Here is a 228,637-nt window from a genome sequence, read left to right on the forward strand (position 1 = left end):
TGGGTTCGGCGACACTCGCGATCGCCGTGCTACTCGCGGTGCGCTTCGAACCGGGCGGCGAGCGGTACCAATTCGTCGAATCCCATTCCTGGATACCGGCGTTCGGGACCCGTTACGATCTGGGCCTCGACGGCATCGCGCTGGCGCTCGTACTGCTCACCGCGGTCCTCGTTCCGCTCCTGCTCCTCGCCGGCTGGCGAGACGTGGACGCCGACGACACCAGACCCCGTGCCACGCACCTGTACGTTGCACTGATCCTCGTGGTCGAGTCGATGGTGCTGATGTCGTTCCTGGCCCTCGACATCCTGCTGTTCTACGTGCTCTTCGAAGCGATGCTGATCCCGATGTACTTCCTCATCGGCGGATACGGCCAACCGGGTCCGGGCCGCTCGCGGGCCGCGGTGAAGTTCCTGCTGTACAACCTCCTCGGCGGTCTGATCATGCTGGCCGCGGTGATCGGCCTGTACGTCGTGACGGCCGGGGCGGACAGCCCGTTCACGTCGGGCACCTTCGATTTCCGTGCGATCGTCGACGCGGTGTCGACCGGTGAGCTGACGATGAGCGGCCACGTGGCGAACGCCCTGTTCCTCGGTTTCATGTTCGCGTTCGCCGTCAAGGCGCCGCTGTGGCCGCTGCACAGCTGGCTGCCCGACGCGGCCGTCCAGTCCACCCCGGTGACCGCGGTGTTGATGATGGCCGTCGTCGACAAGGTGGGCACCTTCGCGATGCTGCGGTACTGCCTGCAGCTCTTCCCCGACGCCGCACAGTACTTCGCGCCCCTGGTCGTGACGCTCGCGGTCGTCAGCATCGTCTACGGCGCACTGCTCGCGATCGGCCAGACCGACGTCATGCGGCTGATCGCGTACACCTCCATCTCCCACTTCGGTTTCATCGTGCTCGGCGTGTTCGCGATGACCAGTCAGGGACAGAGCGGTTCCACGCTCTACATGGTCAACCACGGGTTCTCCACCGCCGCACTGATGCTGGTGGCGGGATTCCTCGTCACGCGGCGCGGCACACGGGTCATCGCGGACTACGGGGGCGTGCAGAAGGTGGCGCCGCTGCTGGCCGGCACCTTCCTGATCGCCGGGCTGGCCACCCTGTCGCTGCCGGGCCTCGCGCCGTTCGTCAGCGAATTCCTCGTCCTGATCGGCACCTACACCCGATACCCGGCGGCCGCCGTCGTCGCGACCGTCGCACTCGTCCTCGCGGCCCTGTACGTGCTGTGGCTCTACCAGCGGATGATGACGGGACCCGTCGCCTCCGGCACCGACCGGATCCGGGACCTCCGCCGCCGCGAACTCGTCGTGGTCACGCCGCTGATCGCCTTGCTCCTGGTCCTCGGGGTGTACCCGAAACCGATTCTCGACGTCGTCACCCCCGCGGTCGCCGACACGCTCACCACGATCGACCGCCAGGACCCGGCACCTGTCGTCGCCGAACAGGACGGAGGTGAACCCCGATGAATCCCACGGTGTTGCCGGCCCCCAGCATCGAGTACAGCCTGCTGTCGCCGATGCTGATCGTCTTCGGTGCGGCGGTTGTGGGCGTGCTGGTCGAGGCGTTCTGGCCGCGGCGGACGCGCTACACCGCCCACCTGGTGCTCACCTTCGGCGCACTGGGCTCGGCGGGCATCGCGGTGATCGCGCTCGCGGGCACGAGGCAATCGGCCGCGGTCGGATCGGTCGCGATCGACGGGCCGACGCTGTTCCTGCAGGGCACCGTCCTGTGCGTATCGCTGCTGTCGGCGCTGCTCGTCGCCGATCGCGGACTCGACCGCGCCGCAGCGTCGGCGGAGTCCGTCTCGGTGGGCGCACGCGGCGTGGATGCCTTCACCCCGCGTGCCTCGGCGGTGCCGGGCAGCGATGCCGAGCGGGAGGCCGTCCGGGCGGGCGTGACACAGACCGAGGTCTTCCCGTTGGCGCTCTTCGCGATCGGCGGCATGCTGCTGTTTCCCGCGGCCGACGACCTGCTGACCATGTTCGTTGCGCTCGAGGTGCTCTCGCTGCCGCTGTACCTGCTGTGCGGGCTGGCCCGGCGCCGACGTCTGCTCTCGCAGGAGGCCGCGCTCAAGTACTTCCTGCTGGGTGCGTTCTCGTCGGCGTTCTTCGTGTTCGGGACGGCTCTGCTGTACGGCTACGCCGGAACCGTGGACCTCCCGGGGATCGGCCGCGCCGTCGAGGAGCAGGCGAACGACGTGCTCCTCGCCCGGATGGGCCTGGCGATGCTGTCGGTGGGTCTGTTGTTCAAAATCGGCGCGGTGCCCTTCCACTCGTGGATCCCCGACGTGTACCAGGGAGCTCCGACGCCGATCACCGCCTTCATGGCGTCAGCGACGAAGATCGCCGCATTCGGGGCGACGCTACGTGTCTTCTACGTGGCCGTGCCGGGACTGAGCGTGGACTGGCGCCCCGTGCTGTGGGCGGTCGCGATTGTCACCATGCTGGTCGGCGCGCTGCTCGCGATCACACAGTCCGACGTCAAAAGAATGCTCGCGTACTCGTCGGTGGCACACGCCGGGTTCATCCTCACCGGCGTGATCGCCGGCAACGACGAGGGTATCTCCGCGTCGCTGTTCTACCTGCTGGCGTACGGCTTCAGCACGCTCGGTGCGTTCGGCGTGGTGTCACTGGTGCGGGACGCGTCGGGGGCCGAAATCACCGCCCTGGCGCGCTGGGCGGGGCTGGGCCGTACGTCGCCACTGCTCGCCGCGACGTTCGCGCTGCTGCTGCTGTCGTTCGCCGGTATCCCGCTCACCAGTGGGTTCATCAGCAAGTTCGCCGTGTTCGAGGCCGCCGCGTCCGGCGGGGCGGTGCCGCTGGTGATCGTCGGCGTCGTCAGCGGTGCCGTCGCTGCGGTGTTCTACGTCCGTGTCATCGTGCTGATGTTCTTCGCGGATCCCCCCGAGGACGCGTCGCCGGTCGTGGTGGTTCCGAGTGCGCCGACGGTGGCCGCGGTCGCTGTCGCGGCGGTGGTCACGCTGGTGCTCGGGATCGCGCCCCAGCCCGTCCTCGACCTCGCCGAACAGGCGGCGCACTTCCTGGTCTGAGGCGAGCCGCGAAGAACGAAGAGCGCCGGCGGACACCGTATCGGATGTCCACCGGCGCCGGTCGCTGCGGTATCAGGATCCGAAGTTGAACCCGCCGCCGCCCTGGCCGCCGCCGTTCGCGCCACCCGTTGAACCGGCGGCAATGCCGTCGCCGCCTTCCGAGCCGAATCCGAAGTTGGCGCCGAACATCGCGGAGAGCAGGGCGTTGAAGATCGCGGAGATGGACATCGTGGCTCCTATGTGTCGCTCGATCCAAGGTCGACACCGGACGGTGTCGACTGCCATTGCATCCCGTGCGCACCGTCCGTGGGAGCGATCAGTGGTGGCTTAGGGGGCAATTGGGGGGATCGGTAGGGGATCGACCCGGGGTACCCGCATGCGTGACGAATCCCCTACCCGTCACCCCTGATTCGGGCAATCCGAATACGAAGTCAGTCGATGTCGCCGACCGCAGCGGCGAGGCTGTTGCCGAACGCGCACACCGAGAGTTCGGCGAGCGCCGGATCCCGGTCGGCGTGCTGCGGTGCCTCCATCGCGACCAGGGTGTTGAGCAGCATGCCGTTCGCGATGAACGTGCGCGCGTGCTCGGGGGTGCATCCGGTACGAGTGCGGATCTGGGTGTAGATCTTGGCCATCCAGTCCCGGGCCTGCGCGCCGATCTCGGGCGTCGAGCCGGCCGCGAAGCCGTGCATCATCACGAGCAGCAGGTCGCGATCGGCCAGCAACTCGGTGTAGGTGGCGCCCATTTGGGCCCAGAGTTCCTCGTTCTCGGGATCCTCGGCGACGCGGTCGAGAGCGGGGTCGAAGGCGTCCATTATCCGGCCGATGGCGTGGGCGAAGACCTCGCGGAACAGGTTGGCCTTGGTGCCGAACATTCGGACCACGTACGGCTGGGACACCCCGGCTTCCTTGGCGACCGCGTCGGTGCTGGTGCCGTGGAAGCCACCTCGGGCGAATGCCCGTGTCGCGGCGGCGAGCACCAGCTCACGCCGGGCCTCGGCGCTCATCCGGGTCTGTTTCTCCGCCTTTTCCGCCGTCGACATGTTGACAGGCTATCACTCGATAACTAGCGTCGACGAAGTTAAGTAATCATTCGATGCTTACAAACGTGGTTTCCGGTACATCTCCGCTCGACAGATCCACGCCGATTCCGTCCTCAGGCCTCAGGAGCCGACATGACGACCCTCTCCGATCCACTCGATCCACCGTCTTCCGAACCGGCCGCCGTGCCGCCGCGTGCCCGGTCGGTACCCGTCTGGCTGGCCATCGTCGCCGCCTCGGTCCCGATGTTCATGGCGACGCTCGACAACCTCGTGATGACCAGCGCCCTGCCGGTCATCCGCGACGATCTCGATGCGTCGGTCGGCCAGCTGCAGTGGTTCATGAACGCCTACACGCTGGCCTTCGCGACGCTCATGTTGTCGCTGTCCACGCTCGGCGACCGGCTCGGTCGCCGTCGCGTATTCCTCTGGGGCATAGCGGTGTTCACGGCCGCGTCGATCGCGTCTGCTCTCTCGACCAGCCCGGAGATGCTCATCGCGGCCCGGGCGGTCCAGGGAGTCGGTGCCGCCGCGGTCATGCCGCTCTCGCTGACTCTGCTCGCGGGTGCCGTTCCGATCGCGAAGCGCGCTCTCGCCATCGGGGTGTGGGGTGGAGTTTCCGGACTCGGCGTCGCGCTCGGTCCCGTCGTCGGTGGTGCCGTGGTGGACGGGGTCTCGTGGCAGGCAGTGTTCTGGCTCAATGTCCCGGTTGCGGCACTGGCGGTGCCCCTGGTGCTCTACGCGCTGCGGGAGTCGACGGGCCCGCGGCAGCCGCTCGATCCGATGGGCGTGCTGCTCTCCGGAGGGGCGGTGTTCCTCGGAGTGTGGGGGATCGTGCACGGCAACGACGACGGCTGGACCAGCGTGTCGGTGCTCGGCACCCTCGTCGCTGCGGTGCTGCTGCTGGTGGCCTTCGCGGTGCGGGAGTGGCGGGCCGAGTTCCCGGTGATGCCGCTGCGGTTGTTCCGGTCCCGGCAGTTCTCTCTCGCGAACGTCATTGCGCTGACATTCACTCTCGGCATGATGGGCGCGGTGTTCCTGCTGTCGCAGTACCTGCAGATCGTGTCCGGGTACAGCCCCTTCGCGGCGGGACTGCGGACACTGCCGTGGACGGCGGCGCCGATGGTGGTCGCGCCGATCGCGGGTCTGCTCGCGCCTCGCGTGGGATTGCGGGCGCTGCTGGTGACCGGACTGGTACTGCAGGGATTGTCGCTGGTGTGGATGGCCGGGCTGATCGAGCCCGGGGTGCAGTACCCCAGTCTCGTCCCGGCATTCGTGATGGCCGGTGTCGGAATGGGATTGACCTTCGCGCCCACGGCGACGGCGGTGCTGGCGGACATGAGGGAAGCCGATCACGCGACGGCCAGCTCGATCAACTCGACGTTGCGTGAGGTGGGCGTGGCGCTCGGTATCGCGATCCTGACCGCCGTGTTCCTCGGGGCGGGTGGCAGTCTCACGCCGGCCGGGTACACGGACGCGCTGGCACCGGCGCTGTACGTGGGGGCGGGGTTCGTGGCGGTGGCGGTCGCCGCGGCAGCACTGATGCCACCGCGGCGAGCCGCGCAGAGTGAACCGCGGCGAGCCGTGCAGTCGTCACCGCGGCGAGCCGCGCAGAGTGAAGGTGCGGATCAGCCTTCGGTGACGACGGTGCCGTCGGCGAGTGGGCGGGTCATCGACCACAGCGTGATCGACTGACACTTCGACATCTTCCATTCGCCGTTCTCGACGACGTATTCGTCGACGTACTCGATGGAGCGAACGGTCTCGGTGTTGTCGATGAGGTTGACCTGGCGGAAGGCGAGTGTCCACTTGCCTTCCGCCAGCTCGTCGCTGCGGAGCGTGATTTCGGGGTGGAAGGCGTGGTGCATGTCGAGGATGACGTTCCTACCGTCGACCTTCTGGAGTGCGATGTTGCGGAAGACCTCGGCGATGGGGTCGGCGTCGTCGAACTTGCCGAGCGGGCCGTAGTCGATCAGGGCGCCGCGGTCGATGAAGCAGGCGCGGAAGGTGTCCGCGTCCTTCGCGTCGCATGCTCGCAGGTAGCGGTGCTTGAGTGCCTTGATGGCCTCGATCCGTTCGAGGTCGTCGAGGCGTTGTTCGATGGAGCGTTCCGTCATCACGGGGTTTCCTCTCGGTTGCGATCTGTGTCACAGAACCTAGGGGCTGCAAGACGATTCGCGCGAGGCTTTCCCGCTCAGTGGAGAACGCCGGTGGTGGACTCAGGCTCGGCCCGGGAATGCCGTCGTCGCGGGCGCTTCTCCGAGGATCGCGCGCCAGTTCGCCGCGCGCACTGCCGCCTCGGTGAGTGCGGTGACGCCCACCTCGCGGGTGTGCTCGGATCGGCTGCGTTCGACGACCGACAGCCAGGCGGCGGCGGTGTCGGTTTCGACCTGTGCCGCCAGTTGTGCGGCGGAGACGGGGTCCGTCACGGCGAACGGAATCGTGTAGCCGGCCTCCGGCTCCGGCGCGTCGACGTCGGCGGCGGCCAGCGCGTCGAGCGTGGCGTCGCGGCGGGCGCGGTGGGCCGCGGTGTTCGCGGCGACGAGGTCCGTGCGATTGGTGTTGGAGAAGGCGGCGACGATGCCGTACGCGAACACGGCCGCGTACTCGGCCTGCAGCGCGTCGAGCAGGGCCTGCTGTTCGGGCCCTGGACTGGTGGAACTCACGGCAACAACACCACCTGCTGTGCGGCGCACGCGGCGCTGATCGAACCGAGGAGACCGGCGCGATACCCGGACTGGGTCCGGGCGAGTTTGCCGGCGTCGCGCTGAGCCGAGGCCAGGTCGGCCCTGAGCTGATCGATGGGGACCGGCGCGGCGGCGGGCGGCGTGGTGGTCGTCGACGACGGTGGCGTGCTCGCCGCCCGCGCGATCTCCTCGTCCAGTGCGTCCGCGTGGGCTGTCCGTTCCGCCGCGATGACGCCGAGAGCGGCCGCGAGGTCGGGGCGGCCGGCGATCGTGGCCGTCGCGTTCGCGGCGTCGCGGCGCGCGAGCCGCGCCTGCTCCGTGAGCGCATCCACCTCTGCCGGGGTGTCGGCGTCGCCGGGATCCGAGCAACCGGTGATCAGGGTGAGCGCGGTGGTTCCCAGCGCGGCGCCGCCTGCGGCGCGCAAGGCCGCGCGCCGCGACAGCGGGGTGGTGAGGAAGGTCGTTCGCACGTGATCATCGTGCCAGTCCGGTGCTCGATCGGCGGCATCGAGCTCAGCGCGCGGACGACGTCGGGCCGCGTCCACCCGGGCGGTCACGACGACTTCCGCGGCGCGATACCCTTGAGGCTCCACAGTCCACCCGGTGGTGTGTCTTGTCGTGCTTCGCCGAGGGCGGTGCTCGAACATGATCGCCGCACGTCAGCGATGACCACAACTGAAGCGAGGAGCGTCCCAGATGCCGGTGCCGTCGAGGGAGAGAGTGGTCGAGCTTCTCGCCGATCCCATCGGGCGTGAGGGCTACGACCTCGAGGATGTCACGATCACGCTCGCGGGTCGACACAGTTCGGTGCGCGTCATGGTCGACAGCGATTCGGGGCTCGAGCTCGACGAGGTTGCCCGCCTCAGCCACGTCATCTCGGATGTCTTCGACGCGGCGTCCGACTTCGGGGAGTCGCCGTACACGCTCGAGGTGACCTCGCCCGGGATCGACCGACCGCTCACCGAGGGGCGGCACTGGCGCCGTGCGCAGGGCCGCAAGGTTCTCGTCGAGCTCGCGGAGGAATCGGTGACCGGCCGGGTCGGCCGGCTCACCGACGGCGGCGTCGACCTCGTCGTGAAAGCGAAGGGCGGTCCGGTCGTGCGCCGGGTGGAACTCGCGGATGTCAAGAAAGCTGTTGTGCAGGTGGAGTTCTCGCGCCCGGACGCGAAGGAACTCGAGCTCGCGGGAGGAATCCCCGAGGGTCGGGTCGCGCCTGCGGACGTGGAAGCGTCGAACGAAGAGAACGAAGAAGGGTCGGACAAGTGAATATCGACATCGCAGCGCTGCGCGCTATCGAAGCGGACAAGGGAATCTCTGCGGGCACCATCATCGCCGCGATCGAGACGGCTCTGCTGACGGCGTACCGCCACACCGAGGGCCATCAGCCGCACGCTCGCATCGACGTGGACACCAAGTCCGGTGTCGTCCGGGTCATGGCTCGCGACGTCGATTCCGACGGCAATCAGGTGGGCGAGGAATGGGACGACACTCCGGAGGGGTTCGGGCGCATCGCCGCCACCACGGCCCGTCAGGTGATCCTGCAGCGACTGCGCGATGCCGAGCACGAGCGCAGCTTCGGTGAGTTCGCCACGCACGAGGGCGAGATCGTCGGTGGCGTGATCCAGCGCGACACCCGCGCCAACGCGCGCGGCATGGTCGTGGTCCGGATCGGCAGCGAGGCCAACGGTGCCGAGGGCCTGATCCCGCCGGCCGAGCAGGTCCCGGGGGAGACCTACGAGCACGGTGACCGGATCAAGTGCTATGTGGTCGGTGTCTCCCGTGGACAGCGCGGACCGCAGATCACGCTGTCGCGCACGCACCCGAACCTGGTGCGGAAACTGTTCGCGCTTGAGGTCCCCGAGATCGCCGACGGGTCCGTCGAGATCGTCGCGGTCGCTCGCGAGTCCGGCCACCGATCGAAGATCGCGGTCCACTCGCGCGTGCCCGGTCTGAACGCGAAGGGCGCATGCATCGGACCGATGGGCCAGCGCGTTCGGAACGTCATGAGCGAACTCGCCGGTGAGAAGATCGACATCATCGACTACGACGAGGATCCGGCGAAGTTCGTCGGTAACGCGCTCTCGCCGTCGAAAGTGGTGTCCGTCACTGTCGTCGACCCCGAGGCTCGTGCGGCGCGGGTGGTCGTCCCCGATTTCCAGCTGTCGCTGGCGATCGGAAAGGAAGGGCAAAACGCACGCCTGGCTGCGCGGTTGACCGGCTGGCGGATCGACATCCGTAGCGACGCGGCACCGGGTCCCGAGTCACAGGTCGGTAGCGAAACGACAGGTGCTTAGAAACGGGATGCGCAATTCACGGCGATACAGCGGTAGAGTGGTCGATGGTTCAGCGTGAACTGTCTGTGTCGACGCGTGTCCGGGGCAATGTTCCGGAGCGCACATGCGTCGGCTGTAGGCGGAAAGGGCTGGCCACCGACCTGCTCAGGGTTGTGGCGCGTGAACTCGAATCCGGCGGATTCGCTCTCACGCCCGATCCTCGGCGACGGCTTCCGGGGCGCGGCGCATGGTTGCATCGCGATCCGAAATGCCTGAGCGAAGCAGGACGGCGCCGAGCATTCGGCAGAGCGCTGCGGGTGTCCGGAAGTCTGGACTCCTCGGAACTCGACCGGTTGGTCGAGACCACCGAGTTGTCGTAGGCGGCTCACTCGAAACCTGTCCGACCCCGGGCAGGGATAACGCGGGACGCAGTACCACTCGAGACCTCTCGAGTTGCAACATCACTCGAGAATGTCGAGCAGTACCTCAGAGAACAGGCACAAGCACTCATGAGCACACCGTGAAGCACCAGCGATGAACGTCCATCGGAGATAACCGAGGTCGTGCGGGCAACAGTCGCTCGCTCGACCTCTCAGTAGAGGAGAGCAGTGGCAGGCAAGGCCCGCGTGCACGAGTTGGCGAAAGAACTCGGTGTCACAAGCAAGGAACTACTCGCACGGCTCAAGGAGCAGGGCGAGTTCGTGAAGTCGGCGTCCTCGACGGTCGAGGCCCCGGTCGCGCGTCGTCTGCGGGAGTCCTTCCCGTCGGCGAACGCGAAGCCCGAGGGTGGCGAATCGCCGCGTCCGTCGGCGAAGCCCGGTGCTACCGGAGCTTCCGCCCCCAAGCCGGGTGCCCCGCGCCCCGGCCCCAAGCCGGCACCGGCCGCCCCCGCGGCGCCCGCTCCTGCGGCTCCCGCCGCACCGAGCGCACCGGCCGCCCAGGCCGCCCCCGGACCGCGTCCGGGACCGGCACCCACGCCGGGTCCCAAGCCCGCCCCGCAGGCTCCTGCGGCGCAGGCTCCGGCCGCTCCGGCTGCGTCAGCGGCCCCGGCCGGCCCCAAGCCCGGCGGTCCGCGCCCCGGCCCCAAGCCGCCGCGCGTCGGTAACAACCCGTACTCGTCGGCCCCGGCCGAGCGCCCCGCGCCGCGGCCGGCTCCCGGTGCGCCGCGTCCGGGTGGTCCGCGACCCGGCCCGCAGGGTGGTGCGCCGCGTCCCGGCGTGCCCGGTGCGCCGCGTCCGGCCGCCGGCCCCGGTGGTCCGCGTCCGGCTCCCGGCCAGGGCGGTCCCCGCCCCAGCCCCGGCTCGATGCCTCCGCGCCCGAACCCGGGTGCAATGCCGCAGCGTGCTGCCCGCCCGGCGCCCGGCGCCGGTCGTCCCGGTGGCGGTCGTCCCGGTGCTCCGGGCGGTCGTCCCGGCGGCGGTGGCGGTGGCTACCGCGGCGGCGGCGCCCCCGGTGGTGCTCCCGCAGGTGCAGGTGCAGGTGGCGGCGCTCCCGGTGGCTTCCGCGGTCGTCCCGGTGGCGGCGGCGGTCGTCCCGGTGGTCGTGGCGGTGCAGCCGGTGCGTTCGGTCGCCCCGGTGGCGCCCCGCGTCGTGGCCGTAAGTCGAAGCGGGCGAAGCGCGCCGAGTACGAGAGCATGCAGGCGCCCGCAGTCGGCGGCGTCCGGCTGCCCCGTGGCAACGGCGAGACCATCCGTCTCGCCCGCGGCGCGTCGCTGTCGGACTTCGCGGACAAGATCGACGCGAACCCCGCAGCACTCGTGCAGGCGCTGTTCAACCTCGGCGAGATGGTCACGGCGACTCAGTCGGTCAACGACGAGACGCTGGAGCTGCTCGGCGGCGAGATGAACTACGTCGTCCAGGTCGTCAGCCCGGAGGACGAGGACCGCGAGCTGCTCGAGTCGTTCGACCTCACCTACGGCGAGGACGAAGGCGACGAGACGGATCTCGCGTCGCGTCCGCCGGTGGTCACCGTCATGGGTCACGTCGACCACGGCAAGACCCGCCTGCTCGACACGATCCGCAAGGCCAACGTCCGCGAGGGCGAGGCCGGTGGCATCACCCAGCACATCGGCGCCTACCAGGTCCTCACGGAGCTGGACGGCAACGAGCGCCTGGTGACGTTCATCGACACCCCGGGTCACGAGGCCTTCACGGCCATGCGTGCGCGTGGTGCGAAGGCGACCGACCTCGCGATCCTCGTCGTCGCAGCCGACGACGGCGTCATGCCGCAGACGGTGGAGGCGATCAATCACGCCCAGGCGGCCGACGTGCCGATCGTGGTCGCGGTGAACAAGATCGACAAGGAAGGCGCGAACCCGGACAAGATCCGTCAGCAGCTGACCGAGTACGGGCTGGTCACCGAGGAGTACGGCGGCGACACCATGTTCGTCGACATCTCCGCCAAGCAGGGCACCAACATCGATGCCCTCCTGGAAGCGGTGCTGCTGACCGCGGATGCCGCTCTGGATCTGCGGGCCAACCCGGACATGGACGCCCAGGGTGTCGCCATCGAGGCGCACCTCGACCGGGGTCGCGGCCCCGTCGCGACCGTGCTCATCCAGCGCGGCACGCTGCGGGTCGGCGACTCGATCGTCGCGGGCGATGCCTACGGCCGCGTCCGTCGCATGATCGACGAGCACGGCGACGACGTGGAAGAGGCTCTGCCTTCGCGTCCCGTCCAGGTCGTCGGCTTCACGTCGGTCCCCGGCGCAGGCGACAACCTGCTCGTGGTCGACGAGGACCGGATCGCCCGCCAGATCGCCGACCGGCGTAATGCACGCAAGCGCAACGCGCTCGCTGCCCGCAGCCGTAAGCGCATCAGCCTGGAAGATCTGGATGCCGCGCTCAAGGAGCACAACGAGCTCAACCTCATCCTCAAGGGCGACAACTCCGGCACCGTCGAGGCGCTGGAAGAGGCCCTCATGGGGATTGAGATCGACGACGAGGTGCAGCTGCGCGTGATCGACCGCGGTGTCGGTGGCATCACCGAGACCAACGTCAACCTGGCGTCCGCGTCCAACGCGATCATCATCGGCTTCAACGTCCGTGCCGAGGGCAAGGCGACGGAGCTGGCGAACCGCGAGGGCGTCGACATCCGGTACTACTCGGTGATCTACCAGGCGATCGACGAGGTCGAGAAGGCCCTCAAGGGCATGCTCAAGCCGATCTACGAAGAGGTGGAGCTCGGCAAGGCCGAGATCCGCGCGATGTTCCGGTCCTCGAAGGTCGGAAACATCGCCGGCTGCCTCGTCACCTCGGGCATCATCCGTCGCAACGCGAAGGCACGTCTGCTGCGCGACAACAAGGTGATTGCCGAGACCGTCACCATCTCCTCGCTCAAGCGGGAGAAGGACGACGCGACCGAGGTTCGCGAAGGCTACGAGTGTGGTCTGACCGTCACGTACTCCGACATCAAGGTCGGCGACGTGATCGAGGCCTACGAGCTTCGCGAGAAGCCGCGGGACTAGTCGCTCCGAACGTGTCCCTCCCCGGTGGCCTCGTGCCACCGGGGAGGGACACTCCGGCTCTGCCGGGGATCGACATGTCCCACACCGGAGGGAGGACTGGTGTTTCTCGGCGCGCTCGAGATGGACATCCTGTTCGGCGATGTGCGGTCATTGAAGGAGAAGCGGTCGCTGGTGCGACCGGTCCTGACCGAACTGCGACGCTATGGGGTGTCTGCCGCGGAGACAGGCGAACACGACCGCTACCGGCGGGCGCTGATCGGTGTCGCCGTGGCAAGTTCAGGGGTGGGACACGTCCACGAGGTGCTCGATCAATGCGAGCGGCACGTCGCCGGACGACCCGAGCTGCAACTACTTGCGGTTCGACGAAGAATTTTCGGCCCCGAAGACTGAACGGACCGGCGCGGGGCGACGCTGGAGAAATCCTGGAGAGGAGACTGATTGCCATGGCAGATCCTGCACGCGCACGCAGGCTCGCGAAGCGCATCAGCACGATCGTCGCGACGGCGATCGACCACGAGATCAAGGACCCGCGTCTTGCCTTCGTGACCATCACCGACGCGAAGGTGACGGCCGACCTGCACGACGCCACGGTGTATTACACCGTGATGGGCGAGAACATCGACACCGAACCGGACCTGGCCGGCGCTGCTGCGGGCCTGGAGAAGGCCAAGGGTGTGCTGCGGTCCAAGGTCGGCGCGGGCACCGGCGTCCGGTTCACACCGACGCTGACCTTCGTCGCCGACACGGTGCCGGACACGGCCCGGCACATGGAGGAACTCCTCGCCCGGGCGCGTGCCGCGGACGACGCGGTGGCCCGAGCGCGGGAGAACGCGTCGCCGGCCGGCGACGCCGACCCGTACAAAGAGCCCCGTGCGGCCGGCGACGACGCGGCCGACGAGGACGCCTGACCCGAGACCGTCATGACTCACTGCCCGGAAACCGCGCCCCCGGCCCTCGCGTCACAGCCCCTGCCGCTGCAGGAGACGATCGAGGTGCTGGAGGGCGCGTCGTCCGTGACCGTCCTGTGTCACGTCCAGCCTGACGCCGACACCATCGGCAGCGGGCTCGCGCTCGGAATCGTGCTCATGCGCAAGGGGATTCCGGTGCAGGTGTCGTTCGCGTCCCCGGATCGACTGCCGGTGTCGATGGCAGGACTGCCGGGAACGGACCTCCTGGTCCCGGCGGACGCCGTCGACGAGTCCGTGGATCTGCTCGTGACGGTGGACTGCGGTAGCGCCGGCCGTCTCGGCGCCCTCGCGTCCCGGCTCGGCGGCGCCCGGCGCTCACTCGTGATCGACCATCATCGGTCGAACACCCGCTACGGGACGTTCGACCTGATCGACGACTCCGCGGAGGCGACGACGGCGGTGCTGGCCCGCCTGTTCGACCTGTGGGGCGTCGAGATCGACGCCGACCTCGCCCACTGCCTGTACGCGGGTCTGGTCACCGACACCGGCTCCTTCCGGTGGGTCCAGCCGGGCACCCACGAACTCGCCGAGCGCCTGCTCGCGACCGGGATCGACGGGCCCGGCATCGCGCGTCGCCTGCTCGACACCCACCCGTTCGGTTGGTTGCCGATGCTGGGCGCCGTGCTGTCGTCCGCCGTGCTGGTGCCCGACGCCGCCGACGGTCGCGGCCTGGTCCATGCCGTCATCCGCTGCACCGACTCGGCCGGGCTCGGCTCGGAAGAGGTCGAGAGCGTGATCGACATCGTGCGCACCACCGCGGAGGCGGAGGTCGCCGCCGTCTTCAAGGAGTCCACCCCCGGATCGTGGTCGGTGTCGCTGCGGTCGAAGGACACCGTGGACGTGTCGGCGGTAGCCGAGCATCTCGGCGGTGGCGGACACCGCTTCGCCGCCGGCTACACTGCGACCGGCGCCGTCGAGTCCGCGATCACCGCGCTGCGTGAGACCCTCGGCTGACTTGACCGGCGCCGATCACCGCACCCCGCACGAACGCGGGCCGGCCGACGCGGGCCCGCGCCGGATCCTCGGTCTCGCCGTACCCGCGCTGGGTGTCCTGGCGGCCGAACCGCTCTATCTGCTCCTCGACATCGCGATCGTGGGACGGCTCGGGGCCCTCGCGCTCGCCGGCCTCGCCGTCGGCGGCCTCGTCCTCGCGCAGGTGAGCACGCAGTTGACCTTCCTGTCCTACGGCACGACCGCCCGGGCGTCGCGCCTGCACGGCGCCGGGCGTGAACGGGACGCGGTCCGGGAGGGTGTACAGGCGACGTGGCTCGCGCTCGGGATCGGCGCGGTCCTGGTGGTCGCGGTGCAGGTCCTCGCGGGTCCGGTCACGTCGCTGATCGCCGGGGACGGCGAGATCGCGGCCGCGGCGGAACGGTGGCTGCGGATCGCCGTGTTCGGGGCGCCGCTGATCCTCGTCGCGATGGCCGGCAACGGCTGGATGCGGGGAGTGCAGAACACGATGCGGCCGCTGGGCTTCGTGCTCGTCGGTCAAGCGGTCTCCGCGGTCCTGTGTGTGCTGCTCGTCCACGGTGTGGCCGGTGCGCCGCGCTGGGAACTGGAGGGCTCGGCGGTCGCCAACCTCGCGGGCCAGGCGACGTCGGCGGCGCTGTTCGGTGTCGCGTTGTTGCGTGCCCGGGTGCCGCTGCGTCCCAGTTGGACGGTGATGCGGGCGCAGATGGTGCTCGGCCGTGATCTGATCCTGCGGAGCCTCGCGTTCCAGGCGTGCTTCCTGTCCGCCGCGGCCGTCGCATCCCGCTTCGGGGCGGCATCCGTCGCGGCCCACCAGGTGGTGCTGCAGCTGTGGAACTTCGTGGCGTTGACGCTCGATTCGCTCGCGATCGCCGCCCAGACCCTCGTCGGAGCCGCGCTCGGGCGCAGTGACGTGCGCGGCGCGAACCGGCTGGCCTGGCGGGTGACGCGCTGGTCGGCGGTGTTCGCGACCGTCCTGGCGCTGGTGTTCGCGGCCGGGGCAACCCTGATCCCGACGTTCTTCACCGACGACCCGGCGGTGCTGGACCAGACCTCCGTCGCGTGGTGGTTCTTCGTCGGCATCATGCCGGTGGCCGGAATCGTGTTCGCGCTGGACGGCGTACTCCTCGGGGCCGGCGACGCCGCCTTCCTGCGGACCGCCACGCTGGCCTGCGCGCTGATCGGCTTTCTGCCGCTCATCTGGTCGTCGCTCGCGTGGGAGTGGGGCCTCGCCGGAATCTGGCTGGGGCTTACCGTGTTCATGGTGTTGCGGATGCTGACGGTGTTGTGGCGGACCGCATCGGGACGTTGGGCCGTCGGGGGCTCCGACCGCCAGCTGCAGGAGGCGAAAGGGTAGTGGTGTGGCAGGGAAACTGATGGCGGTGAGCGACACACACGTCGGGCACCGGGGCAATCGCCCGATCACCGAGGAGATCTACCCGGAGTCGCCCGACGACTGGCTGATCGTCGCCGGTGACGTGTCCGAGAAGGCCGACGACATCCGCTGGGCGTTGACCCTGCTGAAGAGTCGCTTCGCGAAGGTGATCTGGGTGCCCGGCAACCACGAGCTGTGGACCACGGCCAAGGATCCCGTGCAGATGCACGGCAAGGCTCGCTACGACTACCTGGTCGACATGTGCCGCGAGATCGGCGTCCTCACCCCCGAGGATCCGTATCCGGTGTGGGAGGGCGACGGCGGCCCCGCCACGGTGGTCCCGATGTTCCTGCTGTACGACTACAGCTTTCTGCCCGACGGCGCCACCGACAAGACCGACGGTCTACGGATCGCCCGTGACAAGAACGTCGTCGCCACCGACGAGTTCCTGCTCTCGTCCGAGCCCTACGCGACGCGCGATGCGTGGTGCCGTGCCCGCCTCGCGGAGACCCGTGCGCGGCTCGACGCTCTGGACCTGTCGATCCCGACGATCCTGATCAACCATTTCCCGCTCGTGCGTCAGCCCACCGAGGTGCTCTACTACCCGGAGTTCGCGCTGTGGTGCGGCACCACCGAAACTGCCGACTGGCACACCCGCTACAACGCTGAGTGTTGCGTCTACGGCCACCTGCACATCCCGCGCACCACCTACTACGACGGCGTCCGCTTCGAGGAGGTCTCGCTCGGCTACCCGCGCGAGTGGCAGCGGCGCGGGCTGCCGGACAAACTGCTCCGGCAGATTCTGCCGGTGCCCGAGTACGCGCCCGGCACGCTCAACAAGTTCGGCGGCCATTTCCGGATCACCGCCGAGCAGGAAGCCGAGTACGAACGCATGCGCGCACAGCGCTGACAGGGGAGTTGGATTGATCGAGCGCATTCTGCCCGCCGGCGTCGCGTCCGCGGAACTGTTCGAGGACCCGCCCGGCCTGCAACCGCACCCGCAGGAGGAATCGCTGATCGCGAAGGCGGTCGAGAAGCGTCGGCGCGAGTTCATCGGCGCCCGCCACTGCGCGCGCCTCGCGATGGCCGACCTGGGCGTCGAACCGGCACCGATCCTGCGGGGCGACAAGGGGTCTCCGGTGTGGCCACGGGGCGTCGTGGGAAGCCTGACCCACTGCGACGGCTACCGCGCCGCGGTGCTCGGGTACGCGATGCAGGTGCGCAGCGTCGGTATCGACGCGGAACCGAACGGCCCACTGCCGAACGGTGTCCTCGACGCGGTGAGCCTGCCCGCGGAGCGTGAGTGGTTGACGTCGACCGAACCGGCGCCGGTGCACTGGGACAGGCTGCTGTTCTGCGCCAAGGAGGCCACCTACAAGGCGTGGTTCCCGCTCACCGGTCGCTGGCTCGGCTTCGAGGACGCCCACATCACCTTCACGGCGGGCGCCGAGAGCACCGGCGGGATCGGCGGGACGTTCCGTTCCCGTCTGCTGGTGCCGGGCGACACGACGGACGGCGGCGCGCCGCTCGCGAGTTTCGACGGCCGCTGGATCGTCTCGGACGGCTTGATCGTCACGGCAATTTCGGTGAGCTGACCGGCGGCTGGCAGAATCGCATCACGTGCCCAAGTCTCAAAAACCGTCCTCCGGTCTCGTCGGCGCCGGTCTGCTGATCGTCGACAAGGAAGCCGGCATGACCAGCCACGACGTGGTCTCGCGGTGTCGGAAGCTGCTGAACACCCGCAAGGTCGGGCATGCCGGCACCCTCGATCCGATGGCCACCGGTGTGCTGATCCTCGGTGTCGAGCGGGCCACCAAGCTGCTCGGCCTGCTGGCGCTGACCACCAAGTCGTATTCCGCCACGATCCGGTTGGGCCAGGCCACGACGACGGACGACGCCGAGGGCGAGGTGCTCACGACCGCCGACGCATCGGCCGTCACCGACGAGCAGATCGCCGCCGAGATCGCGAAGTTGACGGGTGACATCCAGCAGGTGCCCGCGAGCGTCAGCGCGATCAAGGTCGACGGGCAGCGCGCGCACGCACTGATCCGGGCGGGCGAGGAGGTGACCCTCGCGGCGCGTCCGGTGACGGTGTCACGCTTCGACGTGCTGGCCCGCCGCGACGTCCCCGCGGATTCGGGCGGCTTCGTGGACCTCGACGTCGACGTCGACTGCTCGTCGGGCACCTACATCCGCGCGCTCGCGCGGGACCTGGGCGCTGCGCTCGGCGTCGGCGGGCACCTGACCGCGCTGCGCCGCACGAGCGTCGGGCCGTTCACGCTCGAGCACGCCCGCACGCTCGAGCAGTTGGCCGAGGACCCTGCCGTCAGCCTCGACATCGACCAGGCCGCCCAGACCGCGTTCCCGCACCGGCAGATCAGCGCCGCGGAGGCCGAGTCGATCAGTCAGGGACGCTGGCTCGAGCCGATCGGCCGCAAGGAGATCTACGCCGCCATCGACCCGAGTGGCCACACGATCGCACTCATCCAGGAGCGCGGTAAGCGAGCCAGTTCGGTGATGGTCGTGCGCCCCGCGACGCTGCGGTAGCGGGTCGTCAGCTCCCCGGGACGAAACCGGGATAGACGAAGTGGCCGGGCCCGCCGCCGGGCAGCCCTGCCCCGAGCGATCCGGGATAGTCCTGTGCGAGCTTGGTGAGCTTGTGCGGGTTCCCCTCGCGGTCGGCCTGCCAGCACTCGAGCAGGACGCCGTGGAAACCGGTGCACACGATGCGAGTGTCGGTGCCGAACGGCGACGTCAGCCGGTTCGCGCTGACGAACGGGTTCCAGTAGTCCAGATCGGTGGGGGTGAGGAAACCGTCGTAGTCGAACGGTGCCAGCGGGCTGGGATACGGCGGGGGCGTCGGCCACTCGTCCGCCGACGCGGTCCCGGCCCCGGCCAGGGCGACGGCGGCGGTAGCGCCCAGTGCTGCGGCGATGCGGGCGGTTCGGCGGACGGCTGTGCTCATCGCGGACCTCGTCTCGATCGGTTGCCCGCCTCGGTCGCGGCGTGCGTGAACCGAGCCTAGACCAGCCAGATGGCTTGTGCCGCAGGGTTGCCGAGGTCGATGTTGCCGGTGGCGGGGTCGGCGCCGAGCCGAATCGACACGGTGCCCGCGAAGTCGCGCCGCTCGATCACCGTGATGTCGGTGTCGAGTGCGATGCCGACGGAATCGAAGTAGCGGAGCATCGCCGGATCGGCGTCGGAGATCCGGGCGACCCGCCCGGACTCGCCGTCCTGGTAGTCGCTCAGTTGCCGCGCCGGGGGAGTGGGCACCGATCCGTCCGCTGCCGGGATGGGATCACCGTGCGGATCGCGTTCGGGGAAGCCGAGCTTGGCGTCGATCCGGTCGATCATCCGGTCGGACACCGCATGTTCGAGGACCTCGGCCTCGTCGTGGACCTCGTCCCACCCGTAGCCGAGCTCGTTCACGAGGAACGTCTCGATCAACCGGTGTCGGCGCACCATGGACACCGCCGCCGAGCGGCCGGCGTCCGTGAGGGCGATCGACCCGTACCGGGCGTGATCGACCAGTCCCTGGTCGGACAGCTTCCGGATGGCTTCGGAGACGGTGGAGGCGGAGACGCCGATCCGCTCCGAGAGGAGCTTGGTCGACACCCGCTCCCGAGACCATTCCTGGACGGTCCAGATGACCTTGAGGTAGTCCTGTGCCACCGACGACAAGGTCTCCGGGTGCGTCACCTCGCTCGGTGCGGGTGCGTCTGATTTCTGCGTGGCCACGGTTACGAGCTTAGGCAACCATCACGTGGGACACACATCACCTCCTGTTCGGTTCGGCGATTGCGCAACATGATCAGCGGATTCGGGCCGCAGGGTCGGTCCGAACGTGACCGGTGTGTGCCGTGGCCGTAGGCTGCCACCTGTGCAGAGATGGCGAGGTCTGGACGATGTGCCGGCGGACTGGGGGCGTTGCGTCCTGACGATCGGCGTTTTCGACGGCGTGCATCGTGGGCACGCGCAACTGATTTCCCGTGCGGTGGACGCGGCCCGAGAGCGTGGAATCCCCAGTGTCCTGATGACATTCGATCCGCATCCCGCTGAGGTGGTGCGGCCGGGTAGTCATCCGGCGCAGTTGACGACGCTGCCGCGGCGGGCCGAACTGGCCGAGGAGCTGGGTATCGACGTCTTCTGCGTCATGCCGTTCACCACCGAGTTCATGAAGCTCTCGCCCGAGCGGTACGTCCACGAGATCCTCGTCGAGCGGCTCCACGTCTCCGAGGTCGTGGTGGGGGAGAACTTCACGTTCGGACGCAAAGCGGCCGGGAACGTCGATCTGCTGCGCCGGACCGGCGCGCGGTTCGGCTTCGCGGTGGACGGTGTGAACCTGCTCGCGGAGCACGCGGTGACCTTCTCGTCGACCTACATCCGCTCGTGCGTCGACGCCGGGGACGTCGCGGCGGCCGCCGAGGCGCTGGGGCGCCCGCACCGCGTCGAGGGTGTCGTCGTGCACGGGGACGGCCGTGGTCGCGGGCTCGGGTTCCCGACTGCGAACATCGCGCCGCCGATGTACTCCGCGATTCCTGCCGACGGCGTGTACGCGGCCTGGTTCACGGTGCTGGGGCCCGGCCCCGTGGAGGGCACGGTCGAACCCGGCAAGCGGTACGCCGCGGCCGTCTCGGTCGGCACGAACCCCACGTTCTCCGGCCGCACCCGGACGGTGGAGGCCTTCGTCCTCGACCGGGAGGCGGACCTGTACGGCCAGCACGTGGCGGTCGACTTCGTCCAGCGGGTGCGTGGGATGGAGAAGTTCGACTCGGTCGAGGCCCTCATCGAGGAGATGGGCCGCGACGCCGAGAAGGCCCGCGCCATCCTCGCGGAGGCGGCCGATCGTTGACGGCCCGTGCGGCCTGGTAGGCTCTACCGCTGGTGTGTGCTGCGGTTCGCGGCGGCCACACCGTCGGATGTGCGGGGAGACCTGCGAGATCCGGTTCCTTTCACGCGGACGTCAGTTACAGGAGTGCACCAAGTGGCATTGACCACCGAGCAGAAGAAGCAGATCCTCGGCGAGTACGGACTGCACGAGACCGACACCGGTTCGCCGGAGGCGCAGGTGGCCATGCTCACCAAGCGCATCGTCGATCTCACCGAGCACCTGAAGATGCACAAGCACGACCACCACTCCCGCCGCGGCCTGCTGCTGCTGGTCGGACGCCGTCGTCGTCTGCTGAAGTACGTCCAGAAGGTCGACATCAACCGTTACCGCTCGCTCATCGAGCGTCTCGGCCTGCGCCGATAAGACGGTCGTCCGGCGAATCGCTTCGCCGACCTCACCGATAGCCAACGAGGCACTGTTTAGACTGAGCCTCGTTGGCTATCGGTGTTTGCACCACCAGGGTGTGTACGACTGCCACCCGTCCCCGTAGCCGTGGCGTCGGTCTTCGGTAGTGGCCATCCGGACGAGTTCCGGCCGGCTTCGATCGACGGCCGCCTCCGCGCTGGGGTGAACAGCCGCGACCACCACGGGCACATGCCGATGTGGAGCGGCAAAAGACGAGAGGGAAGAGAAGAGAAGCAATGACAGACAATTCCGCAGTAGAGGTCGAAGAGGGCGTGTTCGAGTCCACCGCCGTCATCGACAACGGGAGCTACGGCACCCGCACCGTTCGTTTCGAGACCGGGCGCCTCGCGCAGCAGGCCGCCGGCGCCGTCGTCGCCTACCTGGACGACGAGACCATGCTGCTGTCGGCCACCTCGGCCAGCAAGCAGCCCAAGGAACACTTCGACTTCTTCCCGCTGACGGTGGACGTCGAGGAGCGTATGTACGCCGCGGGTCGCATCCCCGGCTCGTTCTTCCGTCGTGAGGGACGTCCCTCCACCGACGCGATCCTGACCTGCCGCCTGATCGACCGGCCGCTGCGCCCGTCGTTCGTCGACGGCCTCCGCAACGAGATCCAGGTCGTCGTCACGGTCCTGAGTCTCGATCCCAAGGATCTGTACGACGTCGTCGCGATCAACGCGGCATCCGCGTCGACGCAGATCGCCGGTCTGCCGTTCTCCGGTCCCGTCGGTGGCGTGCGCGTTGCGCTGATCACCTCGGAGGAGAACAAGAAGGGCCAGTGGGTCGCGTTCCCGACCGTCGAGCAGCTCGAGAGCGCCGTCTTCGACATGGTCGTCGCGGGCCGCGTGGTCGAGTCCGGTGACGTCGCGATCATGATGGTCGAGGCCGAGGCCACCGAGAACGTCATCAGCCTGATCGACGGTGGCGCCCAGGCGCCGACCGAGGCGATCGTGGCCGAGGGCCTCGAGGCCGCCAAGCCGTTCATCGCGAGCCTGTGCGGCGCGCAGCAGGCGCTGGCCGAGAAGGCCGCCAAGCCCACCGGCGAGTACCCGTTGTTCCCGGCGTACCAGGACGACGTGTACGCCGCGGTGGAGAAGGCTGCGGCCGCTCCGCTTTCCGAGGCGCTGTCCATCGCCGGCAAGCAGGAACGCGACGACAAGACCGACGAGGTCAAGGCCGAGGTTCTCGAGCAGGTCGCACCGCAGTTCGAGGGGCGCGAGAAGGAGATCGGCGCAGCGTTCCGCTCGCTGACGAAGAAGCTTGTGCGCCAGCGCATCCTGCGCGACCAGTTCCGCATCGACGGCCGTGGCATCACCGATATCCGGTCGCTGTCCGCCGAGGTCGCCGTGATCCCGCGGGCCCACGGTTCGGCGCTGTTCGAGCGTGGCGAGACCCAGATCATGGGTGTCACCACCCTCGACATGGTCAAGATGGCGCAGCAGGTCGACTCGCTCGGTCCCGAGACCAGCAAGCGCTACATGCACCACTACAACTTCCCGCCGTACTCGACCGGTGAGACCGGTCGCGTCGGTTCGCCGAAGCGTCGCGAGATCGGCCACGGCGCACTCGCCGAGCGCGCCCTCGTGCCGGTGCTGCCGAGCCAGGAAGAGTTCCCGTACGCGATCCGGCAGGTCTCGGAGGCACTGAGCTCCAACGGTTCCACCTCGATGGGCTCGGTCTGCGCCTCGACGCTGTCGCTGCTGAACGCCGGTGTGCCGCTCAAGGCTCCCGTCGCCGGCATCGCGATGGGCCTGGTCTCCGACGAGGTCGACGGGGAGACCCGGTACGTCGCGCTCACCGACATCCTCGGTGCCGAGGATGCCTTCGGCGACATGGACTTCAAGGTTGCGGGCACCAAGAACTTCGTCACGGCCCTGCAGCTCGACACGAAGCTCGACGGCATCCCGTCGCAGGTCCTCGCCGGCGCGCTGTCGCAGGCCCACGACGCCCGCACCACGATCCTCGAGGTCATGGCCGAGGCCATCGACGCCCCGGACGAGATGAGCCCGTACGCGCCGCGGATCACCACCATCAAGGTGCCCGTGGACAAGATCGGTGAGGTCATCGGCCCCAAGGGCAAGATGATCAACTCGATCACCGAGGAGACCGGCGCCAACATCTCCATCGAGGATGACGGCACGGTGTACGTCGGTGCCGCGGACGGTCCGTCCGCGCAGGCCGCGATCGACAAGATCAACGCCATCGCCAACCCGCAGCTGCCCAAGGTGGGCGAGCGTTTCCTGGGCACGGTCGTCAAGACCACCGCCTTCGGCGCGTTCGTCTCGCTGCTCCCGGGCCGCGACGGACTGGTGCACATCTCCAAGCTGGGCAACGGCAAGCGGATCGCCAAGGTCGAGGACGTCGTCAACGTGGGCTCCAAGCTCCGCGTCGAGATCGCCGACATCGACAATCGCGGCAAGATCTCGCTGATCCCCGTGGAGGATGCTGCGGAGGGCTCCGCCGCTCCCGCCGAGGGTGACGCCGCCGCCGAGTAGGCCGGTCACAGCACTGCGCCTCGGCCCCGCACGGTTCGTCCGTGCGGGGCCGAGGCGTTTGGTCCGCGGTGTATCGTGGATCGACGTTCACCACCCCTTCCGGCACATGTCCGGACTGTCGCAGACTCGCCCGCTGTCGCAGACTCTCCCGGCCTCGAGGAAACACGAACCGCCATATGGCTCAATCCCTTCGCGAGAAGCCCCGACGGGGCTCCGCACCGAACACCCGCCCGCAGACCGGCGTCCAGCGCACCGCCCTCCCCGGCGGCCTCCGGGTCGTCACCGAACACGTGCCGGGCGTTCGTTCGGCGTCCGTCGGCGTCTGGGTCGGTGTGGGCTCACGCGACGAACAGCCGTCCGTCGCGGGCGCCGCGCACTTCCTCGAACACCTGCTGTTCAAGTCCACCCCGACCCGGACGGCGCTCGACATCGCGCAGGTGATGGACGGTGTCGGCGGCGAACTCAACGCCTTCACGTCGAAGGAACACACGTGCTTCTACGCGCACGTGCTCGACGACGATCTGCCGCTCGCCGTGGACCTCGTGAGCGACGTGGTGCTGCGGGGCCGTTGCCGCGCAGTCGACGTCGACGTCGAGCGCCAGGTGGTGCTCGAGGAGATCTCGATGCGGGACGACGATCCCGAGGACCTGCTCGGCGACGCGTTCCTGACCGCGCTCTTCGGCGACCACCCGGTGGGGCGTCCCGTGATCGGCAGCGTCGACTCCATCGAGTCGATGACGCGGAGCCAGCTGCACTCCTTCCACGTGCGCCGTTACACCCCCGAGCGGATGGTGGTCGCGGTCGCCGGCAACGTCGAACACGAGCACACCGTGGAGTTGGTGCGGGCGGCGTTCTCCGGGCACCTCGACCGTGACGTCGATCCCGCGCCCCGGCGCGGTGGCGCGATCCGGCTGCGGACGGCACCGACCCTGAGCCTGACCAAGCGCGACAGCGAGCAGGCGCATCTGGCGCTCGGTGTGCGAGCCTTCGGTCGGCACGAGGGCCACCGATGGCCACTGTCGGTGCTCAACGCGGCCGTCGGCGGCGGCCTGAGTTCCCGTCTGTTCCAAGAGATTCGCGAGGAGCGGGGGCTGGCGTACTCGGTCTATTCCGGGGTGGACACGTTCGCCGACACCGGTGCGTTCTCGGTGTACGCCGGATGCCAACCAGAGAATCTCGGCGAAGTGGCGACTTTGATCCGCGAGGTGCTCGCCAACGTCGCGTCCGACGGCATCACCGACGCCGAGTGCGCGCGGGCGAAGGGATCGTTGCGCGGATCGCTGGTGCTGGGCCTCGAGGACTCGGGTTCGCGGATGACCCGGATCGGGCGCAGTGAACTGAACTACGGCAACCACCAGTCGGTTTCCGAGACGCTCGCGCGCATCGACGAGGTCACCACCGACGAGGTGCGCGAGGTGGCGCGGGTGCTGCTGCGGCGTCCGTTCGCGGCCGCGGTCGTCGGACCGTACCGGCGCAAGCGGGACCTGCCGGCGTCGGTGCGGGGAATCGTCCGATAGACCGGGCCGTCACTGCCGGTACATCGCCACCCGCACGACGTCCGCGGGATCGACCAGATGATCGTGACCGTCCTCTCCGGCCTCGATCTGCACCCAGTCGATCCGGCCGGTGAACGCGTTGTCGCCCGTCGGATACTCCGGCGTGACGGTGGACAGACTGTCTCGGCCGACATCGGAGAACTCGTAGCCGAAACCGATCGGCTCGGTCCGCTCGACACGACCCTCCGCGACGGCGGTGCCGTCGACGAAGAGTGTCACGGTGCCGCCCTTGCCGAGTCCGCCGCCGTCGTACGCGAACTCGCTGCGCACCTGGTGCAGCCCCACGCCGACCGTGTCGGGAGCTCGGATGTAGCTGCGCTCGATCCCGAACAGGTTGTAACAGAACGTAGGTCGGCCGTCCCTGAAGTAGAACGACCAGCCTCCGGCGTGCCCGCCGAGGTTGAGGATCACACCGCGGGCACCGCCGTCGGGGACGTCGACCTGCGCGGTGAGCGACCAGGATCGGTTGCGGCAGTTCACGATGTGCATCTCGAGCAGCGCCTGCATCCCGGGCAGCAGCACCTGCCGATTGCCGGGTACGAGCCGCGGTTTGCCCGACAGCCCGGGCAGCACGCGCTCGAAGGTGCGGTCGTCCAGCGGCAGCACGTTGTACCGGGTCGCCTCGATCAGGAACAGCCGCTGCAGCTCGCGCAGCCGCTCGGGGTACTCCTTCGCGAGGTCACGCGCCTGGGTCCAGTCGGCGGCGCCGTCGTACAGCTCCCACACGTCGTCGTCGAACGCGATGCCTGGGCCGCCGGGAATCTGCCACGGCGTCCGGTGCTTGGTGACCGCCGACCAGCCCCGGTGGTAGATCCCACGGTTGCCGAGCATCTCGAAGTACTGCGTCACGTGCCGCTCGGGCGCCGCCGCGTCGTGAAAGCTGTATGCCATGTCGACACCCTCGAGCGGGTGCTGCCGGACGCCGTTCACCGTCGTCGGCGCCGGGATCCCGGCGGCCGCGAGGACCGTCGGGGCGACGTCGACGACGTGGTGGAACTGGTTGCGCACCTCGCCGCGCGCTGCGAATCCGCGCGGCCAGTGCACCACCGTGCCGTTGCGGGTCCCGCCCCAGTGTGAGGCGACCTGCTTGGTCCACTGGTACGGGGTGTCCATCGCGTGCGCCCAGCCCACCGCGTAGTGCGGGGACGAGTCGGGGCCGCCGAGCTTGTCCAGCGCACCCAGCAGGAACTCGGGCGTCTCGATGCCCGCCATCCCGTTGAGGCTGATCAGTTCGTTGGACGTGCCCTGGAGCGTGCCCTCGGCCGACGCGCCGTTGTCGCCGATGACGTAGAACACCAGCGTGTCGTCCAGGGCCCCGATCCGGTCGATCTCCTCGACCACGCGACCGACCTGGTGGTCGGTGTGCTCGAGGAACCCCGCGTAGTTCTCCATCTGCCGCCGCAGGACCGGAAGCAACCTCTCGTCCATCTCGTCCCAGGCGGGAATCGCGTCGTGCCGACGGGTGAGTTCGGCATCCGCGGGCACGACGCCGAGTTCCTTCTGCCGCGCGAAGATCCGCTCCCGAAGCACGTCCCAACCGTCGTCGAACCGTCCCCGGTACCGTTGGGCCCACTGCTGCGGAACGTGGTGCGGAGCGTGTGTGGCGCCGGGGGCGAAGTACAGGAAGAACGGCTTGTCGGGTGTGAGGACCTTCTGCTGCCGCACCCACGCGATCGCCTTGTCGGCCAGGTCCTCGGTGAGGTGGTAGCCCTCTTCCGGGGTGCCCCACGGCTCCACCCGGCCGGTGCCCTCGTGCAGGGTGGGATACCACTGGTCGGTCTCGCCGCCGAGGAAGCCGTAGAAGTACTCGAAGCCGTTACCCGGTGACGGCCAGCGGTCGAACGGCCCCACCGGGCTGGTCTCCCAGATCGGGACCTCGTGGCACTTGCCGACGTGCGCGGTGGCGTAACCGTTGAGTTTGAGGATCTCGGCGAGCGGCGCGCACGTGTCCGGCCGGACGGAGGTGTAGCCGGGCGCGGCGGTCGCCATCTCGGTGATGCTGCCCATTCCCACCGTGTGATGGTTCCGCCCGGTGAGCAGGGCCGCCCGCGTCGGTGAGCACAGTGCGGTCGTATGGAACCGGGTGTACTTCAGGCCGTCGTCGGCGAGGCGCTGTGCGGTCGGCGTCTGAGCCGGCCCGCCGAACGCACTCGACGCCCCGAAACCCACGTCGTCGAGTAACACGATCAGCACGTTCGGTGACCCGTCCGGCGGACGCAGCGGGCGCAGCGGAGTGAATCGCGAGTCCGGGTCCTTCGCGTCGTACAGCACGGTGCCGGCATGCGTCCGGTCCGGGATCGGCAGGATCTGCCGGCCGAAGTCACCGGATTCGCGGTTTCCGCTCGCTGCGCCCACCGGGACGACCCTTCTGACGATCGACGTGCCGTCGGTGCCCCCCTCCCTCGACGGTACGGTCCGCTCGCCGTGCTTCGCAGCGGAATCCCAGCGTTCGGTTCCGTGGACGGGGGTAGCCTCGAAATTGCGTCGGTCGGTGGGATCGGGCGCCCGTCCGATCCGTGGTCGGTGCCGCCGTCGGCGCCTGAAATGACTGTCCGGCATCGAATTCCGAGATCGCAGCGACGGCAGGGACGGGGCTGACGGGACATGGACGAACTGGCGGAGTGGGACATCGTGACCGGTGTCGGGATCACGGCACTGGGGGTGGCGGCAGGCCGGGCGATGGAGACGAATCGGGACGGGGGTCTCGTCTCCGATCCGTACGCGGCGGCGTTCGTCGAAGCCGCGGCGCCACCGGCTCCGATGCCGACGCGGCTCGAGGATGCCGACGGCCGTGAAATGCCGTGGCGGTCGATGGCCGACTACATGGGGGTGCGCTCGCGCTACTTCGACGACTACTTCGGTGCGGCCGGTCGGGCGGGCATCGGCCAGATGGTCCTGCTCGCCGCGGGCCTGGACGTCCGCGCCTACCGTCTGGACTGGCCGGACGGCACCACGATCTACGAACTGGACGCTCCGAAAGTGCTGTCCTTCAAGGACGACGTCCTGGCCGCCGAGGATGCGCGTGTGCGCGCCGACCGGCGGGTGGTGGCGGTCGATCTGCGTGAGGACTGGCCGCAAGCACTGCAGGAGAAGGGTTTCGATCGCGCGCAGCCGTCGGCGTGGCTGGCGGAGGGATTGCTGCCGTTCCTTCCCAACGCCGCGAAGGAGCGGCTCTGCCGGTCGGTGACCGAGTTGTCCGCGCCCGGGAGCCGATTCGAGGTGGAGCACATCGACGACGTCCGCGCCATGATGCAGGAGGAGTCGGCGCAGCGTGCGCGCGACCTGTTCGGTGTCGACATCGAATCGCTGTGGCCCGACGACGGACCGTTCGATCCCGCGGCATGGTTGACCGAGCACGGATGGGATGTCGAGGCCGAGCGCTCGGCGGACGTCGCCGAACGGTTCGGCCGGCCGCTCGAGAGCCCGAACGGGGACCCGTCGCGTTCGAGTCTGTTCATCACCGCCGTTCGCCTCTGACGGTCGAGCGTCGGATGCGGGCCGCGGACCGCCGCATCGTAGGCTTGTCTCGAACGCATTCAGGGATTCAGGGACTTCGGGCGGAGCGTGTACGTGACTTCAGCAGCACCCATCAGGGTCGGTGTTCTCGGTGCCAAGGGCAAGGTGGGCCGCGCGATGTGCGAGGCCGTCGAGCAGGCCGACGACCTCGAACTGGTGGCCGGTGTCGACCAGGGTGAGCGTATCGAGCACTTCGTCGATCAGCGCACGCAGGTGGTCATCGACTTCACTCATCCCGACGTGGTCATGGACAACCTGCAGTTCCTGATCGCCAACGGCATCCACGCCGTCGTCGGCACCACCGGCTTCGACGACGCCCGCCTCGCGCAGGTGCAGGCATGGCTCGACGACAACCCGGGTGTCGGGGTGCTGATCGCCCCGAACTTCGCGATCGGTGCGGTGCTGTCGATGCGCTTCGCGGCCGCCGCGGCCCGCTTCTTCGACTCGGTCGAGGTGATCGAACTGCACCACCCGAACAAGGCTGACGCGCCGTCGGGTACCGCGTACCGGACAGCCGCGCTCATCGCCGAGGCACGCGAGAAGGCCGGCCGCGGGCCGAGCCCCGATGCCACCACCACCGAACTCGAAGGCGCACGTGGCGCCGACGTCAACGGCGTGCGCGTCCACTCGATCCGCCTCGCCGGGCTCGTCGCCCACCAGGAGGTGCTACTCGGCACGCAGGGCGAGACGCTCACCATCCGGCACGACTCGATCGACCGGAACTCCTTCGCCCCCGGCGTGCTGCTGGGAGTGCGGGAGATCGGCAAGCGCCCGGGCCTCACCGTCGGCATCGACCCCCTGCTGGACCTGTGAAGAACCAGTCGACGCGGGTCGTCGTCGCGATCGCGGCGATCGTCGTCGCGCTCGCGTTCTACTTCGTGCTGCTCGGCCAGCGCGGCATCGCGCTGATCCAGGACGGTCGCGCCGTGCCGGTCGTGTTGGGCATCGCCGTGCTGGTGCTGCCGTTCCTCGGTGTGTGGATGGTCGTCGCGACCATCCGATCGGGACTGGCGCACCAGCACCTCGCCCGCCGCATGCACGACGAGGGCCTCGAACTCGACGTCGACGACCTGCCGCGACGCCCGTCCGGCCGCATCGAGCGGGACGCCGCCGACGAGCTGTTCGCTCAGGTCAAACAGGAGTGGGAAGCCGATCCCGACAACTGGCGCAACTCCTACCGGCTGGCGCGGGCGTACGACTACGCGGGCGACCGTGGCCGGGCACGCGAGACCATGCGGCGCGCCGTCGCGCTCGAGAAGCACGAGCGGGAGAGCTGACCCATGGCTGACGGGTCCCCGGGCAAGACACTGCTGGTCGTGCACCACACGTCCTCCCCGGCGACCCGGGAGCTGCTCGAGGCAGTGCTGGCCGGCGCCCACGACCCCGAGATCACCGGTGTGACGGTCCGGTCCGTCCCGGCGCTGCACGCGACGGCCGTCGACGTCCTCGCCGCCGACGGCTACGTGTTCGGGACGTCCGCGAACTTCGGCTACATGTCGGGGGCGCTCAAGCACTTCTTCGACACCGTCTACTACCCGTGCCTCGACGCGGTCGCCGGACGTCCGTTCGGGCTGTGGGTGCACGGCAACAACGACACCGCGGGCGCGGTGAAATCGGTCCAGAAGATCGTCACCGGCCTGGAGTTGGTGCAGGCGGCCGGGATCGTCGAGATCACCGGTCCGATCGACGCGGCCGTGCGCGAGAGCTGCTACGAACTCGGTGCCACCGTCGCGGTCACCGTGGCCGGCGACCTCTGAGATCAGTTCATCGGGACGGTGTTCGGATCCGACCGGTCCGGCGGACCCGCCTGGAACGGCGGGGGATCGTCTACGTCGAAGACGTCCGGCAGCGTGGCGCAGGTCGCGCCCGGCTCGGGAAACGTGTTGCGGTTCAAGCGGAGCGCGTCCACGAAGTGATCGATCCGCGCATCGGTCGGCCCGTCGACCACCAGCTGGTGTCCCCAGGACTGGAGCGAGACCGGAACGGACAGACCGGGATACGGCGACATCATCAGGTACGGGCGGCCGTCGACGCGATCGACCAGCTGGTCGAGTGCAGCTCCGGTGACCAGCGCCGGGTCGTAGGTGATCCACACCGCGCCGTGCTCGAGTGAATGCACGGCGTTCTCGCTGCGGATCGGCCGGTCGTACACCGTGCCCGTGCACGCCGCCCACACCGCGTCGTGCGGGCCGCCGAACGGGGGAGTGCGGTCGTAAGCCACCCGCTGGTCCGCCCCGACATGCAGCCCCACCGGGTACTCGACGACCGTGATGCCCTCGATTCCGAGCGACGGATCGGGATTGTCGGCCGTCGGTGCGAACGGATTCGCGACCGCGGCACCTTCGACGGTGTGGCCGCAGCCGGCGGCGACGAGAACGAACGCGCTTGCCGCCGCGACCCGGAGGGTAGCCCGCACGGGGGTCGGTCCTACTTGCCGTCGACGAACTTGGTGAGGCCCTGGCTCGCTGTCTCGAGGGCCATCTTCTGGGCCTTCTTCAGCAGGAACCCCGGCAACGGGATCTTGGGATCGACGGTGAGCGCGAACTTCACGAGTGTGCCGTCGCCTTTCGGGGTGAGCGTGTAGGAACCGTCCTGGCTGTTCTGCTGCGTGCTCTCGACCAGGGTCCAGGACATGCCGGTGTCGCCGTCCCACGAGTAGTCGACGACCTGCTCGTCGTTGATGCCCATGATGGACACGGTCATCCGGACGCGGCAGGGCCGCCCGTCCGCGTGCGTGCTCTCGACGATGACCTTCTTGTGAGCGGACGACCACTCGGGCAAACGGTCGACGGCGGCGATCGCTGCCATCACATCGGCCGGCGCGGCCTCGACCTGGAATTCCTTTGCCCCGGAAACAGCCATGCTCTCCACTCCTCAACGCTGTGAAAACAGTGAACGACGAGACGCAATTAGACCATTACCGGCGCCGCGATTCCGGCAGGTGGCGTCGAAGAGAGGTGCTGTCGTCACCGATCGTCGTCGGAGCGGCTCCGGCGCATCTGATCGCGTAGCGCTCCCTGAACGGCCTGGGACACCCAGGAATTGAGCGACATCCCGTCCTGCAGGGCGGCCTCCTCGGCGCGCGACTTGATCTGATCGACCAGGCGCAGGGTGACGCGACTGATGTCGCCGGTGACGTCCTCGAGCGTGCGGTACGCATCCGAAGAGTCCCGGGGGTCCCGGTCGTCGCCCGAGCGTTCGGAGGTTCCGGTGGAATGGCCGGGCCGACGACGGGCCGACTCGACGGTGGCCTCGGTGCCGTCGAAACGCACGTGGAGTGTCCGGTCGCCCATTTCCTCCGATGCCTCCCGGGCGAGGTCGGACAGCGCGGACACCAGCATCAGCTGCGCCGAACGTTCCACCGCCGCCGCGAGTGCCGAGGCAATCTTCTGTGTCTGTTCGTCCCCGAGTGCAGCGGCGGCGGTGAGGTCGTCGCGCAGGCGGGCCGTGTACTCGGTGAGATCCATGACGTCAGCATGACGCCATTGTGACGTCATTTCAAGGCCGACCTGACGTCACGAGGTGTCGGGGTGGCTCAGGGCAGGATCGAGTCGACGTAACCGCCGTCGACGCGCACGGCGCCGCCGGTCGTGGCGGACGCGAAGGGCGAGGCGAGATAGACCACCATGTTGGCGATCTCCTCGGGTTCGATCAGACGCTGCAGCAGCGACTGGGGCCGGTACTCGACCATGAACCGGTGCTGGGCCTCGTCCCAGGGCAACTCGTCGCCCACGAGTTCGCGCACGAACTGTTCGACTCCGCCGGTGTGCGTCGGTCCGGCGATGACGGAGTTGACCGTGACACCGCTGCCGGCGGCGGCCTTGGCGAATCCACGGCTCACCGCGAGCAGAGAGGTCTTCGTCATGCCGTAGTGGATCATCTCGGCGGGAACGGCCACCGCCGAATCGCTGGCGAGGTTGAGGATCCGTCCCCAGCCGCGGTCCTTCATCCCGGGCAGGTAGGCGCGGATGAGCCGGACGGCGGAGAGCACGTTGACCTCGAAGTAGCGGCGCCACTCCTCGTCGTCGATCTCCAACGGGGCAGCGGACCCGAAGATGCCGAGGTTGTTGACGAGGATGTCGACGGCGGGCTCGGCATCGACGACTGCGGCGGCGCCGTCCGCGGTCGCCAGGTCGCCCACCGCTCCGACGACGGCTTCGCTGCCGGACTCCGCGCGCGCCGTGCGGACCGCTGCATCGACTCGCTCCTCACCGCGGCCGTTGAGGACGACGCGCGCACCCGCGCGGGCGAGACCGGTCGCGATGGCATAGCCGATGCCCTGGGTGGAACCGGTGACCAGAGCCGTGCGATCGGACAGGTCGATCAGCATGCGAATTCCCCTCGCCGAAGTTGTGGACCGCGGGGTGGGGCTCGTCCCAGTCCCGGCGGCCCGAGGAACATCGTCCCAGATTCCGGGTGCGGGGGTCGGGTGTTGTGTCGCCGCGCCGCTCGCGACGTGCACGGCATAGGGTCGGGCAAAGGTGAAGGACGATCCCCGGAGGATGTGCAGTGCCCAACGCGGTGCCCCTGAAGGTTCAACTCGTCGCGAAGACGGAGTTCTTCCCGCCCTCGGACATCCCGTGGGAAACCGACGCCGACGGCGGTGAGGCACTTGCGGAGTTCGCGGGGCGGGCGTGCTACCAGAGTTGGTCCAAGCCGAACCCGCGCACCGCGACCAATGCCGGGTATCTGCGCCACCTGCTCGAGGTCGGCCACCTGTCCGTCCTCGAACACGGCAGCGTCAGCTTCTATATCAGCGGCATCTCCCGATCGTGCACGCACGAGCTGATCCGGCACCGGCACTTCTCCTATTCGCAGCTGTCGCAGCGCTTCGTTCGCGAGAACGACGCCAACGTCGTGATTCCGCCCGCGATCGCCGGCGACGCCCGGCTCGAGGCTCTGTTCGCGAAGGCGACCGAGGCCAGTCGCGGCGCGTATGCCGAACTGCTCGAAGCGCTCGAGGAGAAGCTCGCCGACGAGCCCAACGGCCCCGTCCGCAACAAGCAGGCGCGGCAGGCGGCGCGTTCGGTGCTTCCGAATGCCACCGAGACCCGCGTGGTGGTCACCGGCAACTACCGGGCCTGGCGACATTTCGTCGAGATGCGGGCCACCGAGCACGCCGACGTCGAGATCCGACATGTCGCGATCGAGTGCCTGCGGCAACTGCAGGTGGCGGCGCCGAATGTGTTCGGCGACTTCGAAATCCTCACATTGCCCGACGGTTCCGAGGTGGCGACGAGCGAGTTCGCAGCGGTCGTCTGAGTTGTCGGGTCGTCCGCGGTGCCGTCGCGTTCAAGTCTGCGAGCGAGACCGGGTAGCCTTCTGACCATGACCTACGGTGATTCAGCTGCTTCCGTCGAGCGTCCGTTCGGCACCGTCCTCACGGCAATGGTGACCCCGTTCACCAAGGACGGAAAGCTGGACGTAGACGCCGGCGTGCGGCTGGCCGCCCATCTCGTCGACAACGGTTGCGACGGACTCGTGCTCGCCGGCACCACCGGCGAATCGCCCACCACCACCGAGGACGAGAAGCTGGAACTGCTGCGCGCGGTCATCGCGGCCGTGGGCGATCGGGCCAAGATCGTCGCCGGTGCAGGCAGCAACGACACCGCCCACAGCGTCGAACTCGCGCGCGATGCGGCTCGGGCGGGCGCCCACGGTCTGCTCGTCGTGACGCCGTACTACTCGCGTCCGCCGCAGGCAGGTCTGTACGCACACTTCACGGCCGTCGCAGATGCCACCGATCTGCCGGTCATGCTCTACGACATTCCGCCCCGCTCCGTGGTCCCGATCGAGACCGAGACCATTCGCCGTCTCGCCGATCACCCACGAATCCTCGCGGTCAAGGACGCCAAGGGCGATCTCAACGCGGGCGCCGAGCTGATCGGGACCACCGATCTCGACTTCTTCTCGGGCGACGACCCGCTCAATCTCCCGTGGCTCTCGGTGGGTGCCGTCGGCTTCGTCAGCGTCATCGGTCACCTCGTCCCGCAGCGCCTGCGCGCGCTGCACACCGCCTTCATGCAGGGCGATCTCGCCAAGGCGCGCGAGATCAACCTCAGCCTCGTTCCGGTGAACCGGTCCGTGGCCCGGCTGGGTGGCGTCAGCGCGTCCAAGGCAGGGCTGCGGCTGATGGGCCTCGACGTCGGGGATCCACGTCTGCCACAGGTCGCCCCCACGACCGAGCAGATCGACATCCTGGCGGCAGATCTGGCCGCGGCGGGGGTGCTGGCATGACCCGTCCCGCACGTCGCCGCAGCGCCTCTCGTCAGGCCGGACCGCCCGCCACCGCCGCCGAGCGCGCTCAGCAGCCGGAGAAGGTCGCCGAGCCCGTGGCCGCCGCCGCGCCGGCGCAGCAGGCCCAGGCCCCCAAGCAGGAGCAGGCTCCGGCCGCGAAGTCGTCCGGACGCCGCTCGGGATCGCGGAAGCCGTCGCGCGGCAAGGCCGCCCCGGTCCCCGTCGCCGCCGACCCCACCGACCGGCTCGGACCGCCGCCGAAGGCGCCGAAGAACGGGCTGCGCGTGGTCGCGCTCGGTGGCATCGGCGAAATCGGCCGGAACATGACCGTTTTCGAGCATCAGGGCAAGCTCCTGATCGTCGACTGCGGCGTGCTGTTCCCCGAGGACCAGCAGCCCGGCGTCGACCTGATCCTCCCGGACTTCCGGTACATCGAGGACCGGATGGACGACGTCGAGGCGATCATCCTCACGCACGGCCACGAGGACCACATCGGCGCGGTGCCGTTCCTGCTGCGCCTGCGGCAGGACATCCCGATCGTCGGCGCGAAGTTCACGCTGGCGCTCGTCGCCGCGAAGTGCCGCGAGCACCGTCTGCGCCCCAACCTCGTGGAGGTGGTCGAGGGCGACAATACGACGCACGGTCCGTTCGAGTGCGAGTACTTCGCCGTCAACCACTCGATCCCCGACGCGATCGCCGTCGCGATCCGCACGTCGGCCGGCGTGGTGCTGCACACCGGCGACATCAAGCTCGACCAGCTGCCGCTCGACGGCCGCCTCACCGACCTCGCCGGTTTCTCCCGGCTCGGTGACGAGGGCGTCGACCTGTTCCTCGTCGACTCCACCAACGCCGAGGTGCCGGGTTTCGTCACGCCCGAGCGGGAGATCGGCGGCGTGCTCGACAACGTCATCGGCAAGGCCACCCAGCGGGTGATCGTCGCGTCGTTCGCGAGTCATGTGCACCGCATCCAGCAGGTCGTCGACGTCGCCAAACGGTACAACCGCCGGGTCGCGTTCGTGGGCCGCTCGATGGTCCGCAACATGCAGATCGCACAGGACCTCGGCTACCTGTCGGTGCCGGACGGCCTCGTCGTCGACATCGACACCGCCGCGAACCTGCCCGACGACAAGCTCGTGCTGATCTCCACCGGTTCGCAGGGCGAGCCGCTCTCGGCCCTGTCGCGCATGGCGCGCGGCGAACACCGCCAGATCAACATCCGCGCCAACGACCTCGTCGTGCTCGCGTCGTCGCTGATCCCCGGCAACGAGAACTCGGTGTTCGCGGTCGTCAACGGTCTCGCCAAGCGCGGCGCGACCGTCGTCACGCAGCAGAACGCCAAGGTGCACGTCTCCGGGCACGCGTCCGCCGGTGAGCTGCTGTACCTGTACAACGCGGTCCGGCCCACCAACGCGATGCCGGTGCACGGCGAATGGCGTCACCTGCGCGCCAACGCGGCGTTGGCCGAGGCCACCGGAGTGCCGAAGGACCGGATCGTCCTCGCCGAGGACGGTGTCGTCGTGGACATGGTGGACGGTCTCGCCGAGATCGTCGGACGCGTTCCCGTCGGCCACGTCTACGTCGACGGCAACTCGGTCGGCGACGTCGGCCACTCGACGCTGTCGGACCGGCTCATCCTGGGCGAGGGCGGGTTCATCTCGATCTCCGTCGCCATCGACAACGAGACCGGCCGCGCCGTCAGCGAACCCGAGGTCAGTGGCCGCGGCTTCTCCGACGACCCGCAGGCCCTGTCCGAGGCGGCACGCCTCGTCGACAAGGTCCTCGGTGACCTCGCCGCCGAGGGCATCAACGACACCCACCGGATCGCGCAGGCCGTGCGCCGGGTCGTGGGACGCTGGGTCGCGGAGAAATACCGTCGTCGGCCGATGATCGTCCCGACCGTCATCGGAGTGCCCTGACCCGATTCGACGTGGTCGCGCGCGGCGGGTGAGGAGGTCGCCTCGTCATGGTCGAGCGGAAGCCGCTGCGCGCGACCTTCGAATCGTGGGTCGAGACCCAGATTCGCGGCGCCTACGAGCGCGGCGAGTTCGAGAACCTCGAGGGCGCGGGCAAGCCCATCCCCGCTCGCGACGGCGACGACTGGTGGGTGCGGGGATACCTCGAACGCGAAGGGCTGTCTGCCGACGAGCTGCTGCCCGAACCTCTGCGGCTGCGCAAGGACATCGAACGGCTGGGCGACGTGGTGCGCGGCGCCCGCACCGAGCGTGAGGTGCGCGACGAGGTAGCCGGGCTGAACCGTCGGATCGCGGCGTGGCTGCGCAACCCGTCGGGTCCGCAGGTCCCGATCCGGCGTGTGGACGCCGACGAGGTCGTCGAGCGCTGGCGCATCGAGCGGTCCACGGCGCCGCCCGTCGAGGTGGAAACGATCGACGAGGAGCAACGTCGGATTCGGCGCGCGCAGGCGAGCGCTGCGCTCGCCGCGGCCGGCTACGCGGAGGTCCGTCGGGGGCAGGTGCGTTTCGATCGGCCGCGACGGATAACGATCCGCCGACTGTGGCCGTTCGGGCGTCGCCGGAAAGCGGATCGCGGCTGAGGCATCAAGCCTCGAGTTTGCCGTAGTCGACGGTGTACCACCGCTGGGGGCGCATCCGGATCACGACTGCGCGATCGTTGAACGAGTCCGCGATGAACTTCTCGGCCTCCTCCTCCGGAAGGTAGCGGCGCACGAGTGGCCGAATGTCGTCCGGGGTGACCTCGTCCTGGAACGTCGCCGGGCCCTCGACGCTCACGTACCGATAGGGCGGGTCTTCCTGCTGCGCGCACAGGCTGAACCGCCCGCTCGCGCGGATGAGTTTCTCCTTCACCGTCCCGCGCTCGGTCCACACCACGACGTCGCCGCCGGGCGCGTAGTGATACCAGATGGGTACCGCCAGCGGTGCCCGGCCGTCGCGGTCGGCGGCGATCACCCCGACGTGGAGATCGGCGAGGAACTCCTCGCGTTCGTGAGCGGACATGGTGGTCTTGGACATTCGTCGCTCCTCACAGTCTGCGTCGCCGAGAGTGTGCTCACCTTCCACGCTAGAGGCCGGGACCGACAACCTCGCGCGTTCGGGTGGCGATCCGGTTACGGTGAGATGTGCCCTACGCCCGTGACGAACGCCACACCCTCGTCGAGTCGATGCGCGCCGTCGGCCCCGACGCCCCCACTCTGTGCGGTGACTGGACCGCCCGCGACCTCGCCGCGCATCTCGTGCTGCGCGAGCGCCGACTCGACGCGGCGCCGGGAATCATGGTCTCGGCACTGCAGGGCTACACCGAGCGCGTTCAGCGGAGCATCGCGGCACGGGAGTGGAACGCGCTTCTCGGCGACGTGGAGTCCGGTCCGCCGATCTGGTCGCCGTTCCACTGGGTCGACGAGCAGGCCAACCTCGCGGAGATGTTCGTCCATCACGAGGACGTCCGCCGAGCGCACGACGACTGGTCGGTACGCACGTTGCCCGCCGGAATGCAGGACAAACTGTGGAAGCTCACGACGGGAATCGGCCGCCGCAGTTACCGACACTCGCCGGTCGGCGTCGTCCTCGAGCGGCCGGGCGGCGACCGCGTCAGCGTCCGGAAGGCCGGCGACCGGACGGTCACGCTGCGCGGCGAGCCGGCCGAACTGCTGCTGCACGCATTCGGTCGTGATCAGGTGCGGGTGGAGTTCGTAGGCTCGGCCGAGGACGTGGCCGCCGTCACCGGACTCGACCGCAGTTTGTGACGCCCGGGAGGCAGGGGCGCATGTCAGGGCGGTTCGACGGGTGTGGCGAGTGTTGCAGATGGTCCGGATGGTGCCCGAGCGACTAACCTGACCTGTATGGCAGGTAAGACGAGCGCCCGCGGTACGAGTTCGACAGCATCAACGTCGCGGACCCGTGCGCGCTCGTCGGCCTCCACCTCGGGGGGTTCCAGAGGGTCCGGGCGCAGCAGCGGTCAGACAGCGGCGCGCAAGTCCGCCTCCACCCGCCGGGCACCGGCGCAGCGCAAGCCTGCCGCTTCGCGGGGCGGCGCGGGCGGTCGTCGACCCGCCGCCAAGAAGAACTCGCGCGGAGGTGGCGCCCTCGCGTCGATCGGAAAGGGCATCGGTTCCGGCTGGTCGATGGTCGCGAAGGGCGTGGGCGCCACGACCCGCACGGTCGGCAAGGCTGCCGAGATCGAGCACGGCCATCGACGGGACGGCATCGCGCTCGGCCTCATCGCCGTCAGTGTCGTGATCGCCGGCGGAATGTGGTTCTCGGCGGGCGGACCGGTGGGGGAGTGGATCGAGACTGCGGTCCGCGCCGTCGTCGGCGCGGTCGCGGCAGTGCTGCCCCTCCTCGGCATCGGCATCGCGGTCGTCCTGATGCGCACCGAGCCCAAGCCGGACATCCGCCCCCGCATCGTCCTCGGCTCACTCCTGGTGGGCCTGCCCGCGGTCGGACTGTGGCACATCGCCGCCGGGGCGCCCACGACGTCGAGCGGCTGGCCGTCGGCGGCCGGCGTGGTCGGCTACGTCGTGGCAGGCCCGCTCACCAGCGGGGTCACCGCCTGGCTGTCCGCACCCCTGTTGCTGATGGCGATGTTCTTCGGCGTCCTGTTGCTCACCGGGACGACCGTGCGTGAGGTGCCCGAACGCTTCCGCTCGTACTTCGGCACGTCCTACGACGACGACGAGTACGACCACGCCCACGATCCGGACTTCGACGACGAGCACGACGACTACGGCGCGGCCGACTACGACCCGGCAGGTTTCGACGCCGACGGCTACCCGGTCGACACCGGCCGACCGGCCCGCCGCACGCCGCGGCGGCGCCGGAGCACTCCCGAACTGAACTACCCGACCGACGAGGTTCATCCCGAGGTGGCCACCGAGGTCCTCGGCCTCTGGGATCCGGGTGATCCCGTACCCACGGCGCCGGAACCGGAGCCCGAACCCGAGCCGGAACCGGTGCCGGCCCCGGCGCGGGCGAAGCCGCGCGCCAAGGCGGCCCCCGCGCCGAAGCCGGAGCCAGAGCCCGCGGCGAAGATGGAAACACTGATCCCCGACCGCGTCGTCGAGGGCGACTACGCGCTGCCTCCGCTGTCGCTCCTGGTCGAGGGGGACCCGCCCAAGCTGGGCAGCAAGGCCAACGACGCGATGATCGAGGCCATCACCGAGGTCCTGCAGCAGTTCAAGATCGACGCTGCGGTCACCGGGTACACCCGGGGTCCGACGGTCACCCGCTACGAGGTGGAGCTGGGGCCGGGCGTGAAGGTGGAGAAGATCACCGCGCTCGCCCGCAACATCGCGTACGCGGTCGCCACCGACAACGTGCGGCTGCTCGCGCCGATCCCGGGCAAGTCCGCGGTCGGTATCGAGGTGCCCAATTCGGACCGAGAGATGGTGCGACTGTCCGATGTCCTCGTGGCGCCGTCGACCCGCAAGGACCACCATCCGCTCGTGATCGGTCTCGGCAAGGACATCGAGGGCGACTTCGTCAGCGCGAACCTCGCGAAGATGCCGCACCTGCTCGTCGCCGGCTCCACCGGTTCCGGCAAGTCGAGCTTCGTCAACTCGATGCTGGTCTCGTTGCTCACTCGCGCGACGCCGGACGAGGTCCGAATGATCCTCATCGACCCCAAGATGGTCGAGCTCACCCCCTACGAGGGCATTCCGCACCTGATCACTCCCATCATCACGCAGCCGAAGAAGGCCGCGGCGGCACTCGCGTGGCTCGTCGAGGAGATGGAGCAGCGCTACCAGGACATGCAGGCCAGCCGCGTGCGGCACATCGACGACTTCAACGCCAAGGTCAAGTCCGGGGAGATCACCACGCCGCTCGGCAGCGAGCGGGTGTACCGGCCCTACCCGTACATCCTCGCGATCGTCGACGAGCTCGCCGATCTGATGATGACCGCGCCGCGCGACGTCGAAGAGGCGATCGTCCGCATCACCCAGAAGGCCCGCGCCGCCGGCATCCATCTGGTGCTCGCGACGCAGCGGCCCTCGGTCGACGTCGTCACCGGCCTGATCAAGACCAACGTGCCGTCGCGTCTCGCCTTCGCGACGTCGTCGCTCACCGACTCGCGAGTCATCCTCGACCAGCCGGGCGCCGAGAAGCTGATCGGCATGGGCGACGGATTGTTCCTGCCGATGGGCGCAGGCAAGCCGATCCGCATGCAGGGCGCGTTCATCACCGACGAGGAAATCGCCGCGGTCGTCGACTTCACCAAGAACCAGGCCGAGCCCGAGTACACCGAGGGCGTCACGACGGCGAAGGCCGGGGAGAAGAAGGACGTCGACCCCGACATCGGCGACGACATGGACGTGCTGCTGCAGGCGGTCGAACTGGTGGTGTCGAGCCAGTTCGGGTCCACGTCGATGCTCCAGCGCAAGCTCCGCGTGGGCTTCGCGAAGGCCGGCCGGCTCATGGACCTCATGGAGACCCGCGGCGTCGTGGGGCCGAGCGAGGGATCGAAGGCGCGTGAGGTGCTGATCAAGCCGGACGAACTGGAGGGCCTGCTGTGGTCGATCCGGGGCGGCGATCCCGAGGCGGCACCCGCGAGCGACGACTGACCGTTCTGTCCGGATTCCGCGGCGACGGCGCGCCTGTGGTTGAATGGAAAGCACTGTGGAGGGGAGTATCCCCAATCCTGCGGCAGATACGTCAACACGATCGGCACCGTTGCCGGTCCGGGTCTGCCGGCTGATCGGAAGCGGCACTGCCGCTCGATCGGTGGGAGAGACCTCCGGTGGTGAAACGTACCTACCGGAGGGCAATTAGCTGATGCATGTCTCCCCACTCGTCTGGATCGTCACGTGCGTGGTGATCCTCGGGCTCTTCGTCTTCGACTTCTTCGCGCACGTGCGCACGCCGCACGCACCGACGTTCCGGGAGTCGGCCTTCTGGTCGGCGGTGTACATCGGACTGGCGGTCGTGTTCGGGCTGTTCGTCATGGCCAACTGGGGCACGACGTTCGGCGGTGAGTACTTCGCCGGCTACGTGACGGAGAAGGCGCTGTCGGTCGACAACCTGTTCGTCTTCGTGATCATCATGTCCACCTTCGCGGTGCCTCGCGAATACCAGCAGAAGGTGCTGCTGATCGGCATCGTGATGGCACTGGTGATGCGCGGCGCGTTCATCGCCGTCGGCGCCGCCGCGATCAACACCTACAGCTGGGTCTTCTACCTGTTCGGTGCGTTCCTCATCTACACCGCAGCGAAGCTGATCAAGGACGCCGACCACGGAGCCGAGGCCGAACAGGACCGCGAGAACAAGCTCGTCCGCCTCGTCAAGCGCGTTCTGCCGACGACCGAGGAGTACGACGGCGACAAGCTGATCACGAAGATCGACGGCAAGCGCGTGGTCACGCCGCTGCTGCTCGCCCTCGTCGTCATCGGCTTCACCGACGTCCTGTTCGCGCTGGACTCGATCCCCGCGATCTACGGCCTCACCCAGGAGCCGTACCTCGTGTTCACGGCCAACGCTTTCGCGCTCATGGGGCTGCGGCAGCTGTTCTTCCTCATCGGCGGCCTGCTCGAGCGTCTGGTGTACCTGTCCTACGGTCTGTCGATCATCCTGGCGTTCATCGGTGTGAAGCTCGTCCTGCACGCGCTGCACGAGAACACGCTGCCGTTCATCAACGGAGGTGAGCACGTCTCGGTGCCGGAGATCTCCACCGTGATGTCGCTGAGCGTGATCATGGGCGTGCTGGTCGTGACGACCGTCGCGAGCCTGATCAAGACGCGCAACGACAAGTCCGACAACACGCCGGTCTCCAGCTAGTCGGGAACTGCGACGCCGGCCGGGTGCATCGCCCGGCCGGCGTCGCAGGTCACTTCACGAAGACACCGAAGACCGGGATCCACTCCCGGACGAGGCGTGCTGCCACCAGGCCGCGCTTGGCGAACGGATCCTGGTCGAACAGCGCGATCACGTCGTCTGCGGTCGCGGCCTCGACCATCATGAGGGCGCCGCTGCCGTCGGCGAACGGTCCCGACGACTGGACGATGTGCCGGCGAACGAGATCTGCCAGCCACGCGCGGTGGTCGGTGCGATGATCGTCGCGCTCCGCGGACTTCTCCGGCGCGTACGTGTACTGGACGGCGAACAGGGGCATGTTTTCCTCGATCCCGAAGTCCGGAAGGCTCAGAGCGTGAGCAGCATGCGGGTATTGCCCAGCGTATTCGGCTTGACATAGCTCAGGTCCAGGAACTCCGCCACACCGGTGTCGTAGGACCGGCACATCTCGGCGTACACCTCCGCGGTGACCGGCGTGCCCTCGATCTCCGCGAAGCCGTGCTTGGCGAAGAAATCGACCTCGAAGGTCAGGACGAACAGTCGCTCGAGTTCGAGGTCGCGCGCCACCTCGATCAGCTTGGCCACCACCAGGTGGCCCGCGCCCCGGCCCTTGACCGACGGGTCCACCGCGACCGTGCGAACCTCGCCCAGGTCGGACCACAGCACGTGCATGGCGCCGCAGCCGACGACGGTGCCGGCGTCCTCGACCACCCAGAACTCCTGGACCGCCTCGTACAGGGTCACGAGGTTCTTCTCGAGCAGGATCTTTCCGGCGTAGATGTCGATGAGTCGCTTGATTTCCGGCACGTCCGAGGTGCGCGCGCGTCGCACCTTCATCCCTTCAGCCTCGTTCGTTCCAGCTGTCGGAGTTCCAGAAGTCATGTGGTGCACAGTAGTCATCCCCCGAACCGATATTGTGAGCAGTGTGCCGCCCCGATCCGTCGCCCCTCATCACGTCCCGTTCGTCTCGGGCGTGCCTGGGCGAACCGTCGGATCGGAGCGGACATGAGCAGTCCGCGCCGTGAGACGGCAGCAGCGCCCGACGCGCAGCCCGGGATCGGCATCGCCCCGCACACCCCGGTGCCTCTGCTGAACATCGCGAACATCCTCACGATTCTGCGCATCGTGCTGGTGCCGGTCTTTCTCGTGGCGCTGTTCGTCGACGGTGGTCATTCCACCGGGTGGCGGATCGCCGCTACGTCGATCTTCGCGATCGCGGCTCTGACCGACCGGGTGGACGGTCAGTTGGCCCGCAAGCACGGACTCGTCACCGATTTCGGGAAGATGGCGGATCCGATCGCCGACAAAGCACTGATCGGGGCCGCCCTCGTCGGGTTGTCGCTGCTCGGTGACCTATCGTGGTGGGTGACCGGCATCATCGCCGCGCGTGAGCTGGGCATCACGCTGATGCGCTTCGCAGTGCTCCGGCACGGAGTGATCCCGGCCGGACGCGGCGGCAAACTCAAGACGCTCGTGCAGTCCGTGGCGATCGGCTTCTATCTGGCCCCGCTGCCGGACGGGTTCGCGCCGGTGAGTGCCACGTTGATGGGATTCGCCGTCGTGCTGACGGTCGCCACGGGGCTCGACTACGTGATCCAGGCGGTGCGCTTGCGCGCCGGGGTGCGGCGCACCGGCGCATGACGGATCCACTCACGGCAGCGGTGCCCGCCCGCGAACTGGTCGACGCGCTGGTCGGTCGGGGGCAGACGCTCGCCACCGCGGAATCACTTACTGCGGGACTGCTCGCCGCGACCGTGGCGGGGGTGCCCGGTGCGAGCGCCGTGCTGCGGGGTGGGTTCGTCGTCTACGCCACCGATCTCAAGGGCAGCCTCGCGGGCGTCGACCCGGCCGTGCTCGCGTCGGACGGCCCCGTCGCACCGACGACGGCCGCGCAGCTCGCGGATGGGGCGCGGGAACGCTGCCGTGCCGATTGGGGCATCGGGCTGACCGGGGTGGCCGGACCCGACCCGCAGGACGGTCACGCCCCGGGGACCGTGTTCCTCGGGTTGAGCGGACCGGACGGTACCGAGGTCACGGCCCTACAGCTGACCGGGGAGCGATGGGATATACGGTTCGGCTGTGTCCGAGCGGCGGTGTCCGGTTTGCTCGATCGACTGGCGCGATAGGGTTTCGGGAACCAATCGCTCACGTTCGTGCGTTTGTATTCACGAGTGGGGTGTCGGAAGAAGGAGGAGCGAGATGGCGCTGCTATTGCGTGAGGCAATCGGTGACAGTCTTCGGCGCACACGCGTGTCGCAGAGCCGGACGCTGCGTGAGGTGTCGAACAGCGCCCGCGTCAGTCTCGGCTACCTCTCCGAAATCGAGCGGGGTCGCAAGGAAGCGTCGAGTGAACTGCTCGCCGCCATCTGCGACGCGCTCGAGGTCCCGCTGTCCGAGGTGCTGGTCGACGTCAGCGAGTCGCTGGCGGTCAAGCCTCCGGAAACCGCCGAGGCGGTCACCGGGGCGGCGCAGCAGGTCACGCAGCAGGTCGGCGGGCGCATCGCGCAGGACACCAGGGTCGTGATCCCGGCGCCCACGGCGCGTGCGCTGGCGGCTGCCTGAGCCGTGCATCCGATACGCACGAACCGATAGATTCACAGGTAGACGGTCGGACGCCGCGAGCCAGGCGGCTCGCGGCGGCCGACCGGAGGGGCAGAACTCGAGTTCGATGTGCGACGGTCGCGCATCGGGTCGCGCATGGCGCGGCGCACCAGATGGAGGCAGGATCAACCCATGGCTAATCCTTTCGTCAAGGGATGGAAGTACCTGATGGCGCTCTTCAATTCCAAGATTGATGAGAAGGCCGACCCCAAGGTTCAGATTCAGCAGGCGATCGAGGACGCGCAGCGCCAGCACCAGGCCCTGTCCCAGCAGGCGGCGTCGGTCATCGGCAATCAGCGCCAGCTGGAGATGAAGCTGAGCCGTCAGCTCGACGAGGTCGAGAAGCTCAATGCGAATGCGCGCCAGGCCGTGACGCTCGCCGACCAGGCCGCCACTGCCGGGGACAACGAGAAGGCCATTCAGTACACCAACGCCGCCGAGGCGTTCGCGGCGCAGCTCGTCACCGCAGAGCAGTCCGTCGAGGATCTGAAGGTGCTCCACGACCAGGCACTGCAGGCGGCCGCTCAGGCGAAGAAGGCCGTCGAGCAGAACGCCATGACACTGCAGTCGAAGGTGGCCGAGCGCACCAAGCTGCTCAGCCAGCTCGAGCAGGCCAAGATGCAGGAACGCGTGTCGGACTCGCTGCGGTCGATGGACCAGACCCTGGCCGCCCCGGGCAACACCCCGAGCCTCGACGCCGTCCGCGAGAAGATCGAGCAGCGGTACGCCAACGCGCTCGGCGCTGCGGAGCTGGCCCAGAACTCCGTGCAGGGCCGCATGATGGAGGTCCAGCAGGCGAGCATCCAGATGGCCGGCCACAGCCGTCTCGAGCAGATCCGCGCCTCCATGAAGGGCGACGCCCTTCCCTCGGGTGGTGCCACCGCCACCCCGGCGCAGCCCGCGGCCGCCCCCGAGCCGCCGGCGGCCTCCGCCAACGGCGAAACCTCCGCGCAGTAGGAACGCTTCGCGGCGAACACGAAGACGGGTTCGATGAGCAACGCACGAGACGGCCGGTCCGGGAGACGATCCCGGCCGGCCGGCTCTGTATTCGGAGACGCGTCGACGCTGGCAGACAGCGCGACGTCGGCAGTGACGAGCGCGCAGAACGTGCTGCGTGAGGTGGGCGGCAGTGTCGCCGACAAGGTCCGCCGGTGGTCGGATCCCCGCGAACGGATGCTGCGCAAGCGGCGTCGGGCCCGCAAGCGGGCCACCCGGTTCGGTATCGCGTCGGGTACCGGTGTCGTGGGCACGGCGTCGCTCGCGGTCGCGTCGGCGCCCGACTGGTCCGTCGTGGCCACCGGCGGTGCCGCCGCACTGTTCGCAGTACCCGCCGTCGTCGCCGTCGGCACCTACCGCCGGCTGACCGCGACACCACTGCCGGCGCCCACGGTGACGCGCCAACCCCTGCCGCCGGCCGGGTCGGCGGCGCGGGCACCCATGGAGCGACTGGCGGCCGCAGAGAGCAGCCTGAACCAGATCCTCGGGGTCCTGGGCCGGTCCTCGGTCGTGGACGTCGACGAACTCGATCACACGGGCGAGACCGCGAGAGCGGCTTCCGCAGCGTTGCGGTCCGTCGCGTCGGACGTCGTCGCCATGGAGAACGCCGGTCGGGGGACCGCGGCGGCCGCCCCCCATCTCGAGCACGCCGTCCGCAACGCCGAGCAGCAACTCGCCGACGGCGTCGTGCAGTACGAGGGGCTGGTCGCCGCCGCCGCGCGGATGACGGCGCCCGCACAGTCGTCGTCGTACACGATGCTCGATCGCCAGCGCGAGGAGCTGCTGTCGGCGTCGGATCGTCTGGAGGGTTGGGCGGACGCGCTGGGCGAGGTCGACGAGATCGACCGGCGCTTCCGCCGCTGACGCCGGAACAGGTCAGTCGTCGACGCCGCGTGCGGCGAGCGCATCGCCCATCGCTTCTGCGGTCATCAGCGCGGACACGACGGCGGGCACGGCCAGCGCACGTAACGAGAAGCCGAGGCCGCGGGCCTTGCGGGCGTCGGAGACCTGCTGCACGATGCCGGTGAGCAGTGGAATGCAGCGCAGCGTCATCGCGAGGACCAGCCCGGCCCGCTCCGGGTTCACCCCGATCCGGCGCAGCGGGTGCAGTGCCCGGCTCACGGTGTCGAGCATGTCGGTGACCCGCGTGGTGAGCGTGACGAGCGCGGCCAGGGAGACGGCGAGCACGATCGTGCCGCACACCACGGTCGCACGGGCCCAGCCGGTGAAGATCACCTGGAACGCTCCGATGAAGATCAGAGCCCACAGCAGCGGCCGCAACTGAGCGAGCGCCACCCGTGCACGGATGCGCGCGACGGCGTAGAGCGCTGCGACGACGGCGATTGCGGGCACCAGGTGCCACGGCTCTCGCACGAGAATCGTGACGGAGGTGATCGCCAGCACCATCGCGACCAACTTGACGCCGGGCGACAGGCGGTGGAGGAGCGACGAGCCGGGGGTGTACAGGCCGAGCGTGGTCATCCGATCAACCCGCGATAGTGGGCGATCGCCTCTCCGGGTGCGCCGTCCGCGGCGACCCGGCCGCCGTCGATCACGATCACCCGGTCGAAGTCGTCGAGCAGATCGAGGTGATGGGTGACCACGACGAGCTGCTGCGGGAGGGCGGCCAACGTCGAGCGCATGAGCCGCGCGTTGCGGAGATCCAGCAGCGTCGTCGGCTCGTCCGCGACCAGGACGTCGGGGTCGGTCACCATCACAGCAGCCAGGGCCAGCAGCTGCTTCTGGCCGCCGGAGAGCAGGTGCGTCGGGTGGTCGGCATGCCCGTCGAGGCCGAAGTCGGCGAGTACCTGGGTGACCCGGTCGGCGCGCTCGGCCTTGCTCAGCGCGCTGCGGCGCAGCGAGAACGCGATGTCTTCCGACACGGTCGGCATGACGATCTGGTGGTCGGGGTCGGTGAACACGAACCCGACCTTCTTGCGCACCTGCCGGCCCTTGCGGGCGGCGTCGAGCCCGTCCACGGACACCGTTCCCGATGTGGGGGTCACGAGCCCGTTGATCATCCTCGCCAGCGTCGACTTGCCGCTGCCGTTCGCGCCGACGACGCCGATCCGGCGCTCGGTGAGGGTGAGGTCGATCCCCGCGAGCACCGTGCGCTCACCGTAGGAGTGGTGGACAGCGTCGAACCGGATCTCGCTCATCGCGCAGGTACGGCCCTATACGGCGTCGACGCGAACCGGGGCCGTGGGCAGGCTCCGGGCGGTGAGGGCCGGGTACGCGCGATGGACCTGGGCGGCGACGACCGCGGCGACGACCGCCTTGATCACGTCGCCGGGCAGGTACGTCAGGTTCGCGGCGAAGGCCGCCGACACCGTCAGATCCGTCTTCAGAAGCATGCCGGGGATACCGAACGCGTACAGGACCACGATGCCGCCGAGGAGGTTGATCGCGACGCCGCCGAAGACGTTGTACCGGGGGAGCATCCGATAGCTCAGCCAGCCGATCACAGCAGCCGCGGGAAGCCACCCGATCAGGAAGCCCGCGGTGGGGCTCGACAGCGACACGAGCGACGTGCGACCACCGGCGAGGACCGGCAGGGCGAGGCCGAGGACGATCACGGTGAGGACCGCGAGGGTGCCCTTGCGGGGGCCGAGCAGTGCGCCGGCGAGCATGACCCCGAGGGTCTGCAGGGTGATCGGAACCGCGGACCCGCCGACGTTGATCGTCCCGGGCAGGCCCAGCGCGATGATGAGTGCCGCGAAGACGGCGATCTGCGCGAGATCGCGCGCGGTGTTCCGGGGAGTGCCCGTGGTGGAGGTCGACGACACGGCTACCTACTGCTCCTCGTGGTTCGCGGGACGGGATCGGGGTCAACCTGGCGAGCTTATGTCAAGCGACGGGTGCGGGCGCATTCCCTCCCGCTCGGCGCTCTCAGGGTCTTCCCCCATCTTTCCCCGATCTTGGCGCTGAGCTGCTGCTTTCCGGTATGCACCGTGACAGCATCATGGTGCGGCGGTCGTAGGATCGTCGGAGAGGACCCACAGGAGGCACATCGTGTTCTGGAAGATCGTCGGCGCCGTGGCAGTGGTCTGGATCGCCTTCGCGTTGATCGGAGCCCTGGTCAAGGGGCTGTTCGGGATCCTCGTGGTGAGCGCGATCGTCTTCGGGCTCTACATGTTGTTCAAGGCGATGTCGGGATCGTCCGAGCGGTCCGACAACTCGCGGTTCTAGCTGTCGCCGCCGAGGTGTCGCTCGACCAGATCGGCGAAGGCGCGGCCCGGCGGCGTGACGAGCGTCGGCTTGCTGATCATGTGCACGGTGCGAATAGGGGCGTCGGCGATACGCAGCAGGTGCAGGCCGGGCCGGGTGACGGCATCGGACTCCGGGAGGAAGCCCACGCCTGTGCCGGCTTCGGTGAGCGCGGCGACCAGGCTCGCCGACCCGGCCTGCGCGACGACCTTGCGGGGAAGCCCGGCCATGGTGAACGCGTCGTCGCTCTGCCGCCTGGCCCCGGTGCCCTCCGGGAAGTCGACGGTCGGCACACTCGCCAGGTCGAGGAGGGTGACGGTGGTGCGCGTCGCCCACGGGTGATCGCGTGCGACGACCGCGACGAGTTGCTCGGTGCCGAGCACGCGCGCGGTGAGCCCGGCACGCGGTCGGGTGTGCCACAGGCCGATGAATCCGAGGTCGAGTTCGCCCGCCTCCACCTGCGCGACTATCGACTCGCTCATAGCCGAGACGACGTGCACGTCCACTCCGGGATGTGTATCGAGGAACGAACGCAGGTGTGCGGCCAGGTCGATCTGTGTGAGCGTCGTGATGGTGCCGATCCGCAACGTGCCGGTGACCGCCTCCTCGGTCGAGGCGACGTCGCCGCGCAGTCGTTCGGTAGCGGCGAGTACCTCGCGAGCGCGCAGCACGAACGCCTCGCCGGCGTCGGTCAGTTCCACGCGGCGACTCGTCCGCGTGAACAACGCGGTGCCGAGTTCGTGTTCGAGTTGCTGCACCTGGTGACTGAGCGCGGACTGGGCGACGTGGAGCCGGTTCGCGGCGCGGGTGAAGTGTCGCTCCTCGGCCACGGCGATCGCGTAGCGCAACTGTCGTAGTTCCATAGCTCTCCTCCGATTGATCGCAACCAGAGATCGGTTCGATCTGATTCAGATGTTAGACAGATGATTACCCGGGGTAAAGAATTGCTCGGTGAGCGTCATCGAAAGCCGAACCCCCCGCCCCACACTGTCTCCCGGACTGCTGCTCGTCATGGCCGTCGCGTGCGGACTGTGCGTGGGCGGCAACTACTTCAACCAGCCGCTGCTCGACTCGATCGCCGGTGCGCTCGGCGTGGAGCAGTCCACGGCGGCCGTCACCGTCACGCTGTCGCAGGTGTTCTACGGTCTCGGGCTGCTCTTCCTCGTCCCGCTGGGTGACCTGGTCGACCGTCGGCGGCTGAGCGTCGGTCTGATGGTTCTCGCCGCGCTCGGGCAGGGGGTGTGCGGGTTCGCGCCCTCGATCGGCTGGCTCATGATCGGGACCGCGACGGCCGGGTTGTTCTCGGTGGCGGCGCAGGTTCTGGTCCCGTTCGCGGCGGCACTGGCCGAACCCGGACGGGCCGCCACGGCGGTCGGCACGGTCATGAGCGGTCTCATGGTCGGAATCCTGCTGGCCCGAAGCGTGGCCGGACTGCTCACCCCGCTGGGCGGCTGGCAGACGGTGTACCGCGTGAGCGCGGTAGCGATGCTGCTGATCGCCGCACTGTTGTGGCGCGCACTGCCGACGTCGCGCGACGACCACGGACTGGGGTACGGCGCGATCCTCGCGTCGATGGGCACACTGCTGCGGCAACATCCGCGGCTGCGTACCGCGACCGCGATGAGTGCCCTGAGCTTCGCCGCCGCGAGCACGGTGTTCGCCGCGATGGCCTTCGTGCTCGCCGCGCCGCCGTTCGGGCTCGACGACGTCGCGATCGGTTTCGTCGGCCTCGCCGGTGTGGCGGGCGCGGTGATGGCGAACGTCGCCGGACGCCTGGCCGACCGCGGCTTCGCCCGCGCCACGGCCGGCGTCGGGGCAGCGGTGCTGATCGCGTCGTGGGCGTTGTTCGGTCTCGGGGCGAGCAGCCTGATCGCGTTCGTACTCGCGGTGCTGATCTCCGATGTGGCGCTCAAGTGCGTGCACGTGAGCAATCAGGGCGTCATCTACGCCCTTGCGCCGCAAGCGCGTTCCCGCGTCACGGCGGTGTACATGACCGGCTACTTCGTCGGCGGCGCGGCCGGATCGGCGCTCGGTTCGCTGCTGTGGGCCACTCACGGCTGGGCGGGAGTGTGCTGGGCGGGCGTCGGCCTGTCTGTCGCGGTCCTCGTCGTGTGGTGGCTGGATCTGCGGATTTCGGCGCGCACGAGCACCCCGGTCGGGGCATGCTGACCTCATGGAGCCGATTCCCGAGGACTGGCAGCGTGGGCTGGTGATCGTCGCCCACCCCGACGACATCGAATACGGCGCTGCCGCGGCGGTGGCCCGCTGGACCGACCAGGGCAAGGACATCCGGTACGTCCTGGTGACCAGTGGCGAGGCGGGGATCGCGGGCCTGAACCCCCGGCAGTGCGGCCCGCTGCGCGAGGACGAGGAGCGAGCCTCGGCCGCCGTGGTGGGCGTGACCGAGGTCGAATTCCTCGGTTATCCCGACGGCACCGTCGAGTACGGGCCGCAGCTGCGGATGGACCTCGCACGGGTCATCCGGCAGCATCGGCCCGAGATGGTGGTCACGGCGAACTTCCGAGAGACGTGGGGCCCGGGCGTCCTCAACAGCGCCGACCACCGCGCCGTCGGGCTCGCGGTGCTCGACGCCGTCGCCGACGCCGCCAACGAGTGGATCTTCCCGGAACTCGTCGAGCCGCCCTGGACGGGCGCGCGCTGGGCAGCCGTCAATGCGATGGTCGGGATCACCCATGCGGTGGACGTCACCGCCACCGTCGAACGGGCGGTTCGGTCGCTGTGCGAGCACAACGCGTACCTCACGGCCCTCAGCGCCGAACCGGTCCTGGAACAGGCGGCCCGCCAGATCGAGATGGCCACCGCGCCCCGACCGGGCTTCGATGCCGAACGCGCCGTCGGGTTCGAGTTGTACGTCTTCGGCGGTTGACGCTCAGCCGAGCGGCGCACCGACGATGACGCGTCCGGCCCCCGGGGCGGCCTCGACGTCGATCGGCAACTGCCCGACGAACTCGCCGTCGGCGTACGAGGTGACCGGGATGCCGGTCTCGAGTCGCAGCTTCCGGGTGCGGTACGTCTCGACCTCGTCGAGTTCGACGTGGGTGCCCTTGTAGACGGTCGGGAACAGCCGCACCAGCTTGAACCGGCCGCCCGACTTCACGACCGTGACGTCGAGCAGCCCGTCGTCGAGCTTCGCGTGTGGCGTGATGAGCATGCCGCCGCCGTACGACGTCCCGTTGCCGACGGACACCATGGTCGCGTCGAGTTCGATCGTGCGGTCGTCGAGGACGATCCGGTAGGGGATCGGCTTCAGTTGCGCGAGTTCCACGATCATCGCGAGGTTGTACCGCATCGGGCCTTTGGGCCATCGCATCTGATTCGCGCGGTCGGTGACGAGCGCGTCGAACCCGCTCGACAACACGGTGCCGAACCAGCGTTCACCGGCGCGGGCGAGATCGACGGTGGCGACCTCGCCCGCCGCGACGATGTCTGCGGCCTTCACCGGATCGTCGACCGGGATGTGGAAGAGGCGCGCATGGTCGTTGCCGGTGCCTCCGGGAACGATTCCGAGCGGTGTTCCGGTCTGCGCGAGGGCCTGCCACGCGATGCTGACGACACCGTCGCCGCCGGCGGCGACGAGAGCGTCGGTGCCCTCGGCGACGGCCTTGCGTGCCAGATCGAGCGCCTCTTCCGCGGAGCTGCCCTCGATCTCGGTGACGGCGACGCCCCGCTCGCGCAGTCGGGTGACGGCAGCGGCGGACGCCCACGAGGCGTGGCCGCTGCCCGCGGCGGGGTTGGTCAGGACGGTGACCGATCGCGTCATGGGATCAGCTTGCCAGGGTTGAGGATTCCGGCGGGATCGATTGCGTCCTTGACTGCCCGCAGGACCCGGCCGCCGAGATCGCCCACCTCGCTGCCCATCCACGGACGGTGATCGACGCCGACCGCGTGGTGGTGGGTGATGGTGCCGCCGGCGGCGACGATCGCGTCGCCCGCCGCGCGCTTGGCGGCGGCCCACTGAGCCAGCGGATCCGCGGCCTGGGCGCAGACCACCGTGAAGTACAGCGATGCGCCGGTGGGGTAGGTGTGCGAGATGTGGCACATCACGATCCCCGGGGTGCCCTGCGCGGCAAGTGATTCCGTCAGCGCCGTGGTGACGGCCGAGCGGAGGTTCGTCAGATTGGACCAGCGCGTGGCGGTTTCGAGGGTTTCGGCGATCGCGCCGGCGTTCAGCAGTGCGTCCCGCAGGTACGGGGCGTTGAAGCGGCCGTGCTCCCAGGCCTGCGCCGGAGCCTCCCCGAGGGCGGTGCCGCCTGCGGCGGCCAGCAGCGCCGTGGCCTCGGTGTAGCGGGCGTCGACGTGCGCATCGGTGCCCTCGAAGGTCGTGATCGCCAGGCAGCCCGACGTCGGACTGTCGCCGCCGACGTCGCCGGACAGAGCCAGATTGATCCCGGTCTCGGCCTCGTCGGACAGCCGCATCACGGTCGGCGCGGAACCCGACTGGGCGACGGCCCGCAGCGCGGCGGCACCGGTCTCGAAGTCGGGGAACGACCACGCCTGGTAGGCGGTGCGTTCCGGGACCGGGTGCACGCGCAGACCCACCTCGGTGATGATGCCGAGCGTGCCCTCCGAGCCGACGAACAGTTCACGCAGGTCGGGGCCGGCCGCGGAGGCGGGACCGCGGCCCAGGTCGAGGGTGCCCGACGGCGTCGCGACGCGCAGCCACTCGACCATGTCGTCGAAGCGTCCGTAGCCGGCGGAGGCCTGGCCGGACGACCGGGTCGCGGCGAACCCGCCGATGGTCGCGAACTGGAAGCTCTGCGGGAAGTGGCCGAGAGAGAAGCCGTGCTCGCCGAGCAGTTGTTCGGCCTGCGGACCTGTCACCCCCGCCTGGAGGGTCGCGACGCCGGAGACCGCATCGAGGTCCACGAGCGCGTCGAGGCGGCGCAGGTCGAGTGCCACGACGGACCCGAAGCGGCCGCGGACCGGGTCGACGCCGCCGACGACGCTGGTGCCGCCACCGAAGGGCACCACGGCGATGCCCTCGGCCGCGCAGAACCGCAGCAGCGCGAGAACCTCGTCGTGCGTGCCGGGCAGCAGCACTGCGTCGGGGGCGTCCTGCTCGCCGGTCGACTTGCGGCGCAACAGGTCCGGCGTGCTCTTGCCGCCGGCGTGGCGCAGGCGGGTGGGGCCGTCGGTGCGGACGTTGTCGACACCGAGGAGGTCCTCGAGGGCGTGGACGAGCGGGGCGCCGAGCGCGCTCTCGCGCACGATCGCGTCGGATTCCTCCGGTGGCGGGGACTGCTCGGCGGACACTCCGAGTGCCTGCTGGAGCAGTGCGGTGACCTGCGGCGAGAGGTGGCGCCGGAACTCTGCGACACCCCAGGCGTCCCACTCCATGGCGGGGGCAGGGGTGGTGGGGGACTCGGGGACGAAGGCGTCGGACATGCGTTACAGTGTTACACACGATGTCTATTTGTAACGAGCTTTCGGACGCTCCCAGCGTCGACGACCAGATCCTGGACGCGGCGCGCTCGTGTGTGCTCGACTTCGGTCTCCGCCGCACGACGCTCGCCGAGGTGGCGCGCCGCGCGGGCGTCAGCCGTCCCACCGTGTACCGGCGCTGGCCCGACACCCGGGCCGTCGTCGCCGACCTGCTGACACGGGAGATCCGCGTCGTCATCCCCGACATGGACGGCGACGAGCGCGCCCGGGTCCAGTTGGTGCGCGCCGTCGTCGAGGTCGCCACCGGCATGCGGGAGCACCCGTTGTTCGTGAAGATCCTGCGGTCGGATCCGGACCTGCTGATGACCTACATCGTCGACCGCCTCGGCACGAGCCAGCGAGCCATCGTCGAGCGGGTCTCGCAGGCGGTTGCCGCGGGCCAGATCGACGGATCGATCCGCGCGGGCGATCCCGTCCACATCGCCGCGATGGTGCTGTTGATCGCGCAGTCGGCCGTTCAGTCGGCCGGGATGGTGGCCGAGGTGCTGCCCCCGGAAGCCCTGACCGCAGAACTGGCGGTCGCGGTCGACACCTACCTCGCGCCGCGCTGACGCGGCATCCCCAGCACCACGACCAGGAGGAACCACCGTGCAGGACAACCCGAAGTCCGCGCTCCATGCCGACCGGCGCCGGCGCGAGCTGGACAGCCTCGGCGACCGCGGTGACGTCGACGTCCTCGTGATCGGTGGCGGCGTCACCGGGGTCGGCACCGCGCTCGACGCGGCGTCGCGGGGGCTGCGCACGGTTCTGGTCGACAAACACGACCTCGCCTTCGGCACGAGCCGCTGGAGCTCCAAACTGGCGCACGGCGGACTGCGCTACCTGGCGTCCGGCAACGTCGGGATCGCCCGCGAGAGCGCCGTCGAACGCGGCATCCTCATGACCCGTACCGCACCGCACCTGGTGCGGGCGCTGCCGCAGCTGGTGCCGCTGCTGCCGTCGGTGAGCATGTTCGAGAAGTCGCTGGTCCGGGTGGGATTCCTCGCCGGCGACGCGCTGCGCGTCACCGCCCGGACGCCGTCGTCGGTGCTGCCGCGATCCCGCCGGGTCGACGCCGAGCGCGCCGCGCAGCTCGCTCCGGCCGTGCGGCGCGACGGACTACGTGGTGGCCTGCTCGCGTACGACGGGCAACTCGTCGACGACGCCCGGCTCGTCGTCGCGCTCGCCCGCACCGCCGCGGCGCACGGCGCCACCGTCCTCACCCGCGTCGGCGCCTACGACGTCACCGGCGACTCGGCCCGTCTGCGCGACGAGCTGACCGGCGAGGAACTGACGATCCGGGCACGTGCCGTCGTCAATGCTGCGGGGGTGTGGGCCGGCGAGGTCGACCCGGACATCCGTCTCAAGCCCAGCCGCGGCACCCACCTGGTGCTGCCCGCCGAACTACTCGGCAACCCCACCGCCGCACTGACCGTGCCGATCCCGGGGGAGACCAACCGTTTCGTGTTCGCGCTGCCCGCCCAACTGGGGCGGGTCTATCTGGGGCTCACCGACGAGGCCGTCGACGGTGCGATTCCCGATGTCCCGGTCGCCTCCGACAGCGAGATCGATTTTCTGCTGGACACCGTCAACACTGCGCTCGCGACGCCCGTCACCCGGTCCGACGTGCTCGGCACGTTCGCGGGGCTGCGACCGCTGCTCGACACCGGCGAGGGGGAGACGGCGGACCTGTCCCGCAATCACGCGGTACTCCGCTCGTCGAACGGCGTCGTCGGTGTCGTGGGCGGCAAGCTCACCACCTACCGCAAGATGGCGCAGGACGCGGTCGATGCCGCGATCGCGGCGGGCGGGTTGACCGCCGGCCCGTGCGTGACGACGGATCTGCGGGCGGTGGGCGCGGACCGGACCGCGCCGCGCAACCTGCCTGCCCCGCTGTTGGCGCGGTACGGCAGCGAGGCCGGCCTCGTCGCCGACTGCGGCGAGCTCAGCCCCATCGCCGACGGCATCGACGTCACCCACGCGGAACTGGCGTTCGCGGTCAGCCACGAGGGCGCGCTCGACGTCGACGATCTCCTCGACAGGCGCACCCGGATCGGTCTCGTCGCAGCAGACCGTGAGCGGGCGCTTCCGGCGGCCGAGCGCGCGCTGGGCGGGCACTGAGCGTTCACCAGGGGGTTGTGGGTCGACCACGTCGAAGAACCTGTTCGCGCCCGTCCAGGTCGTTCGGCCGGTCGGACCGAGGAGGACCACCCAGGTCCACAGATTGCGCGCGATACGCGACGACAACGGCATACGCGACATCAGAGGTCGGAATTCGTCTGGGTGGTAACGCATTCGAAGTGCCGATCGGCGGAATCGGCGTAGCGTCGACCCACATGGGTATTCGACTGGGCTACCAGATTCCGAATTTCAGTTACTCGACACCGGTACGGGACCTGTTTCCGACTGTCATCACCCAGGCGCGCGAGGCCGAGGCGGCCGGGTTCGATGCCGTGTTCGTGATGGACCACTTCTATCAGCTCCCCGGCATCGGCGAGCCCGACGAGCCGATGCTCGAGGCGTACACGTCGCTCGCCGGAATCGCCACGGCGACCGAGTCCATCCAGCTGTCCGCGCTCGTCACCGGCAACACCTACCGGAACCCGGCGATGCTCGCGAAGACCGTGTCGACGCTCGACGTCGTCAGCGGCGGTCGGGCGGTCCTGGGTATCGGAGCCGGCTGGTTCGAACTCGAACACCAGCAGCTCGGATTCGAGTTCGGTACGTTCACCGACCGATTCGAACGGCTCGACGAGGCGCTGCAGATCATCGCCCCGATGCTGCACGGTGAGCGGCCCACGTTCGAGGGCAAGTGGTACCGCGTCGAGAACGCCGTCAACGAGCCGCGCATCCGCAACGACCTGCCGATCCTGCTCGGTGGTGGCGGCGAGAAGAAGACTTTCGGGCTGGCCGCGCGCTACGCCGACCACCTCAACATCATCGCCAACGCCGTCGAACTGCCTCGCAAGCTCGAGGCGCTCGCACAGCGCTGCGAGGAGGCCGGCCGGGACCGTTCGACCCTCGAGACGAGCTTTCTCGCGTTCGTGATGATCGACGAGGACGGCGACAAGGCCCGCGCGATGCAGCGGGAGTTCCTCCTGGCCCGGGGCATCGACCTGTCTGCACTGTCGGTCGCCGAACGTGCGGTGGCAACCGACCGCCAATTCGTCGGCAGCCCCGACGAGGTCGCCGAGCAGATCAAGACACGCGTGCTCGACACCGGCGTCGACGGCGTCATCGTCAATCTCGTCGCCAACGGGCACCAGCCGGGCATCGTCGAACTGGCCGGACGCACCCTCGGGCCGCTCGTGCGCGGCTGAACCGTGCCGGGCAGCGGGTGTGGCACGCTGTCCGGATGCGCGTAGCAGTCGTCGCCGGACCCGAAGCCGGACATGCCGTCCCGGCCCTTGCGTTGTGCCGCAAACTCGTTGCCGCGGGCGACGATCCGGTGTTCTTCTCGGACGGACGGTGGCTCGATGTCGCCCGCGACAGTGGGATCGAGGCCCGCAAGCTGGGCGGTCTCGCACCGCGCGAGTTCGACGACGACACCGACTCGGGGTCGAAGATCCACGGCCGGGCCGCGCACGTCTCCACCGCACTGTTGCCGGACCTGCGGGCCGTCGGGCCTGACCTGGTGGTCTCCGACGTCATCACCGTCGGTGGTGGCATGGCGGCCGAACGGTTGGGGGTGCCGTGGGTGGAGTTGTCGCCGCATCCGCTGTACCTGCCGTCGAAGGGCTTGCCGCCCATCGGTTCCGGACTCGCTGCCGGCACGGGGATGCGTGGCCGGGTCCGCGACACGGTACTGCGGGCGCTGACGGCGCCCGCCATCCGCAAGGGCAGGGACCAGCGTGGTGAGGCACGCGCGAGTGTCGGCCTACCGTTCGACGACCCGGGGCCGGCGGCCAGGCTGGTCGCGACGCTGCCCGCGCTCGAGGTTCCCCGGCCCGACTGGCCCGCGAATGCGTATGTCGTGGGTCCGATCGTGTGGGAGCCCGCCGACAATGTCCTCGAGCCGCCGCCGGGCGAGGGCCCGCTGATCGTGCTCGCGCCGTCCACGGCGTCCACCGGGGCCGGCGGCATGCTCGACACCGCGATCCGCGCCCTCGACGGCCTGGGTGTGCGGATGCTGGTCACATTGTTCGAGACGCCCGATATCGAACTGCCCGACTGGGTGCGCGCCGGTTACGGCCGGCAGGACGAGATGCTGCGGCACGCGTCCGCGCTGGTGTGCGGCGCCGGTCACGGCGTGCTCGCGAAGGGGCTGCTGGCCGGGGTGCCGTTGGTGACCGTGCCCGGTGGCGGCGACCAGTGGGAGGTGGCCAATCGTGTCGTCCGGCAGGGCAGCGGTGTCCTGATCCGGCCGTTGACCGTGGACGCTCTCCGAGACGGTGTGCGACGCGTCCTCGACGATCCCACCTTCGCGGCCGCCGCACGCCGGGCTGCCGACGGGGTTGCCGACGTCGCCGACGCCGTCGAGGTGTGCCGCTCGGTCGCCGGGTGAGCCGCGGAGCCGAGCGCCCGATTCGACTACGGTGGCATGTGTGCGACTGACCGAATTCAATGATCTCGTCCGCGACGAGTTCGGGCAGGTCCGTGGCGACTCCATCCTCGTCGACCACGTGATCCTGAGCCTGGGCGGGAAGACCGCCGCCGACGCGATCGAGGCGGGAGTGGACCCCAAGGCGGTGTGGCGCGCGCTGTGCGACGAGTTCGACGTCCCGGCGCAGCGCCGATAGATCGCGCCGCCGCGCGAGCGAACGGCTCCGGTGATTGACTCGAACACGTGTTCGCTTATGCTGGTGGTATCCGATGCGTCCACGGATAGCGGCTGATCGTGGCGGTTCGGAACGTTCGCGCCGGCGAAGTTGTCGGTACCGAGCTCTAACCTGAACCTCAGATCGCTGGACGAGACTTCGAAAAGGGGACCACGATGGCACCACAGGCACACGACCGCGACAAGGCGCTCGAACTGGCGCTTGCTCAGATCGACAAGAGCTTCGGCAAGGGTTCGGTGATGCGTCTGGGTGAGGAGGCTCGTCAGCCCATCGCCGTGATCCCCACCGGATCGATCGCGCTGGACGTGGCGCTCGGTATCGGCGGTCTGCCGCGCGGTCGCGTCGTCGAGATCTACGGCCCGGAGTCCTCGGGTAAGACGACGGTTGCGCTCCACGCGGTCGCCAATGCTCAGGCCAACGGCGGCGTCGCGGCGTTCATCGACGCCGAGCACGCGCTGGATCCGGAGTACGCCCGCAAGCTGGGCGTCGACACCGACGCACTGCTCGTCTCGCAGCCCGACACCGGTGAGCAGGCGCTCGAGATCGCGGACATGCTGATTCGTTCCGGCGCCCTCGACATCATCGTGATCGACTCGGTCGCCGCGCTGGTACCGCGAGCCGAGATCGAGGGCGAGATGGGCGACAGCCACGTCGGTCTGCAGGCCCGTCTCATGAGCCAGGCGCTGCGCAAGATGACCGGTGCCCTCAACAACTCGGGCACCACCGCGATCTTCATCAACCAGCTGCGCGAGAAGATCGGCGTCATGTTCGGCTCACCCGAGACCACGACCGGTGGTAAGGCGCTCAAGTTCTACTCCTCGGTCCGCCTCGACGTCCGGCGCATCGAGACCCTCAAGGACGGCACCGACGCGGTCGGTAACCGCACCCGCGTCAAGGTCGTCAAGAACAAGGTGTCGCCGCCGTTCAAGCAGGCCGAGTTCGACATCCTCTACGGCCAGGGCATCAGCAAGGAAGGCTCGCTGATCGACATGGGTGTCGAGCACGGCTTCATCCGCAAGTCGGGCTCCTGGTACACGTACGAGGGTGACCAGCTGGGCCAGGGCAAGGAGAACGCCCGCAAGTTCCTGCTCGAGAACACCGACATTCGTGACGAGATCGAGAAGAAGATCAAGGAGAAGCTCGGCATCGGCGCCGTCCTGACCGACGAGGACGCCGAGCAGGCCGACTTCTAGGTCGACGACGCACGTCTCCGGTCCAGCCGTAGTGCCGGACCGGAGACGAAGCCTCAGCTATGAGCGACCACAGCAGCCACGCCGACAGCAGTTCCGCCGACCACCGCGACGGCGACAGTCAGTACGACCGGTACGGCAGTGACGACGTCACCACCGGCCGGCGACGTGCCTCGAACAGGGGCCGTGGACGGCGGGTCGGGGAGAACGGTGAGCCATTCGAGTTGAAGGGCAGCCCGGAGACGCTGGCGGCACGGGCGAAGGACGTGTGCCTGCGGCTGCTGACGGACCGTGCCCGCAGTCGCGCGGAACTCGAGCAGAAGCTCGCGCAGAAGGGCTACCCGCAGGCGGTGATCGACACGGTCCTCGACCGACTCACCGAGGTCAAGCTGGTCGACGACGCAGCCTTCGCCGAGCAGTGGGTCCACTCCCGGCACACCTACTCCGGGAAGGGGCGGCGGGCGCTGGCAACCGAGCTGCGCCGCAAGGGAATCGACGACAGTACGTCCAATGAGGCGCTGTCGCAGATCAGCGCCGACGACGAGCGCGAGCGGGCCGCCGAACTGGTCCGCAAGAAGCTTCTCCGAACCACGTCGGCAGACATCGCCGACCGGGACGACCGGGAACGGTTGATGCGGCGGCTCGTCGGCATGCTTGCGCGCCGCGGATACCCGGCGGGTCTGTCGTTTGCGGTCGTCAAGGCGGAGCTGGCCGAACTGGGGGCGGACACCGGCGAGCTTCCGGATCTCTGAGCTCTCGCCCGCGCCGGTCAGAGCCCGCGCTGCGTTCTCCGGCCGTACCGGCTGGTCAACCAGATGCCCCTGAGAGTCATCAGCACGCCCAGGCCGATGCCCCATCCCAGCACCGAGAACGCCAGCCCCACTCCTTCCTGGCTGGTGATCGTCCGACTCGCGTCGACGGCGAACGCGGTCGTGAATCCCGCTGTCGTGCCTATGGCGGCGGCGAGGCCTCCCGCCTTCGTCCAACGCGACAGGTGCGCGGCAACGAAACACGCCAGCACCACTGTGGCGCCGCACGCCACTACCTGCCAGGTCGGGAATTTGTTCGGCGCGGGAAGCGCCGGTCCGCGGAACTCACCCGCGGAGTCGGCCGACCAGCTGAGCCAGCCCGCACAGGCCAGGAATCCCAGTGCCGACGCGACCAGGCCCGTCGCCCACAGCCCGAGCCGGCCGCCCGTGCGCCCGGGGATCGGGCCACCGAGTTCGGCACGCTCCGATCGCCAGACGGATCGGACGACTCGAGCACCGAACAAGCCGGGCACACCCACGAAGATGAAGACGTTCCACAGGACCTGCGTCCAGGAGAAGTCGGCGGCCATGCCTCGAGTATGCGGCAGTTCGGGGCCGAAAACCGAAGGGCTCGCGGAGGATCGGAATCCTCTGCGAGCCCTTCGGATGCTCGGGTGGCTCAGCGCGGCTGCCGCGACTGCACGGTATCGCTGAAGTCGTCGATGCCGGGCGCGCCGTCCAGTTCGTTGGTGTCGATCGGGACGACGGCGGGTCGCCCGCCCTTCTTGCCGCCGGTGCGCAGGCGCTTCTCGAGCCACGTCGAGAACGACGTCAGCGCGAAGTTGATGATCACCATGATCACGCCGACCACGATCAGCGCGGCGAAGAAGTTGCGGTAGTAGGACGCAGCCTGCTGACCACTGCGGATCAGTTCGATGTAGCCGATCTGGTAGCCCAGCGCCGAGTCCTTCAGCGCCACGACCATCTGCGACACCAGAGCCGGAAGCATCGTGGTGATCGCCTGCGGCAGCAGGATCAACCGCATCATCTGGCTCTTGCGCATACCGAGCGCGGACGCAGCCTCCGTCTGGCCCTTGGGTAGCGAGAGGATGCCGGCGCGGATGATCTCGGCGATCACCGAGCCGTTGTAGAGCGTCAGACCCACCACGACGGCCGCGAGGGCCAACTGGCTGGACGGGAAGACGCCGTACTGCGCGAACGCCTGGTAGGCGAAGATCATCAGGATCAGCACCGGGATCGCACGGAAGAACTCGACGATCGCCCCGCTGAGCCAGCGGACCCAGCGGTGGTCGGACAGCCGGCCGATGCCGAGGATCGCACCCAGGATCAGGGCGAAGACGATCGACAACGCCGCCGCCAGCAGCGTGCCCTTGAGGCCCGGCAGCAGATACGTCGTCCACGTGAAGTGGTCCAGGAACGGCGACCACTTGTCGGCCTCGAGCTGCCCGTTGTCGGCCAGCACGTTGAGCACGTACAGCGCGAGCGCAACCAGCACGATGCCGAAGACGATTGCGATGATCCGGTTGCGGATCCGGGCGCGGGGGCCCGGAATGTCGAAGAGAACGCTCGACTGCTGGGTCATCGCTTCACCGCCAGACGCTTGCCGAGGTAACCGAACAGGAATCCGACGGGGAGCGTCAGGATCATGAAGCCGATGGCGAAGATGCCGAAGACCAGGAACAGCTTGTCCGCCTCGTTCTCGATCATCGTCTTCATCAGCAGGGACGCCTCGGCCACACCGATGGCCGAGGCGATCGTGGTGTTCTTCGTCAGGGCGATCAGCACACTGCCGAGCGGCGCGATGACCGCTCGGAATGCCTGCGGCAACACGATCATCCGGATGCCCTGGGTGAAGGTGAGGCCGAGCGACCGCGCGGCCTCGGCCTGTCCGATCGGCACGGTGTTGATGCCCGAGCGCAGCGATTCGCACACGAACGCGGCGGTGTAGACGACGAAACCGAGCACTGCCAGGCGGAAGTTGTTCTGGTCGATGAACGTCGACGAATCCTCCGGCGCGAAGTGCACGCCGAGGTTCTGGTAGAGGCCCACCGAGCAGAACACGATGATCAGTGTCAGCGGCGTGTTGCGGAAGATGTTGACGTACCAGGTCGCGAAGATCCGCAGGATCGGAACGGGGGAGACCCGCATCGCGGCGAGGATCGTGCCCCAGATCAGGGCGCCGAGCGCCGACCAGAAGGTGAGCTGCACCGTCGTCCAGAATGCACTGACGAGCTGGTCACCGTAAGTATCGATCAGTCCCATGTCACCTCCTCCGCATCAGTACCGGTCGACCGACGGCGGCGCGGGCAGCGCGTAGCCGGAGTCGCCCATGGTCTCTTCGAGTGCTCGCTGCCAGGCGCCGGTCGCGATCATGTCCTCGATGGCGTCGTTGATCTTCATGCGCGCCTCGGTCTCGCCCTTCGGCAGGCCCACGCCGTACAACTCGGTGGTGAACGGCTGGCCGGCGAGCTTGAACTCGCCCGGATACTGCGCGGCGTAACCCGCGAGGATGATGTCGTCGGTGGTCAGTGCGTCGACCTTGCCTCGGTGCAGCGCCTCGACGCACGACGAGTAGCTGTCGAACTGCTGCAGCTGGACGCCCGGGTACGACTTCGCGATCTTCTGGGCGGGTGTCGATCCGGAGACCGAGCACAGCTTCTTGCCGCCCTGGAGGGACTCCGCTCCGGTGATGGAGTCGTCGTCGGCGCGGACCAGCAGCGACTGTCCCGCCACGTAGTACGGACCGGCGAAGTCGATCACCTTCTTGCGGTTGTCGGTGATCGAGTAGGTGCCGACGACGAAATCGACCTCACCGTTCTTGATGAGGTTCTCGCGCTGCGCCGACGGCGCCTCGCGCCAGGTGATCCCGCTCTCGGGTACCCCCAGGTAGTTCGCGATGTACTTGGCGACCTCGACGTCGAACCCCGTCATGGTCTTGTCGGGTTCGCGCAGGGCCAGACCCGGCTGGTCGTACTTGGTGCCGATGGTCAGCTGCCCCTCGGCGGCGTCGGCCAGCACGTCCCGTGGCTCGCTGCTGCCGCACGCGGAGGCGGTGAGGACGACCGCGGTGACGGCGGCTACGAGTGCGAGCGCGCGCGGCGCTCGGATGCGTATGCGTTTCATGATGTGGTCCGTCCCCGTCAGTGTCCGAGGATCTTGCCGAGGAAGTCCTTGGCGCGGTCCGACTCCGGAGCGGTGAAGAACGTGTCGGGGTCGGTGTCCTCGACGATGGACCCGTCGGCCATGAAGATGATCCGGTCCGCGGCCTTGCGCGCGAATCCCATCTCGTGAGTGACCACGATCATCGTCATGCCTTCCTTCGCGAGGTTGACCATGACGTCGAGGACCTCGTTGACCATCTCGGGGTCGAGGGCCGAGGTGGGCTCGTCGAAGAGCATCACCTTGGGGTCCATCGCGAGGGATCGCGCGATAGCGACGCGCTGCTGCTGTCCGCCGGAGAGCTGGGCCGGGTACTTGTCGGCCTGCGAGTCGATGCCGACCCGCTCGAGCAGTGCGTGGGCGCGCTTCCTGGCCTCCGCCTTGTCCAGTTTGCGGACCTTCACCGGCGCCAGCATGACGTTCTCGAGGACCGTCTTGTGGGCGAAGAGGTTGAAGCTCTGGAAGACCATGCCGACATCCGAGCGCAGCTTGGCGAGGGCTCGTCCCTCGGCCGGCACCGGTACGCCGTCGATCGTGATGGAGCCGCGATCGATCGGTTCGAGGCGGTTGATCGTGCGGCACAGGGTCGATTTGCCCGACCCGGACGGGCCGAGCATGACGACCACTTGGCCGCTCGGGATCTCCAGGTCGATGTCCTTGAGGACGTGCAGGTCCCCGTAGTGCTTGTTGACCTCCTTCATGGAGATCATCGACGGGGTACCGGGAGCCGCTCCGGTGGTCTCAGGCTGCGTCATAACGCGTAACCCTATAGGGACTCATTACGTACCCGCTGGTCTAGCGCCTGTAGATCTTGAACGATCAAGTCTCCGGGCGGTCGAGCGATCCACGTGCGCGGGTCGGGTCCGGGCGAACAATGTGGCCACGACAGGCGGTTTTGCCGGGGGCCGTACCCTTGGATGCGTGGAGACGATCGACCAGAATGCCGGACGCAGCTACGAGGTCCGCACCTACGGCTGTCAGATGAACGTGCACGACTCCGAGCGGCTGTCGGGTCTGCTCGAGGACGCCGGCTACACCAAGGCCGTGCCGGGGGAGCAGGCCGATCTGGTCGTCTTCAACACGTGCGCGGTGCGCGAGAACGCCGACAACAAGCTGTACGGCAACCTCAGCCATCTCGCGCCGGTGAAGGAGGAGCGCCCCGGCATGCAGATCGCGGTCGGCGGCTGCCTGGCGCAGAAGGACCGCGACACGGTCGTCAAGAAGGCGCCGTGGGTCGACGTCGTCTTCGGCACCCACAACATCGGGTCGCTGCCCGCGCTGCTCGAGCGGGCCCGGCACAACGAGCAAGCTCAGGTCGAGATCCTCGAATCGCTAGAGGCCTTCCCGTCGACCCTGCCGGCCAAGCGCGAGTCCGCGTACGCCGGATGGGTGTCGATCTCCGTCGGCTGCAACAACACCTGCACGTTCTGCATCGTGCCGTCGCTGCGTGGCAAGGAGGTCGATCGTCGTCCGGGCGACATTCTCGCCGAGGTCCAGGCGCTCGTGAACGAGGGCGTGCTCGAGGTGACGTTGCTGGGCCAGAACGTGAACTCGTACGGCGTCTCGTTCGCCGATCCGGAACTCCCGCGCGACCGCGGCGCGTTCGCGAAGCTGCTGAGCGCCTGTGGGCAGATCGACGGGCTCGAGCGAGTGCGGTTCACGTCGCCGCATCCGGCCGAGTTCACGGACGACGTCATCGAGGCGATGGCGACGACGCCGAACGTGTGCCCGCAGCTGCACATGCCGCTGCAGTCCGGCTCGGACCGCGTCCTCAAGGCGATGCGCCGCTCGTACCGCAGCGCCAAGTTCCTCGGGATCATCGAGAAGGTGCGCGCCGCGATGCCGCACGCCGCCATCACGACCGACATCATCGTGGGCTTCCCGGGAGAGACCGAGGAAGACTTCCAGGCCACCCTCGACGTCGTCCGGCAGGCGCGCTTCACCAGCGCGTTCACGTTCCAGTACTCCAAGCGTCCCGGAACGCCCGCCGCGGAGATGGACGGTCAGCTCCCGAAAGCCGTTGTGCAGGAGCGCTACGACCGCCTCATCGCGCTGCAGGAGGAGATCACGCTCGAGGAGAACCGCAAGCTAGTCGGCACCGAGGTCGAGCTGTTGGTGACCGCGGGCGACGGCCGCAAGAACGCCGAGACCGCGCGCATGAGCGGCCGGGCGCGGGACGGCCGGCTGGTCCACTTCAAGCCCGAAGGCAACCTCGACGGCGACCTGCGCCCCGGCGACGTCATCACCGTCGTCGTCACGTCGGCGGCCCCGCACCACCTCGTCGCCGACGACACCGTCCTCACGCACCGCCGCACCCGCGCCGGTGATTCGTTCGAACGTGGAGTCACCCCGAAGACTCCACCGATCGGCGTCGGGCTGGGACTGCCCCAGGTGGGTGTCCCCGCGCCGCTGCCAGCACAGATGGGATGCAACGCATGAGTGCCAGCGGCGACGCGGCCGACCACGAGAACCGCCCCGGCGGGCACACCCCCGACCCCATCGAGGAGTACCAGAAGGACTTCGAGGCGGCCGAGAAGAAGATCGCCGGCGAGATCGATCCCGGCATGCGCGCCGTGGTCGTCGCGGTGTGCGTCCTCGTCCTGCTGCTGTCGTTCACCCTGCCGCACACCGGCTCGGCGAACGGCTGGGACGTGCTGATCTACGCCCAGCCCGCCGTCGACGAGCACGTCAAGTTGCCGTCCCGGATCTTCGTGTGGCTCGCGCTGGTGTTCGGCGGCGTGTTCTCGATCCTGGCGCTCGTCACGCGGCGCTGGGTGCTTGCGTGGGTCGCGCTCGCCGGCACCGCGGTCTCCACGGTGTTCGGCATGCTGGCGATCTGGTCGCGGCAGACGCTCCCGGTCGCGGACGCGTCCGGCGCGGGCCCTGGCATCGGCCTGATCCTGGGCTGGATCACGGTCATCGTGCTCACGTTCCACTGGTTGAAGGTGGTGTGGACCCGCACGGCCATGCAGCTCGCGGCGGAGGAGGCGCGCCGCAACGCCGCCGACCCGGATTCGCACAACGACTGGACCGTCTGAGAGGACGATCCGCCCGGACGAACGAATGAGGGGTGCGACGCCGACCGGCGTCGCACCCCTCATTCGTTCGTCACTCAGCGCTCGTTGACCGCGCCCTCGGCCGCCTCGGCCCACTCACGCCACTGCTGGGCCTGAGCGAGCGCCTTCTCGGCGTCCTTGGTCTTGCCGGCGGCCGTGGCCTTCGCGGCCTGCTCCTCGAACTGCGTGACACGCTCGCGGAACTGGGCGGCACGCGCCAGCGCCTCGGGATCGGTACGACGCCACTCGGAGTCGGCGGCCTCGCGGACACGCTTCTCGATCGCGCGGAGCTTGCTCTCGAGGTCGTGCATGCGCTCGCGGGGGACCTTGCCGATCGCGTCCCACTTCTCCTGGAGGTCGCGCAGGGCGGCGCGAGCCGCATCGATGTCCTTGTCGGGGTCGATGTTCCCGGCACTCGCGAGCAGTTCCTCCTTGGCCACCGCGTTCTGGGCGAACTCGGCGTCGCGCTCGGACGCGGCCGCGTTGCGGGCGGCGAAGAAGACGTCCTGCGCCTCCTTGAACCGGCGCCACAGGGCGTCGTCGGCGTCCCGGGGCGCACGCCCGGCCGCCTTCCACTCGGCGAGCAGGTCACGGAACGCGCCTGCGGTCGGACCCCAGTCGGTGGAGCCCGACAGTGCCTCGGCCTGCGCGACGAGTTCTTCCTTGCGGGTCTTCGCGGTGGCGCGCTCCCGATCGAGTTCGGCGAAGTGGGTGCCACGACGACGGTTGAACGCCTCCCTGGCCTTCGAGAACCGCTTCCACAGCGCGTCGTCGGTCTTCCGGTCGAGTCCGCGCAGCGTCTTCCACTCGTCGAGGATCTCGCGCAGACGGTCGCCGGCGGCCTTCCACTGTGTCGATTCGTTCCCGAGCTGCTCGGCCTCGGCGGCGAGCGCTTCCTTGCGGGCCGTCTGCTCCTGACGGGATTGGTCCTTCTCCTGCTTCGCCTGTGTCGCGGCCTGCTCGGAGCCTTCCACGATCGCCGCCAGTCGCGCGCTGAGCGCGTCGATGTCGCCGATCACGGCCGCGGTCGGCAGGGTCTCGGCGAGTGCCTCGGCGGCCGACCTGGTCTTCTTGGGGTCGCCCGCGCCGGACGCGAGACGAGCCTCGAGCAGGGCCACCTCGGTCGCGAGATCGTCGTAGCGGCGGCCGAAGTGGGCGAGGCCTTCGGCGGCGTCGCCCGCCTGCCAGGAGCCGATCTGTCGTTCCCCGTCAGCGGTCTTCACCCAGGCGGTACCGTCGTCGTCGACGCGGCCGAACAGGCTCGGATTGCTGGGGGCGGCGGTGTGAGGGGCATGCGCCGAGGCAGGACCGGACTTGGGGGCGCCGGCGGTCTTGGCGGCACCGGGCTTGGCAGCGCCCGGCTTCGGGGAACCCGGCTTGGGTGCGTTGCTGTCGGTCATAGCTCCTCGTCTCTGCCGCGCGTCACGGCTGCCTCATCACACTGTCGCCTCTCACCGCACCCTCTCGGGTCGGGGCCGGTGGGAGCGTGCAGCGACTGTCCACGACTATTGAAACAGGTATGACCCTCCGAGGGCGTCACCTCGGGTCGACTACCGTGGCGCAGTGTGTTGACAGCCGCAGCCTTCGTGCCCTCGCCGCCACTGCTGGTTCCCCAATTGGCCGGTGCCGCAGCGTCGGAAACCGACCGGTTGCGCCGAGCGGCGCTGGACGTGGCGGGCCGGCTGGCCGACTCGTGCGTCGAGTGGACGGCGATCGGTGTCGCCGAGGTCGGGCGCGGGCCCGCGGACGTGGCCCCCGAATCGTGCGGCACGTTCCGGGGTTTCGGAGTCGACCTCCCGGTGTCGCTGTCCGACGCCCCGCCCACGGCACCGGACCCCGACATGCCGCTCGCGGCCCTGGTCGCCGGTTGGCTGCGGGGGCGCGCGGCGCCGTCGGTCCGGGTGCGGGTGCGGACGCTGGCGGCCGACACTCCGGCCGCCGAGTGCACGCGGCTCGGAGCTCGACTGCGGGCCGAGTTCGACGAGTCCACCACCGCACAAGGTCTGCTCGTGATCGCCGACGGTGCGAACACGTTGACGGACAAGGCCCCGGGCGCGTTCGACGAACGATCAGCAGACGTCGAGGCTGCGCTCGACCGGGCCCTGGCGGCCGGTGACCCGGCCGCGCTCGCAGCGCTGGACCTGGAGTTGTGCGCAGCAGTAGGGCTCGCCGGACGTGCTGCCTGGCAGGTACTTTCGGGCGTGTTCGGCGACGTGACCGGAACCGGTCAGCCGCGGAAGGCCGAATCGTCGTACAGCGGTGCGCCGTACGGTGTCGGCTACCACGTCGGAATGTGGCTGCCGTGAGTTCTCCCCGGGCACCCGGACCGACACCGATCGCCGTCGTCGGCCCCACCGCCACCGGCAAATCCGATCTCGGCCTCGACCTCGCGGAGCGACTCGGCGGCGAGATCGTCAACATCGATGCGATGCAGCTGTACCGCGGCATGGACGTCGGCACCGCGAAGCTGACGGTGGCCGAGCGTCGCGGCATACCGCACCATCAGTTGGACGTCCTGGACGTCACCGAGACCGCCACCGTCGCGCGATACCAGGAATCCGCGGTGCGCGACGTCGAGGACATCCGGGCCCGCGGCGCGGTGCCCGTCATCGTCGGCGGATCGATGATGTACGTGCAGTCCCTGCTCGACGAATGGGCTTTCCCCGCGACGGACCCGCAGATTCGTGCGCACTGGGAGTCGGTTCTGGCCGAGGGCGGGGTTGCCGCGGTGCGTGCCGAGCTCGAACGGGTCGATCCGGAAGCAGCGGCCTCCATCCTGCCGACCGACGGTCGGCGCATGGTGCGCGCACTCGAGGTCGTCGAGCTCACCGGCAAGCCGTTCGCGGCGTCGGCTCCCAAGATCGGTGAACCACGTTGGCGCACGATGATCTTCGGTGTCGACCGCGACACCGACGCACTCGACGCACGGATCCGGCTGCGTACCGAGCAGATGTTCGACCGGGGTCTCGTCGACGAGGTCGAGCGCCTCGTCGGGGTGGGCCTGCGGGAGGGGGTGACGGCGCAGCGCGCGATCGGCTACGCGCAGGTGCTCGCGATGTTCGACGGGGAGTACGACCGCGCAGAGGCGTTGGAGCGCACCTTCATCGGCACTCGCCGCTACGTGCGCCGGCAACGGTCCTGGTTCCGCCGCGATCCCCGGGTGCGTTGGGTGGACGGTGCCGATCCGGCTCTGCTGGAGGGCGTGCTGCGCGCGATCGGCGAGCACTGACGTCCCGCTAGAGTTGACGGCATGGAATTCAGCAAGGGCCACGGTACCGAGAACGACTTCGTGATCCTCCCGGATCCGGATGCCGATCTCGCGCTGCCGGCGCACCGCGTCGCCGCGTTGTGCGACCGCCGTCGAGGACTGGGAGCGGACGGCCTCCTGCGCGTCGCGCGGGCCGGTGCGCTTGCCGCGGTCGGTGTGCTGCCCGAGCTGCCCGAGGGCGTCGGCGCCGACGACTGGTTCATGGACTACCGCAACGGCGACGGTTCGATCGCCGAGATGTGCGGCAACGGTGTACGGGTGTTCGCGCACTACCTGCGCGCGACGGGGCTGGAGCTGCGCGACGAGTTCGTGGTGGGTAGCCGGGCCGGCGCCCGTCCGGTACATGTGCACTCCGCAGATCACGTCCACGGCGACGTCACCGTCGACATGGGCCGGGTGCGCGAGCTCGGAACCTCCACCGCGACGGTCGGCGGACGTGTTCTCGAAGGCATCGGCATCGACGTCGGCAACCCGCATCTCGCCTGCGTCGATCCCGACATGACCCCGGCGTCGCTCGCGTCGCTCGACCTCACGGCCGCGCCCGGATTCGACCCCGGGTTCTTCCCCGAGGGCGTCAACATCGAGATCCTGACCGCGCTTGTCGACGGGGCCGTGCAGATGCGCGTCCACGAGCGTGGTGTGGGGGAGACCCGGTCCTGCGGCACCGGCACGGTCGCGGCCGCGGTGGCCGCGCTGCGCGCGCACGGTGACGCCGACGGCAAGGTCGAGGTGCGGGTCCCCGGTGGTCGCGTCGAGGTTTCGGTCGACGGTGGCCGCGCCGCACTGCGCGGTCCGTCGATGCTGGTCGCCGCCGGTCGGATCGACGACCGCTGGTGGACCGAGCTGGGATGATCGGCGTCGGGCCCGGGGCGCCGGGGCCGGACCGAAATCGGCGTGCACCGCACTCGCGCTTCGTGGGACCATGAAGGTGTATGACGAAAACACATCGCACCCACTCCCAGTCGGCGGACGACACCGCCGAGCACACGGCCTCCGACGAGGCTGACTACTTCGACGACCACTCGGCGCCGTCCGTCGGCGAGATGCAGCTCGACGAGCGCAGCGCCCTGCGGCGTGTTCAGGGTCTGTCCACCGAGCTCACCGACGTCACCGAGGTCGAGTACCGGCAGCTGCGTCTCGAACGTGTGGTGCTCGTCGGCGTCTGGACGTCCGGCACCGCCGCTCAGGCCGACGCCAGCATGGCCGAGCTCGCGGCGCTCGCCGAGACCGCCGGCTCCGAGGTGCTCGAGGGTCTGGTCCAGCGGCGCGACAAGCCCGACGCAGCCACCTACATCGGTTCCGGAAAGGCCGACGAGTTGCGGCAGGTGGTTCTCGCGACCGGTGCCGACACCGTGATCTGCGACGGCGAGCTCACGCCTGCCCAGCTCACCGCGCTGGAGAAGGTCGTCAAGGTCAAGGTGATCGACCGGACGGCGCTGATCCTCGACATCTTCGCCCAGCACGCGACGTCCCGAGAGGGCAAGGCGCAGGTCGCGCTGGCGCAGATGGAGTACATGCTGCCGCGGCTGCGCGGCTGGGGCGAGTCGATGTCCCGGCAGGCCGGTGGCCGTGCCGGCAGTAACGGCGGCGTCGGCCTGCGCGGTCCCGGCGAGACGAAGATCGAGACCGACCGCCGGCGCATCCGCGAGCGGATGGCGAAGTTGCGGCGCGAGATCAAGGGTATGAAGGCGGCGCGCGACACCAAGCGCAGCCACCGCCTGCGCAGCGAGATCCCGTCCGTCGCGATCGTCGGATACACCAACGCCGGCAAGTCGAGCCTGCTCAACGCCCTCACCGGGTCGGGTGTGCTGGTCCAGAACGCGCTGTTCGCGACCTTGGATCCGACGACCCGGCAGGCGTCGTTCGAGGACGGCCGTGAGTACGTCCTCACCGACACCGTCGGTTTCGTGCGCCACCTGCCCACCCAGCTGGTCGAGGCGTTCCGGTCGACGCTCGAGGAGGTCACCGACGCCGACCTGTTGTTGCACGTCGTGGACGGGTCCGACCCGCTGCCGACGGACCAGATCAAGGCCGTTCGCGAGGTCGTCACCGAGGTGATCCGCGAGAACGATACGACCGCTCCGCCCGAGTTGATCGTGGTAAACAAGATCGACGCCGCGGACCCGGTGGTACTGACCCAGCTGCGCGGGCTCCTGCCCGGCGCGGTGTTCGTGTCCGCCCGAACCGGGGAGGGCATCGATGAGCTCCGTACGCGACTGGGCGAGATCGTTCGACGACCGGAAGTCGAGGTCGACGTGCTCGTGCCCTACTCGCGAGGCGACCTCGTCGCACGCATCCACTCCGACGGCCAGATCCTCGACACCACCCACGAGGAGGACGGCACCCGCATGCGAGTGCGGGTCCCCGAATCGCTCGCCTCGGCACTGGACGAGTTCGCGGGGCGCGGCTAGACGACGCGTCGCTACCCGGCTCGCGGTGGCCGGTGCCGCGGCCGCTCTTGTTCCCTCGTTGTCGCTCGCCGGTCCGGCGGCGGCGCAGAGCAGCGGTTCCGGCGTGCTGTTGCCGAACGCCCGGTTCGAGCCGGTCTGCACCCCGACCGATCCGGCCCTCGCCGAGCTGTCCGGGCTGGCGGTGCTGGACGGGAAGACATACGGCATCGGCGACAGCGGCACCGACGACGCCGTCGTCGTGCTCGACGGGAACTGTGCGGTGACCGGCACCGTGCCCGTTCCGGTCGACCCGTACGACATCGAGGACATGGGGGTCGGCCCGGACGGCCGGTTGTGGCTCGCCGACACCGGCGACAACCTGCGCGCCCGGTCGACGGTGGCGCTGATCGCCCTGGATCCGGCGTCGGGGGACGGGCAGTTGCACCGGCTCACGTATCCCGACGGCCCCCACGATGCGGAGGCGCTGTTGATGCAGCGGGACGGCGTGCCGCTGATCGTCACGAAGGAAGTCCTCGTCGCCAACGGTGTGTACCGACCGGCCGGCGGAGTGTCGGTCGACGGCCTCGCCTCGCCCGGGCCGACCGCGCTCGAGCGGGTCGGTGAGCTGCGAATCGGACCGACGACGACACCGGGTGGTCCCGTGCCCGTCGGCGGATCGACGTTGGTGACAGGCGGTGCCGTCAGCGCCGACGGCACCGTTGCCGCGCTGCGCACGTACACAGACGTCTACCTGTTCTCGGCCCCGGACGGCGACCTCGCGCGGGCACTGACCACGACCACCCCGGTGCGGGTGGCGTTGCCGAATCAGCCGCAGGGCGAGGCCATTGCGTTCACTCCGGGCGGCGACCTGCTTGCCGGATCGGAATCCGCCGGCGGTCCGCTGCCCCCGCTGCAGGTTCTGCCCGGCGCGGTCGACCTGACCCGCAACGAATCGTGGTCCGGCAGTTCGGTATCGCTCTCGGCGTCGACAGGGGAACCGGCCGCGTCCGACACGACGGAGGCGTCCGACGGCGCCGGCCCGGACGACGGAGCCGCGCAGTGGTCCACGCCCGTCCTTCTCGGTGGTGCACTCGTGGCCGGGCTCGCGACGTTCGGCCTCGTGTGGCGACGCTCGCGTCCCCGCCGGCACTGATCCTTCACGTCGGCACTGACCTCCCCGCGGCGAACGCGTCGGATCGGAGGAGACACCTTCTGCGAATGACGCGACTCGCGCCCACGTAAACCGGTCAATCGGTTGATTTCAGATGGTTGTCCGCTAGCGTCCCGCCTGCCGGATTTCAATGGGCGACAGGAAAAATGAACAGGGAGGCACAGTGCGACGGCTCTGGGCAGCGGTCTTCACGGCAGTTCTTTCTCTATCGGCATTCGCCACGACGGCGGGCGCAGCACCTCCCGCGAGCGTTCTCGGGTCGAGCGGCTCCCTCGGCTCCTCACTGGGGTCGTCCGAGTCCAGCGAATCGTACGAGCCGGTCGATCCCACCGCGGGCACTTTGATCGCGACCAGCGGATTCGACGTCAAGCGCGACGGGTTCTCGTTCGCGAACTGGGGGAGTGCCGACGCGACTCATCGGCGGGGCCTGACGCCCTCGATGATGCAGACGCTGTACGGCGACCGTATCTGCGCACGAATCGTCGACGACGGTTGCGTTCTGACAGCGACCGGCCAGGCACTCCAGGCGGATATGAACGAGAATGCGGGCGGCGGGCACTGTTTCGGCTTCGCCGCGCTGGCGGGCCTGTTCGCAACCGGGCAACTCGACAAGGCGGACTACCTGCCCGCCGGCCTGAGCGTCTACGAGGCGCCGCCGTCAGATCTGCTCGACGGGTTGATCACTCGGTACGCGAGCACCCAGTACTCTCCGCCCACCAACAGTGCCCGGGCGGCCTTCCCGGTCGCCGGGATCGTCGAGGAACTCGAGGCGGCCTGGGACCGCGGTGAGAACTACCTGCTCGCAATCTTCCAGGAGGGTGTCGGTGGTCACGCGGTAACGCCGATCGCGGTGCGTGACCTCGGTGACGGCAGGATCGGGATCGTCGTGTACGACAACAACTTCCCCGGCGTCGAGAACATGATCGTGGCCAACCCGGGCGCCGAAACCTGGTACTACACGACAGCGTTGGTCCCGGCGGAGAGCAAATACCGGTTCATCGGGTCTCCGGACAATCCGATGAACCTCTTCCAGCTTCCGCAGACACCCGCGGTCCACGAATGCCTGATCTGCAAGGACGAGGGTGACGATTCGGTACTCGTCGTGGTGAAGGACAACGCGAAGAATCGTGACGGCACGATCATCGACTGGGACTTCGACATCACTGCGCCCGGCGGGGGTGAAATCGAGGGACTCGAGCAGGTCGAGATCTTCGACAACCGGAACACGAACACATTCCGGGTTCCGGCCGGCGTCGCGTTCGAGATGACGTTGGACGGTGTCCCTGCAGGCCCGGCGGCGGACGTCGACATCTCCCTCTACGGTGACGGCTGGATCAACGAGATCGACGACATCGAACTCTCGCCCGGAGCGCGGACCTCGGTGAAGGTCGATCAGGACCAGCGCAAGCTCGACTTGAGCAGTAACTCCGTCCTCGCGCCGACGCTGAGACTGGCCAGCGAGCAGGCGAACTGGTCGGTGGCGGCGGTGGGGACCGGCCTGCGTGTGCTGCCGGGAAGCACCCTGTCGGTGGCTCGCGAGACCGACGGCGACTACGTGTACGCCCTCCGTGGAGTAGGGCTCCCGGGATCTCTGAAGCTCGATGTCCGGCACCGGGACGGCGTTCGGGATCGGGACGTGACCACCGGCGGTCCGGTGAGCATTCCGGTCGATTCGTCCGCGTCGGTGGCCGCACACGTGTGGAACGGTGAAACTCCGCTCACCGTGCGGGTCGAGGGGAACGGGGTCGATCGCACGTACCCGATGGTCCCGGCGAGCTGACCGAGCTGTGGGGGAGAACGCGGCCGCCCACCGTCCGGCGGGTGGGCGGCCGCGCTCGTGTGCGCGACCGGCACCGGACCGCGCACTCGGTACGGATGTGATTCGAGCGGGCAAGGGCGGTGCGGTGGTGTATCGCCGCAGGCGGTGGCCCTAGTATTGGCCAACTGTGACGAGTACAGAGGACCGCGCGGGAAGCGCGCCCGAACGGGAAGCCGGCACCGGGATGTTCGGATGGGCGCTGCACGGCGACGGCCGGCGGATCAGCGACGGAGCGGTCGTGGCGCCGCACGAGCGGCTGTCGTGGCCGCGCACGATCGGCATCGGCATGCAGCACGTGATCGCGATGTTCGGTGCAACGCTGCTCGTGCCGACGATCACGGGCTTCCCGGTGACGACGACGCTGCTGTTCTCCGGCATCGGCACCGCACTGTTCCTGCTCATCACCCGCGGCAGGATCCCGAGCTACCTCGGGTCGTCGTTCGCCTTCATCGCTCCGCTCACCGCGGCCGCCGGTGACGGCCCCGCCGCCCAGCTCGGTGGCGTCGTCGCCGCGGGCGTCGTGCTGATGCTCGTCGGTCTCGCGGTCAAGGTGATCGGCGCTCGGGTCATCGACGCCGTCATGCCGCCCGTCGTCACCGGCGCGGTGGTGGCGTTGATCGGGCTCAATCTCGCGCCCACCGCCGCCGGATCGTTCCAGGCGCAGCCGCTGATCGCAGCGGTGACGCTTCTCGGCATCCTCCTCGCCACCGTGATCGGCCCCGGCATCATCGGGCGTCTCGGCATCCTCATCGGTGTCGTCGTCGGTTGGGTCTTCGCCGCGATCACAGGCGGACTCGCCGACGAGCGGGTCGACGCGTTGCGCGAGGCCGCCTGGTTCGGTGTGCCCCACCTGCGTGGTCCGTCTTTCGACCTGTCCGTGATCCTGCTCGCGCTGCCGGTCGTGATCGTCCTGATCGCCGAGAACGTCGGCCACGTCAAGGCGGTGTCCGCGATGACCGGCAAGTCGCTCGACGACCTCGCCGGCAACGCACTGTTCGCCGATGGTCTCGCCACCACCCTCGCCGGCGCCGGCGGCGGGTCCGGGACCACGACCTACGCCGAGAACATCGGCGTGATGGCGGCGACCCGCGTCTATTCGACCGCGGCGTACTGGGTGGCTGCCGTCACCGCCGTCGTCCTCTCGTTCTCGCCGAAGTTCGGTGCGCTGGTGTTCACGGTTCCGGACGGCGTCATCGGCGGTGCGACGATGGTGCTGTACGGCCTGATCGGGGTGCTCGGCGTCCGTATCTGGATGGACGCCAAGGTCGACTTCACCGATCCGGTCAACCTCACCGTGGTGGCCACGGCGCTGGTCGCCGGCATCGGTAACCTCACGCTGTCGATCGGATCGGTCGAACTCGGGGGCATCGCGTGGGGATCGGTCGGCATTCTCGTCGCCTACCCGGTGATGCGCCGATTGAACGCGCTCCGGCGCGCCTAGTCCGCCCACCTCGACGAGCACGATTCGTGACCCGAACCACACGGTCACGAATCGTGCTCGTCTCGGTCATGGATCGCCACTGAGACTCGCTTTACGGTCATGTCGAGGAAGCACGTCCGCCGCTGCGTGCCCGCACGCCGGCGAAGTCGACACGAGGAGACGCAGTGGAACGCACCCTGTTCGAACCCGAGCACGAACTCTTCCGGGAGTCCTACCGCAAATTCCTCGACCAGCACGTCGCACCTTTCCACGATCAGTGGGAGGAGCAGAACATCGTCGACCGGTCGGTGTGGGTCGAGGCGGGTAAGCAAGGGTTCCTCGGCATGGCTGTGCCCGAGGAGTACGGCGGTGGCGGGGTCGAAGACTTCCGGTACAACGCGGTCATCACCGAGGAGACCACCCGCGGCGGCTACAGCGGTGTCGGCTTCATGCTGCACAACGACGTCGTCGCCCCGTATCTGATCAAGCTGGCGAACGAGGAGCAGAAGCAGCGCTGGCTGCCCGGCTTCTGTTCGGGTGAGTTGATCACCGCGATCGCGATGACCGAACCGGGCACCGGCAGCGACCTGCAGAACATCAAGACCCGCGCCGTCAAGGACGGGGATCACTGGATCCTCAACGGCGCCAAGACGTTCATCACCAACGGGATCAACGCGGACCTGGTGATCGTCGTCGCGTGCACCGACCCCGACAAGGGGGCCCAGGGCTTCTCGCTGCTCGTCGTCGAACGCGGGATGGAGGGCTTCGAGCGGGGCCGCAACCTGGACAAGATCGGCCTCAAGGCGCAGGACACGGCGGAACTGAGCTTCACCGACGTCCGGGTCCCGGCCGAGAACCTCCTCGGCGAGGAGGGCATGGGGTTCATCTACCTGATGCAGAACCTGCCGCAGGAACGCCTGTCGATCGCCGTCGTCGCCGCCGCCGCGATGGAGTCCTGCCTCGCCATGACCATCCAGTACTGCCGCGACCGCAAGGCGTTCGGCAAGTCGATCGGCAGCTTCCAGAACACCCGCTTCGTTCTCGCCGAGTTGGCCACCGAGACCACCGCGGTGCGGGTTCTCGTCGACAAGTTCATCGAGCAGCTCAACGCCGGCAAGCTGTCGGTGCAGGAGGCGGCGATGGCCAAGTGGTGGACGACGGAGGCCCAGGTCAAGCTCATCGACCGGTGCCTGCAACTGCACGGAGGCTACGGCTACATGCGGGAGTACCCGATCGCCAAGGCGTACATGGACTCGCGGGTCCAGACGATCTACGGCGGAACCACCGAGATCATGAAGGAGATCATCGGGCGCGGCCTGAACCTGGGCTGACCCGACCGATCGGAAAAGGGAGAGGGGACCGCGACGCGGTCCCCTCTCCCTTTTCTCGTGTCGTCAGAGCTTGCGCATCACGGTGACGACCTTGCCGAGGATGGCGGCGTCGTTACCGGGGATGGGCTCGAACAGGGGGTTGTGGGGCATCAGCCACACGTCCTTGCCCGTCCGCTTGAACGTCTTGACCGTCGCCTCGCCGTCGATCATCGCCGCGACGATGTCGCCGTTCTCGGCGACGTTCTGCTGCCGGACCACCACCCAGTCGCCGTCGCAGATCGCGGCGTCGATCATCGACTCGCCGACCACCTTGAGCAGAAAGAGCGAGCCCTGGCCGACCAGCTCGCGAGGTAGCGGGAAGACATCCTCTACTGCTTCCTCCGCCAGGATCGGGCCGCCGGCCGCGATTCGGCCCAGGACGGGCACGAACGTGGGGGCGGGGCGGTCGCCGGATCCGTCGCGCTCGGTGGCGGCATCCTCGATGCCGTCCAGGCCGCGAACGTCGACGGCGCGGGGCCGGTTCGCGTCGCGCCGCAGGAAGCCCTTCCGCTCGAGCGTTCGCAACTGGTGCGCGACGGACGACGTGGACGTCAGGCCCACCGCGTCCCCGATTTCACGGATGCTCGGGGGGTAACCGCGCTCCGCCACCGACGCCCGGATCACCTCGAGGACCTTCCGTTGGCGCGGTGTGAGCTGGGAGGCATCGAGCGTGGCCGTCGCCTCGTCGGCCGCCGGGTTCCCGGAGGACGGGCTCCCGGAACGGCTCGAGGTGCTCGTGCTGTCGTCCTTCATCGTGGGTGCGCCTCCTCCTTCGCGGATACGTCGCATGCGTATCGGTTGGTGTGTCGAATCTATCCCGATCGGTCGGCTACTTCAAACATCTGTTCGAGCCGTGTCGGCGATTCTGGTGACTTTGTCGGACCCGCGTGGTAGAAATCGAATATCTGTTCTATCGAACGCATGATCGAACAGGGTGAAGGGTGGGCGGTTCGCGTGGTCTCCGACAGCACGGCGAGCTGCAACGATTCGACGATTCGCAGGAGGGTTCGGATGGGAACGGCACTTTCGCAGCAGCGGACGACACGAGCGTTCGGGGAGGTGACCGGGGGGCGTGCCGTGTACGTGCGGGCCGACGCTTCGGGAATCGAGATCGAGCGGCGTCCGGCAGCGTCGGGCGTCCGGTCGGTCGATACATTCGTGTCGACGGGGTCGCGCGGACAGCAACGGCAGCGCAACACCACACGCCCGGCGGCGGGTGCGGTGCATTACGGCTCGGCGCCTCGGCACGGAAACGCCGGCACGCAGGTGTCCCGGGCGGCCGGCCCGTCCCACGGCCGCAAACGCGCGACGTCGGGACTGTCCGCCGTCGTCGCGACCTTCGTCATCACCGCCGGCGTGGTCGCCGGCCTCGATGCGATCGCCAACCTGAGGATGGCTCAGACGGATTCGGTCCCGACCTCGACGGATTCGGTGCAGGTTCGTCGCGGGGAGTCCCTCGGTGACGTCGCGGCGCGGGTGGCGCCCGAGGCGCCCGTCGCCCAGGTGGTCGACCGGATCGTCGAGTTGAATGCAATGTCGGGCGCCGAAGTTCGTCCGGGGCAGATCCTGATCAGCCCCGTCTCGCACGGGGGCTGACGCGGTGAGGCCGCACAAGGCATGTGTGGGCACCACGCACCCTTCGGGTTTGCGGCCGGCGGGTGCGGTTACCCGCGAGTCGGTGCCCGGACCGGTCGGGCGGGTATCCTCGGATCCTGTCAGTCCCACCACCTCGCGTGGTCGCGTCGATATCGCGTCTCCCTTGCACGGACCGGTTCTGCTGGTCCCCGCGGCGATCGAGGAGCAATCCAGCGGCCACGATGGCCACGAAGGATTCACCATGCACTGCCCGTTCTGCCGGCATCCCGATTCACGCGTGGTCGATTCCCGTGAGGCAGACGAGGGGGCGGCGATCCGCCGGCGGCGATCCTGCCCGGAGTGCGGACGCCGTTTCAGCACGGTCGAGACCGCAGTGCTCTCGGTGGTCAAGCGGAGCGGCGTCACCGAACCTTTCAGCCGGGAGAAGGTAGTGCAGGGCGTGCGCCGCGCGTGCCAGGGCCGCCAGGTCGACAACGATGCGCTGTACCTACTGGCGCAACAGGTCGAAGACGCGGTTCGGGCCGCCGGATCGCCCGAGATTCCCAGCCACGAGGTCGGATTGGCCATTCTCGGGCCGCTTCGCGACCTGGACGAAGTCGCCTACCTCCGTTTCGCGTCGGTGTACAGGTCCTTCAGTTCGGCCGAGGATTTCGAACGCGAGATCAAGGACCTGCGTGCGCATCGCGACGATCGCGGCAGCGACCTGGCCGAGTCCGACGCCGCCGAGTAAGCAAGACGCAACGAGCAAGGCGCACCCGGGCCGGGCACCGATCAGCGCCGGATGGCGTCGATCGCTTTGAGGACCCGCTTCTCGGAGACCGGTATCGCAGTGCCCAGGGACTGGGCGAACAGGCTCACGCGCAGTTCCTCGATCTTCCAGAGGATCTCGTTGACGTCGTCGTCGCCGCGGCGTTCCTCGGGCAACGCCGACAGCATCCGGTCGTACGCCGCATAGACGCGGTCGAGCGCGTCCATCCCGACGCGGTCCCGCTGGGCGCTGCCCGGCAGGGACTCGAGGCGCAACGACGCTGCCGCGAGGTACCGCGGCAGCTCGCGCAGTCGCTTGGACCCCAACTCCGTGACGAACCCGGGGAACAGCAGCGATTCCCGTTGCTCGCGTACGTCGTCGGCCGCCTCCCCGGAACTGCGATCGAGGATCGTCGACAGTCGATGAGCCTCGGTGAGCGACGGGAGGAGCATTCGAAGTAGCCGCGCGACCCGGGTGGCCAACTGGGCGCGCACCTTGCCGCTGAGTTCCTCGAATGCGGCGGGGTCCTGAACAGGTCCGCCGTTCTCGGCGATCAGCTCGTCGACCGCGCAGGCGCGGCAGTCCTCGAGCAGTGCGTCGAAGCTGCCGTCCGGGTTCTGCCCGAGGGCGAGTCGGTCGATGTTGCTCATGCCACCCGTCACCGACTTGGCCTGCGTCGGAATCGCCTTCAGCAGCAACTCTCGGGTACCGGCCTGCATCGCCGCGCGCTGCGCGCTCGGCGTTGTGAGGACCCGTACCGCGACCCCGGACTCCTCGGCCACCAGCGCCGGATATCCGGTGACCTTCTGGCCACCGATCTCGCGGGTCACCGACGAGGGCAGGGTGCCCAGCGTCTGCGCCGTCCACACCAGCGCGGGCTTGCGTTCCGTCGTCGCGGTCGCCTTCGACACCTCCACCTCGACTCGGGGTGCCAGCGCGCGGCGCAGCGCGGTCAGGCTCTTGTCCCGCCCGAGGACCTTGCCCTCGTCGTCGACTGCCGCAAACGTCATCCGCAGATGCGGCGGCAGCGAAGCGACGTCGAAGTCGGTGGGTTCGATCCGGCAGTTCCCCAGGCGGGAGAGTTCCCGCGCCAGGGCGTGCACGAGGGACTCCGAGCGGGGCTTCACCGCGGCGAGTGCGGCCGCAGCGAAGTCCGGCGCCGGAACCACCTGTCGGCGAAGCTGTTTGGGCAGTGTCTTGATCAGCGCGGTGACGAGTTCGGTGCGCATACCCGGCACGAGCCAGTCGAAGCCCACCGGCCGCAGACCCGTGAGCAGGGCGACCGGAATCCGCGCCGTCACGCCGTCGTCGTCCTTGCCGGGCTCGAACTGGTAGGTCAGCGGGAACTGGATGTCGCCCTGACGCCAGGCGTCCGGGTAGTCACCGTCGAGGACTGCGGCGGAATCGGCGTTGACGACCGTGGACGTGGTGAAGTTGAGCAGATTCGGGTTCTCGCGGCGGGCCTTCTTCCACCACGTGTCGAAGTGCCTGGCGGACACGGCCTCCGCGCCGACCCGCTCGTCGTAGAACTCGAACAGCGTCTCGTCGTCGACGAGGATGTCACGGCGTCGGGCACGGTGTTCGAGTTCCTCGACGTCGTCGAGCAGCGCCCGGTTGGCGTGGAAGAACTTGTGCTGCGTCTGCCACTCGCCCTGCACCAGCGCGTGGCGGATGAACAGCTCGCGCGACACCTCAGGATCGATCGAGCTGTACGTGACCGGGCGCTCGGTGACGAGGGGGACGCCGTAGAGGGTGACCCGCTCGTAGGCCATCGCGCAGGCGCGTTTGGTGGACCAGTGCGGCTCCGAGTAGGTGCGCTTGACCAGGTGGGGGGCCAGCTTCTCCGCCCATTCGGGCTCGATCCGGGCGGCCATCCTGGCCCACAATCGTGACGTCTCGACGAGTTCGGCGGCCATCACCCAGCGTGGCGGCTTCTTGAACAGGCCAGATCCGGGGAAGATCGCGAACCGGCTGCCACGGGCGCCGAGGAAGTCACGCTTGTCGCCCTCACGCAGACCGATGTGCGAGAGCAGTCCCGCCAGCAGCGACTGGTGGATCGCCGTCTCCGACGCCTGCGAGGAGCCGGAACCGGATGTCTCCCAGCCGAGGCCGCGGGCGATCTGACGGAGCTGGCCGTGCAGGTCCTGCCATTCGCGGATACGCAACCAGTGCAGGAACTCGTTGCGACACATCTTGCGGAACTGGCCCCCGCTCAGCTCCTTCCGCTGCTCGCGCAGGTACTCCCACAGCTTCAGGTAGGCCAGGAAGTCGGAGTTCTCCACGTTGAAGCGCGCATGCTTCTCGTCGGCGGCCTGCTGGAACTCGGCGGGGCGTTCCCGGACGTCCTGGATCGACAGTGCCGAGACGATGACCAGCATCTCGTGCAGGCACCCGTTGCGGTGCGCCTCGACGAGCATCCGGGCCATCCGCGGATCGACCGGGAGCTGGGCGAGTTCGCGGCCGGTGGCGGTGAGCTGCGGGCCGGCCGGGACCGGTCCGTCACCCTTCGCGGGCTGCTTGCCGGCCGCGATCGCACCCAGTTCCTCGAGCAGTGCGATGCCGTCGCGGATCGCGCGCGGGTCGGGCTTCTCCACGAACGGGAACGCCTCGATGTCGCCGAGCCCGAGCGCGGTCATCTGCAGCACGACGGACGCGAGGTTGGTGCGCAGGATCTCCGGTTCGGTGAACTGGGGACGTGCCTCGAAGTCGTCCTCCGAGTACAACCGGATGCAAATGCCGTCCGCGACGCGGCCGCAGCGGCCGGCGCGCTGGCGGGCCGACGCCTGTGAGATCGGTTCGATGGGCAGGCGCTGCACCTTGGTCCGCACCGAGTAGCGCGAGATTCGCGCGGTGCCCGGGTCGACGACGTATCGGATGCCGGGCACGGTCAGCGACGTCTCGGCGACGTTGGTGGACAGCACCACCCGTCGCCCGCTGTGCGGGGTGAACACCTTGTGCTGTTCGGCCGCGGACAGCCGCGCGTACAGCGGCACGATCTCGGTGCCCCGCAGCTTGCGGTCGCGCAACGCGTCGGCGGTGTCGCGGATCTCGCGCTCACCGGAGAGGAACACGAGGATATCGCCGTCGCCCTCGGCCGACAGTTCCTGGACCGCTTCGCACACGGCGTCGACGGGATCGCGGTCGAAGGTCTGCTCGCCCACCTCGACGGTGAGTGGCCGATAGCGCATCTCCACCGGGAACGTCCGGCCCGACACCTCCACGATGGGTGCGGGCACACCGTCGACCGCGAAGTGTTCGGCGAATCGCTCGGGATCGATCGTCGCCGACGTGATGACGACCTTCAGGTCCGGGCGGCGGGGGAGGAGTTGCTTGAGGTAGCCGAGGATGAAATCGATGTTGAGGCTGCGCTCGTGCGCCTCGTCGATGATGAGCGTGTCGTAACGGCGGAGCATTCGGTCGCGCTGGATCTCGGCGAGCAGGATGCCGTCGGTCATCAGTTTGACCAGGGTGGAATCGGAGACCTGGTCGGTGAACCGGACGGTGTAGCCGACAGTGTCGCCCAGGTCACGGCCCACCTCCTCGGCGATCCGCTCGGCGACCGTGCGGGCCGCGAGTCGGCGTGGCTGGGTGTGCCCGATCATGCCCCGGATTCCGCGGCCGAGTTCGAGGCAGATCTTCGGGATCTGCGTGGTCTTGCCGGAGCCTGTCTCGCCGGCGACGATCACCACCTGGTGCGACGCGATGGCGGCGGCGATGTCGTCCCGGCGTTGGGTGACGGGCAGCGCCTCGGGATAGGTGATCGCCGGGACCTGGGCGCGTCGGCCCGCGATGCGCGTCTCGGCCGCGGTGATCTCCTCGTTCAGGGCGGCGAGGGCGGACGGGGACTTGGCGCGATCGAGGCGTCGGCGCAGCCGGTGCTCGTCGCGCAGCGTGAGCGCACCGAGACGCTTCTTCGCCTCACGGCGATCGGTCTGGATCTCGGCTGCAGAAGGTGATGTCGACATGCTCCGCACAGCCTATCGAAAGCGCGCAACGGTAATTCTCGCTGCAACCGGCCCGCCGTCGCGGCGACCGGGCGGTCCGGGCGGGAACCGTGGCATAGTCGCTGAGGAGCTGGGAAGTACGTCTCGGATGAGTGGAGCACTGTGGTGAGTGGAGCGCTGTGGCACGGGTTCGCCGACATGGGGGCGGTACAGCGCGACGGCGCTTTCGTCGTCTCCCGGGGTGAGGGCGCCTACATCTGGGACGATGCGGGCACCCGCTATCTCGACGCCACCGCGGGACTGTGGTTCACCAACGTCGGGCACGGCCGCACCGAGATCGCCGACGCCGTCGCCGCTCAGCTGTCGAAGGTGGCGCACTTCTCGAACTTCGGTGACTTCACCTCCGACACCACCGTCGCCCTCGCCGAGCGGCTCGGTGCGATCGCACCGGTGCCCGGATCGAAGGTGTTCTTCACGTCGGGTGGCTCGGACTCCGTCGACTCGGCCGCCAAGCTCGCCCGGCGGTACTGGAACGAGATGGGCCGTCCCGGGAAGAAGCTGATCGTCGGACGGCAGAAGGCCTACCACGGCATGCACGTGGCGGGAACTGCCCTCGCCGGAATCCCGGTCAATCGGGAGGGCTACGGCGAACTGATGCCCGACGCCCGGACCGTCGGCTGGGACGACGCGAAGAGCCTGCTCGAACTCATCGAGCGGGAGGGCGCGGACGCGATCGCGGCCTTCTTCTGCGAGCCGATCATCGGCGCCGGAGGCATCTACCTGCCGCCCGAGGGGTATCTCACCGAAGTCCGCGACATCTGCCGTGAGCACGACATCCTGTTCGTCGTCGACGAGGTCGTCACCGGCTTCGGGCGCATCGGCGGATCGTGGTTCGCGTCCACCCGGTTCGGTCTCGAACCGGACATGATCACCACCGCGAAGGGACTGACCTCCGGGTACGTCCCGATGGGTGCGGTGTTCGTCGCGCCGGCGGTGGCCGAACCCTTCTTCGGCGGTGGCGTGTGGTGGCGGCACGGTTACACGTACGGCGGCCACGCCGGCGCCGCCGCGGCCGCCATGGCGAACCTCGACATCGTCGAGCGGGAGAATCTGCTGGCGGAGTCGAAGCGGCTCGAGTCCTCGCTGCACGAGCATCTCGCCCCACTCGCCGACCACCCCCGGGTCGCGGAGGTACGCAGCGGGCTCGGGGCCGTCGCGGCGGTCCAGTTGGTCGATCCCGCAGAGGCGCTGCCGTTCGTGAAAACCCTCCGCGCGCACGGAGTCTCGGGCCGCGCGGCCGGTCAGGGCGCGATGCAGTTCTCGCCGTCGTTCGTCATGACCGACGAGCAGGTGGCCGAAATGGCTGCCGGCGTGCGCGCCGCCCTCGGCTGATCGAGGCCGGGCGAGGTCACGGCAGCGTCGAACCTCGGGCGACGAGCGTGGGGGTGATCGCGATGCGCTGTGGCGGCGGGTCGTCCGAGCGGGCGGCCGCGGCGTCGAGCAGTCTCACGGCCTGCGCGGCGATCTCGTCCTGCGGCTGGCGCACCGTGGTGAGCGACGGCCGCGACAGCGCCGCATACGGAGTGTCGTCGAAGCCGGTGACCTGGATGTCGTCGGGGACGGTGAGCCCGGCCGCGGCCAGTCCGTCGAGCACGCCGAGCGCGATCATGTCGTTCCCGCAGATCACGGCGTCGGGTCGGGGGCCGCGTGTGACGATGAGGCGGGCCGCCTCGCGTCCCCAGTCGGTGCTGAAGTCGCCGAGCAGGACGTCGGGATCGGTGAACCCGCGTCGGGAGATCGCCTGCCGGTAGCCGTCGAGTCGTTCCTGTGCGGACGAGTCGACGGGTTCGGCGCCCACGAACACCGGACGCGAGGCGCCGCGGTCGAGGACGTGGTCGACTGCCAGCCGGAGACCGAACTCGTTGTCGACCGTGACCGAGCTGCCGGCGTGGTCGTCGACCCGGAGGTCGACCTGCACGGTCGGTACCCGGGCCGCGGCGTCCGCGGTGGCGGTCCGGCTGGCCGCGCGGTCGCAGGGTACGAGGATCAGGGAGTCGACCCGGCGGTCGAGCAGTGCCTGGATCTGGCGGCGCTCGGTCTGCGGTTCGTAGCGGGAGTTGGCGAGCAGGAGGCTGCGGTCGTCGTCGCGAAGTTGGTGTTCGACCGCCTCGACGAGCGTCGCGAAATACGGGTTGCCGATGCTGGGTACCACCATGCCGACCGTGTAGGTGGTACGTCCGCGTAGCGCCGCTGCCAGGATGTTGGGCTGGTAGTCGAGCGCGGCTGCGGCGGCCAGTACGCGTTCGCGGTTCTCGGGGCGGACGCCGCGCTCGCTCGACAGCGCGCGTGAGGCCGTCGCGACCGACACTCCGGCTCGCGCGGCGACATCGCGAATGGTGGCACGCATGGAACCCCTCGGGATCGTGGAAACGTCACGGTAAACGATTACCGGATGTGGCGGCAATCCAGACCGGAACGTACGCATCGAGCGTCTTGACGCAATGCGCATCACTCCGTCATCGTGGGAGCCGTCACGGAAAACGATTTCAGTTCGTGATGCAGTAGCTCTATCCGACCGAGAGGCCGTCCCGATGTCCCAGACGCGACCGTCACAGCGCCCGCACGTGTCCGACCGTGCGTCACCGTCGGTGTCGCCGGAAGTCGTCGTCGTGGGGTCCGTCAACGTCGACACCGTCATCCGGGTCCCGCGGTTGCCTGCGCCCGGTGAAACGGTGTTGGGGATCGGCGCCGCCGAGCACGTCGGCGGGAAGGGTTCGAATCAGGCGGTGGCCGCCGCGCGCCTCGGTCGACGCGTGGGGCTCGTGGGCGCGGTCGGCGACGACGCCGACGGGCGCGCGGTGCGAGAAGCGTTGGGGGCCGAGGGCATCGACCTGGCGGGGCTCGGCGAACGATCGGGTGCCCGGACCGGCGCCGCCGTCGTCCAGGTGGACGACTCCGGCGAGAACTGCATCACGGTGCTCGCCGGCGCCAACGGTGATCTCGACGCCACCGCGGTGCGGACGGCCGCCGACGACCTGCGGCGGGCGCTGGTGACCGTGGTCCAACTCGAGATCCCCGACGCCGCCGTCGCGGAAGCGATCGCGCTCGCGGGTGGCACCGTCGTCCTCAACCCGTCGCCCGCGCGACCGGTCGCAGCCGACGTGCTCGGCCGTGTCGACGTCCTCATCGTCAACCGCTCGGAACTGGCGTTGCTCGCGGGGGAGGCCGAACCGGCGACGTCGGTGCAGGCCGCGCGGATGGCGGGCCGGCTCTCCGGACCAGCGGCCGTCGTGGTCACCCTCGGCTCCGACGGCGCGGTGCTGGTGCGGGGCGGCGCGGTCACCGAGGTACCGGCGGTTCCCGTCGAGCGGGTCGTCGATCCGACCGGGGCCGGTGACACGTTCACCGGTGCTCTCGCGGATGCGCTGGTGCGCGGCGAGGCGCTCGACGACGCTGTGCGCTGGGCGGTGGAGGCCGCCGCGATCGCCGTCACGGCGGCGGGGGCGCAGTCGGCGATGCCCACCCGCGAACAGGTTCTCGCGGCGCGAGCGGGGAGCCGGTCGTGAGCGGCGCGCGGCCGGGACGGCTGGAACTGGACGGTGTCTCCAAGCTGTACCCCGGTGTGCGAGCTCTCGATTCGGTGGACTTCGATGTGCGCGGCGGTGAGGTGCACGTCCTGCTCGGCGAGAACGGCGCCGGCAAGTCCACGCTGATCAAGATGATGGCCGGCGTGCATCAGCCCGACACCGGCGAGATCCGGGTGGACGGCGCCGCCGTGCGGTTGCGCGGGCCCGGCGACGCGGAGGCGCTGGGCATCTCGACGATCCATCAGGAGATGGCACTCGTGCCGCATCTGACGGTGGCCGAGAACATCTTCCTCGGCCGGCCTCCCCGCCGATTCGGCCTGGTCGACACCCGCGCGATGCGCCGCCACGCTCGGGAATTGCTCGATCGCACCGGACTCGACCTGGACGTGGACGCCACTGTCGGCGACCTCGGTGTGGCCCGACGTCAGATGGTCGAGATCGCGAAGGCCCTCAGCATCGACACCCGCTTCCTGATCATGGACGAGCCCACCGCGGTGCTGAGCCGAGGCGAGGTCACCGCGCTGTTCGACATCGTGCGCAGCCTCACCGACCGCGGCGTCGGCGTGGTGTTCATCTCGCACCTGCTCGGCGAGGTCGCCGAGATCGGGGACCGCGTCTCGGTGCTGCGCGACGGCGCGAAGGTGGGGGAGGTCCCTGCCGACACGGATGTCGACGAACTGGTGCGGCTCATGGTCGGCCGCTCGATCGAGCAGCAGTATCCGCCGCGCCGCAACGAGATCGGCGACGTCGTGCTCGAGGTGCGCGGTCTCGGCCGGGACGGGGAATTCGACGGCGTCGACCTCACCGTGCGCGCCGGAGAGGTCGTCGGCATCGGCGGCCTGGTCGGCGCCGGCCGCACCGAGGTGGTGCGGGCGATCTTCGGTGCCGACCGGTACGACCGCGGCGAGGTGCTCGTCGACGGCCGGCCGGTGCGCCGCGGTGACGTCGTCGCCGCACACGAGGCCGGTCTCGCGCTGGTGCCGGAGGACCGTGCGGGCCAGGGACTGGTACTCGGCGCGTCGGTGGAGGAGAACCTCGGACTCGCCACGCTCGGCGACCGCACCCGTCTCGGACTGGTCGACCTGAACGATCAGGCCGAGAAGGCGCGGACCGCCGTGCAGCGCATGGGAATCCGCGTGTACGGACCCGAACAGCCGGCAGTGACCCTGTCCGGCGGCAACCAGCAGAAGATCGTCATCGGCAAGTGGCTGATGGCCAAGCCGCGGGTGTTGATTCTCGACGAACCCACCCGCGGCATCGATGTCGGTGCCCGCGCGGAGATCTACGAACTGATCGCCGAACTGACCGCCGACGGCACCGCCGTGGTGGTCGTGTCGAGCGATCTACCCGAACTGCTCGGGCTCAGCGACCGTGTGCTCGTGATGGCGGACGGTCGAGTCCGCGGCGAGTTGGACGGTACCCAGGCAACCCAGGAGAGCGTCATGGCTCTCGCGGTCACGGAAGGATGAGGGCGGTGCTCGAGAACAACACCGATCCCGCACGCGCGGGAACGTCGGCGGCGGGCGAGCCGCCCCCATCCTCCCGGGGAGCGCTGTGGCGGTGGGTGACGTCAGTGCGCGGCACGGGTGGCCCGCTCGCGGCCCTCGTCGCCCTGGTGGTGCTGCTGGCGCTGCTGTCGGGGGACTTCCTCACCACGAACAACCTCCTCAATGTCGGCGTGCAGGCGTCGGTGACGGCGGTGCTCGCCTTCGGTATGACGTTCGTGATCGTCAGCGGTGGCATCGACCTGTCGGTGGGTTCGATCGCGGGCCTGTCGGGCATCGTCACCGGCTGGACCGCGACGACCGCAGGCGTGCCGATGTGGCTGGCGGTGCTCGCGGGTATGGCCTCGGGCGTCCTGGCGGGGGTGGTTTCGGGCATCCTCATCACGGCCGGGCGGATGCCCCCCTTCATCGCGACACTCGCGATGCTGTCCGTCGCACGTGGTCTCGCGTTGGTGATCGCCGACGGACGGCCGATCCCCGTGGACGGCTGGCTGGCCACCCTCGGCAGCGGTGAGTTGTTCGGCTTCCTGCCCTATCCCGTGCTGGTGTTGATCGCCGCCGCGATCGCCACCGGCCTGATCCTGCGCCGCACCTACGCAGGTCGCGCGATGTATGCGATCGGCGGCAACGCCGAGGCCGCGCGCTTGTCCGGGATCCGGGTGAACCGGCAGCAGGTGCTGGTCTACGCGCTGTCGGGGCTGTTCGCGGCGGTCGCCGGCATTCTGCTCGCGGCCCGGCTGGCGTCGGCGCAGCCCGAGGCGGGCACCGGCTACGAACTCGACGCGATCGCGGCCGTGGTGATCGGCGGCGCGAGCCTGTCCGGTGGCGTCGGCACCGCTGTCGGCACCCTGATCGGCGCGCTGATCCTGGCGATCCTGCGCAACGGACTCAACCTGCTCGACGTCTCCGCATTCTGGCAGCAGGTCGTGATCGGTGCCGTCATCGCCGCGGCGGTCCTGTTCGACACGCTGCGACGGCGCCGCCGCACCGGCGGCAAGGGCGGCGGACCGCTGAAGAGTCCGGCGGTGCGCAAGGCCGGTGCCGCGGTGCTGGTGCTCGTCGTGATCGCGGCGGGGTGGGCGATCGTCGACCGCCAGCGCAGTGGCGGCGCGTCCGGCACCCGGATCGCGCTGTCGTTGTCGACGCTGAACAACCCGTTCTTCGTCGACGTCCGCGAGGGTGCACAGGAGGAGGCGGACCGACTCGGCGTGAAACTGACCGTCACCGACGCCGGTTCCGATCCGTCCCGGCAGGCCAACGACATCCAGAACGCGATCGCCCGCGGTGTCGATGCGATCGTCGTGAATCCCGTCGACTCCGATGCTGTCGTGCCGTCCGTCCAGGCCGCCAATGCGGCCGGCATCCCTGTGATTGCGCTCGATCGCGCGCCGAGCGGTGGCCTCGTCGTCACGACGGTGGCCTCCGACAACGTCGAGGGTGGACGACTGGCCGCCAGGCAGTTGGCCGAGTTGGTCGGCACCGGCCCCGTCGCGGTGCTCGAGGGCAAGCCGGGCACGTCCGCGGCGCGCGACCGGCAGACCGGATTCGACGAGGAGATCGCGCGGCATCCGGGCATCACGGTGGTCGCGTCGCAGCCCGCCGACTTCGACCGCACCAAGGCGCTCGACGTGATGTCGAACGTGCTGCAGTCGAACCCGGACATCCGCGGGGTGTTCGCCGCCAACGACGAGATGGCGCTCGGCGCGGTCAAGGCGCTCGGCCCCCGCGCCGGCGGTCAGATCAAGATCGTCGGTTTCGACGGCACGCCGGACGGATTGGCCGCAGTCGAGGCGGGCACCGTGAACGCCGATGTGGCCCAGCAGCCGACGGTGCTCGGCGTCGATGCCATACGACTGTCCGTCGAGGCGACAGGCGACTCGGTGGTCGCGGACACGAGTGAGACCGGCGCGGTGCACAGCGTGCCGGTGCGGGTGGTCACAGCCACCGACAACTGACGATCAGCGCCGCTTCGACAGGCGCGAGAGACGTTGCCGGACAGTGGGTCTGACGGGAGTCAGATCCACCGTCCGGCGACTGTCCGTGTCTGCGGCAGCGCGGGCGAACCGAGTGTGCAGCCGGTCTCGCACCTCGTCGGGGGTGTAGGCGCGGCGCTGTCGTTCGGCGCGCATCGCGAGCGCTCCCGTCGCGGCGACACCCACCGCGCCCGCCAGCCCGAGTGCCTTCCACAGATGCCTGCCGTCGATGCGCATCGCTCTAGGCTAGGCGGATGATTCGGCAGACGCACTCATCGGAGATCACCCTCGACGAGGCGGTCGAGGTCACTCGCACGGGAGACATCTGGATCTTCCGGGGGCAGTCCGGTGCCGACCGGGCGATCCAGACACTCACCAACAGTCCTGTCAATCATGTCGGCATGTCCGTCGTGCTCGACGATCTGCCGCCCCTCATGTGGCACGCCGAACTGGGGCGGTCCCTGCCGGACATGTGGACCGGCAAGTTCCAGCGCGGCGTCCAGCTGCACGATCTGCGCGCGGCGGTGCAGGTGTGGGGCGCGCGCTACGGCCAGCGCGGATGGCTGCGCCAGCTGGCGAAGCCGGTGACCGGTGAGCAGGAGGACGCGTTGCTGCGCACCATCGCGCGCCTCGACGGCACTCCGTTCCCGTCCTCCGTGCGTCTCGCGTCGCGCTGGTTCGGTGGCCGGATGCCGTCCCTGCGGCGACGGGCGAGCAGCCCGCACAGCGCGGGCCTTGAGAGCGCCTACTGCGCCGAGGTGGTCGCGTCGACGTACGCGGCGATGGGCTTGCTGACCGAGGACCGGCGCACCAACTGGTACGACCCCGGGCGGTTCTGGAGTGGCGACCGGCTGCCGCTGGCTCCGGGCGTCGAGTTGGGTGCGGAGATCGCGGTTCTGCTCGATGCGGAGGATCTCGCCGCAGGGCAGGGGGCGCGTTCGGGCGCCGTTGACCAGTGACCTGGATCTCCTGATCCGCGTGGCGATCATCACATAACGACTGGATTACGACCGGTCTGTCGACTTGCCGACACGCCGAACGCAACTGCGGCAACGGGCCGTGTAGGGGCCTGTTTCCGGACGCGCGTACCGGAATTGTGGGCCGTGACCTTTCCGTGACGGTGGCCTACGGTCGTTATCGGTTCGAGACCAACGGACCACGCCGGATCGCCGCTGCACGAACCTGTCCCCGCGATCCGGACACCCGATTCTTCGAGGGGGCAGCGGTGAAACGGACACGAGTCCGCCCGACAACGTCGGTGCGCGAACGCCGTCTCGCCGGCAGGAGCGGAGAGGATCTACCCGAATGACCAGCTTCACCATCAAGCGCGCCATGGGCGCAGTCGTTGCCACCGGCGCTGTCGTCGCGATCCCGTTGGCGCTCGGAACCGGCACCGCGTCTGCGGCGGGCAGCCATGACTGGTCCGGCGTCGCCGAGTGTGAGTCGTCCGGCAACTGGTCGGCCAACACCGGCAACGGCTACTACGGCGGCCTGCAGTTCTCGCAGAGCACCTGGGAGGCCTACGGCGGCACCGGCAGCGCCAGCAACGCGAGCCAGGCCGAGCAGATCCGCGTCGCCGAGAACGTCCTCGACGGCCAGGGTGTCGGGGCGTGGCCGGTGTGTGGCCAGTACCTCACGGGCGGCAGCACCGCGACCGGCTCGGTCGAGTCGATCGCACAGGAGGCTCCGGCCCAGGTGACCGCGCCGGCTCCCGTCCAGCAGCAGGTCGCCGAGTGGGCCCAGACGGTTCCCGCCGGTGTCGGCAACTACGTCGTCCAGCTGGGCGACACGCTGTCCCAGATCGCGCAGAACCACGGCGTCTCGCTCGCGAACCTCGTCGCGCAGGTCCAGGACCCGGACCTCATCTTCCCCGGACAGACCCTGTCCATCTGATCGGCCCCCGCGCCGCACGAACTCACAGCCCCGCCGGTATCCCCCTCCCGGCGGGGCTGTGTCGCATCCGAAGCCGCGACGCCGTAACGATCGGTCGGTCCTCGGCGACGGTAGGGGCACCGATGCTGTCAACCGCCAAGGAGTTCTCGTGACGCGATCTCTTCGTACTGTTCGACGCACGGCCGCGGTGCTGGGCGTGGTGGCGGCACCGCTGGCCTTCGCCGCCTCGTTCGGGGTCGCGTCCGCAGAGGCGACGCCGTGGCGGATCGGACCCCTGTATCGCGCAGAGACGTCCGGCGAGAGCGCCGAGTACGTGTGCAACAAGGCGCTCGCGATGGAGAAGTCCTCGCGGGCGGTCGTCCTCGAACCCTGCACCTACGATGCCGCTCAGGACGTCTGGTACCGAGTGGTCTTCGCTCCCGGCGCCCTCGGCTTCGGAAGCAGTAGCTGATCCGGCGCCCGGCGTCTCGGCAGGGGTGCGTCTCGAGAGGGTAAGGCGATAGGTCCTACTACACTGATAGGCATGGCTGATGGGACCTATCAACCGACACTGTCGCAGCTGCGTGCTTTCGTCGCGGTGGCCGAGTATCGCCACTTCGGTACCGCCGCCGCGCGGTTGAGCGTGAGTCAGCCGACGCTGTCCCAGTCGCTGGCCTCGCTCGAGAACGGTCTGGGCGTGCAGTTGATCGAACGGAGCACCCGGCGGGTCCTGGTCACCTCGGCCGGTGAGCAGTTGCTGGCGCAGGCAAAGCTGATCCTCGATGCCGCGGACGGGTTCGTCGCGGCGGCCGCCGGTGTGGGCGACAGTCTCGTCGGGCCGTTGCGTATCGGTCTGATCCCGACCGTCGCGCCGTATGTGCTCCCGGCGCTGCTGCCCGCGGTCCGCCGCGAGATGCCGGCCCTCGTGCCCCAGGTCGTGGAGGACCAGACCGCAAGGCTGCTCGAATCCCTGCGTGCCGGCGCCATCGATGTCGCCGTCCTCGCCCTGCCATCGGAGGCGCCCGGGCTGATCGAGATTCCGCTCTACCGCGAGGACTTCGTGGTCGTCCTTCCACGGGATCACGTCTTCGCGGGCCGCGACGACCTGCCTCTCCAGGTATTGGACGAATTGCCGCTCCTGCTGCTGGACGAGGGCCACTGCCTGCGCGACCAGACGTTGGATCTGTGCCGTTCGGTCGACGCCCACCCCCTGTCCGGGGACACCCGCGCTACCTCGCTGGCAACCGTCGTGCAGTGCGTCGCTGGGGGATTGGGCGTGACCCTCGTCCCGGACTCCGCGGTGCCGGTCGAGACGCGCCGCGGCGATCTGGGCACCGCGCGCTTCGCCGCACCCGCGCCGGGGCGGACGGTGGGACTCGTGTTCCGGGCCTCGAGCGGTCGAGCCGAGGGTTACCGGCAACTGGCGGGGCTGTTGCGGGCCGCGGCGCCGGCCGGCGTCACCGTGGCCGCCTGAGACGGCCGAGGCGTTTCAGCGCCGCTTGCGTCCGCCGGGCTTGGCCTTGCTGCCGGGCTTGCCGCGACGCGAGTCCTGGGCGCGCGCCTTGCCCGACGTGGCCGGCTGTTGCTTCGCTGCGCGCGGTTGAGCCGATCGCGGCGCCTTGGACTTGGTCTTCGGAGTCTCGTGCGGATTGCGTCCACGCGAGCTGTTGGCCGTGCGTCCGCGCACGATGCCGATGAACTCCTCGACCAAGTCGGTCGTGCGATCCTCCACCCACGACAACGCGACCTGCGAGGCGGGACCGTGCGCGATCGGGCGGTAGGTCAGATCCTTGCGATGGTGTAGTCGGGCGAGCGACATCGGCACCGTCACGACGCCGACGCCGGCGGCGACCAGTTCGATCGCGTCACCCGTGGTGGCGGGGCGATCCTGTGCGGGGCGTCCCGGCAGCGCGTCCCACGTCAACGGGGTGTCGAGGGGATCGAGCACGAGTTCCTCGGCGAGGTCGGTGAGGTCGACCTCCTCCGCGGCCGTGAACACGTGGTCCTTGGGGACCACCACGACCGGCACCTCTTCGTAGAGGGCGATGACGCTCAGCCCGTCCCGGTCGATCGGTAGTCGTAGCAGGGCCGCGTCGGCGCGATCTTCGCGCAGGGCTGCCGTGGCGTCGGCAGCATCGACCGCCACCAGTTCGAGCGGGGTATCGGTCACGCGTTCTCCCCAGATCCGAACCCATTTCGCGGGGACGACACCGGGGACGTACGCGAGCCGGAACGGTCGGGATGCAGTCGCCTCGGTCACCGGGCAAGGCTACCCGGCCGATCTCGGGAGCCACCCGTGCAGCCGCGTCATGCGTGGTCGATACCCTTGACACATGACGTCGCAGAAGACCCCCCAGACGATGAAGCCCGCGACCGCGGCGAAGAAGCTGGGTGTGTACCTCCAGGCCACCCCCGCAGAGTTCCAGGACGGTGTGGTGACCCGCGACGAACTCAACGCGTGGCAGGCCGACGCGCCGGAGTGGCTCGTGACCCTGCGCAAGGAGGGTCCCCACCCCAAGGATGTCGTCGCCGCCAAGCTGGGTGTCTCCATCGCCGGGCTCGCTCGCGGCGGTGTCGACGGAGCGCTCACCACCGCGCAGATCGAAGCGCTGCTCGCCGAACAGCCCGACTGGCTCGTCGCCGAGCGCGCCAATCTGGTGGCAGTCCGCAAGGAGGAGAAGCGCATTCGCGAGCAGCAGGCCGCCAAGCGTGAACAGTCCAACCGTCGTCCGCGTAACGCCGGGCCGTTCAAGCCGTCCGAGTGACGAGGTGGCCCGGCCGGTAGACGCTGCGCTCCGGCCGGGTCAGCGCGGACTGTAGGTGAGGCACCGCGCCGCGTGGTCGCCGGAGCCGCCGCCCACCCGGATCTCGCTGGCGGCGCACTCGAGGTCTCGGTTGTGCTTGCAGTCGGCGCGTTGGCACGCCCCGACCATGCTCGTCACGGTGTCCAATCCACCCTTGGTGGACAGCGGAATGAAGGTCTCACAGTCGGCGCTGCCGTTGCTGCCCGCGACGTTGATCGCGAAGGCGTGGCAGCCGTCGTGGTTGTAGGAGCAGTCGGTCACCGAACAGTCGGTGACGTGGGGCATCTCCATTGTGGTCATGTGGCCCTCCGGACATCTCGACGGTTGTCCTCGTGCCACCTCACGGTAGCCGCGCCATGACGGCCTGACCAGCAAGGATGGGCTGCCCTAAGCGGTCTGGTGGCGCTCGGGCGCCCGCTGCCACTGCGCGCGCAGCGAACGCTCCCGGCCGAGGAACCGCAGCTGCGCCACCACGCCCGCGACGGCGAGCAGGAGGTAGAAGGCGTACCACCACCAATCGTCGTCGATGGTGCGGGTGATCGATGCATGACCGAAGTCGGCGGCGTCGAGCACGCCGGTGAGAAGCATCGCTCCTCCGACGATCGCGACGGCGCCACCGAGTGCGCTGACGATCACCAGCAGCATCGCCGGCAGATCCACCGCCAGGGCGAGTACCGCCAGAGCGATGCCGATCAGGACGCCGACGAGCACGATCACCCAGTTCCACGTCACTCCCAGCGCCACCGTCGCGCCCGCGCCGAGTGCGAATCCGGCCGACGCCATCGCGAGGACCACGGCCACCGCGTAGTAGAGGTACGCGAGAACCGCGAACAGGATCGCGACCAGGACGCCGACGACCCACCCCAGCGCGGTCGACAGGTAGCTGTCACCACCGATCGCGGCCACCAGAGCCGCACCGAGACCGAAGCCGGCGAAGGCGCCCCAGAACGCGATGACGATGCGCATCGCGGGAAGCCCGCGGAAGCAGAAGACGGCTCCGGCCAATACTGCGAGGATGCCCAGCACGACGTCGGTCATGCCGTGACCGTAGCCCGACGCGGTCCGTTTTCGTTGAAGCCGGCGGGCAACACGCGGGGGCGCGGGGGGCGAATCAGCCCTCGGACACCTCGAATTCGTCGAAGACGACCTCGCCGGCCGCGTCGGACTCCGCCAGGTTGACCTCTCCGAGCAGCGCCCACCCGTGGTCGCCGTTCGGGTCCTCGAGGACCTGTCGGACCCGCCACAGCGTCGGCTCGACGGTGACCTGGAACAACAGCGGGCCGCGCGCGGACGGGCCGGTCCCGATCTCGTCGTACTCGTCGAAGTACAACTCGAGCAGATCTGCCCAGTCGTCGGCGTCGAGGCCGTCACCGAGTGCAGCGAGCTCGTCCCAGCGCTGCCGGGACGCCAACTCGACACGGCGGAACATCGCGTTGCGCACCATCACCTTGAACGCACGGGCGTTCGCCGTGATCGGCCGCGGGATGTCCGCGCCGAACGCCACCTGTTGATCGTCGGACTCGGCGCCGGGGTTGGTGAGCTGTTCCCACTCGTCGAGCAGACTCGAATCGACCTGGCGGATGAGCTCACCGAGCCACTCGGTGAGATCCTCGAGCTCCTCGGTTCGGGCCTCCGCCGGAACCGTCTGCCGCAGAGCCCGATACGCGTCGGCGAGGTAACGCAGCACGAGGCCTTCGGAACGTGCGAGGCCGTAGTGGCTGACGAGTTCGGCGAACGTCATCGACCGCTCGACCATGTCGCGAACCACGGACTTGGGGGAGAGGGCGAACTCGTTCATCCACGGATGCCCGGCGCGGTAGGTTTCGAACGCCGGGAAGAGGATGTCGGCCAACGGCTTCGGCCACGTGATCTCCTCGAGGAGTTCCATCCGCTCCTCGTACTCGATACCGTCCGCCTTCATCTCGGCCACAGCCTCGCCGCGCGCCGCATGCTGCTGCGCCATGAGGATCTGTCGAGGGTCGTCGAGGGTGGACTCGATCACCGACACGACGTCGAGTGCGTAGCCGGGCGATTCGGGATCGAGCAGCTCGAGCGAGGCGAGTGCGAACGGCGACAGCGGCTGGTTGAGCGCGAAGTCGCGCTGCAGGTCCACCGTCAGCCGGGCCATGCGCCCGTACTCGTCCGGCTCGTCGAGCTGCTGCACGATTCCCGCCTGCAGCAGGCCGCGGTACAGGCGGATCGCCTTGAGAATGTGCCTGCGCTGCGCGGGCCGCGGCTCGTGGTTGTCCTCGAGCAGGTGACGCATCGCCTGGAAGCAGTTGCCCGGGCGGGCGATCACGTTGAGCAGCATCGAATTGCTCACCGAGAACCTGGAGACCAGCGGCTCGGGGGAGGCTGCGACCAGCTTGTCGAACGTGCCCTCACCCCACGAGACGAAACCCTCGGGCGCCTTCTTGCGCTGGACCTTCCGGCGCTTCTTCGGATCGTCGCCAGCCTTGGCGAGCGCCCGCACGTTCTCGATCTCGTGCTCGGGCGCCTGCACGACGACAGTGCCCATCGTGTCGTAGCCGGCCCGTCCCGCGCGTCCGGCGATCTGGTGGAACTCGCGGGCCCGCAGCTGGCGGGTGCGGGTGCCGTCGAACTTCGTCAGGCCCGTCAGCAGGACTGTACGGATCGGGACGTTGATGCCGACGCCGAGTGTGTCGGTGCCGCAGATGACCTTGAGCAGGCCGTCCTGTGCGAGGCGTTCGATGAGCCGGCGGTACTTGGGCAGCATGCCGGCGTGGTGGACCCCGATACCGTGACGGACCAAGCGCGACAGGGTCTTTCCGAAGCCCGTGGTGAACCGGAAGGCGCCGATGGCCTCGGCGATCGCGTCCTTTTCGGCACGGCTGCACAGATTGACGCTGGTCAGCGCCTGCGCGCGTTCGAGTGCCGCGGCCTGGGTGAAGTGCACGACGTACACCGGGGCCTGGTGGGTGGTGACGAGTTCCTCGATCTCCTCGCCGATCGGGGTCTGCGAGTACGAGAAATGCAGCGGCACCGGACGTTCGGAGCCGGACACCTCGGTCGTCGGACGTCCGGTCCGGCGGGTGAGGTCCTCCCGCAGGTGCGTGACGTCGCCGAGCGTCGCCGACATCAGCAGGAACTGGGCCTGCGGCAACTCGATCAGCGGCACCTGCCAGGCCCAGCCTCGGTCCGGCTCGGAATAGAAGTGGAACTCGTCCATCACGACCTGGCCGATGTCGGAGCCGGCACCCTCGCGCAACGCGAGATTCGCGACGATCTCGGCGGTGGCGCAGATGATCGGCGCCGACGAGTTCACCGACGCGTCACCGGTCATCATCCCGACCTTGTCGGCACCGAACACCTCGCACAACGCGAAGAACTTCTCGCTCACCAGCGCCTTGATGGGTGCGGTGTAGAACGTGCGACGACCTTCGGCGAGCGCGAAGAAGTGGGCGCCGAGTGCCACCATGGACTTGCCCGAACCCGTCGGCGTCGCCAGGATCACGTTCGCCCCGGAGACCAGCTCCATGAGCGCTTCCTCCTGCGCCGGGTACAGCTGCAGGCCACGATCGTTCGTCCACGAGGTGAACGCGTCGAACAGGGCGTCGGGATCGACGTCGGAAGGATCGACGGTGGCGGGAAGCAGATCGGTTAGCAGCACCGTTACAGGCTAGAGCCTCGTAGGGACACCCGGGCGAGGCGGGCAATCCGGGCCCGCGGGCGGCGTGCGGCGATCAGGTGGCGCTGCGCTCGTCGGACCCCATCGCGTCGAGCACTGCCATCCGCGTCTCGGGGGCGCCGGTGATCGTGGACTCGCCCACTCCGTTCGTCAGCAGAGCGCGCCACCGGTCCTCGTCGAACTCGAGCGCCGACGTCGATTCCAGGAAGCCCTCGAGGACGTCGAGGAAGCGAATCGGGTCGTCCCGGAACGGGAAGTGACCGGAATCCTCGAACACGTCCAGCCGCGAACCCGGCATCGCGGAATGCGCGAGACGCGCGTGACTGACCGGGATGACCGAGTCCCGCGCACCCCAGATGAGCTGGACGGGCAGGTTCTCCGTCAGATAACAGCGGTCGAGCATCGTGACGACCTGTCCCCGCCAGTCGACGACCGATCGCAGGGTCCGCAGGTAGGCCTCGTAGGCCGTCGGGTCCGGGAGCGCGCTCAACACCCGGACCAGGTCCGGCGTGTCGTGCAGCATCGTGCCCGGGCGGAGCGGCGAGCCGTGGATGTGGGAGACCACGTCGCCGACAGCGCGGACCGCCGTCATCGCGCCCGGTAGGCGGATCAGCTTCAGTGCCTCGTTCACCACGGGCATCGTGATGAGCCGGAGCAGCGGATGGACGTCCTTGGTCACACCGCCCGCCGATACCAGCACCAGACGGTCGACCATGTGCGGAAACTGGTATGCGAACTGCATCGCGACGCCGCCGCCGAGTGAATGGCCGACGACCGTCACCTTGTCGACGTCCAGCACCGAGAGCAGATCCCGCATACCGTTCGCGTAGGCCGCGACCGAATAGTCCGCGCGCGGCTTGTCCGAGCGCCCGTGTCCGAGCAGGTCCGGGGCGATGACCGTGTACTTCTCGGCCAGGTGCGGAATGATCTCGCTCCACGTCGACGAGTTGTCGCCGATCCCGTGGATCAGGAGCAGCGCGGGACCCTCACCGGCGATGCGGAAAGCGCGCCGGTAGCCGTGGATGGTCCGGAAGACCATCCGGGGCTCGGTGTCCGGCACCGGGCGGAGCATCCGCGTTCGAGAGTCGCTCATATCGCCTCCTGAAGCCCCCACCCGACAGGCGGGCGACGCTCAGATAATCGATCGTCCGAGTATATCCGTGCACCGAGAGCGTAGGTGGCGCAGTTGTCACAAGTGTGACTTCGGATAACGTAAAGGTTTCGTTATCGACGATACCTGGACGAACGACCGAACGGCTCGGCAACGAGGTTCCTCAGCGGTCCTCGTCGGTGTCCCGGTCGCCCTCCCCGTCCATCCGGGCCTGCTCTGCCAGGAACCGCTCGAACTCGGCGCCCAGTTCGTCTCCGCTCGGCAGATCCTCGTCGCCGGCCAGCAGCGTCGACTGCTGCTCCTGCGCCGCGACGTAGGAGTCGTACTGGTTCTCGAGCGCCTTCACCACCGACTGCACCTCTTCGTTCGAGGTGATGTGCTCGTCGATCTGCTCGCGCACCCGCGCGGCGGCCTCACCGAGGGCGACCAGGGGCAGCTCCAGATCGGCGATCTCCATGACGTTCTCGAGCAGCGTCTCGGCGGCGGCCGGGTACTCCGTCTGCGCGAGGTAGTGCGGCACGTGTACCGAGAAGCCCACCGATTCGTGTCCGTGCTGGCTCATACGGAGCTCGAGGAGGGACGACGCACTGCCCGGCACCTGGAGTTCGCCGGACCAGCGGTGGTGGTCCTCGATCAATTCCTTGTTCGTCGAGTGCGCCGTCACGCTCAGCGGCCGCGTGTGGGGGATGGCCATCGGAATCGCGTTGATGCCGACGGTCCGGCGGACGCCCAACTGTTCCGCGAGCAGCCGGACCGCGGTGGTGAACCGCTCCCACCGCAGGTCGGGTTCCATGCCCGCGAGGAGCAGGAAGGGGGTGCCGGCGGTGTCGCGCAGCGCATACAGGTTCAGTTGCGGAGCGTCGAAGTCCGAGAAATGGTCGGCCTTGAACGTCATGGTGGGGCGTCGCGACCGGTAGTCGATCAGCTCGTCCACCGCGAACGAGGCGACCAGTTCGGTCTCGAGGCTCTCGCGCAGGTGCTTGGTGGCCAGCTTCACCGCGTGTCCGGCGTCGGAGAAGCCCTCGAGGCCGTGGATCAGCACAGGCCCCTGGCCGTCGGCCGAGGACAGATGCGGTGCCGGGAATTCCAGCTCGTACATCTTCGACTGCTCGTCCATGACGGCTCCTTTTCCTTCGAACGTCTTCTTCCAGTGTCCCTCACGGGGTCCCGTCGTCCGAAACGGGAGCCGGAGAGGCGCGTGGCCGGGGTCGGTACCCCGCCGTCAGAGGACCAACACCGCAGGCTGTCGAATCATTCCGTCCGGTCCTGCCGTGTGACAGGGTGTGGCGGACGGGCAGAACGCGAGCGGATCGTGCAGGAGGACGCCACATGACGGAGCGCAGGCACTGCGCACTCGTGTCGGCCGCGCTCGCGTCGGCCGCCGTGGTGCTCGTCGCGGGTTGCGGGTCGGTGGTGTCCGGCACCGCGAGGCCTGCCGAGAAAGGGGTGGCATCGCGGCCGCTCGGAGAGTTGCTGCTCGAGCCGGCGGCGTTCCCGCCCGCGTACCCCGCCGTCGTTCTTCCCACACAGGCCGTTTCGCAGGCGGCGCCCGACCTCACCGGGATCGCGCCCGGCGCCAGGGTCGACCCGCCCGGGTGCAAACCGCCGCCGCAGGACTACACCGCGAACGGAACCGCGATCGCGGTCGGTACGGATTCGGTGAGCCGCTCCACCGTCACGATCGAACTGGTCCGGGTGTCGACTCCGCTTTCGGAACTCGAAGCGCAACTCGTCCAATGTCCCGATGTCACCGCCACTGCGAACGGCGTCGACGTGCAGGTGCGTACCGCGATCACCCGTCCACCCCGGGTCGAGGTGGACCACACGCTCGCACTGCACCGGACGGTCGAATCCGGAGGGCCCGGTGGGGCGGTGACGCAGTCGATGCTCACCTTGATGGCTCAGATCGACGACGTGCGGATCCAGGCCACCTTCATGTCGTTCGACACGGCGCCGGACGGGAGCGACGCCGACGTCCTGGACGAACTCTTCACCGCCGCCGTGCAGAAGGTCCGAGCCGGGTGAGATCGCGGCTTTAACACCCCGGCCCGACAGACAGGACGCGTCCGGCTGCCGTAACCGAGGGTTGTGCACAGCCCTCGACCTCATCCACAGGGCAGGGATCGTCCCAGTTCGCCGAGATCACGTCGTCGGGGACACCCAGCATCGTCGTGGCATGACGACATCGACCTCGGCACACGGCTCACCCTGTCCACGCGACCCGCGTACGTCCCACGCCGTGCGCATCTCCGAGCCCGGCGACCTCGTGAGCGCGGTTCCCGCCCTGCTCGGCTTCCACCCGCACCGTTCGCTCGTCGCGATCTGTCTGACCGGTACCTCGGTCGGCGCCGTGATGCGGCACGATCTGCGGCCGCGCGAGCCCGCGCTGATGCGCACGGTCCTCGGACAGTTCACCGCGGTGGCCGTCCGGGAAGGTGCGGACCGCGTCCTGGTCGTCATGGTCGACGACCGATTGCCGGACCGGCCCGAATCGTGCGATCTCGCGCCGTACGGGCAGATCGTGGATGCGTTCGACGAGCTGCTCGGCGAGCAGGGAATCTCGATCGCCGCGACGCATCTCGTCGGCCGGATCGAGGCGGGCGCCCCGTGGACGAACCTCACCGGCAGCGTGCGGGGAGCACTCCCGGACCCGACGGCGTCGAGGGTCGCCGTGGCGCAGGTCCTCGGCGGCCGCGCAATTCGAGCCTCCCGGGACGAACTCGAGGCGGTTCTGATCCCCGACTCGCTCGGCGAGCAGCAGGATGTCGCCGACCACATCGACGCTGCGCGTGAGCGGATCACGCGCGGCGACGGGATGGCGCGGAGCGCTACCGATCCGGTCAGCTTCGACCGGCGTTGCGTCGAACTGGTGCTCGCCAGGATCGCGCAGACCGCCTCGGGCGACGAGCTGACACCCGAGGAATGCGCGGAACTGGCTCTCGTGCTGGAGAATTCGCGGGCCCGTGATGCGTTGCTCGCGCTGTCCGCCGGCAGCGACGCAGATGCCGCCGAGCAGCTGTGGATCGTCCTGGCTCGCGCACTGCCCGAGCCGGAACGGGCCGAACCGCTCGCGCTCCTCGGATTCAGCGCGTACCTGCGGGGTGACGGACCGATGGCAGGGGTCGCCCTGTGTGCGGCACTCGCGGCCGACCCCTGCCACCGTCTGGCCAATCTTCTCGACGATGCTCTGCAGCGCGGAGTGCGCCCCTGCGTCCTGCGCGAGCTCGCCGACGTCGGGCGCGGCATCGCGGCGGAACTCGGGGTGCGTCTGCCCCCGCCGGCGGACTAGCGACGGGCGGCGTGCGACCGATCACCCAAGGCCTGGAGGTACGTCCAGGCGTCGGAGACGATCTCGTCGAGGTCGGTGTGTGCCGGGCGCCAACCGAGTTCGTCCACGGCACGGTCGCTCGACGCGATCAGCACGGCAGGGTCACCCGCGCGTCGGGGGGCGTCCTCGGCGGCGATGGGCAGGCCGGTCACCCGCTCGCAGGCCGAAATGACTTCGCGGACAGTGAATCCGGCGCCGCTACCGAGGTTGTAGATGCGGTGGTGTCCGGGGACCGACGACTCGAGGGCCAGCAGGTGGGCGTCGGCCAGGTCGAGGACGTGGATGTAGTCGCGCACCGCGGTGCCGTCCTTGGTGGGCCAGTCGGTGCCGAAGACGGAGATCTTCTCGCGTTGACCCAACGCGACCTGGAGCACGAGGGGAATGAGATGTGTTTCCACGACTCGGTTCTCACCCGCGCCCTTGTAGGCTCCGGCGACGTTGAAGTAGCGCAGGCTGGTGGCGGCGAGCGAGTGCGCGTTCGCGTACGACGTGATCGCGTGGTCGATCGCGAGCTTCGTGGCGCCGTACGGGTTGGTGGGACGGGTCGGTGCGTCCTCGGTGATGGGTGTGCGTTCCGGCTCGCCGTAGGTGGCCGCGGTGGACGAGAACACCAGGCGGGGTGTGCCCGACAGCCGCATGGCCTCGAGCAGCGCGAGCGTCGTCACGACGTTGCCCTGCCAGTACTGCTCCGGACGCTCGACGGACTCGCCGACCAGCGACTGTGCGGCGAAATGCAACACACCGTCGAAACGGGGTGTGCTGTTGCCGGATCCGAGCACGGATCCGGCAACAGCGGCGATGTCACCCTCGATGAACTCGGCACCTGCCGGCACGGCGTCGGCGTTTCCGGTCGAGAGGTCGTCGACGACGACCACCTCGTGGCCACGCTCGAGCAGCACGGTGGTGCACACGCTGCCGACGTATCCTGCGCCGCCGGTAACCAGAAGTCTCACAGTTCATCTCCTCGCGTGCCGCGACCGCACACGCGAAGCGAGGTGTCAGACCTGCTTCACCTGGACGGCGTGGGCCATTTCCTCGGGAAGGTCGAATTCGTCGTGACCGGACGCGGTGATCGTCACCGAGCCCGGTCGGGTCTCGACTGTAACCCTTGCATCGGGGACCACGCCCGCTTCGCGGAGCTGACCGATCAGTTCGGGATCGGACTGCACGTGCTCGGCGAGGCGCCGCACCACCACGGCGGTCGGCTTGCCCGGCGGCACGTCCGTGAGCCGGATGAGCGTCTCCGCATTGCCCACCGGACGGTCGAGTCCCAGATCCGCCAGACCCGGGATCGGGTTGCCGTACGGCGAGGTCGTCGGGTTCTTCAGTACCTCGACGAGGCGCCGTTCGACGTCCTCGCTCATCACGTGCTCCCAGCGGCATGCCTCGGCATGCACCTGATCCCATTCGAGGCCGATGATGTCGACGAGCAGACGCTCGGCGAGGCGATGCTTGCGCATCACCGCGACCGCAAGGTTGCGGCCCTTCTCGGTGAGCTCGAGATGACGGTCACCCGCCACCTGGAGCAGTCCGTCGCGCTCCATGCGAGCAACCGTCTGGCTCACGGTCGGACCGCTCTGCTCGAGTCGTTCGGCGATCCGCGCGCGGAGCGGGACGACGCCCTCTTCTTCCAAGTCGTAGATCGTCCGGAGATACATCTCCGTGGTGTCGACCAGATCCTTCACTCTCACACCCCTTCGTCTGGCGTGATTCTACCGGGCATTCCGGTTTGTCGGTCCCGCTCGGGCGTCGACGTGAAACGCGTCGCTCGGGCGCCGCCCGGAGTGGGCCGCCGACCCGTGCGCCCGACACGGTTCGTGGCGCCTCGCGCGGGCGCCGTCGCGCCAAGTAGCTTGGGTGAATGGCCGTGTCGTCAGGTCCCGGGAGGGGCACAGCAACCACCGGATCGGATCGCGTCGTGGTCTGGAGTCCGGACTATCTCAGCTACCGCTGGAGTCCGCAGCATCCGATGAACCCCACCCGGCTCGATCTGACGATGGCGCTTGCCGACGGACTGGGTTTGATCGACGCGGCGGAGGTGGTCCGCCCCGACGCCGCCTCCGACGCCGATCTGCTCCGCATCCACACCCCCGCCTACATCGACGCGGTCAAACTCGCCGGCGACGGCCCCGACACGGCGCTGCCCCCGGAGTTGGAGACGCGGCACGGACTCGGTACCGACGACAACCCGATCTTCCCGCGCATGCACGAGGCCAGCGCCGTCCTCGCCGGTGGTTCGCTCGCCGCCGCCAAGGAGATTGCGTCCGGCCGCGCCCGCCGCGCGGTGAGCATCGGCGGCGGAATGCACCACGCGATGGCGGACTGGGCATCCGGGTTCTGTGTGTACAACGATGCCGCGATCGCCATTTCCTGGTTGCTGGACAACGGCTTCGACCGGATCGCCTACGTCGACATCGACGCCCACCACGGAGACGGCGTCCAGCACGCGTTTCTCGGCGACCCACGTGTGATGACGATCTCCATCCACCAGCACCCCGCGACGTTGTGGCCCAACACCGGTTGGTCGAGCGAGGTGGGGTCCGGCGCCGCCGAAGGCACCGCGATCAACCTCCCGGTCCTGCCCGGCACCAGTGATGCGCTGTGGCTGAGAGGGTTCCACGCGGTCGTGCCGGCCGCGATCGCCGGGTTCCGGCCGCAGATCGTCATCAGCCAGTGCGGTGCCGACAATCATCGCGAGGACCCGCTGGCCGATCTCGCACTGACCGTCGACGGTCAGCGGGCCGCGTATCTCGCGATGCGCGAGCTCGCCGATCGGTACGCCGAGGGCCGTTGGCTCGCTGTCGGCGGAGGCGGATACGGCCTGGTCCGGGTCGTACCGAGATCGTGGACCCATCTGATCGCGACCGCACTCGACCGTGAGATCGACCCCGCCACGGCGATTCCCGACGGCTGGCGGGAGAAGGCGCATGCCGTCGCGCCGAGCGTCGACCTGCCGACGACGATGGGGGAGGGCGGCGACACGAAGTATCTGCCGTGGGACGGACCGGGAGGAACTCCCGAGACGGGAGTGGCTTCGATGGACCGCGCCCTCACCCGCATCGACGCGGCGATCATCGCGACTCGTCGCGCCACGTTCCCACTGCTCGGCCTCGATCCGGAGGATCCCCGTGACTGACGGCACCGCCAAAGACGGCAAGAAGGTCGATCTCGAACGCGCGCGGAACTTTCCGCGCCACTGGCTCGCCGACGTACTCGCGTCGGACGGGGGTGTCGTCCATCTGCGGCCGATCGTTCCCGAGGACGCCGACAAACTCGTCGAGTTCCACGGCAAGCTGTCCGAACGCACCCGCTACCTGCGGTACTTCGGCCCGTACCCCACCATGTCCAACCGGGACGTCGTCAACTTCACGACGGTCGATCACCGCAACCGCGTCGCCTTCGTGGCGATCCTCGGCGACGAGATCATCGCGGTGGGCCGGTACGAACGCCTGCTCGACGTCGGTGACGGACGCTCGGCGGAGGTCGCCTTCGTCGTGGCCGACGCGCATCAGGGTCGCGGTCTCGGACCGATCCTGCTCGAGCACCTCGCGGGCGCGGCCGCCGAGAACGGTCTGAACATGTTCGTCGCCGAGGTCCTCGCCGAGAACCGCAACATGGTCTCGGTGTTCCGGGAAGCCGGATACCAGGTCAGCCGCAGTTTCGACGGCGGTGTGCTGCGCCTCGAATTCGCGATCGACCCGACCGAGGCGCTGCTGTCGGTGCGGAACTCGCGCGAACGCGCCGCCGAGGCCCGCAGTGTCCGCAACGTGCTCAGCCCGCGGTCGGTGGCCGTGATCGGTGCCTCCACGGACAGCTCCAAGGTCGGCAACGCCGTTCTGGCGAACCTGTTGCAGGGCAACTTCTCCGGGCCCGTGTACCCGGTCAACGCCGAGCACCGATCGGTGCGCGGGGTGCGTGCCTACCCGACGGTGCGCGACATCCCCGACGACGTCGACCTGGCCGTCGTGGCCGTCCCGGCCGAGTCGATCGACGCGGTGCTCGACGACTGCCTGGCCAAGGGGGTCAAGGCGCTCGTGGTCGTGTCGGCGGGGTTCGGTGAGACCGGCCCGGACGGGCGTGACTCCGAGCGGCGCCTCGTGCACGCGGCTCGCGCGCACGGCATGCGCCTCATCGGACCGAACGCGCTCGGCGTCGCGAACAACGACGTGGCGGTGTCGCTGAACGCGACGCTCGCTCCGGTGCTGCCCAAGCCGGGGCGGGTCGGCTTCTTCTGCCAGTCCGGCGCCCTCGGCATCGCGATCCTCGACCAGGCCGCGAAGCGGCACCTGGGCCTGTCGACGTTCGTGTCGGCCGGTAACCGTGCCGACGTCTCCGGCAACGACCTGCTGCAGTACTGGGACACCGACCCGGACACCGAGGTGGTGCTGCTGTACCTGGAGAGCTTCGGCAATCCCCGGAAGTTCTCCCGGATCGCTCGCCGGGTCGCCCGAAACAAGCCGATCGTGGCGGTCAAGAGCGGCCGCCACGCGGTGCCCCCCGCGCTCGCGGCGACGGGGGTCGAGATGGACGACTCGATCGTGCGGTCGCTGTTCGAGCAGGCCGGCGTCGTGCAGGTCGGCTCGATCTCGCAGCTCTTCGACTGCGCACTGCTCTTCGGTTATCAGCCGCTTCCGGCGGGGCCGCGAGTGGCGGTGGTCGGCAACTCGACCGCGCTCGGCGTGCTGGCCGTCGACGCGGCGCGGCGCGAGGGCCTGCAGGTGGGGGAGCCCGTCGATCTCGGTGCGCAGGCCACACCCGAGGTGTTCGCCGACGCGGTTTCCACCGCCCTCGCGTCGTTCGACGTCGACGCCGTCATCGCGGTCTTCGCGCCGCCCGTCGCGGTCGCCGTCGAACCGTACGCGCAGGCGTTGCGGGAGGCCGTCGTCGACACCGACAAGCCGATCCTCACCACGTTCCTCGCCGCCGAGGGCATCCCGGACGTCCTCGCTGTGCGCGGGCCCGACGGTTTCCCGACGCGGGGGTCGGTCCCGTCGTTCCCCGGCCCCGAGCGGGCGGCGCTGGCCCTGGCGCGATCGTGGCGCTACGCGGCGTGGCGGGGCCGGCCGGTATCGAAGGTGGTCCGTCCCAACGGCATCGACTCCGATCGGGCGCGCACTCTCGTCGAGAGCTGGCTGGGGGAGTCGAACGGCCGCTGGCTGTCGGACTTCGAGGCCGCGCAGTTGCTCGAGTGCTACGGCGTCCCCGTGGTGGAGTTCCGGGCCGCCACCACCGAGGACGAAGCTGTCGCCGCGGCCGACGAACTGGGATACCCGGTCGCGGTCAAGGCGACCGGCGAACTGTGGCGACACCGCCCGGACCTCGGTGGCGTGCGGTTGGATCTGGTGGGCCCGGACTCGGTGCGGCTCGCGTACCGGGATCTCGCGGCCGCGTCGGGCGAGCCGCTGCTGCACGTGCAGAAGATGGCCACCAAGGGCATCGGCTGCGTTGTCGGGGTACAGGACGACCCCTCGTTCGGCTCGCTGATCTCGTTCGGTCTGGCCGGCGTGATCTCCGATCTGCTGGGCGACCGGGCGTACCGGGTGCTGCCGCTGACCGAGGACGAGGCCACCGAGTTGATCGACGCGCCCAAGGCCGCGCCGCTGCTCTCCGGCTACCGCAGCGCAGCGCCTGTGAACAAGAAGGCGCTCGTCGACCTGGTCCAGCGGGTGTCGGCCCTGGCCGACGACCTGCCCGAGGTGCGGTCGCTCGCGTGCGAGCCGGTGCTCGCGTCCGCCGAGGGCGCGCAGGTCACCGACGCCCGGGTGCGGATCGGGCCGGAGCTGAGCATGGCCGATCTCGGTCCGCGCCGGCTGCGGGAGTGGTGACCGAACGCCGCGAACCTCCGTGAACGAGAAACCCGGCCGACCTTCCGGACCCGAGGGGGAGGGTACGGAAGATCGGCCGGGAAGCCGGTCGAGAAGGGGTCAGCTCGCGTAGGCGCGCAGACGATCGGCGCGCTCACCCTGACGGAGCTTGCCCATCACCTCACGCTCGATCTGCCGCACGCGTTCGCGGGACAGACCGAACAGCTTGCCGATCTGGTCGAGGGTGCGCGGCTGGCCGTCGTCGAGGCCGTAGCGCAGGCGGATCACCTGCTGCTCCCGCTCGTCGAGGGTGGCCAGGACGCTGCGGACGTCGCTGTGCAGCAGCCCGGCGATGACCGCGTTCTCCGCGGACGTGGCCTCGGAGTCCTCGATGAAGTCGCCCAGCGGCGCTTCCTCGTCGTTGCCGACGGGCATGTCCAGGCTCACCGGGTCGCGGCTGTGGTCGAGCAGGTCCGCGATCTTGTGCTCGGGGATTCCCGACTCCTGCGACAGTTCCTCGTCGGTGGCCTCGCGCCCGAGCTGCTGGTGCAGCTCACGCTTGATCCGGGCCAGCTTGTTGACCTGCTCGACGAGGTGGACGGGCAGTCGGATCGTTCGGCTCTGATCGGCCATGCCGCGCGTGATCGCCTGACGGATCCACCACGTGGCGTACGTGGAGAACTTGAAGCCCTTCGCGTAGTCGAACTTCTCCATCGCGCGGATCAGGCCGAGATTGCCCTCCTGGATGAGGTCCAGGAGCGGCATGCCGCGTCCGGTGTAGCGCTTCGCCAGCGACACCACGAGGCGCAGATTGGCCTCCAGGAGGTGGCGGCGTGCTGCCTCGCCGTCCCGGACGATGGTCGCGAGATCGCGCTTCTTGGCCGCGGTGAGCCGCTTCTTGGTCGCGAGCACGTGCGCGGCGTACAACCCCGCCTCGATGCGCCGCGCCAGATCGACCTCGTCAGCGGCCGTCAGCAGGGCTGTACGGCCGATCCCGTTCAGATAGACGCGAACGAGATCTGCGGCCGGGCTCTGGCCGTCCAGATCGGAGTCGATGGTGCGGGGTCGAGTGGTGCCGGGGCTTGTCATGACCTGCCTCCTCGTCGGGGTGTCTCATATCCCTCAACGCTTCGACGGTCCGGGAAAGTTCCCGAGACGATTCGTCGTCGCCGCCCCTGACCTGCGGGTATCGCCGAGGTCCCCTGAGAAGTTCCTGAGAAGGTACGTGCCCGGGAACGCGTCAGGCGGGTTCGATCAACCCGTGACGCACCAGCGAGTGCACCAGCGGTATCGCGGTGGCGGCCAGCGACTCCTCGTCCTCGTCGTGCGCGAAGGCGAGTAGCGTGACGAGTTCTTCCAACACCAACCCGTCACCGCGCATTCCCGCGAGCAGCGCGGCCGCCAGATCGTCCACCTCGTGCTGCCACTGCGGGCCGTTGCCGCGGTGCACCCGCGTGACCACCTGCTTCCAGCCGTCGTCGCCGGGAAGGAAGACCCGTTCGAGGGCAGTGTCGGGGCGCACCGTGAAACGCGACGCGAGTACGTCGTGCTCGCGCAGCCATGCCAGCCGGTCGAAGTAGGCGAGTGCCTCGTCGCCGAGCGGATCGCTGAAACCGTGCCGCAGGTCCTCGCACAGGATGTCCGACGGCGCGTCCGTCCGCCGGAGGTAGACGAACCCGAATCCGACCCCCTCGACATCGGCTTCGGCGAGATGATCGAGCCACGCCTCGGCGCGGGCCTGCACCGCCGGATCTCGCAGATCGCCGCCGCCGTCGCGCAGCCACGTCCCGACGTAGAGAGCTGGATCGGCGACGTCACGCTGGACGATCCACGCGTCGACGCCGTGAGCGGGCAGCCACGACGCCACCCGGTGGCGCCAGTCCTCGCCGTCGACGTGCAGCCACGACGCGAGTATCGCGGCCGTCCCGCCCGGTGCGAGATGGTCCGCGGCTTCGGAGATCATCAGTTCGCTCGCGCCGTCGAGGTCCAGACCCGAGTCGCGGTAGCTGTTGACCACCCGGGCCTCGCTGACCACGAACGGCGGGTTCGCGACGATCTGATCGAAGGTGCGGCCCGCGACCGGCTCGAACCACGAACCCTCGAGGATCTCGAAGTCGAGTCCGTTCAGTGCCGCGGTGGCCGCGGTCAGGTCGGTCGCCCGCGGGTTGACGTCGGTTGCCGTCACCGTGCCCGCATAGTCCGCCGCGCGCAGCGCCTGGATGCCGCATCCGGTGCCGACGTCGAGCACGGTGCCGACCGGACGGGTGGGGGTGCCCTGCAACAAGGACAGGGACGCGTGACCCACACCGATCACGTGGTCGTCGGCGGTGGGGCGAGTCCGCATCGAGCCGTCGAGGTCGGACAGCACCCACCGGTTGCCGGTGCCCAGATCCAGCGGGCGCAGATCCAGTTCGGCCCGCACGGTGTCGCCGTCACGCGACAGCAGGCCGGCGGCGACGGCGTCGTCGATGTCGAGAGGGCTCAGCGCGGACGCGACGTCGGCGACGTCGCAGTCGTCACCGAGCAGGAACAGTCGAACGAGAAGACCGAGATCGCCGCCGGCCGCGGACGCGCGGCGGACCGGTACCGGCTCGTGCCGGTCCAGGGCGGCGTGGGCCTGCGGGCCCAGGAGGTCGAGAATCGAGTCGGTGTCGAACTTGCAGCGCGTGAGCGCCTCGCGAAGGGGGCCGCACACGGACAGCAGGAGATCACGGGTCACGCGAGCATTGTTGCAGCAGGCCGGTCACGACCGGTCGGCCGCGCGAGTCAACCCTCGATGGTGCGGTCGTTCCGCGACTCGATCGCGCGGGACGAGTTGCGGTTGTCGTACCGGCTGGGTTCGTCCTTCGAGCGCGGTGGCCGGTCGTTCGCGATGAGGACCGCGATCCACGGCAGCGGAATCGACAGCGCGATGATGCCGACCGAGATCCAGGCGTTGCCGAACGCACCGTACGCGAGCGCCGCGAGAATGAGCGCGGGAATCCGGAACGACATGATCGTCAGGTACTTCTTCACGCGCGCTCGGTGCTGATCCTCGATGGACTGCTGCGCCTCGGTGATCAGTGCCGGGTGGCGGGGTGTGCCGCTCTCGGCGGAGTCGCCGAACCCCGATGTTCTCGCCATGGTTCCACTGTTCCACTCTCGGGCGGCAATTGCACATGCGCTTGCGGCATTATTGAGGGGTGAGCACTTTGACGAAGGAACGTCCCGACACCACCACTGACGAGACGACGGACGACGACACTCCCAAGTTCTTCCACTACGTGAAGAAGAACAAGATCGCCGAGAGCGCGGTCATGGGAACGCATGTCGTCGCGCTGTGTGGCGAGGTCTTTCCGGTGACCAAGTCCGCCAAGCCCGGGTCGCCGGTGTGCCCCGAGTGCAAGAAGATCTACGACGGGTTGCGCAAGGGCGACTGATCCGTCGACTCCTCGGTGGATGCGTCGACCTCGGGCGTGTCCACCGATTCGGTGTCCTCGGACTGTGAGCGATCAGACGTGAAGCGGATCGGTCCGGTCGTGATTCGCCTCGTGATCGCGGTCACCGGTCCGGCTTCGTCCGACGCATCGATCGCCGCCTGCGCGGCGATCCAGTCGCGGACCTGCTCCATGCGGGTCGCCCGGGCGGGCCAGAACTCCTGGATGGTGGCATTGAACTCTGCGCCGAGCACCACCGCGAATCCCAGGAAGAACGTGAAGAGCAGGAACGCGATGGGCGTGGCGAGCGCGCCGTAGGTGTAGCCGGTGCCGGCTATCGCGCTCAGATACCAGCGCAGAATCGTGCTGGCCGCCATGAAGAACACTCCCGCGAGCAGTGCCCCGCCCAGCAGTCGGTGCCACGGCAGCGACTTCGGCAGCGCAACCTTGTACAGCGTCGTCAGGCCGATGATCAGCAGCAGGCCCACCGCGGGGTAGTAGAACGCATCCACCATCTCCGTCCCGACCGTGTGCCACGATTCCGGCAGCACGCGGCCGATAATCGTCGGGCCCAGCGCGACCAGCGGCAACGTGAAGACCGCGAGGATGAGGAACCCGACGTAGAGCAGCAGCGCGAAGACGCGCTGCCACACCGGGTGCCGGGCATCCTGCTGGCCGTGGGCCTCGACGATCGAATCGACGAACGTCGATATCGCCGACGACCCCGCCCACAGCGACAGCAGAAATCCTACCGAGATGATCTCCGGCCGCCCGCGCCCGAGGACGTCGCCGACGGTCGGCTGGATGATCTGGTCGACGACGTTCTCGCTGAACACGGTGTGGCTGAACGTGATGATCTTCGACTGGATGATCTCGACGGTGTTGGGGCCGAACCAGCCGCCGACGTAGCCGAGGCTGCCGAGCAGGCCCAGCAGTAGCGGGGGCAGCGAGAGCGTCTGCCAGAACGCGGCCGTGGCGGACTTGCCGAAGATCGAGTCGTCCCAGGCCTTGCTCGCGGTCCGGCCCACGACCTGAGCGCACCGCTTGAACGGTCGGTGCTTCTTCGCTGCCGGAGTCTCGCCCATGATGCTTCCAGGATTCCTGACGACGCGCCGAGATGCTCGGTGGGGTGCGGCCGTGTCGGCACGATTCCGTCAGCGGGTGCTCACCTGCCGCTTCGGTCGGCGCCCCGAGCTGATGCTGAAACGGTCGGTGTCGGGCGCTAGGCTCCTCGGGGGTCGTTGCCGGAGATCGGGGCTCCGAGACCGTGCCGTGGCAGCAGCCGTGACCCCTGTCGGCGAAGCGAGGAGTGGGAACAACTGTGCGAAGACTGTGGCGAGGTGCGATGTGAGCGCTGAACCCGGAACCGTCGAAACTGCACCTGCTCCCACCGGCTCCCTGCGAGCATGGCAGCGGCGCGCCCTCACCAAGTACCTGGCCACCAAGCCGCGGGACTTTCTCGCGGTCGCCACGCCGGGAGCCGGTAAGACCACGTTCGCACTGCGGGTGGCGGCCGAGCTGTTGCGAGATCGGACCGTGGACCAGATCACGGTCGTCGCGCCCACCGAGCACCTCAAGCACCAGTGGGCCGAGTCGGCCGCGCGAAACGGCATCGCGCTCGACTCCAACTTCTCCAACTCGACCGGACAGACGTCGGCGGACTACCACGGTGTCGTGGTCACGTACGCGCAGGTCGCCTCCCACCCGTTCAAGCATCATGCCCGCACGGCGGCGCGACGCACGTTGGTGATCCTCGACGAGATCCACCACGGCGGCGACGCGAAGAGCTGGGGCGACGCGATCCGCGAGGCGTACGGCGACGCGACCCGCCGCCTCGCGCTCACAGGAACCCCGTTCCGCAGCGACGACAGTCCCATCCCGTTCGTCACCTACGAACCGGACAACGAGGGTCACCAGCGCTCGAAGGCCGACCACACATACGGCTACTCCGACGCGCTCGCCGACGGCGTCGTCCGCCCGGTCGTCTTCCTCGCCTACTCGGGTGAGGCGCGCTGGCGCAACAGCGCCGGCGAGGAGTTCGCCGCCCGCCTCGGCGAGCCGCTGAACGCCGAGCAGACGGCCCGTGCCTGGCGGACGGCCCTGGATCCGGCCGGCGACTGGATTCCGTCGGTGCTGGCGGCCGCGAACACGCGGCTCGGCCAGCTTCGTGCAGGCGGCATGCCCGACGCCGGCGGTCTGGTCATCGCGACCGACCAGACCGTGGCCCGCGCCTACGCGAAACAGCTCGAGGCCATCACCGGGGAAGCGCCCGCGCTGATCCTGTCCGACGACCCCACCGCCTCCAAGCGGATCGCGGAGTTCTCCAAGAGCACGCAGCCGTGGATGGTGGCGGTGCGCATGGTGTCCGAGGGTGTCGACGTGCCGCGCCTCGCCGTCGGCGTCTACGCCACGAGTGCCTCGACGCCGCTGTTCTTCGCACAGGCCATCGGGCGGTTCGTGCGATCGCGCGTGAAGGGGGAGACGGCGAGCGTGTTCCTGCCGTCGGTCCCCGTCCTACTCGATCTCGCGAGCCAGCTCGAGGCGCAGCGTGACCACATCCTCGGCAAGCCGCACCGCGAGAAGGACGGCCTCGACGACGAGCTGATCGCGGATGCGAACAAGCAGAAGGACGAGCCCGGCGAGGAGGAGAAGGCGTTCACCTCGCTCGGTGCGGACGCCGAACTCGACCAGGTGATCTACGACGGCTCTTCGTTCGGAACCGCCACGTTCTCCGGGTCCGACGAGGAAGCCGACTATCTCGGACTGCCCGGACTGCTGGACGCCGAACAGATGCGCGCACTGCTGCGGCAGCGGCAGCAGAGCCAGATCGACAAGCCCGCGGCCGCCGCGGAAGCGCCGGTACCTCCACCGGTTCCGCAGGTCGCGGAGCGGGTGGCTTCGGCGGGCCAGCTGGCGAATCTGCGGCGCGAACTCAACTCGCTGGTGGCCATGCACCATCACCGGACGGGGAAGCCGCACGGCATCATCCACGGCGAACTCCGCCGCGCCTGCGGTGGTCCGCCGACCGCGATCGCGACGGTGGAACAGCTCACCGACCGGATCGCGACGCTGCGGCAGTGGTGAACCCGCAAACGCCGAAGCGGGCGGCCACCTGGGTGGCCGCCCGCTTCGGGAACGAGGACGGACGGGGGTCCGCCCGGAGGCTGACGCGTCAGATCGTCGTCGCGGAGGATTCCGAGTCGCTCACGATGGTGGCGTTCATCTCGCGAAGACGATCGGCATGCTCGTTGGCGTGATGCTGGCAGAAGAGGAGTTCTCCTCCGCTCGCGAGCACGGCGCGCACGCGGGCTCCGGCGCTGCACCGGTCGCACCGGTCGGCAGCGGTCAACGGGGGGCTGGTCAGTGTTCCGGGCATGACTCCTCCGAACTGGCTGCGGGCTCGCACCCACCGCCTGGGGTCTTCCGCCGCGTCGGGGGTGACGCGGTAGGTCCACTCTGTCAGACGTTCGACTTGATCGGGTTGTTCCCGATTCGCGCTCGGTGTGTCGTCCCTAACAGCACCCGCTCTGAACTCGCACGATGCGATCGGCGAGGATGAGGGTGTTCGCTGACAGCTGACTTTTGTCGCTGTCGTCCGGGCGTCGGCCGAAAGGAACCGTACATGTCCCGCGCAGGATCCGCCTCCGATGCCGTGCTCGTCCACCTGTGTTCACGAACCGAATGGGACGAGATGCGGAGGACCGGTCACCGCCGCCCGCCCGGTTTCGACGTCGACGGCTTCGTGCACCTCTCGACACCCGCGCAGGTCCATCTGCCCGCGAATCGCCTGTTCGCGGGCAGGACCGATCTCGTGCTGCTGTATCTGGATCCCGCCCGTCTCGGCGCCGAGACGCGGTGGGAGCCGGGCGTGCCGTCGGACCCGGCGTCGATGCGCTTCCCGCATCTGTACGGCCCGCTGCCGGCCGAGTCCGTGCTCGAGGTCACCGACTACCGGCCCGGCGCCGACGGACTGTTTCCACCCGTCGGCTGACCGGACCCCGAGACGCGCCGAGAGGGGCCGCGGGCCGCAGTCGGTGAAGAGCGCTACCGTTTATCCATGAACGTCGAAGTGACGCCGCTGCCCGGTATCGGGGTCCGCAAGGACTTCGCGCTGGCCACCGGGCGGCGCATCGGGGTGGTCACCCACCGTGACGGCCGCACCGATCTGATCGTCTCCAAGCTCGACGACCCGGACGCCTGCATGGCCTCGATTCCGCTCGACTCGGACGAGGCGTCGGTCCTGGCGAATCTGCTGGGCGCACCGCAACTGGTCGCGCAGCTTCGCGAGGAACACCGCGACCTGCCGGGCATCAGCACCCGGCAGCTACCGATCGGCGAGAACTCGCCGTGGGACGGCCGCACCCTCGGCGAAACCGCGATGCGGACCCGCACCGGGGTCTCCGTCGTCGCGGTGATGCGGGCCGGACAGGTGGCGCCGTCACCGAATCCCGACTTCACCTTCACCGAGGGCGACCTCCTGGTCGCGGTAGGTACCCAGGAGGGTCTCGATCACGCCGCCAAGATTCTCGCGCACGGCTGATCCCGGCACGATCGACGCGCGATGACCGGCACTGCACTGGCACTCGTCGAACTCGGCGCTGTCTTCTTCGCCCTCGGGGTGCTCGGCCGACTGGCCGGACGCATCGGCATGTCGCCGATCCCGCTGTACCTGATCGGCGGATTGTGCTTCGGCGAGGGCGGATTCATCCAGCTCGGCGACATCGGCGAATTCAGCCATCTCGCCAGCGAGATCGGCGTCGTGCTGCTGCTGTTGCTGCTGGGTCTCGAATACACCGCCTCCGAACTCGTGACCGGGCTCAGGCGGTCGTGGTTCGCCGGGGTCGTCGATCTCGTGCTGAACGCGGCGCCGGGCGCGCTGCTGGCACTGCTGCTCGGGTGGGGTCCGGTCGGGGCGCTGACCCTCGGCGGCGTCACCTACATCTCGTCGTCGGGCATCGTTGCGAAGGTGCTCGGCGACCTCGGCCGGCTCGGTAACCGCGAAACCCCGGTGGTCCTGTCGATCCTGGTGTTCGAGGACCTCGCAATGGCGGTGTATCTGCCGATTCTCACCGCGGTCCTCGCGGGTGTGAGCTTCCTGGGCGGGCTCCAGGCGGTCGCGATCTCGTTCGCCGTCATCACCGTCGTGCTCGTCGTCGCGCTGCGGTACGGCAGTGTCGTCTCCGCGATCGTGGACAGCACCGACCGCGAAGTGTTCCTGCTCAAGCTGCTCGGCGCGGCACTGCTCGTCGCAGGCTTCGCGTCGTCACTGCAGGTGTCGGCGGCGGTCGGCGCGTTCCTGCTCGGCATCGCGATCTCCGGCTCCACCGCGCGGAACGCAACGCGTCTTCTCGAGCCTCTACGGGACCTGTTCGCGGCGATGTTCTTCGTGGTCTTCGGTCTCAACACCGATCCGACGACCATCCCACCGGTGCTGCTGCCTGCGATCGGCCTGGCGGTCGTCACCACTGCCACCAAGGTGCTCACCGGATGGTGGGCCGCGGGACGTCAAGGTATCGGCGTCATGGGTCGGGCACGCGCCGGTGCGGCCCTGATCGCGCGCGGCGAGTTCTCGATCGTCATCGCCGGCTTGGCGGTCTCCGCGGGCGCGGTGGAGGGTGAACTCGCCGCGCTCGCGACCGCCTACGTGTTGCTCATGGCTGTTCTGGGGCCGGTCGGGGCCCGCGTCGCCGAGCCGATCGTCCGGCTGTTCCAGCCTCCCCGACCAAAAGAGGAAGGGGCCCCGAAGGACCCCTTCCTCACCAGCTGACGTGCTGTCCGGCCTCTAGTCGAGGTAGTCGCGCAGCACCTGCGACCGCGACGGGTGGCGCAGCTTGGACATGGTCTTCGACTCGATCTGGCGGATCCGCTCGCGGGTGACGCCGTAGACCTGACCGATTTCGTCTAAAGTCCGCGGCTGGCCGTCGGTGAGGCCGAAGCGCAGGCGCACCACACCGGCCTCGCGCTCGGACAGGGTCTCGAGCACCGACTGCAACTGATCCTGCAGCAACGTGAAGCTCACCGCGTCGACGGCGACGACGGCCTCGGAGTCCTCGATGAAGTCGCCGAGCTGGCTGTCGCCCTCGTCGCCGATGGTCTGATCCAGCGAGATGGGTTCACGCGCGTACTGCTGGATCTCCAGCACCTTCTCCGGCGTGATGTCCATTTCCTTCGCGAGCTCCTCGGGGGTGGGCTCGCGGCCCAGATCCTGGAGCAGCTCACGCTGGATGCGGCCGAGCTTGTTGATGACCTCGACCATGTGCACGGGGATACGGATCGTGCGGGCTTGGTCGGCCATCGCGCGGGTGATGGCCTGACGGATCCACCACGTGGCGTACGTCGAGAACTTGTAGCCCTTCGTGTAGTCGAACTTCTCGACCGCACGGATCAGACCGAGGTTTCCCTCCTGGATGAGGTCCAGGAAGGCCATGCCGCGGCCGGTGTAGCGCTTGGCCAGCGACACGACCAGTCGAAGGTTCGCCTCGAGCAGATGGTTCTTGGCGCGGTTGCCGTCGCGCGTGATCCAGTTCAGGTTGCGGCGATCGGTGGGGGAGGGCTTCTCGCCCTTCTCCGCCATCTCGTTCATCTTGTGCGTCGCGAACAGGCCGGCCTCGATGCGCTTGGCGAGTTCGACCTCCTCCTCGGCATTGAGCAGGGCCACCTTGCCGATCTGCTTGAGGTACGCACGCACCGAGTCGGCGGATGCGGTCAGCTCGGCGTCCTTGCGGGCCTGGCGGAGAGCCTCGGACTCCTCTTCGTCCCAGACGAAGTCGCCGGACGCCTTGTCCTTCTCGGACGGCTCCTCGGTCTCCTCGTCCTCTTCGACGACGACGTCCTCGACCTCTTCCTCGACGAGGTCGCCGGCAGCGACATCGAGGTCGGCAATGTCGATGTCATCGTCCTCGACGATGTCGTCGCCGCCCTTGGCCGCCTTGGAGGTGGCCTTCTTGGTGGTCTTCTTGGCCGCGGTCTTCTTGGCGGCGGCCTTCTTCGCAGGAGCCTTCTTGGCGGCGGCCTTCTTGGCGGGCGCCTTCTTGGCGGCGGCCTTCTTCGCAGGAGCCTTCTTGGCGGCGGGCGCGCTACCGGTAGTGGCCTCGGCAGTGGAAGCAGTGGTCGCTGATTCGGGGGTGGAATCTGCGGTCTGACGCGTATCGGTGGCTGCCACGTACGCCCTTTCGTGACGGTGTCGTGCGGCGTCACGCCAGAGTGGAATTCCGGCGGAGAGGTCTGTCGGGTTTCGCCGACTCACAGTCGGCCGCCATCCATTGTAACGACAGCTGGGAAATTGTTACGGAGCGATGCCGGTTTCCACTGCGTCGGGCAGGTCGTCAGAGGAGGCCAGCGCCGCTCCGACGATGCCCGCGGTGTTCAGCAGAGCTGCAGGAACGATCGGCGTACGGTTCTCCAGGCGCGGAATCCACTTCTCGTGCTTGCGGCTGATACCGCCGCCGGCGATGAACAGGTCCGGCCACAGCAGGTCCTCGTAGCGCTGCAGGACGCGGGTCACCTCGGCGGCCCACTCCTTGTACGAGAGCCCCTTCTCGTCCTTGACCGACGACGCGGCCCGATGTTCGGCCTCCTTGCCGTCGACCTCCATGTGGCCGAGTTCGGTGTTGGGCAGGAGGACGCCGTGGTGCAGGATCGCCGACCCGATTCCCGTGCCGAACGTCAGCAGCACGACGACGCCGTCGACGTCCTTGCCGGCGCCGAACCGGTCCTCGGCGATGCCGGCGGCGTCGGCATCGTTCAGGACTGTGACGGGTCGGCCGCCGAGGGCATCCGACAGCACGGCGCGTGCGTCGGTCCCGATCCAGGACGGGTCGATGTTCGCGGCAGTGCGGGCGACGCCGGCCGTGACGACGCTCGGCAGGGTGACGCCGACCGGCCCGTTCCAGCCGGCGCGGGCAACGATCTCGGCCACGGTTGCCGCGACCGCGGCCGGGGTCGCCGGTCGGGGCGTCTCGATCTTGATGCGCTCCTCGACCAGTCGACCGGTGGCGAGGTCGACCAGCGCCCCCTTGATGCCGCTGCCGCCGACGTCCACGCCGAATCCGCGTGCGCCCACCACCGTCTCCCTTCGATCGAGACCTCGTCTGCCGAGATGGCCGTCTGCGTCGAAACAGTAGTTGGTTCCGAAGCATTCGGCCGCGTGATGGCAGGTCCGCGATACCGGTGGTGGGGCGGCTCGTGGATGTGGTGCGATACACACATGCACCGCGTGAACAGCTCGCCCGTCGACCGGACCGATTCGAATTCCGCCTCCGTCACCCCCGCAGACCTGCTGCGGGTCGCCGTCGCCGTCGCCGAGACCGCTGCCGAACACGTGCGGGTGCGCCGTCCGGAGGTGTTCGGCGTGATGGGCGCGCGCGTGCACGGAGACGACGGACAGTCGGTGCGGGCGAAGAGCACACCGACCGATCCCGTCACCGTCGTCGACACCGAGGCCGAGCAGTTGATCCGGGGCCTTCTCGCCGAACTGCGCCCGCAGGACGCGGTGCTCGGCGAGGAAGGCGGCGGGGCCCGAGACGTCCCCGAGGGGGTGCGGTGGGTGGTCGATCCGATCGACGGGACGGTCAACTTCCTCTACGGAATCCCCGCATACTCGGTTTCCGTCGCCGCCCAGATCGACGGTGTATCCGTCGCAGGGGCGGTCGTGGATGTCGCTGCGCGTGTGACGTACTCGGCCGCGAAGGGGGAGGGCGCCCGGTTCGTCGACTCGGGTGCTCCCGACGCGGTCGTCGAGGGAACGCTGTCGTGCAACCCGATCACCGACGCCTCCTCGGCGCTTCTGGCCACCGGGTTCGGCTACGGCGTCGAACGTCGCCGCGCTCAGGGGAAGCTGATCGCGGCCCTGCTCCCGCATGTGCGCGACATCCGCCGCGTGGGTTCCGCCGCACTGGATCTGTGCATGGTCGCCTCCGGGCGGGTCGACGCGCACTTCGAGCACGGGCTCAATCCGTGGGACTGGGCGGCCGGTGCCCTCATCGCGAGCGAGGCCGGCGCCCGCGTCCACCTGCCCGGCCCCGACGTCGGCGGCGCATCCGGCGAAGTCGTGCTCGCGATGGCGCCGGGCATCGCCGACGAGCTCGAGGCCGTCATGCGGTCGGTGGGGGCGTACGCGCCGATACCGTGATCGCGAAGGTCAGCAGCGCGCCGTGCGGGCCGCGTCGAGGAGCGCGCTGTCGAGCGGCGCCGGCTCGGCCCCGGCAACCGGATCCTTGAGCGACTTGAGGACCTCGTCGGCGTCGGCGCTGGGGGCGATGTCCTTCGAGTAGGTGCCCAGTGCCAGATCGACGGTCTCGTCGGTGCGGCCGTCCTGGATCAGTTCGGCGCACGGCGCGACGAGCCACAGTGCACTGGCGGCGGCCAAGCCCTGCTCGCCGAAGCGGATCTGGCCGTAGCACTGCAGTGTCTGATCCACGTACACCGGATCGTTGCCGGCCTGCACGTCGGGGGCGCTGGCGAATCCGTACTCGCCCAGCTGCGCTGCCACGTGTGCGGCCTGCCCGCGCTCGCCGCTCGCGTTGAACACGCGCACCTGCGTCGACGACAGTGCCGCGGGGGCCACGTCGAGCAGGGTGCTGCGTCCCACCTTCTCGCCGAGCGGGACGGGCGTGGGAGCGTCCGGCGATTTCGGCTTCACCGGCGGGTTGCAGTCGACGGTGGTCGCGTACACCTCGGGTTCGGTGAGGATGCGAGCCCACACCGTGATGCCGAGGAGCGCCAGAACCGACAGCAGAGCGACAGCGGGTAGCAGGCGACGCCGGGGGAACCGCCGACCCTGATCGTCGGTCGAGCTGCCTTCGGTGATCAGGGAAACCACGGTGTCTGTCGACCTCTCCGTAGATGAACGCGGATTCGATGGCCCGCGGGGAATCGGTGTGGTTCCGGCCACGATCCGCCGACTGCGACCGAACTCCTGATCACTGTAGATCCACGCCCCGCCGCCGTCGCGCACATGCCGCGTCCAGGAATGTCTCGGCTCGAACTGGTGTTGGTGACGATTGACGGACAGTTTTCGACAGTGTCCGGTTCGGTTGCCACTTTTCGCGGCGCGTCGGCTATTGTCTGGCGGCCCCAGTCGTGAGAACACACGATTTCGAAAGGGTCCGTAGGAAGGCGGAAGTGAGGCGCAGGTCATGTTTTCCGAAAGGTGTTTCGGGCACTTCCGGAAGTCCTGAGGCGTTGTTCCAGCCGCAGGAATGTATCTGCCTGATCTTCGGTTTTCCAAGGATCGTCACACCTGTCGAGGAGTGACGGCCCGGGCACCGGGGATGTACGCACGAGGACGAGGGGAAGAGGAAATGGCAACCGACTACGACGCACCGAGGCGCTCGGAGACCGACGAGGTCTCCGAGGACTCGCTCGAAGAACTGAAGGCACGACGAAACGAGGCGCAGTCTGCGGTCGTCGATGTGGACGAGTCCGACACCGCGGAGTCGTTCGAACTCCCGGGTGCAGATCTGTCCGGCGAAGAGCTGTCGGTGCGGGTGGTACCCAAGCAGGCCGACGAATTCACCTGCGCGAGCTGCTTCCTGGTACACCACCGCAGCCGGCTCGCGAGTGAAGAGAACGGCGTCATGATCTGCATGGACTGCGCGGCCTGACGCCGGTCCCTCCGGTCACGCACGAGGAAGCGAGGCTACGCCTTGGGCGCAGTCCCGCGGCCGATGGCGGCCAGCAGTTCGGCTGGCCGCCTCGTGCTGACGAGCCAGTAAGGGGTCGGATCCTCCGGATCGTCGAGGACGATCAGAGCGGTCTGCTTGACCCACGACCGATTGGTAACGAATGCCGCCGGATCGAGCTGACGGCCCAGCGCGGCGCTCTTCGCCGACGGCGGAATGGTCGCGGTCCGGGAAATCACCGACAGCGGCAGATGTGCGCGACCGACCCGGAGCTCGGCGTCCGGCCCGTCGAACACCTCGATTCGTAGGCGTGAGACCCAGAGCAGCGCCCACACCGGGAACGGGAACAGAAGCACGTAGGGCAGCCAGGCCCGTACACCGGGAGACCCCATGTGGATCTCGGCGGCCAGGAGTCCTGCGATGAACAATCCGGCAGGCCACCACCACAACGGCACCCACAGACGTTCCGAGTAGATCGGTGTGCGGGTGTCGGGCGTGGTAGCTGCGGGCTGAGACGATTCGGGCACGCCTTCAGAGTAGTCTCGGTGCACGTGAGCGATCTTCCTGCCGTCGCGTTGAAGCGACTCGACCCCGGTATCCCGCTTCCCCGGCGGGCCCACGAAGGTGACGCCGGCGTCGACCTCTGTACTACGACCGACGTCACGATCGAACCGGGCCGCCGAGTCCTGGTCGGAACCGGCATCGCGGTCGCGCTCCCGATCGGTACGGTCGGTCTGATCCATCCTCGGTCGGGCCTGGCAGCCAAGACCGGTCTGTCCGTGGTCAACACCCCCGGCACGATCGACGCCGGCTACCGAGGTGAGATCAAGGTCTGCCTGATCAACCACGACCTCGAGACGCCCGTCGAACTGCGTCGCGGCGACCGCATCGCGCAGCTCGTGGTGCAGAAGGTCGAGCTCGTCGACTTCGTGGAGGTCGACACGCTCGACGAAACGGTCCGGGGGACAGGCGGCTACGGATCGAGCGGCGGACATGCGATCCTCGACGCGCACAATGCCGATCGAGCTGTCGACGGTACGGAAGGCCGCCCGCACGAGTTGACGCGGCAGCCGAGGGAAGGGGCCTGATCATGTTCGGACGTCGCAAGAAGAAGGAAGCCGAGCACGCGGACACCGCGCCGGTCGAGGCCACCCCGGTCGATCAGGACGTGGAGGACGCCGCGGAGTCCGAACTCGATGCTCCGGTCGGTGCGCTCGACGGCGGTCCGTACGACGTGAGCGAGCTCGGCGAGGGCGAGGAGCCGGCCGCGACCCGGCTGGATCTCGGGTCCGTGTTCCTGCCCATGCCCGAGGGGGCTCAGCTGCAGGTCGAGATGTCCCCGGAGGGCGCTCCGCAGAACGTCCACCTCGTGACCCAGTACGGCCGCATCACGGTGTCCGCCTATGCGGCGCCGAAGTCGCCCGGCCAGTGGCGCGAGGTCGCATCGGAGTTGGCGGAGTCGCTGCGTGCGGACAACGCCGACGTCAGCATCGAATCCGGTCCGTGGGGCCGCGAGGTGGCAGCCGCGACCCCCAACGCAGATCTGCGCTTCATCGGTGTCGACGGACCGCGCTGGATGGTTCGCTGCGTGGTGGCGGGGCCGTCCGGGGCCGTCGTGAGTGACGGTCCGCTCGTCGCGACCGCTCGGGCCGTTCTGTTGAACACGGTGATCGCGCGCGGAAACGATCCGCACCCGGTGCGCACGCCGCTGCCCATCGTGCTGCCTCAGGTTCTCGTGGAGCAGCTCCAGGCGGCCCACGCCCAGCAGCTCGCCGCTCAGCAGCAGGCCGCGCAGGAGCAGGCCCAGGCGACTGCGGGGCAGTCGCAGCAGCCGCCGTCCGGGAACGGATCCGAACCGCCGCGCCGCGGTGAGTCCGGTTCCGCGATGCAGCAGCTCGGTCTCTGACGGTCGCCTAGACCGGACCTGCCGTCGGGATCCGGCGATCCAACGCGGCCAGACACGCCCGTCCCAGCACACTCGGATCGTCGCCGACCGCTTGGAGTTGTACTTCGACGAGGTCGGCTGCCGGCAGCGCCGAGACCCACTGCTGCGCCACCGCGAGGGGGTGCACGGCGTCGTCGACAGCGGCCGCGATGCCGACGGGCACGCGCAGCCGCGCGAGGTCCTCGACGTCGAGCGCGTGGTAGGACGCCGCCTCCTCCAGAGCGGACGGCAGGTCGGGCCACTGGGATCGCCAGGAACGGCTCAGTTCGTCCGCCAGCCACGGCGGGCTCGACGCGGTCATCTCGGCGGTGACGGCGTCGAGTCCGTCGGCGCGCAGCCGGGACGCCGTGAAAACGGCACTGGCTGCCGCGGGTGTGCCCACGGGCGATCCCGTCCAGGCCGGCAGTGCCGCGAGCACGGCGCGAACCCGGTCGGGATTGTCGGCCACCCATTCGAGTGCGACGGCCGCGCCGATCGACACGCCCGCGACGACGATCGTCCCGTGCTCGTCGGCCGCGCGGTCCATGGCGTCGCGGTAGCTGCCCACCACCCGTCGCGGGTCCGGGTCCACCGCGATCGTCGCGACGCCTACCTGGGACAACGCCGCCCGGAAGGCGCGATCGACGAAGGTCGCGTCGGAGCCCGTTCCGGGGAGTGCGACGGCCACCGGGGGCCACGGCTGCAGCTGCATGGTTCGATCTTGCACTGTCCGTTTCACAGGGGATCAGGACGGCTGTGGTTGTCAGGTCACTTTAGGGTTACAGTGACCCTCATGGACCCCGCTCGGGTCCCTCACGGGACTCGGGCAGGATTCGTGCAAGACAAGCGTTATACCCAGATACAACCCTTCGTGCGACGTTCGGATACGTCGCCATTTGCTCCAGGAGCGCGCTATGGCACCCGCCGCGGCAGGCTACTTTCGCAGGCTGACTCGCCGACTCACCGAGGATCTCGAGCAGCTCGATGCCGAGGAGATGGTCGAGACCGCCCAGGCATCCGGCGCTACCCGCGCTTGCGACTGCACCAGGGGCGAAGAGGTCACCATGTTCGGCCGGCTCCGCAGTGTGGAGGCGTGTCCCAAGTCGGCCAATGCGAGTGTCCGGGCCGAGTTCTTCGACGGCACCGATCCGGTCACCCTGGTGTGGATCGGCCGCCGCCGCATCCCCGGCATCGAACCGGGCAAGACTCTGATGGTTCGCGGCCGGGTGGGTGACCGCGACGGTCAGAAGGTGATCTTCAACCCGTACTACGAGCTCCGTGGCGACTCCTGACCGACGTCGCTCTCCGGGCCCCGTTCTCCGTGCCGACGGCGGCTCGCCGACCGAATGTGGCACTCTCGTCGCGTGACCGAAACGAAGCAGCAGACGATCCTCGAGCAGCTCGGTGGACTCAGCGGGCTGATCTACTCGTCGTTGCCCATCGTCGTGTTCGTACCGGCGAACAGTCTGTGGGGCCTGGCGCCGGCGGTCTGGACCGCGCTCGGGGTCGCCGCCGCGATCCTCGTGTGGCGCCTGGTCAAGCGGGGTCCGATCCAACCGGCAATCTCCGGCTTCCTCGGGGTCGGTGTCTGCGCCTTCATCGCCTACCGAACCGGGGATGCCAAGGGCTACTTCCTCTTCGGCATCTACACGAGCCTGCTGTACGCGGCTGTGTTCCTGGTCTCGATCCTGGTGCGCTGGCCGCTCGTGGGTGTTGCATGGGGCTATCTGAACGGTCACCGGAACATCTGGAAGTCCCACAAGGGTGCGGTACGCGCCTACGACGTCGCGACGGCGGCGTGGGCGCTGGTGTTCGGGGCACGCTACCTGGTCCAGTCCGAGTTGTACGACGCGGATCAGACGGGCTGGCTCGCAGCTGCGCGCATCGGCATGGGATGGCCGCTCACCGGACTCGTACTCCTCGTGACGATCTGGGCGGTGCGCCGGGCGGACCGGCTGGTCGAGCCGGCGCCCGAGCCGCCGGACGCGGCCGCCGAACCGGAGGACGGGAAGCCCGCCTCGGCAGGTGAAGCGGGTCCGTCCTCGGGCTCAGATGTCGATCGCGGCGCGTAGCTCGTCCTCGACCTCCACCGCGGCGACGAACAGCAGCTCGTCGCCGCCCTCCACCGGATCGTCCGGCTGCGGGACGATGACCCGGCCGCCGCGCAGAATCGTCACCAGCGCCGCATCGCGCGGGAGCTTGATCTTGCGCACCGGCTTGCCGGCAAGCGGCGTGTCGTCGGGCAGTGTGATCTCGACGAGGTTGGCCTGTCCCTGACGGAACGTCATCAGGCGCACCAGGTCGCCCACCGTCACGGCTTCCTCGACCAGCGAGGCGAGCATGCGCGGCGTCGACACCGCCACGTCCACGCCCCAGGACTCGTCGAACAGCCACTCGTTGCGCGGATCGTTGACGCGGGCGACCACGCGGGGCGCCCCGAACTCCGTCTTCGCGAGCAGACTCACCACGATGTTGGCCTTGTCGTCGCCGGTCGCAGCGATGACGACGTCGTACGTCTCGAGTCGCGCGGCCTCGAGGAGGCTGAGCTCACACGCGTCCGCGTGCACCCACTCGGCTTCCGGGATCACGTCGGGTTCGACGTGCTCGAGCTTGCGTTCGAGCAGCATCACGTGGTGCTTGCTGCGGACGAGTTCACGGGCGATGGAGCGGCCGACAGCGCCGGCCCCCGCGATGGCGACTCTCATCAGGGACATCCAATCGGGTCGAACGGCAAGGGGGTCATGTCCGGGCTCACTCGTCCGACGGGGGCGGGTTGCCGGCCAGCGCGACCGCTTCCGCGACGGTCCCGGACACGGCGGCCACGTACACCTGGTCCTGGGCCTGGATGACGGTCTTGCGGTCCGGAAGGATCCCCGACCCGAATCGGATGATGAACGACACACGCGAACTCGTCGCCGTCTCCAGGTCGGTGATGCTGCGGCCCACCCAGTCCTCGTGCAGCGGCAGTTCGGTGACCACGACCGTGCCCGACGGATCGCGCCACTTCGAGATCTGGTCGTCCTGGGCGAGGGCGAGCATGAAGCGATCGGTGGTCCAGGGGACGGTCGCGATGGTCGGGATGCCGAGACGCTCGTAGACCGCGGCGCGTTTGGCGTCGTAGATGCGTGCGACGACCCGTTCGACACCGAACGTCTCGCGTGCGACGCGCGCGGAAATGATGTTCGAGTTGTCGCCGGAGGAGACCGCGGCGAACGCCTCGGCGCGTTCGATCCCGGCGCGAACCAGCACGTCGCGGTCGAATCCCATGCCGACGACCGTGTGACCCGAGAAGTCGGGCCCGAGGCGGAGGAAGGCGCTCTCGTCGCGGTCGATGACCGCCACTTCGTGGCCGATCCGGCTCAGTGCTGTAGCGAGGGACGAGCCGACTCGGCCACACCCCATGACGACTACGTACACCCGTCCACTCCGTTCATCTCACGTCAGACCCGACGGGTTGCCGCCGGCGTCGAATCGAACCGTACAGCGCGCCTGGGGAAGAGCAAGTATCCGCGGTCGTGCGGGGCGGGAGGGCGAGTGTCACAGCAGTTCGGGCGCAGAGTAATGTCGATGAAACGCCCAGAGCGCCGCCCCCGTGTCACGGAACTGTTCGGACGGCTTACGCTTTGGCGGTGTCGAAGGTTTCCACAGCCGCAAAACGGCTGATCCTGGGGCGGCCGTTCCGAAGCGACAAGCTTGGGCACACGCTACTGCCCAAGCGCATCGCGCTACCGGTTTTCGCCTCGGATGCAATGTCTTCGGTCGCGTACGCGCCCGAGGAGATCTTCCTGGTCCTCTCCGTCGCGGGCATCTCCGCGTACGCCTACACTCCCTGGATCGGTCTGGCCGTCGCAGTGGTGATGGCGGTCGTGGTGGCCAGCTATCGGCAGAACGTGCACGCCTACCCGTCGGGTGGTGGCGACTACGAGGTCGCGACGACCAACCTGGGACCCAATGCGGGCTTGACGGTCGGCAGTGCGCTCATGGTCGACTACGTGCTCACGGTCGCCGTGTCGATCTCGTCCGCGGCGTCGAACATCGGTTCGGCGGTACCGTTCGTCGCGCAGCACAAGGTTCTGTTCGCGATCGCGGCGATCGCGTTGCTGACCGCCGTGAACCTGCGCGGAATCCGCGAGTCGGGTTCCGCCTTCGCGCTTCCCACCTACGCCTTCATCGTCGGCATGCTGATCATGCTCGGATGGGGTTTCGCGCGGATCTACCTCTTCGGCGACGACGTCCACGCCGAGTCGTCGGCCTTCGATCTGCAGGCCGAGGATTCCCATCTGTACGGCATCGCCTTCGCCTTCCTCATCGCGCGCGCCTTCTCGTCCGGTTGCGCCGCGCTGACGGGCGTCGAGGCGATCAGCAACGGCGTGCCGGCGTTCCAGAAGCCCAAGTCGCGCAACGCTGCCACCACGCTGCTCCTGCTCGGCACGTTCGCGATCGTGCTGCTGATGGGCATCATCATGCTGGCCCAGAAGATCGGCATCGTCTACGCGCACGATCCGGACACCCAGCTCGTCGGGGCACCGGAGGGCTATCACCAGAAGACGCTGATCGCGCAGCTGGCCGAGGCAGTGTTCTCCGGGTTCCCGGTCGGCTTCTACTTCATGGCGATCGTCACGGCCCTGATCCTCGTTCTCGCGGCCAACACCGCCTTCAACGGCTTTCCCGTGCTCGGGTCGGTGCTGGCGCAGGACCGCTACCTGCCGCGTCAGCTGCACACCCGTGGCGATCGACTCGCCTTCAGCAACGGCATCCTGTTCCTCTCGGGCGCGGCCATCGCCTTCGTCGTGGTGTTCGGCGCCGAGGTGACCAAGCTCATCCAGCTCTACATCGTCGGCGTGTTCGTCTCGTTCGTGCTCAGCCAGACCGGCATGATCCGGCACTGGACCCGGCACCTGCGGGCCGAGACGGATCCGACGCAGCGTCGGCGCATGCAGCGTTCGCGGGTGATCAACTCGATCGGCCTCGCGATGACCGGCGCCGTGCTGATCATCGTGCTGCTGACGAAGTTCGCCGCCGGCGCCTGGATCGCCATCGTCGCCATGATCCTGATCTTCATCGTGATGAAGTCGATCCGGCGGCACTACGACAGCGTCGCCGCGGAACTCGAGGAACAGGAGTGGGACGGCGTCCTGCCGAGCCGAACCCATTCGATCGTCCTGGTGTCGAAGATGCACATGCCGACGATGCGGGCGCTCGCGTACGCGCGGGCCACTCGGCCCGACACCATCGAGGCGGTCACGGTCAACGTCGACGAGCCTGACACTCGCGCACTGGTGCGAGAGTGGGAGAAGAGCGACATCACGGTGCCGCTCAAGGTGATCGAGTCGCCGTACCGCGAGATCACCAAGCCGGTGCTCGACTATGTGCGCCGGGTCCGCAGGGACTCGCCACGCGACGTCGTGACCGTGTTCATCCCCGAGTACGTCGTCGGCCACTGGTGGGAACAGATCCTGCACAACCAGAGCGCGCTGCGTCTGAAGAGCCGACTGCTGTTCCAGCCGGGCGTGATGGTCACCAGCGTGCCCTGGCAGCTGAGCTCGTCGGAGAAGGTCAAGCGCGAACGGGTGGACAATGCTCCCGGCGCAATTCGGCGTGGATTCGAGACGGAAGACAAGTGATGGGCGGTTCGTGGTGAGTGAGGACTGGACGGGACGTCGACTCGAGGTCGAGTTGGGCAATCCCGGCCACGGCGGGTTCTGTGTCGCCCGGCACGAGGGTCGCGTGCTCTTCGTCAGGCACGGCCTGCCCGGCGAAAAGGTGGTTGCACTGGTGACGGAGGATCGCGGTGGTTCGTTCTGCCGCGCCGACGCCGTCGAGATCCTCGCACCGTCCCCGGACCGGATCGAATCGCTGTGCCCCATCGCGGGACCGGGCGGTGCCGGGTGCTGCGACTACTCGCACGCCACCCTCGACGCGGGCCGGTCGATGAAGGCGTTCGTCGTCGCCGAGCAGCTGCGCCGGATCGCGGGCGTCGAGCAGGACGTCGCCGTCGAGCAGCTTCCCGGAACCGGCAACGGAACCGGTTGGCGGTCTCGTGTGCGGCTCGCGGTCGACGCGTCGGGGCGTCCCGGCTTCCATCGCTACCGCAGCCTCGAGATCGAGACGTTCCTGGCGTGCCCGCAGATCGACCTGTCCGCGTACGCGGGGCTCTCCGAGCGGTCGTGGCAGCCCGGCGGCGAGGTTCAGGTGGTGCTCGATGCGGACGGCGACCGGCACGTGGTGGAGACCGCCCCGGCCAAGGTGTCGCGCACGGGCCGACGCAGTCCGGGACGACGCGGTGCGACGGCGCGACGAGCGGCGTCGTCGGGTACCCGGGCCGAGCGGGTCGTCATCGGCTCCGGCCGACCCGTCGAGCGGGTCGGCGGCCGGGAGTGGCACCTCGCGGCCACCGGCTTCTGGCAGGCACACCGCGGTGCGGCCGAGACGTATGCACAGGTCGTGGGGGAGTGGGCGCAGCCGTCCGCGGGTGACAACGTGTGGGATCTCTACGGCGGCGTGGGAGTGTTCGCGGCCACCCTCGCCGACCAGGTCGGGGTGACCGGACGTGTCGATTCGGTGGAGTTCTCGAAGCAGGCTGTGGCCGACGGCGGCGAGGCGTTGGCCGACCTCCCGCAGGTCCGTCTGCACGCGGCGCGCGTCGAGCGGGCCCTGCACGATCTGCCCACCCCCGACGTCGTGGTGCTCGACCCGCCGCGGACCGGTGCCGGCCGCGAGGTGGTCGACACGATCGTCGCGGCGGCCCCGCAGCGGATCGTGCACATCGGGTGCGATCCGGCGTCGTTCGCGCGGGACGTCTCCCTCTTCCGTGCGGGCGGTTACCGGCTCGAACGGGTTCGCGCTTTCGATGCTTTCCCCCTCACCCATCACGTCGAGAGCCTCGCGCTACTCACTCGATGACGTGGCGCCGGACACGGACCGGCCGCCCTGTTTTTACAAAAGCGCTGGTAGGGACCCTGAAATGCGGTATGTCGCATTTGGGAAGTAATTGCTTGAGGCACGCAACTATGCATATAGTTGCGCTCTGCAAGTAATTATGAGGGATGCGGGGTGCACGGATGGCGGTGCAGGCGGACACAGCGCAGGCCTTGGTCGATGCGATCTTCCTGTTCGGCCGTTCGCTGAAGAACGCGATCGCCGGTACAGCGGACGATCCGATCGCCCCGGCACTGGTCGCCGTGCTCGTCGCGCTGTCGGGCCGGGGACCGTGCCGACAGAACGAATTGGCGTCGATTCTGTGTCTGAGCCAGTCGGGGCTCAGCCGGCAGATGACCGAACTGGTCGACGCCGGCCTGGTCGAGCGTCACCCGGACCCGGACGACAGGCGGGCTTTCCGCGTCCAGGTCTCCGAAAAGGGCGACGAGGTGTTGCAGACCACCAAGGAACGCAGGTCCGCGCGATTGCGCGCCCTGCTCGGTGAGTGGAGCCAGGAGGAGGCGACGGCGGCGTTGACCGCTGTCGAACGACTCACCGACTCGCTGACCACGCGTCCCGACCCCTCGCCTCTAGTAGCCGATCAATGTGGGAGAGCACTTCGATGACGACACCAGTGGGGGAGAGCCGGGCAGGTACCGGTGAAGAGGCGATGACCCATCGCCAAATTCTCGAGGTCCTGGCAGGCCTCATCGCAGCGCTGTTCACGGCACTGCTCAGTTCGACCATCGTCTCGACGGCGTTGCCGACGATCATCGGTGACCTGAAGGGCAACCAGACCCAGTACGCGTGGGTCATCACCACCGCGCTGCTGGCCAACGCGGCGTCGACCCCGATCTGGGGCAAGCTCGCCGACCTGTTCAACAAGAAGATCCTGGTCCAGACCTCGATCGTGATCTTCGTGATCGGTTCGGTCATCGCCGGCTTCGCGCACAACGTGCCGGTGCTGCTGGCGGCGCGCGTCGTGCAGGGCATCGGCATGGGCGGTCTGACCGCGTTGGTCGTCGCGATCATCGGCAGCATCATTCCGCCCCGCGACCGCGGTCGCTACTCGGGCTACATGGGTGCCGCAATGGCGGTCTCGATGTCCGGTGGCCCGATCCTGGGCGGCGTGATCGTCGACAGCCCGCTCGGCTGGCGCTGGTGCTTCTTCGTCTGTGTGCCGATCGCGGTCGTCGCGCTGTTCCTGCTCCAGCGCACGCTGCACATCGCGACCGAACGCAAGGACGACGTCTCCATCGACTGGCTGGGCGCGACGCTCCTCACCGCCGGCGTCAGCATCCTGCTCATCTGGGTGTCGTTCGCGGGTAAGGCGGACTACTACGCGTGGATCTCGAAGGAGTCGGCGATCTACGTCGGCGTCGGCGTGCTGCTGCTGATCGCGACCGTGATCGTGGAATCGAAGGTCAAGTCGCCGATCATTCCGCTTGCCATCATCACCGAGAAGACCACCGGTCTGGCGATCATCGCGTCCATCGCGGTCGGTGTCGGGATGTTCGGTGCCACGACGTTCCTCGGCCAGTACTTCCAGACTGCGCGCGGGCACTCCCCGACGATCGCGGGTGTGCTGACCATCCCGATGGTGATGGGCATGCTGATCTCGTCGGTGGTCTCCGGCCAGCTGATCACCCGATTCGGCAAGTGGAAGCCCTTCATCGTGGGCGGCGCGGTGCTGTTGGTGATCGGTTTCGGACTGCTCGGCACGATCGACCACGAGACCAGCCTGTGGCTGATCGGCGTGTACATCGCGATCGTCGGTATCGGCGTCGGCAGCCTGATGCAGAACCTGGTGCTCGCCGTCCAGAACACCGTGAGTGTGCAGAACATCGGCTCCGCCAGCAGTTCGGTGGCGTTCTTCCGGACGTTCGGCGGTGCGATCGGTGTGTCGGTTCTCGGTTCGGTGCTCGCCACCCGCGTGACGACCCTGTCGGCCGACGGGTTCGCGAAGCTGGGTATCGACACGCACTCTCCGGGTAGCGGCGGCAATCTGGACCTGAACGCACTGCCGGGCCCGATCGCGGACATCATCCGTGGCGCCTACGGTGACGCCACCGGACTGCTGTTCCTGATCGCGGCGGCGGTCGCCCTGATCACGCTCGTGTGCGTGATCTTCATCCCGAACACTCCGCTGCGCCGGACCATCGACATCCAGAAGCCTGCCGATGCGGACGAGTCCGCGGAGACCGCGGATACCGCGGACATCCGGGCCTGACACACACTCCCAGGCGGTCGAGAACAACCGAGAACAACGAAGAGAACGGCCCGCAACCGATACCGGTTGCGGGCCGCTCTCTTCGTGGGTCGAAGAATCCGGGTCTACGTCTTGCGGTTGTACAGGCGCATCGTCAGCGGTCCGAAGATGACGATGAACCCGGCGCACCAGATCAGCACGCCCGACATCTGGCCGAACTCGAACGAGCCTTCGCACAGCGCGCGAAGAGTCGTGACTAGGTGACTGATCGGGTTGACCTCGACGAACGCCTGCAGCCAGCCGGGCATCGTCGACGGGTCGACGAAGATGTTGCTGGCGAACGTGAGCGGGAACAGGATGAACATCGACACGCCCATGACGGCCTGTTCGGTGCGCAGCAGCATCGCGAACATCGTCCACACCCACGACAGGCTGAACGAGAACAGCAGCAACAGCAGGACCGACAGCACCACTCCGACGACGCCGCCGGCCGGCCGGAACCCGAGGATCAGGCCCAGGATCAGCACGATCACGGATGCGATCGTGTAGCGGACGATGTCGCCGAACAAGGCGCCCACCAGCGGTGACGGCCGCCAGATCGGCAGGGAGCGGAAACGGTCGAAGACGCCCTTCTCGATGTCCTTGTTGAGCGTGAGACCGGTGTACATCGTGATCATGACGACGGTCTGCACGAGGATGCCCGGAATGAGGAACTGGACGTAGGCCCCGGTCGAACCGGCGAGCGCACCGCCGAACAGGAACGTGAACATCAGCGTGAACATGATCGGGAACATGGTCACGTCGAACAGCTGTTCCGGCACGTGCTTGATCTTGAGCAGGGCGCGCCACCCGAACGACATCGACGTCGACAGCGCGTTCGGCCGTGCCGGGCGCGGCCCGGGCATCTGCAGGACGTTGCCGACCGCCTGCGCAGAGGTGGTGATGGTGTCGGTCATGACGCGGTCCCCTCGAGGGTGTCGGAGTCTGCGGTGGTCTCGGCGCCGTGCCCAGTCAGGGCGAGGAACACCTCGTCGAGGCTGGGCTGGCCGAGCGCGAACGTCGTGACGGCGAGATTCTCGTCGTCGAGTGCGGCGAGAGCGCGAGCCACCCGCTGCGGGTCGTCGATGCGTGCCGTCAGCGCGGCGGGATCGGATTCGAGGTTGACGGGCACGCCGAGCGTGCGTTCGAGTGTCACGGCGGCGTCGGCCCGCCGGGAAGGCTCGGCGACGCGGACGTGCAGGGCTCCGGAGCCCACCGAGGCCTTGAGCTGGCCGGTGGTGCCCTCGGCGATGACCTTGCCGTGGTCGATCACGGCGATCCGGTCGGCCAGCTGGTCCGCCTCGTCCAGGTACTGGGTGGTGAGCAGTACGGTGGTGCCTCCCGCCACCAGGGCGCGGACGATCTCCCACACCTGGTTGCGGCTGCGTGGATCGAGGCCGGTCGTCGGTTCGTCGAGGAAGATCAGTTCGGGGGTCACGATGATGCTGGCAGCGATGTCGATGCGCCTGCGCATGCCACCCGAATAGGTCTTGACCTGACGTCCGCCGGCCTCCTGGAGTCCGAACGCGTCGAGGAGCTGGTCGCAGCGGGAGCGGGCCGCGGCCCGCGAGTACCCGTACAGCCGGCCCAGCAGCATGAGATTCTCGGTGCCGGTCAGATCCTCGTCGAGCGACGCGAACTGCCCCGTCAGGGACACCTTGGCGCGCACCGTCTCGGCCTCTTTCGCGACGTCGTGGCCCAGCACCCGGGCCGAGCCGCCGTCGATCGGCAGCAACGTCGCGAGCATGCGGATCGTCGTCGTCTTCCCGGCGCCGTTCGGACCCAGCACCCCGTACACACCGCCCGTGGGGACAGCGAGGTCGACGCCGTCGACGGCGGTGTTGGAGCCGAAACGTTTGATCAATCCAGTGGTCTCGATGGCCAGTGCGGTGCCGGATCTCATGTGGTCCCCATGGTCTCGTGTGAGCGATGTCGCAACTCGGTCGTCGTCCAGCCTGTCGGATACCGGGTGCCCGCGCAATCGAATTCCGTGGTCTCGCGAGACCGGACGGCCGCGCACGCGCTGCGGTGCCCGGCGCGAATCGGACCAGTCGGTGCGTTCGGTGCGGCGTCAGCTCCGTCCGTGGTGTTCGAACGTTCGCAGCAGCACTTCCAGCTGTCCGTACGCCATGGCGGCAAGGCGCTCGAGAAGGGCCGCCTTGATCTCGGGTGCGCTGCCGGTGAGCCGCGCGAACCCGTCCGGAGGCAGGACGGCGAGGGTGAGCGGGGTGTCGGCGCGGACGTCGTTGAGATAGGTGGAACCGAGCAGCGTCGGCATCTCTCCGAACGACATTCCGGCGGACAGCGTGGTGATCGGGTGGATCACGCCGTCCTCGGTCGTCACGGTGGTACTGGCCCGCCCGGACAGGATGAGATGAATGCCCGACGCCGGCTGGCCGCGCCGCGCGACGACCTCGCCGCGTGCGCTGGTCCGCAGTTCCAGTTCGTCGACGAAGCGCTCGAACTGGGCGTCGGTCAGGTCGGCCAGGAGGGGGTGGGCCTCGAGCTCGATCGACTCCGGTTGCCTGCCGACGCCGCAATGCCTGTCCAACAGGACTTCCTCGCACCAACGGGTCGCCGAGTCGAGATCTGCGAATACCCGCCCGCGTGGATCGTCGGGGGTCAGGCTCGACGTGGCGTGGCCGAACAGGCCGTCGGGGTCGACGAGGGCCGTGCGGCAATCGCCGGTGGCGAGGTCGGCGCGCAGGGCCTCGATCATCCGGCGGGCGACGCCGCTGACGTCGTCGACCCGGCGCACATCGACCACGACCACCTCGAGGTCCGCCCGTTCGGCCTCGATCTCCCGGACGGCGGTCTCGGCGCCGGCGAACAGCAGGTCGCCGTGCAACTCGTAAATCCGCCCGCGATCGCCGAAGGCCTCCAGCGACTGCTGCTCGGCCTCGGTGCGCCGCGTGCGCGAGGGCGCCTGGGAGACGCTGTACCGCGCCCTGATCGACGACCGGGCCGCGCGGGTGACGTGCAGGAAGTGCAGTTCGAGGTCGGCGGACAGTGCGCGGCAGGCCTGTACGCCCCGCACGCTGTTGCCGTGCCGGTCCAGCCGGGGCGAGTAGACCGCGATCCCCAGTTGGCCGGGCAGCACAGCCAGGACACCGCCCCCGACGCCGCTCTTGGCGGGCATGCCGACCTCCGTCACCCACTCGCCGGCGGCGTCGTACATCCCGCACGTCGTCATGACGCTCAGCACCCGCTCGACCAGCGCGGGGTTGAGCACCCGGTCCCGGGTGAGGGGGTTGACGCCGTTGTTCGCGAGCGTCGCCGCCATCAGTGCCAGATCTCGGCACGTGACCTCGATCGAGCACTGCCGGAAGTACACGTCGACGGCGTCGTCGGGGTCGTCGGTGATGACGCCGAACGACCGAAGCATGTATCCGATCGCCCGGTTGCGGTGCCCGGTGCGGGCCTCGGAGTCGTAGACGGCCTCGTCGAGGGTCAGCGGACGTCCCGCGCAGCGCGAGTACAGCGTGCGGATCCTCTCGAACCGTTCCGCCGAATTCGCGCCCGCGATGAGCGAGGCCGCGGTGATCGCACCGGCGTTGATCATGGGATTGCGCGGACGCTCGGTGTCCGGATCCAGGCTGATCTCGTTGAACGGTTCCCCGGAAGGCTCGACGTCGATCTTCTCGGCGACGGCGTCCACGCCGCGGTCGGCGAGGGCGAGCGCGTACGTGAAGGGTTTCGAGATGGACTGGATGGTGAACGGCACCGACGTGTCGCCGACCTGGTAGACGTGCCCGTCGGCGGTGGCCACGGCGATTCCGAGTCCGTCGGGCGCCACGGCCGCCAGTTCCGGGATGTAGTCGGCGACCTCGCCGCCCCGGTCGGTGCAGACGACGTCGTACACGCGGGTGATGAACTCGTCGACCACGTTGCCCATGGAGCAACAGTAGGATGAGCGCACAGTCTTGGTTGTGTCATCCGGCACGGGTCGGCCGCGGCGGTGTCGTGGGAATCGATGCCGGACGTCGTCGTCTCCGGTGGCTCCGTAGACTTGGCGGGCTGTCGCGTGGCAGCCCGTGAACCAGCTGGAGGGAGCGATCTCGTTGGGTGTCCTTGCCCGCATCCAGACGCCTGACGACCTGCGTCGGCTCGACTCGGAGGAGCTCCGTGAGCTCGCCTCGGAGATCCGCGAGTTCCTGGTCCAGAAGGTTTCCGCGACAGGCGGCCATCTCGGCCCCAACCTCGGGGTCGTCGAACTGACGCTCGCGCTGCACCGGGTGTTCGAGTCCCCCTCCGACCCGATCATCTTCGACACCGGCCACCAGGCCTACGTCCACAAGATCCTCACCGGTCGTAAGGACGAGTTCGACTCGCTGCGCAAGCAGGGCGGTCTCTCCGGCTATCCGTCGCGTGCCGAGAGCGAACACGACTGGGTCGAGTCGTCGCACGCGTCGGCGGCGCTGTCCTACGCGGACGGGCTGGCGAAGGCGTTCGAGCTCTCGGCGCAGCGCGACCGGCACGTCGTGGCCGTGGTCGGCGACGGCGCCCTGACCGGCGGTATGTGTTGGGAGGCGCTCAACAACATCGCTGCCGGCAAGGACCGTTCGGTCGTGATCGTCGTCAACGACAACGGCCGCTCGTACGCGCCGACGATCGGTGGTCTCGCCGACCATCTCGCGTCGTTGCGCCTGCAGCCCGGCTACGAGCGGATGCTCGACAACGGCCGCCGGATGGTCAAGAAGATGCCGTGGGTCGGTCGCGCCGCCTACCAGTTGCTGCACGGGATGAAGGCGGGCCTCAAGGACGCCGTCAGCCCGCAGGTGATGTTCACCGATCTCGGGATCAAGTACCTCGGCCCGGTCGACGGGCACGACGAGGCCGCGATGGAGTCGGCGCTGCGCCGCGCGAAGGCGTTCGGTGGACCGGTCATCGTCCACGCGGTCACCCGGAAGGGCATGGGGTACGCGCCCGCCGAGAACCATCTCGCCGACCAGATGCACGCCACCGGCGTCATCGACCCTCTCACCGGCCGCGCTCGCGGCACCTCCGCACCCGACTGGACGTCGGTCTTCTCGTCGGAACTGATCGCGCAGGCGGAGCAACGGGCCGACATCGTCGCGATCACCGCGGCGATGCCCGGGCCGACGGGGCTGGCGGGGTTCGGGGAGCGTTTCCCGGAGCGGATGTTCGACGTCGGGATCGCCGAGCAGCATGCGGTCACGTCGGCCGCCGGTCTCGCTCTCGGTGGCATGCATCCCGTCGTCGCGATCTACTCGACGTTTCTCAACCGCGCCTTCGACCAGCTGCTCATGGACGTCGCGCTGCTGAAGCAGCCCGTGACGATCGTCCTCGACCGGTCCGGGGTGACCGGCGCCGACGGTGCCAGCCACAACGGTATGTGGGATCTGTCGCTGCTCGGGATCGTGCCGGGCATCCGGGTGGCGGCCCCGCGTGATGCGGCGACGCTGCGCGAGGAGCTGGACGAGGCGCTGGCCGTGAACGACGGGCCCACCGTCATCCGGTTCCCGAAGGGCGCCGTCGGCGAGGATGTCCCGGCGATCCGTCGGCTGGACGGCGTCGTGGACGTACTGCAGATGCCGGAAGGCGAGCGCGGCGACGTGCTCCTCGTCGCGGTCGGCTCGTTCGCCGGTGTCGCGCTCGAGGCCGCCGAACGGCTCGCGCAGCACGGCATCACCGCAGCGGTGATCGATCCGCGCTGGGTGCTGCCGGTGCCCGAGTCCTTGATCAAGCTCGCCGAGAACTTCCGGATGGTCGTGACCATCGAGGACAGCGGTCTGCACGGCGGTATCGGGTCCACGGTGTCGGCGGCGCTCCGCGCCGCCGGGGTCGATGTGCCGTGCCGCGATCTCGGCGTGCCGCAGCAGTTCCTCGACCATGCGTCGCGCGACCAGATCCATCGCGAGCTCGGCCTCACCGCGCAGGATGTCACTCGTCAGGTCACCGGGTGGGTGGTCGGGCTGGACCGGCTACGCACCGGTGGCGGGCTCGACGAGGACGCCGACAAGTCGAACCCGGCCATCGGCTGACGGGACCTACCGGAACGCCGCCTCGAGTGCCCTGACCCCGACCTTGGGGTCGAGCAGGCCGTGGTAGACGGGCGGGATGGGCTTGTCGACGGCGAACAGCGTGTAGACCGCGTGCATCGCGCCGTGCACCGAGTACTCGACGGTGAACACGACGTCCTCGGGTAGGGAGGTGAACTGCCCGAGGAACGCGAAGTTCTGCGCGCCGGCAGGAATCACCTCGGGGCGGTCCTCCGGGACTCGGCGGCTGAAAAGCGCTGAGGCGTACGGCATCATGACGGTCGTGACGTCGGTGGTGGCGAGCACCTCGTCGAGGATGTCCTCGAAGCCGTACTGGTGGATCAGTTCGGTGAGGATCTCCCGCCCGGTGGCCTGCGACATCTTCTTCCTGACGTAGTCGCCCTCGTTGTCGATGTCGAACCCGTACCCCCACAGCGTGTACACGCCCTCGGGTTGCTGCGGAAAGTGCGGCTGGTAGGCGACCACCGTCGACAGGTGCCAGCCGGACTCGAACCACGTGGTCAGGGCGCCGGTTCCGGGTTCGTTGCCGGTGTACTCGGTGATGCGGCGGAGCAGCTTGTCGCCGCGCATCGTGAGGGTGAACGACTCCCACTTGTTCTCGTCGATGTTGCCGTAGAAGGTGTTGGGCCGGCCGAAGTCCGAGGCCTTCTTCGCGATCTCTTCCCACAGTGACCAGCTGCGGTCGACGCGGTCGCGGATCAGCGCGGGCACGTCGTCGTTGCCGCCGTAGGTGGTGTCGGCCGTGATCGATCCGAGTGTGGCGAACATGTAGTCGTTCTTGCCCAGTTCGATCGTCGACCGACCGTTCGCATCCTCGATGTGCAGCCGGATCGCGCGCCGCGGCTGTCCGTCCGCTGTGAAGTCGATGTCGACGACGCGGGTCGCGAATCGGACGTCGACCTCGCGGGACCACATCCACCGCTGCAGCGGAACGACCATCGAGTCGTACTGGTTGTAGACGGTGCGCCGGACCCCGGACAGCGTGTGGATACGGGGGAACTCCTGGACGAAGCGCAGGAAGTAGCGTCGCAGCTCGGCGGCGGAGTGCCACTTCTGGAAGGCGAACGTGGTCCGCCACATCTGCCAGAAGTTGGTGGTGAAGAAGTGGTCACCGAACATCTCGTCGATACGGCGGGCGCCGAGGGCGCGTTCGGGCAGGCCCAGTAGCCGCATCATCTCGAGTCGATCCCTGTTGTCGAGACCGAGTTGCGACGCGTCGACGATGTTGTGACGCGAATCGATCAGGCGCGCTTTGTCGTCCGTCCTGACCTTCTCGTTGAAGTCGCGGATTTCCTGCCGGACGCTGATGTCGGGATTCTCGAGTGAGGGGATCGACTCGAACAGATTCCATGTGCATCGGTACGCCTCCTCCTCGAGCATGCGTCCCCCGCGCGTGACCCACCCGTCGGTGACCGCGGGGGAACGGGCGCCGTCGAGCGAGCCGCCCTCGATGTCGAGTTGCTCGAGGATGTGCACGTTCTCGCCGGGCACGCCGGCGTCCCGGATGGCGAAGACTGCCGCTGCCATGCCGGCGATGCCACCGCCGACGATCCAGATGTGGGCCTGTTTCGGGTCGATGCTCATCGGGTTCCTCCCGCCGCGGCACGTCCGGTGGCACGGGCCCCGACGGCGCCGGGTGCCGCTCGGTGCAACGTCGCGGGGAGCCACGACCAGTGTCGGCCGGACCGTTCGCGCCCGTCAACCGGCGGCCGACGACGGAGGGTCGAGTGACGCTGTCCGGCAAATGATTTGCACGCATGGTTCGGTTCGTGCGGAAATGGTGATTCCCGATCCGTCAGGAGGTCTCGGTGCCGGAGCCGATCGCGTCGCCCGAGTTGGTCTCGGACTGTTCGAGCTGTTTCGGGCTGTGCTGTGTCGCGTTGCCTTTCGCGGCGTCGAGCGACTTCGCCGTGGACAAGGCCGGGGGAGAGCCGTGCCGCAACCTGCTGGACGACTTCCGCTGCGGTATCCACTCACAGTTGCGGGACAGAGGATTCGCCGGGTGCACCGTGTACGACTGCTTCGGTGCCGGCCAGCAGGTGTCGCAGGTGACGTTCGGAGGCGTCGATTGGCGCGACTCGCCCGGCGTCGCGCGTGAGATGTTCGACGTGTTCCCGGTGATGCGCCAGCTGCACGAGCTCCTCTGGTACCTGGAGGAGTCGCTGCGACTGCGCGTTGCCGACCGGCTGCGTCCCGAGCTGACGGCTCTGCGAGACGAGACGCTGCGCCTGACCGAGCGACCGCCCGCCGAGCTGGTGGGCCTCGACGTGGGCGCACGGCGCGACGCGGTCAACGTCGTGCTGCTGCAGGTCAGTGAACTCGTTCGCAACCAGGCCCGGGGCCGGGGTCTGAACCGTCGCGGCGCCGATCTGATGGGGGCGAAGCTGGCGGGCCAGGATCTGCGGGGCGCCAACCTGCGTGGTGCCTGGCTGATCGGCGCGAACCTCCGCGGGGCGGACCTGCGGTGGGCCGATCTGATCGGCGCGGATCTGCGCGGTGCGGACCTGCGTGGAGCGAATCTGTCGAGTGCACTGTTCCTCAGCCGGTTCCAGATCAATGCGGCTCGCGGCGATGCCCGCACGATGCTCCCCGATGCGCTACCCCGGCCGTCGCACTGGGCGTAGCGTCAGCCGGCCTGCTCGAGGGTGCGCCCGCGGGTCTCGGTGACGAACCTGCTCACCACGAAGATCGAGACCACCGCCATCACGGCGTAGCCCCCGTACGTGAGCGAGAGGTTCCAGTCGGCGAGCGACGGGAAGGTCGCGGACACCAGGAAGTTGGCGACCCAGTTGGAAGCGGTGGCGATGCCCACCGCGGCGGCGCGAATGCGGTTGGGGAACAGTTCGCTGATGAGCACCCAGACGACCGGCCCCCAGGACAGCGCGAAGAAGAAGACGAAGGCATTGGCGGCGACCAGCGCGACCGTGCCGGACGCCCCCTCGAGGGTGGCGACGGACTCGCCGATCTCGTTGGTCGTCACTGTTGCCGAATGGAAACACACTGCGGCGGTGCCGAGGGATACGGCCATGCCCACGGAGCCGATCAACAGCAGGGGCTTGCGTCCTATGCGGTCGATCACGGCGATCGCGACGAACGTGCCCACGATGTTGACGAGCGCGCTCACGACGCTGATCAGCAACGAGCGGTCCTCGCCGAAGCCCACTGCCTGCCAGAGGGTGCTCGAGTAGTAGAAGATCACGTTGATGCCGACGAACTGCTGAAGGGCCGCGAGCGCGATTCCGACCCAGACGAGCGCGGACACGCCGGTCGACTTGGCGAACAGGGCGCGCACGCCGACGCGCGCCCGCTCGGCACCGAGTGAGGTGCGGATCTCCTCGATGCGACTGCGGACGGCATCGTCGTCTCCGCCCTCGAGCTCTCCGATGATCTTGCGGGCGGCGTTCTCGCGACCGCAGCGCACCAGGTGCCGCGGTGACTCCGGGATCGTGAACGTCATGACGAGATAGAGCAGGGCGGGTACGGATTCGACGGCGAGCATCCACTGCCACGCCTCGACACCGAACAGTTCGCCGCGACCACCGCCGGCGGCGTCGGAGATCGCGTAGTTCACGAGTTGCGAGACCGCGATCCCGAGGACGATGGCGAGTTGGTACATCGAACCGAGCCGGCCCCGGATCGCCGCCGGCGCGATCTCCGCGATGTAGGCGGGGGCGATCACCGAAGCGAAACCGACCGCGATCCCGCCGAGGATCCGCCAGAGCGTCAGGTCCACGATCCCGAACGGGAAGGCCGAGCCGAGGGCGCCGACGACGAACAGCACGGCCGCGATCTGCATGACCCGGATGCGGCCGAGTCGGTCCGCGATGCTCCCGGCCACCCAGGCGCCCAGCGCCGCGCCGAGTAGCGTCAGCGACACCGACAGCCCGGTCGCGCCGGCCCCGATGTCGTAGCGGTCGCGGATCGCGTTGACGGCCCCGTTGATGACGGCGGTGTCGTAACCGAACAGGAAGCCGCCGAGGGCGGCCGCGGCCGAGAACAGAACGGCCAGCCCGACGGCCGCGTGAGCGGCCGGGGGCTGGCCGGTGGTGTCGAGGTTCGACATGGCTCGCCTCCCGCCGAAGGAATCGTTCAGACGGGACGCTACGCCGAATTCGCTTGTCGCGGGGATCAACCGGACCGGGCGCTACGGCAGGTCGTCAGCCGACCTTCTCGGCGGCCTCGGACAGCTGCGGGGTGATCTTGTCGATGACCCACGGCGTCGCCAGGACGCCGGTGCGGCTCAGGCCGGCGACGACCTGGGTGTCGGACAGCGGCACGGCGCTGCCCCGCTGGACGGCACCGAGCGTGTTGTAGCCGGGGTTCTTCGCGGCCTCGGCCTGATCCGGGACGAAGGCGATCACGACGTCGGCGTCGACCTCGTTGATGCGCTCGGCGGAGATGCTGGCGAAGAAGCTGTCGGGGTCGCTCTCGGCGGCGATCTTCTCCACGCCGGGCGAGTTCACGAAACCGAGTTCGGTGAGAACCTGTACGCGCGGGTCGGTGGGCTTGTAGACGTTGACCTGACCGTTGGTGGTGTCGAGGTTGATCACCGAGAGGGTCTTGCCGGCGAACTCGGGATGCGCGGCGGCGGTGTCGGCGAGCATCTTGTCCATGCCGTCGATCAGCGCCGTGGCCTCGTCGGACTTGCCCATCGCCTGACCGACGATGGTGGTCTGGTCCTGCCATGTCGTCTGCCACGCCTTGCCGGGGTACCCGACGGTGGGCGCGAGCGCGGACAGTTGGCCGTAGGTGGCCTGGTCGAAGCCCTCGTAGGGCGCGAGGATCGCATCCGGTGCGAGCGTGGCGATCGCTTCGATCGGCGTCGACGTGGCGGTGTCGAGGAGGGTGGTCCTGCTCGCGTCGAACTTGTCGGACAGCCACGGCATGACGCCGTTCGCGTCGGCGCCGTAGGAGTTCTTCGGCATGCCGACGGGGGTGCCGCCGAGGGCGTACACGATGTCCTCGGCGTTCCAGCCGAGGGTGACGATCCGCTCGGGCGCGGCGTCGATGGTGGTGGAGCCGAACGTGTTCGCGATCGTGACGGGGAAGGCCCCGCCGGACTCCGTGCCGGCGGCGGTCGTGTCGTCGCCGGACGAGCAGCCGGCGACGAGTGTCGCTGCGCCGAGCGCGGCGATGGTGGCGGCGATCCGACGCCGCTTCGTGAACGCGAACACCTGGAGACTCCTTCGTTGGGGTGAAGGGGAGCCTAACCTACTGTCGGACACACGCGAAGGGCGCGCCCCGTATCGGGACGCGCCCTCCGCGCGTGGGTCGATCAGACGCTCGCGACGCCCTTGGCCAGGAACGTCTTGCCGTTCACGGCCTCCGACGTGCCGGTTCGGTCCAGGTACGGCGTGATGCCGCCGTTCCAGAAGCCGAACCCGCCACCGAGGATCAGGCACAGATCGATGTCCTCGGGGGCGGCGACGACGCCTTCCTCGAGCATGATCCGGATCTCCTCGGCGAACGCGCGCCGGGTGCGCTCGAGAACCTCCTCGGACGTCGACGGCTTGTCGCCCTGCTGCCACAGCGCGGCGACCTCCGGGTCGACGACCTGGCCCTTGTCGGTCCAGGTCCACACGCCGGGCTTGCGCGCCTCGACGATCGCCTCGAGTCCGGGCGACGGCTTGAACCGCTCCGGGTAGGCGGCGTTGAGGGTCTCGCCGGTGTGCAGCGCGATGGCCGGCCCGACCAGCGCGAGCAGCGTGAACGGCGTCATGGGCATGCCGAGTTCGGCGATCGCGTTGTCGGCGACATCGAACGGGGTGCCCTCGTCGACGGCGTTCATGACCTCACCGAGCGCCCGGATGAGCAGTCGGTTGAACACGAAGCCAGGCAGATCGGCCGAGCCCACGGCCGACTTCTTCAGCGCCTTCGCGGTAGCGAACGCCGTTGCCAGAGTGGCGTCGTCGGTCTTCTCGCCCTTGATGACCTCGAGCAGCGGAAGCACAGCGACCGGGTTGAAGAAGTGGAAGCCCACGACCCGTTCGGGGTGCTTCAGGTCCGCGGCCATCTCGGTGATCGAGAGCGACGAGGTGTTGGTCGCCAGCACGGTCTCGGGGGAGATGTGCTCCTCGAGCTCGGCGAAGACCTTCTTCTTGACGTCCATGTTCTCGAAGACGGCCTCGATGACGAAGTCGGTGTTCGCGAACGCGGCCTTGTCCAGCGAACCCGTCACGAGCGCCTTGAGGCGGTTGGCGCCGTCCGGCGACAGACGGCCCTTGGCGAGCAGTTTGTCGATCTCGCCGTGGACGTAGCCGACACCCTTGTCGATGCGCTCCTGATCGATGTCGGTGAGGATCACCGGCACCTTGAGCTGCTTGACGAACAGCATCGCCAGCTGGCTTGCCATCAGGCCGGCTCCGACGATGCCGACACCGGAGATCTTGCGCGCCAACGACTTGTCGGGGGCCCCGGCCGGGCGCTTCGCGCGGCGGTTCACCAGATCGAAGGCGTACAGGCCGGCGCGCAGTTCGTCGGTCATGAGCAGGTCGGCGAGCGCGTCGTCCTCCGCTGCGAACCCGGCGTCGAGCGACTTCGGGTCGGAGAGGTCGGTGGTGCGGGCCAGCTCGAGCAGCTCGACGGTGCGCACCGCGCCGGGCGCGTTGTTCTTGGTCTTGCCTTCGACGATCGCCTTGGCCCGAGCGATGGCCTCGTCCCAGCCTGCGCCGCGGTCGATCTCCGGCCGGGCCGGGGTGACGTCGCCCGCGATCACCTTCGCCGCCCACGCGAGGGACTGCTCGATGAAGTCGGCGGAGCCGAGCACGATGTCGGCGATGCCGAGTTCGAGCGCCTTCTTCGAGTTGATCACCTTGCCGTTGTTGAGCGGGTTCTCGATCGCGACGGTGACGGCGTTCGACGGCCCGATCAGGTTGGGCAGCAACTGGGTTCCGCCCCAGCCGGGAACCAGACCCAGCATGGCCTCGGGCAGGCCGAGTGCGCCGACGTTGTCGGCGTAGGTGCGGTAGTGGCAGTGCAGTCCGACCTCGAGGCCGCCGCCGAGCGCGACCCCGTTGACGAACGCGAACGTCGGCACGTCGGACTCGCGCAGGCGACGGAACACCTTGTGGCCCAAGCGGCCGAGCTCGAGGCCCTGCTCGCGGGAGCTGATGGACGGCACGCCCTTGAGGTCGGCGCCGGCCGCGAAGATGAACGGCTTGCCGGTGACGGCGATCGCGGCGGGCTTCGCCTCGAACGCCTCGTCCAGCGCCTTGTCGAACGAGAGCAGGCCGCGGGGGCCGAACGAGTTGGGCTTGGTGTGGTCGAAGCCGTTGTCGAGGGTGATCAGCGCGACCGGGCCGTCGATGCCCGGGACCGTGATCAGCTTCGTGTACGCCTCGGTCACGACCTCGTCGGCGAAAGCGTTTGCGATGTCGGTCATTTACTTGGCTCCGGCTTCGTAGGCTGCGTAGTCCTTGTGATTGGGGTTCTCCCAGATGACGGTGCCGCCCATGCCGAGCCCGATGCACATGGTCGTCAGGCCGTAGCGGACACCCGGGTTCTGCGCGAACTGCCGCGACAGCTGCGTCATCAGGCGCACACCGGACGATGCGAGCGGGTGGCCGCACGCGATGGCGCCGCCCCACTGGTTGACGCGCGGGTCGTCGTCGGCGATACCGAAGTGCTCGAGGAACGCGAGCACCTGGACGGCGAACGCCTCGTTGATCTCGAAGAGGCCGATGTCCTCGATCTTCAGGCCGGTCCGGGCCAACAGCTTCTCCGTGGCCGGGACGGGGCCGATGCCCATGACGGCCGGGTCGACGCCCTGGAACGCGAAGCCCACCATGCGCATCCCGATCGGCAGGCCCATCTCGGTGGCGGTGTCCTCGCCGGCGAGGATTGCGGCGGTGGCGCCGTCGTTGAGCCCCGCGGCGTTACCGGCGGTGATCCGTCCGGCGGGGCGGAACGGGGTCTTGAGCCTCGCGAGATCCTCGAGCGTGGTGCCCGGGCGCGGGGGCTCGTCCTCGGTGGCCAGGCCCCAGCCCGATGCCGAGCGGGTCGCGACGGGTACCAGCGTGTCGGCGATGTACCCGGCCTTCTTGGCGGCCTCGTACTTGTTCTGCGACGCGACGGCGTAGGCGTCGGTGCGCTCCTTGGTGATCGACGGGAACCGGTCGTGCAGGTTCTCGGCGGTGTTGCCCATGACCAGCGCGCTCGGGTCGACCAGGCGGTCGGCGAGGAAACGCGGGTTCGGGTCTGCGCCCTCGCCCATCGGGTGGCGGCCCATGTGCTCGACCCCGCCGGCGATGACGACGTCGTACTGGCCGAAGCCGATACCCGACGCGGTGGTGGTGACGGCGGTCATCGCGCCGGCACACATGCGATCGATCGCGAAGCCGGGAACCGTCTCGGGCAGGCCCGCGAGGATCGCGGACGTGCGCCCGATGGTCAGGCCCTGGTCGCCGGTCTGCGTGGTCGCGGCGATGGCGACCTCGTCGACCCGAGCGGGGTCGAGCTGAGGGTTGCGGCGCAGCAGTTCGCGGATGGCCTTGACGACCAGGTCGTCGGCGCGGGTCTCGGCGTAGATGCCCTTCGGTCCGGCCTTGCCGAACGGCGTGCGGATGCCGTCGACGAAGACGACGTTTCTGGAGTTGGCGGAAACAACCACGCTGGATTCCTCCTGGCGGGAACGATGCGGTCACGGCGGGTGCAATGACCCGACACGCACCACTGTAGCGCTAATTACCCGCCAGTAACATACGGGGCGGTGGGCGGCCCGTATGTGCTGGTCAGGCCTGTGCGCGGAGGGCCTCGACCAGGATCGGCACCATCAGATCGCGCTGCCACGGGCGGGCGCCGCCCGCCGCGAGCGCGGCGTCGACGGCGGCCGCGGCTTCGGCGTCCGGCGTCGTGGGGGTGGCCGGCGGCTCCCAGCACACCCGGCGCACGAGGTCCGGGCTCAGCAGGTTCTCGACGGGTACCCCAACGCGTTCGCTCAGTTCGGCGATCCCGGTCTTCGCCGTGGCCAGTCGCGCCGCGGCGTCGGGATCGCGCTTGGCCCAGCGACTCGGTGGCGGCGGTCCGGTGAACGGCTGGTTGACCGGGGGCAGTTCGTTCTGGGGCAGGGCGCGAGCACGCTCGAGCGCGCCCAGCCAGATGCGTGACGACCTGCGCTGGCGGGGCCCGCCGAACACCGGCAAGGCCCGCAGTGTGTCGATGCTCTTGGGGTCGGCGCTCGCGGCGGTGACGATTGCCGAGTCCGGCAGGATGCGGCTGGGGGAGATGTCGCGTTTGCGCGCGATCTCGTCGCGGGTGGTCCACAGTTCCCGGACCGCGGCGAGCTGGCGCGGGCTCTTGAGGCTGTGGATCTGTGACGTCCGGCGCCAGCGGTCCGGCTTGGGTTGAGGCGGTCCGGCCAGCCGGACATGCTCGAATTCCTGTGCGGCCCATTCAGTCTTGCCCTGTGCGGCGAGTTCCGTCGCCATCGCCTCCCGCAGTTCCAGGAGTACCTCGACGTCGAGGGCCGCGTAATTGAGCCACGCATCGGGCAGTGGGCGGGTCGACCAGTCGGCGGCGCCGTGGCCCTTGCGAAGTTCGAGGCCCAGGGTGCGTTCGACGATCGCGGCCAGTCCGACGCGCTCGAAACCGGCCAGGCGTCCGGCCAGTTCGGTGTCGAACAGGGCGGCCGGTTCGAGGCCGAGTTCGGCCAGGCACGGCAGGTCCTGGTCGGCGGAGTGCAGAACCCATTCGAGGCCGTTGATCGCGTCGCGCAGCGGTTCGAGGTCTTCCGCGGTCGGAATCGGGTCGAGCAGGAACGATCCGGCCCCCGCCCGCCGCAGCTGCACGAGGTAGGCGCGCGACGAGTAACGGAAGCCGGAGGCGCGCTCGGCGTCGACGGCCAGCGGGCCCGTGCCGGCCGCGAGACGTTCGGCGGCGTCGCGGACCCCGGCAGCGGTCTCGATCACCGGTGGCACACCGTCGGCCGGAACCAGCAGGGGCACGGGGGTGGTGGGCTCGGTGCTGTCTGGCATAGGCCAGAACTCTACGTGGGCAGGAACGATTTCCACGTCGGCGGACGCGTGTCCGACCGGATTTCGACGCAAAGCTGGACGTGTGACCAAGACCACTACTGCGGGCTGATTGTGCCGGTGGACCCGCCTCCCGGCCGGAGGAAGCTTCGGTCGGAATGCCGGATTGCCCGGCAGCGCCCCCGACCATGAGGTAGAACAAGTTTCAGTTTTTCCGAATCGAGAGGTAGTTCGATGGTCAATCTTGCGGCCGCCGTCGCGCCCGTCGGCGAGATGCCGGTGGGATCGATGGTCGAGTTACCGGGTCGTGGCAGCACGTACGTGATCGACACCGGGACCACCGAACGGGACGCGGACTCGCCGACGCTCGTTCTCCTGCACGCGCTCGCGTGCACCGGCACGCTGACGTGGTACCCCGCGATCGCGAAGCTCGCCGAGAAGGCGCGGGTGGTGGTGCTCGACCAGCGGTGGCACGGCCGAGGCATCCGATCCGAGCGGTTCACCCTCGAGGACTGCGCCGACGACGTCGCGGCACTGGCGGACGTGCTCGCGCTGGATCGCGTCGTCCCGGTCGGGTACTCGATGGGTTCGCTTGTCTCGCAGCTGATGTGGAAGCGGCACCGCGATCGCGTCGCCGGTCTCGTGTTGTGCGCGGGCGCCGCGCATTTCAAGCGCAACTCGCGTGAACGGGTCGCACTCGAGTCCCTGAGCTACGGGCTGGGCGCCCTCAAACCACGCCCCGGCCCGGTGCCCGTCGGCGGGCCGAGGTTCGGTGGTGACCGAGTGTGGGCGTACTCCCAGTTCCGGGAGACGAGCTACGGCGCCATCGGCCGGGCGACCGCCGAGATCGGCAAGTTCGACTCCACGGCCTGGGTGGGTGACATCGACGTCCCGACCGCCGTCGTGGTGCCCACCAAAGACCTGATCATCCCGCCGCGGCGCCAGCGCTGGCTCGCCCGCCAGATCGCCGGCGCCGCGACGTACGAGGTGGACTGCGGTCATTCGTCCTGCGTCATGAACGCGGGTCCGTTCACCGAGGGGCTGCTGGCTGCTTCTTCTTCGGTGCTTGCGCGCGTGCGGCGCTGACCAGTTCGGCCAAGGCCTCGGGGAAGGCGTCCGCGAGGTCCCACAGCCGAGGTGCGAGCTCCTTGCACGAGACGAGACCCACGTCGAGCCGCCCCTCGAGTGACATCACGGTGACGTTCAGGCCGGCGCCGTGGAACACCGGTCCGAGCGGGTACATCTGCTTGATGCGAGCGCCCAGGAAGTAGAGCGGCATCGGCGGACCGGGCACGTTCGACACGACGAGGTTGTGCACGACGGGGTGTCGCTCGGCCAGCTTCAGCTTGGAGTACACGCGCATCGCGCTGCCGAACGTGGCCGGCGCGGCGAACTGCGCCCAGTCCTGCAGCAACGTGGCGCCCAGCGACTCGGCGTGATGGTTCTTGTTGATCTCGTTGTGCTCGGCGATGAAGTGCAGCCGCTCGACCGGGTCGGCGATCTCGGTGCCGAGCTGGGTGAACATCACCGAGATCTGGTTGGTGCCGGGGCGGTCGGACTTGTCGTGCACCGAGACCGGCACCGTCGCGACGAGCGAGGTGTCGGGAAGTTCGTTGCGGTCCTCGAGGTACTTGCGGAGCGCCCCCGCGCACAGCGTCAGCACGACGTCGTTGACCTTCACCCCGAAGGTGTTCTTCACGAGCTTCACGTCGTCGAGGCTCAACTCCTGGTAGGCGAGTGTCCGTCGACCGGTGATCGCGCCGTTGAACGAGGTGCGGGGCGCGGTGAACGGTGTCGGCATCGCCTCGCCCTTGCGGGCCCGGCCGATCCAGCGGGGCAGCAGGGTGACGCTCTCCGGCAGCAGCTTCACCATCTTGAGGGGGCGGGACGCGAACGACATCAGCCCGCCCACGGCGATGTCGAGCGAGCTCGCGCGGCCGGCGCCCTCGGGGAGCTGATCGAAGTCGGGGCGGGGCGCGTCCGGCTCGAGGCCGCACAGCTGGGACATCAGATTGGAGCCCGTCACGCCGTCGACGTTGGCGTGGTGCATCTTCGACATGACGGCGACGGACCCGTCCTCGAGGCCCTCGATGACGAACATCTCCCACAGCGGCCGGGAACGGTCCATGGGCTGGCTGGCGATCGAACTGCACAGCTCGGACAGCTCGTCGCGGCCTCCGGGTGCGGGCACGGCGATCCGGTGGAAGTGCCGGTCGATGTCGAAGTCCGTGTCGTCGACCCACACCGGATGGTCCAGGTTGAAGCGGCTGTCCGCGAGCCGACGCTTGAAGCTGGGCATCGCCTTCACGCGAATCGCGAGTTCGTCGCGCAGTTTCGCGAAAGAATAGCCACCCGGCACGGTGGACCCGTCCAGAATGATGAGTCCGCACACGTGCAGCATCTGCGTCGGGGTTTCGAGGTAGAGGAAGCTGGCGTCCATTCCACTGAGTCTCTCCATGCAATCAACGGTAGAACCTGTTCCAGTTTCACGTGTGCGTTGTGACAAAGGTCATGGTTGAATGGGGTTTATGAGCATCAGTAACAGGTTCCTGTTGCGGCAGGTTGCAACCGCCGGACTCGCGGCGAACGCGCTTCGTCCGATTCCGGGCATGCCGCTGTCGGTGCCCACCTTTCTCGCCGGCTGGCTCACCGCAGAGCTTGCTCCGCAGTTGCTCGCGGCTGCCGTCGTCGATTCCGCGATCCACGTGGCGCGTCGCGGGGTGCGCACCAAGGCCGACGTGGTGGGACTCGCGGCGGCCGGACTGTCCACCGCGGGCCTGGCGGCCGTGATCGCGGCCGGGCGGGGCGCCCGTGTGGAGGTCGAGGCTGCGCTCACCTCGGCGCTCGGTTCCGACTATCGCTCCGCCGCGGGCGAATCGGTGCCGCCCGTCGGGGTGCCGTGGCGACAGCTGGCGCTGCCGTTCCGGATGCGGCGTGACGACGTGGTCAGGGTGCGCAACCTGGCGTACGCGCCGGGTGGCCGACGCTTCCGGATCGACGTCTACCACCGTCGGGACATTCCCACGGACGCGCCGGTGTTGCTCCAGGTCCACGGCGGCGGATGGGTGATCGGCAGCAAGGATCATCAAGGCGTCCCGCTCATGTTGGAGATGGCCTCGCGCGGGTGGGTGTGTGCGGCGGTCAATTATCCGCTGTCGCCCAGGGCGGTGTGGCCCGCGCACCTCGTCGCCGTCAAGCAGGCGGTGGCGTGGTTGCGGGACAACGTGTCAAGCTATGGGGGCGACCCGGGATTCGTGGCCGTGACGGGCGGCTCCGCCGGCGGGCATCTGGCAGCAATGCTGGCGTTGACCGCCAACGAGCCGGGATTGCAGCCGGGATTCGAGGATGCCGACACCTCCATCCAGGCGTGCGCCCCGCACTACGGCGTCTACGACTTCACCGGCGAGACCGGGATCAAGGCGACGCGGCTGCGTGTCGAGTCCGGTCTCATGCCGATGGTGCTGGGCAAGAAGGCGCGGTTCCCGGAGGACTACGAGGCCGCGTCACCGCTCGCTCACCTGCGGCCGGACGCCCCGCCGTTCTTCGTCGTGCACGGTGCGAGCGACTCGTTCATCCCGGTCGCCGAGGCGCGGGAGTTCGTACGCCGGCTGCGTGAGGTGTCGCGCAATCCCGTCGCGTATGCGGAGCTGCGAGGGGCGCAGCACGCGTTCGACATATTCCCGTCGATCCGGAGCGCTGCGGTCGTGCAGGGTGTTGCCGACTTCCTCGGGTGGGCGCGGGCGGCGCAGCGCGGGGAGGGCGGGCACGTGCGCGAGGACGCGGGTTAACGACTCCGCTTGCCGAGCTTGGTGACTCCGGCGGGAGGCAGGCCCGCCGCATACGCGAGGACGTCGCAGAACGCTTCGACGTGGGAGGCCAGCTGTGTCGAGGTGGCCGTCCAGGACGCACGCAACTCCAACTGGTGGGCGCGCGGCGGACCGGCGATGTCTCCGTACCGAACCGAACTGGTCGCGGTCACCGTCCCGCCCAAGGCGACTATCTCGTCCGCCTTCTCGTCGAGCGCGTCGACCAGCCAACTCCAGGCCACCTCGGGCAGTAGCGGGTCCGCGGCCAACGCGGGTTCGACGTCGGCCTGGATGTACGCGACCAGGCGCATCGTGCCGTTCCACGCCTCGTCACCGTCGGGGTCGTGGAGCAGGATCAGCCGCCCGAAGGCGTCCCCCTCGGAGAACACCGGGTGCTCGCCGATCGCCTCGCCGTCGTCGTGTCGCACCTCGGCGCCGATCGCGTAGCTGTACGGGGCGAGGCGCTGCGGGGGGCGGATCGGGCCGAGCTCGATCTCCGGGCGAACCACGGCCGAATTCATCGCGTCGACGGCGGCGCGGAACTGGGCGGGCTCGTTGGGTAATCCCGGGGTCGTCACACCAGCGGACGTTAGACGGCTCACCTGGTAGCACGGTGGAGGCGCGCCGATTCTGCCCCGGCGTCGGGTCATGGCAGCATGGACCCCGATGAGCGGCTTGGAAGATACGAATGCAGGGATGACCGGGCGCGCCGAGTACCCCGCCAGGCGGGTTCTCGACGACGCACCGTTGTTGGCGGCGGCCACGGGCCGTCCGGTGAAGCATCGACCCGTGTGGTTCATGCGTCAGGCCGGACGCTCGTTGCCCGAGTACCGGGAGATCCGGGCAGGAATCGGGATGCTCGAGTCCTGCTTCGATCCGGAGCTGGTCTGCGAGATCACCATGCAGCCGGTCCGCCGGCACAAGGTCGACGCGGCAATCCTGTTCTCCGACATCGTCGTTCCGCTCAAGGCGGCCGGTATCGACCTCGACATCGTCGCCGGTGTCGGTCCCGTCGTCGCGAATCCCGTGCGGACGGTCGCCGACGTCGCGGCCCTGCCTCGGTTGGTGCCCGACGAGGTGGGCGCGGTTGCGCAGGCCGTCCGGCTGCTCACCGCCGAGCTCGGCGAGACGGCGCTGATCGGCTTCGCCGGCGCGCCGTTCACGCTCGCGTCGTACCTCGTCGAGGGTGGTCCCAGCCGTAACCACGAGCGCACCAAGGCGCTCATGCACGCCGATCCCAAGACGTGGCACGCGCTGCTCGGCCGCATCACCGACGTCACCATCGCGTTCCTGCAGGCCCAGTTGCACGCCGGCGTCGACGCGGTCCAGCTCTTCGATTCCTGGGCGGGCGCGCTCTCGCTGGCCGAGTACCGCGAGTTCGTGCTGCCGCACTCCGAGCGGGTGTTCGCCGAGGTCGAGTCCGCGCACGTGCCGCGCATCCACTTCGGTGTCGGCACGGGCGAGTTGCTGGGCGCGATGGGTGAGGCCGGTGCCGACGTCGTCGGCGTCGACTGGCGCATCCCGCTCGATGTGGCCGCACGCCGCGTCGGACCGGGCAAGGCGCTGCAGGGCAACCTGGACCCCGCGGTGTTGTTCGCCGGCTGGGACGCGGTCGAGAGGGAAGTTCGGCGCATCTGCCGCGAGGCGGACGCCGCGCTCGCCGCCGGCGCGACCGGACACATCTTCAACCTCGGTCACGGGGTGCTGCCGGACACCGATCCGGCAGTCCTGACCGATGTGGTGGAGCTGGTGCATTCGCTGTGACCGGAGGGCGAGTCTCGGTTGCGGTCGTCGGTGGCGGCGTCACCGGTCTCGTCGCTGCCTACCGGTTGCGGCAGCAACTCGGCCCCGACGCCGAGATCACCGTTCTGGAGGCGGGATCACGGCTCGGCGGCAAGCTGCGAACAGTGTCTCTCGGTGACGGCCCCGTCGACGTCGGCGCGGAAGCGTTCATCGCCCGCCGGCCCGAGGTGACCGAGCTGATCGTCGAGCTCGGCATCGAGGACCAGCTGGTCCATCCCGCGGGTCGCCAGCCGCTGATCTGGTCGGAGGGTGCGTTGCATCCGCTGCCCACCCGCACACTCATGGGCATCCCGGCGACCGCGCAGTCCGTCGCCGGGCTCGTCGATGCCGACACCGTCGCGCGCATCGCGGCCGAGCCGACGATGCCGTTCGATTGGGATCGGTCCGCCGACGTCGATGTCGCGTCGCTCGTCGCGAGCCGGTTCGGTGAGCAGGTGGTGCGTCGGTCCGTGGACCCGCTGCTCGGTGGGGTCTACTCGGGACTGGCCGACTCGATCGGTGTTCGGGCCGCGCTTCCGGCCCTCGCCGCGGCGCTCGACGCCGGGGCGACGAGCCTCACGGCCGCCGTGGCGGCTGCTCTGCCGACACCGTCGCCAGGCCCGGTGTTCGGGACTCTGCGCGACGGCTACGGCACCCTGCTCGACGCGCTGCGCGAGGCGGCCCGGCCGCACACCGTCCTCGACGCGTCCGTGACCGGCCTGCGCCGGGACGGCGACGGCTGGTGGCTCGACCCCGTCGGCCACGTGGACGGTGTGGTGCTCGCGCTGCCCGCACCCGACATGGTTCGTCTCGTCGGCGCCTCGGCGCCCGCGCTCGCCGAGGCGGCGCGCGGTATCGAGCTCGCATCGTCCGCGGTCGTCGCGCTGGCGCTGCCGGACGACACCGGGGTCCCCGAGAACTCCGGAATCCTGGTCGCGACGGGGGAGTCGTTGGGCGCCAAGGCCTTCACCCTGTCGAGCCGCAAGTGGCCGCACCTGGCCGAGCGGGAGGTCACGCTGGTGCGCGCGTCGTACGGCAGGTTCGGGGACGCCGCCGTCGTCGACAGCAGCGACGAGCAGCTCGTCGCGATGGCCCGCGCCGACCTCGAGACGGTGACAGGGGTCTCGACCGAACCGGTGGATGCGGTCGTCGCCCGCTGGCACAGCGGGCTGCCGCAGCTCGCGCCCGGGCACCTGGACCGGGTCGCCGCGATCGAGACCGCCGCGGCCGACATCGACGGAGTCGAGGTCGCGGGCGCCTACCTGTACGGGGTCGGGGTTCCGGCGTGCGTCGCGTCGGCGACGACGGCCGCGACACGGCTCGCGGCACGAGTGGCAGGATGAGGCCATGGCACGCCTCGATTTCGACAAGCTCAATTCCACCCTTCGCTACGCGATGTTCTCGGTCTTCCAGGTTCAGCCGGGTGTCCTCGGTGAGGACCGCGCCGCCGCGGTGAAGAACGCGCAGGACTTCTTCGCGTCCTACGAGGACACCGAGACCGTCGTGCGCGGCATCTACGACGTCGCGGGCGTCCGCGCCGACGCCGACTACATGATCTGGACGCACGCGGAGCGTCTCGAGGACCTGCAGAAGCTGTACGCCGACTTCCGCCGCACCACCGACCTGGGGCAGTCCAGCGATCCGGTGTGGTCCAACGTCGCGCTGCACCGTCCCGCCGAGTTCAACAAGAGCCACGTCCCGGCGTTCATCGCGGGCGAGGAGCCGGGCGACTACATCTGCGTGTACCCGTTCGTTCGTTCCTACGAGTGGTACCTGCTGCCCGACGCCGACCGCCGCAAGATGCTCGCCGATCACGGCATGGCCGGCCGCACCTACCCCGACGTCCGCGCAAACACGATCCCGGCCTTCGCGCTCGGCGACTACGAGTGGATCCTCGCGTTCGAGGCCCCGAAGCTGGACCGCATCGTCGACCTCATGCGCGACCTGCGCGCCACCGAGGCCCGCATGCACGTGCGCGAGGAGACCCCGTTCTTCACGGGTCCGCGCGTCAGCGTCGAGCAGCTGGTCAACTCGCTGCCCTGATCCGGCGAGAGAACACCCCGCACCGGACAGGTGCGGGGTGTTGTCGCATTCGGGGCGGTGTGGTGGCGCACGACGAAGTACGGCGTCTTCCTCGTGCCCTGGTTGCCGCTGACATACTGAGGCCCGTGAGTTCGGCGGCGCGGTACCAGCACATGGCGCACTGGGGCATGTTCGATGTCGAGTCCGTGGACGGCGACGTGAGCGCCGTGCACCCGTATGCGGGCGACGCCGATCCGTCCCCGATCCTGGGTAACCTGCCGGGGTCGGTGCGGCACCGCGCCCGCATCACCGGGCCGGCGGTTCGGCGGGGCTGGCTCGAGTCGGGTCCCGGCCCGTCCGAGGTTCGCGGCGCCGACGAGTTCGTGGCCGTGTCGTGGGACGAGCTGACGGAACTGCTGGCGCGCGAATTGCGTCGCATCGTCGACCGGCACGGCAACCGGGCGATCTTCGGCGGTTCCTACGGCTGGGCCAGCGCCGGCCGTTTCCACCACGCGCAGAGCCAGGTGCACCGGTTCCTCAACATGCTCGGCGGCTACACCCGCTCGGTACACACCTATTCCCTCGGTGCGACCGGCGTCATCATGCCGCGCGTGGTGGGCACGCACTGGAAGCTGTTCGCCCGCTCCACCAATTGGGACGTCATCGCCGCCAACACCGATCTGATGGTGTGCTTCGGTGGCGTGCCGCTCAAGAACACGGCCGTCAATGGCGGTGGCACCAGCGAACATCCGACCCGCGGTGCCCTCGACCGGTTGCGGGATCGCGGCGCCGAGGTGGTGTCGATCAGCCCGCTGCGGGACGACCTGCACGGCCGGTGCGACTGGATCGCACCGGTGCCCGGAACCGATGTCCCGATCATGCTGGGCCTCGCCCATGTGCTCGCGTCGGAAGGCTTGCACGACAAGGATTTCCTCGCGCGGTACTGCGTCGGCTACGACCGGTTCGAGAGCTACCTGCTCGGTGTCGACGACGGCGTCCCGAAGACGCCGGAGTGGGCGTCGGCGCTGTCCGGGGTGCCCGCCGAGCAGATCAGGACGCTGGCACGCCGGATGGCCGCGGGCCGGACGATGTTGACGGTCACGTGGTCGCTGCAGCGGGTGCGGTACGGCGAGCAGGCGCCGTGGATGGGAGTGACACTCGCCGCGATGCTCGGCCAGATCGGGCTTCCTGGAGGCGGATTCGGACACGGCTACGGGTCGATGAACGAGCCCGGACTCGCCCCGGTGCCGTATCCGCTGCCGACGCTCTTCCAGGGCAGCAATCCGGTGCAGGACTTCATTCCGGTGGCTGCGATCGCGGATCTGCTCCTGCACCCGGGCGAGGAGTTCGACTTCGACGGGCGACGCCTCACCTTCCCGGACACCCGCCTCGTGTACTGGGCCGGCGGCAATCCGTTCCACCATCACCAGGACCTCGCTCGGTTGCGCCGTGCGCTGGCGCGACCGGACACGATCGTCGTACACGAGCCGTACTGGACGCCGATGGCCCGGCACGCCGACATCGTGGTCCCGTCGACCACGTCGCTCGAACGCAACGATCTCGCCTGCACCCGCAACGATCCGCTGCTGGTCGCGATGCACGCGGCGGTTCCCCGGTACGCCGATGCCCGCGACGACTACGACACGTTCGCGGCGCTCGCGCATCGACTGGGCTTCGGTGAGCGGTTCACCGAGGGCCGCACCGCGCAGCAGTGGATCGAGCATCTGTACGAGCAGTGGCGTGGCTTCGTGCTCACGGACCCGGCGCACGTGGAGGCGCCTGCGTTCGACGAGTTCTGGCGTCGTGGGTTCGTGCGGATGCGCACCGAGGACGGGCTTTCGCTGTTCTCCGATTTCCGCGACGACCCGGAGCGCAACCCGCTCACCACCCCGAGCGGGCGGATCGAGATCTTCTCCGCCGACATCGACGGTTTCGGCTACGACGACTGCGCCGGCCACCCGCGCTGGTTCGAGCCCGACGAGTGGTTGGGCGGGCCACGCGCGCAGCGGTTCCCGTTGCACCTCATCGCGAACCAGCCGCGGACCCGCCTGCACGGGCAGCTCGACCACGGCGGCACCAGCCAGGCGTCGAAGATTCGGGGCCGCGAACCGATTCGGCTGCACCCGGCGGACGCCGCGGACCGTGGGCTCGCGGCGGGGGAGGTGGTCCGCGTGTTCAACGACCGCGGAGCCTGTCTCGCCGGTGTCGTGCTCGACGACGGGGTCCGGCGCGGAGTGGTGCAGTTGTCCACCGGCGCCTGGTACGACCCGCTGGATCCGTCCGATCCGAACTCGATGTGCGTGCACGGCAACCCCAACGTCCTCACCGCCGACGTGGGCAGCTCGCGCCTGGCCCACGGGTGTACCGGGCAGCACGTGCTCGTCGAGGTGGAGCGTTTCGACGGCGCGCTTCCGCCGATCAAGGCATTCGAACCACCACTCTGACTTGTTCTATTTGAACTAGAACAATATGGTGAGTGTGTGCTCATCCGTATCGATCAGTCGTCCGCCGTACCGCTGTACGAGCAGTTCGCCGCGTGTGTGCGCGGCGCGATCGCCGACGGTTCCGTCGCGGCGGGGGAGCGGCTGCCCGCAGCCCGCGATCTCGCGGCGTCGCTGGACGTGAACGTCCACACCGTGCTCCGCGGATATCAACAGTTGCGCGACGAGGGACTGATCGAACTGCGGCGCGGACGCGGCGCCGTGGTGGCCGCGGAAGCGCCGGCCCGGAGTCGGCTGCTGGACGCGGTGCGCGGGCTGGTCACGGAGGCGAAGCGTCACGGAATGAGTGCAGCCGACCTGCTGGATCTGGTGAAGAAGGAGATGGCATGACCGACTCGATTCAGGCGCAGAAGGTTTCGTGGGTTCGCGGTCTTTCGGGTGCATTGCTCGCGCCTGTCGTGGCGACCGCGACGGCCGTGGGCGTGCTGGCCGGCTGGTCGGACGATCTGCCCGACCCGGTCGCGGTCCACTTCGGGCCCGGTGGAGACGCCGACGGCTTCGCGTCCCGGGCGGCGGCGCTGTGGTCGCCGCTGCTCGGGCTCGCCTTCGCGGTGATCCTCGGCGGCATCCTCCTCCTGCTCACCCGGCGGGACGTCCGGGCTGCTCGCATGGGTGCCGCGACCGCCTCGGGAGTGGGCGCCGCCGTCGCGATTCTCCCGGCCGGACTCCTCGCCGGGCAGCGGGGATTGGACGACGCGACTGCCGCGTCCTTCGGCGGAGGGTGGCTCGCGGTCGCCGCCCTGGTGGGCGTCGTCGCGGCCTTCGTCGGGACGGTACTGGTCGGTCGGCCCCCATCGGCGTCGGCTGCGGCGGTGCCGCCCGCGGATGCGTCCCGCCTCGATCTGGCGGACACCGAGAAGGTGGTGTGGACGGGCACGGCGACGATGCCGCGCTGGCTGGCCGTCGTGCTCGCCTTGGTGCCGCTCGTCATCGTCGTGTCCGTCATCTGGGTGACATCCGAGGGCGCGGTGCCGATGCTGCTGATCGCGGCGGTCGTCGGTGCGCTCCTGATGGGCCTGACCCTCGCACCGGTGCATGTCGTGGTCGACGACCGCGGGCTCGAGACGCGCTATGTCCTCACCGGAGGCCGCCGCCGGATTCCGCTCGACGAGATCGCTCGCGCCGACACCGTGCACATCGGGTTGATCAACCGGTATGGCGGCATCGGCTACCGGGTCGGCCCCGACGGCGTCGGGCTCCTCGTGCGCCCCGGCGAGGCGCTGCGCGTCACCCGCGGCGACGGCTCCAAGTTCACCGTCACCGTCGACGGTGCGGATCAGGCTGCCGCGGTGCTGAACTCGCTCGCCGCTCGGGGGCGTGTGGCCAGGTAGCGGGCCACGGCAGCGGTCGCGGCGAGTACCACGCAGACGGCCGCGATGACTGCGACGAAGGTCTCCGGTTCGGTAGTGAAACCGAGAATGCGCGCGACCCCGACGCCCACTGCGGTCGCCACCGCGGCGCCGGCGGGCAGGGTGGCAGCAAGCCACCGGGCGGTGCTTCCCGAGCGGGGGTCTCCGGCTTGGCGCAGAGCCGCGAACGTGCCCGTGACTGCGAGCAGGTACGCGAGCAGTCCAGTCATCGCGTACAGCCCGAAAATGAGTTCCATGGGCTCGATCGTGACGGTATCCGGCGAGAAGCCGATGACGAGGATCGGCAGCAGTAGCGCGAAGCCGCCGGCGACGCCCAGGAGGCCGACCGGGACGACGATGCCCAGTCGCAGGGCACGGCCGGAGAGTCCCCGCTCGTCAGCCCACGCCCGCAACGTGTCTTCGGAATCGTCACCCACTATTGCGCTGGGGGTCAGACCGTCCGCGCCGGCCGCGGCGAGTTCGTCCGACAGCTCCGCGAGCAGTGCACGGCGGTCCGAGGGGCGCACCGCAGCGCGGCGCCAGATGCGTTCAGCTTCGCGAAGCGTCGACCGAGCAGTGTCCTGTGGTACTTCCGTGTGCTCCAAGCTGTTCTCGCTCATGCTGTTTCCTCCCCTGATGTGGTTTCCGCGGTCGGCGTCAACAGCGCGGTGACGCTTCTGGCCACCGACGACCATTCGGAAGTGCCTTCCTCGAGGGCGCTCTGTCCGAGCGCCGTCAGCGAGTAGTACTTCCGCGGTGGCCCCGATTCCGATCTGCGGCTCTCGGATTCGACAAGCCCGGCCTTCTCGAGGCGCGCGAGGAGTGGGTACGAGGAACCTCCCGCGACCAGCAAATCTCGCTCGGCCAGTCGTTCGGTGAGTTCGTATCCGTAGACGGGCTGTTCCCGGAGCAGCGAGAGCAGGCAGAGGTCGAGCACTCCCCGCAGGATCAGGCTGCGGCGTTCGACCGACGGACTCATGTAGAGCAAGCTAGCACTATCTTGGTGAGCAAGTTACTGAATCGCGACCGTGTTGTGAGGATGGTGATTCCGCGCGCAGAACGACGCCCCGCGCGCGCAGTAACGCGCGCGGGGCGTCAATGTTCGCGCGGGAGACTAACCGTTCGGCTCGGTCGGCTGCAGCGTGAGCGAGATGCTGTTGATGCAGTACCGCTGGTCGGTGGGGGTGGGGTAACCCTCGCCCTCGAAGACGTGACCGAGGTGGCTGTGGCAGTTGCTGCACAGCACCTCGACGCGGTGCATGCCGAGTGAGTCGTCGGCACGCAGGATCACTGCGTCCGAGTCGGCCGGGTCGAAGAACGAAGGCCAGCCGCAGTGCGAGTCGAACTTCTCGGTGCTGCGGAACAGCTCTGCTCCGCACGCGCGACAGTTGTAGACGCCCTCGGTCTTGGTGTCGGTGTACTCGCCGACGTGCGGCGGTTCGGTGCCCGCCTGACGAAGCACGCGGTACTCCTCGGGCGTGAGTTGCGCACGCCACTCTCCGTCGTTGCGACGGAACTTCGGTTCGGGCAGGCCGGAATCCTGTGTGGAACTCATGCCACCACGCTAATACGTCCGGCCCGGCGACTCAGACCTTCGCGGGCACCGTCGAGTCGGCGCGGCCGTCGGTTTCGACCAGGAAGTCGGGGTCGATTCCCTTGTCGAGGCGACCCTCGCGCTTCGCGGTGAGGTAGCGATTGACCAGGACGCAGAAGATCACGATGAGCAGCAGGCTCCAGCCGTACGTGGGCTTGAGGTACTCGACGGCCCGGCCTTCCTCGACGAACCGACTCGAGAACCAGGTGTCGGCGCTGAGGAACCCGTAGGCGGCCAGCCACGCCGGCCAGTTCCGCATCACGCTGTTGCGAAGCACCACGGTCATCAGCAGCGGGAACAGCAGCATCGAGTAGTACATCTGCCCCAGCGACAGCAGCAGGAACGAGCCCACCATCAACAGGCCGGCCGTCGTGGTGACGAAGAACAGCTCGTCGTGGCGGTAGTAGCGGTAGAGCAGCCACAGCGACACCGCGCCCATCGCCGCGAACGCGATCCGCAGCGCCCAGATCATGGCGACAGGGAGGCCGAAGTAAGTGCCGTTGCCGACGATCGCGCTGTTGAAGTAGTCGCGCGACTCCATCAGGTACGGGAACGTGTGGTCGATGAAGGCCATCGGGTCCGCGGCCAGTGGCCAGGCCACCGCCATGAGGACCAGGGGGATACCGACTGCGGTGACGAACACCTTCCATTGGCCTCGCACCAGCGGCAGTAGCAGCAGAGGCGCGAGGATCGGCTTGATCGCGAAGGTCAGACCGATCGCTGTCCCGGCCCACAGGTCACGGCGGCGCAGCAGCAGCGCCAGGAAGGCCACCTCGGCGAGCAGGATCAGGCCGTTGATGTTCGAGAAGATCAGGGTGTTCGACACGGTCTCCGTGGAGAAGGCCGCGAAGATGAGGATCGGCGCCGCGATCGAGTTCCATGCGAGGTCGAACATCTTCAACAGCACGAACAGCGCGATGATCACGGCGATCGCGTTGGCCAGGATGAACAGCCAGCGGGACTTTTCGGGATCGAGAATCGCGATGGGCGCCAGCAGCATGGTGCCGCTCGGTGGGTACAGATAGTGCGGATCCACCGAGTTGAAGTTGGCGGTGTAGACGTCCTGACGATTGAGGAACGCCAACGCTGCGTTGTAGACCGGCGCGTAGTCGTCGGTGATCGAACCATTGACAGCCTTCACGACTATCCGGTGGATCACGGTCATGACGGCCAGCGGCCACATGACGAAATTGATGACCTCGGCGGTGGTGCGGCCCGTACGCGGCTCGAATCGTCGAAGGAACACTACGGCACGGTACACCGCCGCCGTGATTGTCGGGGTCGGCCACCCCGCACGCTCACGCCGGGCACACACCCGCGTTCGGGGGAAGGACGCCCGATTCGAGGTAGCGCGAGAGGAATTGGCGTGCGCACTCGGAGTGCGTCGTCACCGGGTGGCCGTAGCCCTCCCACGTGAGTCCGGACCACTTCGCGCCCGCGCTCGTGAGCGAGCCGGTCACGGTCGGAAGACCGGCATCACCGACAACCGGGTCCGCGGCGCCGGACAGCACCAGCACCGGGACCGGGATGCTGCTCGGGAGTGCCGGTGGCGGCATCGTCGGCCACGCCGAACAGCGCAACAGTCCGAGGGCCGCGTCGGATCCGAAGGTGGGGTAGCGAGCTCCCCACTCGGTCTGCAGTTCGCGGGCACGGCCGGGCCCGGGCCACTGCTGGCCGTCGCTGCACCTGGCGACGAATTGGCCGTCGGTGTCGATCGCGGCCTCCGTCGACGCCACCAGGCCCGACAACGGAGCCACGTCGCCGCGTCCCGCGGCGCTGAGGACGTCGGCCAGCTCTCGCACCCGGTCCGGTTGATCGCTGCGCGGCGAGCCGAGGAACGCCGCGACGGTCGCGAGCAACGCGCTCGCCGACACCGTCCCCAGATCACCGGCGGCAGCCTGGTCCCGCAGCCCGATCACGGCCGCGGTCGGGTCGGGGCCGAGCGAGCAGTTCAGGAGGGCGCAGCGGCGTGCGAACGCCGCGAGCGCGGCTTCCTGCCCCTGTACGCGCTGCTCCGCGACCGTGGGCGCATCCGCCGTCGTTGCGGGTGGGGAGTCGAGCGCGAGACGCCCGGTCCGCTCGGGGTAGCGCGCGGCGTACGCCAACGCGATCGACGCCCCGTTCCCGGTGCCGATCAGCCCCAGCCGGTCCACCTGCCAGGTACGGCGGAGCTGCTCGAGGTCCTCGGCGGCATGCACGGTGTCGAACGCGAGTTCCGCGGGCTGCAACGTGTCGGTGCAGGCCGTGGTGGCCTGACGACTCGCCTCCGCGATTCGGTCCGCGTCCGCGGGGACGCCGGCAGACTGCCCGAGGTCGGCGAGCGCCCGGCGATCGAAGGTGCGCCCACAGTCGATCGGAGTCGAGGACCCGGTGCCGCGCCGGTCCACCGCGACGATCGGATGGCGCTCGAGCAGCGTGGATGCGGGACCGGCCGCGAGTGCGGCGAGCGTCGTCGCCGACGCGACGTCGGAGCCCGAGGTCAGAACGAGCGGTGCGGCGTCGGCGGGCGTCGCGGCGAGGCGGGCACGTAGTGCACCGACCTCGATCGAGCCGGACGCCGGGCCGTTGGCGTCGACAGGTGCGGTGTAGCTGCCGCATTCGAGCACCAGCCCGGCCGGGGCAGCCCCGAGCCCGAGGCGTGTGAGAGTGGCCTCGGTGCAGTCGGACCACGCCAGATCGCGGGTCGGTGCCGCGAGAGGCGGCGCGTCCGTCGTCGAAGCGGTTGTCGGAGCCGACCCGCTGTCGCGTTCGACAACGGCGACGTCCGGGCGGATGGACGGTCCAGCCCCGCACGCGGTGCACACGGCCAGGACGATCGCGACGATCCCGATTCTCCGCATGCCGGACAGCCTGCCAGGTCGGCGATCTCTCACGCCCGCACCCATCGGGTCAGCAGCGTGCCGTCGTCGTCGGCCAGCACGTGCGCGCGCGACATCGCGGTGGGCGACGCGATGGACGAGTGCGCGATCCGGCCGGCGGCCCCGCTGACCAGGACCGGCGACGTCGTCAGGCACAGCTCGTCGACGACGCCGTCCGCGATCAGGGTTCCGAACAGGCCGGGCCCGCCCTCGCACAGGACCCGGCGCAGCCCGCGAAGGCCCAGTGCGGCCACGACATCCGTTCCGCCGATCTCCCGTTCCGCGACGATCTCGACGTCGGCCCCGGCGTCCCGCAGGCGCTGCACGCGTGAGGCGTCCGCGGCCGCGGAGGTCAGGACCAGCGGCGGGACGGTGGTGTCGGTGAACAGCCTCGACGCCGGATCCAGCCGGGCACTGGCGGTGACCACCGCGATAGGGGGGACCGCGGCCAGACCCGATCGCTCCCGGCGCGCGGCCGAGTCGGCATCGGTGCGGGCGCCGCCGTAGTTCTCGCTGCGCACCGTCCCGGCGCCGACCACGACGACGTCCGCGAGCTCGCGCAGCACCGCGAAGACGCGCTTGTCGGCGGGGGTTCCGAGTCCGGCGCTGACGCCGTCGACAGTCACGGCACCGTCGATGCTCGACACGAAATTGGTGCGGATCCACGGTCTGTCGAGTCGGTCCGGGTATCCGTACAGTGAACGGAGGTGGTCGTCGCTCAGCTGCGCCGGCTGCCCGGCGTTGCCTTCGTCCCGTGTGAGGTAGGTCGCAAAATCCAGACGGTGCACGTGTTCGATCACAGCACGTCGATACGCTCAGTGCATGCATGCACGTCTTGTCGATCGCAATCCGGTGGTGCCGGCCGATCAATTGGTTGCTCAAATGGTGCCGCCGGCGATGTTCGACGACGTCAGTTTCGCGTCCTACATCCCGGATCCGAAGGAGCCGAGCCAGGCCGCCGCGGTCCGCAAGGCCGAGGAATTCGCCGGCAAGGTCGCCAAGATCCGCGGCGGCGGACGCCGTGGGCTGTTCGGTAAGAAGGCGCCGTCCACCGGTGCCGGTCTGTACCTCGACGGCGGGTTCGGCGTCGGCAAGACCCACCTGCTCGCGTCGATCTTCCACAGCTCGCCGTCGCCCAAGGCGTTCGGAACGTTCGTCGAGCTGACGCACGTCGTCGGCGCGCTCGGGTTCAACCGCGCGGTCGAGGAACTGTCCTCGCACAGCGTGCTGTGCATCGACGAGTTCGAGCTCGACGATCCGGGCGACACGATGCTGGTCTCGCGGCTGCTCACCGAGCTGTCCGCGCGCGGCGTCTCCATCGTCGCGACGTCGAACACCCTTCCGGGGCAGCTCGGTGAGGGCCGCTTCGCCGCGCAGGACTTCCTGCGTGAGATCAAGAAGCTCGGCTCGATCTTCGAGACGATCCGCGTCGACGGCCCGGACTACCGGCACCGCGACCTGCCGCCGGCCCCCGAGCCGACCGACGATGCCGACCTGCTCGAGCGCGCGGACGCGATCGAGGGCGCCACGCTCGACGACTTCGACGAGCTGTGCGCGCACCTCAGTACGCTGCACCCGTCGCGTTACGGCAAGCTCGTCGAGGGCGTGCCCGCGGTGTTCATCAAGGGAGTGCACCCGGCCGCCGACCAGTCCGTCGCGCTGCGCCTGGTGGTCCTCGCGGACCGTCTGTACGACGCGAGCATCCCGGTGACGGTGTCCGGCGCCAAGCTCGACGAGATCTTCACGCCCGAGATGGTCGCCGGCGGCTACCGCAAGAAGTACCTGCGCGCGACCTCGCGTCTGCTCGCGCTCTCGCGTTTCGAGGTCGCCGCCTAGAACGAACCTTCGTGATGCAGTGCGCCGTTCAGAGGCTGCGCTGCATCACGAAGTCGTGGTGGGTCTGGGCGCCCACCCGAAACGTCTTGGTTCCGACCTTCTCGAAGCCGTTCTTGACGTAGAACCGCTGCGCCCGCTCGTTCTCCTGGTTGACGCCGAGCCACACGCCGGCGCAGTTCGCGTTGCGGGCATGATCGACCGCGGCGTCCATCAGTGCCGCCGACACACCCGATCCGTGCCGGTCCGGCAGCACGTACAGCTTGCTGATCTCCGTCGTCGGGAGCAGCGACAGCGCCGCCCGGATGTCGTCGTCCTCGGGTGTTCCGTCGACCAGCATCACGTAGCCGACGATTTCCCCGCCCGTGGTCGCCTTGAGCACCGTGCGCGTCGGATCGGTCAGGTACTCGCTGAACTTCTCGGCGGAGAGCACCTCGTCGATGAAAGCGGCAATGTCTTCCTTGGTGGCATGCGGGGGGCACGCGAGCGGGAAGGTCACCGCGGCGACGTCGGCGAGTGCCTCGGCGTCCCACAGTCCGGCACGGTCCACGGAAATCGTCACAGCCTCACCTCGCGTACGTCGGGTCCGTCCCGGTAAGTACACCACTTTCCGGGACGGCCCCGGTCACGCGCCGGTGGGAGCGGACTCGCTCTCGGCGTCCCCGGATCGTGCCCGGGTGGGCGCGAAAGCGGGCGCGAGCAGGAACAACACCACCGCGAACAGCAGAGGAGCGACGAATCCGATCCGGAGGTCGGACAGCGCCGCGATGCCGCCGATCACACCACCGGCGATCACCGTGCCCGCGTAGTTGAACAGGTTGATCCGTGCGATCACGGCGTCGGTCTGATCCGGTGGCGCCAGTCGCCCCGCAGCACTGAAGCTGAGCGGAGCGATCACGGGGGCGCCGAGGCCGACGATGAAGAATCCGGCGATGGCGACCGCGGGGGAGGGTGCCAGGACCGCGATGAGCAGACCCGCCACACTGATCGCGGCACCGACCCGGACGACCGCGATCTCACCGAACCGGCGCACCCAGTGGTCGCCGGTGAGACGCGAGATCAGCGCGGTCACCTGGTAGGCGCCCATCGCGAGGGCCGCAGTCCCGGCGTCGGAGAGCAGGACCTCCTTGAGGTACAGCGGCGAGTAGGTGCCGATGCCGAAGTCGATGGCATAGAAGAGCATCATGGCGACGCCGAGCGCGAGGAACGGGCGCAGCGGCACCGTCAGTGGAGCGGTCACCGACGTTGCAGCGCGCTCGTGCCCGGTGCGCAGCAGGCGCGGCCCGATCCCCGCGCAGAGCGCCGCCACCGCGGCCGCCGCGACCAGAACCGACAGCTCGACCGACAGGTCGAGCGCCGAGCACGCTGCGACATAGCCGGCGCCGATGATCGCACCGACACTCCACGAGGCATGGAACGACGAGAGGATCACCCGGCCGTAGGCGTGCTGGATCGACACCGCCTGCATGTTTGCGGCCGCGTCGACGATGCCCAGCCCGATCCCGTACAACGCGAACGCGGCGAGGAATGCCGGCGTCGACGTCGCGAGCGCGATGACAGCCGCGCCGACCGCGATGACGAACAACCCGGTGCGCAGCGTGGTCCGGCTCGACGTGGCCTTCGCGAGTTGTTCGGCGAAAACACTGCCCACACCGGCGACGATCGAAATTCCGACGACGGTGGCAGCGACGAGGGAGTCGCTGAATCCGAGATCGTCCTTGAACTGTGGAAGCTGGGTGAGGAGCACCGCCAGCAGGAACCCCTGTAAGCCGAACGCGACAGCCGTCGAGACGCGCGCACCACTAAGGGTTTTCGTGTTTCGAATCACTGAACGAGTGTCCAACAATCAGCTCCGTTTCGTGGCGTTCTCTGCTTCACTGCTCATCATGGCGGCAGAGCATTCGATTCCAGAGTTCCCCCACGACTTCGTTTTCGGTGTCGCGGCGGCGGCCTATCAGGTCGAGGGGGCGGTCGCCGAGGACGGCAGAGGCCGGTCGATCTGGGACGAGTTCTGTTCGATCCCCGGGAAAATCGTCCGAGGTGAAACCGGCGACGTCGCGATCGACCACTATCACCGGTACCGCGAGGACGTCTCGCTCATGCGTGACCTCGGCGTGGACTCGTACCGATTGTCGGTGGCGTGGCCGCGGATCCAGCCCCACGGCAAGGGTGCTGTCAACGTGGCCGGACTCGACTTCTACGACCGCCTGATCGACGAGTTGTGCACTGCCGGCATCACTCCGGCGGTCACTCTGTTCCACTGGGATCTCCCGCAGGCGCTGCAGGACGACGGCGGCTGGCTGAACCGGGAGACCGCGCATCGGCTCGCTGAGTACGCGGCGGTGGTGGGGGAGCGGCTCGGCGACCGGGTGGGAATGTGGATGCCGCTCAACGAACCCGTGGTCCACACCCTCTACGGGCACGCGCTCGGGGTTCACGCACCGGGACTCGAACTCGGATTCGGGGCACTGCAGGCCGCGCACCACCAACTGCTCGGACACGGATTGTCGGTGCAGGCGCTCCGCTCCGCAGGCTGCACGAACATCGGGATCGCATCGAATCATGCGCCGGTGCACGCCGCGACCGACGCCGATGCGGACGTCGAGGCGGCGGACGTCTACGACCACATCGTCAACTGGACGTTCGCCGACCCGGTGCTTCTCGGCAAGTACCCCGCGGACGAACTCGCCGCGCTGCTCACCGGACCGGTCGACGACGACCTCGCGGTCATCGCGCAACCGCTGGACTGGTTCGGGATCAATTACTACGAGCCGACACTGATCGCCGCCCCGCGCGAGGGCGAAGGCTCCGAGGGCGTGCTCGAGGTGGACCTGCCGCCGGGCATGCCGTTCGCGCCGGTCGCACTCGACGGTTACCCGCGAACCGATTTCGGCTGGCCGATCGTCCCCGAAGGGCTCACGGAGATCCTGACGATCTTCCGGGACCGGTTCGGCGCGTCCCTTCCTCCCGTGTACATCACCGAGAGTGGATGCTCGTTCCACGATCCGGACCCGGACGCGGCGGGCCGCGTCCGGGACGAGCGCCGCATCGCCTATCACGCCGACCATCTCACCGCGGTCCGCGCAGCGATGGACGCCGGGGTCGACGTCCGCGGCTATTTCGTATGGTCGATCCTCGACAACTTCGAGTGGGCCGCCGGATACCGCGAGCGGTTCGGCCTGGTGCACGTGGACTACGACACACTGGCGCGGATGCCGAAGGATTCGTACCGCTGGTTCCAGTCGATGCTGGCGGCGCGGAAGGGCGCCTGACGCCCGAAGGTGTTTCGAGTGTGAACGAGCCCCAGCCGTGGATGGGGGGTCATGGCTGGGGCTCCGCACCATCGGGGGATGGCACGTTCGACGATACCTGAGGGATTCCTCATGTTCGAGTCGGACTCAACCGGCATCCGGGACCCGGATACGAAAAGAGGCACCTCGTCGCGAGGTGCCTCTTTTCGGGTGGTGCGCGATACTGGGATTGAACCAGTGACCTCTTCCGTGTCAGGGAAGCGCTCTCCCGCTGAGCTAATCGCGCGGGTCTTGATCGAACACTCCGAAGGATCGGAGTCTCCGGACCGGCACGAGGCCGATCTTGGAGCGGATGACGGGATTCGAACCCGCGACCCTCACCTTGGCAAGGTGATGCGCTACCAGCTGCGCTACATCCGCATGTTGTTTCACTCAAGTCTGTCAGCAGCATACTGCCTCGAAACTTGGTGCGCGATACTGGGATTGAACCAGTGACCTCTTCCGTGTCAGGGAAGCGCTCTCCCGCTGAGCTAATCGCGCGAGGTGGAGACGGGAATCGAACCCGTGTGCACGGCTTTGCAGGCCGTTGCCTCACCACTCGGCCACTCCACCATAAAAGGTCGAGTCCAACCTCTCGAGCGGATGACGGGATTCGAACCCGCGACCCTCACCTTGGCAAGGTGATGCGCTACCAGCTGCGCTACATCCGCATTTCGCTCCGGCGGGGCGTTTCGGCCTCTCCGGTGCAGCTCCGGTTCGGCGTTTCCGCTTTCCCGGTGCGGTGAGAACATTAGCGGACCATTTGAGAAAGGCACAAATCGGCAGGTCAGAGTAGAAAACGGGGGTTCGAGGGCAGCTTTCGGGAGGGTGGTGGACCGGCGAAACTGCGCGATAACGGACTGGTCGTCTCGAAATCCGTCATCCATGGCCCGATGTATCCGTAGTCGGTGATTTCGTGGCCGACGTGGGGTCGGTCGCCGCCCGGCAAGTGTGCCCAAGCTTGCTGGCCCCCGCACGCATACACGTGCGCGAGCGCGTGCGCGAAGCTGCCGGCCGGGTGCCCGGTCGGGCGAGTCGAGGCGCGTTCGGCGGGGCCGAAATGAATGACAACCAGGGGATTCGTGTTCGGCGCGAGTGCGTGTTAGTGTTTCGTCTCGTTCGACCGCGAGCATTCGGCGCGGTTCGGTCCCGTGGCTCAGTGGAAGAGCGTCCCGTTCACACCGGGGAGGTCGCTGGTTCGATCCCAGCCGGGACCACACCGAAAAGCCCCGTCCGGAATCCGGACGGGGCTTTTCTGCATTTTCGCAGCCCGCGGTCGTGCGGGCGTGCGGGCGTGCCGGGGGATCAGCGGATGTCGTATGTGACCGCGACGTTCACGCTCAGCTCCTGCGAGCCCGGCTGGATCGGCACGGCGTCCGCAAGCGCCATGTCGGGTGTGCGCATGTAAGGAGACGGTGATCCTGCCGCCTGCAGCGGCACCTCGACGATCGAGCGGACCTTCCCGAGTTCCACTCCGGCCGCCTCCGCCATCTGCCGAGCCTGGTCCTGGGCCTGTTGTACGGCTCGACTGCGTGCCTCGGCGCGCAATTCGCTGTCGTCGGAGATGGAGAAGCTCGTCTGCTGTACCCGAACGGCGTCACCGGTGGCAGAGGCGGCCGCGTCGATGACCGCACCGGCCTGGGAGACGTCGTGCAGGGTGGCGGTCACCTGGTTGGTGACCTGATACCCGTCGATACCGGCTCCACCCGGCGCCCACGTCGGGCTCACCGACAGCTCGCTGGTCCTGATGTCCTCGGCGGCCACACCCTTGCTCTCGAGCGTGTCGATCAGGGCAGTGGCCCGCTGCGAGTTGTCCTGCAGCGCGGCCTGCGCCTCGGCGGCCTGGGTCTGTACTCCCAGCACCACCGTCAACGTGTCGGGTGTTCCCGTGATCGTGCCGGTGCCCTGGGAGCTGATCCCAGTCGGTTGGGTGCCCGGAGAATCGGACTGCCCCGAGGCGCAACCAGTGAGAGCGAGGAGGAAGCCGGCAGCGGCAACTGTCGCGATTGTGTGTTGGGTCTTGAACGTCGGCATCGGCTCACTATCGCGGATGGGGTTCCACTGGAGGTCCACTTCTCCCGAATCGACATTCCGGCGGGTATGTGCGCGTCGGTACGCTCGACATACACCGGTGTGCGAGCCGGTAGGGACGGCGACGCGACGGTGGGTGCGGATCATGGACGGTCAGGCGGTGAGCAAGCCCGCGGACGGAGGCGGGCCGGTGGAGTCCTCCGAGCGCGACGGATTCCATCCGATCGAGCGGGTCGAGAATCGCTGGTTACGCTGGCGCCGGCGAATCGCGCGGAACACCTCACTGAACCTCGCCTATCGGATCGGCGTCGGTGTCGTCGGCGCGCTCGTCCTCGCCGTCGGCATCGTCACGATTCCCTATCCCGGACCGGGGTGGCTGATCGTGTTCGCCGGCCTGGGGATCCTCGCCTCCGAGTTCGCCTGGGCGTACCGGCTCCTGCACTGGGCCCGCGCCCGCTACGACCGATTCATGATCTGGTTCTCGGAGCAGTCCGCCTTCGTCAAGTTCCTCGGGCTGCTGTTCACCACCGCCGTAGTACTGGCGACCTTGTGGATCCTGGGAACGTTCGGGTTGGTCGGAGGCTGGGTCGGGCTCGAGCAGCCGTGGCTGGAGAGTCCGCTGTAGCACTCGCGTGACCCGGCCGCGGGACGGATCCACGTGGCTTCGGGCCGTGCCGATAACATGGGTTCGCCCCTCATCCGGGGGCACACCCTCATACATAGGAGCGCATCGCCGTGACCACGCCCGCATCCGTCACCCCCGCCGCACGTGTCCAGGTGCCAGCCGGGACCACTGCGGGCACGGCGGTTCGCGATGCCGGACTCCCCGGCAAGGGCCCGGACGCGATCGTCGTGGTCCGCGATGCCGACGGTAATCTCAAGGACCTGTCCTGGACGCCGGACGTCGATGTCGAGGTCGAGGCGGTCGCCGCCGACACCGAGGACGGACGCAGCGTGATCCGGCACTCGGCCGCACACGTGCTCGCGCAGGCCGTCCAGCAGGAGTTCCCCGAGGCGAAGCTCGGCATCGGCCCGCCGATCAAGGACGGCTTCTACTACGACTTCCAGGTGGAGCGCCCCTTCACCCCGGACGATCTGGCAAAGCTCGAGAAGCGGATGAAGAAGATCGTCAAGGATGCGCAGCGCTTCTCGCGCCGCGTCGTCGAGGATCTCGAGGACGCCCGCACCGAACTCGCGAACGAGCCTTTCAAGCTGGAGCTCATCGACGACAAGTCGGGCATCGACGACCCCGAGGTCATGGAGGTCGGCGGCGGCGAGCTGACCATCTACGACAACCTCAACCCGCGCACCGGCGAGGTCATCTGGAAGGACCTGTGCCGCGGTCCGCACATTCCGACCACCAAGTACATCCCGGCGTTCAAGATCACCCGCAGCTCGGCGGCCTACTGGCGGGGTGATCAGAGCCGCGAGGATCTGCAGCGCATCTACGGCACGGCGTGGGAATCGACCGAGGCCCTCGACAAGCACCTCGAGTTGTTGGCCGAGGCCGAGCGCCGCGACCACCGCAAGCTCGGTGCCGAACTCGACCTGTTCTCCTTCCCCGACGAGCTCGGTTCGGGACTGCCGGTGTTCCATCCCAAGGGCGGCATCATCCGCCAGGAGATGGAGAACTACTCCCGCAAGCGCCACGTCGAGGAGGGCTACGAATTCGTCTACTCGCCGCACATCACCAAGGGACATCTGTACGAGGTCTCCGGTCACCTCGACTGGTACAAGGACGGCATGTTCCCGGCGATGCACATCGACGAGGAGCTGAACGAGGACGGCACGGTCCGCAAGCCGGGCCAGGACTACTACCTCAAGCCGATGAACTGCCCGATGCACAACCTGGTGTTCGGATCGCGGGGACGCTCCTACCGTGAGCTGCCGTTGCGTCTGTTCGAGTTCGGCTCGGTGTACCGCTACGAGAAGTCCGGCGTCGTGCACGGACTCACCCGGGTTCGCGGCATGACGCAGGACGACGCGCACATCTACTGCACCAAGGAGCAGATGCGCGACGAGCTGACCACGACGCTGAAGTTCGTGCTCGGCCTGCTGAAGGACTACGGCCTCGACGACTTCTACCTGGAGCTGTCGACCAAGAACCCCGACAAGTTCGTGGGCGACGACGCGCTGTGGGAGGAAGCCACGGAGACGCTGCGCGAGGTCGGCGAGGCGTCGGGCCTGAACCTGGTGCCGGACCCGGGCGGAGCCGCCTTCTACGGTCCCAAGATCTCGGTGCAGGTGCAGGACGCGCTCGGCCGCAGCTGGCAGATGTCGACGATTCAGCTCGACTTCAACCTGCCCGAACGTTTCGACCTCGAGTACACCGGAAGTGACGGCACCAAACAGCGTCCGGTCATGATCCACCGTGCGCTGTTCGGTTCGATCGAGCGGTTCTTCGGCGTCCTCACCGAGCACTACGCGGGCGCATTCCCGGCGTGGCTGGCGCCCGTCCAGGTCGTCGGCATCCCCGTCGCCGAGGCGTTCGAGGATCACCTGTTCGACGTCGTCAAGCAGCTCAAGGCCGCAGGCGTGCGCGCCGAGGTCGACGTCAGCGACGACCGCATGCAGAAGAAGATCCGCAACCACACCACCCAGAAGGTGCCGTTCATGCTTCTCGCCGGCGAGCGGGACGTCGAGGCGGGCGCGGTCAGCTTCCGCTTCCGTGACGGCACCCAGGTCAACGGCGTGCCGGTCGCGGACGCCGTCGAGACCATCGTTGCCTGGATCGGTCGTCGCGAGAATGCTTCGCCCACAGCCGAACTCGTGGGTGGTGCCCAGTGAGCGAGCGAGCGGGCGGCAGCGCCGACAACGACACACTCGTCGACACCGGGCCGGGTGATCCCGACCGCTTGCAGCGACTGTGGTCGCCGCACCGGATGTCGTACATCGCGGAGGCGCCCAAGGCGTCGAAGTCGAGTGAGGGACCGTTCAGCGAGATCCCGAAGATGACCGACGAGGAAGGGCTCATCGTCGCGCGCGGCGAAGCGGTGTACGCGGTCCTGAACCTGTACCCGTACAACCCGGGCCACCTGATGGTGGTGCCGTACCGCAGGGTTGCGGCGCTCGAGGACCTCACGCCCGAGGAGAGCGCCGAGTTGATGGCGTTCACGCAGCAGGCGATCCGGGTGATCAAGCGGGTCTCGAATCCGGACGGATTCAACGTCGGTCTGAACCTGGGTGCGGCGGCGGGGGGTTCGCTCGCCGAGCACCTGCACCAGCACATCGTTCCGCGGTGGGGTGGCGATGCGAACTTCATCACCGTGCTCGGGGGTGCGAAAGTGATGCCGCAGCTGCTGCGGGAGACACGGGCGTTGCTCGCGGGGGCCTGGGACGAGTGATCGCCAAGGGTCGGCGGGGAAATCGCGTGGCAGGATCGGATGCGGGGTCCGCCGGGGCGCGGTACCGCGGTAGGTCGCGGAAGGGGGGAGAGGGATGCTGAGTTTCTTCGGTCGAGCGTCGGTGTCCAAGGTGACGGCGCCGATGGGCAAGGCGTTGGTGAAGACGGGGCTCACACCCGACGCGGTGACGGTGATCGGCACGATCGCCAGCATCGCGGGCGCACTGACCCTGTTCCCTTCCGGTCATTTGTTCTGGGGAACCATGTTCATCTGGTTCTTCGTCATGTTCGACATGCTCGACGGTGCCATGGCCCGTGCGCGCGGCGGCGGAACCCGATACGGCGCCGTACTCGACGCGACGTGCGATCGAATCGCCGACGGCGCCATCTTCTCGGGCCTCGCGTGGTGGGCGGTCTACCACGAGAACAGCAAGAGCCTGCTGATCGCGACACTGATCTGCCTCGTGAGCTCGCAGGTGATCTCGTACGCCAAGGCCCGGGCCGAGGCGAGCGGGCTGTCCGCTGACGGTGGTCTCATCGAGCGACCGGATCGGCTGATCATCGTCCTGGTCGGTGCCGGGTTCACCGGAATCGCAGGGCATTTCGACATCGCATGGCTGCACTGGGCCGTGTACGTCGCGATGTGGATCCTCGCCGTCGCGAGCATCGTCACCGTGTTCCAGCGCGTACTCGCGGTACGGAACTCCGCCGGTGCCCGTGACCTCCTCCCCATCGCGCCCAAGAACGACGAGCAGCCCTCCGGTGCGGGGGAGGCGTCGTGAGCGTCGCCGAGAAGGCCGCCGACCTCGGGTACGCCACGGGATGGCGAGTCGTCCGGGCGTTGCCGGAACGGATGGCCGTCGCGGTCTTCGACGCGGGTGCCGATTTCGCGGCGCGCCGCCGCGGTGGTCCACAGCAGTTGCGGCGCAACCTCGCCCGCGTGCTCGGAGTGGCTCCGGAAGACGTGCCGGACGACCTGATCCGGGACTCGTTGCGCTCCTACGCCCGATACTGGCGCGAGGCCTTCCGCCTACCGTCGATGGATCTGGCCGCGACAGCGGCCGCTGTCGACTCGAGTGTCGAGGGTCAGGCGTATCTCGAGCAGGCGATGGCCGCCGGCAAGGGCGCCATCCTGGCGCTGCCGCACAGTGGCAACTGGGACATGGCCGGAGTGTGGTGCACCCAGACGTGGGGTGGACTGTCGACGGTCGCCGAGCGGCTGAAGCCGGAGTCGCTCTACCTCCGTTTCGTGGCGTATCGCGAGAGCCTCGGGATGGAGATCTTTCCGCTCAGCGGCGGCGAACAGCCACCCTTCGGGGAACTCGCGAAACGACTGCGCGAGAACAAGGTCGTGTGCTTGCTCGGCGAGCGGGATCTCGCGGCCAAGGGCGTGCCGGTCACCTTCTTCGGGGAACCGACCCGCATGCCCGCGGGGCCGGCCAAGCTCGCGATCGAGACCGGGGCCGCGCTGCTGCCGGTGCACTGCTGGTTCACCGACGGCGGTTGGGGCTTCTCGATCGATCCGCCGATCGACGTCTCGTCCGGAATCGGCGGCGCCACCCAGGCGCTGGCAGACCGCTTCGAGGTCAACATCGCCGCCCACCCCGCGGACTGGCACATGCTCCAGCCCCTGTGGCTCGACGACCTGTCCGAGTCCCGTCGTGCCCGCATGGAGTCGCGATGAAGATCGGAATGGTCTGCCCGTACTCCTTCGACGTACCGGGCGGTGTGCAGGCGCATGTCGTCGAGCTCGCCCAGGTGCTCATCGAGCGCGGACACAAGGTGAGCGTGCTGGCCCCCGCGTCGGAGGGCACGGAACTGCCGGACTTCGTCGTCTCGGCCGGCCGCGCGGTCGCCATTCCCTACAACGGATCGGTTGCGCGCCTGACGTTCGGGCCGGTCTCGTATGCGCGGGTGCGGCGGTGGATCGCCGACAACGACTTCGACGTCCTGCACATCCACGAGCCCAACGCCCCGAGCCTGTCGATGCTCGCGATGAAGATCGCGGAGGGGCCCATCGTCGCCACGTTCCACACCTCGACCACGAAGTCGTTGGTGCTGAGCACCTTCCAGAGTGTCCTCCAGCCGTACCTCGAGAAGATCAGCGGCCGGATCGCGGTGTCCGAACTGGCCCGGCGGTGGCAGGTCGAATCCCTGGGCTCGGACGCGGTGGAGATTCCCAACGGCGTCGACGTGCCGGCGTTCGCAAACGCTGCGCCGCTGCCGGGGTACCCGCGGCCCGGCCGGACCGTGCTCTTCCTCGGTCGGTACGACGAGCCCCGCAAGGGCATGGCGGTGCTTCTCGGCGCACTGCCCACATTGGTCGAGAAGTACCCGGACCTCGAGATCCTCGTGGTCGGACGGGGTGACGAGGAGAAGCTGCGCAAGGAGGCCGGACGCTTCGCCGGCCACCTGCGCCTGCTCGGCCAGGTGAGCGACGCGGAGAAGGCGTCGGCGCTACGCAGTGTCGACGTGTACTGCGCGCCGAACCTCGGCGGCGAGAGCTTCGGCATCGTGCTCGTCGAGGCGATGGCGGCGGGCGCGCCCGTCGTCGCGAGCGAACTCGACGCGTTCCGCCGCGTACTGCGTGACGGCACCGCGGGTCTGCTCGTCCCCGTCGGCGATTCGGCGGCTCTCGCTGCCGCCATCGATTCCGTACTCGGAGACGAGGATCGGCGGCGCGCACTCACCGACGTCGCGAGTGTCGTCGTCGGCGAGTACGACTGGCCGGTGGTGGCCGAGCAGATCCTGCGGGTGTACGAGACCGTGACCGTGGGTTCGACGGGTGTGCGTGAGGTGCGTTCGTGACCTTCTCGGCAATGACCATCCTGGTCCTCGCGTTGATCGCGGCAGTCGTCGCAATCGTTGGCGCGTGGGCGTACGGCACCGCGAACCGCCTGGATCGCCTGCACGTGCGGTCCGATCTGTCGTGGCAGGCGCTGGATGCGGCACTCGCTCGCCGGGCCGTCGTCGTGCGCGCCATCGCGGCGGCAATGGCGTCGGCTCCGGGGGAGAGCGAGCGTCTGTCGACGCTCGCCGGTCAGGCCGAACGCGCCGAACGCGCCCAGCGGGAGTCCGCCGAGAACGCCCTGTCCGGGGCGCTGGCAACTCTCGACGCGCACACGTTGCCACCCCAGTTGGTCGCCGAACTGGCCGACGCCGAGGCCCGCGTGCTGATCGCGCGCAGGTTTCACAACGACGCCGTCCGCGACACGCTGGCGCTACGCACCCGGCGGCCGGTTCGCTGGCTGCACCTCGGGGGCACGGCGCCGCTGCCGACCTACTTCGAGATCGCGGAACGCGGGGAGCAGCCCGATCTCCAGCTCGACGAGATCCGCACGTCGGCACGGGTGGTGATGCTCGACGACCGGGGCCGTGTGCTGCTGGTGCGCGGCCGTGATCCGGAGAAGCCCGACACGTCGTTCTGGTTCACGATCGGCGGCGCCGTCGAGACAGGGGAGACTCTGCGGGCCGCCGCGGTCCGGGAGATCCACGAGGAGACCGGTCTCACGGTGGAGCCCGACGACCTGCGCGGCCCGCTGTGGCGTCGGGTGGCGATCTTCCCGTTCGCCGGTGAGCTGATCCGCTCCGAAGAACTGTTCTTCGCTGTCCGCACCGAGGAGTTCGTCCCGCACCGAGGCGGTTTCACCGACCTCGAACGCCGCACGATCCTCGAGCACCGGTGGTGTACCCCCGCCGAGATCCGGGCGATCCAGGGCGGTGGCGAGGCCGTGTACCCGCAGGATCTGCCCGAGTTGCTCGACGAGGCCAACATGGCCGTGGTCCGGGTCGACGAACCCGAGGTCCGCGCGATCCGCTGAGCCGCCGAAGTGCACGTTTCGCTATGACCGTCGCCACAACAGGCCAGGTATCGGGCACTGGCTATGGGGGCGGTGGCGGCGTCGTCATAGAATTGGCCACGCGCTGTGGCACCACGAGTCCGAGACAGGCTCGGCTGGTCCCGGCGTGTCAGATCTTTCCCCGAAGCCGGCGAGAACCCAGGAGTTTGCTGTGAGCACCCCCGACACCACCCCCACTACCGGCACGGCGCGCGTCAAGCGGGGCATGGCCGAGATGCTCAAGGGCGGCGTCATCATGGACGTGGTCACCCCCGAGCAGGCCAAGATCGCCGAGGACGCCGGCGCTGTCGCGGTCATGGCGCTCGAGCGGGTGCCCGCCGACATCCGCGCCCAGGGCGGCGTCTCGCGCATGTCGGATCCGGACATGATCGACGGCATCATCGAGGCCGTATCCATCCCGGTCATGGCCAAGGCCCGCATCGGCCACTTCGTCGAGGCCCAGATCCTGCAGTCCCTCGGTGTCGACTACATCGACGAGTCCGAGGTCCTCACCCCCGCCGACTACGACAACCACATCGACAAGTTCGCCTTCACCGTCCCGTTCGTGTGTGGCGCCACCAACCTCGGCGAGGCCCTGCGCCGCATCAACGAGGGCGCGGCGATGATCCGATCCAAGGGCGAGGCCGGCACCGGCGACGTCTCCAACGCCACCACCCACATGCGCAGGATCCGCCAGGAGATCCGCCGCCTGACCTCGCTGCCCGAGGACGAGCTGTACGTCGCGGCCAAGGAACTACAGGCCCCCTACGACCTCGTCGTCGAGGTCGCCAAGGCCGGCAAGCTCCCGGTCACCCTGTTCACCGCCGGCGGCATCGCGACCCCCGCCGACGCGGCCATGATGATGCAGCTCGGCGCCGAGGGCGTGTTCGTCGGCTCCGGCATCTTCAAGTCCGGCAACCCCGCCGAGCGCGCCGCCGCGATCGTCAAGGCCACCACCTTCTTCGACGACCCCGACGTCCTCGCGAAGGTCTCCCGCGGTCTCGGCGAGGCCATGGTCGGCATCAACGTCGACGACATCCCGCAGCCTCACCGGCTCGCCGAGCGCGGCTGGTGACCTTCAGCCGGTAGAACACAACACGACGAACGCGGTGACGGCCCGGCGCGGCCGTCACCGCGTTCGTGCGTTGCTAGCCTGAGCGCACGCGGCGGAAGGGGCCCAGATGGCGAAGATCGAGCAGATCCTGGAACTCGAGCGGCTCGAGCGGGATATCTTCCGCGGTATCGCGACGGAGACGATGCTGCCGCGCACGTTCGGCGGACAGGTCGCCGGGCAGGCGCTGGTGTCCGCGGTGCGGACGGTCGATGAGCACTTCCACGTCCATTCGTTGCACGGCTACTTCCTGCGGCCGGGTAACCCGGTGATGCCGATCGTCTACCTCGTCGACCGGATCCGGGACGGCCGATCGTTCACCACCCGTCGCGTGACCGCTGTGCAGGACGGGCAGGCGATCTTCACGATGTCGGCGTCGTTCCACGTGCTCGACGAGGGCATCGAGCACGAGGACGTGATGCCGACCGTGCCGGCGCCGGAGGACCTGCCGGACGCGGCGTCGCTCGCGTCGGAGGAGAAGTCGTGGGAGTTCCGCGAGTGGGCGGACTGGGACCTGCGCTACGTGCCGACCGAGCAGATCCAGCGTCGGCGGGGTGTGCCGGTGCAACAGCAGGTCTGGTTCCGTTCCCGCGAGGAACTACCCGACGATCCGGTCTTCCACATCTGCACCCTCGCGTACATGAGCGACATGACGCTGTTGGCGTCGGCGAGCACCACCCATCCGGATACTCCGATCCAGAGTGCGTCACTCGATCACGCGCTGTGGTTCATGCGTCCGTTCCGGGCCGACGACTGGCTGCTCTACGACCAGTCGTCCCCGTCTGCCGGTTTCGGCCGGGCGCTCACCCAGGGGCGCATCTTCAATCGCGAGGGGCATCTCGTGGCCGCCGTCGTGCAGGAGGGCCTCACGCGACTCCTGCGGCGCGATCCCGGGTAGATCCGTGCGGATCGGTGGATGCGGGGCGCGTCAGCAGTGGCTGATAGCGTTTCCGTAGTCAATAGCGTCGAATAGTGCAGGACATTCTCTCGTGACCAAACAACCGACCATCGGCGTGCTCGCACTCCAGGGCGACGTCCGCGAGCACCTCGCGGCGCTCGAATCCAGCGGCGCCCGTGCGCTCGGCGTTCGCCGACTCTCCGAACTCGAATCCGTGGACGGCCTGGTGATTCCGGGCGGCGAGTCGACGACGATGAGTCGGCTGCTGACCGTCTTCGATCTCCTCGATCCGATTCGTGCCCGCCTCGAGGACGGGATGCCGGCCTATGGCTCGTGTGCCGGGATGATCCTGCTCGCGAGCGAGGTGCTCGACACCCGCCCCGATGCGCAGCACCTCGACGGGCTCGACATGACGGTGCGGCGCAACGCCTTCGGACGTCAGGTGGACTCGTTCGAGGCCGACCTCGACTTCACCGGCATCGACGGCGATCCGGTCCGCGCGGTGTTCATCCGCGCGCCGTGGGTCGAGCGGGTCGGGCCCGGTGTGGACGTCCTGGCCCGGGTGCCGGAAGGCCCCGCCGCCGACCACATCGTGGCCGTGCGGCAGGGCCCGGTCCTCGCGACCTCGTTCCACCCCGAGGTCACCGGCGATCGTCGCGTCCACCAACTGTTCGTCGACATGGTGCGGGGTAACTGACCCCAAACCCGGCAGCGTCCGAGGGGCGCGTCACCACGCGTTCAGGGCGTCGAGGATCTGCGGACGCGACTTCCACAACTCCGCGGACCAGTAACCCCACGCGTGCGTGCCGTCGGGCGTGAAGTCGTACGTCGCAGGGATCCCGAGGCTGTTCAGCCGCGCCTCGAAGGCGCGGGTGTTCATCAGTGCCAGCGATTCGAGACCCATCGCGTTGGACGTGTTGAACGACGTCACCGAACCCGATGATCCGAGGGAACCGCGCAGATCGGACGAGCCGAGGGATCCCAGCAGAGCGCCCGGTGCGTCGTACTCGCCGGGCAGGCCGTTGCCCGAGGAGATGTACATCGACAGACCCTTGAGCAGTGGTGCGAACACGAAGGGATCGTTGCGCATCCACCGGCCGTCCCACGGCGGGCCCCACATGGCATCGGAGTTGTACCCACCGGCGTCGAGCATCGCGATCCGGATCATCTCGCGCATGCCGGGAGCCGACAGATTGAGGTAGCCGGAGTAGGAACCTGCGAACTTGAACTGGTCGCGGTGATAGGCGGCCAGCGTGAGCGCCGCCGAGCCGCCCATCGACAGACCCGTCACCGCGTTGTTGGTGCGGGAGACGCCGCGGGTCTCGAGGTAGGCGGGCAGTTCCTGGGTCAGGAAGGTCTCCCACTTGTAGGTGATCTTCTGCCCGTTGAAGTTGCTCGGGGCGTACCAGTCCGTATAGAAGCTGGACTGTCCGCCGACCGGCATCACCAGGGTGACGTTGTCCAGGGCGAACTGCTCGAACGCGTTGGTCTCGAACGACCAGGCGTTGCGGTCGTCCCGCGCGCGCATGCCGTCGAGCAGGTAGAGAGCGGCGTTACCCCCGCGCGCCGCCCACTGGATCTGGACCTTGATCGGGCCCATCGTCGAGTCGACCCACGCCTCCTCGTAGCCACCGCGTGGGGCAGCGTTCGCGGTGGTCGTGCCCGTCACCGCCGTCAGCGCCGGCAACAGCAGAGCTGCCGCCACGAGTCCGATCAGTCGCTTCTTCAGACGGTGGGTCGATCCCGGTCTGTGAGTGCGCATTCATTCGCCTTTCCCCCAACGATCCGGGCATCCGCATGTTCGCGCCCCCGCGCGAGAGACGCCGTCCGTCGTTCTCGATCACACATCGTTGATGTCTCTGGAAGGGTCCATTGTGCCCGACGCGCTGTCTTGGGAACGTCGGCAACATCTACCGGATCGTAACCTTCCGGGGGAGGCGGTGTGTCCGGACCGGACGGGTGTGCAGGTAGCATCGAATCTCCGACAAGTGTGCAGTCGAATTGCCGTGGGATTTGTCGTATCTGCCACGGCGCACTGCAGGAAGGGGCTCCCACGAATGAGCGGCCACTCCAAATGGGCCACCACCAAGCACAAGAAGGCCGTGATCGACGCCAAGCGCGGCAAGATGTTCGCGAAGCTGATCAAGAACATCGAGGTGGCAGCTCGTACGGGTGGTGGCGATCCGTCGGGTAACCCCACCCTCTACGACGCCATCCAGAAGGCCAAGAAGAGCTCGGTCCCGAACGACAACATCGAGCGCGCTCGCAAGCGTGGCGGTGGCGAGGAAGCCGGCGGCGCCGACTGGCAGACCATCATGTACGAGGGCTACGGCCCCAACGGTGTCGCCGTGCTGATCGAGTGCCTCACCGACAACCGCAACCGCGCCGCCGGCGAGGTGCGCACCGCGATGACCCGCAACGGCGGCAACATGGCGGACCCCGGTTCGGTCTCGTACCTGTTCACGCGCAAGGGCGTCGTGGTGCTCGAGAAGAACGGTCGCACCGAGGACGATCTGCTGGAGATCGTGCTCGAGGCGGGTGCCGAGGAGATCAACGATCTCGGTGAGAGCTTCGAGATCGTGTGCGAGGCCGGGGATCTGATCCCGGTCCGCACCGCGCTGGTCGATGCCGGCGTCGACTACGAGTCGGCCGATCCGGACTTCCGTGCGTCCGTCGAGGTTCCGGTCGACGCCGAGGGTGCCCGCAAGGTGTTCAAGCTCGTCGACGCCCTCGAGGACTCCGACGACGTCCAGAACGTCTACACCAACGTCGACGTCTCCGACGAGGTGCTCGCCGAACTCGACGCCTAGGCTCCGGCGGCGCCGACTGCGTGTTGGTGCATCGTCACGCGCCCACCTCCCGCTATGCTCGAACAACTGTTCGGAAAGTAGTGCGAGAGGTGGGCGCGTGCGTGTTCTGGGTGTCGACCCCGGCCTGACGCGATGCGGCTTCGGCGTCGTGGACGCGGGCCGTGGCCGCGAGGTGAGGCCCGTGGCGGTCGACGTCGTGCGGACCCCGCCCGAGATGGAACTCGCGTCGCGTCTCCTGCGGATCTCGGAGGCGGCCGACGAGTGGCTCGACCGGTTCCGGCCCACGGTCGTCGCGGTCGAGCGAGTGTTCGCGCAGCACAATGTACGAACCGCGATGGGGACGGCACAGGCCGGCGGTGTGGTGGCCCTCGCGGCGGCCAAGCGGGGTATTCCTGTGTGCTTTCACACGCCGAGCCAGGTCAAGGCCTCGGTGACGGGTAGCGGTACCGCCGACAAGAAGCAGGTCACCGCGATGGTCACCCGCATTCTCGGACTGGACACCCCGCCGAAGCCGGCCGATGCGGCCGACGCGCTCGCGCTGGCGATCTGCCATTGTTGGCGCGCGCCGATGCTCGAGCGGATGGCCGCGATGGAAGCGGCGGCGGCGGAGCAGAAGCGGCGGTACGAGGCACGGCTGAAGGAAATTGCGGCCGGAAAGGCAGGAACACGGTGATCGCTTCGGTTCGGGGTGAGGTTCTCGAGGTCGGGCTGGACCATGCGGTGATCGAGGCCGCGGGCGTCGGGTACCGCGTCAACGCGACACCCGCCACCCTGGCGACCCTTCGGCGGGGCGACGAATCGCGCCTGTTGACGGCGATGATCGTCCGTGAGGACTCGATGACGCTGTACGGCTTCGCCGACGCGGAGTCGCGAGATCTGTTCGGCCTGCTGCAGACGGTGTCCGGGGTGGGGCCGCGGCTGGCGATGGCGATACTCGCGGTCCTCGAACCCGAGGCGCTCCGCAAGGCCCTCGCAGAGGGCAATGTCACCGCGCTCACTCGTGTTCCGGGCATCGGCAAGCGCGGCGCCGAACGCATGGTCGTCGAGCTTCGCGACAAGGTCGAGGCCGTCGCCGTGACCGGTGATCTGCCGGGCGCGGGCGCGGCCACGTCCGCGAGCGTCGTCCGTGACCAGGTGGTCGAGGCGCTGACCGGTCTCGGCTTCAAGCTCGAGCACGCGGAGAAGGCCACCGACACCGTGGTGGCGGCCGATCCGGAGGCTCCGACGTCCACCGTCCTGCGGTCGGCACTCGCCCTGCTCGGGAAGACACGATGATCTACGGCGACGGTATGGACGACGCCGGAGGCGCCCGCGACGCGTCGGACGAGTCGGCGGTCACGGCGAATTTCGTCTCGTCGGACGGCGAGGTCGAAGCGAGCCTGCGTCCGAAGAACCTGAGCGACTTCATCGGCCAGCCGCGGGTCCGCGAACAGCTGCAGCTGGTGCTCACCGGCGCGAAGCTGCGCGGTGGGACTCCCGACCACGTGCTGTTGTCCGGACCGCCCGGCCTGGGTAAGACGAGCATGGCGATGATCATCGCGACGGAGCTCGGCACCTCGCTGCGGCTGACGTCGGGTCCCGCGCTCGAACGCGCCGGCGACCTCGCGGCGATGCTCAGCAATCTGGTCGAGGGCGACGTGCTGTTCATCGACGAGATCCACCGGATGGCGCGGCCCGCCGAGGAGATGCTGTATCTCGCGATGGAGGACTTCCGGGTCGACGTCGTGGTGGGGAAGGGGCCGGGCGCGACGTCGATTCCCCTCGAGGTCGCCCCGTTCACTCTGGTCGGAGCCACCACCCGTTCGGGTGCACTCACCGGGCCGCTCCGGGACCGCTTCGGCTTCACCGCGCACATGGACTTCTACGAGCCGCACGAGCTGCAGCTCATCCTGCTCCGATCGGCCGGCATCCTCGGGATCGAACTCGGCGAGGAGGCCGGTGCGGAGATCGCGGGGCGCTCGCGTGGCACGCCGCGCATCGCGAATCGGCTGCTGCGCCGGGTCCGTGACTACGCGGAGGTCCGCGCCGACGGCATCATCACCCGCGAGATCGCGCAGGCGGCGCTGGCGGTGTACGACGTGGACCCGCTCGGCCTCGACCGGTTGGACCGGGCGGTGCTGGGCGCGCTGGTCCGAAGCTTCGGTGGTGGGCCGGTGGGAGTCTCGACGCTGGCCGTCGCGGTGGGGGAGGAACCCTCGACGGTCGAGGAGGTGTGTGAGCCGTTCCTGGTCCGGGCGGGCATGATCGCCCGGACGCCGCGCGGTCGCGTCGCGACGGCGGCCGCGTGGGCGCAACTGGGCCTCACACCTCCGCCGGACGCCGCGGTGGGCGGCATCGAGGTCCGCGCCCGCGAACCGCAGCTCGGTCTGTTCGACCCGCAGGACCCGGACCGGGATGAATCGTGAGGTGATTTCACCGCCCGGGAACCCTCGTTGTTCGATATGAGCGAAATGCCATCGGTGACGATTTCCCTTTCGCGCGACCCGCTAGTGGCACACTGGTCACTAGCGCGGGGCCGACCGGTCCCGTGATCATCGCCGTGTGTAACGCCTTACATGACGAAACCCGAGGACTGACTTCCTGATGGAATTGCTGTTTCCGCTTCTGATTCTTGCTCTGCTCGTGCCGATGTTTCTCGGCATCAGGCGCCAGAAGAAGGAGATGCAGAAGACCGCCGATCTGCAGGACTCCCTGAAGATCGGTGACCGTGTCATGACCACTGCCGGCCTCCACGCGACGGTGGCCGGACTGGACGAGGGAACGGTCGATCTCGAGATCGCTCCCGGTGTCGTCACCACCTGGTCGCGGATGGTCGTCCGTGAGCATGTGGTCGACGAGGACGCAGCCGGCACCGAGTCCGTCGAGCACGACGACGAGACCCCGGACGACACGCAGCGTCGCCTGAACGGCGAATAGTGCGGTAGCCGCCCTCGTCGGCAGGATTTCCCCCTGCCGACGAGGGCGTGTTCACGCTCGGCCCGCCGAGCGGCTCGCTTGTCTTTTTTGCGTCATCACCTTTGCGTCATCATCTGAACCGCACGTACCGAGGAGACAGACAGACCGTGGCACCTTCGACAGGATCGGTGCACCCAGTGCGCGCGCTCGCCGTTTTCACGGCGCTCGTCGCCGCGCTGTATGCGCTGGTCTTCTTCACCGGAGACAAGTCCCCGACTCCCGAGCTCGGGATCGACCTGCAGGGCGGAACACGTGTCACCCTCACCGCGCGGACACCGGACGGCAGTACACCCAGCCAGGACAGCCTCCGTCAGGCCCAGCAGATCATCGAGACGCGCGTCAACGGCCTGGGCGTCTCCGGGTCCGAGGTGGTGATCGACGGTGACAACCTGGTGATCACGGTGCCCGGCGACGACAGCTCGCAGGCACGGTCGCTCGGTCAGACTGCCCGGCTCTACATTCGCCCGGTCGTCGGCTCGCAGGCCGCAGCTGCCCCCGGTGCGCAGCCGGCACCCGCGACGCAGGCCCCGACCACGCCGGCTCCGGCGCCGACCGAGCCCGCCGCCACCCCCGACGTGCAGGAGCGCCCGTTCCCGGCGCAGGATCCCACCGAGTCGGCCGAACCCTCGCCGTCTCCGGCGCCCGCTCCCGCGCCCGGTGAGCCTGTACCCGGTTCTCCCGAGGCAGCCGCAGCCGAGATCGCCAAGGCGAAGGAGACACGTCAGAGCGAGGACCCGGCGGTCCAGCAGCAGGCGATGGCCACGCTCGACTGCTCGGCGCCCGATCCGCTCCAGGGCAACGACGACCCGAATCTGCCGCTCGTCGCCTGTTCGACGGACGGCACCACCGTGTACCTGCTGGCGCCGAGCATCATCGACGGCCAGGAGATCTCCGACGCCAGCTCCGGTTACAACACGCAGCAGTCCCGCTACGAGGTGAGCCTGAGCTTCAAGTCGAGCGGCAGCTCCACCTGGGCGCAGTTCACCGCCGCCAACATCGGCAAGCAGGCCGCCTTCACGCTCGACTCGAAGGTCGTCAGCGCGCCCGTCGTGCAGGGTGCGACGCCGGCCGGTAGCTCGACCTCGATCACCGGCCAGTTCAACCAGACGCAGGCGCAGGAACTCGCGAACACCCTCAAGTACGGGTCGCTGCCGCTGTCGTTCCAGGCGTCCGAAGCAGAGACGGTCTCGGCGACCCTGGGCCTCGCGTCGCTCGAGGCGGGCCTCATTGCCGGCGCGGTGGGCCTCGTGCTCGTGCTCGTCTACTGCCTCGTCTACTACCGCATGCTGGGCGTGTTGACCGCGCTGTCGCTGGTGTTGTCGGGTCTCATGGTCTACGCCGTGATGGTGCTGCTCGGCCGGTACATCGGCTTCACCCTCGACCTGGCGGGCATCGCCGGTCTGATCATCGGTATCGGCATGACCGCCGACTCGTTCGTCGTGTTCTTCGAGCGGATCAAGGACGAGATGCGCGAGGGCCGGAGCTTCCGGTCCGCCGTACCACGTGGTTGGGCGCGTGCGCGCCGGACGATCCTGTCCGGTAACGCGGTCAGCTTCATCGCGGCTGCGGTCCTGTACGTCCTCGCCGTCGGCCAGGTGCGCGGCTTCGCGTTCACCCTCGGCCTCACGACGATCCTCGACGTGGTCGTGGTGTTCCTGGTGACCTGGCCGCTGGTGTACATGGCATCCAAGTCCCGCTTCTGGTCGAAGCCCGGCGTCAACGGTCTCGGCGCGGTCCAGCAGGTCGCCCGCGAACGCAAGCTGGTCGCGGCGTCGACCTCCGAGGAGGCATGAAAATGAGTGAGTCGAACACCTCTGCAACCTCCTCCGGGGCGACCGAGGCAGCCTCCGATCGTGCAGTGCTGCCGCACCACAGCTGGCTCCAGCGGCTCTACACCGGTACCGGCGGATTCGAGGTCGTCGGACGCCGCAAGTTCTACTACTGGTTGACCGGTGCGATCGTCGCGCTGTCGCTCCTGAGCATCCTCGTGCGCGGCTTCTCCCTCGGCATCGAGTTCGAGGGCGGTACCCGCATCCAGTTCCCGACCCCGGAGGGTGTGACCACCGAACAGGTCGAGACGGTCTACAGCGACACCCTCGGCCAGGAGCCGGTCTCGGTGCAGACGGTGGGCTCGGGCTCGAGTTCGTCGGTCGAGATCCGCTCCGAGGCGCTCGACGCCGGTCAGGTCAACGAGCTGCAGAACGCGCTGTACGACGAGTTCCAGCCGAAGGACAGCAACGGCAACACGTCGAAGAACGCGATCAGCGTCGCGGACGTCAGCGAGACGTGGGGCGGGCAGATCACCAAGAAGGCGCTCATCGCGCTCGTGGTGTTCCTCGTCATCGTCAGCATCTACATCGCTGTCCGGTTCGAAAGAGACATGGCGATCGCCGCGATCGTGTCGTTGTTCTTCGACATGATCGTCACCGCCGGCGTGTACTCGCTGATCGGTTTCGAGGTGACGCCGGCGACGGTGATCGGTCTGCTCACGATCCTCGGCTTCTCGCTCTACGACACCGTCGTCGTGTTCGACAAGGTGGAGGAGAACACCCGGGGAATCCTGCACCTGAACCGGCGGACGTACGCCGAGCAGGCGAACCTGGCCGTCAACCAGACGCTGATGCGGTCGATCAACACCACGGTCATCTCGATCCTCCCGGTGATCGCGCTGATGGTGGTCGCGGTGTGGCTGCTGGGTATCGGCACCCTCAAGGATCTGGCACTGGTCCAGTTGGTGGGCATCATCGTCGGCGCCTACTCGTCGATCTTCACCGCGACGCCGATGCTGGTGTCGATCAAGGAACGGTGGGGTCCGGTCGCCGCACATACCAAGAAGGTGCTCGCGAAGAGGGCGGCCGCCGGCACCCGTGTCGGGGCGTCGCAGCCCGAACCTCGGGTTAGCGCGGCGGCGGGTCCCGCGCCGCGACCCGGTGCGGTACCGACCGGGAAGCGCAACAAGAAGAGGCACTGACATGGCGGACGCCACCAGTCGCAGCAGGTTCCGCCGCCGGGCGGCCAGGTCGATCGTCGCCCTGGCCGCCGCGGCCGCGGTCGGCGCGACCGCAGCGTGCAGCAGTGAACCGACCGATCAGGTGCCCTCGTTGGGCTACGCGATCGACAACGTCGTCACCACCTACAACGGCAACACCGTCGAGGGCTCGGCGACCGGGGCGCTGCAGTCGTTCGGTCGGGTTCTCACCGGTATGAGTTACACGGGTCCGTCGGGTGCACCGGTGGCGGACACCGATTTCGGAACCGCGAGCGTGGTGCCCGGGGACTCGCTCACCGTGCAGTACCGACTCAACCCGTCGTCGGTCTACTCGGACGGGGTGCCGATCTCGTGTGACGACTTCGTGCTCGCATGGGCGGCCGGCAGCGGCCGCTTCACCCGGCCCGGCGACAGCGGTGCGGTGCCGATGTTCGACGCCGCCACGCGTGCCGGCTACGCGGACATCGAACGGGTCGACTGCCAGCCCGGGGCCAAGGACGTCACGGTCGTGTTCTCGCCCGGCCGCGGCTACCTCGGCTGGCGGTCGTTGTTCGGCGCCACCGAGCTGATGCCGGCGCACGTCGCCGCGCAGGCTGCGGGTGTGCCGGACCTGGTCGGTGCTATCCGTTCCGGCGATGTGGACGCGGTGGGGCGGATCGCGGATTTCTGGAACACCGGTTGGCGTCTCGAGCCCGGCGACCTCGAACTGGCCAAGTTCCCGTCGTCGGGTCCGTACCGGATCGAGTCGTACACGACCGACGACGGCCTGGTGCTCGTGGAGAACGAGCGGTGGTGGGGTATCAAGCCGCAGACGTCGCGGATCGTGGTGTGGCCCAAGGGCTCCGACGTGCAGGCCGGAATGGATGCCGGGGACGTCGAAGTCGTGGACATCGGTGCCGGTTCGCTGGCCGGGTTCGAGCCGGACGGCGGATTCGACGTCGCACACGAGCCGTCGCGCAGTGTGGAGCAGTTCGTGCTCGCGACGCAGGGTGTGTTCGGTTCGCCCGACGCCCGCCGCGCGTTCGCGCTGTGTCTGCCGCGGCAGCGGCTGTACGACGAACTCGGTCACCCCGGGTTCGACCGTGCGGACGGCATCGGATCGGGTGTGATCGACTCCCGGATCACGGGGCCGGACACGCTGTTCTACCCGTCGGCGGTCGCCGCGGAAGGTGGCACGTACACCGACCCCGACATCCCCGGAGCGCGCGAGGCCGCCGGTCAGCAGCAACTGACCGTCCGTGTCGGGTACCTCGGCCCGGACGAGCGTCGTGCGCGCACCGTGCAGATCGTCGCCGAGTCCTGCGCCGGCGCCGGTATCACCGTCGAGGACGCGGGTTCACCCGACTTCTCCCCGACGGCGCTGCGCGCCGGACAGGTCGATGCGGTGCTGGCAGGCACCGCGTCCGCGGCCGGTGCTGCCGGGACCGACTCGATCGACGACGCGGCGTTCGCGCTGCGGACCGGCAACGGCGACAACTTCGGCGGCTTCTCGAACCGCCGGTTCGACCAGGTGGTCGACCAGCTCGCCGTCGACGCGTCGCTCGCGGCCCGCATGTCGCTGCTCGGCGAGGCCGAGGCGATCCTGTGGAACGAGATGCCGACGATCCCGCTGTTCGACCAGCCCCGCACGATCGCGCACTCGAAGGGCATGCACGCCGTCGTGCCCAATCCGACGAGGTCCGGTTCGGGATGGAACATGGACAGGTGGATACTTCTCAGGTGATTTCTCAGATGGATGCACCCGAAGCCACGAACCCGGAACTCGCCTCGGCGCTCGAGCGTGCGGGTGATGCGGTCTCCCGTCTGACCCGTTGGTGCGACGACTTCCCGACGCCCGGTGTCCGGTTCGCGGATCTCACGCCGGTGTTCGCGGACGGGCCGGGATACCGGTCGGTGATCGAGGGTCTCGCGGCCGCCGGCGTCGGAGCCGATCTGGTTGCCGGGGTCGACGCTCGCGGGTTCCTGCTCGGCGGCGGTGTCGCGATGGAACTCGGATGCGGCGTCCTCGCGGTCCGTAAGGCGGGCAAGCTGCCGCCGCCGGTGCACGCCGAGAGCTACGCGCTCGAGTACGGCGCCGCGACACTGGAGATTCCGTGTGACGCGCCCGATCTGTCGGGGCGCCGGGTGTTCGTGATCGACGACGTGCTGGCCACCGGCGGCACCCTGCTCGCGGCGGCGGAGCTGCTGGCGCGGGCCGGTGCGGACGTGATCGGCGTGGCCGTCGTCCTCGAGATCGAGGAGTTGGGCGGGCGTGCGCGGTTCGACCGGTACCCGCTGACATCGCTGGTCAGAGTCTGAGGACTACAGTTGTGCCTGGTGGTGTAGCAGTGCCGCCAGGTTCCGAGTGGCCGTGGCAGTGCGGTGGCAGGAGGTGACGGCATGACCCAGCATCTTGATCGTTCCCAGAACACTGATGCCACGAATACCGGCGGGGCGAATCCCGCCGAGAAGAGCGCGCCGGTGCCGACGTCGGCATCGCGGCGGGTGCGGGCGCGACTGGCTCGCCGCATCACCGGTCAGCGCAACGCGCCGATCCGGCCGGTGCTCGAGCCGCTCGTCGCGGTGCACCGCGAGCTCTATCCGAAGGCCGATTTCTCGCTGCTGCAGCGCGCGTACGACGTCGCCGAGCAGCGGCACGCGACGCAGTTCCGCAAGTCGGGCGATCCGTACATCACGCATCCGCTGGCGGTGGCCAACATCCTGGCGGAGTTGGGCATGGACACCACGACACTGGTCGCGGCGTTGCTGCACGACACGGTGGAGGACACCGGATACTCGCTCGAGGAGTTGACGGCCGAGTTCGGCGACGAGGTGGCGCATCTCGTCGACGGCGTGACCAAGCTCGACAAGGTCGTGCTCGGATCGGCGGCCGAGGGCGAGACCATCCGCAAGATGATCATCGCGATGGCGCGGGATCCGCGGGTGCTGGTGATCAAGGTCGCCGACCGCCTGCACAACATGCGCACGATGCGCTTCCTGCCGCCCGAGAAGCAGGCGCGCAAGGCTCGCGAGACGCTGGAAGTCATTGCGCCACTGGCACATCGACTCGGCATGGCGACGGTGAAGTGGGAGCTCGAGGACCTCTCGTTCGCGATCCTGCATCCCAAGAAGTACGAGGAGATCGTGCGCCTGGTCGCGGACCGGGCGCCGTCGCGGGACACGTACCTGGCCAAGGTGCGGGCGGAGATCAATGCGACGCTGTCCGCGTCGCGGATCAACGCGGTCGTCGAGGGCCGGCCCAAGCACTACTGGTCGATCTACCAGAAGATGATCGTCAAGGGCCGCGACTTCGACGACATCCACGACCTGGTCGGCGTGCGGATCCTGTGCGACGAGATCCGGGACTGTTACGCCGCGGTCGGCGTGGTGCATTCGCTGTGGCAGCCGATGGCGGGCCGGTTCAAGGACTACATCGCGCAGCCCCGCTACGGCGTGTACCAGTCCTTGCACACGACCGTGATCGGACCCGAGGGTAAGCCGCTCGAGGTGCAGATTCGCACCCGGGACATGCACCGCACCGCGGAGTTCGGTATCGCCGCGCACTGGCGGTACAAGGAGACCAAGGGCAAGCACTCGAACGACATCGCCGAGGTCGACGACATGGCGTGGATGCGCCAGTTGCTCGACTGGCAGCGTGAGGCGGCGGACCCGGGCGAGTTCCTCGAGTCGCTGCGCTACGACCTCGCGGTGAAGGAGATCTTCGTCTTCACCCCGAAGGGTGACGTGGTGACACTGCCGGCGGGATCCACGCCGGTCGACTTCGCGTACGCGGTGCACACCGAGGTGGGCCACCGCTGCATCGGCGCCCGGGTCAACGGCCGGCTGGTGGCGCTCGAGCGGACCCTCGAGAACGGCGAGGTCGTCGAGGTCTTCACGTCGAAGGCCCCGAACGCCGGGCCGAGCCGCGACTGGCAGACGTTCGTGGTGTCGCCGCGCGCGAAGGCGAAGATTCGGCAGTGGTTCGCCAAGGAGCGCCGCGAGGAGGCGCTCGAGGCGGGCAAGGACGCCATCGCGCGTGAGGTGCGCCGCGGTGGTCTTCCGTTGCAGCGCCTGCTCAATGCCGAGGCCATGACCGCGCTGGCGCACGAGCTGCGGTACACGGACGTCTCGGCGCTGTACACCGCGGTGGGCGAGCACAACGTGTCCGCCCAGCACGTGGTGCAGCGGCTCGTGGCGCATCTCGGTGGCGAGACCGCCGTCGAGGAGGAGCTGGCAGAGCGGTCGACACCGTCGACTATCCCCACCCGATCGCGCACGTCCGGAGACGTCGGCGTGCTCGTGCCGGGCGCACCGGGCACCGTGGCGAAGCTCGCCAAGTGCTGCACCCCGGTGCCGGGAGACGAGATCATGGGGTTCGTCACGCGCGGCGGCGCCGTCAGCGTGCACCGCACGGACTGCACCAACGCGACGTCGCTGCGCGAGCAGTCGGAGCGGATCATCGACGTCGAGTGGGCGCCGTCGCCGACGTCGCTGTTCCTCGTCGCCATCCAGATCGAGGCGCTCGACCGGCACCGGCTGCTGTCGGACGTCACGAAGGCGCTCGCGGACGAGAAGGTCAACATCCTGTCGGCGTCGGTCACCACATCCGGTGACCGGGTCGCCGTCAGCAAGTTCACGTTCGAGATGGGCGATCCGAAGCACCTCGGTCACGTGCTCAACGTGGTCCGCAACGTCGAGGGCGTCTACGACGTCTACCGCGTCACCTCGGCGGCCTGAGAACCCCCGATACACGGCTGAAGGGTCCCTTCGTGCGTTGGGAGCGCACGAAGGGACCCTTCAGCTGTTCGGGACGGGTCAGGCGACCTTGGCGGTCTCGATGGTGACCGTGTCGGTCGGTGTGCCGTCGCCCGGGGACGTGGAACCCTCGACGCCCGCAGCGGCAATCTTGTCGAGCGTCGCCAGACCCTCGTCGGAGATCGTGCCGACCACGGTGTAGTTGGGCTGCAGCAGCGAGTCCTCGAACACCAGGAAGAACTGGCTGCCGTTGGTGTCGACGCCGGCGTTGGCCAGCGCGACGGTGCCGCGCGGGTACACGACGGGGTTGCTCGACGCCGGGTCGTTCGGTGCGAACTGGTTCGTCGGGTACTCGTTGTCGTACCGGTAGCCGGGTCCGCCGCTGCCGCGACCGCTGGGGTCACCGCACTGGAGCATGCCCAGGCCGGGAGCAGTGGAGATCCGGTGGCAGGGGGTGTTGTCGAAGTAGGCCTGCTCGGTGAGGCTGACGATGCTGTTGACACTGCACGGCGCTTCACCGCGGTCGAGAGTCATGCCGATCGGCCCCTGGCCGGTGGTGAGGTCGACGGCGACGGTTCCGGCCGTGGAGACAGCGGTCCCGTTGGGCGGTTGCACTTCCTTCGCGGCCGTGCCGGCGGCCGGGTACGTGCAGTCGACGGTCGGTGCCGCGGGTGCGGACGGCGCGGGCAGCGCCGGGTACTGCGACAGGTCGATCTTCGGGGCCTCGGGGGTGGTCCACATGCTCGACGAACTCGTCGTGGTGTCGGACGATCCGCCGTCGTCGCTGCCGCACGCGGTGAGGAGGAGGGCGAGGCCGAGTCCGGCTGCCGCGAATGCCGTGCGCTTCATCAATCCAACCTCACGCTGGTGATGTCGATGGGCAGGTTCGGCTTGCCGCCGCCCGCGGACATCGATCCGTCGTCGCCGGCGGCGGCCACTTTCTCGATGGTCTGGAGTCCGGTCTCGTCGATCGTGCCGAACACCGTGTACTGCGGCGGCAGCGTCGAGTCGCCGTAGACGAGGAAGAACTGGCTGCCGTTGGTGCCCGCGCCGGCGTTGGCCATCGCGATGGTGCCGCGCTTGTAGGTGACGGGCGTCTGGGCGGCCAGGTCGTCGGGCGCGTACTGGTCGGTGGGGAACTCGTTCGCGAACTGGTAGCCTGGTCCGCCGCTGCCGGTGCCCGTCGGATCGCCGCACTGCAGCACCTGCAGGCCCTCTCCGGTGACGAGGCGGTGGCAGGTGGTGCCGTCGAAGTAGCCCTGCGACGCGAGGCTGACGAAACTGTTCACGGTGCAGGGGGATTCGGCGTTGTTCAGCGTCAGCCCGATGGGGCCCTGCGTCGTTTCCATGCTCGCGCTGACCGTCGCGAGCGTCGTGTCGATGCCCTCGGCGCGCGGCGGGTTGTTCGGCTTGGCGGGGGCCTCGGCCGGCGTGTACGCACAGTTGACGAGGTTGGGCAGCGGCTCGGCGCGGCCCGCGGGCATCGCAGCGGCGCTGGGCGTCTCGGACGCGGCGGTGTTCTCCGTCGAGTTGTCGTCCTTGCCGGACAGCGTGACGACGACGGCACCGACCGCGATCACGACGATCGCGCCGACGATCGACCCGGCGATCGTCATCTGCTTGCGCTTCCGTGCGCGTTCGGCGCGCCGTTCGAGCTGGCGTTCCAGCTTTCGTTTCGCAGCCTCACGGCGCTGCTGATTGCTCGGCACTGCAGTCGTCCTCCCGTACGTCTCGTTCGGTCTTCTTCGGAACTCTCCCGTGGCGCCCGTCACCGCACATGGGACATGCGCGAGTCTGCCACCTCAACCTGAGAGGATCCTGGCGGGGCGACGGCCTAGGCTGTACTGATCCGCTCCGGATCCCGTATGACCCCGTTAACCGCCCCGTACTCTAGGAGTTGTCGCCGTGCTCGTCACCGGATTCCCCGCCGGAATGTTCCAGACCAACTGTTACATTCTCGCGCACGACGACTCGGGGGAGTGCGTCGTCGTCGATCCGGGTCAGGACGCCGCCGAGCCGCTCATGCAGTTCCTCGCGCAGTCGGAACTCGAGCCGAAAGCGGTTCTGCTCACGCACGGTCACCTCGATCACACGTGGTCGGTTCATCCGGTGTGCGAGCACTACGGAATCCCGGCGTACATCCATCCCGACGACCGGTACATGCTCACCGATCCGGGACGCGGCATCGGGCCGTCGATGAACCAGTTCATCGCGGGCGTCGAGTTCCGGGAGCCGGACGAGGTGATCGAGCTGGCCGACGGGGACGAGTTCACCGTCGCCGGCATCGATTTCGTCGTCGACCACACGCCCGGGCACACCCAGGGCTCGGTGGTGCTGCGCACCGAGATCGCAACCGAGGAGGGCCCGCTCCAGGTGGCGCTGACCGGCGACACCCTGTTCCAGGGTTCGATCGGCCGTAGCGACCTGCCCGGTGGCAACCACGAGCAGTTGCTGCAGTCGATCGCGCGGAAGCTGTTGGTGCTCGACGACACCACCGCGATCCTGCCCGGGCACGGGGGCTCGAGCTCGATCGGCCAGGAACGCGCGTCCAACCCGTTCCTCGTTGGACTGACCGCGTCCCAGTAAGGAAAAGTAGGCACCGTGAGTAAGTCAGGTCTCAGCACCTTCTCGGCCCCCAAGGGCGTTCCCGACTACGTTCCGCCGCAGTCCGCGGAGTTCGTCGCCGTGCGCGACGGATTGACCCGCGCGGCCCGGCTCGCGGGCTACGGCCACATCGAACTCCCGATCTTCGAGGACACCGGGTTGTTCGCCCGGGGCGTCGGCGAATCCACCGACGTCGTCTCGAAGGAGATGTACACGTTCGCCGATCGCGGCGACCGTTCGGTGACGCTGCGTCCCGAGGGCACGGCCGGTGTGATGCGCGCTGTGATCGAGCACGGGCTCGACCGCGGTCAGCTTCCGGTCAAGCTCAGCTATGCCGGCCCGTTCTTCCGTTACGAGCGCCCGCAGGCGGGCCGCTACCGGCAGTTGCAGCAGGTGGGTGTCGAGGCGATCGGCGTCGACGATCCCGCGCTCGACGCCGAGGTGATCGCGATCGCCGACGCCGGGTTCCGCAGCCTGGGTCTCGACGGTTTCCGCCTCGAGATCACCTCGCTCGGCGACGACACCTGCCGGCCTCAGTACCGGGAGCGCCTGCAGGAGTTCCTCTTCGGGCTCGACCTGGACGAGGACACCCGCCGCCGCGCGGAGATCAATCCGCTGCGCGTCCTGGACGACAAGCGGCCGCACGTCAGGGAGATGACGGCGGACGCGCCGCTCATGCTCGACCACCTGTCGGAGAGCGCGAAGGCGCACTTCGACGAGGTCCTCGCGCACCTGGACGCCCTCGGGGTGCCGTATGTCGTCAATCCCCGCATGGTGCGCGGTCTGGACTACTACACCAAGACGACGTTCGAGTTCGTCCACGACGGCCTGGGCGCGCAGTCCGGTATCGGCGGCGGCGGTCGCTACGACGGGCTGATGGCGCAGCTCGGTGGTCAGCCGCTGTCGGGCATCGGGTACGGCCTCGGGGTGGATCGGACGATCCTCGCGCTCGCGGCCGAAGGCAAGTCCGCCGGCAACCCCGCCCGCTGCGAGGTCTTCGGGGTCCCGCTGGGCGCCGCCGCGAAGACCGAGATGGTGAAGATCGCCCACGCGCTGCGTGCGGCCGGGATCCGCGTCGACATGGTGTACGGCGACCGTGGCATCAAGGGGTCGATGAAGGCCGCGGATCGTTCCGGAGCTCGCATCGCGCTGGTGCTCGGCGACGAGGACCTCGCGGCCGGCACCATCGCCGTCAAGGATCTGAGCAACGGAGAACAGACGTCGGTGGCCATGGAAGGCGTTGTCGCGCAGATCGGTTCGATTCTTGCCGACGCCTGACGGGCGGTCCGGGGAAGAGTTCTCCCTCGACCTCGTCCCGGCGGCGATGCTCGCTCCGCGGATGCGGAAGGTCGCGCTGGTCGCGGTCGTCATCGGAGTCGTCGTGGGCGGCGTGGTGGCGATCTTCGCCGCTCCGCTGGTCGCGCTCGCGGTGGGTGCGGTGATCGCGCTGCCCACCGCGGTCTCCGCGCTGCTGGCGACGCGTCGTCGAATCTGGCTGTCCGGTACGACGATTCACGCATCGAACGGCCTCATCGAGCGCCGCGTCGACGTCGCGCGGGCGGTCAGCGTCGAATTCGTCGTGCGCGTCGCCCGGATCAGCCAGGTGGCCGTCCGGATCGGTGACGGTCGCGTGGTCCGCACCGTCCCCCTCGCGCTCTACACCGCCGACGGCGGTCGGGAACTCGACGTGCTCGGCCTGCGCAAGCTCGCCGATGCGCTGTCGGCGAGCGAGTTGGCTCCGGCCGCCGGTGCGGCGTCGCTGCTGATCGACCAGTTGCGGGCGGAGGCGCGCGGCGCCGGGCTCGAGGAACGGCCGCTGTATCGAGCCGTCGTCCTGGTCCGGGACGCGGGACGGGTGCCGCAGACGACCCTCACCGACGAGGAAGTGGCCGGGTTGTCGAACTGACCCGAATCCGAGGCGGCGGGACCGGACCGACCGCGCAGTAACTCCCTGATTGCGGGTTGCGCGGTTCGATGCGCGGGGGCCACCGACAGGATTATCGTTCGAAGCATGGTCGGTCTCTGGCCCGTCCTGGACCGTAAGGCTGCGTTCGAGGGCGCTCGGGAACTGCTCCGCGACGGACGATCGTGCGGAGTGGTGCTGGTCGGTACCGCCGGTGTCGGCAAGACCACGATGGCGCGGGAACTGGTGGGTTCGCTGACCGGTGAGGCGCGCTGGATCGTGGGCACCGAGTCCACCCAGAGCATTCCTCTCGGCGCCTTCGCGCCGCACCTGGCCCGGACCACCTCGCGCGACCCGGTCGTCGCCCTGCGAGCGGTCCGGGACGTACTCGCCGAGGACGGCTCGGCCCCGGACGGCGGCGCCGCCATCGTCGGCGTCGACGACGCCCATCTGCTCGACGAGTTCTCCGCGGGCCTCGTGCACCAACTGGCGGTCGGCCGCGACGTCCGCCTCGTCGTCACGGTCCGCAGCGGGGCGCCGGTCCCGTCGGCGATCGAGGCACTGTGGAAGGACGGGCTGCTCACCCCGTTCGTCGTGGAGCCGTTCACCCGCGCGGAGATGGACGAGGAACTGCACCAGGTGCTCGGTGCCCCGGTCGAGCGGTTCAGCGCGGACGCGATCTGGGAGGCGTCGGAAGGGAATCCGCTGTTCCTGCGGCACCTCGTGGAGGGTGCGCTCGACGGCGGCACGCTGCGCCGATCCGGTGGGGTCTGGCAGCTACGGGGGCGGCCCGGGGTGTCCGCGGCGCTCGCGTCGCTGCTCGAATCACGGTTCGCCCGCACCCCGCGAGACGCGCTCGACGTGGTGGACTACCTGGCGTTCTGCGAGCCGCTCGAACTCGAGGTGCTCAGCGAACTCGTCAGCCGGCGCTCCATCGAGGAGGCCGAGCGGCTGGACTTGGTACGGATCCGGGATGTCGGCAACGCGCACGTGGTGCGGCTCGCCCACCCGCTGTTCGGCGAGGTCATCCGCGACAGGGCGGGGGTGCTCGCGGCGCAGCGCATCAAACGGCGGCTGGTGGAGGTGCTGCGCGAATCACCGGACCCGGGCGTGGTGACCTCGATGCGGATCGCGGAACTCGCCGTGGAGTCGGGCATCGAGCCGGATCCCGAACTGCTGGTTCGCGGTGCCGAGGACGCGATCGCGATGGCCAGCCTGGAACTCGGGGCCCGGCTGGCCGCTGCCGCCGTTCGCCGCGGCGGCGGATTCGACGCGTCGTTCGCGCTCGGCCGCGCGCTGATGTGGCAGGGCAAGGGCGACGACGCCGAGGAAGTCTTCGCGGCCGTGGACCCCGACGAACTGTGTGAGTACGACGTCGCGCGATGGTTGCTGACCCGCGTCGCGAGCCTGTATCTCGAGGCCGGCAGACCGCAGGAAGCGGTCGCACTGTTCCGGCGTGAGCGCGATCGGATCAGCGATCCGATGCTGGCGGTGTCCGTCGTGGCCCTCGACGCGGTGCTGCACCTGTACGACCGCGAGCTCGGGACGGCGATCGCACTGGCGCGGGAGGTGGAGGCGGCCCCGGAGGCGCACCCGTGGGCCCGCGCAAGCGGTGTCTTCGCCGGGGTGGCGGCACTGACGGTGTCAGGGCGCGGACTCGAGGTGGGCGCCCTCGCGGCATCCGCGTGGGAGGCGATCTCGCACGGCGACGGACTGCTCCGCTTCCACATCGGGTACTTCGAGGTACTCGCCCTGACACTCGTGGGGCGGCTCTCGGCGGCGGAGTCGACCGCCGCCCGTTATCGCGAGATGGCGGCCGGCCAGCCGAACAGCGCGGCCCTGGCCGATGTGGCGTCGGGCGTCGTCGAACTGACCGGCGGCCGGCTCGACGACGCGGCCGAACACCTCACCGAGGCGCTGGCCGTCCTGGACCGCGAGACCCGTTCCGAATGGATGCTGCTGGCCGCAGTGAGTCTGTGTCAGGTGCGTGCCGCGCAGGGCAAGGGTGCCGACGCGGCCGCGGCGCTCGCGGTCGCCGAACGCAACTCCGGTCCGGAACTCGCGTTCTTCGACCCGCTGATCGACATCGCGCGGGCCTGGGTCGCGGGATCGGCGGGGGAGGTCTCGGCGGCGGTGCACGCGGCACGGCGCGGCGCGGACCTCGCGGCGCGATCCGGTCAGTTCGCCGTCGAGGCGATCGCACTCGACGTCGCGACGACGTTCGGTGACTACACGACCGCATCCCGGCTCGGCGAGCTCGCCGCCTTCGTGGACGGACCCTTCGCGCGGGTCGCGGCGGCGCGCGCGCAGGCGTTGGCGAAGGCCGACGGCCCGGCACTCGATGCGCTCGCGGCAGAGTTCGAACGCACCGGGACCCTGTTGGCTGCGGCCGACACGTACGCTCAGGCCGCGACTGCATACTCCCGATCCAACGATCGACGCGGCGAGTTGACGTCGGCGGCGAAGGCGCACTGGCTGGCGTCACGTTGCGACGGGGCGACGACGCCGGCACTCGCGAAGGCGGCCCGTCCGCTCCCACTCACCGACCGCGAACGAGAGGTGGCGGTGTTGGTGGGCCGGGGACTGTCGAACAAGGACATCGCCCGGCGTCTCGTCCTGTCGGTCCGCACCGTGGAGGGCCACATCTACCGTGCGTGCGAGAAACTGGCCCTCAGTCACCGCAGCGACCTCGCCAAGCTTGTCCGGGTGTGACGGTCGGCACTCTGTGGCGTAGCTCGTGGGATGTGACCGATCCCATTCTCCCGCCGACGAATTCGTGCCTACGGTGGAGGTGTCGACTTCGACTCGAGGAGGCAGTATGAACGCGGCACCTGTGGACAAGGCACCCGTCACGGTCACCGTGACCGGCGCATCCGGCCAGATCGCCTACGGACTGCTATTCCGGATCGCGGCCGGCGACATGCTCGGCCCCGACACCCCGGTCCGGTTGCGATTGCTCGAGATCCCGGCGGCAGTCCGCGCCGCGGAGGGCGTCGCGATGGAACTCGAGGACGGGGCGTTCCCGCTGCTGAACGGCGTAGAGATCACCGACGACCCCGTCGTCGGCTTCGACGGTGCGAGCGTCGCGCTGCTCGTCGGTGCCCGGCCTCGCACGAAGGGCATGGAGCGCGGCGACCTGCTCGCCGCGAACGGCGCGATCTTCACGACGCAGGGACGAGCGATCGAGGCCGCGGCCGCCGACGACGTCAAGGTCCTCGTCGTGGGCAACCCCGCCAACACCAATGCCCTCATCGCGATGAACAATGCGCCCGGTGTGCCACGCACCCGGTTCAGTGCGCTGACCCGGCTGGACCACAACCGGGCCATCGCGCAGTTGGCGCACCGGACCGGCGAGCCTGCGGCATCGATCCGGCGCATGTCGATCTGGGGTAACCACTCGGCAACCCAGTACCCGGACCTGTCCCACGCGCTCGTCGGGAACAAGCCCGCCGAGGACGCCGTGTCGGACCGCCGGTGGATCGAGGACGTGTTCATTCCGACCGTGCAGCAACGTGGTTCTGCGATCATTCGTGCTCGCGGTTCGTCGTCCGCGGCCAGTGCAGCGAGCGCCGCGATCGACCACGTGCGCGACTGGACCGCCGGCACCGCCGACGGGGACTGGGTGTCGATGGCGGTATGCTCCGACGGCTCGTACGGGGTGCCGGAGGGGTTGATCAGCTCGTTCCCCGTGACGTGCGCCGACGGCGAGTTCCGGATCGTGCCGGACCTGGACGTCGACGAGTTCTCCCGGGCGCGCATCGATCTGTCGATCGCCGAACTCGCGCAGGAACGCGACGCCGTCCGCGCGCTCGGTCTCGTCTGACCACGCCGAGCCCGAGCGCGCCGACCGCGCGTCAGTGCGCCCTGCCCTCGATTCCCGAATCCTCGAAGCCGCCCAGCGCATCGATCTCGACGCTGCCGATCACTGCGGGCGCGACCATCGGCAGCTCGCCGACCACTTCGTCGCCCGGTACGGCGGCGGCCAGGTAGCCGGCGTTCCCCCGGTGGACCGTGTCGTCGTACGCCCCGCGCAGTTGCGCTCCCGTGCCGGTCGGGGCGTAGCCGGGTGCCGGGGTGCCGGCACCGGACGTGCGGGTCCCGCCCTCGGCGTACGGGGTGGTCGCAGAAGTGGCCACGGAGGGTTGCGCGGCCGACGGGCCGCGCCCGGTCGATCCGGCCCAGGTCCCCGCGCTCCCCGCGACGAAGCCGGGGACGAATCCGCCACCGGCGCCACCGGATCCGCCGGCCCCGCCGAACGACGCTGCGGTAGGAGCGAATTCGCGGGTGGACACGGGTGCCATGCTCGCGGCGTGCGTCTGTGGCGGAAGCGCGTCACCGTACTGCGGCGACGAGTTGGCGAGAGACCTGCCCACGGACTCGAGCACCGACCCCGCGACCGCGACGGGCGACTGTCCGCCCGCAGCGAGGAGACCGGCCGCCGGCGCGGGAGCCGCGGGAACGGGGATCTCGGCGCCCAGCGCAGCCATCGCGGACTGGTGGCCGGCGAGTTCGGCGCGAGTCGCGGCGACCACCGACAGCGCGCGTTGCAGGTGGTCGGCGGCCGCGGCCAACAGCATCGTCTGACCCGGGGGAGTGAGCGCGACCGGAGCGGCTGCCACGGCGGTCGCTGCGAACGATTCGGCGACCGCGACGAGTTGCGCATTGCCGCGCGAGACCGTTGCCGCGGCGTCCTGGGTGACGGACGCGATGGCATTGCCGCGTTCGCTGAGTTGTTCTCCGGTGATTCGGACCTGCTCGCCCTGCGACTGCGCCGCCAGGGCCGCGGAGCCGTCCCAGGCACCGTCCAGAGCGCGCAGCCCCGAGACCCCCATCGACAGCGCGGTGTCGATGACCGACGACGACTGGCGCAGCAACGCGGTGGGGTCGAATCCGCCGAACGCGCCCGTCCCGAAGGCGCTCGCGAGATCGGCCACGGGCTGCAGTAGTTGATCGATACCGGGCAGCGGCGGAAGGGGTGGCAGTTCGGGAAGAGGTGGCAGCGCCGGCGCCGGAGGAAGTGCCCCCGCGGCGATGTCGACGAACGGCGTGTTCAGCGCCGGACCGAGCGGGGAGGCTGCGAGCGCCTCCATCGGTGTCCGGGGAACCGGCATGTCCAGGACCGGCCCGACGGGGGACGCCTGCAACAGATCCAGCACGGTCGGCTGCGCGGTGCCTGCGGTCGGTTCGGGTGTCGTCGTCATGCGTTGCCTCCCAGGGCGCTGCGCGCGTCGCCGAGGACGCGTCCGGTGGCGTGATCGGTGGCGTCGTATGCGGCGGCGACCGCGTGCGCGACCGCCCCGGTGCCGGCGTAGTGGTTCGCGAGCGCGGCGACGGACCGTGCGTGCGCGGTCTGAGTGGCCGCGAACGTTGCCACGAAATCGGCGCCTATCGCGCCGAACACCGGTGTCAGTGCAGCGACGTTCGCGGCCAGGTCCAACCCACCCGCCGTCGCGATGTGAGTCGCGGCCCCCGCCGCGACGTCGCCGTACACCCGAATCTCATCGGGCGCAGCAGAAAACCCGTCCATGATGACCCCCCATTGGTCGACTCGGCACACACTGTAACCGACCGTCCGGCCCGCAGTCGTCCCTCATCGCTCAGGCTGTGGACAACTTTTCGCGAGCCGGTCGAGAACGCCTCGGGCGTGGTGTGCGATCTCGGTGGTGGGACCGAATCGCCCCAGCACGCGCAGGACCGCGTCCGCCACGAGCTCGGGCGGAAGTCCCGGCGCCGGCGAGCCGGATTGGTCGACGGCGTCCGAGCGGGCGTTGATGGTGGCCTCCACCAGGCGGAACGGCAGCGCGGCGGCGGCTCGTCCGACGTTCGGATCACCGATGGTCGCCAGGGCCTCGCCCGCAAGATCGGCGTACTGCTCCATGAGTTCACCACGCAGAGAACGGAATTCGGTGAACCGATCCGTCGTCACCTCGGGCAGTAGATACAAGGCGCCGAGGTTCCAGCGTGACTCTGCGAGTTGGGCGGTGTCGAAGAGTGTGAGCGCGTAGAGGCGGACGACGGGATCCGGGCAGTTCCTTCGCAACATCTCGGCGCACGCGAGGGGTCCCGCGACCGTGTCCAGGAGCAGCGCGGCGAGGATGTCGTCCTTGGTGGCGAAGTGGTGGTACATCGACGCCTGCCGGATTCCGACGGCGTCGGCGATCATCCGCGTCGACGTTCCGGTGAATCCGCGCGTGGTGAACAGTTCGGCCGCGGCGTCGAGAATCTCCTCGCGTGCGGTCGCACCCGGCCGTGTGCGGGTCTTCAGTCGTGGCCGTCCGGCACCCGTCGTCGTCATGTCCTCATCCTTACAGGAAAGTGCTGCACCGTGTTTCGTCGTCCTGACCTGTGATTGTGAGGGCTCGGACACCGTCCCGTAACCGGGGACACGCGTCCGCAACGGAAATCGCCGATCGCGACCCACGATCGCAACCTGCGCGACATCGTGCGCGTCGTTGCGGCCCGAAAACTGTCGAGTGACAGAAACCAGTGCCCGGGCCTCCCGGGCCGGTGACGCTTTCCGCCTCTCGTAGGAGGGTTCATGACAGCCACCGTGACGACAGCGTCGAGCGACCGGGGCGACCTGGCCGAGTTCGGCTACGAGCAGCAGTTGCACCGCTCGCTCGGCAAGTTCGGGTCCTTCGCGGCCGGCTTCTCGTTCGTCTCGATCCTCACGACGATCTTCCAGCTGTTCGGGTTGGGTTTCGGCTTCGCCGGGCCGGCCTTCTTCTGGACCTGGCCCGTCGTCTTCCTCGGGCAGTTCATGGTCGCGCTGTGCTTCGCCGAAATGGCGGCGCGCTACCCGATCTCCGGCGCGATCTACCAGTGGGCCCGGCGCCTAGGCGGCGCGATCGTCGGCTGGTTCGCGGGCTGGTTCATGATCATCGCGCAGATCGTCACCGCGGCCGCCGCCGCGATCGCGCTGCAGGTGGTGCTGCCGTCGATCTGGAGCGGCTTCCAGGTGATCGGTGACGATCCGGCTCTCACCTCGCCGGACGGCGCTGCCAACGCGGTACTGCTGGGGTCGATTCTCCTGGTGCTCACGACCACGATCAACTGCATCGGCGTGAACTGGATGTCGCGGATCAACAGCATCGGCGTGACCTGCGAGATCGTCGGAGTGATCGCCGTGATCGGCATGTTCTTCACCCACGCCCAGCGGGGCCCGGACGTGGTGTTCGACACCGGTGTCGCCGGCTCTCAGCCCGGGTACATCTGGGCGTGGATCGTGTCGGGCCTGATGGCCGCGTACGTCATGGTCGGCTTCGGTTCCGCGGGTGAACTTGCCGAGGAGACGCACAACCCGCGTCGGGTCGCGCCGCGCACGATCCGCCTCGCGCTGTCGGTCTCGGCGCTCGGCGGTGGCCTGATGATCGTCGGTGCGCTGATGGCCGCGCCGAGCCTCACCGACGGTCGCCTGGCCACCGAGGGCCTGCCCTACGTGCTGACGTCGATCCTGAGTTCGCCGTGGGGGACCGTGCTACTGGTGGACGTCGCGATCGCGGTGTTCGTGTGCACCCTCGCGATCCAGACCGCGGCGTCGCGGCTGATGTTCGGGATGGCTCGCGACGGCAAACTGCCGGCCAGCGAGGTGCTCGCCAAGGTCAACCCCCGCACCGGAACCCCGATCGCACCGAGCGTCCTGATCGGCGTGTTGTGCATCGCCGTGCTGGCCGTGAACGTCGGCAACTCCGCGATCTTCGCGACGCTCTCGAGTGTGTGCATCGTGCTCATCTATCTCGCATACCTCATGGTCACCGTGCCCATGCTCGTGCGGCGCCTGTCCGGTCGCTCGCTCGGCGGCCCCGATGTGGATACCGACGGCCGAAAGCTGTTCTCGCTGGGCGTGTTCGCGATTCCCGTCAACATCGCTGCCGTCGGCTACGGCGCCCTCATGGTCGTCAACCTGTCCTGGCCCCGCGCCGAGATCTTCAACCCCACGGGGGAGTACCCGGTCCTGCAGTGGGCCGCCCCCCTCGCGGTGCTCGCCGTCGTGATCGTGGGCGCCGCCTGCTATTCGTCCCGCGGCACCGCGCGCAGCGACCGCATCCCGACCCCCGTCACGATCGGAGCCTGAAGTGACCGTCCCCGACCTCGTCGAGCAGTCCGACGACACCTCCACCACCGCCACCGCTCGCGCACATGCCCGAGCCCAGGCCGGTACGCGGACCGACGCGATGCCGGTAGTGCCCGCCGCCGACTGTCCGACACCTCCGGAGGGCGTCGCCGCCGAGCGCCTCGTGTGGGCCGAAACCGTTCCCGGCGGCCGGTACGCGTCCAAGGTGCTGGCCCGGGGCACCCGCATCCGGCTACGGGATCTCGAGGGCGACGCCTGCGCCAACGTGCTGCTCTTCCGGGCCGACGCCCCCTGGGAGCGGCTCAACGTGGCCGACACCGTCAAGGTGCCGTGGCAGGCGTACCTCGGCCCCGGGCACCCGTTGCTCTCCGATGCCGGCCGCGTCCTCGCCACCGTCGTCGCCGACACGTCCGGACACCACGACGCACTGTGCGGCACCACCAGTGCCGCCGCGAATCGGGCGCGATACGGCGACGGGGCCCTGCACTCGCCGACGCCCGCCGGGCGGGAATTGTTCACCGTCGCCGCAGCCAAGCACGACCTCGCCCCCCGGGACCTGCCGCCGTCGCTGTCCTTCTTCCACGGCATCCGGGTCGACACCGACGGGGCTCTCGTCAGTACGGGTACCGCCGGTGCCGGGGCGTACGTCGACCTGCTGCTCCATCTGCCGGTGATCGTGTTGGTCGCGAACACCGCGCACCCGCTCGATCCGGCACCGGAGTTCCGCACCACCTCGCTCGAACTCCTCGCCTGGACGGCAGCCGAGGAACTCGACGTCCTCCACAACGACGATCCCGAATACCGGCGCGCCGTCGCCAACACCGAGGACGCCTGGACTGCGCTGCACGGCGCCGTACCGCTCGAAGGAAAGGACGCATGATGACCACCCTGCTCCCCGCCGCCGACCTGGCGCTCGTCCCGGGCGAGATCGTTCTCGACGACACCGTGGCACCCCGCGGCCCGTGGTCCGCCGTCGTGGCCGCAGGCGACGTCCTGACCATCGTCGACCTGCACGGCAACCAGGCGGTCGACACGCTCATCTACGCGGCGGGCGATCACTCCCGCCGCTATTCGGCGGCCGCTACGGTCGTCGGGCAGCGCAACCTGTTCCTCACCACCGGCAGCGTGCTGCGCTCGGACGACGCGAGCCCGCTCATGACGATCGTCGCCGACGAGGTCGGCAACCACGACACGGTCGGCGGTGCCTGCTCACAGGAGTCGAACACGCTGCGCTACGGCCACCACACCAAGCACCAGCACGCGTGCGTCGAGAACTTCCTCGTCGAGGGCGCCCGCTGGGGTCTCGGTAAGCGCGACCTGGTCTCGAACATCAACTTCTTCATGAACGTGCCGGTCGATCCCGACGGTGCCCTGGGCATCGTCGACGGCCTCTCGGCCCCGGGCAAGCGCCTTGCGCTCCGTGCCGACGTCGACGCGTTGGTACTGGTGTCGAACTGTCCGCAGATCAACAACCCGTGCAACGGCTTCGATCCCACTGCCGTCCGCATGATCGTCACTCGCCCCCGGGAGGTGCAGCCATGACCGCCAAGTGCACGGTGCTCCGGCCGGGAATGGGCACCACCGTCCAGGACTATCCCGGTCGGACCGGCTACTGGCAGATCGGGGTACCCCCGTCGGGCCCGATGGACGACCTGTCCTTCCGTCTCGGCAACGTCGCAGTCGGAAACGCCGAGGGTGCGGCAGGATTCGAAGCCGTCATGGCCGGGCCCGCGCTGCGGTTCGACGAGCCGACGCACGTATGTGTCACCGGTGCGCCGACCACCGTCACCGTGGACGGTGCCGTGGTCCCGCAGTGGCGGCCGGTGCGGGTGCCGGCCGGGGGAGTGCTCGACGTCGGGGCCGTGTCCGGTCCCGGGCTTCGCGTCTACGTCCTGATCGCGGGCGGCATCGAAGTTCCCGAATTCCTCGGTAGCGCCTCGACGTTCACCCTCGGCCGATTCGGTGGCCTCGACGGGCGAACCTTGCGCGAGGGCGATGTACTGGCCCTCGGCGACACGCCGACGTCCGCACCGACTGCGGTCCCGGCCGGTTCCGTTCCGGCCCTGTCGCAGCGCTGGGAGCTCGCAGTGACCGAGGGACCCCACGGCGCCCCGGAGTTCTTCACCCGCGCCGACATCGACGCGCTGTACCGCACCGACTACGAGGTGCACTTCAACTCCGACCGAACCGGGGTGCGCCTGAGCGGCCCGCGGCCCGACTGGGCCCGTCCGGACGGCGGCGAGGCCGGGTTGCACCCGTCGAACATCCACGACAACGCCTATTCGATCGGTGCTCTGGACTTCACCGGGGACACACCGATCCTGCTCGGCCCCGACGGGCCCAGTCTCGGCGGATTCGTCTGCCCGGTCACGGTGGTCGCGGCCGACCGGTGGAAGCTCGGGCAGCTCGCGCCGGGCAACACGGTGCGATTCGTTCCGGTCCGCGCCGATCGAGCGGCGTCGCGGCGGGACCTCGGTCTCGGACGCCGAGCCGGACTGCCGGCGGTGCTGTCGGCGGGAGGCGACGGCGACGACGGTGTGCTCGCCAGGCGGGACGGCGACACCGCCGTCACGTATCGCCGATCGGGCGACGACAACGTGCTCGTCGAATACGGCGACATGACACTCGACCTGGCGCTGCGGGCGCGGGTGCACGCGCTGCACCAGCGGCTCGAAACCGAACGGCCGGCCGGCCTGCTCGACCTGACGCCCGGCATCCGGTCGCTGCAGGTGCGGGTGGACCCGGACGTCCTGCCGGTTCCGAGGCTGCTCGGCCTGTTGGCCGAGGCCGAGGACCAGCTCCCCGCCGCGAACGAGTTGGTCGTTCCCAGCCGAACCGTGCGGATGCCGCTGTCGTGGGACGACCCGGCGACCCGCGAGGCGATCGCGCGCTACATGCACGGGGTGCGCGCGGACGCGCCGTGGTGCCCGTGGAACATCGAGTTCATCCGCCGCATGAACGGACTCGACTCGGTGAACGACGTGTTCGACACCGTGTTCGGGGCCGACTATCTCGTCCTGGGCCTCGGCGACGTGTATCTGGGAGCGCCGGTCGCGACGCCGCTCGATCCGCGGCACCGGCTGGTCACCACCAAGTACAACCCGGCCCGCACCTGGACGCCGGAGAACGCGGTGGGCATCGGCGGTGCGTACCTGTGCATCTACGGGATGGAGGGGCCGGGCGGCTACCAGTTCGTCGGCCGCACCACGCAGGTGTGGAACCACCGGCACCCGCAGTCGTCGGGTCCGTTCGAGGACGGCACGCCGTGGCTGCTGCGCTTCTTCGACCGGATCTCCTGGTATCCGGTGGAACCCGACGAGTTGCTCGATCTGCGAGCCGATCTCGCGGCCGGACGAGGAGCCGGGGGGATCGAGATCGCCGACGGTCGGTTCTCGTTGGCCGAGCACGAGCAGTTCCTCACCGACAACGCGGACTCGATCGCGGCGTTCCGGGCGAGCCAGGCGGTCGCGTTCGCCGAAGAGCGACGCCGGTGGGCCGATGCCGGCGAGTTCGCCCGCGTCTGAGGACTCGATCACATCTCCCTCGTAGCGGGACGGCGATTTGCCCGCTGGGGTGAATGGGTGTTCACTCATAGGTGAACGCTCATTCACCCCGGTCGTCAGAGGCTGCCCGCAGGCCCGCCGACCGGCTCGTACGTCCGGAGATGATCCATTGGCAGCACGACCCCTCGCCACCGCGCTCCCCGGGGAGCAGGCGTCGCCGCGTCGCTCCAGCGCCCTGATGACCGCGGTGCTGTGTCTGTGCGGCACCCTCGTCTCGCTGCAGCAGACACTCGTCGTACCGCTCCTCCCGGACCTGCGTCACATCCTCGACGTCAGTGCCGACAACGCATTCTGGCTGGTCACGATCACGCTGCTGAGTGCGGCGGTAGCCACCCCGATCGTCTCGCGCCTGGCCGACATGGTCGGGAAGAAGCGCATGATGATGGTGTCGATGTCGGTGATGGTGAGCGGCTCGCTGCTCGCAGCGATCGGCGGCACCTTCGTCACGGTGCTGATCGGGCGCGGCATGCAGGGATTCGCTTCGTCGCTCATCGCGGTCGGCATCGGCATCCTGCGGGACGAACTGCCTCGCGAGAAGGTGCCCGCAGCGACGGCGCTGATGAGTGCGACGCTCGGTATGGGTAGCGCGCTGGGGCTTCCGCTGGCCGGCGTGATCTATCCGCACCTGGGCTGGCACGCGATCTTCTGGATCTCCGCGGCGGCGGGTGCCGTGATGCTCGCTGCTGTCGCGTTCGTCGTGCCCGAATCGAAGGTCCGCTCGCCCGGCCGGTTCGACATCCTCGGCGCCGTCATCCTGTCGGTGGCGCTCACCGCTCTGCTTCTCGGGATCTCCAAGGGCGGCGCGTGGGGCTGGGGCAGCACCCGCACGCTGGGCTGCTTCGCCCTCGCGGCGGTGGTACTGGCGATCTGGATCCCGTACCAGCTGCGAGTCACCGACCCGATGGTGAATCTGCGAACGTCAGCACGTCGCCCGGTGCTGCTGACGAACATCGCGTCGATGATCGTCGGATTCGCGATGTTCGCGAACATGCTCGCGACCACCCAACAGCTCCAGATGCCGGAGAGCACCGGCTACGGATTCGGACTCAGCGTGCTGACGGCTGGACTGTGCATGGTTCCGGCGGGCATGTCGATGGTGGTGTTCTCGCCGCTGTCCGCGAAGATCACCGTCCGATTCGGTGCCCGTACCACCCTCATCACCGGTGCGCTGATCCTCGCGGCGGCCTACGTCATCCGGTTCTCCTTCAACGGGTCCATCGCCCTGATCATCCTGGGCGCGATGGTCGTCAACATCGGTACCGCGATCACCTACTCGGCCATGCCGATCCTCATCATGCAATCCGTGCCGATCACCGAGACCGCCGCGTCGAACGGGCTGAACTCGCTGGTGCGGTCGATCGGCACGTCGACGTCCAGTGCGGTCGTGACCGCTTTGTTGACGGCGATGACGATGGACATCGCGGGCGTTCACCTCCCGACGCTCGACGCGTTCCGCGCGGTGTTCGCGGTGGCCTTCGCGATGGCGATGCTCGCGGCCGCGGTGGCGTGGTTCATCCCGCGGATGCCGCGCAAGGTGCCCGTCTCCACGGTGGTCGAGGCTGCAGCCGAGGCCCGGGCGGAGACCGCGTCGTGACTAGGGTGGGGGCCGTGACCGGAAAGTCCACGCGCGACAACATCATCGACGCGGCCCGTCGGCTGTTCGCCGAGCGTGGCTACACGTCCACGACGATCAAGGACGTCGCCGAACTGGCCGGCTATTCACCTGCAATGGTGATGAAGATGATGGGCAGCAAGGCCGAGTTGTACAAGGCGGCGGCGCCGACCTTGCCGTCGGTCGCCGACGATCCGCATTTCTGCGAACACGAGTCACCCGGATATCGATTGGTGCGCAACATCGTCGAACGCCGTGACGGCGACGAGTCCGAGCCGTGGGTGATGATGCCGCTGCTGATCCACGAGGCGCCCGACCGCGCGGCGGCTCAGGCCGACGCGCGCGAGCGCTACATCCGTGGCATCGCAGGCAAGATCGGCGACACCTCCGACGACAAACTGCCGACCCAGATGGTCGTCGCCGTGCTGCTCGGCCTCGCGAGCGGCATCCGAACGATGGGAATCCTGTCGGCGGACGTACTCGACTCCGAGGATCTCGTCAGCCGCTACGGCGCGGTGGTCCAGTCGATCATCGACGGAATCGAGGCGCCGTAACCTCGGCCTTACGGGTATCCCGCGACAGCCGGCACCCTGTTTCGGATGCCGGCTGCCGCGTCATGCGGCGTGTGGTCCCGCCCGGTTGTGGGCGGGGACGGGTTTCTTGTAGGGGTCGACGGTGCTGGGTGGGGTGAACCACGGCTTTCTGTCGACGCCGATTTTCACTTCCCAGTGGGAGTGGTGCAGCAAGGTGTGGTGGTAGCGGCAGAGTAGGACGAGGTTGTCGAGGTCGGTGGGGCCGCCGTCTGCCCAGTGCTTTACGTGGTGGCCTTCGCAGTGGGCGGGTGGTGTGCCGCAGCCGGGGAAGGCGCAGCCGTGGTCGCGGGCGATCAACGCCCGGCGTTGTTTCTTCGATACGGTCCTGCTGGTGCGGCCGAGATTCAGGGGGACGCCGTCGTCCATGACGATGGGGGTGAGGTGGCAGTCGCAGGCGAGCCGCCGGGCGGTGGCAATGGAGAGCGGTCCCGTGTGGGGTAGGCGTGCGATGTCTTTGTCGCCGAACAGGTCCGAATCGCCGTCTGGATTCACCCACTCGTGAGCCGACTGGCTGCGGGCGAGGTCGGCGGCGTTCACATGGAGTGACAGGTGGGGCCGCTCGCCGCCCTCGATCGGGGCTTCGCCGGAGTCGAGGTAGCGGCGCAGGATCTCCGCGAAGGCATCGGCTCGCTGACGTGCCGGAGTCCGTTTCTCGGCGGGGTCGTCGAGAAGATTCCGTGGTTTGGTCAACGCCGAGAGTGCGGTCAGGAGCATCTCGCCGGTGACGGCGTCGAGGTCACCTTTGACCGCGACGCGGCCGTTCAGGGTTTTGGAGGCGTGGAATTCGTTGCGCTCGGTGTCTTCGCTGGGTGGGAGTTCGTCGGATTCGAAGATCCGCTCGAGCCGTGAGATGCAGGTGCGGACGGTCGTGGTGGTGGCGGTGGGTCCGGACGCGGCGTCCAGCAACACTTTCCGGCACGAATTTAGCGCTTCCACGGGCATGCCGCGGGGTGGGGTCTCGCAGAACTTCCCGATCAACGCCGCGTGCTCGGCCGATACATCGCCGGCGTTGAAGGCGTCGGCGATCTCGGGCTGCCGGCCGAGCATCCTGCCCAATGCGAGGATCCGTGCCGCGGCCGGCACTTCCAACAGTGAGTTCGCAGCCAACCACTGCTTGACACTGCGAAATCCGAGGGTGTCGAACGAGACCGCACGCGCATCGACTTCGGCGGCCATCGCTACCCGCAACGCTTGGAGCCGTTCGATCTCACGGCAGACGTCGGCCATGCCCTGCACAAGAGCCGCTTCGGCGAGCGATCCCACGTCGTCAGGCCGCAGCGAAGCGGCTGCGATGCCCGAATTGTTGAGTCCCCCCGGATTCATGATACGAGCCTAGTTCGAACGAATGTTCGAGTCAACCAGGCGCGGACCGTTCAGCGCAGGGTGTGTAGTTCCTGCGCGGTCGCCGCGTACGCGGTGTCGTAGTCGAGCGCCGTGAGGGCCTCGACATCACCGACCCGGGTGAACTCCTCCCACGCGCGTCCGTCCCGGCTGCGCCATGCGTTGCCGTCGACGTCCATGCCCCACAGGGCGCCGTCGGTCCCCGCCGAGACCAGTCCGAGCCGCGGTGCGCCCGGCGTGGGGGCGAACGTGCGGGCGCCGTCGGTGCTGAGCAGCAGGCCGTCCGGGGTGGCCGCCCAGATGCCGGCTTCGGTCACCGCCAACGCGGATACCCCGATCGCCGCACCGTCGGCCCACGTCGCACCGTCGTCCGCGGATACCCGGATGCCCGACGAGGTGTCGAAGCCGGCGAGTACGTTGCCGTCACTGGCAAGGGCGTGGAAGTCGACCTCACCGACGAGGGACCGGGACTCCCACGTCACTCCGCCATCGGTGCTTCGCGCCAGGCCCAGCGGATCGGGAGCGTCGCTCGAGGGCCCCGGGTGTCCCGACGAGAACAGGGTGTCGGTGCCGGGTACTCCGCTGAGGCCCATCAGATCGTCGTCCGATGTCCCGACCCGCGTCGTGTTCCCGGACGGTGCCAGTGCGAGCAGGCCGGAATGCGTTCCGGCGAGAACTGTTCCGTCGGCGTCGACGTGCAGGCCGTGCAGATGGTCCAGCTCGGGGCTCAGCGGCATGGTCGTCAGTCGTGGATTGGGCGCCGGCGGGGTGGTCGTCTCGGCATCGGCCGTCGTCTTCGTGTCGGTGGTGCACCCGGCCACGGCCAGGGCCGCCGCGGCGATCAGGGGCAGTGCGGCGGTGCGGAATCGCGCCATCAGTAACTTCTCCGTCCTCGGGATGGGTGTGGGGCGGGAATCGTCGATCAGTCGACGTAGGAGAGGACGGTCATCATTCCCGCCTCACCGTGATAGAGGTTGTGGCAGTGGATCATCCACTGGCCCGGATTGGTCGCGTCGAGGTCGACCTCCACCGTCTGTCCGGGAAGCACGAGCGAGGTGTCCTTGCGTGCACCTGCCCCCGATCGGTCCACCACCTGATAGGTGTGGCCGTGCACGTGCATCGGGTGGAACATCATGGTGCCGTTGACGAAACGCAGCCGCACACGCTCACCCTCGGTGACCTCGAGTGGGGTGTGATCGCCGTAGGTCTCGCCGTTGACGGTCCACGTGTATCCCGACATCTCCATTCCGAGAATCAGGTCGTGGGTGCGGTCGGGCGCGCGGGCCGCGAGCCGGACGTCGGCGGGCGCTCGCAGCTGCGCGCCGGTCACCGGATTCGCGGTCAACTCCGTCGGCCGGGCATCGGGGCCGGGGGTTTCGCCGGCGCCGGTCCGCAGGACAGCGAGCGCATGTCCGTTCTTGCCCTCGGCGGAGGCGACGATCGGGAAGGCCCCGTCGCCGAGTGTGACGGTCACGTCGAATCGTTCGCCCATGCTGATCAGCACGGACTCCGCCTCGAGAGGTTCGACCCGGTAGCCGTCGCTGTGGGTCACCGTCATCCGGTGTCCGCCGACCGCGAACCGGAACGCTGTGTCCGCAGCCGCGTTGACGATCCGCAACCGGATGCGTTGGCCGGGACGGCCCGCGACGTTGGCCGGGTCGAGCACCGTGCGTCCGTTGATCAGGTAGTACGGATAGTTGACGTCCCCCGCGTCCGTCCCCAGCGGGTTCCCCGGATCGGCGCGCATGCCCATACCGCCCATGCCCATTCCACCCATCGCCCCGTGGTCCATGCCGCTCATCCCGGGCATGCCCTCCCGGCGCAGAGTCGCGAGCTGCTCGTCCGGGGTACCGGCGACCCCGTCGAGCCAGTCGTCGAGGACGAGGACCGCCTCGAGGTCGTAGTCCGCGCCGTCGTCGGGATCCTCGACGATCAGCGGCGCGTAGAGTCCGCGGTCCAACTGCATTCCGACGTGCGGATGGAACCAGTGGGTTCCGGCGTCGGGAACGGTGAACTCGTAGCGGAACGAGTCCCCGGGCCGGACCGCCGCCTGTGTCAGTTCGGGCACCCCGTCCATGTCGTTGCGCAGGGCGATTCCGTGCCAGTGCACCGTCGACTCGTCGGGAAGTTCGTTGGCGAAGTCGACGCTGAGGACGTCGCCCCGGCGGGCGCGGATCTCGGGGCCCGGCACGCGTCCGTCGTAAGCCCACGTGTCCACGACGACGCCGCCGAGGTCGATGCGTTCGGGGCGTGCGCGCAGCGTGACGGCGACGGTGCGGCCGGTACCGCTGCGTCGGGCGTTCTCGGCAGCAGTCACGGCGGACGCGCCCGATCCCACTGCTGTCGTCGTCGAGGTGCCGGAGCCGCACGCGGTGGCGACCGCGGCCGCGCCGATGCCTCCGGCGAGCAGCATGAAGCGGCGCCGCGAGATGCCGTGCTGCAGGTGGTTGTTCCGTTCGATCATCGGGGCTCCTGAACATGGCGATCGTGCGACCACCGAAAACTACTGACCTACTTAGTAGGTTAGTAGAAGGCGAAGCGAAGAGCCCCGTAGCGTGGCCCGAGTCACCCGCGGGTGTCGCCGATCGGAGGGGTCAGAACACTGCGGTGATGCACAGCATCCGGCCGGCGAGGGCCAGCGCAGTGGCGGCGAGGGGGAGGGCCGCGAGGAGTGCGATCGCCGCTCCGAGCTGCGCACGGTTACGGAGTCGGTCGGCCCGATCCGCCGGCGAGGCGAGCCTCCCGGCTCGGTCCAGGACCGCGACGTTCCCGGCGCCCACCGCGCCGTCGGGGACGGGGCCGGCGCCCGCGAGAGCGACGAGCCCGTGCAACAGCATGCGCGGTTCGTGAGTACGCATCGCCTGATCGTCCGCGCACATCTCGAGCAGCCGGGCGACATCCGCCGCACCCGCCGTGAAGATGGAGACCCGCGGCGCGGTGTCGGCAAGGGCGCGCACGACGGCCAGGAGTTGCGGGTGCCGCCCGTCGAGGTGCGCGCGCTCGTGCGCGAGTACCGCGTCGAGTTGCGGATGATCGAGCGCGTCGAGGGCTCCTCGCGTCACGACGATGGCGTGGGGGCGCCCCGGCACGCAGTAAGCGGCCCGCTCCGGTGCATCGAGCACGACGGCGTCGACGCCGGCGATCCTGCGCCCCACCATCCGGGCGGAACGCGCGTGGTGGAAAGTGACCCGGCGACGCGCAGCGAGGTTGCGCGTCAACTGCACGCCGGCGAAGGTGAGCGTTCCGCCCGCAGCGAGCGCCACCACGGTCGTCGCAAACTGTGCGGCGGGCGCGCTGTGCACCCCGGACACTGCCTGCACGAGATGCTCGCAGGCGTCCACGATCGACCGCCCGACGACCGCCTCCGCGATGACGGCGACGACACTCACCACCGCCGCGAGCACCGTGGTGGCGATGGCGGCCAGCCAGGCGGCCACACCGAGCCGGGGTGCGATGCCGCTGCGGGTCAGGCGCGGCAGGATGCGCGGGGCGACGACGGCGACGGTGACGGCATACGCCGCCAGGCACGCCGCCGCGCTCATCCGGCGTCTCCCCGGGAAGTGAAGCGGTCGAGCGCGATACGCAGGCTCGCCGACTGCTCCTCGGACATCTGCTCGATGAAATGAGTGAGTACCAGATCCGAGCGTCCGCCGTCGTCGAAGGCGTCACGCATCAGTCGGGCGGTGTGCTGCTCGCGGGTGAGGACCGGCCAGTAGCTGAATGCCTTGCCGACGCGTTCACGCTCGAGCCAGCCCTTACGGTGCAGATTGTCCATCGTGGACATCACCGTGGTGTACGCGATCGAACGCTCCTGCGCGAGCTCGTCGAAGACCTGTCGAACCGTGGCGGCGGCACCGCGATCCCACAATCGGTCCATCACGACGGCCTCGAGCTCGCCGAATCCGCGCACACGCACACATTCCTCCCGTTATCGTCGCCCTCAGGATACGACGCCGGGTGAGGTCCGGTCGCCGCGCTGAACGTGTGGCAAGGAATCGCCGCCCGCGATTCCGACGCTTTGCTCCGCCTGCACACGTGGGCGCGGATGGCCCGACGGCGTTGGCCGTCCTTATGTCGCGAGAGGCGGATCTCCACGTCATGCAACTCATGCAAGCGTCTCCACTGTGGGAGGGCCCGGCCGGCCTCTCGAACAGCTCTCGGAGGTCGATTCGAGGGATCGGCACCGCGATGCCCGTCGCCGTTGGAGTTGCGCCGGTGGCTCGGATGTGGGACTTCTTCGTGTCGTGGATTCGTGACGAGTTCGTATCCGCTGTGGCTCTACCGATCTGATCTAACGTTCGATGAAAGGGAGTGGGATGGCGGGTTCCAAGTGGCGCTTGGGGGTTCGGCGCATGGTGGCCGGGGTCGTGGCGGCTGCAGGCCTCACGGCCGGAGTCGCGGTGATGTCCGCCCCGGCCGCATCGGCGCAACCGGCGCTACCGCCGTTGCCCAGCTCGTCCGAGATCACCGGTCTCATCGACCAGGCGACGTCGCTGGTCGGAACCGTCTCCGGTGCCATCCAGAGCATTCAGAACCTGGACTTCGGGTCCAGCTCCGGACTGCCGCTCGGCAGCCTCGGCCTCGGTGGGGTCGGGCGCCCGGCGTCGGGGCCGATCTCGCAGCGCTTCGGCGGAGGCCACATGGGCATCGACATCGCGGCGCCGATGCGTTCGCCGATCCTCGCGGCAGCCGACGGCGTCGTCATCGACTCCGGCCCCGCCTCGGGATTCGGGCTGTGGATCCGGATCCGTCACAACGACGGCACGGTGACCACGTACGGCCACAACGATGTCAACTTCGTCAAGGTCGGACAGCGGGTGTCGGTGGGCCAGCAGATCGGTCTGGTCGGAAGCCGAGGCCAGTCGACGGGCCCGCACCTGCACTTCGAGGTGGACCTGCCGGGGTGGATCAAGATCGACCCCATCCCGTGGCTCGCCGCGCGCGGCGTCATCATGTTCTGAGGTCCTCGTCTCTCGTCGACACCCGCGGAACGACGCGGGCCGCCCGCCGAGTGGTTCTCGGCAGGCGGCCCCGGGCGGAGGGTGATCAGTCGGCGACGACGGCGTCGGCCTCGATCTCGATCAGAAGATCGGGGTCGATGAGGGCGCTCACCTCGAGGATCGTCGTGGCGGGACGGATCTCACCGAACACCTCGCCGTGCGCCAGGGCGGCCTCCTCCCACTTGCTCATGTCACGCAGGTACATGCGGGTGCGGATGACGTCCGAGAGGGACGCACCGGCCTCGGTGAGGGACGCTGCGATGGTCGCCAGGGCGCCGCGGGTCTGCTCCTCGAGGGTGGCGCCGGGAGAGGTGGTTCCGGAGACGGCGACCTGGTTGCCGATCCGCACGGCACGCGAGTAGCCGATCTTGGGCTCCCACTCGGAACCGGACGAGATGTTCTTTCTGGTCATGGCGAGAATTGTGACAGTCGCGTGTTTCCGGCATGTTCCCCGCCCGCCGATTTCCTCGAACGTCCATTCGAAGTTGCGGTTGACAGCGATTCGCACGCGTGTTCGACTGGATGCATGAGGTGGCAGGGGCAGACAATCGACACCGACGATGGTGCGCTCCCGGGACTCGAGCGGGCCGGGCTGGTACGCAGCGTCCAGACTCCCGAGTTCGAGGGCATCACGTTCCACGAGGTGCTGTGCAAGAGTGCGCTGAACAAGGTGCCCGAGGCGTCAGCGCTTCCGTTCCAGTTCACCGTCAACACGTTTCGCGGTTGCACGCACGCGTGCCGGTACTGCTTCGCGCGTCCCACGCACGAGTACCTGGATCTGGACGCCGGCAGCGACTTCGATTCGCAGGTCGTCGTGAAGATGAACGTCGCCGCGGTGCTGCGCAAGGAACTTGCGCGGCGATCGTGGAAGCGTGAGCACGTCGCTCTGGGTACCAACACGGATCCGTATCAGCGGGCCGAGGGGCGCTACCGGTTGATGCCCGCGATCATCGGGGCGCTCACCGAGTCGGACACGCCGTTCTCGATCCTCACCAAGGGCACGCTGCTGCGCCGGGATCTGCCGATGCTGCGGCAGGCCGCCGAGCGCGTCTCGGTCGGCATCGGGGTCTCCCTCGCGATCCACGATCCCGAACTGCAGAAGGCCGTCGAACCCGGTACGCCCTCACCACGGGCGCGCCTGGATCTGATCCGGTCGGTCACCGACGCGGGCCTGCCCTGCAATGTCATGGTGGCGCCGGTCATTCCCTACCTGACCGACTCGACCGCGCACCTCGACGGGTTGCTCTGCGCGATCGCCGACGCGGGGGCCACGGGTGTCACGATCTTTCCCATGCACCTGCGTGGCAGCACGCGCGGATGGTTCCTGAACTGGCTCGCCTCCGAGCATCCGGCGCTGGTGCGGAGGTACCGGCAGTTGTACGGCCGCGGTGCCTACGTCGCACCCGAGTACAAGACGTGGCTGCGAGCGCGCGTCGAGCCCATGGTCGAGAAGTACGGGCTGGGTGCACGATCCGAGCACCGCGACGCACCCACTCCGGAGCGGCGTGAGCTCGCCACGGCCGGCACGGGGCCCGCGCTCACCCTGTTCTGAGGGAGCGCGGGCGCAGCGGGGTCAGCCGAGGCGTTCGACGATCAGGACGTTCGCGGTTCCGCCGCCCTCGCACATCGTCTGCAAACCGAATCGTCCACCCGTGCGTTCGAGTTCGTGCAGCAGGGTGGCGAACAGCTTCGTGCCCGACGCACCCAGCGGATGTCCGAGCGCGATGCCCCCTCCGTTGACGTTGACGCGGTCCGGGTCCGCCCCGGTCTCGGCGATCCAGGCCAGCACGACGGAAGCGAACGCCTCGTTGACCTCGAACGCGTCGAAGTCGTCGATCCGCATTCCGGTCTTGCGGAGCGCATACTCCGTGGCCGGAATCGGCGCGCTGAGCATGAAGATGGGGTCCGCTCCCCGGACGCTGAGGTGGTGGATGCGTGCCCGCGGTGTCAGGTCGTGCGCCTTCACCGCGGCCTCCGAGGCGACGAGGACTGCGCTGGCTCCGTCCGAGATCTGGCTGGCCAGCGCTGCCGTCAGGGTGCCGCCGGGCCGCAGGGTGGGCAACTTCGCCATCGCCTCCAGGCTGGTGTCGCGTGGGCATTCGTCGATGGTGAAGTCGCCGACCGGAACCGTCTCGCTCGCGAATCGTCCCTCGGCGATCGCCGCCTGCGCCCGTTCGTGACTGCGCAGCGCCCAGCGCTCCATCTCCACGCGGCTGATGCCCCACTTGTCGGCGATCAGTTCGGCGCCGTGGAACTGCGAGACCTCCTGGTCGCCGTAGCGACGCCGCCACTGCGCCGAGCCGGAGAACGGATCCTCGAAGCCGAACTCGCGACCGACGGTCATGGCCGCGGAGATCGGAATCCGGCTCATGCTCTGCACCCCGCCCGCCAGGATGAGGTCCGAGGCCCCGCTCATCACCGCCTGCGCGGCGAAGTGCAGCGCCTGCTGGCTCGACCCGCACTGCCGGTCGACCGTCGTGCCAGGCACCTCCTCGGGGAGTCCGGCGGCCAGCCAGGACGTGCGGGCGATGTTCCCGGCCTGCCCGCCGATCGCATCGACGCACCCGAAGACGACGTCGTCGACGGCTGCGGGGTCGACGGAAGTTCGGTTCATCGCGGCCCGGATGACGTCGGCGCCCAGATCGATCGGGTGGACGGCCGCGAGCGCTCCGTTCCTTCTCCCGATCGGGGTGCGAACGGCATCGATGATGTACGCCTCGGTCATGGGAAGCTCCTCGCCGTTAATCAGGTAGATAATTAATCTATACAGGAGGTGGTGGGGCACGTCCAGCCTCGACTCGGCTGTCGCAACCTCCCCGCCCGATCTCGCTGCGACGGGTAGGTTCCGCGATAGACCGGCAACCGAGATGGGGCGGAGGGCGCGATGGGTGGGGAGGAGGCGCGGGCCGACGCCGAGGGCCGGGCCGCGACCGGTCGCGGCAGCCGACGAGCCGACCTGCGTTCACTGCGGGTGGCGATCGTCTACATCCTGCTCGCGGTCGCCGCCTACCAGGTCTCGGGTTGGCTGTTCCACCACATCCGGGACTTCCTCGGCATGCTGTTCCTCGCGTGGCTGGCCAGCGTCACCATCGAGCCCGTCGTCGACCGGCTCGAACGCACCGGTATGCGCCGCGGACTCGGAACCGGCCTCGTGCTGTTCGGGACGATCGTGTTCGCGATCGGATTCATCGCGATCTTCGGGGCGCTCCTGGCCGAACAGCTCGCGCAGCTGCTCGGAGCCCTACCCGACGCCCTGACCCGCGTGACCGATTGGGCCAACCGCAAATTCGGCACCGACTTCGCCACCGGCAAGGACCTCATCAACATCACGCCGGAGACGGTCCGGGATCTCGCCGAGAAGTACACGCCCGGTGTGCTGGGCGTCGTCTCGACGCTCGTCGGGGTGATCTTCCAGGCCGCGACGGTGCTGCTGTTCGTCTTCTACATGTCCGCGCAGGGCCCGCAGTTGCGCCGCACCATCTCCAGTTGGTTCCCGGCCCGTCAGCAGAAGGTGATCGCTTCGGTCTGGGAGATCTCCGTCGACAAGGCCGGCGGGTACGTGGTGTCGCGCGTCATCCTCGCGGCGTTCAGTGCGGTCGCCACCGGCATCTTCTTCCTGATCATCGGTGTCCCGTACTGGCTTCCGCTGGCGATCTGGACGGGCGTCGTCTCGCAGTTCATTCCGACGCTCGGCACGTACCTGGCGATCGGGCTGCCGGCCGTCATCGCTGCCGCCGCGCAGCCCCTGGACGCGGTGTGGGTGATCCTGTTCGGCACCGCCTACCAGCAGATCGAGAACTACATCCTCCACCCCCGGATCACCTCGCGCACCGTGTCGATCCATCCCGCGGTGGCGTTCGGGTCGGTGATCGTCGGCGCCTCGCTCTTCGGCGCCATCGGTGCGCTGGTGTCGGTGCCGGTGGTCGCGGTCATCCAGGCGATCGTCGAAACCTACGGCCACCGATACGAACTCGTCCAGGAAGTCGACGGTGGGCCGGACCGGGCCGCCGGGTCCGATGACGACGACGAGAACCGGGACGGCGAGTGATCCTCAGCGCTGCGGCCAGTAGGGCGCTCGCAACACCCGCTTGGTGAGTTTGCCCATCGGCGAGCGGCCGAGGTCGTCCCGGAATTCGATACTGCGCGGAACCTTGTAGCCCGCCAGCGAGGCACGGCAGTGCTCGACGAGATCTGCGACATCCGGCGTCCGCTCGCGGGGAACGACCAACGCGTGCACCGACTCGCCCATGTCGGCGTCGGGCACCCCGATCACCGCGGCATCCGCGACACCCGGGTGAGTGACCAGCACGTTTTCGATCTCGGCGGGATAGATGTTGACTCCGCCGGAGATGATCATGTCGGTCTCGCGATCGGTGATGAACACGAAGCCCTCGTCGTCGACGTAGCCGACGTCGCCCAGAGTGAACAGCCCCGGCCGGACGAGCGCGTCCGACGTCTTCTGCGCGGCGTTGAGATACGCGACGGACCGCCCGTCGCGCTCCTCGAATGCGAGCCTGCCCTCGACGCCGGCCGGGAGCTCGTTGCCGTCGGCGTCCACCGCGACGGCCCGGACGAACGGCGGGCGGACCTGCCCGACGCTGCCCGGACGTCGAAGCCAGTCGGCCGACGAGATCCCGCACAGTGGGCCGGATTCGCTACCGCCGTACGAATCGAACAGGACGGGTCCGAACCAGTCGATCATCGCCTGCTTGACATCACGAGGGCATGCGGCACCGGTGTGGGTGACGAGCTTCAGCGAGCCGACGTCGTAGCGGTCGCGGACCTCGTCGGGCAGCGACAACAGCCGGTGGAAGTGTGTCGGCACCATGAGCGACGTCGCGATGCGGTACCGGTCGACGGCCGCGAGGACCGACTCGGCGTCGAACCGTTCCAGCACGGTGACCGGCATGCCGCACGCGACGAGACGCACGCCGGCGAGCGGGCCGGTGTGGTGCAGCGGACCCACCACGAGGTGACCCGGCCACTGGGCGAGCGGCAGGGACCGCATCGAGCGCACGTACGCGTCCACCGTCGTACCCGGGACCGGGCTGCCCGCAAGCGCGTTGACGCCCTTCGGGATCCCGGTGGTGCCCGACGTGTAGGACAGGAAGGGCAGAGCCGGGACGTCCGACGGCGGGTCGTCGTCCGACGCCGCCGCGAGCCACCCCGTCCACGGTGTCACCGCGCCCGTGTCGCAGCGCCAGCCGACCACCAGCGGCACTCCCGCGAGGCGCGCCGCCTCGGCCCCGACCGCAGCGGTCTCCGGGCCGACGAACAGAACCGTTGCATGCGAATCCTCGAGGATGTATGCCAGTTCCGGTGCCGTCAGATGGAAACTCACAGGAACGGGGGAGCAGCCCGCATGGATGATCCCGGCGTGGGCGAGGACGGTCTCGGCCGAGTTGCGGGCGAACACCGCCACCCGTCGCTCCGGGCCCGGCCCGCTGTCGCGCAGTGCGTTCGCGATCCTGTTCACCGTGCGGTCGACGTCCCGCCAGGACAGCTCGACGCGGTCGTCACGCAGCGCCACCTCGCTGGGGGCCTCGAGTGCGCGCTCACGATGCACGATCGCCAAGGGAAGCCTCCGGGAACTGTCGTCGAATGTCGGTCCCGCACAGGCTAGGCGGCGCGGGTCAGCGCAGCGCGGGCGGACTGTCCAGGTCCCGGGCCGCGTAGGTGTCGCACGCCGCGACCTTGCCGGAGTCCAAGCCTGCGGCGAACCACTTCTGCCGCTGCTCCGACGACCCGTGCGTCCACCCTTCGGGGTTGACCCGAGCGCCGGCCGACCGCTGGATCCGGTCGTCGCCGACTGCGGAGGCGGCCGACAGCGCGTCGCGGAC

Annotated in this window: 216 protein-coding genes, 6 tRNA genes and 1 pseudogene (2 of these 223 only partly in view); 132 read left to right on the top strand and 91 right to left on the bottom strand. The window is 68.8% G+C overall.

All coding sequences use genetic code 11. The features are described from left to right. Both C7H75_RS10515 and nuoN read left to right on the top strand, forming a co-directional pair. Nucleotides 1-1,466, top strand: the 3' portion of a protein-coding gene (locus tag C7H75_RS10515) for an NADH-quinone oxidoreductase subunit M (protein ID WP_022595386.1). Its footprint begins 115 nt before the window's first position; only the last 1,466 of its 1,581 coding nucleotides appear in the window; the start codon falls outside the window, past its left edge; the stop codon is at nt 1,464-1,466. After that, nucleotides 1,463-3,049, top strand: a complete 1,587-nt coding sequence (gene nuoN / locus C7H75_RS10520; RefSeq protein WP_106851323.1) for an NADH-quinone oxidoreductase subunit NuoN — start codon at nt 1,463-1,465, stop codon at nt 3,047-3,049. Before C7H75_RS10515 ends, nuoN begins: the two co-directional genes overlap by 4 nt. 72 nt (nt 3,050-3,121) lie before the next feature. Here the strand turns inward: nuoN and C7H75_RS25735 are convergent, their stop codons facing one another. Both C7H75_RS25735 and C7H75_RS10525 read right to left on the bottom strand, forming a co-directional pair. After that, nucleotides 3,122-3,277: a hypothetical protein gene (locus tag C7H75_RS25735; RefSeq protein ID WP_157349028.1), complete on the bottom strand. Its 156-nt coding sequence runs from the start codon at nt 3,275-3,277 to the stop codon at nt 3,122-3,124. Nucleotides 3,278-3,480: 203 nt separating this feature from the next. Further along, entirely contained in the window at nt 3,481-4,092 is a 612-nt protein-coding gene (locus tag C7H75_RS10525) for a TetR/AcrR family transcriptional regulator (protein WP_022595390.1), read from the bottom strand. Between the two features lie 132 nt (nt 4,093-4,224). On the opposite strand from C7H75_RS10525, the gene C7H75_RS10530 reads away from it, so the two are divergent. Then, a complete protein-coding gene (locus C7H75_RS10530; protein ID WP_106851324.1) occupies nt 4,225-5,784 on the top strand; it encodes an MFS transporter in 1,560 nt (519 codons plus the stop codon). Here C7H75_RS10530 and C7H75_RS10535 read toward each other — a convergent pair. The 3 genes from C7H75_RS10535 to C7H75_RS10545 form a co-directional block, all read right to left on the bottom strand. Beyond that, nucleotides 5,718-6,206 carry a nuclear transport factor 2 family protein gene (locus C7H75_RS10535; RefSeq protein ID WP_175274657.1) on the bottom strand — a complete coding sequence of 163 codons (489 nt, stop codon included), beginning with the start codon at nt 6,204-6,206 and terminating at the stop codon, nt 5,718-5,720. The two genes, C7H75_RS10530 and C7H75_RS10535, sit on opposite strands and share 67 nt — an antisense overlap. A gap of 102 nt (nt 6,207-6,308) precedes the next feature. Beyond that, the gene (locus tag C7H75_RS10540) at nt 6,309-6,755 is read right to left on the bottom strand and encodes a ferritin-like domain-containing protein (protein ID WP_013415747.1); all 447 of its coding nucleotides are present in this window, start codon (nt 6,753-6,755) and stop codon (nt 6,309-6,311) included. Beyond that, nucleotides 6,752-7,246: a hypothetical protein gene (locus tag C7H75_RS10545; protein ID WP_226347471.1), complete on the bottom strand. Its 495-nt coding sequence runs from the start codon at nt 7,244-7,246 to the stop codon at nt 6,752-6,754. The genes C7H75_RS10540 and C7H75_RS10545 overlap by 4 nt, the downstream gene beginning before the upstream one ends. 226 nt (nt 7,247-7,472) lie before the next feature. Between C7H75_RS10545 and rimP the strand changes: the two genes are divergently transcribed. The 11 genes from rimP to truB all read left to right on the top strand — a co-directional run bounded on the left by rimP (nt 7,473) and on the right by truB (nt 18,375). Further along, on the top strand, nt 7,473-8,042 hold the full coding sequence (gene rimP, locus C7H75_RS10550; RefSeq protein WP_005513791.1) for a ribosome maturation factor RimP: 570 nt from the start codon (nt 7,473-7,475) through the stop codon (nt 8,040-8,042). Continuing rightward, nucleotides 8,039-9,070, top strand: coding sequence for a transcription termination factor NusA (nusA, locus tag C7H75_RS10555; protein WP_005513790.1), 1,032 nt, complete (start codon nt 8,039-8,041; stop codon nt 9,068-9,070). Before rimP ends, nusA begins: the two co-directional genes overlap by 4 nt. Nucleotides 9,071-9,114: 44 nt before the next feature. Continuing rightward, on the top strand, nt 9,115-9,429 hold the full coding sequence (locus C7H75_RS10560; RefSeq protein WP_069854960.1) for a YlxR family protein: 315 nt from the start codon (nt 9,115-9,117) through the stop codon (nt 9,427-9,429). Nucleotides 9,430-9,657: 228 nt separating this feature from the next. Next, nucleotides 9,658-12,516 carry a translation initiation factor IF-2 gene (gene infB / locus C7H75_RS10565; protein WP_013415750.1) on the top strand — a complete coding sequence of 953 codons (2,859 nt, stop codon included), beginning with the start codon at nt 9,658-9,660 and terminating at the stop codon, nt 12,514-12,516. 99 nt (nt 12,517-12,615) lie between these two features. Further along, nucleotides 12,616-12,906, top strand: coding sequence for a DUF503 domain-containing protein (locus tag C7H75_RS10570; RefSeq protein WP_013415751.1), 291 nt, complete (start codon nt 12,616-12,618; stop codon nt 12,904-12,906). 53 nt (nt 12,907-12,959) lie between these two features. Then, nucleotides 12,960-13,424: a 30S ribosome-binding factor RbfA gene (gene rbfA, locus C7H75_RS10575; protein WP_005513786.1), complete on the top strand. Its 465-nt coding sequence runs from the start codon at nt 12,960-12,962 to the stop codon at nt 13,422-13,424. A 12-nt stretch (nt 13,425-13,436) separates the two neighbouring features. After that, a complete protein-coding gene (locus C7H75_RS10580; RefSeq protein ID WP_064079157.1) occupies nt 13,437-14,438 on the top strand; it encodes a DHH family phosphoesterase in 1,002 nt (333 codons plus the stop codon). 1 nt (nt 14,439) lies between these two features. Then, nucleotides 14,440-15,810: an MATE family efflux transporter gene (locus tag C7H75_RS10585; RefSeq protein WP_084867059.1), complete on the top strand. Its 1,371-nt coding sequence runs from the start codon at nt 14,440-14,442 to the stop codon at nt 15,808-15,810. Between the two features lie 4 nt (nt 15,811-15,814). Further along, nucleotides 15,815-16,738, top strand: a complete 924-nt coding sequence (locus tag C7H75_RS10590) for a metallophosphoesterase family protein (protein WP_106851325.1) — start codon at nt 15,815-15,817, stop codon at nt 16,736-16,738. Nucleotides 16,739-16,751: 13 nt separating this feature from the next. After that, the gene (npt, locus tag C7H75_RS10595; RefSeq protein WP_084867064.1) at nt 16,752-17,423 is read left to right on the top strand and encodes a 4'-phosphopantetheinyl transferase Npt; all 672 of its coding nucleotides are present in this window, start codon (nt 16,752-16,754) and stop codon (nt 17,421-17,423) included. A 25-nt stretch (nt 17,424-17,448) separates the two neighbouring features. Then, nucleotides 17,449-18,375 carry a tRNA pseudouridine(55) synthase TruB gene (gene truB, locus C7H75_RS10600; RefSeq protein ID WP_084846130.1) on the top strand — a complete coding sequence of 309 codons (927 nt, stop codon included), beginning with the start codon at nt 17,449-17,451 and terminating at the stop codon, nt 18,373-18,375. Between the two features lie 7 nt (nt 18,376-18,382). Here the strand turns inward: truB and C7H75_RS10605 are convergent, their stop codons facing one another. Both C7H75_RS10605 and C7H75_RS10610 read right to left on the bottom strand, forming a co-directional pair. After that, nucleotides 18,383-18,793, bottom strand: a complete 411-nt coding sequence (locus C7H75_RS10605; RefSeq protein WP_081187842.1) for a hypothetical protein — start codon at nt 18,791-18,793, stop codon at nt 18,383-18,385. A gap of 56 nt (nt 18,794-18,849) precedes the next feature. Beyond that, nucleotides 18,850-19,527, bottom strand: coding sequence for a metal-dependent transcriptional regulator (locus C7H75_RS10610; RefSeq protein ID WP_139813265.1), 678 nt, complete (start codon nt 19,525-19,527; stop codon nt 18,850-18,852). 181 nt (nt 19,528-19,708) lie between these two features. Between C7H75_RS10610 and C7H75_RS10615 the strand changes: the two genes are divergently transcribed. The 4 genes from C7H75_RS10615 to C7H75_RS10630 all read left to right on the top strand — a co-directional run bounded on the left by C7H75_RS10615 (nt 19,709) and on the right by C7H75_RS10630 (nt 25,136). Further along, the gene (locus tag C7H75_RS10615; RefSeq protein ID WP_013415759.1) at nt 19,709-20,680 is read left to right on the top strand and encodes a bifunctional riboflavin kinase/FAD synthetase; all 972 of its coding nucleotides are present in this window, start codon (nt 19,709-19,711) and stop codon (nt 20,678-20,680) included. Between the two features lie 132 nt (nt 20,681-20,812). Beyond that, the gene (rpsO, locus tag C7H75_RS10620) at nt 20,813-21,082 is read left to right on the top strand and encodes a 30S ribosomal protein S15 (RefSeq protein WP_005513774.1); all 270 of its coding nucleotides are present in this window, start codon (nt 20,813-20,815) and stop codon (nt 21,080-21,082) included. A gap of 278 nt (nt 21,083-21,360) precedes the next feature. Beyond that, nucleotides 21,361-23,619, top strand: a complete 2,259-nt coding sequence (locus C7H75_RS10625) for a polyribonucleotide nucleotidyltransferase (protein ID WP_013415760.1) — start codon at nt 21,361-21,363, stop codon at nt 23,617-23,619. Nucleotides 23,620-23,795: 176 nt separating this feature from the next. Continuing rightward, nucleotides 23,796-25,136, top strand: coding sequence for a M16 family metallopeptidase (locus C7H75_RS10630; protein ID WP_106851326.1), 1,341 nt, complete (start codon nt 23,796-23,798; stop codon nt 25,134-25,136). 9 nt (nt 25,137-25,145) lie between these two features. Here the strand turns inward: C7H75_RS10630 and C7H75_RS10635 are convergent, their stop codons facing one another. Continuing rightward, nucleotides 25,146-27,530: an arylsulfatase gene (locus tag C7H75_RS10635; RefSeq protein WP_084987598.1), complete on the bottom strand. Its 2,385-nt coding sequence runs from the start codon at nt 27,528-27,530 to the stop codon at nt 25,146-25,148. Between the two features lie 249 nt (nt 27,531-27,779). Between C7H75_RS10635 and C7H75_RS10640 the strand changes: the two genes are divergently transcribed. The 4 genes from C7H75_RS10640 (at nt 27,780) to C7H75_RS10655 (ending at nt 30,448) form a co-directional block, all read left to right on the top strand. Continuing rightward, the gene (locus tag C7H75_RS10640) at nt 27,780-28,652 is read left to right on the top strand and encodes an SAM-dependent methyltransferase (protein WP_005513766.1); all 873 of its coding nucleotides are present in this window, start codon (nt 27,780-27,782) and stop codon (nt 28,650-28,652) included. A 93-nt stretch (nt 28,653-28,745) separates the two neighbouring features. Next, nucleotides 28,746-29,504, top strand: coding sequence for a 4-hydroxy-tetrahydrodipicolinate reductase (gene dapB / locus C7H75_RS10645; protein ID WP_005513761.1), 759 nt, complete (start codon nt 28,746-28,748; stop codon nt 29,502-29,504). Then, nucleotides 29,501-29,968, top strand: a complete 468-nt coding sequence (locus tag C7H75_RS10650) for a hypothetical protein (protein WP_005513760.1) — start codon at nt 29,501-29,503, stop codon at nt 29,966-29,968. The genes dapB and C7H75_RS10650 overlap by 4 nt, the downstream gene beginning before the upstream one ends. A 3-nt stretch (nt 29,969-29,971) precedes the next feature. Next, nucleotides 29,972-30,448 (top strand): flavodoxin family protein, encoded by a 477-nt coding sequence (locus C7H75_RS10655; protein ID WP_005513759.1) that lies wholly within the window; start codon nt 29,972-29,974, stop codon nt 30,446-30,448. Nucleotides 30,449-30,450: 2 nt separating this feature from the next. Here the strand turns inward: C7H75_RS10655 and C7H75_RS10660 are convergent, their stop codons facing one another. From C7H75_RS10660 to C7H75_RS10675, 4 genes are all read right to left on the bottom strand, one after another. Continuing rightward, a complete protein-coding gene (locus tag C7H75_RS10660) occupies nt 30,451-31,107 on the bottom strand; it encodes a thioredoxin-like domain-containing protein (RefSeq protein ID WP_005513758.1) in 657 nt (218 codons plus the stop codon). A gap of 11 nt (nt 31,108-31,118) precedes the next feature. After that, nucleotides 31,119-31,553, bottom strand: coding sequence for an SRPBCC family protein (locus tag C7H75_RS10665; RefSeq protein WP_013415764.1), 435 nt, complete (start codon nt 31,551-31,553; stop codon nt 31,119-31,121). Nucleotides 31,554-31,657: 104 nt separating this feature from the next. After that, nucleotides 31,658-32,158 carry a hypothetical protein gene (locus C7H75_RS10670; RefSeq protein WP_064079152.1) on the bottom strand — a complete coding sequence of 167 codons (501 nt, stop codon included), beginning with the start codon at nt 32,156-32,158 and terminating at the stop codon, nt 31,658-31,660. A gap of 68 nt (nt 32,159-32,226) precedes the next feature. Further along, nucleotides 32,227-33,021: an SDR family NAD(P)-dependent oxidoreductase gene (locus tag C7H75_RS10675; protein ID WP_106851327.1), complete on the bottom strand. Its 795-nt coding sequence runs from the start codon at nt 33,019-33,021 to the stop codon at nt 32,227-32,229. A 179-nt stretch (nt 33,022-33,200) separates the two neighbouring features. Between C7H75_RS10675 and thyX the strand changes: the two genes are divergently transcribed. The 4 genes from thyX to C7H75_RS10695 all read left to right on the top strand — a co-directional run bounded on the left by thyX (nt 33,201) and on the right by C7H75_RS10695 (nt 37,479). Continuing rightward, nucleotides 33,201-33,953, top strand: coding sequence for an FAD-dependent thymidylate synthase (thyX, locus tag C7H75_RS10680; RefSeq protein WP_064076409.1), 753 nt, complete (start codon nt 33,201-33,203; stop codon nt 33,951-33,953). Between the two features lie 66 nt (nt 33,954-34,019). Further along, entirely contained in the window at nt 34,020-34,928 is a 909-nt protein-coding gene (dapA, locus tag C7H75_RS10685; protein WP_022595492.1) for a 4-hydroxy-tetrahydrodipicolinate synthase, read from the top strand. Beyond that, the gene (locus tag C7H75_RS10690; RefSeq protein ID WP_106851328.1) at nt 34,925-36,844 is read left to right on the top strand and encodes a ribonuclease J; all 1,920 of its coding nucleotides are present in this window, start codon (nt 34,925-34,927) and stop codon (nt 36,842-36,844) included. Before dapA ends, C7H75_RS10690 begins: the two co-directional genes overlap by 4 nt. Nucleotides 36,845-36,891: 47 nt before the next feature. After that, nucleotides 36,892-37,479, top strand: a complete 588-nt coding sequence (locus C7H75_RS10695; protein ID WP_106851329.1) for a DnaJ family domain-containing protein — start codon at nt 36,892-36,894, stop codon at nt 37,477-37,479. A gap of 4 nt (nt 37,480-37,483) precedes the next feature. On the opposite strand, the gene C7H75_RS10700 is transcribed toward C7H75_RS10695, so the two are convergent. After that, entirely contained in the window at nt 37,484-37,915 is a 432-nt protein-coding gene (locus C7H75_RS10700; RefSeq protein WP_005513750.1) for a pyridoxamine 5'-phosphate oxidase family protein, read from the bottom strand. Nucleotides 37,916-38,022: 107 nt separating this feature from the next. On the opposite strand from C7H75_RS10700, the gene C7H75_RS10705 reads away from it, so the two are divergent. The 3 genes from C7H75_RS10705 (at nt 38,023) to C7H75_RS10720 (ending at nt 42,670) form a co-directional block, all read left to right on the top strand. Continuing rightward, nucleotides 38,023-38,646 carry a TIGR03085 family metal-binding protein gene (locus C7H75_RS10705; RefSeq protein ID WP_106851330.1) on the top strand — a complete coding sequence of 208 codons (624 nt, stop codon included), beginning with the start codon at nt 38,023-38,025 and terminating at the stop codon, nt 38,644-38,646. 96 nt (nt 38,647-38,742) lie between these two features. Further along, complete coding sequence (locus tag C7H75_RS10715; RefSeq protein ID WP_175280030.1) at nt 38,743-41,460, top strand: FtsK/SpoIIIE family DNA translocase; 2,718 nt, start codon at nt 38,743-38,745, stop codon at nt 41,458-41,460. 211 nt (nt 41,461-41,671) lie between these two features. Next, entirely contained in the window at nt 41,672-42,670 is a 999-nt protein-coding gene (locus C7H75_RS10720; protein WP_005513745.1) for a TerC family protein, read from the top strand. A gap of 49 nt (nt 42,671-42,719) precedes the next feature. On the opposite strand, the gene C7H75_RS10725 is transcribed toward C7H75_RS10720, so the two are convergent. Together C7H75_RS10725 and C7H75_RS10730 are read right to left on the bottom strand one after the other, a co-directional pair. Next, nucleotides 42,720-43,004 carry a YciI family protein gene (locus C7H75_RS10725; protein WP_005513744.1) on the bottom strand — a complete coding sequence of 95 codons (285 nt, stop codon included), beginning with the start codon at nt 43,002-43,004 and terminating at the stop codon, nt 42,720-42,722. A gap of 29 nt (nt 43,005-43,033) precedes the next feature. Continuing rightward, a complete protein-coding gene (locus tag C7H75_RS10730) occupies nt 43,034-43,522 on the bottom strand; it encodes an amino-acid N-acetyltransferase (protein ID WP_005513743.1) in 489 nt (162 codons plus the stop codon). Nucleotides 43,523-43,690: 168 nt separating this feature from the next. Here C7H75_RS10730 and pgsA (C7H75_RS10735) point away from each other — a divergent pair, with 168 nt between their 5' ends. The 5 genes from pgsA (C7H75_RS10735) (at nt 43,691) to pspM (ending at nt 47,146) form a co-directional block, all read left to right on the top strand. Further along, the gene (gene pgsA / locus C7H75_RS10735) at nt 43,691-44,326 is read left to right on the top strand and encodes a CDP-diacylglycerol--glycerol-3-phosphate 3-phosphatidyltransferase (RefSeq protein WP_013415771.1); all 636 of its coding nucleotides are present in this window, start codon (nt 43,691-43,693) and stop codon (nt 44,324-44,326) included. Next, a complete protein-coding gene (locus C7H75_RS10740) occupies nt 44,323-44,811 on the top strand; it encodes a CinA family protein (RefSeq protein WP_005513741.1) in 489 nt (162 codons plus the stop codon). Before pgsA (C7H75_RS10735) ends, C7H75_RS10740 begins: the two co-directional genes overlap by 4 nt. Before the next feature lie 73 nt (nt 44,812-44,884). Then, nucleotides 44,885-45,247 carry a helix-turn-helix domain-containing protein gene (locus C7H75_RS10745; protein WP_005513740.1) on the top strand — a complete coding sequence of 121 codons (363 nt, stop codon included), beginning with the start codon at nt 44,885-44,887 and terminating at the stop codon, nt 45,245-45,247. A 171-nt stretch (nt 45,248-45,418) separates the two neighbouring features. Continuing rightward, nucleotides 45,419-46,243: a phage shock protein PspA gene (pspA, locus tag C7H75_RS10750; protein ID WP_005513739.1), complete on the top strand. Its 825-nt coding sequence runs from the start codon at nt 45,419-45,421 to the stop codon at nt 46,241-46,243. 132 nt (nt 46,244-46,375) lie between these two features. Continuing rightward, nucleotides 46,376-47,146, top strand: a complete 771-nt coding sequence (gene pspM, locus C7H75_RS10755) for a phage shock envelope stress response protein PspM (RefSeq protein WP_106851332.1) — start codon at nt 46,376-46,378, stop codon at nt 47,144-47,146. Nucleotides 47,147-47,158: 12 nt separating this feature from the next. Here the strand turns inward: pspM and C7H75_RS10760 are convergent, their stop codons facing one another. The 3 genes from C7H75_RS10760 to C7H75_RS10770 are packed head-to-tail and all read right to left on the bottom strand — an operon-like array spanning nt 47,159 to nt 49,068. After that, nucleotides 47,159-47,764, bottom strand: a complete 606-nt coding sequence (locus C7H75_RS10760; RefSeq protein WP_081187851.1) for an energy-coupling factor transporter transmembrane component T family protein — start codon at nt 47,762-47,764, stop codon at nt 47,159-47,161. Next, entirely contained in the window at nt 47,761-48,441 is a 681-nt protein-coding gene (locus C7H75_RS10765) for an energy-coupling factor ABC transporter ATP-binding protein (protein WP_106851333.1), read from the bottom strand. The genes C7H75_RS10760 and C7H75_RS10765 overlap by 4 nt, the downstream gene beginning before the upstream one ends. Before the next feature lie 15 nt (nt 48,442-48,456). Beyond that, complete coding sequence (locus tag C7H75_RS10770) at nt 48,457-49,068, bottom strand: biotin transporter BioY (protein ID WP_106851334.1); 612 nt, start codon at nt 49,066-49,068, stop codon at nt 48,457-48,459. Between the two features lie 226 nt (nt 49,069-49,294). Between C7H75_RS10770 and C7H75_RS25960 the strand changes: the two genes are divergently transcribed. After that, entirely contained in the window at nt 49,295-49,471 is a 177-nt protein-coding gene (locus C7H75_RS25960; protein ID WP_005513734.1) for a hypothetical protein, read from the top strand. On the opposite strand, the gene C7H75_RS10775 is transcribed toward C7H75_RS25960, so the two are convergent. Then, nucleotides 49,468-50,352: a LysR family transcriptional regulator gene (locus tag C7H75_RS10775; protein ID WP_106851335.1), complete on the bottom strand. Its 885-nt coding sequence runs from the start codon at nt 50,350-50,352 to the stop codon at nt 49,468-49,470. The genes C7H75_RS25960 and C7H75_RS10775 overlap by 4 nt on opposite strands. Nucleotides 50,353-50,440: 88 nt before the next feature. Here C7H75_RS10775 and C7H75_RS10780 point away from each other — a divergent pair, with 88 nt between their 5' ends. Next, nucleotides 50,441-51,658, top strand: coding sequence for an MFS transporter (locus C7H75_RS10780; RefSeq protein ID WP_084870615.1), 1,218 nt, complete (start codon nt 50,441-50,443; stop codon nt 51,656-51,658). A 4-nt stretch (nt 51,659-51,662) separates the two neighbouring features. Then, the gene (locus C7H75_RS10785) at nt 51,663-52,376 is read left to right on the top strand and encodes a PIG-L deacetylase family protein (protein ID WP_005513731.1); all 714 of its coding nucleotides are present in this window, start codon (nt 51,663-51,665) and stop codon (nt 52,374-52,376) included. Between the two features lie 3 nt (nt 52,377-52,379). Here C7H75_RS10785 and C7H75_RS10790 read toward each other — a convergent pair whose 3' ends face one another. Next, entirely contained in the window at nt 52,380-53,270 is an 891-nt protein-coding gene (locus C7H75_RS10790) for a diacylglycerol kinase (RefSeq protein ID WP_106851336.1), read from the bottom strand. Continuing rightward, the gene (locus C7H75_RS10795; RefSeq protein WP_005513729.1) at nt 53,267-54,895 is read right to left on the bottom strand and encodes an FAD-binding oxidoreductase; all 1,629 of its coding nucleotides are present in this window, start codon (nt 54,893-54,895) and stop codon (nt 53,267-53,269) included. The genes C7H75_RS10790 and C7H75_RS10795 overlap by 4 nt, the downstream gene beginning before the upstream one ends. A 20-nt stretch (nt 54,896-54,915) precedes the next feature. On the opposite strand from C7H75_RS10795, the gene C7H75_RS10800 reads away from it, so the two are divergent. From C7H75_RS10800 to recX, 7 genes are all read left to right on the top strand, one after another. Further along, nucleotides 54,916-55,503: a TetR/AcrR family transcriptional regulator gene (locus C7H75_RS10800; protein ID WP_106851337.1), complete on the top strand. Its 588-nt coding sequence runs from the start codon at nt 54,916-54,918 to the stop codon at nt 55,501-55,503. Between the two features lie 37 nt (nt 55,504-55,540). Next, nucleotides 55,541-57,052 (top strand): glycerol-3-phosphate dehydrogenase/oxidase, encoded by a 1,512-nt coding sequence (locus C7H75_RS10805; RefSeq protein WP_106851338.1) that lies wholly within the window; start codon nt 55,541-55,543, stop codon nt 57,050-57,052. Between the two features lie 215 nt (nt 57,053-57,267). Further along, the gene (locus C7H75_RS10810) at nt 57,268-58,251 is read left to right on the top strand and encodes an LLM class F420-dependent oxidoreductase (protein ID WP_005513725.1); all 984 of its coding nucleotides are present in this window, start codon (nt 57,268-57,270) and stop codon (nt 58,249-58,251) included. Between the two features lie 35 nt (nt 58,252-58,286). Further along, complete coding sequence (locus C7H75_RS10815) at nt 58,287-59,435, top strand: glycosyltransferase (RefSeq protein WP_106851339.1); 1,149 nt, start codon at nt 58,287-58,289, stop codon at nt 59,433-59,435. Between the two features lie 40 nt (nt 59,436-59,475). Continuing rightward, nucleotides 59,476-59,670: a DUF3046 domain-containing protein gene (locus C7H75_RS10820; protein ID WP_005513722.1), complete on the top strand. Its 195-nt coding sequence runs from the start codon at nt 59,476-59,478 to the stop codon at nt 59,668-59,670. A 194-nt stretch (nt 59,671-59,864) separates the two neighbouring features. Beyond that, complete coding sequence (gene recA, locus C7H75_RS10825; protein WP_005513719.1) at nt 59,865-60,902, top strand: recombinase RecA; 1,038 nt, start codon at nt 59,865-59,867, stop codon at nt 60,900-60,902. A gap of 221 nt (nt 60,903-61,123) precedes the next feature. After that, complete coding sequence (recX, locus tag C7H75_RS10830) at nt 61,124-61,651, top strand: recombination regulator RecX (protein WP_232286197.1); 528 nt, start codon at nt 61,124-61,126, stop codon at nt 61,649-61,651. A 17-nt stretch (nt 61,652-61,668) separates the two neighbouring features. Here recX and C7H75_RS10835 read toward each other — a convergent pair whose 3' ends face one another. From C7H75_RS10835 to C7H75_RS10855, 5 genes are all read right to left on the bottom strand, one after another. After that, nucleotides 61,669-62,238 (bottom strand): hypothetical protein, encoded by a 570-nt coding sequence (locus tag C7H75_RS10835; RefSeq protein ID WP_005513717.1) that lies wholly within the window; start codon nt 62,236-62,238, stop codon nt 61,669-61,671. Between the two features lie 89 nt (nt 62,239-62,327). Further along, nucleotides 62,328-63,251, bottom strand: a complete 924-nt coding sequence (locus C7H75_RS10840; RefSeq protein ID WP_106851340.1) for an amino acid ABC transporter permease — start codon at nt 63,249-63,251, stop codon at nt 62,328-62,330. Further along, entirely contained in the window at nt 63,248-63,931 is a 684-nt protein-coding gene (locus C7H75_RS10845; protein WP_005513714.1) for an amino acid ABC transporter permease, read from the bottom strand. The genes C7H75_RS10840 and C7H75_RS10845 overlap by 4 nt, the downstream gene beginning before the upstream one ends. A 15-nt stretch (nt 63,932-63,946) precedes the next feature. Beyond that, nucleotides 63,947-64,777, bottom strand: coding sequence for a glutamate ABC transporter substrate-binding protein (locus C7H75_RS10850; protein WP_037085354.1), 831 nt, complete (start codon nt 64,775-64,777; stop codon nt 63,947-63,949). A gap of 32 nt (nt 64,778-64,809) precedes the next feature. Then, nucleotides 64,810-65,538, bottom strand: coding sequence for an amino acid ABC transporter ATP-binding protein (locus C7H75_RS10855; RefSeq protein WP_022595510.1), 729 nt, complete (start codon nt 65,536-65,538; stop codon nt 64,810-64,812). 211 nt (nt 65,539-65,749) lie between these two features. Between C7H75_RS10855 and miaB the strand changes: the two genes are divergently transcribed. Together miaB and C7H75_RS10865 are read left to right on the top strand one after the other, a co-directional pair. After that, nucleotides 65,750-67,267: a tRNA (N6-isopentenyl adenosine(37)-C2)-methylthiotransferase MiaB gene (gene miaB / locus C7H75_RS10860; RefSeq protein WP_005513707.1), complete on the top strand. Its 1,518-nt coding sequence runs from the start codon at nt 65,750-65,752 to the stop codon at nt 67,265-67,267. Continuing rightward, nucleotides 67,264-67,866, top strand: coding sequence for an Rv2732c family membrane protein (locus tag C7H75_RS10865; protein WP_005513706.1), 603 nt, complete (start codon nt 67,264-67,266; stop codon nt 67,864-67,866). Before miaB ends, C7H75_RS10865 begins: the two co-directional genes overlap by 4 nt. A 74-nt stretch (nt 67,867-67,940) precedes the next feature. Here C7H75_RS10865 and C7H75_RS10870 read toward each other — a convergent pair whose 3' ends face one another. Further along, nucleotides 67,941-69,284, bottom strand: coding sequence for a DUF349 domain-containing protein (locus tag C7H75_RS10870; protein WP_106851341.1), 1,344 nt, complete (start codon nt 69,282-69,284; stop codon nt 67,941-67,943). Nucleotides 69,285-69,449: 165 nt separating this feature from the next. Here C7H75_RS10870 and C7H75_RS10875 point away from each other — a divergent pair, with 165 nt between their 5' ends. From C7H75_RS10875 to C7H75_RS10910, 8 genes are all read left to right on the top strand, one after another. After that, entirely contained in the window at nt 69,450-70,190 is a 741-nt protein-coding gene (locus tag C7H75_RS10875) for a class III extradiol ring-cleavage dioxygenase family protein (RefSeq protein ID WP_106851342.1), read from the top strand. Continuing rightward, nucleotides 70,178-71,113 carry a tRNA (adenosine(37)-N6)-dimethylallyltransferase MiaA gene (gene miaA, locus C7H75_RS10880; RefSeq protein WP_106851343.1) on the top strand — a complete coding sequence of 312 codons (936 nt, stop codon included), beginning with the start codon at nt 70,178-70,180 and terminating at the stop codon, nt 71,111-71,113. The genes C7H75_RS10875 and miaA overlap by 13 nt, the downstream gene beginning before the upstream one ends. A gap of 21 nt (nt 71,114-71,134) precedes the next feature. Then, a complete protein-coding gene (dapF, locus tag C7H75_RS10885) occupies nt 71,135-72,004 on the top strand; it encodes a diaminopimelate epimerase (RefSeq protein ID WP_106851344.1) in 870 nt (289 codons plus the stop codon). Nucleotides 72,005-72,084: 80 nt separating this feature from the next. Then, entirely contained in the window at nt 72,085-73,563 is a 1,479-nt protein-coding gene (gene hflX / locus C7H75_RS10890) for a GTPase HflX (protein WP_005513698.1), read from the top strand. Between the two features lie 25 nt (nt 73,564-73,588). Continuing rightward, entirely contained in the window at nt 73,589-74,695 is a 1,107-nt protein-coding gene (locus C7H75_RS10895) for a hypothetical protein (protein WP_106851345.1), read from the top strand. A gap of 358 nt (nt 74,696-75,053) precedes the next feature. Next, complete coding sequence (locus tag C7H75_RS10900) at nt 75,054-76,493, top strand: hypothetical protein (RefSeq protein WP_233281898.1); 1,440 nt, start codon at nt 75,054-75,056, stop codon at nt 76,491-76,493. 223 nt (nt 76,494-76,716) lie between these two features. Then, nucleotides 76,717-77,973 carry a uracil-xanthine permease family protein gene (locus C7H75_RS10905; RefSeq protein WP_005513693.1) on the top strand — a complete coding sequence of 419 codons (1,257 nt, stop codon included), beginning with the start codon at nt 76,717-76,719 and terminating at the stop codon, nt 77,971-77,973. 164 nt (nt 77,974-78,137) lie between these two features. Then, entirely contained in the window at nt 78,138-79,283 is a 1,146-nt protein-coding gene (locus C7H75_RS10910) for an acyl-CoA dehydrogenase family protein (RefSeq protein ID WP_106851347.1), read from the top strand. 63 nt (nt 79,284-79,346) lie between these two features. Here the strand turns inward: C7H75_RS10910 and lexA are convergent, their stop codons facing one another. After that, nucleotides 79,347-80,075: a transcriptional repressor LexA gene (lexA, locus tag C7H75_RS10915; protein ID WP_005513690.1), complete on the bottom strand. Its 729-nt coding sequence runs from the start codon at nt 80,073-80,075 to the stop codon at nt 79,347-79,349. Between the two features lie 258 nt (nt 80,076-80,333). Here lexA and C7H75_RS10920 point away from each other — a divergent pair, with 258 nt between their 5' ends. Next, a complete protein-coding gene (locus C7H75_RS10920) occupies nt 80,334-80,918 on the top strand; it encodes a LysM peptidoglycan-binding domain-containing protein (protein ID WP_233281899.1) in 585 nt (194 codons plus the stop codon). 241 nt (nt 80,919-81,159) lie between these two features. Continuing rightward, on the top strand, nt 81,160-81,648 hold the full coding sequence (nrdR, locus tag C7H75_RS10925) for a transcriptional regulator NrdR (protein WP_013415794.1): 489 nt from the start codon (nt 81,160-81,162) through the stop codon (nt 81,646-81,648). Between the two features lie 41 nt (nt 81,649-81,689). Here the strand turns inward: nrdR and hrpA are convergent, their stop codons facing one another. Then, nucleotides 81,690-85,631: an ATP-dependent RNA helicase HrpA gene (gene hrpA, locus C7H75_RS10930; protein WP_106851348.1), complete on the bottom strand. Its 3,942-nt coding sequence runs from the start codon at nt 85,629-85,631 to the stop codon at nt 81,690-81,692. A gap of 177 nt (nt 85,632-85,808) precedes the next feature. Here hrpA and C7H75_RS10935 point away from each other — a divergent pair, with 177 nt between their 5' ends. After that, a complete protein-coding gene (locus tag C7H75_RS10935; RefSeq protein WP_050804487.1) occupies nt 85,809-87,002 on the top strand; it encodes an aminotransferase family protein in 1,194 nt (397 codons plus the stop codon). Nucleotides 87,003-87,018: 16 nt separating this feature from the next. Here the strand turns inward: C7H75_RS10935 and C7H75_RS10940 are convergent, their stop codons facing one another. Then, a complete protein-coding gene (locus C7H75_RS10940; RefSeq protein ID WP_005513683.1) occupies nt 87,019-88,017 on the bottom strand; it encodes a LacI family DNA-binding transcriptional regulator in 999 nt (332 codons plus the stop codon). A 184-nt stretch (nt 88,018-88,201) separates the two neighbouring features. Here C7H75_RS10940 and C7H75_RS10945 point away from each other — a divergent pair, with 184 nt between their 5' ends. The 4 genes and pseudogenes from C7H75_RS10945 to C7H75_RS26480 all read left to right on the top strand — a co-directional run bounded on the left by C7H75_RS10945 (nt 88,202) and on the right by C7H75_RS26480 (nt 92,657). Further along, nucleotides 88,202-89,176: a ribokinase gene (locus C7H75_RS10945; RefSeq protein ID WP_106851349.1), complete on the top strand. Its 975-nt coding sequence runs from the start codon at nt 88,202-88,204 to the stop codon at nt 89,174-89,176. Beyond that, on the top strand, nt 89,173-90,666 hold the full coding sequence (locus tag C7H75_RS10950) for a sugar ABC transporter ATP-binding protein (RefSeq protein ID WP_106851350.1): 1,494 nt from the start codon (nt 89,173-89,175) through the stop codon (nt 90,664-90,666). The genes C7H75_RS10945 and C7H75_RS10950 overlap by 4 nt, the downstream gene beginning before the upstream one ends. Further along, nucleotides 90,663-91,682: pseudogene (locus C7H75_RS26475) on the top strand (ABC transporter permease); the annotation flags it as partial. The gene C7H75_RS10950 and the pseudogene C7H75_RS26475, both read left to right, overlap by 4 nt. Before the next feature lie 81 nt (nt 91,683-91,763). Then, complete coding sequence (locus tag C7H75_RS26480) at nt 91,764-92,657, top strand: substrate-binding domain-containing protein (protein WP_372442261.1); 894 nt, start codon at nt 91,764-91,766, stop codon at nt 92,655-92,657. Between the two features lie 3 nt (nt 92,658-92,660). Here C7H75_RS26480 and C7H75_RS10960 read toward each other — a convergent pair whose 3' ends face one another. Then, nucleotides 92,661-92,912, bottom strand: a complete 252-nt coding sequence (locus tag C7H75_RS10960) for a hypothetical protein (protein WP_005513679.1) — start codon at nt 92,910-92,912, stop codon at nt 92,661-92,663. Nucleotides 92,913-92,929: 17 nt separating this feature from the next. Here C7H75_RS10960 and C7H75_RS10965 point away from each other — a divergent pair, with 17 nt between their 5' ends. From C7H75_RS10965 to C7H75_RS10980, 4 genes are all read left to right on the top strand, one after another. Further along, nucleotides 92,930-93,634: a hypothetical protein gene (locus tag C7H75_RS10965; RefSeq protein WP_005513678.1), complete on the top strand. Its 705-nt coding sequence runs from the start codon at nt 92,930-92,932 to the stop codon at nt 93,632-93,634. A gap of 346 nt (nt 93,635-93,980) precedes the next feature. Then, nucleotides 93,981-94,568 (top strand): transglycosylase family protein, encoded by a 588-nt coding sequence (locus C7H75_RS10970; RefSeq protein WP_106851351.1) that lies wholly within the window; start codon nt 93,981-93,983, stop codon nt 94,566-94,568. A gap of 148 nt (nt 94,569-94,716) precedes the next feature. After that, nucleotides 94,717-95,019, top strand: coding sequence for a hypothetical protein (locus C7H75_RS10975; RefSeq protein ID WP_005513673.1), 303 nt, complete (start codon nt 94,717-94,719; stop codon nt 95,017-95,019). Nucleotides 95,020-95,091: 72 nt separating this feature from the next. Next, nucleotides 95,092-96,021: a hydrogen peroxide-inducible genes activator gene (locus C7H75_RS10980; protein ID WP_005513671.1), complete on the top strand. Its 930-nt coding sequence runs from the start codon at nt 95,092-95,094 to the stop codon at nt 96,019-96,021. A gap of 15 nt (nt 96,022-96,036) precedes the next feature. Here C7H75_RS10980 and C7H75_RS10985 read toward each other — a convergent pair whose 3' ends face one another. Further along, entirely contained in the window at nt 96,037-96,807 is a 771-nt protein-coding gene (locus tag C7H75_RS10985) for a LysR substrate-binding domain-containing protein (protein ID WP_106851352.1), read from the bottom strand. A gap of 73 nt (nt 96,808-96,880) precedes the next feature. Between C7H75_RS10985 and C7H75_RS10990 the strand changes: the two genes are divergently transcribed. After that, a complete protein-coding gene (locus C7H75_RS10990; RefSeq protein WP_022595539.1) occupies nt 96,881-97,312 on the top strand; it encodes a DUF5997 family protein in 432 nt (143 codons plus the stop codon). 39 nt (nt 97,313-97,351) lie between these two features. On the opposite strand, the gene C7H75_RS10995 is transcribed toward C7H75_RS10990, so the two are convergent. The 5 genes from C7H75_RS10995 to C7H75_RS11015 form a co-directional block, all read right to left on the bottom strand. Continuing rightward, nucleotides 97,352-97,651: a DUF1540 domain-containing protein gene (locus C7H75_RS10995; RefSeq protein ID WP_005513666.1), complete on the bottom strand. Its 300-nt coding sequence runs from the start codon at nt 97,649-97,651 to the stop codon at nt 97,352-97,354. Nucleotides 97,652-97,738: 87 nt separating this feature from the next. Continuing rightward, nucleotides 97,739-98,389, bottom strand: a complete 651-nt coding sequence (locus C7H75_RS11000) for an ABC-2 transporter permease (RefSeq protein ID WP_022595542.1) — start codon at nt 98,387-98,389, stop codon at nt 97,739-97,741. A gap of 73 nt (nt 98,390-98,462) precedes the next feature. Then, nucleotides 98,463-100,982: a DEAD/DEAH box helicase gene (locus C7H75_RS11005; protein WP_022595544.1), complete on the bottom strand. Its 2,520-nt coding sequence runs from the start codon at nt 100,980-100,982 to the stop codon at nt 98,463-98,465. A 73-nt stretch (nt 100,983-101,055) separates the two neighbouring features. Further along, complete coding sequence (locus C7H75_RS11010) at nt 101,056-102,093, bottom strand: alpha/beta fold hydrolase (RefSeq protein ID WP_022595547.1); 1,038 nt, start codon at nt 102,091-102,093, stop codon at nt 101,056-101,058. 181 nt (nt 102,094-102,274) lie between these two features. Continuing rightward, nucleotides 102,275-103,228, bottom strand: coding sequence for a proteasome assembly chaperone family protein (locus C7H75_RS11015; RefSeq protein ID WP_005513659.1), 954 nt, complete (start codon nt 103,226-103,228; stop codon nt 102,275-102,277). A 212-nt stretch (nt 103,229-103,440) separates the two neighbouring features. Between C7H75_RS11015 and C7H75_RS11020 the strand changes: the two genes are divergently transcribed. After that, nucleotides 103,441-104,136 carry a lipoprotein gene (locus C7H75_RS11020; protein WP_022595549.1) on the top strand — a complete coding sequence of 232 codons (696 nt, stop codon included), beginning with the start codon at nt 103,441-103,443 and terminating at the stop codon, nt 104,134-104,136. A 151-nt stretch (nt 104,137-104,287) separates the two neighbouring features. Beyond that, nucleotides 104,288-105,400 (top strand): DUF4192 domain-containing protein, encoded by a 1,113-nt coding sequence (locus tag C7H75_RS11025; protein ID WP_037084335.1) that lies wholly within the window; start codon nt 104,288-104,290, stop codon nt 105,398-105,400. Here C7H75_RS11025 and galE read toward each other — a convergent pair. Next, nucleotides 105,397-106,392 carry a UDP-glucose 4-epimerase GalE gene (gene galE / locus C7H75_RS11030; protein WP_013415808.1) on the bottom strand — a complete coding sequence of 332 codons (996 nt, stop codon included), beginning with the start codon at nt 106,390-106,392 and terminating at the stop codon, nt 105,397-105,399. The two genes, C7H75_RS11025 and galE, sit on opposite strands and share 4 nt — an antisense overlap. A gap of 45 nt (nt 106,393-106,437) precedes the next feature. Beyond that, the gene (locus tag C7H75_RS11035) at nt 106,438-107,124 is read right to left on the bottom strand and encodes an iron-dependent transcriptional repressor DtxR (protein ID WP_005513651.1); all 687 of its coding nucleotides are present in this window, start codon (nt 107,122-107,124) and stop codon (nt 106,438-106,440) included. A 176-nt stretch (nt 107,125-107,300) separates the two neighbouring features. Between C7H75_RS11035 and C7H75_RS11040 the strand changes: the two genes are divergently transcribed. Next, the gene (locus tag C7H75_RS11040) at nt 107,301-108,575 is read left to right on the top strand and encodes an acetoin utilization protein AcuC (RefSeq protein WP_037084333.1); all 1,275 of its coding nucleotides are present in this window, start codon (nt 107,301-107,303) and stop codon (nt 108,573-108,575) included. Next, complete coding sequence (locus C7H75_RS11045; RefSeq protein ID WP_005513648.1) at nt 108,568-111,264, top strand: bifunctional acetate--CoA ligase family protein/GNAT family N-acetyltransferase; 2,697 nt, start codon at nt 108,568-108,570, stop codon at nt 111,262-111,264. Before C7H75_RS11040 ends, C7H75_RS11045 begins: the two co-directional genes overlap by 8 nt. A gap of 99 nt (nt 111,265-111,363) precedes the next feature. Here the strand turns inward: C7H75_RS11045 and C7H75_RS11050 are convergent, their stop codons facing one another. The 3 genes from C7H75_RS11050 to C7H75_RS11060 form a co-directional block, all read right to left on the bottom strand. After that, nucleotides 111,364-112,332: a sigma-70 family RNA polymerase sigma factor gene (locus C7H75_RS11050; protein WP_005513647.1), complete on the bottom strand. Its 969-nt coding sequence runs from the start codon at nt 112,330-112,332 to the stop codon at nt 111,364-111,366. Nucleotides 112,333-112,483: 151 nt separating this feature from the next. Continuing rightward, the gene (locus C7H75_RS11055; RefSeq protein ID WP_106851353.1) at nt 112,484-113,962 is read right to left on the bottom strand and encodes a DUF7782 domain-containing protein; all 1,479 of its coding nucleotides are present in this window, start codon (nt 113,960-113,962) and stop codon (nt 112,484-112,486) included. A gap of 47 nt (nt 113,963-114,009) precedes the next feature. Next, the gene (locus tag C7H75_RS11060; protein WP_005513642.1) at nt 114,010-114,366 is read right to left on the bottom strand and encodes a DUF3099 domain-containing protein; all 357 of its coding nucleotides are present in this window, start codon (nt 114,364-114,366) and stop codon (nt 114,010-114,012) included. A gap of 59 nt (nt 114,367-114,425) precedes the next feature. Between C7H75_RS11060 and C7H75_RS11065 the strand changes: the two genes are divergently transcribed. Beyond that, entirely contained in the window at nt 114,426-114,662 is a 237-nt protein-coding gene (locus C7H75_RS11065; RefSeq protein ID WP_005513641.1) for a DUF3039 domain-containing protein, read from the top strand. Here C7H75_RS11065 and C7H75_RS11070 read toward each other — a convergent pair. Then, the gene (locus C7H75_RS11070; protein WP_106851354.1) at nt 114,635-115,744 is read right to left on the bottom strand and encodes a YihY/virulence factor BrkB family protein; all 1,110 of its coding nucleotides are present in this window, start codon (nt 115,742-115,744) and stop codon (nt 114,635-114,637) included. The two genes, C7H75_RS11065 and C7H75_RS11070, sit on opposite strands and share 28 nt — an antisense overlap. Nucleotides 115,745-116,006: 262 nt before the next feature. Here C7H75_RS11070 and C7H75_RS11075 point away from each other — a divergent pair, with 262 nt between their 5' ends. Then, entirely contained in the window at nt 116,007-117,743 is a 1,737-nt protein-coding gene (locus tag C7H75_RS11075) for a DEAD/DEAH box helicase (protein WP_005513637.1), read from the top strand. Between the two features lie 88 nt (nt 117,744-117,831). Here C7H75_RS11075 and C7H75_RS11080 read toward each other — a convergent pair whose 3' ends face one another. Beyond that, entirely contained in the window at nt 117,832-118,035 is a 204-nt protein-coding gene (locus C7H75_RS11080) for a DUF7455 domain-containing protein (protein ID WP_005513636.1), read from the bottom strand. A 246-nt stretch (nt 118,036-118,281) separates the two neighbouring features. Between C7H75_RS11080 and C7H75_RS11085 the strand changes: the two genes are divergently transcribed. The 3 genes from C7H75_RS11085 to C7H75_RS11095 all read left to right on the top strand — a co-directional run bounded on the left by C7H75_RS11085 (nt 118,282) and on the right by C7H75_RS11095 (nt 120,426). Continuing rightward, complete coding sequence (locus C7H75_RS11085) at nt 118,282-118,650, top strand: DUF952 domain-containing protein (RefSeq protein WP_005513634.1); 369 nt, start codon at nt 118,282-118,284, stop codon at nt 118,648-118,650. Nucleotides 118,651-118,716: 66 nt separating this feature from the next. Next, a complete protein-coding gene (locus C7H75_RS11090; RefSeq protein WP_005513633.1) occupies nt 118,717-119,199 on the top strand; it encodes a cation:proton antiporter regulatory subunit in 483 nt (160 codons plus the stop codon). A 21-nt stretch (nt 119,200-119,220) separates the two neighbouring features. Next, complete coding sequence (locus C7H75_RS11095) at nt 119,221-120,426, top strand: cation:proton antiporter (protein ID WP_005513632.1); 1,206 nt, start codon at nt 119,221-119,223, stop codon at nt 120,424-120,426. A 15-nt stretch (nt 120,427-120,441) separates the two neighbouring features. Here the strand turns inward: C7H75_RS11095 and C7H75_RS11100 are convergent, their stop codons facing one another. After that, nucleotides 120,442-121,821, bottom strand: a complete 1,380-nt coding sequence (locus tag C7H75_RS11100; protein ID WP_005513631.1) for an RNA polymerase sigma factor — start codon at nt 121,819-121,821, stop codon at nt 120,442-120,444. A 123-nt stretch (nt 121,822-121,944) separates the two neighbouring features. Further along, nucleotides 121,945-122,721 (bottom strand): polyphosphate--glucose phosphotransferase, encoded by a 777-nt coding sequence (ppgK, locus tag C7H75_RS11105; RefSeq protein ID WP_172504522.1) that lies wholly within the window; start codon nt 122,719-122,721, stop codon nt 121,945-121,947. Nucleotides 122,722-122,865: 144 nt separating this feature from the next. Here ppgK and C7H75_RS11110 point away from each other — a divergent pair, with 144 nt between their 5' ends. Beyond that, a complete protein-coding gene (locus tag C7H75_RS11110) occupies nt 122,866-123,789 on the top strand; it encodes an inositol monophosphatase family protein (RefSeq protein ID WP_005513627.1) in 924 nt (307 codons plus the stop codon). A 9-nt stretch (nt 123,790-123,798) separates the two neighbouring features. On the opposite strand, the gene cei is transcribed toward C7H75_RS11110, so the two are convergent. After that, entirely contained in the window at nt 123,799-124,479 is a 681-nt protein-coding gene (gene cei / locus C7H75_RS11115; protein WP_022595560.1) for an envelope integrity protein Cei, read from the bottom strand. A 481-nt stretch (nt 124,480-124,960) separates the two neighbouring features. Between cei and C7H75_RS11120 the strand changes: the two genes are divergently transcribed. After that, nucleotides 124,961-125,263, top strand: coding sequence for a DUF4193 domain-containing protein (locus C7H75_RS11120; protein WP_005513624.1), 303 nt, complete (start codon nt 124,961-124,963; stop codon nt 125,261-125,263). 35 nt (nt 125,264-125,298) lie between these two features. On the opposite strand, the gene C7H75_RS11125 is transcribed toward C7H75_RS11120, so the two are convergent. Next, a complete protein-coding gene (locus C7H75_RS11125; protein ID WP_013415815.1) occupies nt 125,299-125,808 on the bottom strand; it encodes a DUF3093 domain-containing protein in 510 nt (169 codons plus the stop codon). Nucleotides 125,809-125,826: 18 nt separating this feature from the next. Between C7H75_RS11125 and dut the strand changes: the two genes are divergently transcribed. Beyond that, nucleotides 125,827-126,369 carry a dUTP diphosphatase gene (dut, locus tag C7H75_RS11130; protein WP_005513618.1) on the top strand — a complete coding sequence of 181 codons (543 nt, stop codon included), beginning with the start codon at nt 125,827-125,829 and terminating at the stop codon, nt 126,367-126,369. Nucleotides 126,370-126,371: 2 nt separating this feature from the next. Beyond that, nucleotides 126,372-127,187, top strand: coding sequence for a DUF3710 domain-containing protein (locus C7H75_RS11135; RefSeq protein ID WP_022595567.1), 816 nt, complete (start codon nt 126,372-126,374; stop codon nt 127,185-127,187). A gap of 7 nt (nt 127,188-127,194) precedes the next feature. Here the strand turns inward: C7H75_RS11135 and C7H75_RS11140 are convergent, their stop codons facing one another. Beyond that, complete coding sequence (locus tag C7H75_RS11140; RefSeq protein ID WP_084963330.1) at nt 127,195-127,917, bottom strand: alpha/beta fold hydrolase; 723 nt, start codon at nt 127,915-127,917, stop codon at nt 127,195-127,197. Between the two features lie 202 nt (nt 127,918-128,119). Between C7H75_RS11140 and C7H75_RS11145 the strand changes: the two genes are divergently transcribed. After that, nucleotides 128,120-128,497, top strand: coding sequence for an OB-fold nucleic acid binding domain-containing protein (locus tag C7H75_RS11145; RefSeq protein ID WP_013415819.1), 378 nt, complete (start codon nt 128,120-128,122; stop codon nt 128,495-128,497). A gap of 72 nt (nt 128,498-128,569) precedes the next feature. After that, complete coding sequence (locus C7H75_RS11150; RefSeq protein WP_232286135.1) at nt 128,570-129,277, top strand: DUF3159 domain-containing protein; 708 nt, start codon at nt 128,570-128,572, stop codon at nt 129,275-129,277. On the opposite strand, the gene C7H75_RS11155 is transcribed toward C7H75_RS11150, so the two are convergent. Both C7H75_RS11155 and C7H75_RS11160 read right to left on the bottom strand, forming a co-directional pair. Continuing rightward, entirely contained in the window at nt 129,254-129,910 is a 657-nt protein-coding gene (locus C7H75_RS11155) for a potassium channel family protein (RefSeq protein ID WP_022595570.1), read from the bottom strand. The two genes, C7H75_RS11150 and C7H75_RS11155, sit on opposite strands and share 24 nt — an antisense overlap. A 46-nt stretch (nt 129,911-129,956) precedes the next feature. After that, on the bottom strand, nt 129,957-130,622 hold the full coding sequence (locus tag C7H75_RS11160) for a potassium channel family protein (RefSeq protein ID WP_064079648.1): 666 nt from the start codon (nt 130,620-130,622) through the stop codon (nt 129,957-129,959). A 212-nt stretch (nt 130,623-130,834) separates the two neighbouring features. Here C7H75_RS11160 and C7H75_RS11165 point away from each other — a divergent pair, with 212 nt between their 5' ends. The 4 genes from C7H75_RS11165 (at nt 130,835) to C7H75_RS11180 (ending at nt 136,353) form a co-directional block, all read left to right on the top strand. Then, complete coding sequence (locus tag C7H75_RS11165; protein WP_013415822.1) at nt 130,835-132,829, top strand: APC family permease; 1,995 nt, start codon at nt 130,835-130,837, stop codon at nt 132,827-132,829. A gap of 13 nt (nt 132,830-132,842) precedes the next feature. Next, entirely contained in the window at nt 132,843-134,108 is a 1,266-nt protein-coding gene (locus C7H75_RS11170; protein WP_175280031.1) for a class I SAM-dependent RNA methyltransferase, read from the top strand. A gap of 158 nt (nt 134,109-134,266) precedes the next feature. Continuing rightward, complete coding sequence (locus C7H75_RS11175; RefSeq protein ID WP_005513606.1) at nt 134,267-134,749, top strand: MarR family winged helix-turn-helix transcriptional regulator; 483 nt, start codon at nt 134,267-134,269, stop codon at nt 134,747-134,749. 44 nt (nt 134,750-134,793) lie between these two features. Continuing rightward, nucleotides 134,794-136,353 (top strand): MDR family MFS transporter, encoded by a 1,560-nt coding sequence (locus tag C7H75_RS11180; protein ID WP_106852005.1) that lies wholly within the window; start codon nt 134,794-134,796, stop codon nt 136,351-136,353. A 104-nt stretch (nt 136,354-136,457) separates the two neighbouring features. Here the strand turns inward: C7H75_RS11180 and C7H75_RS11185 are convergent, their stop codons facing one another. From C7H75_RS11185 to glsA, 3 genes are all read right to left on the bottom strand, one after another. Further along, the gene (locus tag C7H75_RS11185; RefSeq protein ID WP_005513604.1) at nt 136,458-137,288 is read right to left on the bottom strand and encodes an ABC transporter permease; all 831 of its coding nucleotides are present in this window, start codon (nt 137,286-137,288) and stop codon (nt 136,458-136,460) included. Continuing rightward, nucleotides 137,285-138,274: a daunorubicin resistance protein DrrA family ABC transporter ATP-binding protein gene (locus tag C7H75_RS11190; protein ID WP_013415826.1), complete on the bottom strand. Its 990-nt coding sequence runs from the start codon at nt 138,272-138,274 to the stop codon at nt 137,285-137,287. Before C7H75_RS11190 ends, C7H75_RS11185 begins: the two co-directional genes overlap by 4 nt. A gap of 168 nt (nt 138,275-138,442) precedes the next feature. Next, nucleotides 138,443-140,266 carry a glutaminase A gene (glsA, locus tag C7H75_RS11195; RefSeq protein ID WP_106851356.1) on the bottom strand — a complete coding sequence of 608 codons (1,824 nt, stop codon included), beginning with the start codon at nt 140,264-140,266 and terminating at the stop codon, nt 138,443-138,445. A gap of 166 nt (nt 140,267-140,432) precedes the next feature. Between glsA and dxs the strand changes: the two genes are divergently transcribed. Further along, the gene (gene dxs, locus C7H75_RS11200; protein ID WP_084868278.1) at nt 140,433-142,376 is read left to right on the top strand and encodes a 1-deoxy-D-xylulose-5-phosphate synthase; all 1,944 of its coding nucleotides are present in this window, start codon (nt 140,433-140,435) and stop codon (nt 142,374-142,376) included. Between the two features lie 6 nt (nt 142,377-142,382). On the opposite strand, the gene C7H75_RS11205 is transcribed toward dxs, so the two are convergent. Further along, the gene (locus C7H75_RS11205) at nt 142,383-143,978 is read right to left on the bottom strand and encodes an oleate hydratase (RefSeq protein WP_005513597.1); all 1,596 of its coding nucleotides are present in this window, start codon (nt 143,976-143,978) and stop codon (nt 142,383-142,385) included. Between the two features lie 224 nt (nt 143,979-144,202). Here C7H75_RS11205 and C7H75_RS11210 point away from each other — a divergent pair, with 224 nt between their 5' ends. Further along, a complete protein-coding gene (locus tag C7H75_RS11210) occupies nt 144,203-145,018 on the top strand; it encodes a pentapeptide repeat-containing protein (protein ID WP_106851357.1) in 816 nt (271 codons plus the stop codon). Between the two features lie 2 nt (nt 145,019-145,020). On the opposite strand, the gene C7H75_RS11215 is transcribed toward C7H75_RS11210, so the two are convergent. The 5 genes from C7H75_RS11215 to C7H75_RS11235 all read right to left on the bottom strand — a co-directional run bounded on the left by C7H75_RS11215 (nt 145,021) and on the right by C7H75_RS11235 (nt 152,365). Next, the gene (locus C7H75_RS11215) at nt 145,021-146,457 is read right to left on the bottom strand and encodes a sugar porter family MFS transporter (RefSeq protein WP_005513591.1); all 1,437 of its coding nucleotides are present in this window, start codon (nt 146,455-146,457) and stop codon (nt 145,021-145,023) included. Between the two features lie 94 nt (nt 146,458-146,551). After that, entirely contained in the window at nt 146,552-147,568 is a 1,017-nt protein-coding gene (locus C7H75_RS11220) for an iron-siderophore ABC transporter substrate-binding protein (protein WP_013415831.1), read from the bottom strand. 101 nt (nt 147,569-147,669) lie between these two features. Continuing rightward, the gene (locus tag C7H75_RS11225) at nt 147,670-149,775 is read right to left on the bottom strand and encodes a 3-hydroxyacyl-CoA dehydrogenase NAD-binding domain-containing protein (protein WP_084987574.1); all 2,106 of its coding nucleotides are present in this window, start codon (nt 149,773-149,775) and stop codon (nt 147,670-147,672) included. Further along, on the bottom strand, nt 149,776-151,002 hold the full coding sequence (locus tag C7H75_RS11230; protein ID WP_005513587.1) for a thiolase family protein: 1,227 nt from the start codon (nt 151,000-151,002) through the stop codon (nt 149,776-149,778). A 121-nt stretch (nt 151,003-151,123) separates the two neighbouring features. Further along, nucleotides 151,124-152,365 carry an HRDC domain-containing protein gene (locus C7H75_RS11235; protein WP_022595585.1) on the bottom strand — a complete coding sequence of 414 codons (1,242 nt, stop codon included), beginning with the start codon at nt 152,363-152,365 and terminating at the stop codon, nt 151,124-151,126. A gap of 231 nt (nt 152,366-152,596) precedes the next feature. Between C7H75_RS11235 and C7H75_RS11240 the strand changes: the two genes are divergently transcribed. Then, complete coding sequence (locus C7H75_RS11240; protein ID WP_005513585.1) at nt 152,597-153,448, top strand: alpha/beta fold hydrolase; 852 nt, start codon at nt 152,597-152,599, stop codon at nt 153,446-153,448. Here the strand turns inward: C7H75_RS11240 and C7H75_RS11245 are convergent. After that, nucleotides 153,393-154,820: a WS/DGAT/MGAT family O-acyltransferase gene (locus C7H75_RS11245; RefSeq protein WP_037084328.1), complete on the bottom strand. Its 1,428-nt coding sequence runs from the start codon at nt 154,818-154,820 to the stop codon at nt 153,393-153,395. The genes C7H75_RS11240 and C7H75_RS11245 overlap by 56 nt on opposite strands. Before the next feature lie 70 nt (nt 154,821-154,890). Here C7H75_RS11245 and C7H75_RS11250 point away from each other — a divergent pair, with 70 nt between their 5' ends. Beyond that, the gene (locus C7H75_RS11250; RefSeq protein ID WP_233281902.1) at nt 154,891-156,150 is read left to right on the top strand and encodes an alpha/beta hydrolase; all 1,260 of its coding nucleotides are present in this window, start codon (nt 154,891-154,893) and stop codon (nt 156,148-156,150) included. Here C7H75_RS11250 and C7H75_RS11255 read toward each other — a convergent pair. Then, the gene (locus C7H75_RS11255; protein WP_005513582.1) at nt 156,147-156,746 is read right to left on the bottom strand and encodes a DUF3000 domain-containing protein; all 600 of its coding nucleotides are present in this window, start codon (nt 156,744-156,746) and stop codon (nt 156,147-156,149) included. The genes C7H75_RS11250 and C7H75_RS11255 overlap by 4 nt on opposite strands. Nucleotides 156,747-156,864: 118 nt before the next feature. Here C7H75_RS11255 and hemE point away from each other — a divergent pair, with 118 nt between their 5' ends. The 6 genes from hemE (at nt 156,865) to C7H75_RS11285 (ending at nt 163,804) form a co-directional block, all read left to right on the top strand. After that, complete coding sequence (gene hemE / locus C7H75_RS11260; protein ID WP_013415835.1) at nt 156,865-157,932, top strand: uroporphyrinogen decarboxylase; 1,068 nt, start codon at nt 156,865-156,867, stop codon at nt 157,930-157,932. Continuing rightward, a complete protein-coding gene (locus C7H75_RS11265) occupies nt 157,929-159,293 on the top strand; it encodes a protoporphyrinogen oxidase (RefSeq protein ID WP_106851359.1) in 1,365 nt (454 codons plus the stop codon). The genes hemE and C7H75_RS11265 overlap by 4 nt, the downstream gene beginning before the upstream one ends. Nucleotides 159,294-159,297: 4 nt before the next feature. Continuing rightward, nucleotides 159,298-159,993, top strand: coding sequence for a hydrogen peroxide-dependent heme synthase (gene hemQ / locus C7H75_RS11270; protein ID WP_005513577.1), 696 nt, complete (start codon nt 159,298-159,300; stop codon nt 159,991-159,993). Between the two features lie 152 nt (nt 159,994-160,145). Continuing rightward, nucleotides 160,146-162,416: a molybdopterin guanine dinucleotide-containing S/N-oxide reductase gene (locus tag C7H75_RS11275; RefSeq protein ID WP_084923986.1), complete on the top strand. Its 2,271-nt coding sequence runs from the start codon at nt 160,146-160,148 to the stop codon at nt 162,414-162,416. Nucleotides 162,417-162,452: 36 nt separating this feature from the next. Then, nucleotides 162,453-162,803 carry a GntR family transcriptional regulator gene (locus tag C7H75_RS11280; protein ID WP_005513574.1) on the top strand — a complete coding sequence of 117 codons (351 nt, stop codon included), beginning with the start codon at nt 162,453-162,455 and terminating at the stop codon, nt 162,801-162,803. After that, the gene (locus tag C7H75_RS11285) at nt 162,800-163,804 is read left to right on the top strand and encodes a DUF1648 domain-containing protein (protein ID WP_064059790.1); all 1,005 of its coding nucleotides are present in this window, start codon (nt 162,800-162,802) and stop codon (nt 163,802-163,804) included. Before C7H75_RS11280 ends, C7H75_RS11285 begins: the two co-directional genes overlap by 4 nt. Here C7H75_RS11285 and C7H75_RS11290 read toward each other — a convergent pair. The 6 genes from C7H75_RS11290 to C7H75_RS11315 form a co-directional block, all read right to left on the bottom strand. Beyond that, complete coding sequence (locus C7H75_RS11290) at nt 163,750-164,442, bottom strand: hypothetical protein (RefSeq protein ID WP_005513570.1); 693 nt, start codon at nt 164,440-164,442, stop codon at nt 163,750-163,752. The genes C7H75_RS11285 and C7H75_RS11290 overlap by 55 nt on opposite strands. Beyond that, entirely contained in the window at nt 164,439-164,801 is a 363-nt protein-coding gene (locus C7H75_RS11295) for a PadR family transcriptional regulator (RefSeq protein WP_022595593.1), read from the bottom strand. Before C7H75_RS11295 ends, C7H75_RS11290 begins: the two co-directional genes overlap by 4 nt. A 135-nt stretch (nt 164,802-164,936) precedes the next feature. Then, nucleotides 164,937-165,377 carry a peptide-methionine (R)-S-oxide reductase MsrB gene (gene msrB, locus C7H75_RS11300; protein WP_005513566.1) on the bottom strand — a complete coding sequence of 147 codons (441 nt, stop codon included), beginning with the start codon at nt 165,375-165,377 and terminating at the stop codon, nt 164,937-164,939. A 31-nt stretch (nt 165,378-165,408) separates the two neighbouring features. After that, entirely contained in the window at nt 165,409-166,662 is a 1,254-nt protein-coding gene (locus C7H75_RS11305; protein ID WP_005513564.1) for a glycosyltransferase family 87 protein, read from the bottom strand. 52 nt (nt 166,663-166,714) lie between these two features. Beyond that, nucleotides 166,715-168,256 (bottom strand): alpha/beta hydrolase, encoded by a 1,542-nt coding sequence (locus C7H75_RS11310; protein WP_106851360.1) that lies wholly within the window; start codon nt 168,254-168,256, stop codon nt 166,715-166,717. A gap of 29 nt (nt 168,257-168,285) precedes the next feature. Continuing rightward, a complete protein-coding gene (locus C7H75_RS11315) occupies nt 168,286-169,074 on the bottom strand; it encodes a pyrimidine reductase family protein (RefSeq protein WP_022595596.1) in 789 nt (262 codons plus the stop codon). Between the two features lie 22 nt (nt 169,075-169,096). On the opposite strand from C7H75_RS11315, the gene zapE reads away from it, so the two are divergent. Continuing rightward, nucleotides 169,097-170,110 carry a cell division protein ZapE gene (gene zapE / locus C7H75_RS11320; RefSeq protein WP_013415843.1) on the top strand — a complete coding sequence of 338 codons (1,014 nt, stop codon included), beginning with the start codon at nt 169,097-169,099 and terminating at the stop codon, nt 170,108-170,110. A 28-nt stretch (nt 170,111-170,138) separates the two neighbouring features. Here the strand turns inward: zapE and C7H75_RS11325 are convergent, their stop codons facing one another. After that, a complete protein-coding gene (locus C7H75_RS11325) occupies nt 170,139-170,669 on the bottom strand; it encodes a GNAT family N-acetyltransferase (RefSeq protein ID WP_013415844.1) in 531 nt (176 codons plus the stop codon). A 63-nt stretch (nt 170,670-170,732) separates the two neighbouring features. Further along, on the bottom strand, nt 170,733-171,935 hold the full coding sequence (locus tag C7H75_RS11330) for an MFS transporter (RefSeq protein ID WP_106851361.1): 1,203 nt from the start codon (nt 171,933-171,935) through the stop codon (nt 170,733-170,735). Nucleotides 171,936-171,993: 58 nt separating this feature from the next. Between C7H75_RS11330 and C7H75_RS11335 the strand changes: the two genes are divergently transcribed. Then, complete coding sequence (locus C7H75_RS11335) at nt 171,994-173,379, top strand: GH1 family beta-glucosidase (protein WP_084968777.1); 1,386 nt, start codon at nt 171,994-171,996, stop codon at nt 173,377-173,379. A gap of 190 nt (nt 173,380-173,569) precedes the next feature. On the opposite strand, the gene C7H75_RS11340 is transcribed toward C7H75_RS11335, so the two are convergent. From C7H75_RS11340 to C7H75_RS11360, 5 genes are all read right to left on the bottom strand, one after another. Then, nucleotides 173,570-173,644: transfer RNA gene (locus C7H75_RS11340), tRNA-Val, on the bottom strand. Between the two features lie 58 nt (nt 173,645-173,702). Next, nucleotides 173,703-173,778 (bottom strand) — tRNA-Gly (locus tag C7H75_RS11345). A 45-nt stretch (nt 173,779-173,823) separates the two neighbouring features. Beyond that, nucleotides 173,824-173,898 (bottom strand) — tRNA-Val (locus C7H75_RS11350). A gap of 1 nt (nt 173,899) precedes the next feature. Continuing rightward, nucleotides 173,900-173,970: transfer RNA gene (locus C7H75_RS11355), tRNA-Cys, on the bottom strand. A 25-nt stretch (nt 173,971-173,995) separates the two neighbouring features. Continuing rightward, nucleotides 173,996-174,068: transfer RNA gene (locus C7H75_RS11360), tRNA-Gly, on the bottom strand. A gap of 474 nt (nt 174,069-174,542) precedes the next feature. Here C7H75_RS11360 and C7H75_RS11365 point away from each other — a divergent pair. Next, nucleotides 174,543-174,614 (top strand) — tRNA-Val (locus tag C7H75_RS11365). Nucleotides 174,615-174,702: 88 nt separating this feature from the next. Here C7H75_RS11365 and C7H75_RS11370 read toward each other — a convergent pair. Continuing rightward, nucleotides 174,703-175,431, bottom strand: a complete 729-nt coding sequence (locus C7H75_RS11370; RefSeq protein WP_106852006.1) for an SIMPL domain-containing protein — start codon at nt 175,429-175,431, stop codon at nt 174,703-174,705. Between the two features lie 133 nt (nt 175,432-175,564). Between C7H75_RS11370 and C7H75_RS11375 the strand changes: the two genes are divergently transcribed. The 10 genes from C7H75_RS11375 to pdxT all read left to right on the top strand — a co-directional run bounded on the left by C7H75_RS11375 (nt 175,565) and on the right by pdxT (nt 185,316). Further along, on the top strand, nt 175,565-176,053 hold the full coding sequence (locus C7H75_RS11375; protein ID WP_064058776.1) for a TIGR02611 family protein: 489 nt from the start codon (nt 175,565-175,567) through the stop codon (nt 176,051-176,053). A 110-nt stretch (nt 176,054-176,163) separates the two neighbouring features. Next, nucleotides 176,164-178,215 (top strand): threonine--tRNA ligase, encoded by a 2,052-nt coding sequence (thrS, locus tag C7H75_RS11380; RefSeq protein WP_069854923.1) that lies wholly within the window; start codon nt 176,164-176,166, stop codon nt 178,213-178,215. Further along, nucleotides 178,212-178,772 (top strand): ATP adenylyltransferase, encoded by a 561-nt coding sequence (locus tag C7H75_RS11385; RefSeq protein ID WP_005513553.1) that lies wholly within the window; start codon nt 178,212-178,214, stop codon nt 178,770-178,772. Before thrS ends, C7H75_RS11385 begins: the two co-directional genes overlap by 4 nt. A 94-nt stretch (nt 178,773-178,866) precedes the next feature. Next, nucleotides 178,867-179,553 carry a phosphatidylinositol phosphate synthase gene (gene pgsA, locus C7H75_RS11390; protein ID WP_022595610.1) on the top strand — a complete coding sequence of 229 codons (687 nt, stop codon included), beginning with the start codon at nt 178,867-178,869 and terminating at the stop codon, nt 179,551-179,553. Then, nucleotides 179,550-180,455 carry a phosphatidylinositol mannoside acyltransferase gene (locus C7H75_RS11395; RefSeq protein WP_005513551.1) on the top strand — a complete coding sequence of 302 codons (906 nt, stop codon included), beginning with the start codon at nt 179,550-179,552 and terminating at the stop codon, nt 180,453-180,455. The genes pgsA (C7H75_RS11390) and C7H75_RS11395 overlap by 4 nt, the downstream gene beginning before the upstream one ends. Then, on the top strand, nt 180,452-181,579 hold the full coding sequence (locus tag C7H75_RS11400) for a glycosyltransferase family 4 protein (RefSeq protein ID WP_005513550.1): 1,128 nt from the start codon (nt 180,452-180,454) through the stop codon (nt 181,577-181,579). Before C7H75_RS11395 ends, C7H75_RS11400 begins: the two co-directional genes overlap by 4 nt. After that, nucleotides 181,576-182,592, top strand: a complete 1,017-nt coding sequence (locus C7H75_RS11405) for an NUDIX hydrolase (protein WP_106851362.1) — start codon at nt 181,576-181,578, stop codon at nt 182,590-182,592. Before C7H75_RS11400 ends, C7H75_RS11405 begins: the two co-directional genes overlap by 4 nt. 190 nt (nt 182,593-182,782) lie before the next feature. Beyond that, nucleotides 182,783-183,685 carry a pyridoxal 5'-phosphate synthase lyase subunit PdxS gene (pdxS, locus tag C7H75_RS11410; RefSeq protein WP_013415853.1) on the top strand — a complete coding sequence of 301 codons (903 nt, stop codon included), beginning with the start codon at nt 182,783-182,785 and terminating at the stop codon, nt 183,683-183,685. Nucleotides 183,686-183,791: 106 nt separating this feature from the next. After that, a complete protein-coding gene (locus tag C7H75_RS11415; protein WP_022595651.1) occupies nt 183,792-184,619 on the top strand; it encodes an acyl-CoA thioesterase in 828 nt (275 codons plus the stop codon). A 91-nt stretch (nt 184,620-184,710) separates the two neighbouring features. Beyond that, entirely contained in the window at nt 184,711-185,316 is a 606-nt protein-coding gene (gene pdxT, locus C7H75_RS11420) for a pyridoxal 5'-phosphate synthase glutaminase subunit PdxT (RefSeq protein WP_005513543.1), read from the top strand. Between the two features lie 30 nt (nt 185,317-185,346). Here pdxT and C7H75_RS11425 read toward each other — a convergent pair whose 3' ends face one another. Further along, nucleotides 185,347-186,381: an alpha/beta hydrolase gene (locus C7H75_RS11425; RefSeq protein ID WP_005513542.1), complete on the bottom strand. Its 1,035-nt coding sequence runs from the start codon at nt 186,379-186,381 to the stop codon at nt 185,347-185,349. 295 nt (nt 186,382-186,676) lie between these two features. Between C7H75_RS11425 and C7H75_RS11430 the strand changes: the two genes are divergently transcribed. The 10 genes from C7H75_RS11430 (at nt 186,677) to C7H75_RS11475 (ending at nt 198,089) form a co-directional block, all read left to right on the top strand. Continuing rightward, complete coding sequence (locus tag C7H75_RS11430; RefSeq protein WP_005513541.1) at nt 186,677-187,429, top strand: YebC/PmpR family DNA-binding transcriptional regulator; 753 nt, start codon at nt 186,677-186,679, stop codon at nt 187,427-187,429. Nucleotides 187,430-187,526: 97 nt separating this feature from the next. Continuing rightward, the gene (ruvC, locus tag C7H75_RS11435; protein ID WP_022595653.1) at nt 187,527-188,102 is read left to right on the top strand and encodes a crossover junction endodeoxyribonuclease RuvC; all 576 of its coding nucleotides are present in this window, start codon (nt 187,527-187,529) and stop codon (nt 188,100-188,102) included. Beyond that, entirely contained in the window at nt 188,099-188,704 is a 606-nt protein-coding gene (ruvA, locus tag C7H75_RS11440) for a Holliday junction branch migration protein RuvA (protein ID WP_013415856.1), read from the top strand. Before ruvC ends, ruvA begins: the two co-directional genes overlap by 4 nt. Nucleotides 188,705-188,718: 14 nt before the next feature. Then, entirely contained in the window at nt 188,719-189,834 is a 1,116-nt protein-coding gene (gene ruvB, locus C7H75_RS11445) for a Holliday junction branch migration DNA helicase RuvB (protein WP_013415857.1), read from the top strand. A 178-nt stretch (nt 189,835-190,012) separates the two neighbouring features. Further along, nucleotides 190,013-190,345: a preprotein translocase subunit YajC gene (gene yajC, locus C7H75_RS11450; protein WP_005513536.1), complete on the top strand. Its 333-nt coding sequence runs from the start codon at nt 190,013-190,015 to the stop codon at nt 190,343-190,345. A 146-nt stretch (nt 190,346-190,491) separates the two neighbouring features. After that, a complete protein-coding gene (gene secD, locus C7H75_RS11455) occupies nt 190,492-192,177 on the top strand; it encodes a protein translocase subunit SecD (protein WP_175271674.1) in 1,686 nt (561 codons plus the stop codon). 2 nt (nt 192,178-192,179) lie between these two features. Then, nucleotides 192,180-193,355: a protein translocase subunit SecF gene (gene secF, locus C7H75_RS11460; RefSeq protein WP_013415859.1), complete on the top strand. Its 1,176-nt coding sequence runs from the start codon at nt 192,180-192,182 to the stop codon at nt 193,353-193,355. A 1-nt stretch (nt 193,356) separates the two neighbouring features. Next, complete coding sequence (locus C7H75_RS11465) at nt 193,357-195,096, top strand: ABC transporter substrate-binding protein (protein WP_106851363.1); 1,740 nt, start codon at nt 193,357-193,359, stop codon at nt 195,094-195,096. An 8-nt stretch (nt 195,097-195,104) separates the two neighbouring features. After that, nucleotides 195,105-195,671 (top strand): adenine phosphoribosyltransferase, encoded by a 567-nt coding sequence (locus C7H75_RS11470; protein ID WP_013415861.1) that lies wholly within the window; start codon nt 195,105-195,107, stop codon nt 195,669-195,671. An 81-nt stretch (nt 195,672-195,752) separates the two neighbouring features. After that, nucleotides 195,753-198,089, top strand: a complete 2,337-nt coding sequence (locus C7H75_RS11475; protein WP_005513524.1) for a RelA/SpoT family protein — start codon at nt 195,753-195,755, stop codon at nt 198,087-198,089. Between the two features lie 78 nt (nt 198,090-198,167). Here C7H75_RS11475 and C7H75_RS11480 read toward each other — a convergent pair whose 3' ends face one another. Beyond that, the gene (locus tag C7H75_RS11480) at nt 198,168-198,956 is read right to left on the bottom strand and encodes a peptidylprolyl isomerase (RefSeq protein WP_013415862.1); all 789 of its coding nucleotides are present in this window, start codon (nt 198,954-198,956) and stop codon (nt 198,168-198,170) included. Next, a complete protein-coding gene (locus C7H75_RS11485) occupies nt 198,956-199,816 on the bottom strand; it encodes a peptidylprolyl isomerase (RefSeq protein ID WP_106851364.1) in 861 nt (286 codons plus the stop codon). The genes C7H75_RS11480 and C7H75_RS11485 overlap by 1 nt, the downstream gene beginning before the upstream one ends. Before the next feature lie 196 nt (nt 199,817-200,012). On the opposite strand from C7H75_RS11485, the gene C7H75_RS11490 reads away from it, so the two are divergent. From C7H75_RS11490 to C7H75_RS11510, 5 genes are all read left to right on the top strand, one after another. Beyond that, complete coding sequence (locus tag C7H75_RS11490) at nt 200,013-200,693, top strand: MBL fold metallo-hydrolase (protein WP_064057855.1); 681 nt, start codon at nt 200,013-200,015, stop codon at nt 200,691-200,693. 15 nt (nt 200,694-200,708) lie between these two features. Further along, the gene (gene hisS / locus C7H75_RS11495; protein WP_013415863.1) at nt 200,709-201,989 is read left to right on the top strand and encodes a histidine--tRNA ligase; all 1,281 of its coding nucleotides are present in this window, start codon (nt 200,709-200,711) and stop codon (nt 201,987-201,989) included. 46 nt (nt 201,990-202,035) lie between these two features. Beyond that, on the top strand, nt 202,036-202,617 hold the full coding sequence (locus C7H75_RS11500; protein ID WP_106852007.1) for a hypothetical protein: 582 nt from the start codon (nt 202,036-202,038) through the stop codon (nt 202,615-202,617). A 105-nt stretch (nt 202,618-202,722) separates the two neighbouring features. Continuing rightward, on the top strand, nt 202,723-205,326 hold the full coding sequence (locus tag C7H75_RS11505; RefSeq protein WP_064057856.1) for a helix-turn-helix transcriptional regulator: 2,604 nt from the start codon (nt 202,723-202,725) through the stop codon (nt 205,324-205,326). Nucleotides 205,327-205,432: 106 nt separating this feature from the next. Beyond that, nucleotides 205,433-206,437 carry a malate dehydrogenase gene (locus C7H75_RS11510; protein ID WP_005513515.1) on the top strand — a complete coding sequence of 335 codons (1,005 nt, stop codon included), beginning with the start codon at nt 205,433-205,435 and terminating at the stop codon, nt 206,435-206,437. Between the two features lie 31 nt (nt 206,438-206,468). Here C7H75_RS11510 and C7H75_RS11515 read toward each other — a convergent pair whose 3' ends face one another. The 3 genes from C7H75_RS11515 to C7H75_RS11525 form a co-directional block, all read right to left on the bottom strand. Then, entirely contained in the window at nt 206,469-207,815 is a 1,347-nt protein-coding gene (locus C7H75_RS11515) for a hypothetical protein (RefSeq protein ID WP_106851365.1), read from the bottom strand. After that, nucleotides 207,812-208,141: a type VII secretion target gene (locus tag C7H75_RS11520; RefSeq protein WP_005513513.1), complete on the bottom strand. Its 330-nt coding sequence runs from the start codon at nt 208,139-208,141 to the stop codon at nt 207,812-207,814. Before C7H75_RS11520 ends, C7H75_RS11515 begins: the two co-directional genes overlap by 4 nt. 63 nt (nt 208,142-208,204) lie before the next feature. Then, nucleotides 208,205-208,909, bottom strand: a complete 705-nt coding sequence (locus C7H75_RS11525) for a TetR/AcrR family transcriptional regulator (RefSeq protein ID WP_106851366.1) — start codon at nt 208,907-208,909, stop codon at nt 208,205-208,207. A gap of 243 nt (nt 208,910-209,152) precedes the next feature. Between C7H75_RS11525 and C7H75_RS11530 the strand changes: the two genes are divergently transcribed. The 6 genes from C7H75_RS11530 to C7H75_RS11555 all read left to right on the top strand — a co-directional run bounded on the left by C7H75_RS11530 (nt 209,153) and on the right by C7H75_RS11555 (nt 216,417). Next, the gene (locus C7H75_RS11530; protein ID WP_064057858.1) at nt 209,153-210,688 is read left to right on the top strand and encodes an amino acid permease; all 1,536 of its coding nucleotides are present in this window, start codon (nt 209,153-209,155) and stop codon (nt 210,686-210,688) included. A gap of 1 nt (nt 210,689) precedes the next feature. Beyond that, nucleotides 210,690-211,568: an urea amidolyase associated protein UAAP1 gene (locus C7H75_RS11535; RefSeq protein WP_084968694.1), complete on the top strand. Its 879-nt coding sequence runs from the start codon at nt 210,690-210,692 to the stop codon at nt 211,566-211,568. Beyond that, a complete protein-coding gene (locus C7H75_RS11540; RefSeq protein ID WP_005513508.1) occupies nt 211,565-212,230 on the top strand; it encodes an urea amidolyase associated protein UAAP2 in 666 nt (221 codons plus the stop codon). The genes C7H75_RS11535 and C7H75_RS11540 overlap by 4 nt, the downstream gene beginning before the upstream one ends. Continuing rightward, a complete protein-coding gene (locus tag C7H75_RS11545; RefSeq protein WP_106851367.1) occupies nt 212,227-214,212 on the top strand; it encodes a 5-oxoprolinase/urea amidolyase family protein in 1,986 nt (661 codons plus the stop codon). Before C7H75_RS11540 ends, C7H75_RS11545 begins: the two co-directional genes overlap by 4 nt. A gap of 148 nt (nt 214,213-214,360) precedes the next feature. After that, a complete protein-coding gene (locus tag C7H75_RS11550; protein WP_005513506.1) occupies nt 214,361-215,845 on the top strand; it encodes an MFS transporter in 1,485 nt (494 codons plus the stop codon). A 14-nt stretch (nt 215,846-215,859) separates the two neighbouring features. Continuing rightward, nucleotides 215,860-216,417 carry a TetR/AcrR family transcriptional regulator gene (locus C7H75_RS11555; RefSeq protein ID WP_022595678.1) on the top strand — a complete coding sequence of 186 codons (558 nt, stop codon included), beginning with the start codon at nt 215,860-215,862 and terminating at the stop codon, nt 216,415-216,417. A 60-nt stretch (nt 216,418-216,477) separates the two neighbouring features. On the opposite strand, the gene C7H75_RS11560 is transcribed toward C7H75_RS11555, so the two are convergent. The 5 genes from C7H75_RS11560 to C7H75_RS11580 form a co-directional block, all read right to left on the bottom strand. Next, complete coding sequence (locus tag C7H75_RS11560; protein WP_106851368.1) at nt 216,478-217,779, bottom strand: HNH endonuclease signature motif containing protein; 1,302 nt, start codon at nt 217,777-217,779, stop codon at nt 216,478-216,480. Between the two features lie 50 nt (nt 217,780-217,829). Further along, on the bottom strand, nt 217,830-218,672 hold the full coding sequence (locus C7H75_RS11565; RefSeq protein WP_081121752.1) for a F510_1955 family glycosylhydrolase: 843 nt from the start codon (nt 218,670-218,672) through the stop codon (nt 217,830-217,832). A gap of 47 nt (nt 218,673-218,719) precedes the next feature. Continuing rightward, entirely contained in the window at nt 218,720-220,261 is a 1,542-nt protein-coding gene (locus C7H75_RS11570) for a multicopper oxidase family protein (protein ID WP_022595683.1), read from the bottom strand. 130 nt (nt 220,262-220,391) lie between these two features. Further along, nucleotides 220,392-221,339, bottom strand: coding sequence for a M56 family metallopeptidase (locus C7H75_RS11575; RefSeq protein WP_106851369.1), 948 nt, complete (start codon nt 221,337-221,339; stop codon nt 220,392-220,394). Beyond that, the gene (locus C7H75_RS11580) at nt 221,336-221,713 is read right to left on the bottom strand and encodes a BlaI/MecI/CopY family transcriptional regulator (protein WP_005513497.1); all 378 of its coding nucleotides are present in this window, start codon (nt 221,711-221,713) and stop codon (nt 221,336-221,338) included. Before C7H75_RS11580 ends, C7H75_RS11575 begins: the two co-directional genes overlap by 4 nt. 400 nt (nt 221,714-222,113) lie before the next feature. Between C7H75_RS11580 and C7H75_RS11590 the strand changes: the two genes are divergently transcribed. Beyond that, a complete protein-coding gene (locus C7H75_RS11590) occupies nt 222,114-222,758 on the top strand; it encodes a M23 family metallopeptidase (RefSeq protein ID WP_022595687.1) in 645 nt (214 codons plus the stop codon). An 85-nt stretch (nt 222,759-222,843) separates the two neighbouring features. On the opposite strand, the gene C7H75_RS11595 is transcribed toward C7H75_RS11590, so the two are convergent. After that, on the bottom strand, nt 222,844-223,209 hold the full coding sequence (locus C7H75_RS11595; RefSeq protein ID WP_084870656.1) for a RidA family protein: 366 nt from the start codon (nt 223,207-223,209) through the stop codon (nt 222,844-222,846). 114 nt (nt 223,210-223,323) lie between these two features. Here C7H75_RS11595 and C7H75_RS11600 point away from each other — a divergent pair, with 114 nt between their 5' ends. Next, nucleotides 223,324-224,349, top strand: coding sequence for an Rv2578c family radical SAM protein (locus tag C7H75_RS11600; protein ID WP_106851370.1), 1,026 nt, complete (start codon nt 223,324-223,326; stop codon nt 224,347-224,349). 21 nt (nt 224,350-224,370) lie between these two features. Here C7H75_RS11600 and C7H75_RS11605 read toward each other — a convergent pair whose 3' ends face one another. After that, nucleotides 224,371-225,522 (bottom strand): acetyl-CoA C-acetyltransferase, encoded by a 1,152-nt coding sequence (locus tag C7H75_RS11605; RefSeq protein ID WP_022595689.1) that lies wholly within the window; start codon nt 225,520-225,522, stop codon nt 224,371-224,373. Nucleotides 225,523-225,681: 159 nt separating this feature from the next. Between C7H75_RS11605 and C7H75_RS11610 the strand changes: the two genes are divergently transcribed. Beyond that, a complete protein-coding gene (locus C7H75_RS11610; protein ID WP_106851371.1) occupies nt 225,682-226,845 on the top strand; it encodes an AI-2E family transporter in 1,164 nt (387 codons plus the stop codon). A 3-nt stretch (nt 226,846-226,848) separates the two neighbouring features. Here the strand turns inward: C7H75_RS11610 and C7H75_RS11615 are convergent, their stop codons facing one another. Then, the gene (locus tag C7H75_RS11615; protein ID WP_233281921.1) at nt 226,849-228,363 is read right to left on the bottom strand and encodes an AMP-binding protein; all 1,515 of its coding nucleotides are present in this window, start codon (nt 228,361-228,363) and stop codon (nt 226,849-226,851) included. Between the two features lie 67 nt (nt 228,364-228,430). Continuing rightward, nucleotides 228,431-228,637, bottom strand: partial view of a KPN_02809 family neutral zinc metallopeptidase gene (ypfJ, locus tag C7H75_RS11620; RefSeq protein ID WP_081121746.1) — the end only. The gene runs 723 nt beyond the window's last position; the window shows 207 of its 930 coding nt (coding positions 724-930); the start codon falls outside the window, past its right edge — the gene reads right to left on this strand; the stop codon is at nt 228,431-228,433.

It is taken from the genome of Rhodococcus (subgen. Prescottella) equi, assembly GCF_003013675.1.
Lineage (GTDB): Bacteria > Actinomycetota > Actinomycetes > Mycobacteriales > Mycobacteriaceae > Prescottella > Prescottella equi.

What these genes read in the sequence shown, in the direction of transcription:
- nuoN (WP_106851323.1), top strand. Translation starts at nt 1,463, where the DNA reads ATGAATCCCACGGTGTTGCCGGCCCCCAGCATCGAGTACAGCCTGCTG.
- C7H75_RS25735 (WP_157349028.1), bottom strand. Translation starts at nt 3,277, where the DNA reads ATGTCCATCTCCGCGATCTTCAACGCCCTGCTCTCCGCGATGTTCGGC.
- C7H75_RS10525 (WP_022595390.1), bottom strand. Translation starts at nt 4,092, where the DNA reads ATGTCGACGGCGGAAAAGGCGGAGAAACAGACCCGGATGAGCGCCGAG.
- C7H75_RS10530 (WP_106851324.1), top strand. Translation starts at nt 4,225, where the DNA reads ATGACGACCCTCTCCGATCCACTCGATCCACCGTCTTCCGAACCGGCC.
- C7H75_RS10535 (WP_175274657.1), bottom strand. Translation starts at nt 6,206, where the DNA reads ATGACGGAACGCTCCATCGAACAACGCCTCGACGACCTCGAACGGATC.
- rimP (WP_005513791.1), top strand. Translation starts at nt 7,473, where the DNA reads ATGCCGGTGCCGTCGAGGGAGAGAGTGGTCGAGCTTCTCGCCGATCCC.
- C7H75_RS10560 (WP_069854960.1), top strand. Translation starts at nt 9,115, where the DNA reads ATGGTTCAGCGTGAACTGTCTGTGTCGACGCGTGTCCGGGGCAATGTT.
- rbfA (WP_005513786.1), top strand. Translation starts at nt 12,960, where the DNA reads ATGGCAGATCCTGCACGCGCACGCAGGCTCGCGAAGCGCATCAGCACG.
- C7H75_RS10580 (WP_064079157.1), top strand. Translation starts at nt 13,437, where the DNA reads ATGACTCACTGCCCGGAAACCGCGCCCCCGGCCCTCGCGTCACAGCCC.
- C7H75_RS10605 (WP_081187842.1), bottom strand. Translation starts at nt 18,793, where the DNA reads ATGAGCACAGCCGTCCGCCGAACCGCCCGCATCGCCGCAGCACTGGGC.
- C7H75_RS10625 (WP_013415760.1), top strand. Translation starts at nt 21,361, where the DNA reads ATGACAGACAATTCCGCAGTAGAGGTCGAAGAGGGCGTGTTCGAGTCC.
- C7H75_RS10630 (WP_106851326.1), top strand. Translation starts at nt 23,796, where the DNA reads ATGGCTCAATCCCTTCGCGAGAAGCCCCGACGGGGCTCCGCACCGAAC.
- C7H75_RS10640 (WP_005513766.1), top strand. Translation starts at nt 27,780, where the DNA reads ATGGACGAACTGGCGGAGTGGGACATCGTGACCGGTGTCGGGATCACG.
- C7H75_RS10655 (WP_005513759.1), top strand. Translation starts at nt 29,972, where the DNA reads ATGGCTGACGGGTCCCCGGGCAAGACACTGCTGGTCGTGCACCACACG.
- C7H75_RS10665 (WP_013415764.1), bottom strand. Translation starts at nt 31,553, where the DNA reads ATGGCTGTTTCCGGGGCAAAGGAATTCCAGGTCGAGGCCGCGCCGGCC.
- C7H75_RS10670 (WP_064079152.1), bottom strand. Translation starts at nt 32,158, where the DNA reads ATGGATCTCACCGAGTACACGGCCCGCCTGCGCGACGACCTCACCGCC.
- C7H75_RS10675 (WP_106851327.1), bottom strand. Translation starts at nt 33,021, where the DNA reads ATGCTGATCGACCTGTCCGATCGCACGGCTCTGGTCACCGGTTCCACC.
- dapA (WP_022595492.1), top strand. Translation starts at nt 34,020, where the DNA reads ATGACCTACGGTGATTCAGCTGCTTCCGTCGAGCGTCCGTTCGGCACC.
- C7H75_RS10690 (WP_106851328.1), top strand. Translation starts at nt 34,925, where the DNA reads ATGACCCGTCCCGCACGTCGCCGCAGCGCCTCTCGTCAGGCCGGACCG.
- C7H75_RS10695 (WP_106851329.1), top strand. Translation starts at nt 36,892, where the DNA reads ATGGTCGAGCGGAAGCCGCTGCGCGCGACCTTCGAATCGTGGGTCGAG.
- C7H75_RS10700 (WP_005513750.1), bottom strand. Translation starts at nt 37,915, where the DNA reads ATGTCCAAGACCACCATGTCCGCTCACGAACGCGAGGAGTTCCTCGCC.
- C7H75_RS10715 (WP_175280030.1), top strand. Translation starts at nt 38,743, where the DNA reads ATGGCAGGTAAGACGAGCGCCCGCGGTACGAGTTCGACAGCATCAACG.
- C7H75_RS10720 (WP_005513745.1), top strand. Translation starts at nt 41,672, where the DNA reads ATGCATGTCTCCCCACTCGTCTGGATCGTCACGTGCGTGGTGATCCTC.
- C7H75_RS10725 (WP_005513744.1), bottom strand. Translation starts at nt 43,004, where the DNA reads ATGCCCCTGTTCGCCGTCCAGTACACGTACGCGCCGGAGAAGTCCGCG.
- C7H75_RS10730 (WP_005513743.1), bottom strand. Translation starts at nt 43,522, where the DNA reads ATGAAGGTGCGACGCGCGCGCACCTCGGACGTGCCGGAAATCAAGCGA.
- pgsA (WP_013415771.1), top strand. Translation starts at nt 43,691, where the DNA reads ATGAGCAGTCCGCGCCGTGAGACGGCAGCAGCGCCCGACGCGCAGCCC.
- C7H75_RS10740 (WP_005513741.1), top strand. Translation starts at nt 44,323, where the DNA reads ATGACGGATCCACTCACGGCAGCGGTGCCCGCCCGCGAACTGGTCGAC.
- C7H75_RS10745 (WP_005513740.1), top strand. Translation starts at nt 44,885, where the DNA reads ATGGCGCTGCTATTGCGTGAGGCAATCGGTGACAGTCTTCGGCGCACA.
- pspA (WP_005513739.1), top strand. Translation starts at nt 45,419, where the DNA reads ATGGCTAATCCTTTCGTCAAGGGATGGAAGTACCTGATGGCGCTCTTC.
- C7H75_RS10760 (WP_081187851.1), bottom strand. Translation starts at nt 47,764, where the DNA reads ATGACCACGCTCGGCCTGTACACCCCCGGCTCGTCGCTCCTCCACCGC.
- C7H75_RS10765 (WP_106851333.1), bottom strand. Translation starts at nt 48,441, where the DNA reads ATGAGCGAGATCCGGTTCGACGCTGTCCACCACTCCTACGGTGAGCGC.
- C7H75_RS10775 (WP_106851335.1), bottom strand. Translation starts at nt 50,352, where the DNA reads ATGGAACTACGACAGTTGCGCTACGCGATCGCCGTGGCCGAGGAGCGA.
- C7H75_RS10785 (WP_005513731.1), top strand. Translation starts at nt 51,663, where the DNA reads ATGGAGCCGATTCCCGAGGACTGGCAGCGTGGGCTGGTGATCGTCGCC.
- C7H75_RS10790 (WP_106851336.1), bottom strand. Translation starts at nt 53,270, where the DNA reads ATGACGCGATCGGTCACCGTCCTGACCAACCCCGCCGCGGGCAGCGGC.
- C7H75_RS10795 (WP_005513729.1), bottom strand. Translation starts at nt 54,895, where the DNA reads ATGTCCGACGCCTTCGTCCCCGAGTCCCCCACCACCCCTGCCCCCGCC.
- C7H75_RS10800 (WP_106851337.1), top strand. Translation starts at nt 54,916, where the DNA reads ATGTCTATTTGTAACGAGCTTTCGGACGCTCCCAGCGTCGACGACCAG.
- C7H75_RS10810 (WP_005513725.1), top strand. Translation starts at nt 57,268, where the DNA reads ATGGGTATTCGACTGGGCTACCAGATTCCGAATTTCAGTTACTCGACA.
- C7H75_RS10815 (WP_106851339.1), top strand. Translation starts at nt 58,287, where the DNA reads ATGCGCGTAGCAGTCGTCGCCGGACCCGAAGCCGGACATGCCGTCCCG.
- recA (WP_005513719.1), top strand. Translation starts at nt 59,865, where the DNA reads ATGGCACCACAGGCACACGACCGCGACAAGGCGCTCGAACTGGCGCTT.
- C7H75_RS10835 (WP_005513717.1), bottom strand. Translation starts at nt 62,238, where the DNA reads ATGGCCGCCGACTTCTCCTGGACGCAGGTCCTGTGGAACGTCTTCATC.
- C7H75_RS10840 (WP_106851340.1), bottom strand. Translation starts at nt 63,251, where the DNA reads ATGACCCAGCAGTCGAGCGTTCTCTTCGACATTCCGGGCCCCCGCGCC.
- C7H75_RS10845 (WP_005513714.1), bottom strand. Translation starts at nt 63,931, where the DNA reads ATGGGACTGATCGATACTTACGGTGACCAGCTCGTCAGTGCATTCTGG.
- C7H75_RS10855 (WP_022595510.1), bottom strand. Translation starts at nt 65,538, where the DNA reads ATGATCTCCATGAAGGAGGTCAACAAGCACTACGGGGACCTGCACGTC.
- C7H75_RS10865 (WP_005513706.1), top strand. Translation starts at nt 67,264, where the DNA reads ATGAGTGCCAGCGGCGACGCGGCCGACCACGAGAACCGCCCCGGCGGG.
- C7H75_RS10870 (WP_106851341.1), bottom strand. Translation starts at nt 69,284, where the DNA reads ATGACCGACAGCAACGCACCCAAGCCGGGTTCCCCGAAGCCGGGCGCT.
- dapF (WP_106851344.1), top strand. Translation starts at nt 71,135, where the DNA reads ATGGAATTCAGCAAGGGCCACGGTACCGAGAACGACTTCGTGATCCTC.
- hflX (WP_005513698.1), top strand. Translation starts at nt 72,085, where the DNA reads ATGACGAAAACACATCGCACCCACTCCCAGTCGGCGGACGACACCGCC.
- C7H75_RS10905 (WP_005513693.1), top strand. Translation starts at nt 76,717, where the DNA reads ATGTTCGGATGGGCGCTGCACGGCGACGGCCGGCGGATCAGCGACGGA.
- lexA (WP_005513690.1), bottom strand. Translation starts at nt 80,075, where the DNA reads ATGAAGGACGACAGCACGAGCACCTCGAGCCGTTCCGGGAGCCCGTCC.
- C7H75_RS10920 (WP_233281899.1), top strand. Translation starts at nt 80,334, where the DNA reads ATGGGAACGGCACTTTCGCAGCAGCGGACGACACGAGCGTTCGGGGAG.
- nrdR (WP_013415794.1), top strand. Translation starts at nt 81,160, where the DNA reads ATGCACTGCCCGTTCTGCCGGCATCCCGATTCACGCGTGGTCGATTCC.
- hrpA (WP_106851348.1), bottom strand. Translation starts at nt 85,631, where the DNA reads ATGTCGACATCACCTTCTGCAGCCGAGATCCAGACCGATCGCCGTGAG.
- C7H75_RS10935 (WP_050804487.1), top strand. Translation starts at nt 85,809, where the DNA reads ATGGGGGCGGTACAGCGCGACGGCGCTTTCGTCGTCTCCCGGGGTGAG.
- C7H75_RS10940 (WP_005513683.1), bottom strand. Translation starts at nt 88,017, where the DNA reads ATGCGTGCCACCATTCGCGATGTCGCCGCGCGAGCCGGAGTGTCGGTC.
- C7H75_RS10945 (WP_106851349.1), top strand. Translation starts at nt 88,202, where the DNA reads ATGTCCCAGACGCGACCGTCACAGCGCCCGCACGTGTCCGACCGTGCG.
- C7H75_RS10960 (WP_005513679.1), bottom strand. Translation starts at nt 92,912, where the DNA reads ATGCGCATCGACGGCAGGCATCTGTGGAAGGCACTCGGGCTGGCGGGC.
- C7H75_RS10965 (WP_005513678.1), top strand. Translation starts at nt 92,930, where the DNA reads ATGATTCGGCAGACGCACTCATCGGAGATCACCCTCGACGAGGCGGTC.
- C7H75_RS10970 (WP_106851351.1), top strand. Translation starts at nt 93,981, where the DNA reads ATGACCAGCTTCACCATCAAGCGCGCCATGGGCGCAGTCGTTGCCACC.
- C7H75_RS10980 (WP_005513671.1), top strand. Translation starts at nt 95,092, where the DNA reads ATGGCTGATGGGACCTATCAACCGACACTGTCGCAGCTGCGTGCTTTC.
- C7H75_RS10990 (WP_022595539.1), top strand. Translation starts at nt 96,881, where the DNA reads ATGACGTCGCAGAAGACCCCCCAGACGATGAAGCCCGCGACCGCGGCG.
- C7H75_RS10995 (WP_005513666.1), bottom strand. Translation starts at nt 97,651, where the DNA reads ATGACCACAATGGAGATGCCCCACGTCACCGACTGTTCGGTGACCGAC.
- C7H75_RS11000 (WP_022595542.1), bottom strand. Translation starts at nt 98,389, where the DNA reads ATGACCGACGTCGTGCTGGGCATCCTCGCAGTATTGGCCGGAGCCGTC.
- C7H75_RS11010 (WP_022595547.1), bottom strand. Translation starts at nt 102,093, where the DNA reads ATGAGCGACTCTCGAACGCGGATGCTCCGCCCGGTGCCGGACACCGAG.
- C7H75_RS11015 (WP_005513659.1), bottom strand. Translation starts at nt 103,228, where the DNA reads ATGGACGAGCAGTCGAAGATGTACGAGCTGGAATTCCCGGCACCGCAT.
- C7H75_RS11020 (WP_022595549.1), top strand. Translation starts at nt 103,441, where the DNA reads ATGACGGAGCGCAGGCACTGCGCACTCGTGTCGGCCGCGCTCGCGTCG.
- C7H75_RS11025 (WP_037084335.1), top strand. Translation starts at nt 104,288, where the DNA reads ATGACGACATCGACCTCGGCACACGGCTCACCCTGTCCACGCGACCCG.
- C7H75_RS11040 (WP_037084333.1), top strand. Translation starts at nt 107,301, where the DNA reads ATGGCCGTGTCGTCAGGTCCCGGGAGGGGCACAGCAACCACCGGATCG.
- C7H75_RS11050 (WP_005513647.1), bottom strand. Translation starts at nt 112,332, where the DNA reads ATGACAAGCCCCGGCACCACTCGACCCCGCACCATCGACTCCGATCTG.
- C7H75_RS11060 (WP_005513642.1), bottom strand. Translation starts at nt 114,366, where the DNA reads ATGGCGAGAACATCGGGGTTCGGCGACTCCGCCGAGAGCGGCACACCC.
- C7H75_RS11070 (WP_106851354.1), bottom strand. Translation starts at nt 115,744, where the DNA reads ATGGGCGAGACTCCGGCAGCGAAGAAGCACCGACCGTTCAAGCGGTGC.
- C7H75_RS11080 (WP_005513636.1), bottom strand. Translation starts at nt 118,035, where the DNA reads ATGCCCGGAACACTGACCAGCCCCCCGTTGACCGCTGCCGACCGGTGC.
- C7H75_RS11085 (WP_005513634.1), top strand. Translation starts at nt 118,282, where the DNA reads ATGTCCCGCGCAGGATCCGCCTCCGATGCCGTGCTCGTCCACCTGTGT.
- C7H75_RS11090 (WP_005513633.1), top strand. Translation starts at nt 118,717, where the DNA reads ATGAACGTCGAAGTGACGCCGCTGCCCGGTATCGGGGTCCGCAAGGAC.
- C7H75_RS11095 (WP_005513632.1), top strand. Translation starts at nt 119,221, where the DNA reads ATGACCGGCACTGCACTGGCACTCGTCGAACTCGGCGCTGTCTTCTTC.
- C7H75_RS11110 (WP_005513627.1), top strand. Translation starts at nt 122,866, where the DNA reads ATGCACCGCGTGAACAGCTCGCCCGTCGACCGGACCGATTCGAATTCC.
- C7H75_RS11120 (WP_005513624.1), top strand. Translation starts at nt 124,961, where the DNA reads ATGGCAACCGACTACGACGCACCGAGGCGCTCGGAGACCGACGAGGTC.
- C7H75_RS11135 (WP_022595567.1), top strand. Translation starts at nt 126,372, where the DNA reads ATGTTCGGACGTCGCAAGAAGAAGGAAGCCGAGCACGCGGACACCGCG.
- C7H75_RS11140 (WP_084963330.1), bottom strand. Translation starts at nt 127,917, where the DNA reads ATGCAGCTGCAGCCGTGGCCCCCGGTGGCCGTCGCACTCCCCGGAACG.
- C7H75_RS11145 (WP_013415819.1), top strand. Translation starts at nt 128,120, where the DNA reads ATGGCACCCGCCGCGGCAGGCTACTTTCGCAGGCTGACTCGCCGACTC.
- C7H75_RS11155 (WP_022595570.1), bottom strand. Translation starts at nt 129,910, where the DNA reads ATGAGAGTCGCCATCGCGGGGGCCGGCGCTGTCGGCCGCTCCATCGCC.
- C7H75_RS11175 (WP_005513606.1), top strand. Translation starts at nt 134,267, where the DNA reads ATGGCGGTGCAGGCGGACACAGCGCAGGCCTTGGTCGATGCGATCTTC.
- C7H75_RS11180 (WP_106852005.1), top strand. Translation starts at nt 134,794, where the DNA reads ATGACCCATCGCCAAATTCTCGAGGTCCTGGCAGGCCTCATCGCAGCG.
- C7H75_RS11185 (WP_005513604.1), bottom strand. Translation starts at nt 137,288, where the DNA reads ATGACCGACACCATCACCACCTCTGCGCAGGCGGTCGGCAACGTCCTG.
- C7H75_RS11190 (WP_013415826.1), bottom strand. Translation starts at nt 138,274, where the DNA reads ATGAGATCCGGCACCGCACTGGCCATCGAGACCACTGGATTGATCAAA.
- glsA (WP_106851356.1), bottom strand. Translation starts at nt 140,266, where the DNA reads ATGGGCAACGTGGTCGACGAGTTCATCACCCGCGTGTACGACGTCGTC.
- C7H75_RS11205 (WP_005513597.1), bottom strand. Translation starts at nt 143,978, where the DNA reads ATGAGCATCGACCCGAAACAGGCCCACATCTGGATCGTCGGCGGTGGC.
- C7H75_RS11215 (WP_005513591.1), bottom strand. Translation starts at nt 146,457, where the DNA reads ATGTCGAACCTCGACACCACCGGCCAGCCCCCGGCCGCTCACGCGGCC.
- C7H75_RS11225 (WP_084987574.1), bottom strand. Translation starts at nt 149,775, where the DNA reads ATGACCGACATCGCAAACGCTTTCGCCGACGAGGTCGTGACCGAGGCG.
- C7H75_RS11235 (WP_022595585.1), bottom strand. Translation starts at nt 152,365, where the DNA reads ATGCCAGACAGCACCGAGCCCACCACCCCCGTGCCCCTGCTGGTTCCG.
- C7H75_RS11240 (WP_005513585.1), top strand. Translation starts at nt 152,597, where the DNA reads ATGGTCAATCTTGCGGCCGCCGTCGCGCCCGTCGGCGAGATGCCGGTG.
- C7H75_RS11245 (WP_037084328.1), bottom strand. Translation starts at nt 154,820, where the DNA reads ATGGAGAGACTCAGTGGAATGGACGCCAGCTTCCTCTACCTCGAAACC.
- C7H75_RS11250 (WP_233281902.1), top strand. Translation starts at nt 154,891, where the DNA reads ATGAGCATCAGTAACAGGTTCCTGTTGCGGCAGGTTGCAACCGCCGGA.
- hemE (WP_013415835.1), top strand. Translation starts at nt 156,865, where the DNA reads ATGACCGGGCGCGCCGAGTACCCCGCCAGGCGGGTTCTCGACGACGCA.
- hemQ (WP_005513577.1), top strand. Translation starts at nt 159,298, where the DNA reads ATGGCACGCCTCGATTTCGACAAGCTCAATTCCACCCTTCGCTACGCG.
- C7H75_RS11275 (WP_084923986.1), top strand. Translation starts at nt 160,146, where the DNA reads ATGGCGCACTGGGGCATGTTCGATGTCGAGTCCGTGGACGGCGACGTG.
- C7H75_RS11285 (WP_064059790.1), top strand. Translation starts at nt 162,800, where the DNA reads ATGACCGACTCGATTCAGGCGCAGAAGGTTTCGTGGGTTCGCGGTCTT.
- C7H75_RS11290 (WP_005513570.1), bottom strand. Translation starts at nt 164,442, where the DNA reads ATGAGCGAGAACAGCTTGGAGCACACGGAAGTACCACAGGACACTGCT.
- C7H75_RS11295 (WP_022595593.1), bottom strand. Translation starts at nt 164,801, where the DNA reads ATGAGTCCGTCGGTCGAACGCCGCAGCCTGATCCTGCGGGGAGTGCTC.
- msrB (WP_005513566.1), bottom strand. Translation starts at nt 165,377, where the DNA reads ATGAGTTCCACACAGGATTCCGGCCTGCCCGAACCGAAGTTCCGTCGC.
- C7H75_RS11310 (WP_106851360.1), bottom strand. Translation starts at nt 168,256, where the DNA reads ATGCGGAGAATCGGGATCGTCGCGATCGTCCTGGCCGTGTGCACCGCG.
- zapE (WP_013415843.1), top strand. Translation starts at nt 169,097, where the DNA reads ATGCATGCACGTCTTGTCGATCGCAATCCGGTGGTGCCGGCCGATCAA.
- C7H75_RS11335 (WP_084968777.1), top strand. Translation starts at nt 171,994, where the DNA reads ATGGCGGCAGAGCATTCGATTCCAGAGTTCCCCCACGACTTCGTTTTC.
- C7H75_RS11370 (WP_106852006.1), bottom strand. Translation starts at nt 175,431, where the DNA reads ATGCCGACGTTCAAGACCCAACACACAATCGCGACAGTTGCCGCTGCC.
- pgsA (WP_022595610.1), top strand. Translation starts at nt 178,867, where the DNA reads ATGCTGAGTTTCTTCGGTCGAGCGTCGGTGTCCAAGGTGACGGCGCCG.
- C7H75_RS11400 (WP_005513550.1), top strand. Translation starts at nt 180,452, where the DNA reads ATGAAGATCGGAATGGTCTGCCCGTACTCCTTCGACGTACCGGGCGGT.
- C7H75_RS11415 (WP_022595651.1), top strand. Translation starts at nt 183,792, where the DNA reads ATGGCGAAGATCGAGCAGATCCTGGAACTCGAGCGGCTCGAGCGGGAT.
- C7H75_RS11425 (WP_005513542.1), bottom strand. Translation starts at nt 186,381, where the DNA reads ATGCGCACTCACAGACCGGGATCGACCCACCGTCTGAAGAAGCGACTG.
- C7H75_RS11430 (WP_005513541.1), top strand. Translation starts at nt 186,677, where the DNA reads ATGAGCGGCCACTCCAAATGGGCCACCACCAAGCACAAGAAGGCCGTG.
- ruvB (WP_013415857.1), top strand. Translation starts at nt 188,719, where the DNA reads ATGGACGACGCCGGAGGCGCCCGCGACGCGTCGGACGAGTCGGCGGTC.
- yajC (WP_005513536.1), top strand. Translation starts at nt 190,013, where the DNA reads ATGGAATTGCTGTTTCCGCTTCTGATTCTTGCTCTGCTCGTGCCGATG.
- secF (WP_013415859.1), top strand. Translation starts at nt 192,180, where the DNA reads ATGAGTGAGTCGAACACCTCTGCAACCTCCTCCGGGGCGACCGAGGCA.
- C7H75_RS11465 (WP_106851363.1), top strand. Translation starts at nt 193,357, where the DNA reads ATGGCGGACGCCACCAGTCGCAGCAGGTTCCGCCGCCGGGCGGCCAGG.
- C7H75_RS11470 (WP_013415861.1), top strand. Translation starts at nt 195,105, where the DNA reads ATGGATGCACCCGAAGCCACGAACCCGGAACTCGCCTCGGCGCTCGAG.
- C7H75_RS11475 (WP_005513524.1), top strand. Translation starts at nt 195,753, where the DNA reads ATGACCCAGCATCTTGATCGTTCCCAGAACACTGATGCCACGAATACC.
- C7H75_RS11480 (WP_013415862.1), bottom strand. Translation starts at nt 198,956, where the DNA reads ATGAAGCGCACGGCATTCGCGGCAGCCGGACTCGGCCTCGCCCTCCTC.
- C7H75_RS11500 (WP_106852007.1), top strand. Translation starts at nt 202,036, where the DNA reads ATGCTCGCTCCGCGGATGCGGAAGGTCGCGCTGGTCGCGGTCGTCATC.
- C7H75_RS11505 (WP_064057856.1), top strand. Translation starts at nt 202,723, where the DNA reads ATGGTCGGTCTCTGGCCCGTCCTGGACCGTAAGGCTGCGTTCGAGGGC.
- C7H75_RS11510 (WP_005513515.1), top strand. Translation starts at nt 205,433, where the DNA reads ATGAACGCGGCACCTGTGGACAAGGCACCCGTCACGGTCACCGTGACC.
- C7H75_RS11515 (WP_106851365.1), bottom strand. Translation starts at nt 207,815, where the DNA reads ATGACGACGACACCCGAACCGACCGCAGGCACCGCGCAGCCGACCGTG.
- C7H75_RS11520 (WP_005513513.1), bottom strand. Translation starts at nt 208,141, where the DNA reads ATGGACGGGTTTTCTGCTGCGCCCGATGAGATTCGGGTGTACGGCGAC.
- C7H75_RS11525 (WP_106851366.1), bottom strand. Translation starts at nt 208,909, where the DNA reads ATGACGACGACGGGTGCCGGACGGCCACGACTGAAGACCCGCACACGG.
- C7H75_RS11530 (WP_064057858.1), top strand. Translation starts at nt 209,153, where the DNA reads ATGACAGCCACCGTGACGACAGCGTCGAGCGACCGGGGCGACCTGGCC.
- C7H75_RS11540 (WP_005513508.1), top strand. Translation starts at nt 211,565, where the DNA reads ATGATGACCACCCTGCTCCCCGCCGCCGACCTGGCGCTCGTCCCGGGC.
- C7H75_RS11545 (WP_106851367.1), top strand. Translation starts at nt 212,227, where the DNA reads ATGACCGCCAAGTGCACGGTGCTCCGGCCGGGAATGGGCACCACCGTC.
- C7H75_RS11560 (WP_106851368.1), bottom strand. Translation starts at nt 217,779, where the DNA reads ATGAATCCGGGGGGACTCAACAATTCGGGCATCGCAGCCGCTTCGCTG.
- C7H75_RS11565 (WP_081121752.1), bottom strand. Translation starts at nt 218,672, where the DNA reads ATGGCGCGATTCCGCACCGCCGCACTGCCCCTGATCGCCGCGGCGGCC.
- C7H75_RS11570 (WP_022595683.1), bottom strand. Translation starts at nt 220,261, where the DNA reads ATGATCGAACGGAACAACCACCTGCAGCACGGCATCTCGCGGCGCCGC.
- C7H75_RS11575 (WP_106851369.1), bottom strand. Translation starts at nt 221,339, where the DNA reads ATGAGCGCGGCGGCGTGCCTGGCGGCGTATGCCGTCACCGTCGCCGTC.
- C7H75_RS11590 (WP_022595687.1), top strand. Translation starts at nt 222,114, where the DNA reads ATGGCGGGTTCCAAGTGGCGCTTGGGGGTTCGGCGCATGGTGGCCGGG.
- C7H75_RS11595 (WP_084870656.1), bottom strand. Translation starts at nt 223,209, where the DNA reads ATGACCAGAAAGAACATCTCGTCCGGTTCCGAGTGGGAGCCCAAGATC.
- C7H75_RS11600 (WP_106851370.1), top strand. Translation starts at nt 223,324, where the DNA reads ATGAGGTGGCAGGGGCAGACAATCGACACCGACGATGGTGCGCTCCCG.
- C7H75_RS11605 (WP_022595689.1), bottom strand. Translation starts at nt 225,522, where the DNA reads ATGACCGAGGCGTACATCATCGATGCCGTTCGCACCCCGATCGGGAGA.
- C7H75_RS11610 (WP_106851371.1), top strand. Translation starts at nt 225,682, where the DNA reads ATGGGTGGGGAGGAGGCGCGGGCCGACGCCGAGGGCCGGGCCGCGACC.